At 63.9% G+C, this 230,686-nt stretch carries 220 protein-coding genes, 9 tRNA genes and 1 other RNA gene (2 of these 230 cut by a window edge); 141 read left to right on the top strand and 89 right to left on the bottom strand.

The features are described 5' to 3' along the window. The 3 genes from G6N81_RS02915 to G6N81_RS02905 form a co-directional block, all read right to left on the bottom strand. A protein-coding gene (locus G6N81_RS02915; RefSeq protein WP_165132812.1) for a hypothetical protein crosses the window boundary here: on the bottom strand, positions 1-415 show its 5' portion. Its footprint begins 236 nt before the window's first position; 415 of the gene's 651 nt are visible here — the first part of the coding sequence; the start codon lies at positions 413-415; its stop codon lies off the left edge, out of view. Then, positions 412-2,844: a glycoside hydrolase family 3 C-terminal domain-containing protein gene (locus tag G6N81_RS02910; protein WP_165132809.1), complete on the bottom strand. Its 2,433-nt coding sequence runs from the start codon at positions 2,842-2,844 to the stop codon at positions 412-414. The genes G6N81_RS02915 and G6N81_RS02910 overlap by 4 nt, the downstream gene beginning before the upstream one ends. A gap of 104 nt (positions 2,845-2,948) precedes the next feature. After that, the gene (locus G6N81_RS02905) at positions 2,949-5,825 is read right to left on the bottom strand and encodes a beta-glucosidase (RefSeq protein WP_165132806.1); all 2,877 of its coding nucleotides are present in this window, start codon (positions 5,823-5,825) and stop codon (positions 2,949-2,951) included. Positions 5,826-6,154: 329 nt separating this feature from the next. Between G6N81_RS02905 and abc-f the strand changes: the two genes are divergently transcribed. Further along, on the top strand, positions 6,155-7,753 hold the full coding sequence (gene abc-f, locus G6N81_RS02900) for a ribosomal protection-like ABC-F family protein (protein ID WP_165132803.1): 1,599 nt from the start codon (positions 6,155-6,157) through the stop codon (positions 7,751-7,753). A gap of 37 nt (positions 7,754-7,790) precedes the next feature. On the opposite strand, the gene G6N81_RS02895 is transcribed toward abc-f, so the two are convergent. From G6N81_RS02895 to G6N81_RS02880, 4 genes are all read right to left on the bottom strand, one after another. Then, on the bottom strand, positions 7,791-8,654 hold the full coding sequence (locus G6N81_RS02895) for an SURF1 family cytochrome oxidase biogenesis protein (RefSeq protein WP_241245040.1): 864 nt from the start codon (positions 8,652-8,654) through the stop codon (positions 7,791-7,793). Beyond that, on the bottom strand, positions 8,651-8,893 hold the full coding sequence (locus G6N81_RS02890; RefSeq protein ID WP_378731223.1) for a hypothetical protein: 243 nt from the start codon (positions 8,891-8,893) through the stop codon (positions 8,651-8,653). Before G6N81_RS02890 ends, G6N81_RS02895 begins: the two co-directional genes overlap by 4 nt. Further along, a complete protein-coding gene (locus tag G6N81_RS02885) occupies positions 8,890-9,246 on the bottom strand; it encodes a DUF3099 domain-containing protein (RefSeq protein WP_165132800.1) in 357 nt (118 codons plus the stop codon). Before G6N81_RS02885 ends, G6N81_RS02890 begins: the two co-directional genes overlap by 4 nt. A 78-nt stretch (positions 9,247-9,324) precedes the next feature. Continuing rightward, positions 9,325-9,840, bottom strand: coding sequence for a DUF4190 domain-containing protein (locus G6N81_RS02880; protein ID WP_241245039.1), 516 nt, complete (start codon positions 9,838-9,840; stop codon positions 9,325-9,327). A 142-nt stretch (positions 9,841-9,982) separates the two neighbouring features. On the opposite strand from G6N81_RS02880, the gene fabG reads away from it, so the two are divergent. Continuing rightward, entirely contained in the window at positions 9,983-10,702 is a 720-nt protein-coding gene (gene fabG / locus G6N81_RS02875) for a 3-oxoacyl-ACP reductase FabG (RefSeq protein WP_165132797.1), read from the top strand. A gap of 61 nt (positions 10,703-10,763) precedes the next feature. Here the strand turns inward: fabG and serB are convergent, their stop codons facing one another. Next, positions 10,764-11,435 (bottom strand): phosphoserine phosphatase SerB, encoded by a 672-nt coding sequence (serB, locus tag G6N81_RS02870; RefSeq protein WP_165132794.1) that lies wholly within the window; start codon positions 11,433-11,435, stop codon positions 10,764-10,766. A gap of 21 nt (positions 11,436-11,456) precedes the next feature. On the opposite strand from serB, the gene G6N81_RS02865 reads away from it, so the two are divergent. The 4 genes from G6N81_RS02865 to G6N81_RS02850 all read left to right on the top strand — a co-directional run bounded on the left by G6N81_RS02865 (position 11,457) and on the right by G6N81_RS02850 (position 14,157). After that, positions 11,457-12,254 (top strand): ABC transporter ATP-binding protein, encoded by a 798-nt coding sequence (locus tag G6N81_RS02865; protein WP_165132791.1) that lies wholly within the window; start codon positions 11,457-11,459, stop codon positions 12,252-12,254. A 107-nt stretch (positions 12,255-12,361) separates the two neighbouring features. Continuing rightward, entirely contained in the window at positions 12,362-12,613 is a 252-nt protein-coding gene (locus G6N81_RS02860) for a type B 50S ribosomal protein L31 (RefSeq protein ID WP_165132788.1), read from the top strand. Positions 12,614-12,737: 124 nt separating this feature from the next. After that, the gene (gene ftsY / locus G6N81_RS02855; RefSeq protein ID WP_165132785.1) at positions 12,738-13,607 is read left to right on the top strand and encodes a signal recognition particle-docking protein FtsY; all 870 of its coding nucleotides are present in this window, start codon (positions 12,738-12,740) and stop codon (positions 13,605-13,607) included. A gap of 49 nt (positions 13,608-13,656) precedes the next feature. Next, entirely contained in the window at positions 13,657-14,157 is a 501-nt protein-coding gene (locus tag G6N81_RS02850; protein WP_165132782.1) for a DUF2004 domain-containing protein, read from the top strand. On the opposite strand, the gene G6N81_RS02845 is transcribed toward G6N81_RS02850, so the two are convergent. From G6N81_RS02845 to lipB, 6 genes are all read right to left on the bottom strand, one after another. After that, positions 14,141-15,643 carry an ATP-binding cassette domain-containing protein gene (locus G6N81_RS02845; RefSeq protein WP_165132779.1) on the bottom strand — a complete coding sequence of 501 codons (1,503 nt, stop codon included), beginning with the start codon at positions 15,641-15,643 and terminating at the stop codon, positions 14,141-14,143. The genes G6N81_RS02850 and G6N81_RS02845 overlap by 17 nt on opposite strands. Next, complete coding sequence (locus tag G6N81_RS02840; RefSeq protein WP_165132776.1) at positions 15,640-16,452, bottom strand: ABC transporter permease; 813 nt, start codon at positions 16,450-16,452, stop codon at positions 15,640-15,642. Before G6N81_RS02840 ends, G6N81_RS02845 begins: the two co-directional genes overlap by 4 nt. Beyond that, the gene (locus G6N81_RS02835; protein WP_165132773.1) at positions 16,449-17,438 is read right to left on the bottom strand and encodes an ABC transporter permease; all 990 of its coding nucleotides are present in this window, start codon (positions 17,436-17,438) and stop codon (positions 16,449-16,451) included. Before G6N81_RS02835 ends, G6N81_RS02840 begins: the two co-directional genes overlap by 4 nt. Continuing rightward, positions 17,435-19,069, bottom strand: a complete 1,635-nt coding sequence (locus G6N81_RS02830; protein ID WP_165132770.1) for an ABC transporter substrate-binding protein — start codon at positions 19,067-19,069, stop codon at positions 17,435-17,437. Before G6N81_RS02830 ends, G6N81_RS02835 begins: the two co-directional genes overlap by 4 nt. 89 nt (positions 19,070-19,158) lie before the next feature. Further along, the gene (gene lipA / locus G6N81_RS02825) at positions 19,159-20,148 is read right to left on the bottom strand and encodes a lipoyl synthase (RefSeq protein ID WP_165132767.1); all 990 of its coding nucleotides are present in this window, start codon (positions 20,146-20,148) and stop codon (positions 19,159-19,161) included. Further along, positions 20,145-20,780 carry a lipoyl(octanoyl) transferase LipB gene (gene lipB / locus G6N81_RS02820; RefSeq protein ID WP_165132764.1) on the bottom strand — a complete coding sequence of 212 codons (636 nt, stop codon included), beginning with the start codon at positions 20,778-20,780 and terminating at the stop codon, positions 20,145-20,147. Before lipB ends, lipA begins: the two co-directional genes overlap by 4 nt. A gap of 81 nt (positions 20,781-20,861) precedes the next feature. Here lipB and G6N81_RS02815 point away from each other — a divergent pair, with 81 nt between their 5' ends. The 3 genes from G6N81_RS02815 (at position 20,862) to G6N81_RS02805 (ending at position 24,886) form a co-directional block, all read left to right on the top strand. Then, entirely contained in the window at positions 20,862-21,422 is a 561-nt protein-coding gene (locus tag G6N81_RS02815; RefSeq protein ID WP_165132761.1) for a TetR/AcrR family transcriptional regulator, read from the top strand. Positions 21,423-21,442: 20 nt separating this feature from the next. Next, a complete protein-coding gene (gene ffh / locus G6N81_RS02810) occupies positions 21,443-22,999 on the top strand; it encodes a signal recognition particle protein (protein ID WP_165132758.1) in 1,557 nt (518 codons plus the stop codon). Positions 23,000-23,155: 156 nt separating this feature from the next. After that, positions 23,156-24,886 carry a glycerol-3-phosphate dehydrogenase/oxidase gene (locus G6N81_RS02805; protein ID WP_165132755.1) on the top strand — a complete coding sequence of 577 codons (1,731 nt, stop codon included), beginning with the start codon at positions 23,156-23,158 and terminating at the stop codon, positions 24,884-24,886. 61 nt (positions 24,887-24,947) lie between these two features. Here the strand turns inward: G6N81_RS02805 and G6N81_RS02800 are convergent, their stop codons facing one another. From G6N81_RS02800 to G6N81_RS02780, 5 genes are all read right to left on the bottom strand, one after another. Beyond that, entirely contained in the window at positions 24,948-25,847 is a 900-nt protein-coding gene (locus tag G6N81_RS02800; RefSeq protein ID WP_241245038.1) for a siderophore-interacting protein, read from the bottom strand. Beyond that, positions 25,844-26,683 carry an ABC transporter ATP-binding protein gene (locus G6N81_RS02795; protein WP_165132752.1) on the bottom strand — a complete coding sequence of 280 codons (840 nt, stop codon included), beginning with the start codon at positions 26,681-26,683 and terminating at the stop codon, positions 25,844-25,846. The genes G6N81_RS02800 and G6N81_RS02795 overlap by 4 nt, the downstream gene beginning before the upstream one ends. After that, positions 26,680-27,723 (bottom strand): FecCD family ABC transporter permease, encoded by a 1,044-nt coding sequence (locus G6N81_RS02790; protein ID WP_206527895.1) that lies wholly within the window; start codon positions 27,721-27,723, stop codon positions 26,680-26,682. The genes G6N81_RS02795 and G6N81_RS02790 overlap by 4 nt, the downstream gene beginning before the upstream one ends. Further along, a complete protein-coding gene (locus G6N81_RS02785) occupies positions 27,720-28,685 on the bottom strand; it encodes a FecCD family ABC transporter permease (RefSeq protein WP_241245037.1) in 966 nt (321 codons plus the stop codon). Before G6N81_RS02785 ends, G6N81_RS02790 begins: the two co-directional genes overlap by 4 nt. A 65-nt stretch (positions 28,686-28,750) precedes the next feature. Further along, on the bottom strand, positions 28,751-29,782 hold the full coding sequence (locus G6N81_RS02780) for an iron-siderophore ABC transporter substrate-binding protein (RefSeq protein WP_165132749.1): 1,032 nt from the start codon (positions 29,780-29,782) through the stop codon (positions 28,751-28,753). Positions 29,783-30,073: 291 nt separating this feature from the next. Between G6N81_RS02780 and rpsP the strand changes: the two genes are divergently transcribed. The 7 genes from rpsP to G6N81_RS02745 are packed head-to-tail and all read left to right on the top strand — an operon-like array spanning position 30,074 to position 37,536. Continuing rightward, positions 30,074-30,493, top strand: coding sequence for a 30S ribosomal protein S16 (gene rpsP / locus G6N81_RS02775; protein ID WP_165132746.1), 420 nt, complete (start codon positions 30,074-30,076; stop codon positions 30,491-30,493). An 8-nt stretch (positions 30,494-30,501) separates the two neighbouring features. Beyond that, on the top strand, positions 30,502-30,732 hold the full coding sequence (locus G6N81_RS02770) for a KH domain-containing protein (RefSeq protein ID WP_165132743.1): 231 nt from the start codon (positions 30,502-30,504) through the stop codon (positions 30,730-30,732). Then, a complete protein-coding gene (gene rimM / locus G6N81_RS02765; protein ID WP_165132740.1) occupies positions 30,732-31,304 on the top strand; it encodes a ribosome maturation factor RimM in 573 nt (190 codons plus the stop codon). The genes G6N81_RS02770 and rimM overlap by 1 nt, the downstream gene beginning before the upstream one ends. 23 nt (positions 31,305-31,327) lie before the next feature. Continuing rightward, a complete protein-coding gene (gene lnt, locus G6N81_RS02760; protein ID WP_165132737.1) occupies positions 31,328-32,929 on the top strand; it encodes an apolipoprotein N-acyltransferase in 1,602 nt (533 codons plus the stop codon). Between the two features lie 9 nt (positions 32,930-32,938). Next, positions 32,939-33,133, top strand: a complete 195-nt coding sequence (locus G6N81_RS02755) for an SPOR domain-containing protein (protein ID WP_165132734.1) — start codon at positions 32,939-32,941, stop codon at positions 33,131-33,133. A 40-nt stretch (positions 33,134-33,173) separates the two neighbouring features. Then, positions 33,174-34,508, top strand: a complete 1,335-nt coding sequence (locus G6N81_RS02750; protein WP_165132731.1) for a glutamine synthetase family protein — start codon at positions 33,174-33,176, stop codon at positions 34,506-34,508. 4 nt (positions 34,509-34,512) lie between these two features. Then, positions 34,513-37,536 carry a bifunctional [glutamine synthetase] adenylyltransferase/[glutamine synthetase]-adenylyl-L-tyrosine phosphorylase gene (locus G6N81_RS02745; protein WP_165132728.1) on the top strand — a complete coding sequence of 1,008 codons (3,024 nt, stop codon included), beginning with the start codon at positions 34,513-34,515 and terminating at the stop codon, positions 37,534-37,536. Between the two features lie 16 nt (positions 37,537-37,552). Here G6N81_RS02745 and G6N81_RS02740 read toward each other — a convergent pair whose 3' ends face one another. Then, entirely contained in the window at positions 37,553-37,954 is a 402-nt protein-coding gene (locus tag G6N81_RS02740; RefSeq protein ID WP_165132725.1) for an RDD family protein, read from the bottom strand. A gap of 209 nt (positions 37,955-38,163) precedes the next feature. On the opposite strand from G6N81_RS02740, the gene glnA reads away from it, so the two are divergent. Further along, on the top strand, positions 38,164-39,588 hold the full coding sequence (gene glnA, locus G6N81_RS02735) for a type I glutamate--ammonia ligase (protein WP_165132722.1): 1,425 nt from the start codon (positions 38,164-38,166) through the stop codon (positions 39,586-39,588). 90 nt (positions 39,589-39,678) lie between these two features. Next, positions 39,679-40,419 (top strand): ParA family protein, encoded by a 741-nt coding sequence (locus G6N81_RS02730; RefSeq protein ID WP_165132719.1) that lies wholly within the window; start codon positions 39,679-39,681, stop codon positions 40,417-40,419. A gap of 58 nt (positions 40,420-40,477) precedes the next feature. On the opposite strand, the gene G6N81_RS02725 is transcribed toward G6N81_RS02730, so the two are convergent. Further along, positions 40,478-41,191, bottom strand: coding sequence for a DUF4191 family protein (locus G6N81_RS02725; RefSeq protein ID WP_165132717.1), 714 nt, complete (start codon positions 41,189-41,191; stop codon positions 40,478-40,480). Between the two features lie 136 nt (positions 41,192-41,327). Here G6N81_RS02725 and G6N81_RS02720 point away from each other — a divergent pair, with 136 nt between their 5' ends. Continuing rightward, positions 41,328-42,623, top strand: a complete 1,296-nt coding sequence (locus G6N81_RS02720; RefSeq protein WP_165132715.1) for a hypothetical protein — start codon at positions 41,328-41,330, stop codon at positions 42,621-42,623. A 60-nt stretch (positions 42,624-42,683) separates the two neighbouring features. Here G6N81_RS02720 and sucB read toward each other — a convergent pair whose 3' ends face one another. The 3 genes from sucB to G6N81_RS02705 all read right to left on the bottom strand — a co-directional run bounded on the left by sucB (position 42,684) and on the right by G6N81_RS02705 (position 47,752). Further along, a complete protein-coding gene (gene sucB / locus G6N81_RS02715) occupies positions 42,684-44,759 on the bottom strand; it encodes a 2-oxoglutarate dehydrogenase, E2 component, dihydrolipoamide succinyltransferase (protein ID WP_165132713.1) in 2,076 nt (691 codons plus the stop codon). A 76-nt stretch (positions 44,760-44,835) separates the two neighbouring features. Continuing rightward, entirely contained in the window at positions 44,836-46,245 is a 1,410-nt protein-coding gene (gene lpdA / locus G6N81_RS02710) for a dihydrolipoyl dehydrogenase (RefSeq protein ID WP_165132711.1), read from the bottom strand. A gap of 19 nt (positions 46,246-46,264) precedes the next feature. Continuing rightward, a complete protein-coding gene (locus G6N81_RS02705) occupies positions 46,265-47,752 on the bottom strand; it encodes a leucyl aminopeptidase (RefSeq protein WP_165132709.1) in 1,488 nt (495 codons plus the stop codon). A gap of 95 nt (positions 47,753-47,847) precedes the next feature. Between G6N81_RS02705 and G6N81_RS02700 the strand changes: the two genes are divergently transcribed. From G6N81_RS02700 to G6N81_RS02690, 3 genes are all read left to right on the top strand, one after another. Next, positions 47,848-48,792: a proteasome assembly chaperone family protein gene (locus tag G6N81_RS02700; RefSeq protein WP_165132707.1), complete on the top strand. Its 945-nt coding sequence runs from the start codon at positions 47,848-47,850 to the stop codon at positions 48,790-48,792. A gap of 208 nt (positions 48,793-49,000) precedes the next feature. After that, positions 49,001-50,284 carry an RNA polymerase sigma factor gene (locus G6N81_RS02695; RefSeq protein WP_165132705.1) on the top strand — a complete coding sequence of 428 codons (1,284 nt, stop codon included), beginning with the start codon at positions 49,001-49,003 and terminating at the stop codon, positions 50,282-50,284. Beyond that, positions 50,284-50,976: a coenzyme F420-0:L-glutamate ligase gene (locus tag G6N81_RS02690; RefSeq protein WP_165132703.1), complete on the top strand. Its 693-nt coding sequence runs from the start codon at positions 50,284-50,286 to the stop codon at positions 50,974-50,976. The genes G6N81_RS02695 and G6N81_RS02690 overlap by 1 nt, the downstream gene beginning before the upstream one ends. Before the next feature lie 55 nt (positions 50,977-51,031). Here G6N81_RS02690 and G6N81_RS02685 read toward each other — a convergent pair whose 3' ends face one another. After that, the gene (locus G6N81_RS02685) at positions 51,032-52,057 is read right to left on the bottom strand and encodes a sugar-transfer associated ATP-grasp domain-containing protein (protein WP_165132700.1); all 1,026 of its coding nucleotides are present in this window, start codon (positions 52,055-52,057) and stop codon (positions 51,032-51,034) included. 84 nt (positions 52,058-52,141) lie between these two features. Here G6N81_RS02685 and G6N81_RS02680 point away from each other — a divergent pair, with 84 nt between their 5' ends. Both G6N81_RS02680 and G6N81_RS02675 read left to right on the top strand, forming a co-directional pair. Beyond that, positions 52,142-52,813, top strand: coding sequence for an alanine racemase C-terminal domain-containing protein (locus G6N81_RS02680; RefSeq protein ID WP_241245036.1), 672 nt, complete (start codon positions 52,142-52,144; stop codon positions 52,811-52,813). Then, complete coding sequence (locus G6N81_RS02675; protein WP_165132694.1) at positions 52,810-53,850, top strand: alanine racemase; 1,041 nt, start codon at positions 52,810-52,812, stop codon at positions 53,848-53,850. Before G6N81_RS02680 ends, G6N81_RS02675 begins: the two co-directional genes overlap by 4 nt. Before the next feature lie 55 nt (positions 53,851-53,905). Here G6N81_RS02675 and G6N81_RS02670 read toward each other — a convergent pair whose 3' ends face one another. After that, a complete protein-coding gene (locus G6N81_RS02670; protein WP_165132691.1) occupies positions 53,906-54,121 on the bottom strand; it encodes a DUF7455 domain-containing protein in 216 nt (71 codons plus the stop codon). A 179-nt stretch (positions 54,122-54,300) separates the two neighbouring features. Here G6N81_RS02670 and G6N81_RS02665 point away from each other — a divergent pair, with 179 nt between their 5' ends. Beyond that, the gene (locus G6N81_RS02665; RefSeq protein ID WP_165132688.1) at positions 54,301-56,394 is read left to right on the top strand and encodes a DNA gyrase/topoisomerase IV subunit B; all 2,094 of its coding nucleotides are present in this window, start codon (positions 54,301-54,303) and stop codon (positions 56,392-56,394) included. Between the two features lie 156 nt (positions 56,395-56,550). On the opposite strand, the gene G6N81_RS02660 is transcribed toward G6N81_RS02665, so the two are convergent. Next, positions 56,551-58,995 carry a DNA gyrase/topoisomerase IV subunit A gene (locus G6N81_RS02660; protein WP_241245035.1) on the bottom strand — a complete coding sequence of 815 codons (2,445 nt, stop codon included), beginning with the start codon at positions 58,993-58,995 and terminating at the stop codon, positions 56,551-56,553. Positions 58,996-59,103: 108 nt separating this feature from the next. Here G6N81_RS02660 and G6N81_RS02655 point away from each other — a divergent pair, with 108 nt between their 5' ends. Beyond that, a complete protein-coding gene (locus tag G6N81_RS02655) occupies positions 59,104-60,231 on the top strand; it encodes an alkaline phosphatase family protein (protein WP_165132685.1) in 1,128 nt (375 codons plus the stop codon). Here the strand turns inward: G6N81_RS02655 and sepH are convergent, their stop codons facing one another. Continuing rightward, positions 60,232-61,203, bottom strand: a complete 972-nt coding sequence (gene sepH, locus G6N81_RS02650) for a septation protein SepH (RefSeq protein ID WP_165132682.1) — start codon at positions 61,201-61,203, stop codon at positions 60,232-60,234. Between the two features lie 328 nt (positions 61,204-61,531). Between sepH and G6N81_RS02645 the strand changes: the two genes are divergently transcribed. Then, a complete protein-coding gene (locus G6N81_RS02645) occupies positions 61,532-61,825 on the top strand; it encodes a DUF4193 domain-containing protein (protein ID WP_165132679.1) in 294 nt (97 codons plus the stop codon). Between the two features lie 13 nt (positions 61,826-61,838). Here G6N81_RS02645 and G6N81_RS02640 read toward each other — a convergent pair whose 3' ends face one another. Next, positions 61,839-62,327 carry a DUF3093 domain-containing protein gene (locus G6N81_RS02640; RefSeq protein WP_165137638.1) on the bottom strand — a complete coding sequence of 163 codons (489 nt, stop codon included), beginning with the start codon at positions 62,325-62,327 and terminating at the stop codon, positions 61,839-61,841. Positions 62,328-62,345: 18 nt separating this feature from the next. Between G6N81_RS02640 and dut the strand changes: the two genes are divergently transcribed. The 5 genes from dut to dxs all read left to right on the top strand — a co-directional run bounded on the left by dut (position 62,346) and on the right by dxs (position 69,104). Next, positions 62,346-62,777: a dUTP diphosphatase gene (gene dut / locus G6N81_RS02635; protein WP_206527894.1), complete on the top strand. Its 432-nt coding sequence runs from the start codon at positions 62,346-62,348 to the stop codon at positions 62,775-62,777. Between the two features lie 20 nt (positions 62,778-62,797). After that, positions 62,798-63,409 (top strand): DUF3710 domain-containing protein, encoded by a 612-nt coding sequence (locus G6N81_RS02630; RefSeq protein WP_165132676.1) that lies wholly within the window; start codon positions 62,798-62,800, stop codon positions 63,407-63,409. Beyond that, on the top strand, positions 63,406-64,161 hold the full coding sequence (locus G6N81_RS02625; protein WP_165132673.1) for a DUF3159 domain-containing protein: 756 nt from the start codon (positions 63,406-63,408) through the stop codon (positions 64,159-64,161). The genes G6N81_RS02630 and G6N81_RS02625 overlap by 4 nt, the downstream gene beginning before the upstream one ends. Before the next feature lie 178 nt (positions 64,162-64,339). Then, positions 64,340-67,024: an aconitate hydratase AcnA gene (acnA, locus tag G6N81_RS02620; protein ID WP_165132670.1), complete on the top strand. Its 2,685-nt coding sequence runs from the start codon at positions 64,340-64,342 to the stop codon at positions 67,022-67,024. A 124-nt stretch (positions 67,025-67,148) separates the two neighbouring features. After that, on the top strand, positions 67,149-69,104 hold the full coding sequence (gene dxs, locus G6N81_RS02615) for a 1-deoxy-D-xylulose-5-phosphate synthase (protein WP_165132667.1): 1,956 nt from the start codon (positions 67,149-67,151) through the stop codon (positions 69,102-69,104). A gap of 55 nt (positions 69,105-69,159) precedes the next feature. Here dxs and G6N81_RS02610 read toward each other — a convergent pair whose 3' ends face one another. The 4 genes from G6N81_RS02610 to G6N81_RS02595 all read right to left on the bottom strand — a co-directional run bounded on the left by G6N81_RS02610 (position 69,160) and on the right by G6N81_RS02595 (position 74,427). Beyond that, positions 69,160-71,298, bottom strand: coding sequence for a 3-hydroxyacyl-CoA dehydrogenase NAD-binding domain-containing protein (locus tag G6N81_RS02610; RefSeq protein ID WP_165132664.1), 2,139 nt, complete (start codon positions 71,296-71,298; stop codon positions 69,160-69,162). 5 nt (positions 71,299-71,303) lie between these two features. After that, the gene (locus tag G6N81_RS02605) at positions 71,304-72,515 is read right to left on the bottom strand and encodes a thiolase family protein (protein ID WP_165132661.1); all 1,212 of its coding nucleotides are present in this window, start codon (positions 72,513-72,515) and stop codon (positions 71,304-71,306) included. Between the two features lie 77 nt (positions 72,516-72,592). Next, a complete protein-coding gene (locus G6N81_RS02600; RefSeq protein ID WP_165137632.1) occupies positions 72,593-73,789 on the bottom strand; it encodes an HRDC domain-containing protein in 1,197 nt (398 codons plus the stop codon). Between the two features lie 71 nt (positions 73,790-73,860). Continuing rightward, positions 73,861-74,427: a DUF3000 domain-containing protein gene (locus G6N81_RS02595; protein ID WP_165132658.1), complete on the bottom strand. Its 567-nt coding sequence runs from the start codon at positions 74,425-74,427 to the stop codon at positions 73,861-73,863. Positions 74,428-74,452: 25 nt separating this feature from the next. Here G6N81_RS02595 and G6N81_RS02590 point away from each other — a divergent pair, with 25 nt between their 5' ends. Next, positions 74,453-75,640: an alpha/beta hydrolase gene (locus tag G6N81_RS02590; protein ID WP_241245034.1), complete on the top strand. Its 1,188-nt coding sequence runs from the start codon at positions 74,453-74,455 to the stop codon at positions 75,638-75,640. Here the strand turns inward: G6N81_RS02590 and G6N81_RS02585 are convergent. Beyond that, positions 75,630-76,070, bottom strand: coding sequence for a SufE family protein (locus tag G6N81_RS02585; protein WP_165132655.1), 441 nt, complete (start codon positions 76,068-76,070; stop codon positions 75,630-75,632). The genes G6N81_RS02590 and G6N81_RS02585 overlap by 11 nt on opposite strands. A 58-nt stretch (positions 76,071-76,128) precedes the next feature. Here G6N81_RS02585 and zapE point away from each other — a divergent pair, with 58 nt between their 5' ends. From zapE to G6N81_RS02570, 3 genes are all read left to right on the top strand, one after another. Next, positions 76,129-77,169, top strand: a complete 1,041-nt coding sequence (gene zapE, locus G6N81_RS02580; protein ID WP_165132652.1) for a cell division protein ZapE — start codon at positions 76,129-76,131, stop codon at positions 77,167-77,169. 233 nt (positions 77,170-77,402) lie between these two features. Then, positions 77,403-78,653, top strand: a complete 1,251-nt coding sequence (locus G6N81_RS02575; RefSeq protein ID WP_165132649.1) for an ammonium transporter — start codon at positions 77,403-77,405, stop codon at positions 78,651-78,653. 121 nt (positions 78,654-78,774) lie between these two features. Beyond that, the gene (locus G6N81_RS02570; protein ID WP_241245033.1) at positions 78,775-79,296 is read left to right on the top strand and encodes a type II toxin-antitoxin system PemK/MazF family toxin; all 522 of its coding nucleotides are present in this window, start codon (positions 78,775-78,777) and stop codon (positions 79,294-79,296) included. Positions 79,297-79,299: 3 nt separating this feature from the next. Here G6N81_RS02570 and G6N81_RS02565 read toward each other — a convergent pair whose 3' ends face one another. Then, positions 79,300-79,881 (bottom strand): LysM peptidoglycan-binding domain-containing protein, encoded by a 582-nt coding sequence (locus G6N81_RS02565; protein WP_165132646.1) that lies wholly within the window; start codon positions 79,879-79,881, stop codon positions 79,300-79,302. Next, positions 79,848-80,273, bottom strand: coding sequence for a DUF1611 domain-containing protein (locus G6N81_RS02560; protein ID WP_165137622.1), 426 nt, complete (start codon positions 80,271-80,273; stop codon positions 79,848-79,850). The genes G6N81_RS02565 and G6N81_RS02560 overlap by 34 nt, the downstream gene beginning before the upstream one ends. Before the next feature lie 290 nt (positions 80,274-80,563). Here G6N81_RS02560 and G6N81_RS02555 point away from each other — a divergent pair, with 290 nt between their 5' ends. After that, positions 80,564-81,406 carry a Rossmann-fold NAD(P)-binding domain-containing protein gene (locus G6N81_RS02555; RefSeq protein WP_241245032.1) on the top strand — a complete coding sequence of 281 codons (843 nt, stop codon included), beginning with the start codon at positions 80,564-80,566 and terminating at the stop codon, positions 81,404-81,406. Positions 81,407-81,799: 393 nt separating this feature from the next. Here the strand turns inward: G6N81_RS02555 and G6N81_RS02545 are convergent. Further along, a tRNA-Val gene (locus G6N81_RS02545) sits at positions 81,800-81,876 on the bottom strand. Between the two features lie 232 nt (positions 81,877-82,108). Here G6N81_RS02545 and G6N81_RS02540 point away from each other — a divergent pair. From G6N81_RS02540 to G6N81_RS02510, 7 genes are all read left to right on the top strand, one after another. Then, a tRNA-Gly gene (locus G6N81_RS02540) sits at positions 82,109-82,181 on the top strand. Positions 82,182-82,234: 53 nt separating this feature from the next. Next, positions 82,235-82,305, top strand: a tRNA-Cys gene (locus G6N81_RS02535). A gap of 24 nt (positions 82,306-82,329) precedes the next feature. Further along, a tRNA-Val gene (locus G6N81_RS02530) sits at positions 82,330-82,401 on the top strand. Positions 82,402-82,431: 30 nt separating this feature from the next. Further along, positions 82,432-82,504 (top strand) — tRNA-Gly (locus tag G6N81_RS02525). A 115-nt stretch (positions 82,505-82,619) separates the two neighbouring features. Next, positions 82,620-82,991, top strand: coding sequence for an ankyrin repeat domain-containing protein (locus G6N81_RS02520; RefSeq protein ID WP_165132640.1), 372 nt, complete (start codon positions 82,620-82,622; stop codon positions 82,989-82,991). A 97-nt stretch (positions 82,992-83,088) separates the two neighbouring features. After that, a complete protein-coding gene (gene thrS, locus G6N81_RS02515) occupies positions 83,089-85,035 on the top strand; it encodes a threonine--tRNA ligase (RefSeq protein ID WP_165137615.1) in 1,947 nt (648 codons plus the stop codon). Beyond that, a complete protein-coding gene (locus tag G6N81_RS02510; protein ID WP_165132637.1) occupies positions 85,032-85,589 on the top strand; it encodes an HIT family protein in 558 nt (185 codons plus the stop codon). The genes thrS and G6N81_RS02510 overlap by 4 nt, the downstream gene beginning before the upstream one ends. Positions 85,590-85,672: 83 nt before the next feature. Here the strand turns inward: G6N81_RS02510 and pdxT are convergent, their stop codons facing one another. Both pdxT and pdxS read right to left on the bottom strand, forming a co-directional pair. Continuing rightward, positions 85,673-86,260 carry a pyridoxal 5'-phosphate synthase glutaminase subunit PdxT gene (gene pdxT, locus G6N81_RS02505; protein WP_165132634.1) on the bottom strand — a complete coding sequence of 196 codons (588 nt, stop codon included), beginning with the start codon at positions 86,258-86,260 and terminating at the stop codon, positions 85,673-85,675. Continuing rightward, entirely contained in the window at positions 86,254-87,141 is an 888-nt protein-coding gene (pdxS, locus tag G6N81_RS02500; protein ID WP_165132631.1) for a pyridoxal 5'-phosphate synthase lyase subunit PdxS, read from the bottom strand. The genes pdxT and pdxS overlap by 7 nt, the downstream gene beginning before the upstream one ends. Positions 87,142-87,222: 81 nt before the next feature. Between pdxS and G6N81_RS02495 the strand changes: the two genes are divergently transcribed. Then, a complete protein-coding gene (locus G6N81_RS02495) occupies positions 87,223-88,551 on the top strand; it encodes an aminotransferase class I/II-fold pyridoxal phosphate-dependent enzyme (RefSeq protein WP_165132628.1) in 1,329 nt (442 codons plus the stop codon). A gap of 7 nt (positions 88,552-88,558) precedes the next feature. On the opposite strand, the gene pdxY is transcribed toward G6N81_RS02495, so the two are convergent. Next, positions 88,559-89,410, bottom strand: coding sequence for a pyridoxal kinase PdxY (pdxY, locus tag G6N81_RS02490; protein ID WP_165132625.1), 852 nt, complete (start codon positions 89,408-89,410; stop codon positions 88,559-88,561). A 25-nt stretch (positions 89,411-89,435) separates the two neighbouring features. On the opposite strand from pdxY, the gene G6N81_RS02485 reads away from it, so the two are divergent. From G6N81_RS02485 to G6N81_RS02435, 11 genes are all read left to right on the top strand, one after another. Continuing rightward, complete coding sequence (locus G6N81_RS02485) at positions 89,436-90,353, top strand: L,D-transpeptidase (protein WP_165132622.1); 918 nt, start codon at positions 89,436-89,438, stop codon at positions 90,351-90,353. An 86-nt stretch (positions 90,354-90,439) separates the two neighbouring features. Then, a complete protein-coding gene (locus G6N81_RS02480; protein ID WP_165132619.1) occupies positions 90,440-91,201 on the top strand; it encodes a YebC/PmpR family DNA-binding transcriptional regulator in 762 nt (253 codons plus the stop codon). Positions 91,202-91,263: 62 nt separating this feature from the next. After that, complete coding sequence (ruvC, locus tag G6N81_RS02475; protein ID WP_206527892.1) at positions 91,264-91,854, top strand: crossover junction endodeoxyribonuclease RuvC; 591 nt, start codon at positions 91,264-91,266, stop codon at positions 91,852-91,854. Between the two features lie 9 nt (positions 91,855-91,863). Further along, a complete protein-coding gene (gene ruvA, locus G6N81_RS02470) occupies positions 91,864-92,478 on the top strand; it encodes a Holliday junction branch migration protein RuvA (protein WP_165132613.1) in 615 nt (204 codons plus the stop codon). After that, a complete protein-coding gene (gene ruvB / locus G6N81_RS02465) occupies positions 92,471-93,481 on the top strand; it encodes a Holliday junction branch migration DNA helicase RuvB (RefSeq protein ID WP_165132610.1) in 1,011 nt (336 codons plus the stop codon). Before ruvA ends, ruvB begins: the two co-directional genes overlap by 8 nt. Positions 93,482-93,561: 80 nt before the next feature. Then, entirely contained in the window at positions 93,562-94,158 is a 597-nt protein-coding gene (locus G6N81_RS02460; RefSeq protein WP_165132607.1) for a DNA-binding protein, read from the top strand. A 25-nt stretch (positions 94,159-94,183) separates the two neighbouring features. Beyond that, a complete protein-coding gene (locus tag G6N81_RS02455; protein WP_165132604.1) occupies positions 94,184-94,762 on the top strand; it encodes a hypothetical protein in 579 nt (192 codons plus the stop codon). A 185-nt stretch (positions 94,763-94,947) separates the two neighbouring features. Further along, positions 94,948-95,361 carry a preprotein translocase subunit YajC gene (locus G6N81_RS02450; protein ID WP_165132599.1) on the top strand — a complete coding sequence of 138 codons (414 nt, stop codon included), beginning with the start codon at positions 94,948-94,950 and terminating at the stop codon, positions 95,359-95,361. A gap of 74 nt (positions 95,362-95,435) precedes the next feature. Next, entirely contained in the window at positions 95,436-97,145 is a 1,710-nt protein-coding gene (gene secD / locus G6N81_RS02445; RefSeq protein WP_165132596.1) for a protein translocase subunit SecD, read from the top strand. Further along, positions 97,145-98,128: a protein translocase subunit SecF gene (secF, locus tag G6N81_RS02440; RefSeq protein ID WP_165132594.1), complete on the top strand. Its 984-nt coding sequence runs from the start codon at positions 97,145-97,147 to the stop codon at positions 98,126-98,128. Before secD ends, secF begins: the two co-directional genes overlap by 1 nt. Before the next feature lie 50 nt (positions 98,129-98,178). Next, the gene (locus G6N81_RS02435; RefSeq protein WP_165132592.1) at positions 98,179-100,431 is read left to right on the top strand and encodes a RelA/SpoT family protein; all 2,253 of its coding nucleotides are present in this window, start codon (positions 98,179-98,181) and stop codon (positions 100,429-100,431) included. Here G6N81_RS02435 and G6N81_RS02430 read toward each other — a convergent pair. Beyond that, complete coding sequence (locus G6N81_RS02430) at positions 100,423-100,977, bottom strand: hypothetical protein (protein WP_165132590.1); 555 nt, start codon at positions 100,975-100,977, stop codon at positions 100,423-100,425. The two genes, G6N81_RS02435 and G6N81_RS02430, sit on opposite strands and share 9 nt — an antisense overlap. Before the next feature lie 71 nt (positions 100,978-101,048). After that, positions 101,049-102,500 (bottom strand): DUF349 domain-containing protein, encoded by a 1,452-nt coding sequence (locus G6N81_RS02425; RefSeq protein ID WP_241245031.1) that lies wholly within the window; start codon positions 102,498-102,500, stop codon positions 101,049-101,051. A gap of 169 nt (positions 102,501-102,669) precedes the next feature. Here G6N81_RS02425 and G6N81_RS02420 point away from each other — a divergent pair, with 169 nt between their 5' ends. The 25 genes from G6N81_RS02420 (at position 102,670) to G6N81_RS02300 (ending at position 130,240) form a co-directional block, all read left to right on the top strand. Continuing rightward, a complete protein-coding gene (locus G6N81_RS02420) occupies positions 102,670-103,998 on the top strand; it encodes a replication-associated recombination protein A (protein WP_165132588.1) in 1,329 nt (442 codons plus the stop codon). A gap of 169 nt (positions 103,999-104,167) precedes the next feature. Further along, a complete protein-coding gene (gene rpsD, locus G6N81_RS02415; protein ID WP_165132586.1) occupies positions 104,168-104,797 on the top strand; it encodes a 30S ribosomal protein S4 in 630 nt (209 codons plus the stop codon). Positions 104,798-104,947: 150 nt separating this feature from the next. After that, positions 104,948-105,124 (top strand): hypothetical protein, encoded by a 177-nt coding sequence (locus G6N81_RS02410; protein ID WP_165132584.1) that lies wholly within the window; start codon positions 104,948-104,950, stop codon positions 105,122-105,124. 75 nt (positions 105,125-105,199) lie between these two features. Continuing rightward, on the top strand, positions 105,200-107,860 hold the full coding sequence (alaS, locus tag G6N81_RS02405; protein ID WP_165132582.1) for an alanine--tRNA ligase: 2,661 nt from the start codon (positions 105,200-105,202) through the stop codon (positions 107,858-107,860). A gap of 3 nt (positions 107,861-107,863) precedes the next feature. Continuing rightward, entirely contained in the window at positions 107,864-108,337 is a 474-nt protein-coding gene (gene ruvX, locus G6N81_RS02400) for a Holliday junction resolvase RuvX (RefSeq protein WP_165132580.1), read from the top strand. 7 nt (positions 108,338-108,344) lie between these two features. Next, positions 108,345-109,775 carry an endolytic transglycosylase MltG gene (gene mltG, locus G6N81_RS02395; RefSeq protein WP_165132578.1) on the top strand — a complete coding sequence of 477 codons (1,431 nt, stop codon included), beginning with the start codon at positions 108,345-108,347 and terminating at the stop codon, positions 109,773-109,775. Continuing rightward, positions 109,775-110,581 (top strand): shikimate dehydrogenase, encoded by an 807-nt coding sequence (locus tag G6N81_RS02390; RefSeq protein WP_241245030.1) that lies wholly within the window; start codon positions 109,775-109,777, stop codon positions 110,579-110,581. The genes mltG and G6N81_RS02390 overlap by 1 nt, the downstream gene beginning before the upstream one ends. A gap of 20 nt (positions 110,582-110,601) precedes the next feature. Next, a complete protein-coding gene (gene aroC, locus G6N81_RS02385; RefSeq protein ID WP_165132574.1) occupies positions 110,602-111,810 on the top strand; it encodes a chorismate synthase in 1,209 nt (402 codons plus the stop codon). Beyond that, positions 111,803-112,357: a shikimate kinase gene (locus G6N81_RS02380; RefSeq protein ID WP_165132572.1), complete on the top strand. Its 555-nt coding sequence runs from the start codon at positions 111,803-111,805 to the stop codon at positions 112,355-112,357. The genes aroC and G6N81_RS02380 overlap by 8 nt, the downstream gene beginning before the upstream one ends. Then, entirely contained in the window at positions 112,350-113,489 is a 1,140-nt protein-coding gene (aroB, locus tag G6N81_RS02375) for a 3-dehydroquinate synthase (RefSeq protein WP_165132570.1), read from the top strand. The genes G6N81_RS02380 and aroB overlap by 8 nt, the downstream gene beginning before the upstream one ends. A 65-nt stretch (positions 113,490-113,554) precedes the next feature. Further along, complete coding sequence (gene efp, locus G6N81_RS02370; RefSeq protein ID WP_165132568.1) at positions 113,555-114,118, top strand: elongation factor P; 564 nt, start codon at positions 113,555-113,557, stop codon at positions 114,116-114,118. Positions 114,119-114,127: 9 nt separating this feature from the next. Next, the gene (gene nusB, locus G6N81_RS02365) at positions 114,128-114,538 is read left to right on the top strand and encodes a transcription antitermination factor NusB (RefSeq protein ID WP_165132566.1); all 411 of its coding nucleotides are present in this window, start codon (positions 114,128-114,130) and stop codon (positions 114,536-114,538) included. A gap of 114 nt (positions 114,539-114,652) precedes the next feature. Next, positions 114,653-115,198, top strand: coding sequence for a bifunctional pyr operon transcriptional regulator/uracil phosphoribosyltransferase PyrR (pyrR, locus tag G6N81_RS02360; protein WP_165132564.1), 546 nt, complete (start codon positions 114,653-114,655; stop codon positions 115,196-115,198). Continuing rightward, the gene (locus G6N81_RS02355; RefSeq protein ID WP_165132561.1) at positions 115,198-116,160 is read left to right on the top strand and encodes an aspartate carbamoyltransferase catalytic subunit; all 963 of its coding nucleotides are present in this window, start codon (positions 115,198-115,200) and stop codon (positions 116,158-116,160) included. Before pyrR ends, G6N81_RS02355 begins: the two co-directional genes overlap by 1 nt. Beyond that, entirely contained in the window at positions 116,157-117,467 is a 1,311-nt protein-coding gene (locus tag G6N81_RS02350) for a dihydroorotase (RefSeq protein WP_165132558.1), read from the top strand. Before G6N81_RS02355 ends, G6N81_RS02350 begins: the two co-directional genes overlap by 4 nt. Then, positions 117,464-117,967 (top strand): PH-like domain-containing protein, encoded by a 504-nt coding sequence (locus G6N81_RS02345; protein ID WP_165132555.1) that lies wholly within the window; start codon positions 117,464-117,466, stop codon positions 117,965-117,967. The genes G6N81_RS02350 and G6N81_RS02345 overlap by 4 nt, the downstream gene beginning before the upstream one ends. After that, on the top strand, positions 117,964-119,157 hold the full coding sequence (gene carA / locus G6N81_RS02340; RefSeq protein ID WP_165132552.1) for a glutamine-hydrolyzing carbamoyl-phosphate synthase small subunit: 1,194 nt from the start codon (positions 117,964-117,966) through the stop codon (positions 119,155-119,157). The genes G6N81_RS02345 and carA overlap by 4 nt, the downstream gene beginning before the upstream one ends. Beyond that, complete coding sequence (carB, locus tag G6N81_RS02335) at positions 119,150-122,434, top strand: carbamoyl-phosphate synthase large subunit (protein WP_165132549.1); 3,285 nt, start codon at positions 119,150-119,152, stop codon at positions 122,432-122,434. The genes carA and carB overlap by 8 nt, the downstream gene beginning before the upstream one ends. Continuing rightward, complete coding sequence (pyrF, locus tag G6N81_RS02330; RefSeq protein WP_165132546.1) at positions 122,431-123,324, top strand: orotidine-5'-phosphate decarboxylase; 894 nt, start codon at positions 122,431-122,433, stop codon at positions 123,322-123,324. Before carB ends, pyrF begins: the two co-directional genes overlap by 4 nt. Then, positions 123,317-124,225, top strand: coding sequence for a guanylate kinase (gene gmk / locus G6N81_RS02325; RefSeq protein WP_165132543.1), 909 nt, complete (start codon positions 123,317-123,319; stop codon positions 124,223-124,225). The genes pyrF and gmk overlap by 8 nt, the downstream gene beginning before the upstream one ends. A gap of 68 nt (positions 124,226-124,293) precedes the next feature. Next, entirely contained in the window at positions 124,294-124,551 is a 258-nt protein-coding gene (gene rpoZ, locus G6N81_RS02320) for a DNA-directed RNA polymerase subunit omega (RefSeq protein WP_165132540.1), read from the top strand. Between the two features lie 103 nt (positions 124,552-124,654). Further along, the gene (gene metK / locus G6N81_RS02315; RefSeq protein WP_165132535.1) at positions 124,655-125,845 is read left to right on the top strand and encodes a methionine adenosyltransferase; all 1,191 of its coding nucleotides are present in this window, start codon (positions 124,655-124,657) and stop codon (positions 125,843-125,845) included. A 44-nt stretch (positions 125,846-125,889) separates the two neighbouring features. Beyond that, positions 125,890-127,857: a primosomal protein N' family DNA-binding protein gene (locus tag G6N81_RS02310; RefSeq protein WP_241245029.1), complete on the top strand. Its 1,968-nt coding sequence runs from the start codon at positions 125,890-125,892 to the stop codon at positions 127,855-127,857. 47 nt (positions 127,858-127,904) lie between these two features. Further along, positions 127,905-128,825, top strand: a complete 921-nt coding sequence (fmt, locus tag G6N81_RS02305) for a methionyl-tRNA formyltransferase (protein ID WP_165137606.1) — start codon at positions 127,905-127,907, stop codon at positions 128,823-128,825. Next, positions 128,822-130,240, top strand: a complete 1,419-nt coding sequence (locus G6N81_RS02300) for an RsmB/NOP family class I SAM-dependent RNA methyltransferase (protein WP_165132532.1) — start codon at positions 128,822-128,824, stop codon at positions 130,238-130,240. Before fmt ends, G6N81_RS02300 begins: the two co-directional genes overlap by 4 nt. A gap of 48 nt (positions 130,241-130,288) precedes the next feature. Here G6N81_RS02300 and G6N81_RS02295 read toward each other — a convergent pair whose 3' ends face one another. Beyond that, positions 130,289-131,719, bottom strand: a complete 1,431-nt coding sequence (locus tag G6N81_RS02295) for a hypothetical protein (RefSeq protein ID WP_165132529.1) — start codon at positions 131,717-131,719, stop codon at positions 130,289-130,291. Between the two features lie 115 nt (positions 131,720-131,834). Here G6N81_RS02295 and rpe point away from each other — a divergent pair, with 115 nt between their 5' ends. The 16 genes from rpe (at position 131,835) to G6N81_RS02215 (ending at position 148,212) form a co-directional block, all read left to right on the top strand. Further along, a complete protein-coding gene (gene rpe / locus G6N81_RS02290; RefSeq protein ID WP_241245101.1) occupies positions 131,835-132,455 on the top strand; it encodes a ribulose-phosphate 3-epimerase in 621 nt (206 codons plus the stop codon). 34 nt (positions 132,456-132,489) lie between these two features. Further along, positions 132,490-132,753, top strand: coding sequence for a phosphoribosyl-ATP diphosphatase (locus G6N81_RS02285; RefSeq protein WP_165132523.1), 264 nt, complete (start codon positions 132,490-132,492; stop codon positions 132,751-132,753). 43 nt (positions 132,754-132,796) lie between these two features. Then, the gene (gene hisG / locus G6N81_RS02280; RefSeq protein ID WP_165132520.1) at positions 132,797-133,639 is read left to right on the top strand and encodes an ATP phosphoribosyltransferase; all 843 of its coding nucleotides are present in this window, start codon (positions 132,797-132,799) and stop codon (positions 133,637-133,639) included. Next, on the top strand, positions 133,626-134,420 hold the full coding sequence (hisF, locus tag G6N81_RS02275) for an imidazole glycerol phosphate synthase subunit HisF (RefSeq protein ID WP_165132517.1): 795 nt from the start codon (positions 133,626-133,628) through the stop codon (positions 134,418-134,420). Before hisG ends, hisF begins: the two co-directional genes overlap by 14 nt. Continuing rightward, the gene (gene hisI, locus G6N81_RS02270; RefSeq protein WP_206527890.1) at positions 134,417-134,782 is read left to right on the top strand and encodes a phosphoribosyl-AMP cyclohydrolase; all 366 of its coding nucleotides are present in this window, start codon (positions 134,417-134,419) and stop codon (positions 134,780-134,782) included. The genes hisF and hisI overlap by 4 nt, the downstream gene beginning before the upstream one ends. Further along, complete coding sequence (locus G6N81_RS02265) at positions 134,779-135,429, top strand: Trp biosynthesis-associated membrane protein (protein WP_241245028.1); 651 nt, start codon at positions 134,779-134,781, stop codon at positions 135,427-135,429. The genes hisI and G6N81_RS02265 overlap by 4 nt, the downstream gene beginning before the upstream one ends. Positions 135,430-135,485: 56 nt before the next feature. Then, positions 135,486-135,719: a DUF6704 family protein gene (locus G6N81_RS02260; RefSeq protein WP_165132514.1), complete on the top strand. Its 234-nt coding sequence runs from the start codon at positions 135,486-135,488 to the stop codon at positions 135,717-135,719. Then, complete coding sequence (trpC, locus tag G6N81_RS02255) at positions 135,719-136,507, top strand: indole-3-glycerol phosphate synthase TrpC (protein WP_165132511.1); 789 nt, start codon at positions 135,719-135,721, stop codon at positions 136,505-136,507. Before G6N81_RS02260 ends, trpC begins: the two co-directional genes overlap by 1 nt. 3 nt (positions 136,508-136,510) lie before the next feature. Continuing rightward, entirely contained in the window at positions 136,511-137,719 is a 1,209-nt protein-coding gene (trpB, locus tag G6N81_RS02250) for a tryptophan synthase subunit beta (protein ID WP_165132508.1), read from the top strand. Further along, entirely contained in the window at positions 137,716-138,507 is a 792-nt protein-coding gene (trpA, locus tag G6N81_RS02245) for a tryptophan synthase subunit alpha (protein WP_165132505.1), read from the top strand. The genes trpB and trpA overlap by 4 nt, the downstream gene beginning before the upstream one ends. A 35-nt stretch (positions 138,508-138,542) precedes the next feature. Continuing rightward, entirely contained in the window at positions 138,543-139,529 is a 987-nt protein-coding gene (lgt, locus tag G6N81_RS02240) for a prolipoprotein diacylglyceryl transferase (RefSeq protein ID WP_165132502.1), read from the top strand. A gap of 122 nt (positions 139,530-139,651) precedes the next feature. Then, complete coding sequence (gltB, locus tag G6N81_RS02235) at positions 139,652-144,226, top strand: glutamate synthase large subunit (protein ID WP_165132499.1); 4,575 nt, start codon at positions 139,652-139,654, stop codon at positions 144,224-144,226. Continuing rightward, positions 144,219-145,682, top strand: coding sequence for a glutamate synthase subunit beta (locus G6N81_RS02230; RefSeq protein WP_165132496.1), 1,464 nt, complete (start codon positions 144,219-144,221; stop codon positions 145,680-145,682). Before gltB ends, G6N81_RS02230 begins: the two co-directional genes overlap by 8 nt. A 179-nt stretch (positions 145,683-145,861) precedes the next feature. Continuing rightward, positions 145,862-147,307: a pyruvate kinase gene (gene pyk / locus G6N81_RS02225; protein ID WP_165132493.1), complete on the top strand. Its 1,446-nt coding sequence runs from the start codon at positions 145,862-145,864 to the stop codon at positions 147,305-147,307. Positions 147,308-147,375: 68 nt separating this feature from the next. Further along, positions 147,376-147,458 (top strand) — tRNA-Leu (locus G6N81_RS02220). A 136-nt stretch (positions 147,459-147,594) separates the two neighbouring features. Next, complete coding sequence (locus G6N81_RS02215) at positions 147,595-148,212, top strand: ANTAR domain-containing response regulator (RefSeq protein ID WP_378731124.1); 618 nt, start codon at positions 147,595-147,597, stop codon at positions 148,210-148,212. A 71-nt stretch (positions 148,213-148,283) separates the two neighbouring features. Here the strand turns inward: G6N81_RS02215 and G6N81_RS02210 are convergent, their stop codons facing one another. Next, positions 148,284-148,631: a hotdog fold thioesterase gene (locus G6N81_RS02210; RefSeq protein ID WP_165137597.1), complete on the bottom strand. Its 348-nt coding sequence runs from the start codon at positions 148,629-148,631 to the stop codon at positions 148,284-148,286. Between the two features lie 125 nt (positions 148,632-148,756). On the opposite strand from G6N81_RS02210, the gene polA reads away from it, so the two are divergent. The 8 genes from polA (at position 148,757) to G6N81_RS12540 (ending at position 158,618) form a co-directional block, all read left to right on the top strand. After that, positions 148,757-151,384 carry a DNA polymerase I gene (gene polA / locus G6N81_RS02205; protein WP_165132487.1) on the top strand — a complete coding sequence of 876 codons (2,628 nt, stop codon included), beginning with the start codon at positions 148,757-148,759 and terminating at the stop codon, positions 151,382-151,384. A gap of 24 nt (positions 151,385-151,408) precedes the next feature. After that, positions 151,409-153,082: a DUF885 domain-containing protein gene (locus tag G6N81_RS02200; RefSeq protein ID WP_165132484.1), complete on the top strand. Its 1,674-nt coding sequence runs from the start codon at positions 151,409-151,411 to the stop codon at positions 153,080-153,082. A gap of 50 nt (positions 153,083-153,132) precedes the next feature. After that, positions 153,133-154,524, top strand: coding sequence for an MFS transporter (locus G6N81_RS02195; protein WP_165132481.1), 1,392 nt, complete (start codon positions 153,133-153,135; stop codon positions 154,522-154,524). 9 nt (positions 154,525-154,533) lie between these two features. Further along, entirely contained in the window at positions 154,534-155,286 is a 753-nt protein-coding gene (locus G6N81_RS02190; RefSeq protein ID WP_206527889.1) for an SGNH/GDSL hydrolase family protein, read from the top strand. Between the two features lie 430 nt (positions 155,287-155,716). Further along, positions 155,717-155,944 carry an ATP-binding cassette domain-containing protein gene (locus G6N81_RS02185; protein ID WP_165132478.1) on the top strand — a complete coding sequence of 76 codons (228 nt, stop codon included), beginning with the start codon at positions 155,717-155,719 and terminating at the stop codon, positions 155,942-155,944. Between the two features lie 56 nt (positions 155,945-156,000). Next, positions 156,001-157,023, top strand: a complete 1,023-nt coding sequence (locus tag G6N81_RS02180; protein ID WP_165132475.1) for an LLM class flavin-dependent oxidoreductase — start codon at positions 156,001-156,003, stop codon at positions 157,021-157,023. A 162-nt stretch (positions 157,024-157,185) separates the two neighbouring features. Next, positions 157,186-157,584: a DUF6226 family protein gene (locus G6N81_RS02175; RefSeq protein WP_165131308.1), complete on the top strand. Its 399-nt coding sequence runs from the start codon at positions 157,186-157,188 to the stop codon at positions 157,582-157,584. Positions 157,585-157,898: 314 nt separating this feature from the next. After that, on the top strand, positions 157,899-158,618 hold the full coding sequence (locus tag G6N81_RS12540) for a hypothetical protein (RefSeq protein WP_241245027.1): 720 nt from the start codon (positions 157,899-157,901) through the stop codon (positions 158,616-158,618). Positions 158,619-158,651: 33 nt separating this feature from the next. Here the strand turns inward: G6N81_RS12540 and G6N81_RS02160 are convergent, their stop codons facing one another. Then, complete coding sequence (locus G6N81_RS02160) at positions 158,652-159,074, bottom strand: hypothetical protein (protein ID WP_165132469.1); 423 nt, start codon at positions 159,072-159,074, stop codon at positions 158,652-158,654. A 149-nt stretch (positions 159,075-159,223) separates the two neighbouring features. On the opposite strand from G6N81_RS02160, the gene G6N81_RS02155 reads away from it, so the two are divergent. The 5 genes from G6N81_RS02155 to G6N81_RS02135 all read left to right on the top strand — a co-directional run bounded on the left by G6N81_RS02155 (position 159,224) and on the right by G6N81_RS02135 (position 161,510). Beyond that, a complete protein-coding gene (locus tag G6N81_RS02155; protein WP_165132466.1) occupies positions 159,224-159,643 on the top strand; it encodes a hypothetical protein in 420 nt (139 codons plus the stop codon). A gap of 21 nt (positions 159,644-159,664) precedes the next feature. After that, positions 159,665-160,291: a hypothetical protein gene (locus G6N81_RS02150; protein ID WP_165132463.1), complete on the top strand. Its 627-nt coding sequence runs from the start codon at positions 159,665-159,667 to the stop codon at positions 160,289-160,291. After that, the gene (locus G6N81_RS02145; protein ID WP_165132460.1) at positions 160,288-160,581 is read left to right on the top strand and encodes a hypothetical protein; all 294 of its coding nucleotides are present in this window, start codon (positions 160,288-160,290) and stop codon (positions 160,579-160,581) included. The genes G6N81_RS02150 and G6N81_RS02145 overlap by 4 nt, the downstream gene beginning before the upstream one ends. Further along, positions 160,569-160,832, top strand: a complete 264-nt coding sequence (locus tag G6N81_RS02140) for a hypothetical protein (protein ID WP_165132457.1) — start codon at positions 160,569-160,571, stop codon at positions 160,830-160,832. Before G6N81_RS02145 ends, G6N81_RS02140 begins: the two co-directional genes overlap by 13 nt. A gap of 87 nt (positions 160,833-160,919) precedes the next feature. Then, a complete protein-coding gene (locus tag G6N81_RS02135) occupies positions 160,920-161,510 on the top strand; it encodes a hypothetical protein (protein WP_165132454.1) in 591 nt (196 codons plus the stop codon). A 98-nt stretch (positions 161,511-161,608) separates the two neighbouring features. Here G6N81_RS02135 and G6N81_RS02130 read toward each other — a convergent pair whose 3' ends face one another. After that, positions 161,609-162,922, bottom strand: a complete 1,314-nt coding sequence (locus G6N81_RS02130) for an ISL3 family transposase (RefSeq protein WP_165137591.1) — start codon at positions 162,920-162,922, stop codon at positions 161,609-161,611. Between the two features lie 226 nt (positions 162,923-163,148). Here G6N81_RS02130 and G6N81_RS02125 point away from each other — a divergent pair, with 226 nt between their 5' ends. The 4 genes from G6N81_RS02125 to G6N81_RS02110 all read left to right on the top strand — a co-directional run bounded on the left by G6N81_RS02125 (position 163,149) and on the right by G6N81_RS02110 (position 165,860). After that, positions 163,149-164,015 (top strand): LLM class flavin-dependent oxidoreductase, encoded by an 867-nt coding sequence (locus tag G6N81_RS02125; protein WP_165132451.1) that lies wholly within the window; start codon positions 163,149-163,151, stop codon positions 164,013-164,015. 98 nt (positions 164,016-164,113) lie between these two features. Beyond that, a complete protein-coding gene (locus G6N81_RS02120; protein ID WP_165132448.1) occupies positions 164,114-164,614 on the top strand; it encodes a hypothetical protein in 501 nt (166 codons plus the stop codon). Next, positions 164,611-164,925, top strand: a complete 315-nt coding sequence (locus tag G6N81_RS02115; RefSeq protein ID WP_165132445.1) for a transcriptional regulator — start codon at positions 164,611-164,613, stop codon at positions 164,923-164,925. The genes G6N81_RS02120 and G6N81_RS02115 overlap by 4 nt, the downstream gene beginning before the upstream one ends. 284 nt (positions 164,926-165,209) lie before the next feature. Next, the gene (locus G6N81_RS02110) at positions 165,210-165,860 is read left to right on the top strand and encodes a DUF6226 family protein (RefSeq protein WP_165132442.1); all 651 of its coding nucleotides are present in this window, start codon (positions 165,210-165,212) and stop codon (positions 165,858-165,860) included. A 23-nt stretch (positions 165,861-165,883) separates the two neighbouring features. On the opposite strand, the gene G6N81_RS02105 is transcribed toward G6N81_RS02110, so the two are convergent. Beyond that, on the bottom strand, positions 165,884-166,027 hold the full coding sequence (locus G6N81_RS02105) for a hypothetical protein (RefSeq protein ID WP_165132439.1): 144 nt from the start codon (positions 166,025-166,027) through the stop codon (positions 165,884-165,886). A 488-nt stretch (positions 166,028-166,515) separates the two neighbouring features. Further along, positions 166,516-168,024 carry a deoxyguanosinetriphosphate triphosphohydrolase family protein gene (locus G6N81_RS02100; protein WP_165132436.1) on the bottom strand — a complete coding sequence of 503 codons (1,509 nt, stop codon included), beginning with the start codon at positions 168,022-168,024 and terminating at the stop codon, positions 166,516-166,518. 95 nt (positions 168,025-168,119) lie between these two features. On the opposite strand from G6N81_RS02100, the gene G6N81_RS02095 reads away from it, so the two are divergent. Then, positions 168,120-168,863 (top strand): formylglycine-generating enzyme family protein, encoded by a 744-nt coding sequence (locus G6N81_RS02095; protein ID WP_165132433.1) that lies wholly within the window; start codon positions 168,120-168,122, stop codon positions 168,861-168,863. A 10-nt stretch (positions 168,864-168,873) separates the two neighbouring features. Here G6N81_RS02095 and G6N81_RS02090 read toward each other — a convergent pair whose 3' ends face one another. Together G6N81_RS02090 and G6N81_RS02085 are read right to left on the bottom strand one after the other, a co-directional pair. Beyond that, positions 168,874-169,311 carry a hypothetical protein gene (locus G6N81_RS02090; protein ID WP_165132430.1) on the bottom strand — a complete coding sequence of 146 codons (438 nt, stop codon included), beginning with the start codon at positions 169,309-169,311 and terminating at the stop codon, positions 168,874-168,876. A gap of 128 nt (positions 169,312-169,439) precedes the next feature. After that, positions 169,440-169,814, bottom strand: coding sequence for a DUF3052 domain-containing protein (locus G6N81_RS02085; protein ID WP_165132427.1), 375 nt, complete (start codon positions 169,812-169,814; stop codon positions 169,440-169,442). 115 nt (positions 169,815-169,929) lie between these two features. On the opposite strand from G6N81_RS02085, the gene G6N81_RS02080 reads away from it, so the two are divergent. After that, complete coding sequence (locus tag G6N81_RS02080) at positions 169,930-171,108, top strand: aminotransferase class I/II-fold pyridoxal phosphate-dependent enzyme (protein ID WP_165132424.1); 1,179 nt, start codon at positions 169,930-169,932, stop codon at positions 171,106-171,108. A 2-nt stretch (positions 171,109-171,110) separates the two neighbouring features. On the opposite strand, the gene hrpB is transcribed toward G6N81_RS02080, so the two are convergent. From hrpB to G6N81_RS02060, 4 genes are read right to left on the bottom strand one after another with little or no spacing between them, the layout of a single operon-like run. Next, on the bottom strand, positions 171,111-173,636 hold the full coding sequence (gene hrpB, locus G6N81_RS02075; RefSeq protein WP_165132421.1) for an ATP-dependent helicase HrpB: 2,526 nt from the start codon (positions 173,634-173,636) through the stop codon (positions 171,111-171,113). 12 nt (positions 173,637-173,648) lie between these two features. Further along, positions 173,649-174,005, bottom strand: a complete 357-nt coding sequence (locus G6N81_RS02070; RefSeq protein ID WP_165132419.1) for a DUF6176 family protein — start codon at positions 174,003-174,005, stop codon at positions 173,649-173,651. Between the two features lie 9 nt (positions 174,006-174,014). Beyond that, a complete protein-coding gene (locus G6N81_RS02065; protein ID WP_241245026.1) occupies positions 174,015-174,446 on the bottom strand; it encodes a GNAT family N-acetyltransferase in 432 nt (143 codons plus the stop codon). A gap of 22 nt (positions 174,447-174,468) precedes the next feature. Further along, positions 174,469-174,951: a DUF2087 domain-containing protein gene (locus G6N81_RS02060; RefSeq protein WP_165132417.1), complete on the bottom strand. Its 483-nt coding sequence runs from the start codon at positions 174,949-174,951 to the stop codon at positions 174,469-174,471. A gap of 72 nt (positions 174,952-175,023) precedes the next feature. Between G6N81_RS02060 and G6N81_RS02055 the strand changes: the two genes are divergently transcribed. Further along, a complete protein-coding gene (locus tag G6N81_RS02055) occupies positions 175,024-175,521 on the top strand; it encodes a GNAT family N-acetyltransferase (protein WP_165132415.1) in 498 nt (165 codons plus the stop codon). A gap of 9 nt (positions 175,522-175,530) precedes the next feature. On the opposite strand, the gene G6N81_RS02050 is transcribed toward G6N81_RS02055, so the two are convergent. Beyond that, the gene (locus G6N81_RS02050) at positions 175,531-176,337 is read right to left on the bottom strand and encodes a helix-turn-helix transcriptional regulator (RefSeq protein ID WP_165132413.1); all 807 of its coding nucleotides are present in this window, start codon (positions 176,335-176,337) and stop codon (positions 175,531-175,533) included. Positions 176,338-176,436: 99 nt separating this feature from the next. Here G6N81_RS02050 and hxlB point away from each other — a divergent pair, with 99 nt between their 5' ends. From hxlB to G6N81_RS02015, 6 genes are all read left to right on the top strand, one after another. Then, a complete protein-coding gene (gene hxlB, locus G6N81_RS02045) occupies positions 176,437-177,015 on the top strand; it encodes a 6-phospho-3-hexuloisomerase (protein WP_165132410.1) in 579 nt (192 codons plus the stop codon). Positions 177,016-177,046: 31 nt separating this feature from the next. Further along, the gene (gene hxlA / locus G6N81_RS02040) at positions 177,047-177,673 is read left to right on the top strand and encodes a 3-hexulose-6-phosphate synthase (protein WP_165132407.1); all 627 of its coding nucleotides are present in this window, start codon (positions 177,047-177,049) and stop codon (positions 177,671-177,673) included. A gap of 256 nt (positions 177,674-177,929) precedes the next feature. Then, complete coding sequence (locus G6N81_RS02035; protein WP_165132404.1) at positions 177,930-178,109, top strand: hypothetical protein; 180 nt, start codon at positions 177,930-177,932, stop codon at positions 178,107-178,109. Between the two features lie 181 nt (positions 178,110-178,290). Beyond that, the gene (locus G6N81_RS02030) at positions 178,291-178,938 is read left to right on the top strand and encodes a class I SAM-dependent methyltransferase (protein ID WP_165132401.1); all 648 of its coding nucleotides are present in this window, start codon (positions 178,291-178,293) and stop codon (positions 178,936-178,938) included. A 294-nt stretch (positions 178,939-179,232) separates the two neighbouring features. Next, the gene (locus G6N81_RS02020; RefSeq protein WP_165137585.1) at positions 179,233-179,688 is read left to right on the top strand and encodes a GNAT family N-acetyltransferase; all 456 of its coding nucleotides are present in this window, start codon (positions 179,233-179,235) and stop codon (positions 179,686-179,688) included. Positions 179,689-179,745: 57 nt separating this feature from the next. After that, positions 179,746-180,777 (top strand): alpha/beta hydrolase, encoded by a 1,032-nt coding sequence (locus G6N81_RS02015; protein ID WP_165132395.1) that lies wholly within the window; start codon positions 179,746-179,748, stop codon positions 180,775-180,777. 30 nt (positions 180,778-180,807) lie between these two features. Here the strand turns inward: G6N81_RS02015 and G6N81_RS02010 are convergent, their stop codons facing one another. The 3 genes from G6N81_RS02010 to G6N81_RS02000 all read right to left on the bottom strand — a co-directional run bounded on the left by G6N81_RS02010 (position 180,808) and on the right by G6N81_RS02000 (position 182,958). Further along, complete coding sequence (locus tag G6N81_RS02010) at positions 180,808-181,770, bottom strand: NAD-dependent epimerase/dehydratase family protein (RefSeq protein WP_165132392.1); 963 nt, start codon at positions 181,768-181,770, stop codon at positions 180,808-180,810. A gap of 77 nt (positions 181,771-181,847) precedes the next feature. Further along, on the bottom strand, positions 181,848-182,513 hold the full coding sequence (locus G6N81_RS02005; protein ID WP_165132389.1) for an SDR family oxidoreductase: 666 nt from the start codon (positions 182,511-182,513) through the stop codon (positions 181,848-181,850). A 31-nt stretch (positions 182,514-182,544) separates the two neighbouring features. Continuing rightward, positions 182,545-182,958, bottom strand: coding sequence for a VOC family protein (locus G6N81_RS02000; protein ID WP_165132386.1), 414 nt, complete (start codon positions 182,956-182,958; stop codon positions 182,545-182,547). Positions 182,959-183,034: 76 nt separating this feature from the next. On the opposite strand from G6N81_RS02000, the gene G6N81_RS01995 reads away from it, so the two are divergent. After that, the gene (locus G6N81_RS01995; RefSeq protein WP_165132383.1) at positions 183,035-183,610 is read left to right on the top strand and encodes a TetR/AcrR family transcriptional regulator; all 576 of its coding nucleotides are present in this window, start codon (positions 183,035-183,037) and stop codon (positions 183,608-183,610) included. 48 nt (positions 183,611-183,658) lie between these two features. Here the strand turns inward: G6N81_RS01995 and G6N81_RS01990 are convergent, their stop codons facing one another. The 3 genes from G6N81_RS01990 to G6N81_RS01975 form a co-directional block, all read right to left on the bottom strand. Then, positions 183,659-184,117: a MepB family protein gene (locus tag G6N81_RS01990; protein WP_165132380.1), complete on the bottom strand. Its 459-nt coding sequence runs from the start codon at positions 184,115-184,117 to the stop codon at positions 183,659-183,661. Between the two features lie 292 nt (positions 184,118-184,409). Beyond that, the gene (locus G6N81_RS12660) at positions 184,410-184,991 is read right to left on the bottom strand and encodes an epoxide hydrolase N-terminal domain-containing protein (RefSeq protein WP_241245025.1); all 582 of its coding nucleotides are present in this window, start codon (positions 184,989-184,991) and stop codon (positions 184,410-184,412) included. Between the two features lie 160 nt (positions 184,992-185,151). Then, positions 185,152-187,515 (bottom strand): ATP-binding cassette domain-containing protein, encoded by a 2,364-nt coding sequence (locus tag G6N81_RS01975; protein WP_165132377.1) that lies wholly within the window; start codon positions 187,513-187,515, stop codon positions 185,152-185,154. A gap of 88 nt (positions 187,516-187,603) precedes the next feature. On the opposite strand from G6N81_RS01975, the gene G6N81_RS01970 reads away from it, so the two are divergent. After that, positions 187,604-188,527 (top strand): AEC family transporter, encoded by a 924-nt coding sequence (locus G6N81_RS01970; RefSeq protein ID WP_165132374.1) that lies wholly within the window; start codon positions 187,604-187,606, stop codon positions 188,525-188,527. Between the two features lie 30 nt (positions 188,528-188,557). On the opposite strand, the gene G6N81_RS01965 is transcribed toward G6N81_RS01970, so the two are convergent. Continuing rightward, positions 188,558-189,328 carry an SDR family oxidoreductase gene (locus G6N81_RS01965; protein ID WP_165132371.1) on the bottom strand — a complete coding sequence of 257 codons (771 nt, stop codon included), beginning with the start codon at positions 189,326-189,328 and terminating at the stop codon, positions 188,558-188,560. A 119-nt stretch (positions 189,329-189,447) separates the two neighbouring features. Here G6N81_RS01965 and G6N81_RS01960 point away from each other — a divergent pair, with 119 nt between their 5' ends. The 3 genes from G6N81_RS01960 to ppgK all read left to right on the top strand — a co-directional run bounded on the left by G6N81_RS01960 (position 189,448) and on the right by ppgK (position 191,693). Then, positions 189,448-190,239: a glycerophosphodiester phosphodiesterase family protein gene (locus tag G6N81_RS01960; protein WP_165132369.1), complete on the top strand. Its 792-nt coding sequence runs from the start codon at positions 189,448-189,450 to the stop codon at positions 190,237-190,239. A 194-nt stretch (positions 190,240-190,433) separates the two neighbouring features. Continuing rightward, on the top strand, positions 190,434-190,826 hold the full coding sequence (locus G6N81_RS01955; RefSeq protein WP_165132366.1) for an RNA polymerase-binding protein RbpA: 393 nt from the start codon (positions 190,434-190,436) through the stop codon (positions 190,824-190,826). Between the two features lie 105 nt (positions 190,827-190,931). After that, a complete protein-coding gene (gene ppgK / locus G6N81_RS01950) occupies positions 190,932-191,693 on the top strand; it encodes a polyphosphate--glucose phosphotransferase (protein ID WP_165132363.1) in 762 nt (253 codons plus the stop codon). 53 nt (positions 191,694-191,746) lie between these two features. Here the strand turns inward: ppgK and rnpB are convergent. The 4 genes from rnpB to G6N81_RS01930 form a co-directional block, all read right to left on the bottom strand. Continuing rightward, positions 191,747-192,107: RNase P RNA component class A (gene rnpB, locus G6N81_RS01945), an RNA gene on the bottom strand. A gap of 35 nt (positions 192,108-192,142) precedes the next feature. Then, positions 192,143-192,622 (bottom strand): reverse transcriptase-like protein, encoded by a 480-nt coding sequence (locus G6N81_RS01940; RefSeq protein WP_206527954.1) that lies wholly within the window; start codon positions 192,620-192,622, stop codon positions 192,143-192,145. Next, on the bottom strand, positions 192,619-193,350 hold the full coding sequence (locus G6N81_RS01935) for a zinc ribbon domain-containing protein (RefSeq protein WP_165132357.1): 732 nt from the start codon (positions 193,348-193,350) through the stop codon (positions 192,619-192,621). Before G6N81_RS01935 ends, G6N81_RS01940 begins: the two co-directional genes overlap by 4 nt. Before the next feature lies 1 nt (position 193,351). After that, a tRNA-Val gene (locus tag G6N81_RS01930) sits at positions 193,352-193,424 on the bottom strand. Between the two features lie 199 nt (positions 193,425-193,623). Here G6N81_RS01930 and aceE point away from each other — a divergent pair. From aceE to G6N81_RS01900, 6 genes are all read left to right on the top strand, one after another. After that, on the top strand, positions 193,624-196,353 hold the full coding sequence (aceE, locus tag G6N81_RS01925) for a pyruvate dehydrogenase (acetyl-transferring), homodimeric type (protein WP_165132354.1): 2,730 nt from the start codon (positions 193,624-193,626) through the stop codon (positions 196,351-196,353). Between the two features lie 97 nt (positions 196,354-196,450). Next, positions 196,451-197,680, top strand: a complete 1,230-nt coding sequence (locus G6N81_RS01920; RefSeq protein ID WP_165132351.1) for a PucR family transcriptional regulator — start codon at positions 196,451-196,453, stop codon at positions 197,678-197,680. A 94-nt stretch (positions 197,681-197,774) separates the two neighbouring features. After that, positions 197,775-198,713, top strand: a complete 939-nt coding sequence (locus G6N81_RS01915; protein ID WP_165132348.1) for an ACP S-malonyltransferase — start codon at positions 197,775-197,777, stop codon at positions 198,711-198,713. Positions 198,714-198,737: 24 nt separating this feature from the next. After that, positions 198,738-199,739, top strand: coding sequence for a beta-ketoacyl-ACP synthase III (locus G6N81_RS01910; protein ID WP_165132345.1), 1,002 nt, complete (start codon positions 198,738-198,740; stop codon positions 199,737-199,739). An 81-nt stretch (positions 199,740-199,820) separates the two neighbouring features. Continuing rightward, entirely contained in the window at positions 199,821-200,069 is a 249-nt protein-coding gene (locus G6N81_RS01905; protein WP_165132342.1) for an acyl carrier protein, read from the top strand. A 79-nt stretch (positions 200,070-200,148) separates the two neighbouring features. After that, positions 200,149-201,390 (top strand): beta-ketoacyl-[acyl-carrier-protein] synthase family protein, encoded by a 1,242-nt coding sequence (locus G6N81_RS01900; RefSeq protein WP_165132339.1) that lies wholly within the window; start codon positions 200,149-200,151, stop codon positions 201,388-201,390. Between the two features lie 169 nt (positions 201,391-201,559). Here the strand turns inward: G6N81_RS01900 and G6N81_RS01895 are convergent, their stop codons facing one another. Both G6N81_RS01895 and def read right to left on the bottom strand, forming a co-directional pair. Beyond that, positions 201,560-202,063: a DUF3145 domain-containing protein gene (locus tag G6N81_RS01895; protein ID WP_165132336.1), complete on the bottom strand. Its 504-nt coding sequence runs from the start codon at positions 202,061-202,063 to the stop codon at positions 201,560-201,562. Between the two features lie 139 nt (positions 202,064-202,202). Further along, the gene (gene def, locus G6N81_RS01890; RefSeq protein WP_165132333.1) at positions 202,203-202,769 is read right to left on the bottom strand and encodes a peptide deformylase; all 567 of its coding nucleotides are present in this window, start codon (positions 202,767-202,769) and stop codon (positions 202,203-202,205) included. An 83-nt stretch (positions 202,770-202,852) separates the two neighbouring features. Here def and G6N81_RS01885 point away from each other — a divergent pair, with 83 nt between their 5' ends. The 4 genes from G6N81_RS01885 (at position 202,853) to G6N81_RS01870 (ending at position 204,667) form a co-directional block, all read left to right on the top strand. Next, positions 202,853-203,917 (top strand): DMT family transporter, encoded by a 1,065-nt coding sequence (locus tag G6N81_RS01885; protein WP_378731077.1) that lies wholly within the window; start codon positions 202,853-202,855, stop codon positions 203,915-203,917. A 13-nt stretch (positions 203,918-203,930) separates the two neighbouring features. Further along, positions 203,931-204,004: transfer RNA gene (locus G6N81_RS01880), tRNA-Ile, on the top strand. A gap of 33 nt (positions 204,005-204,037) precedes the next feature. After that, a complete protein-coding gene (locus tag G6N81_RS01875) occupies positions 204,038-204,502 on the top strand; it encodes a septum formation family protein (protein WP_165132330.1) in 465 nt (154 codons plus the stop codon). Between the two features lie 93 nt (positions 204,503-204,595). Next, a tRNA-Asn gene (locus G6N81_RS01870) sits at positions 204,596-204,667 on the top strand. Positions 204,668-204,755: 88 nt separating this feature from the next. Here the strand turns inward: G6N81_RS01870 and G6N81_RS01865 are convergent. Genes G6N81_RS01865 through dusB form a run of 4 tightly spaced genes read right to left on the bottom strand, consistent with a single transcriptional unit; the run spans position 204,756 to position 209,944 of the window. Beyond that, complete coding sequence (locus tag G6N81_RS01865; RefSeq protein ID WP_165132327.1) at positions 204,756-205,541, bottom strand: ATP-binding cassette domain-containing protein; 786 nt, start codon at positions 205,539-205,541, stop codon at positions 204,756-204,758. Between the two features lie 36 nt (positions 205,542-205,577). Then, positions 205,578-207,425 carry a DNA primase gene (gene dnaG / locus G6N81_RS01860; RefSeq protein ID WP_165132324.1) on the bottom strand — a complete coding sequence of 616 codons (1,848 nt, stop codon included), beginning with the start codon at positions 207,423-207,425 and terminating at the stop codon, positions 205,578-205,580. Beyond that, positions 207,425-208,753 carry a deoxyguanosinetriphosphate triphosphohydrolase gene (locus G6N81_RS01855; protein WP_165132321.1) on the bottom strand — a complete coding sequence of 443 codons (1,329 nt, stop codon included), beginning with the start codon at positions 208,751-208,753 and terminating at the stop codon, positions 207,425-207,427. Before G6N81_RS01855 ends, dnaG begins: the two co-directional genes overlap by 1 nt. Positions 208,754-208,765: 12 nt before the next feature. Further along, a complete protein-coding gene (gene dusB, locus G6N81_RS01850) occupies positions 208,766-209,944 on the bottom strand; it encodes a tRNA dihydrouridine synthase DusB (protein ID WP_241245024.1) in 1,179 nt (392 codons plus the stop codon). A 56-nt stretch (positions 209,945-210,000) separates the two neighbouring features. Between dusB and G6N81_RS01845 the strand changes: the two genes are divergently transcribed. Beyond that, on the top strand, positions 210,001-210,498 hold the full coding sequence (locus tag G6N81_RS01845; RefSeq protein ID WP_165132318.1) for a glutathione peroxidase: 498 nt from the start codon (positions 210,001-210,003) through the stop codon (positions 210,496-210,498). A 21-nt stretch (positions 210,499-210,519) separates the two neighbouring features. Here G6N81_RS01845 and G6N81_RS01840 read toward each other — a convergent pair whose 3' ends face one another. Together G6N81_RS01840 and recO are read right to left on the bottom strand one after the other, a co-directional pair. Beyond that, positions 210,520-211,320, bottom strand: a complete 801-nt coding sequence (locus tag G6N81_RS01840; protein WP_165132315.1) for an isoprenyl transferase — start codon at positions 211,318-211,320, stop codon at positions 210,520-210,522. Next, positions 211,317-212,048, bottom strand: a complete 732-nt coding sequence (recO, locus tag G6N81_RS01835; RefSeq protein ID WP_165132312.1) for a DNA repair protein RecO — start codon at positions 212,046-212,048, stop codon at positions 211,317-211,319. The genes G6N81_RS01840 and recO overlap by 4 nt, the downstream gene beginning before the upstream one ends. A 30-nt stretch (positions 212,049-212,078) precedes the next feature. Between recO and G6N81_RS01830 the strand changes: the two genes are divergently transcribed. Then, positions 212,079-212,876 (top strand): trimeric intracellular cation channel family protein, encoded by a 798-nt coding sequence (locus G6N81_RS01830; RefSeq protein ID WP_165132309.1) that lies wholly within the window; start codon positions 212,079-212,081, stop codon positions 212,874-212,876. Positions 212,877-213,067: 191 nt separating this feature from the next. Continuing rightward, complete coding sequence (gene leuA / locus G6N81_RS01825; protein ID WP_165132306.1) at positions 213,068-214,822, top strand: 2-isopropylmalate synthase; 1,755 nt, start codon at positions 213,068-213,070, stop codon at positions 214,820-214,822. Positions 214,823-214,900: 78 nt separating this feature from the next. Here leuA and era read toward each other — a convergent pair whose 3' ends face one another. The 15 genes from era to G6N81_RS01750 form a co-directional block, all read right to left on the bottom strand. Continuing rightward, positions 214,901-215,800, bottom strand: coding sequence for a GTPase Era (gene era, locus G6N81_RS01820; RefSeq protein ID WP_165132303.1), 900 nt, complete (start codon positions 215,798-215,800; stop codon positions 214,901-214,903). Then, positions 215,793-217,211: a hemolysin family protein gene (locus G6N81_RS01815; RefSeq protein ID WP_165132300.1), complete on the bottom strand. Its 1,419-nt coding sequence runs from the start codon at positions 217,209-217,211 to the stop codon at positions 215,793-215,795. The genes era and G6N81_RS01815 overlap by 8 nt, the downstream gene beginning before the upstream one ends. Continuing rightward, positions 217,208-217,675 carry an rRNA maturation RNase YbeY gene (gene ybeY / locus G6N81_RS01810; RefSeq protein ID WP_165132297.1) on the bottom strand — a complete coding sequence of 156 codons (468 nt, stop codon included), beginning with the start codon at positions 217,673-217,675 and terminating at the stop codon, positions 217,208-217,210. Before ybeY ends, G6N81_RS01815 begins: the two co-directional genes overlap by 4 nt. After that, positions 217,672-218,685, bottom strand: coding sequence for a PhoH family protein (locus G6N81_RS01805; RefSeq protein ID WP_165137579.1), 1,014 nt, complete (start codon positions 218,683-218,685; stop codon positions 217,672-217,674). The genes ybeY and G6N81_RS01805 overlap by 4 nt, the downstream gene beginning before the upstream one ends. A gap of 43 nt (positions 218,686-218,728) precedes the next feature. Beyond that, the gene (locus tag G6N81_RS01800) at positions 218,729-219,079 is read right to left on the bottom strand and encodes an HIT domain-containing protein (RefSeq protein WP_165132294.1); all 351 of its coding nucleotides are present in this window, start codon (positions 219,077-219,079) and stop codon (positions 218,729-218,731) included. A gap of 19 nt (positions 219,080-219,098) precedes the next feature. Then, positions 219,099-219,827 (bottom strand): 16S rRNA (uracil(1498)-N(3))-methyltransferase, encoded by a 729-nt coding sequence (locus G6N81_RS01795; protein WP_165132291.1) that lies wholly within the window; start codon positions 219,825-219,827, stop codon positions 219,099-219,101. Between the two features lie 3 nt (positions 219,828-219,830). Further along, positions 219,831-220,943, bottom strand: coding sequence for a molecular chaperone DnaJ (dnaJ, locus tag G6N81_RS01790; RefSeq protein WP_165132288.1), 1,113 nt, complete (start codon positions 220,941-220,943; stop codon positions 219,831-219,833). Between the two features lie 78 nt (positions 220,944-221,021). Beyond that, complete coding sequence (gene hrcA, locus G6N81_RS01785) at positions 221,022-222,059, bottom strand: heat-inducible transcriptional repressor HrcA (protein WP_165132285.1); 1,038 nt, start codon at positions 222,057-222,059, stop codon at positions 221,022-221,024. Positions 222,060-222,143: 84 nt separating this feature from the next. Beyond that, entirely contained in the window at positions 222,144-223,364 is a 1,221-nt protein-coding gene (hemW, locus tag G6N81_RS01780; protein ID WP_165132282.1) for a radical SAM family heme chaperone HemW, read from the bottom strand. Beyond that, positions 223,364-224,005 (bottom strand): DUF1990 family protein, encoded by a 642-nt coding sequence (locus G6N81_RS01775; protein WP_165132279.1) that lies wholly within the window; start codon positions 224,003-224,005, stop codon positions 223,364-223,366. Before G6N81_RS01775 ends, hemW begins: the two co-directional genes overlap by 1 nt. A gap of 39 nt (positions 224,006-224,044) precedes the next feature. Continuing rightward, a complete protein-coding gene (gene lepA, locus G6N81_RS01770) occupies positions 224,045-225,892 on the bottom strand; it encodes a translation elongation factor 4 (RefSeq protein WP_165132276.1) in 1,848 nt (615 codons plus the stop codon). A gap of 68 nt (positions 225,893-225,960) precedes the next feature. Continuing rightward, positions 225,961-227,634 carry an ABC transporter ATP-binding protein gene (locus G6N81_RS01765; protein WP_165132273.1) on the bottom strand — a complete coding sequence of 558 codons (1,674 nt, stop codon included), beginning with the start codon at positions 227,632-227,634 and terminating at the stop codon, positions 225,961-225,963. Further along, a complete protein-coding gene (locus G6N81_RS01760) occupies positions 227,631-228,707 on the bottom strand; it encodes an ABC transporter permease (RefSeq protein WP_165132270.1) in 1,077 nt (358 codons plus the stop codon). The genes G6N81_RS01765 and G6N81_RS01760 overlap by 4 nt, the downstream gene beginning before the upstream one ends. Next, positions 228,704-230,224, bottom strand: coding sequence for an ABC transporter permease subunit (locus G6N81_RS01755; RefSeq protein WP_165132267.1), 1,521 nt, complete (start codon positions 230,222-230,224; stop codon positions 228,704-228,706). Before G6N81_RS01755 ends, G6N81_RS01760 begins: the two co-directional genes overlap by 4 nt. A 102-nt stretch (positions 230,225-230,326) precedes the next feature. Continuing rightward, a protein-coding gene (locus tag G6N81_RS01750; protein WP_338144001.1) for an ABC transporter substrate-binding protein crosses the window boundary here: on the bottom strand, positions 230,327-230,686 show its 3' portion. The gene runs 1,383 nt beyond the window's last position; the window shows 360 of its 1,743 coding nt (coding positions 1,384-1,743); its start codon lies beyond the right edge, outside the window; it ends in the stop codon at positions 230,327-230,329.

Raw genomic sequence — 230,686 nt, 5'->3', positions numbered from 1 at the left:
ACGTAATGATGACGTATGCCAGCGCGTACCATCCTGCCGCGACCCAGGCGTTTGTGTTCGATTTGAAGGCGATGTTGCGCTGCGCGAAGAAGTTGAGCGTCTGCGCGATCAGGAGAGTGATCTGCACGGAGAGGAAGTACGCGAGCCCACCACCCGTGCCGTCACCAGCGATAGGGCCAGCTGCGTAGTCGAACATGTAGTACTGGCTGCCATCGACGTTGGCACCGACGGGCAAAACTTGGAAGGAAACATCCGTCAGCCTCGTCCACGCCTCGAATCCCCACCGGAACACCGGCATCAAGGACAGCTGCAGAATCGTCACACCGTTCGACAGGATGAAGAACATCAAGAACTTCGACAGTTCGGGGTGTTTCTCCTGGTACGAACCCCACCAGGACGTGATGCGCGCGATCATGCGCGGCCTCCACTCTTATTCGCAAAAATGCGTTGTGACTGTTTCTCGGCGCGCCGGCCACGGGCATAGGCCCGCATGATGTGCCAGAGGCCGCGGATCGTCTTTCCGTTGGCGAGTCGGAGGACGCCCTCGACGAGGTCGTCGGTGGCGCGGCCGCCCGACATCTTCCCGATCGCGCGGAATGGCATATTCAGAAGGAACAGCATGTTCAGATCTGCCGTGCCTTTGCGGGCGGCAGCACGGCGCCGGCCATCCAGCAGACGAAAGATCAGCCGGCCCACGGGACTGTCTGAGTGTTCGAGGCGGAGCACGGGGTCATTGGCGAGGATGGCGCCGCCGTCGACGCTCGAGCCGTGCTCGCGTCCCAGCAGCGCCGAGAAAGCACGGTTGTCGATGTGTGCAATATCGGCCGTCAGATAGGGCGAGAGCTCTGTGCGGAGAACACCGGCCGGCACGGTTCCCGCGATCTCCATGGCTGCCGCCAAGCGGATGTCTCGAACGCTTGCTCCGACGCGGATCTCATACGTGCCGGCCTCCACCTGCCACGTCTGGGTCTCGACGTCGTAAAAGCGGAAGGCGCGCTCGCCCAGGGGGATCGAGAGCGTTCGCGCCTCGCCGGGCTCGAGCCGCACCTTTGCGAAACCGCGCAGCTCGCTGACGGGGCGCACGACGCTGCTGTCGCCATGTCGAGCGACGTACACCTGAGCGATTTCGGCGCCAGTAAAGGTTCCTGTGTTCTCGATGCTGAACGTCACTTCGGACTCCGACACGCTGATGTCTCGGTAGGAAAACGTCGTGTAGCTGAGGCCGAAGCCGAATTCGAAGGCGACGTCGATGTCAGCCGTTTCGTAATAGCGATACCCAACGAAAGGCCCCTCTCGGTACTCAGCCGCAGGTCCCGTCGCGGGGAAATCGCGGGCCGTCGGCGTATCGCCGAGCGTACGAGGAAGGGTCTCTGCGAGCTTGCCCGACGGCGTTACGGTCCCGGTAAGAACGTCAACGAGGCCCTCGGCGCCGGCCTGTCCGCCGAGATAGGCGTGAATCACCGCGGGTGTCCCGTCTGCCCAGGGCATTTCGACGGCCCCGCCGGCGCTGATGATGACGACGACCCGGTTATTGACGGCCGACACCGCGCGAAGCAACTCGATCTGGTTTCCGGGAATCGACAGCGTTTCACGGTCGAGCCCCTCGGACTCGGCGTTCTCCGGCAGTCCGAGACACACGATCGCGACCTCGGCGACGGCTGCCGCGCGAACAGCCTCGGCGATAAGTACGTCGTCCGGTGTGCCGTCACGGCGAAAGCCCTGCGCATACGCGCTCACGGAGAGCGAGGAGCTGCGGGCGGCGGCGACGAGGTTCGTGACGTTCGTTGCGTTGACGAGTGACGATCCCGCGCCCTGATAGCGCGGCACAGTGGCGAACTCGCCGATGAACGCCACGTCCGTCCCCTCAGCCAGGGGAAGGATGCCATCCTGATTGCGAAGAAGGACGGCGCTCTCGGACGCGGCTCGACGCGCGAGCGCGTGATGGGAGGCCTGGTCGACGCCTCCGGGTGACGGCCGCTGTGTCACGCGCGTGATCAGGTCGAGGAGCTCGGCGACGCGTTGATCGAGATCGTTCTCGGCGAGAACGCCCTGTTCAACTGCCGACACGATGTCACGCGCGGAGGTAAAGCCGGGGGACGGCATCTCGAGGGTGCCGCCGGCGGCTACCGCGCGCACCGCATCGTTGCTTCCACCCCAATCGCTGATGACGGCGCCATCAAAGCCCCATTCGTCTCGCAAAACGTCCTGCAGAAGGTGGGGGTTCTCATGGGCGTACTCTCCGCACACGCGGTTGTACGCCGACATAATTGCCCAAGGCTTCGCCTCACGGACCACCGTTTCAAACGCGGAAAGGTAGATCTCGCGGAGCGTGCGCTCATCGAGAATCGAGTCGCTCGCCATGCGACGGAGCTCCTGGCTGTTGGCCGCGAAGTGCTTGGGCGTCGCGGCCACATGCTGCGACTGAATCCCGCGAACATAGGCCGCCGCCATGACGCCCGCAACTTCCGGATCTTCCGAGAAGTATTCAAAGGAACGGCCACCGAGCGGACTGCGCTTGATGTTCAACCCGGGGCCGAGAAGAACGTGCACCCCCTGCTCAGAGGCCTCTCGACCGAGTGCCGTTCCGATGTCTTCCGCCAGAGAAGCATCCCAGGAGTTTGCGACGGTTGCCGCGGTGGGGAAGCAGGTGGCCGGCAGCGAAGCGGCAATACCGAGGTGATCGCCGGATCCGGTCTGTTTACGCACCCCGTGCGGACCGTCAGACAGAAAGATGCTCTCGATGCCAAGGCGCGGAATCGCTCGTGTCTGCCAGGTGTTCTCGCCGCTGAGGAGCGCTGCCTTCTCGAACAGGCTCAGCTGGGCGATGAGATCGTCGGTGCTCATGGGATGCCTTCTCTGCAAAAGGGGCGTGCGCGGTGCACACGAGGAGGGAGGGGAGGGGAGGAGGGGCCGGCAGCCGCGGCTGATGGCCCCTCCTCCGAGAAGGGCTACGCCTGCGGGGTGTCCGCGGCGATTTCCACGTTGGGCTGGACGCGGTGGCGCCGAACGCGGATGATGACCCAGGCGATGCCCGCAAGGATCAGCAGCGACAGGGCGATCGTGATCCCGATAACGGCGATCTCCCATCCGGCCATCACGTATTCGAGCGTGGCGCCGGGGGCCATGCCATTCATGGCGTTGGAGTTCGCCACAGTGAAGAGCAGGTTGTGCATCGCTGTGCGCATCGCAGTGACGGCATGTGCGCTGGACGTATCGTCCATCTGCTTGTAGCCATCGAACGTCAGCATGAGATCCGACCCTGCGGCGATTCCCTGGTCCGGGTACATGAAGTCATAGAGGTTGAAGTCTGTGATCACGAACCCGTCGAAGCCCCACTCGTCGCGCAGGACACCGGTCATGAGCTCATGTGACCCGCCGGCCCAGGTTGTGCCCATCAGGTTGAACGAGCTCATCATTCCGCCGAGCCCGATCTGCGCCATCGACTGAGTGCCATCTTCCGCGAGAACGGGAACCTCGCCCGAGACATCCTTGACGAGATCCTCGAACGCCTTGAGGTAGATCTCGCGGGTGGCCTGCTCCGTCGCCCAGGTGGCGATTCCAAGGCCGTTCACGCGGTTCACTTCCTGGTCGTTCATCGCGTAGTGCTTTGTGAACGTATAGACGCCGTACTCGAGCGCGCCGTTCGCGACCTGGGTGGCGAGCTTCGCTGACAGAACGGGGTCCTCGGAGTAGTACTCAAAGTTGCGCCCGGCAAAGGGGGAACGGTGAATGTTGACGGCCGGTGCATACCAGCCGTTGACACCCATGTTGAGTGCCTCGTTCCCGGCGGCAACGCCCATCTCGTGCGCGATGTCAGCGTTCCACGTCATGGCGATGAGGAAGTTCGACGGGAACGCCGTTCCCTGCCACAGATCAGGGTTGATGAACGAGCTGAACCCGGCAGGTCCGTCGATGTCATCGGTGCGAATCTTGCCGATCTCCGGAAGCGCTGCCGTGTTGTAGGCGCCGGAGAGGAGAACCGAGGTCATGTCGTCGGTGGTGAGCTGATCGAGCAGGTCCGACCAGAGGGGGTCGTCTTTGTCGAGCCCGCGCAGATCGATCAGCTGCGCGTCGCCCGAGGCGCCCGTCGTTGGCATCACGGCATCGCTATTCGCGGCTGCGGTGCCTGCATCGTACGGTTCGAATCCGGCGATAACCGTGTCGTTCGCCTCGCGCTCGTCGTTTTCCGGAGCCGTTGGGAATGTTCCGGCGAAGTCGGACCGCGAGAACTCCGTGAGCTCACCGGTCACGAAAGGCTCCGACATGTCGTCGAACAGGTTCGTTGCCGGAACGACATCGGACGCGCGTCCGTCAACGTAGGAGATGGTGCTGTCAACGACGTACTCAATGGGCTCGGTGCCGTCGGCGAGACGGTGCGAGTCCGTTTGGATCTTCAGCTCGTATGTTCCCTCGTCGAGAACATAGGCGCCCTCACCACGCCAGTCGTACGATGCCATGGCCTCAACCGGGATCGACACCGTCACGGTCTCCGCCTCGCCGGGCTCGAGAAGCGATGTTTTCGCAAAGTCACCCAGAACGACATGTGCCTTTTCGACGCCGCCGGGGGTGTAGGGGGCTGTGTAGTAGAGCTGCACGACGTCCTGACCCGCGACGTCACCCGTGTTGGTGACCGTCACGTCGACCTCGATGTCACCGTCGACATCGCCCAGGCGCTCCTGCTCCACTGACCAGGCGAAATCGGTGTAGCTCAGCCCATAGCCAAAGGGGTACACGACGGCGTCGTCGTAGTCGATGAAGCCTTCAACGGCCGCCGTTTCGTAGTATCGGTACCCCATATAGATGCCCTCTTCGTAATCCACGAAGTAGGCATCGTCGATGTTCGAGTAGGAAAAGTCGCCGACGTTGACGAACGTGGGGTCCGCCGTGAAATCACGCGAGTAAATGTCGGTCGTATGACCGGAAGGGTTGATCTCGCCGCTCAAGATGCGGCCGAGGGCGTTGAACCCGTTCAGACCGGGAGAACCAACAAGCAGAATGCTGTCGATGTCCCCATCGTCGTGAAGCTCACCGAGCTCCATGGACGTTGACGCGTTGATGAGGACGATGACCGTGTCGAAGTTTTCCTTCGCGAGTGCGAGCATGTCCTTTTCATCCTGGTCGAGCTGCAACTGGTGCTGGCCCGCCTCGGCGCGGTCATCCCACGGGGTCATGTCCGTCGCGAGGTCTCCGCCTTCGCCGCCGCCACGTCCAATGACGACGATCGCGGCGTCGTTGAACTCAGCGAAGCTCGCTCGAGCCTCATCGGAGTAGCCGTCAACGGGCATTTCACCGATGACGTAGTTGGACTCTTCTGGCTTGTCCATCACGATGTTCGTGCGGCCACCGTCTTCCGGAGCGTTGTTCTGGGCGAAGCCGTCCAGAACGGCATAGACGGTGTCGTTGACCGAGAAGCCACCGTTTTCGATTCCAGCGCGGATGTTGATGGCGTCACGTGTGTCCGCACCACCTGATCCCGAGCCGCCGTAGACAGGGTCTGCTGCGCCGCGACCGAGAAGTGTCACGTTCCCGGCGCTCAGAGGAAGGGCGCCCTCGTTCTTGACGAGGGTCATTCCTTCCGCGGCCATGCGCTCGACGAGCGCGGCGGAGTTCGCCTTGGCATCGTCGAGATTGCCGTATTCGCTCTCGTAGTAGGCCACGTCCCAGTCGGACGCCTCGGGCACGTTTTCGATCTCCCAGCTTCCCGTTCCCATATAGGACTCGATGGCGCTGCGTTGCTGGCCGATGACGACGTTCGCGACAATCACCACCGCCACGACGATCGCGAGAATTGGGGTCCAGATCCAGAGGAACTTCCGATTCGTCATCGGCTTCCTTGCCGCTGTGCTACTCACTGGCTGCTCTCCTTGCAGGTACTCCCGTGCCGGCGGCGACGCTGGCGCGGGGAGATGGTGTGGAACGAAACCGATACCATCACCCCCGAGGACCACGCCGGGCTGTTCTCGCACAATCTGTCGTTCCCCATGCATAACTTGCACGTCGAGCGCGCTCGGCGGAAGAGAACAGTTCACGCACCTGTCTATCGTCGGTGGTCATGACCGAACGCACCTGTGCGTCGTTTCATGCCGTCACGCGTACACTGAGAGGCTGGCCGTATCCGGCCGGACGACCCCCCCCGAAGGAAACAGGTGTTGCCGTGCTTGCCGTAAGCGATCTCGAGATCCGCGTCGGAGCGCGCCTGCTGATGAGCGGTGTCAGCTTCCGCGTTGGCGCAGGCGACAAGATCGGACTTGTCGGGCGCAACGGCGCAGGCAAGACCACGCTGACCAAGGTGTTGGCAGGAGACCTTCAGCCGTCGGACGGCGCGATCACGCGCTCCGGTGAGCTGGGTTACCTGCCACAGGATCCCCGTACGGGTGACCCCGAGGAGCTCGCGCGAACGCGGATCCTCAACGCTCGCGGTCTTGGCGACCTGCAGGCGGGAATTTCGCAGGCGACAGAGGAGATGGCGTCATCCGATCCCGCCGTCGCGGAAAAGGCCATGCGGCGCTTCGGAAGGCTCACGGAGCGGTTCGAGGGCATCGGTGGCTATGCGGCCGAGGCGCAGGCGGCCGTGATCGCCAGCAACCTCTCACTTCCCGACCGCATCCTCGATCAGCCCTTGAAGACACTCTCCGGTGGGCAGCGTCGTCGAATCGAACTCGCGCGCATCCTCTTCAGCGATGCCGACACGATGATTCTCGACGAGCCCACCAACCACCTCGATGCCGACTCCGTTGTGTGGCTCCGTGAGTTCCTCAAGGGCTACAAGGGTGGCCTGATCGTGATCAGCCACGATGTCGAACTCGTCGGCGAAACGGTGAACAGGGTCTTCTACCTCGACGCCAACCGCCAGCTCATTGACGTCTACAACATGGGGTGGAAGCACTACCAGCGACAGCGCGTCGCCGACGAAGAGCGACGCAAGAAAGAACGCGCCAACGCTGAGAAGAAGGCATCCGCTCTCCAGCAGCAGGCGGCGAAGTTTGGCGCCAAGGCGTCTAAGGCGGCATCGGCTCATCAGATGCAGGCGCGTGCGGAGAAGCTGCTGTCAGGGCTGGAAGCTGTGCGTCAGGTCGACCGCGTGGCCAACATTCGCTTCCCGAAGCCTTCCCCCTGCGGAAAGACGCCGCTCATGGCGTCGAGCCTGTCGAAGTCGTACGGTGCGCTGGAGATCTTCGCTGGCGTCGATCTGGCGATCGACCGCGGGTCCAAGGTGGTCGTGCTGGGACTCAACGGTGCCGGAAAGACCACACTGCTGCGCATTCTCGCCGGCGTGGACAAGAGCGACACCGGTCAGATCGAGCCGGGTCACGGCCTCAAGATCGGCTATTACGCGCAGGAACACGAGAACCTCGACGTTGAGCGATCTGTGCTCGAGAACATGATGTCCGCGGCGCCGAACCTCAACGCCACGGAAGCACGCAAGGTCCTCGGCTCGTTCCTCTTCACGGGTGATGATGTGCTCAAGCCCGCCAAGGTGTTGTCCGGTGGCGAGAAAACCCGGCTTTCGCTTGCGACGCTCGTGGTCTCGAGCGCGAACGTGCTCCTCCTCGACGAGCCCACCAACAACCTCGACCCGGCATCGCGCGACGAGATTCTGGGGGCGCTCGCACACTATGAGGGTGCTGTTGTTCTTGTTTCGCACGATGAAGGTGCCGTTCAGGCGCTGAACCCGGAAAGGGTGCTGTTGCTCCCGGACGGCGTCGAGGACATCTGGAACAAGGACTACCTCGACCTGATCACGCTGGCCTAGGGTACGTCTGTCAATTGATCGCTGACTGCGGCGGCAACTACGCGTCGAGCAGGGCGTCTTCCGCCTGCATGTCCTCGTCGCGGCGCTTCTGACGCGGTTGGCGGCGGCGCGACTTTTTCGGCTTCTCGTCGGGCATGAAGCCCTCGAGCTCGTCGTCTTCGTTGTCCTCCGGTTCCTGTCCAGCGCGGATTTCCGTGCGGATCATGTAGGCGATGAACACGAAGCCCATGATCGCGAACAGAATCCACTGAATCGCGTAGGAGAGGTGAGGGCCGGGGTCTTCGTCCGGCGCTGCGAGCTCGTTCGGGCGAACTTCGGGGGCGGGGTCCTCGGAGACCATGATCGCGTAGACCGCCGTAACGGTGTTCTCTCCCGTGAGCTCGGCGATGCTCGGGGCGTGGAGCGTCGGGAGCTGTCCGTCGGGCGCGGAGCGATTCGACGTCGGCAATGGTTCGCTCGGCCGCAGCCGGGCGACCACCGTCACGTCGCCGGCCGGCGGCGCCGGAACGGCTTCGTGCCCGCCGGCATAGTCCGGCGGAACCCACCCTCGTGACACGGCGAGAATGCGACCATCGTCGAGAAGGAACGGCACAACCGCCTCATACGCCGCCGTTCCGCCCTGGGCGCGGTTGCGGACGAGGAGCTGATCGTCGGCCAGGTATTCACCGGTGAGGACGACCGGCTGCCACTCATCGGATGGGTCAAAGTCTTCGGTGCCCTGCATCGTGGAGGCGAAAGGCGCAGGGGTCGCGTCGTAGTTGTTTGCGATCAGGTGGTTGCTGACGGCACGTGTTTCGTTGCGCTCGAACTGCCAGTAGGACAAGAAGGCACACACGATCGCGAAGATGATCGCGATTCCCACGTACATCGCCCAGCGTCCGGCGACGGGCCACGTTTTCACGATGTCTCCTCGAGTGTCACGTCTGTTCCGTCAGAGAGACCATCAACGATTGTCACGGGGAATCCGCGCGAGGCCAGAAAGTCTCGGAGGTACGTGACGTGCTCTGCGCAGGCAAGCCACACCTTGCGGCGATCGGGCGCGTGGATCTTGGGGTTGCGCCACACGACGCTGGCGACGGCGTCATCACCGCACGCCGCCCTCGAACACTGCGGTGACGAGGGGTTGATCCCCAGAATCACGCGGCCGCCCCGCGGTCGTCGCTTTCGGAAATACGGATAACGCGCGACTGCTCCGCATCATCACGTGTGACCGGCGCGGCCGCGTCGATGGCGATCTCGGGGCGCTCCGCCTCAGCAACGTCACCGGACTGGGCCTGATTTACGATGATGACCGCGACATACGGTAGGAAAATTGCCCCGATGGCGAGAACAGCCGTGTGCCATCCGACTGGCTGAAACACAAACATGCACACGAAACACCCGAGCCGGATCCCCATGGTGATGACGTAGTTGCGCATGCGCAGGGTCTGATCGTCGATCGGCGCTGCGCCGATCGACGTGGCACTCTGGGGGCGAGGTGTGCGGCTCTTCACGATGCGTTAATTCTACGCGCAGTCGAAACCCCGCGTCTGCGCCGCGAACGAGCTCGTCGCGCAGATGGCGCCGGCGCGCTAGAAGCCGGTAGACGTGGCGAAAGCGAACAGTCCTCCGAAGATAATGGCGGCGGCGGCCAACGCGAGCAGGGTGAAGGCGATGGCCACGTAGCCGAAGATGAGGCCCGTGATCGCCATACCCCGGCCGCTGTCGCCGGTGCGTTTGATCTGGGATGTCGCGATGTGACCGAAGATCACCGCCAAGAGAGGCGCAACCGGGGCGGCGACCATGAGGATCCAGCCGAGGACGGGAATGAACCACAGCCAGAACAACATCCACGAAGCGGGGGCCACGAATCCGAAGATCATCGACGCAACGGCCAGCCCGTTTGTTCGCGCCGCTGGTCGCGTGTATGCGGGGTTCATTGGCGTCGATCCGGGAGGTGGTGCGTACTGAGGCGTCGACCCGTACGGCGTCGTCACCGGCGCAACGACCGGCTGCTGCCCGTGCGGCGCAACGACCGGCTGCTGCCCGTGCGGCGGAACGATCGGTACGGTGTTCTCGGAAAACGGATCCGGCTGATTCTGCGACATGGTGTCCTCCCCGGTGATGTCCAGACCAGCTTACGGCGCGGTGATCGAGCTGCGAGCCTTCCGCAACGGGTGAGCAACGTGGCCATGCTGTGGGCGACATTAGGCTGGTGTGCGCATCTTCTCTCGACTTCAGGAGCACCACATGAGCGCAGCAGCCACTGCCCGCGTCGCCCTCGTTACCGGAGGCAACCGCGGAATCGGGCGGGCCATTGCCGAGCGACTTGTCGCCGACGGGTTTCGCGTTGCCGTGACGGCACGCAACGGACAGGGGCCGGAAGGTGTTCTGACCGTCGCCGCTGATGTTAACGACGGAGCATCACTCGACGCGGCGATCGCCGAAGTGGAGAAGGAACTCGGCCCGGTCACCACCGTTGTCGCCAACGCCGGGATCACGAAGGACACTCTGCTGATGCGCATGAGTGACGATGACTTCTCGGCCGTTGTCGACACGAACCTCGGCGGAGCGTTCCGTACGGTGAAGCGCGCGATTAAGAGCATGATCAAGGCTCGGCACGGGCGGATCATTCTGATCTCTAGCGTCTCCGGCCTCTTCGGGGTGGCCGGTCAGGCAAACTACTCGTCATCGAAGGCCGGTCTCGTCGGCTTCGCGCGCGCCATCACGCGTGAGCTCGGCGGCCGCGGCATCACTGCGAACGTCGTTGCGCCCGGCTTTATCGAATCGGATATGACCGCCGAGCTGGATGACGCGACCCAGGCCGCGTATCGGAAGCAGATTCCTGCGGGTCGCTACGGAACGACCGAGGAGGTTGCCGGTGTCGTGTCGTGGCTGGCGGGGGAGGACGCCGGATACATTTCGGGCGCCGTGATCCCCGTTGACGGCGGTCTCGGCATGGGGCACTGACGGGCGGGTTCGCTCAGCGGCGCGACGTCATTTTCTGGGGGACGCGGCCGCTGGGTGAGCCCTACGGGAGAAGCGGAATGATGGCCGCAAGATCGACAGGCCCCACGACGATCGGCGCTGCAGCGCGAACCGCGGGCTTGGCGTTGAACGCGATGCCGAGCCCCGCCGCGGCAATCATGGCGAGATCGTTTGCGCCGTCGCCGATGGCGATCGTCCGATGCCGGGCAAGCCCGAGCTGATCAGCCCAGTCCGCGAGCTGATCGGCTTTCGCCTGCGCGTCGACGATGGCGCCATCGACCTCTCCTGTGAGCTTTCCCTCGGCGACGGCCAGTCGGTTGGCGCGCCACATGTCTACCTCGAGGCGTGGAGCAAGCGTGTCGAGGATCTCGTGAAAACCACCCGAAACGACGCCGACTTCTCCGCCGCGATCATGCACGGCATCGATGAGGTCGGTTACCCCGGGGGTCGGTTCGATACGGGCCAAAACACGTTCGAACCGCTCGAGGGGAACGCCGGCGAGGGCAGCAACGCGGGTCCGCAGGCTCGTCGCGAAGTCCACTTCTCCGCGCATCGCCGCCTCTGTCGCGGCGGCGACTTCTTCGCCGCGCCCGGCTTCATCGGCGATGAGCTCGATGACCTCGTTGCGGATGAGGGTGGAGTCGGCGTCGAGAACGACGAGAAAGCGTGCAGTCACGGGAACCACAGTAGCGGCGTGTGCGAGGTCCGTCCGCATGCGTGCGGATAGGCTTGGCGTATGACCTCTGTGCTCGAGATGAACGGCGTCTCCGTGCGTCGGGACAACCGCCACATCGTCGACCAGGTGACCTGGCGCGTCCGCGACGATGAGCGATGGGTGATTCTCGGACCGAATGGCGCCGGTAAGACCTCGCTGTTGCAGATGGCCGATACTCTCCTGTACCCATCCAGCGGAACGGTCGACATTCTCGGTGAGCGCCTGGGGCGCACCGATATCTTTGCGCTCCGCCCGCTCATCGGCTTCGCGTCGAGCGCGCTTGCGCGCCGCATCCCGGCGGGGGAGACGGTGCTGAATGTCGTCCTGACAGCCGCGTACTCGGTGACGGGGCGCTGGAACGAAGAGTACGAGTCGATCGACGAACGCCGTGCGCGTCGCGTTCTGGAGGAATGGCAGCTCGGAGAATTCGCCGATCGCACCTTCGGCACGTTGAGCGACGGTGAACGCAAGCGGGTTCAGATCGCCCGCGCTGTGATGACTGATCCCGAGTTGCTGCTCTTAGACGAGCCGACGTCGAGTCTCGACCTCGGCTCACGAGAGGTCCTTCTCGGTTTGCTCAGCGAGTACGCGAAGGCTCCCGGTACTCCGGCGATGGTGATGGTGACCCATCATGTTGAGGAGATTCCCGTTGGCTTCACACACGTGTTGCTGATGCGTGAGGGGCGTGCGGTCGCTCAGGGGCCAATCCGCGAGATTCTCACGCGCGAGAACTTGAGCGAGACGTTTGGGATCCCGATTGCCGTCGTCGAGTACGGCGGGCGCTGGGTCGCACGCGCCGAAGCACCCGCCTCCCAGTGATCACAGGGTCAATCTGGTAGGCTTGCCTGCTGGTGCCAGTGTGCCGATGTCGGCCGCGGAACCCACAGACTTTTCTTTCCACAGAACCGCTCCCGCAAGGACAATCCATGAAGACTGACATTCACCCCACGTACACGCCGGTCGTGTTCCGCGACCTCGGCTCGGGCGAGACGTTCCTGACGCGCTCGACGGCGAAGAGCGACAAGACCATCGAGCTCGACGGCGTCGAGTACCCGGTGATCGACGTCGAGATCTCGTCGGCATCGCACCCGTTCTACACGGGCAAGCAGCGCATCATGGACTCGGCCGGCCGAGTCGAGAAGTTCAACCAGCGCTTCAAGAACTTCGGCGGCAAGTAAGCTCCGATTTTCTCGCAAGAGGCCCCGCTTCGGCGGGGCCTCTTGCGTTTTTTGTTCCCGGAGCGAGAGACCGGACGCTGACAGCCGCAGGGTTCTCCGAACGCAAGATACTAGGCTGTTTCTTATGGCGGAGAAGTGGTCCCTCGGCCGCGCATTGCGCGGAATGTTCGTAAAAGAGACGATCGACGAGAACACATGGGAGGACCTCGAATCAGCGCTGATCACGGCTGATTTCGGTCCGGACATCACGGAGGAGATCGTTGACGACCTCCGTGAGAAGGTCGCCCGCTATCAGACGACCGATCCCAAAGACCTCCGTCGCATGTTGACGGAGAGCCTCGAAGAGCGATTCTCGAAGTTCGACTCGACGCTCATGCTCACCGAACGACCAGCTGTTGTGCTTGTTGTCGGGGTGAACGGTGTGGGAAAGACCACCACGATCGGCAAGTTCGCGAACTTCCTGAAGCGGTACGGCCGTTCCATCGTCGTCGGCGCTGCCGATACCTTCCGAGCAGCCGCTGTCGAGCAGCTCGCGACATGGGCGGAGCGCGGCGGTGCCGCGATCGTTCGCCCCGAGCGCGAGGGGCAGGACCCGGCTTCTGTCGCTTTCCAGACGATCGAGTACGCCCAGCGCACGGGAACCGAGATCGTGCTGATCGACACGGCCGGACGTCTGCACACAAAGGCCGGGCTGATGGACGAGCTGTCAAAGGTGCGCCGGGTCATCGAGAAGCGGGCGCCCATCAGTGAAGTGCTCCTCGTCCTCGACGCAACAACAGGGCAAAACGGCGTTCGGCAGGCCGAGGCGTTCCTCGAACACGCCGGTGTGACGGGTCTCGTTCTGACGAAGCTGGACGGTTCTGCCAAGGGCGGATTCGTTCTCGCGGTCCAGGAGCGAACGGGCATCCCGGTGAAACTTCTCGGCCAGGGCGAGGGTATCGGTGACCTGACGGGCTTCACTCCTCACGTTTTCGCGGCCCAGCTGGTGAGCTGACACGCCGCATATGGCCCCAAACGCCGCCATGAAGTGGTTGGCTAGGGGCATGGCGATCGAACACGACTTCTTCGGGCTTCTCGAGACGGGGCCAGACGGCGCGATCTTCTGGTCGGAGAACGTCGATCTGGGGGATATGCGGGTCACGGTCGATCTCACCGCGCCTGACGAACTCGACGTGACCATGGATGGCCTGGATGCTGCGGCGTCCATGGTGGCAGGTCTGGAAGAAGTCGATAGCCGCGCGCGCAACGCGATGCTGGGGGAGGTCGACAATCGCGCGAGCGACGTCACAGAGTTCATCCTGATGATGACGGAGCGCTATGGGCGATCGATCGATGACATCTTGGTCGATGTTTCCGGCGATGCGCCCGTCGACATTATCCGTTCGCTCACGCTCATGAGCATGACGATTCTGCCCGACGAGCATGGCGGCTCCGACCCGTTCGCTGTTTTGGAGTATGCGCTCGACCCCGATGAGACGGACGACATTCTTCTCGTGAACTTCGGCAGCGACGGCACGGTTCAGTCGGTCACGAACGCGGATTGACACCGGGGTCTGACGCCGCGATGAGTTCCCGCGTAAAGGCGTTCGTGGGTGCGCGGAAGACGTCCTCGGTTGTGCCTTCGTCCACGATGCGCCCATGCCGCATCACGATGACCCGGTCGCTGAGCTTTCTCACCACTGCGAGGTCGTGAGAAATCAGAATCATCGAGAGCCGTTCACGCTTCTGCAGGTCGAGAAGCAGGTTCAGGATTCCGGCCTGTGTCGTCATATCGAGGGCGGAAACCGGCTCATCGCACACCAGAATGTCCGGCCGCGCAGCCAGAGCGCGAGCGATCGCGACGCGCTGACGCTGGCCGCCCGAGAGGAACCGAGGCACGCGGCGGAGCACCGTGGCGTCCAGGCCGACCGTTTTTAGCAACTCCGCCGGCTCGGGGGCGTCCGAGCGGCGAGCATGACGGAGAATTCGTTCGACCGTGAATCGCGGATCGAAAGAGCCGAGAGGGTCCTGGGGGATGAGGCGGATGCGAGCGCCTTCGTGCGTCACCTGGCCGGTGTCCGGCTGCTCCTGACCGACGAGGATCCGCGCGAGGGTTGTTTTGCCGGATCCGGACTCTCCGACAACGCCCATGACCTCGCCGTCAGCGACCGCGAGGGAAACACTATCGACGGCGGTGACGTCGCCGTACCGGCGGGTGATGTCCCGTGCGGCGAGGCGAGGGGTCGCACTCGGCTGTGCCACGTGGGTGTCCGCTTTCGCTCCGTGTGGAACAGCGGCGAGAAGCGCCTGCGTTGTGGCGTGGCCAGGGGAGGTAAGGACGCGCCGTGCGGTTCCGCTGTCAACGATCCTTCCCCTGTCGAGAACGGCGACGTGATCGGCGACGCGGCGGATGGCCGCGACATCATGCGTGATGAGGATCACTCCGGCGCCCTGATCGCGCAGGGAGGAGAGGAGGTCGAGCACCTTCACCGCGGTCGTCGCGTCGAGCGCCGTTGTCGGCTCGTCCGCGATGATCAACCGGGTTCCTCCGACGATCGCGGACGCGATGAGGACCCGCTGTCGCATACCTCCCGAGAGATCTTCGGACCGTTGGCGCAGATGCGACGCGGCGTCGGGGAGGCCCGCCCGTGTTAATGCGGCGACGACACGCGTGCGCCGTTCTGCGCGCGGAACCCGCTGAATGGCGAGGGACTCACCGACCTCCCGTTCGATCGTTCGCAGGGGGTCGAGTGATTGCAGAGCGTCCTGCAGGACGAGGCCGATGTGCCGGCCGCGCAGACGGCGCCACGTGCGCTGTGAGGCGCGTCGCAGATCCGCTCCGTCGAACGAGAGCTCGGACGCGGAAACGCGCGCGGAGGGTTCTGCCTGCGTGAGTCCCAGCAGGGTGCGGGCAAGAACTGACTTCCCCGCACCCGATTCGCCGACAATGCCGAGCGCCGAGCCGGGTTCGACGGACAGTGAGATCCTGCTCAAGATCTCTCCGGCGCCGCGCATCGACACCGAGAGGCCCTGAACGCGCAGAAGCGTCATGTTCCGCTCCCTCCTGACAGCCGGCGTCCCAGAACGGTCAGTGCGGTGGCTGTGACAACGATGGCTAGTCCGGGGAACAGTGTCATCCACCATGCGGACGAAATGTAGACACGACCAGCGTTGAGCATCGATCCCCACTCGGGACTCGGCGGCTCGGCGCCAAGACCCAAAAAGCTCAGGGCTGACACCCAGACGATCGCCTGTCCGACCCCGAGCGTGATCATCGCGATGAGGGGACCGAGAGTGTTCGGAACAACATGCCGCACGAGGGCTGTTGCGGCAGAGGCTCCCTCATGGCGGGCATATGCGACATAGTCACTCCGCACGACACTTCTCACACGCGAGCGAATGATGCGGGCGTACCCCGGCGCGGTTGCCAGACCGATGGCGAGAACGGAGCTCGTCGTGCCGGCGCCCATGATGGCGACGAAGAGCAGCGCCATGACCAGGGTGGGCAGCGCATAGAGAACTTCGATGATGCGGGCCAACCCACGATCGAGCAACCGCGGTCCGGCTCCGGAGGCGAACCCCAGCACAAGGCCCACTCCCATGCCGAGGCTTGTGGCGGCAAGGCCGATACCAGCGGATGCTGATGCTCCGTGGATGACACGGGTGAGAACGTCTCGCCCTGACTCATCGGTGCCGAAGGGGTGAGGCAGCGACGGCGCCTGGAATCCGTCCGCGGGAGAGACCGCGAGCGGGTTTCCTGGAGCAAGGATGCCGGGGAAGGCGACGGCGCCGATGATGAGCGCGACAACACACGCCGCAAGGATCCCGGGAACGCCGAGTCTGCCGAGCAGATATGTCATGAGCCGACCCCGAGCTCCGGAGAGCGCTGTTTCGACACGTGTTGACGCCGCAATCGAGGATCAACGACGAGCTCGAGAGCATCGGTAATGATGACAACGATCACATAGGCAATCGCCACGATTGCCACCGCGCCAATCATCACGGGCACGTCCCGTTGTACGGCCGCATCCTGCAGGAGCCGGCCGAGCCCGGGGCGAGCGAAGAGCACCTCGACGACAACGGCACCCGAGAGGAGGTTGCCGAAGGCCCAACCGGAGAGAGAAAGCGCCGGAAGCGCCGCATGCCGCAGAGTGTGACGTAGTAGCACCCGTGTCTCGCTGGCGCCGCGCGCTCTGGCCGTGATCGCGAAAGGTGCCTGGTCCGCTTCTGCGAGTGCATCCCGCGAGACCTGAGAGAGAAACCCTGCGATCGGAACGGCGAGAGTGACAACGGGCAGCACGAGGGATGCGGGGGAGGTTCCCGTGCTCGTGGCGGGAAGCCAGCCCAGACCGGCGGCGAACACCATGATGAGGACCGCCCCCAGCCAGAACTGTGGCATCACGCTCGCGACGATCTCACATCCGCGGAGAACGGCCGCTGCCGCCCGTCCGGCCACTCCGCGGGACACCGCCTGGATCAGCGCCCCTGAGATGGACAGCGCCCACGCCAGGGCGAGCGCAAGGGCAGCCAGCAGGAGCGTGGAGGGGAGTTGTGCGATAACCAGCTCTGCAACAGGCTGCCGACGAGCGTACGAGTCTCCCAGCTGCAAAGTGGCGATGTCGCGTAGTTGCAGCAGATACTGCGTCACCAGGGGCTGGTCGAGCCCATACCGCGCTGTCGCCGCGGCGATCGTCTCCGGTCCTGCCTGCGACCCCGGTCCGCCGAGGATCGCCTCGAGCGGGTCCCCGGAGGCGCGAACGGCGAAGAAAACGAGCGTCGCAACGATCCAGACCACGACGACGGCGGACGCCGCCTTCGCCGTGGTCCAGCGCAGTACCGCGATCATTCCGTCAGCTGAGCATTGATCATCGTCGGCGTCGAAATGGTGTGGAGGGTTTCTACTCCGGTGACACCCCGGGTCAGGAAGTGGTTCTGCTGGTCGTAGAGGGGAACGATCGCGTAGGTGCCGAGAATGATCTCCTGGGCCTCTGCGTAGAGCGCTGTCCGCTCGTCCTCGTCTGTTGTGGCCAGAGCAGCCTCGAGCGCCTCGTCCAGCTCATCGACGCGCAGCATCGCGTGGTTGGCGAAGTATCCCGACGGAGCGGGGATCGTGCCATCGGAGTGATACAGAATCCGCAGAACGTCGGGGCCCACCGTTGTATAGGGCGCCGAAACAGCCTCGTATGCGTGCTCACCGAGCGCGCCGTACCAGCTGGAAAGATCCATCGGGGTCAGCTGCACATCGAAGCCGACGCCGGCGGTGTTTGACTGAATCTGCTCAAACAGCGACTGTTCGGCGGCGGTCGACTGGTTCGTCGAAACGGGGAAGCGAACGGAAAGTCGCTGACCGTCCTTCATCCGCGTTCCGTCATCGTCGCGTTCCGTCCAGCCCGCCTCATCGAGCAGCGCGTTGGAGCGGTCGATGTCGACAGAAAACAGCGCCTCATCGGAGTACGCGGCCGGCTCCACGCTCGACAGCGCCGAGTACGAGCGAGTGGTAACTCCCGCGAAGAGGGTATCGATCCCGGGATCAGGATCCGCGCTGCGGGCGAACGCTTCACGAACGCGCTCGTCATCGAACGGTGTCTGCGCCGTGTTCAGCTCGATGCGGTTCGACGATGCGGGGCGCGGCGCATCAATGTGACCAATGCCCTGGGCACTCGCCGCAGCGATGTCCGAGGGAAGAGGATTGTCGATCACGTTCACCTCGCCGGAGCTCAGCGCTGCCTGGCGCGTTGCGGCGTCGGGGATAAAGCGCCACTCAATACGATCGAGGTGCGCGGGGCCGTCGTGGTCGGCTGCCGGGTTGGTGGAGACATACGCATCGTTGCGAACGAGCGAGACCTGTTCCTGTGGGGTCCAGCTCTCAACGACGAAGGGCCCCGTTCCGACCGGAGCCTGGCAGTTGGCCTCAACGTCGCGCGCGAGGGCGGTCGGAGACTGCATCGCGGTCCACTGCTGGCTGAGCACTTCTGGCAGGGCCGATTTTGGCGTCGACAGGAGCAAACGCACGTGTGTGTCATCGATGACGACAACCTCGTCGACCTGCTCGACGGCGAGGTAGCCGGTTGAGCTGGCGGTGTCGGGGTCCTGGAGTCGCTCGATGTTGACCTTGACGGCCTCGGCGTTGAAGGCCGTTCCGTCCGAGAACGACACACCCTCGGTCAGGGTGATGTCCCAGGTGAGGCCATCCTCTGATGCTTCGGCCGACTGTGCGAGCCACGGAACGATGGTTCCGTCAGCCGAACGGCCGAAGAGCGGCTCGAGGTACTGCGTCGAGATCAGGGCCTGAGGGTAGTTTCCGCCAACATGCGGGTCGAGGCAGCTGGGCTCCGCATCGCCGGTCGCATAGACGAGCGTCCCGCCGTCGACGGCTGTGCTCTCGCCAGCCAGATCGTTGCTGGAGGTGCACCCAGCCACGAGGGCCGCCACGGCCGCGAGCGAAAGAACGGGAAAAGCAAAATGAGTAGTGCGCATGGCTCCCCAGAGGGCAAAGGGTGGACGCGGTCCAGAAAAGACCGACGTCCACCCTAACCCGCGCGTGCTGCGTGGTATTCCAGCCGGGGCTACACCGCCTGGGCGAACTCCGTTTCCGCGCTTTCCGCGATGTGCGCGAGATGGGGAGGAATCTCTCGTCCCTTTTCGCGCATGGACTTCGCCCAGAGACGCCCGGCGCGGTACGACGACCGCACGAGCGGACCCGCCAGAACACCGAGAAAGCCCATGTCCTCGGCCACGTTCTTCAGCTCGACAAACTCGCTCGGCTTTACCCAGCGCTGAACGGGCAGGTGACGAGGGGAGGGGCGCAGATACTGCGTCAGTGTGATGATGTCGCACCCTGCTTCCCGCAGATCACGCAGCGCGTCGACGACTTCCTCTGGCTCTTCTCCCATGCCGAGAATCAGGTTGGACTTGGTGATCAGCCCGGCGTCGCGTCCCTGGGTGAGCACCCCGAGGGAGCGCTCGTACGTGAACGCGGGCCGGATCCGCTTGAACACCCGGGGAACCGTCTCGACGTTGTGAGCGAACACCTCGGGGCGCGCATCGAACACCTGGCTCAAATGTGCGGGGTTACCGGACATATCGTTCGCGAGGAGCTCCACGCCCGTCTCGGGGTTCTTTTCGTGGATGAGCCGAACCGTCTCCGCATTAAGCCATGCGCCCTCATCGGGAAGATCATCGCGGGCGACGCTCGTGACGGTGGCGTACCGCAGGCCCATGCGCTGGACCGACTCCGCAACGCGGCGCGGCTCGTCCGTGTCATAGTCGGCCGGCTTGCCCGTGTCGATCTGGCAGAAATCACATCGCCTTGTGCACTGCGAGCCGCCGATGAGGAACGTTGCCTCGCGGTCCTCCCAGCACTCGAAGATGTTCGGACACCCCGCCTCCTGGCAGACCGTGTGCAGGTCTTCACTCTTGACGAGCGCCTGGAGGTCCCGATATTCGGGCCCCTGTTTCACACGCGTTTTGATCCACTCCGGCTTCTTCTCGATTGGCGTTTCTGCGTTGCGCACTTCGAGCCGCAGCAGTTTTCTCCCGTTGGGGGCCGTTGTCATGCGGGAATCCTTTCCATCTCGTTGCGGAAGGCGCCCGAGACAGCGTCCTTCACCTGCGCGGGCGAAATCTCACGTCCGCTCAGGAGCGACAGCGTTGTGACGCCAGCGTCGGTGATGCCGCAGGCGACGATGTCGTCGTAGGCGGCGAGTGAGCCCGCGCAGTTCAGTGCGAAGCCGTGCATCGTGACGCCCTTTTCGACGCGCATTCCGATCGCCGCGATCTTCGCCGCACCATCGGGCGTCCATACGCCGCTGCGTCCTCTGATGCGGGTGGCCTCGATACCCAGATCCTCAGCGACCCCGATGAGGAGGGTCTCGATGCGGCGTACCAGGGTGACCGCGTCTCCACGTTCCGCAACGCGCATAATCGGGTAGCCGATGAGCTGCCCTGGTCCGTGCCACGTGATCTTTCCGCCGCGATCGACATCGATGACAGGGATTGAGCTGTGTGCGGGCCGTTCGCTGTCGAGCGTTCGCGAACCGGCGGTGAAGACCGATTCGTGTTCGAGGAGGATCAGCGTCTCGGGGCGCTCGCCGCGGACGACCTCGCTATGAATCCGTTTCTGGAGCTCCCACCCTTCGAGGTAGGGGATGAGGGTGGGCGCGAAGCCGGCCTCGACTACATCGATCATCGCTTCTCCTGGTGATTGTTGCACTGCGTCCAAGAATAGACCCTGATGTCTGTATGAGGCGTGGCGTCGTACGCTCAACGAGTGACAAAACCACGAGGTCGACCGAAGGCCATCACGCGAGAAATGCTGGCGGAGGCGGCGTGTGAGCTCTTTCTTGAGAGTGGTTACGACGAGACCTCCGTAACGGAGATTGCGCGTCGGGCGGGCGTGGCGCGATCAAGTTTCTTCAACTACGCGTCCACGAAGGCCGAGCTGCTGTGGGGCGGGCTGGACGAGAGAATCGACCGAGTCCGCGATGCGGTTGATTCCGGGATGAACGTCGAGGAAGCAATCGGGCACCTCGCAGACGGCTTTGCCCCCGACGCTCTCGCTCTGGCATTCGCGAACGGCGCCGCAATGCGGATCGAACAGCACCTCGAGGTGGAGTCGGCGGTGCGGATGAGTCGCATCGCCACGATTGCGGCACGTTCTCTCGAGGCGGCGGGCCTGCGCCCCATGGAGGCCGCCGTATTCGGGGGAGCGTATGGCGCCGCTGTCATCGCTGCGCTGCGCTCGTGGGCGCTCAGCGGAGCGGGAACGGAGCTGCTCGATGCACACGTCCGACGCGCGCTGAAAGCCGTATCGGAGGTTGGTCGCTCATAACGCGGTAAAATCGCCTCATCATGGCTGCATTCGGCGATCTCTCCTCGCGTCTCACCGAGACATTCAAAAACCTTCGTACGAAGGGAAAGCTTTCCGCGGCAGATGTCGACGGCACGGTGCGCGAGATTCGGCGCGCTCTGCTGGACGCCGACGTCGCCCTTGAGGTCGTGAAGGCGTTCACGGCGAAGGTGCGCGAGCGCGCGCTCGGGGACGAGGTTAATAAGGCGCTCAACCCGGCTCAGCAGGTCGTCCAGATCGTCAATGAGGAACTCGTCGGCATCTTGGGTGGTGAGCAGCGAAAGCTGCAGTTCGCCAAAACACCCCCGACCGTCATCATGCTTGCCGGCCTTCAGGGCTCGGGTAAGACGACATTCGCCGGCAAGCTCGCGAAAAAGCTGCAGAAGGACGGGCACACACCGCTTCTGGTGGCGGCCGACCTTCAGCGACCGAATGCCGTGAACCAGTTGCAGGTTGTCGCCGAGCAGGCGGATGCCAGCATTTTCGCGCCCGAGCCAGGCAACGGCGTCGGTGACCCGATCGCGGTGTCGAAAGCGGGCGTCGAACACGCCAAGCAAAAGCAGTACGACACCGTCATCATCGACACCGCCGGACGGCTCGGTATCGATGAGGAACTGATGCGGCAGGCATCGAACATCCGCACCGCGACCCGTCCGGACGAGGTTCTCTTCGTCATCGACTCGATGATTGGTCAGGATGCGGCGAATACCGCGAAGGCCTTCCTGGAGGGCGTTGACTTCACGGGTGTTGTTCTGTCGAAGCTCGACGGCGACACGCGTGGCGGCGCCGCGCTCTCCGTGGCGTCACTGACCCAGCGCCCGATCGTTTTCGCCTCTACCGGTGAAGGCCTCGACGATCTGGAAGACTTCCACCCCGATCGTATGGCCAGCCGCATTCTTGATCTCGGTGACATCCTCACCCTGATCGAGCAGGCCCAGCAGAACTTCGACGAAGAAGAAGCGCGAAAGGTTGCCGAGAAACTCGCGACCGACGCTTTTACTCTCGACGATTTCCTTGAGCAGATGCAGCAGCTCAAGAAGATGGGGTCGATGAAGAAGATGCTCGGCATGCTGCCGGGCATGGGCGGCCAGATGAAACAGCAGCTCGACAACTTCGACGACAGCGAGATCGGCCGTACAGAAGCGATCATCCGTTCGATGACCCCGGCGGAGCGCCACAACACGAAGGTTCTGAACGGATCGCGTCGTGCGAGGATCGCCCGCGGCTCGGGTGTGACCGTGACTGAGGTCAACCAGCTCGTGAATCGCTTCGAGCAGGCCGCCAAGATGATGAAGAAGGTCGCGCGCGGGGAATCGGCAGGAATTCCGGGCATGGGAGCGATGCCGGGCATGAAGCCAGGGGCGTCATCGAAGCGCAAGAAGGTCAAAAAGGCCGGTGGGCCACCGCAAAAGCGTTCCGGTAACCCGGCCAAGCGCGCTCAGCAAGGCGACGATGCTCCTGTGACCGCTTCGGGCTCGGGCTTTGGGCTGGGGGGCGGCGCTCCGCAGGCGAGCGAAGCGGAGCTGGCCGAGATTCAAAAGCTATTCGGCAAGAACTGACCTCTCGTGTGAGGGCCGCAGGGCATCAGCCCCGCGGCCCTCATTCGTTCTCTGATTCTGATGCGTCTGGCAGGGCGGATTCTCGGGAGCGATGGATCCCCTGCACGTTTGTGCGATCGTCTTGCGCGGAATTCCCGACCCGCGCAGAGTAGTCGTATGGGTACCTCAACGCAGAGCACACAAGAGCGTCAGCAGGTTGCTGACGTCCGCGACCGCGGTCGCGCGCAAGTCGTTATCGTTGGCGGCGGGATCAACGGCATCGCCACGTTCCGTGATCTGGCGTTGCAGGGCGTTGACGTTGTCCTCATCGAACGGGATGACTTCGCCTCCGGCGCTTCCGCAGCCTCAAGCCACATGGTGCACGGCGGCATTCGCTACCTCGAGAACGGCGAGTTCCGACTCGTGCACGAGTCCGTTACGGAGCGAAACGACCTCCTGAAGACGGCGCCGCACTTCGTGAAACCGCTGCGAACGACGATCCCGATCTACTCGTTCTGGTCGGGCCTCCTCAACGCGCCGATGCAGTTCTTCTTCCGCCGCAAGTCCGTGAAGCAGACGGAGCGCGGCGCGCTCCTGATTAAGGTCGGCCTCGTTCTGTACGACGTCTTCGCGAGCGCAGGACGATCCACCCCGTGGCACCGATTCCGCGGACGCAAAGCATCGCTCGCGGAGCTTCCTCGCCTGAACAAGGACCTGAAGTACACCGCCACGTACTTCGACGCGTCGATGCACGACCCCGAGCGCCTTGCTCTGGACGTGCTGAACGATGGTCTCGAGGCGAATCGCCGTGCACGTGCTCTCAACTACGTCGAGGCAATCGGACGAACAGACAACGGCGTCGTTGTGCGGGACCGCGAGACGGGAACCGAGTTCACGATCGCGGCTGATGTGATCGTCAATGCCTCGGGCCCGTGGACCGACCTCACGAACGAGGCGTTCGGTGAACCGACTGGCTTCATGGGGGGAACGAAGGGCTCGCACATCGTTCTCGACAACCCCGAGCTTTCCGAGGCGACTGGCGGCCGTGAGATCTTCTTCGAGCACTCCGATGGCCGTGTCGTTCTCATCTACCCGCTCAAGGGTCGCGTGATGGTGGGAACAACCGATATCCCCGCCGACCCCCGCGAGCCCGCACGCTGCACAGAAGAAGAGGTTGACTACTTCTTCGAGCTGGTGGCGAGTGTGTTCCCCGATATCCCCGTTTCCCGGGATCAGATCGTCTATCGCTTCAGCGGAATTCGTCCGCTCCCTGCCAGCGATGCGTCGCGTGCCGGGCAAATCTCGCGCGACTATCGCGTAGAGACCAGTGGCAAGGCGGGTGACGACCGTACCCCGGTCGTGAGCCTTGTCGGAGGGAAGTGGACCACGTTCCGCGCGCTCGGCGAATCGCTGGGTGACGTTGTGCTCGACATGCTCAGCGTGCCGCGTGTCGTGAAGACGAAGGGCCGGGCTATTGGTGGGGGACGGGACTACCCCCTCTCCGATCGCAGCCGCGAGGTGTGGCTTCGTTCTCGCGTCCCCGGCGCCGGAGACCGTGGGGACATTCTGCTTCAGCGATACGGAACCCGCGCGGAGCGTGTTTGGGACCTCATCGAGGACGACCACGACGAGCCCGTTGGAACAAACGCCCTGTCAACGCGTGAGTTACTCTGGATGGTGGAGCGCGAGCACGTCGTGCACCTGACAGACGTGCTGTTCCGGCGCACGTCGATCGCCTTCACCGGTGATGCCACGCGCGCTGAGCTTGAGGCGATTTCGACCGCGCTTGCGCCGCTTCTCGGATGGGACGACGAGCGTCGTGCGGAGGAGGTTCGTCGAACGGCGACAACGCTGCGCGAGGAGCACGGAGTTGACGTCGACTCAGAGGACATGGCAGGCGCCCGCTAACGAGCGATGACGCGAGCGGTTCCGGATCCACCTTTTGGGGGCCGGAACCGCTCGCTGTGCGTTACTGGCCTTCGGCTCGTCCCTCGCGCCAATAGCCCATGAAGGCAACGGCGCGGCGGTCGATCCCGATCTCGCGCACGAGGTGGCGCCGGATGAGCTTCACCGCCGAGGCCTCTCCAGCCACCCAGGCGTACAGCGGAGCGCTCTTGAGGGCGGCTCCACCCTTCGCGGTTCGGGGCACTTCCCACAGAATGTCGCGGTCGATATCAATCTCCTCGACATCTGACCCTCGACCATCGGGGCAGAGAGCAGCCGCGTGTCGCTCAACGGCGGCGGTCAGCTGTGCGTGGCGTGGGGTCGATCCCCGGCCCATCGCGTGGATCTGAAATCCGGGATGCGCGGGCAGATACGCGCAGTCCCTGTCGTCCGGTACCTCAAGGACCACGACGCCGCGCGCATCGCGAGGGAGCTGCTCGAGAATCACGGCGATCGCCGGAGCTGCCGTTTCATCACCCACAAGCAGCAGATCATCGATGTGCGCCGGTGGGACAAAATCCACACCCATGTTGCCGTTGCTGTGGACGGTCGGACCGAGGATTAACACCTCGTCGCCGGGCTCGACCGTATCGATCCATTCCGAGGCCGGACCATCAACGGCGTGGCGCACCATGTCGATGTCCACCTCACCCTTTCTCACGGCGCGGGTGGTGTAGGTGCGAAAGACAGGGCGGAGGGATGCTTCCATATTGCGGTACTCCGTGTACCAGTCGGTGCCCATCGGCATCGCCTCGAGAGGTGCGGTCGGCGTGGGAAACACGATCTTGACGCGCTGATCGAAGCCGGGGTCGCCGTATTCGTCGATGTCATCGCCCGTGAATGTCACACGCCGAAAGCTCGGGGTGATGTCGTTCACTCGCGTCACAGTGACGCGGAAGAACCGCATGGGGAGAGGATCGGTCACGGAGAGACTCCTTCGCTTTGGGGTGTCAGATCCGCGGAGAGCACGTGGTGCCGTCCGCGGGGGAGGACCAGTGGTGTCAGCGACACCGGATCCGACATCACGGTTGACTGCAAGCCGAAAACATCGAAGATGAGCTTCTCGGAAAGGACATCGTTCGGTGAACCGTCGGCGACGAGATGCCCATCGCGCAGTGCGAAGAGATGGTCGGCGTAGCGTGCAGCGAGGTTGATGTCGTGGAGCACCATGACGATCGTGGTTCCGCGTGACCGATTGAGGTCTGTTAGGAGATCGAGCACCTCCACCTGGTGCGCGAGGTCCAGATACGTCGTCGGCTCGTCCAGGAGGAGCACATCAGTTTCTTGGGCGAGCGCCATCGCGATCCACACGCGCTGTCGTTGTCCTCCCGAGAGCTCATCGACTGCTCGCCCGGCGAGCTCGGCGGTGCCCGTCTGGGTCAATGCCTCGGCGACCGCGCGTTCGTCATGCGCCGTCCACGAGCGGAACAGCTTTTGGTGCGGGTGTCTGCCCCTGCTGACCAGATCGGCTACCGTGATGCCCTCGGGCGCGAGGGGGGTTTGTGGAAGCAGGCCCAGCGTGCGTGCCAGCTCACGGCTCGGCGTCTTCTGAATGGCCTTCCCGTCGAGGAAAACCGAACCCTGCAATGGGGGAAGGAGGCGCGCCATCGTTTTCAGCAGCGTTGACTTTCCGCACGCGTTGGCTCCGACGATCACGCTGATCTTAGCGGGAGGAACGGCCAGGTCGATTCCCGTGGTGACGGTCCGACCGTCGTAGCCGGAGCTGAGATTCGTTGTGATGAGGGCGTGGTCTGTTGTCATGAGCGTGTCCGGTTCATGCGGGTGAGCAGGATGAGGAGGTAGGGCGCACCGACGACGCCCGTGACGACACCGACGGGATATGTCACCGGAAGCGCGTGTTGCCCAACGAGGTCAGCAGCAAGCACAAGGCACGCTCCGACAAGCGCGGCGGGGATCATCGGCGATCCGGCTCGGCCGGTGAGCCCACGAGCAATCGGTCCCGAGAGGAAGGCAACAAAAGCAATCGGACCGGTTGTTGCGGTCGCGAAGGATACGAGCCCAACGGCGCACAGAATGAGGGCGAGACGTGTGGGCTGAAGACGAATCCCGAGTGCGGAAGCCGTGTCGTCACCGAGTTCGAGGGGGCGCAGCGAGCGTCCGAGCACGAGCGCCAGAGGAAGAAGAGCGGCGACGGCGATGAGGAGCGGCCAGAGCGCACTCCAGGAGCTCTGATTCAACGATCCGCTCAGCCAGCGCAAGGCGGCAGGGACGTTCCACTGGTCGGCGCGGAGCAGCAGATACTGGACAACGGCGTCGAGGAGCGCGCCAACGCCGATGCCGATCAGGATGAGCCGGGCGCCGGTCGCGGGGCCGCCGCGGGCGAGAAGGGTGATGGCCAGTGCCGTGATGAGGCCGGCGATCAACGCCGTCGTCATCGCGACCGTGCCAGAGAACCCGAAGACCACGATGCAGGCCACGGCGGCCGCGCCCGCCCCGGAGGTGATGCCGATCACATCGGGGCTGGCGAGCGGATTGCGGAGCATCGTCTGGAATGTCGTTCCGGCAATGCCGAAGGAGGCACCCGCGAGAACAGCAATGAGCGCCCGCGGAAGGCGCCGCTCCCCAATCGCGTAGGAGGCACCGGGGACGTCATCACCCCGCAACACGGCGAGAACGACGTCTGCTCCGTAGACGGTGTCACCGATCGACAGAGCCGCGAAGAAGAGCGCCACCGTGATCACCGTGAGTGCGCCGATCGTGCGGCGGCGGTGGCGCGCGGTGCGCGAGCGGGTTTCTCGGATCGCGCGCGTGGCGACGGAAAGTCCCTGCACAGCGCTCACAGTTCACGCACCTTTGCCCGTCGCGCGATCATGATCAGAACGGGAGCGCCGAGGGCAACGGTCACGATGCCGGCTTCGAGTTCGCCCGGACGTCCGAGGATGCGCCCGATGACATCCGCGACCGTGAGTAGAACGGCGCCTGCCAGCGCTGAGGTAGGGAGGAGCCAGCGCATGTCCGGGCCGGTCAGGGGCCGTACGGCGTGCGGAACCATGAGGCCGACGAACGCAATCGGGCCGGCGACGGCTGTGACGGTTCCGCACAGAACAACGCCCGCGACGGCCGCGAGGGCACGAACGGCCGCCACGTTCACCCCCAGCCCCGCTGCGACATCGTCGCCCAGCGCAAGGGCATTGATCGGCCCACAGAGGGCGAATCCGAGCAGAGCGGCTCCGGCGAGCAGCGGGGCGATCTGCGCAAGCGCTGGCCACTCGGCGCCGGAGACGCTGCCTACCTGCCAAAAGCGGAAGACATTCATGACCTCGGTGCGGGGGAGGAGGACGGCGCTCACGAGTGACGACAGGGCGGCCGTTGTGGCGGCGCCGGCAAGCGCGAGTTTGAGTGGCGTGGCGCCTCCTCGACCCGATGAGCCGATGGCGTAGACGAGCAGCGCTGTCAGCGCCGCCCCTGCGAGCGCCAGCCAGATGTACTGATTCAGCGTCTGTATACCGAAGAAGGCGATTCCGCTGACGACGAAGAGCGCTGCGCCGGTGTTGATGCCGAGAATTCCGGGGTCGGCAAGGGGATTTCGGGTGATTGCTTGCATCAGCGCGCCCGCTATTCCGAGCGCGGCGCCGGCCACAAGGGCGAGAACGGTTCGCGGCAGGCGTTCACGAACGGCGACGACCGAGAAATCGGACGTATCGCTGGATGACAGAGCAACCCAGATGTCGCTGATCTCGACGTCCCGCGCCCCGAACGAGACAGAAAGCGCAGCGGCAATCACAACGGCGAACGCCGCCACGATCGGAGCGTCGCGCCGGGCGCGGGAAGTGTTCCCTGCCCGGCCCGGCGCTCCTGTGCGTTGTGTCACTCGCCCGATGGGACGGCGTCTGAGATCAACCCGACGTACTCGTCCAGGAACGCGTCGAGCGTGAGCGCAGACGGGGGCGAAACAGCAGCCGAAAGGGGGCTGCCGTCTTCGATGAGAACAACCGAACCACGCTCGATTGCGGGGATGGCGCCGAGAAGGGGATCCGCCTGCAAAGCGGTGAGGAGCTCGTCATTGCCATAGCCGATAATCACATCGGCGTCCGCGAGCATGTCGGCGTTTTCGGCGCTGATCGTTTCGTAGAAGGAGGTGGATCCTTCCGAGAGATCCAGCACGCTCGGGGCGTGTTCGAGGCCGAGGTCTTCGAGGTATGCGGCGCGCGAGTCGTTTGCCGTGTAAACGCCGACCTGGCCGAGATCGCTGGGCGTGAAGTAGAGCCATGCGGCGGTTGTCCCGGCGAACTCCGGGTGGGACTCTCTCACGGCGGCAAGGGACTCCTCGAAGCTGTCGACGAGCGCCTCGCCTTCAGCCTTGCGTCCGAGCCCGGCAGCGTTGGTGAGAATCGTGTCGCGCCAGGTGGTTCCCCAGGGCAGTCCGGGGAAGGCGATCGTCGGTGCGATACGGCTGAGCTCGTCGTACTCTTCCTGGGTGATTCCCGACGAGGCGGCGAGGATGACCTCGGGTGCCGTGGCGGCGATTGCCTCGTAATCGACACCGTCGGTCTGATCGAACAGGACCGGCGTTTCTCCGCCGAGTTCCGTGATGGCGCTCGCTGACCAGCCGAGGACGCCGTCCCCGTCTTCGTCGCCGTACGACTGTTCGGCCATTCCGACCGGAACGATTCCGAGCGCAAGGGCGACCTCGGCATTGCCCCAGCCGATCGCGGCGACCCGCTCAGGCTGACCGTTGATCGGTGTGGAACCGTAGGCGTGTTCAACAACCGTTGTGCCTGCCGCAGCCGGCGTTGCGTCGCCAGCGTTCTCCTCGGGAACACTATTTGTTCCGCAGGCGGCGACGCCGATTGACAGGGCCGCGACAGCAGATGCGGCGATCCAGCGTGATGTGCGCACGTGCGCCTCTCCTCAAAGTGACGGTGAGCTCCCCCAACTGTGGAGCAGAGGCAAGGCTTACCTAATACACGCTGATTTGCAAACTGAATGCGGGTTTCTCGCAGATCACCAGGAAACGCGGAGCCGCATGGTTCGCGCTCCGCCGGGCGATCTGGCAGAATGAAGAGTTGGAACGCGCGCTCGACCCTCTATCTGGCGCAGCGACCAACCCTTTGTGAGCTTCCGCCAGCGTGCATGACCCCACGCGCAGGGCGATCAGTTTGTTCACCACTTTCAAACCACAGGAGAATCGTGGCTGTCAAGATCCGTCTGAAGCGACTCGGCAAGATCCGTGCGCCGTACTACCGCATCGTCGTCGCCGACTCGCGCACCAAGCGCGATGGTCGTGTGATCGAGGAGATCGGTAAGTACCACCCCATCGAGAACCCCTCGTTCATCGAGGTCGACTCCGAGCGTGCGCAGTACTGGCTCTCCGTTGGCGCACAGCCGACAGAGCAGGTTGCTGCCATCCTCAAGATCACGGGTGACTGGGGCAAGTTCAAGGGCGACAAGGACGCCAAGAGCACGCTCAAGGTTGCTGGTGAGAAGGAGGCCTACTCGGCCGACTCCTCCAAGAAGTCGGTTGTTAAGCCCCAGGCGAAGAAGGCAGAGGAGCCCGCAACGGCTGCTGCCGAGGCTCCCGCGGCTGACGCCACCGAGTCCGCGGAGTAATTCGCATCGTGCTGGCTGCTGCGCTCGAACACATCGTCAAGGGCATCGTCGACGAACCCGACGCCGTCCGTATCGACGAGACCTCATCGCCTCGAGGTGACGTGCTAGAAGTCCACGTCTCCGAGGCCGACAGGGGACGCGTGATCGGGCGCGGCGGCCGCACAGCCAAAGCGCTGCGAACCGTCGTTTCTGCCCTCGCGTCCGACCGTCGCGTGCGCGTTGACGTCGCCGACGACTGATGACCACCGCCAAGGTCCCCAAGAACCAGCTCCGCGTCGCCCGTGTGCTCAAAGCGCACGGACTGAAGGGCGCGTTGAAGCTCGAGCTTTACACGGATGATCCCGACGGCCGGTTCACGCCGGGCGCGACGTTCACCCTTCAGGTTCCTGAACACTCGAAGTGGCACCGCAAGACCGTCGTCGTCAGCGAGTTCCGCTGGATGAATCAGAGCCCCATCATCTTCTTCTCGGGAGTCGAAGACCGCACGGAGGCCGAGAGCCTCGTGCGCGCGATCCTCTGGGTCGACCACCAGGAAGACCAGCCGTCCGACGAGCCAGAAGCCTGGTACGACCATCAACTGATCGGACTTGACGCCGTTCGCGATGGTACGAGCGTTGGGCGCATCATCCGCGTCGAGCACCTGCCAGCGCAGGATCTGCTCATCATCGGTGACGATAATCGCGAGCTCATGGTGCCGTTTGTCCAGGCGATCGTCCCCGAGGTAGACCTCGCAGCCGGACGTGTCATTCTGACCCCGCCGCCAGGGCTGCTAGAAGATCTCGAAGAAGATCACGGGGCCGAGCAGGCTTAGGTCTGTCGAATAGGCTCGTTCGGGTGCACCAGAATTCCTCCGTTCGGCCCGTTCTCCCGCTCTGGGCGGCCCTCGTGGCTGCAGCTGCCGGCGGCCTCGCCCTCGACGCCTCGTTCCCCTCGCTGGGAATATGGCCGCTCGCTTTTGTTGCGGTCGCATTGGGGCTCGTTTCCCTGATCGGCCGGAGCTCGGTCGGTGCGTTCTTCACGGGCGTTGCCTTCGGCACCTGCTTCTACTTCCCTCACGTCGATTGGGCCGCGAGCTTTCTCGGCGACCATCCGCTGCGATGGATTCCGTGGGTGGCACTCGCCTCCGTTGAGACGGTGTTTACGGGCCTTGGCGCAATTCTCATCATGCTGGTGTACCGGTGGGTGCCACGAGCAATCGCCGACGGGCCAGCTCGGATTGTCGTGACGGCGCTCCTTTCCGCTGGCGTCTGGACCACGCGTGAGCTGATCATGGGGTCGTGGCCCTACGGAGGCTTTCCGTGGGGACGCCTGGGGATGAGCCAGGCAGAGGGCCCGCTCGCTCCGGTTGCGTCGTGGACAGGCGTCGCGGGTCTCACTTTTGTGATGGTGCTCGTCGTGACAAGCACCATCGAGGCAGTTCGCGTCACGGCGCGCCAGCCAACGGCGCGCCGAAGTTGGCTCGCGCCCTGCTGGCCCGCCGGACTCCTCGTGCTGCTCGCGGTCGTTCCGCAGTTCCCTACCGCGGATGCAGGCTCGATTCGCGTGGGAGCGGTGCAGGGTGACGGGCCTGCTGCGTACCTTGATCAGCGCGAGTACCTGGATGTTCTGAACGCCCAACTGCGCGCATCGGCGCCCATCGCAGACGACAGCGTCGACGTGGTTCTCTGGCCGGAGGGTGGAGTGGACGCCGATCCGCTGCGCAACCGTGATGCAATGCGCGAACTCGATGGTGCCGTGCGGCAGCTCGGCGCACCGATTCTGTTGAACGCGGCGATGGCGAATGGCGAGTTGATCTTCAATACGTCGATGCTGTGGACGCAGGACGGCCCGGGGGAGCAGCACGCAAAACGGTACCCGGTGCCGTTCGGTGAGTATGTTCCGCAACGCGAGCTCTACGCTCGTGTCGTTCCGTCTCTGATCGAAATGATTCAGCGCGAATACGAGCCGGGACGCGACGAACCCGTGATTACCGTTCCCACGGCATCCGGGCCCGTTCCTATCGGCCTCGCGATTTGCTTCGATGTCCTCTTCGACGATCTTGTCTGGGAGGGTGCGCATGGCGGTGCACAGGTGTATATGTTCCAGACGAACAACGCCGACTTCCGCGGTACGGATGAGAACCAGCAGCAGCTCGCCTTCGCCCGCATGCGCGCGATCGAAACGGGTCGCAGCGTCGTGAACATCTCCACAGTGGGAACCAGCCAGGTGATCTCGTCCGACGGCACGACAACTGCGGAAATCCCCGAGAACGAACCAGGCCTGATCATCGCCGACGTTGAGCTCAGGGAGGGGCTCACGCCCGCGGTCGTTGCCGGCCAGGGGATTCGTGTGGCGCTGATTCTCCTGCCGCTCGCCGGCCTGATCGCGTGCGGTATCCGCGGCCGGAGAATGGCGCCGAAAGCCTCCTCTGGCGTGTCGCACCATACGTCGACCTAACGTAGAAGGATGGCGACGGAGTTCTGGTACAACATGCGAACCGGTGAGGTCGAAGAGGGCAAACAGTCCGGCTCTCTTGAGCTTGCAGGCCCATTTTCCACGCGGGATGAGGCCGCGCGTGCTCCCGACATCCTCCGCGAGCGCGCCGACGCGTGGCGGGAGGACGAAGAAGCTGAAAAAGAATGGCGTGAGGGAGGGTCCTAAACGCCACGATCCCGTCCCCGTGATGCCCTAGGGTGATCGTATGGACAAGCAGCAGGATTTCGTGCTCCGGACGATCGAGGAACGCGGCGTGAAGTTCGTCCGCCTATGGTTCACGGATGTTATCGGCACGTTGAAATCGGTTGCGATCGCTCCCGCCGAGGTGGAGGGCGCGTTCTCCGAGGGAATCGGATTCGACGGCTCGGCGATCGAGGGCCTCACGCGCGTGCACGAGAGCGATCTGCTGGCACACCCCGACCCCACAACGTTCCAGCTCCTCCCATGGCGAGGCGACGTCGATCCGACGGCTCGTATGTTCTGCGACCTCACGACGCCCGATGGTTTGCCGGCCGTGTCAGACCCGCGAAATGTCCTCAAGCGCACGCTCTCGCGCGCTGCCGATGCGGGTTTCACCTTCTACACACACCCTGAGATGGAGTTCTATCTCTTCAAGAAGGGTGCGCCGGGTGAGCCTCCAGTTCCGGTCGATCAGGCCGGATATTTCGACAACGTTCCCGGGGGAACGGCCCACGATTTCCGCCGCCGCGCCGTGCGCATGCTGGAAGACCTGGGCATCTCTGTCGAGTACAGCCACCACGAGGGCGGCCCGGGACAGAACGAAATTGACTTGCGATACGCGGATGGTCTGACCATGGCGGACAACATCATGACCTTCCGTACGGTGGTGAAGGAAGTTGCCATCGAACAGGGCGTCTACGCCACGTTCATGCCAAAGCCGCTCGCCGGAGCTCCGGGAAGCGGAATGCACACGCACATGTCGCTTTTTGAGGGCGACACCAACGCGATGTACGAAGAATCGGCAACGCATCAGCTGTCGCAGACGGGGCGTCATTTCATCGCCGGTCTGCTCAAGCACAGCGACGAGATTTCTCTCGTGCTGAACCAGTTCGTGAACTCCTACAAGCGCGTCTGGGGTGGCGACGAAGCTCCCAGCTACGTTGCCTGGGGGCACAACAACCGTTCGGCTCTCGTGCGCGTTCCCATGTACAAGCCCGGCAAGGGCCAGTCCGCGCGGATCGAGCACCGTGGCGTCGACTCCGCAGCCAACCCGTATCTGGCGTATGCGCTGATGCTCTCCGCCGGCCTCAAGGGCATCGAGAACGAATATGAGCTGCCGCCGGAGGCAGAGGACAACATCTGGCTGCTGAGCGAGTCAGAGCGGCGGGCACTCGGATACCGCCCGTTGCCGTCCAGCCTTGACCAGGCCATCGGGCGCATGGAGGAATCCGAACTGGTCGCCGAAACGCTGGGCGAGCAGGTCTTCAGCTATGTTCTCGCCAACAAGCGTCGTGAGTTCGAGCAGTACCGTGCGCAGGTGACGTCGTACGAGCTCAAGACGACGCTCGACATCATTTGAGCCGGTGACTCTGCCAGAACGTCGATCCATCCGCTCCACGCTCGCCAAGGCGGGCTTCGCGGAGCTGAGCGCATCCGCGAACGCCATTGACGAGCTCGCGGAGCTCTCGGGCGTGGCGCGGGAGCGCCTCATGGAAGACGCGCGCGTTGCGGCCGACCCCGACGGGGCGGTCAACGCCCTCGTCTCGGTAGCCAGGCGGGATGCGTCTCCGATTCGTGATGTGCTGACGGACGATGATGGATCTGTCACGGCGTGGCGCGTGCTCGGCGCCTCGCAAGGGTTCGGACAGTTCCTGCTCCGCCATCCCGCGCATGCACGGGATTTGTTGACAGCTGGCGCACATCTGCCGAATGCGGAGGACATGCGTCGCGAGCTCCGCGAGTCGGTTGGCGAACGAGAGGGATTCGCGGCGAGCGCCGGTGAGGATGCGTGGAACGCTCTCCGCGTGTCTTACCGGCGTGTGCTGATGCGTATTGCGGCATATGACCTGTCCGCGCCCGATCCTGTTGAGGCCATGCGGGCGGTTGCCTCTGCTCTTTCCGACGCGTCGGGCGCCGCTCTTGATGCTTCGCTGGCCGTCGCGCGAACTGCCATTTCCACGGAAACATTGGGATCGACGCGCTATCCCGTTGAGGACGTGCGTGCCGTGAAGCTCGGCATCGTCGGAATGGGAAAGGCCGGGGCACAGGAGCTCAACTACGTTTCTGACGTTGACGTGATTTTTGTTGGCGGCAGCGCAGAGGGCGCCGAGCTTTCAGAGCAGCAGATCATCGACATTTCGACGGATCTGGCGAAGCAGACGATGCGCGGCATCAGCAGCTTCGAAACGGAACCTCCTCTGTGGGAAGTCGACGCGAACCTACGTCCGGAGGGAAGGCAGGGAGCGCTCGTTCGGACGCTCGAGTCGCACATCGCGTACTACCAGCGCTGGGCTCACTCGTGGGAGTTTCAGGCGCTCCTGAAAGCGCGCGCCCTGGCGGGCGATCACGATCTCGCGCAGGCGTATGTGGATGCGACGCGGCCGATGGTGTGGCAGAGCGCTTCGCGCGAAGGATTCGTCCCGAGCGTTCAAGCGATGCGCGAACGCGTGAGTGATCACATCGCGGATAGCGAGGCCGAGCGTCAGCTTAAGCTCGGTGCCGGTGGGCTTCGAGACGTTGAGTTCACGGTGCAGCTCCTTCAGCTTGTACACGGGCAGACGGACGATTCTGTGCGCACGCGCGGAACCCTCGACGCGCTCGATCTGCTCATGGACCGCGGGTACATCGGCCGTGCCGATGCGGCGTCCTTCGCCACCGACTACCGCATTCTTCGCCTGCTCGAGCACCGGTTGCAGTTGCAGCAGTTGCGCAGAACGCACCTCATGCCCGATGACGACGAGCAACTCCGAATCCTCGCTCGCGCCACGGGAATGTTTGACCCGGATCCTCGGGCAGCGGGAGGGACAGCGGACGACGTCGTCAAAACATGGCGTCGCGTCAAGGCTGAAGTGCGGGACATCCACGTGCGGCTGTTCTACCGACCACTACTCACGGCCGTGGCGACGATGTCCGACGACGCCGGGCACCTCACGGGCGAAGAGGCACACGCACGCCTCGCGGCGATCGGCTTCCGCGACGCGAAGAGCGCTCTTCGTCACATCGGTGCGCTCACACGCGGTGTCAGCCGCAAGGCCACCGTGCAGCGCACGCTGATGCCCGTGATGCTCCGGTGGTTCGCCGAGGGCGTCGATCCCGACTACGGCCTTGTTGCCTATCGCCGGATCAGCGAGCGCCTCGGCAACAGCCCCTGGTTCTTGCGGATGCTTCGCGATTCCGCTGGTGCCGCTCAGTCGCTGACAACGCTGCTCAGCGGGTCGCGTTACGTCGGTGAACTCATGGAGTGGATCCCCGAGTCGGTTGCGTGGCTTGACAGCGATGAGCAGTTGCGCCCCCGAACGTATGAGGTGCTCGACCAGGAGGCGCGAGCAATTCAGAAGCGCCGGCCGACGCTCAAGGACGCGATGACCGCGGTGAGGGGGATCCGGCGTCGCGAGCTCCTGCGCACCGCGATGGGATCGATCGTTGGCGTGTTGTCCATTCGCGACGTGACAACGGCGATCACGACGATCACCGATGTCACTCTTCAGGCCGCGCTTCACGCCGTGCAGCGGGAGGTGATCCCCGCCGAGGACCGTTCACTGGAGTTCGCGATCATTGGCATGGGGCGCTACGGCGGTGCAGAAGTGGGATTCGGTTCGGACACCGATGTGCTGTACGTCTTCCGCGCCGGCGATGTCGAACGCGAGCGTGCCGAGGCGTATGCCCGCGCGATTGTTGCGCGACTTCGTGAGGCAGTGGAAGACGGCCGGGTCCCCATCGAGCTTGATGCCGAGTTGCGTCCCGAAGGGCGGAAGGGGCCGATCGTGCGCTCGCTGGACGCATATCGGGCCTACTATTCGCGGTGGTCGGTCTCCTGGGAGGCTCAGGCTCTGTTGCGGGCACGCCCGGTCGCTGGAGCCTCTTCTCTTCTGGATGACTTCATGACCCTGGCCGACGAGGTGCGCTATCCCGCCGATGCAAAGACGTCGGATGTTCGGGAGATCAAGCGCATCAAAGCGCGTGTTGAATCCGAGCGCATGCCCGGGGGAGTAGATCCCGCGCGGCACCTGAAGCTCGGACCGGGTGGCCTGAGCGACGTTGAGTGGCTCGTTCAGCTCATTCAACATGTTCACGCGGGCGCAAACGATGAGTTGCGCACGCCGCGAACGCTGAAGGCGCTCGAGGCCGTCTACGAGGCGGATCTCCTCACGGCAGAGCAGGCGCGCACTCTCGGTGCCTCGTGGCGCCTTGCGACGCGGCTACGGTCGGCGAACACGCTTCTGACCGGCCGAACGAGCGACGTCCTTCCGACAGACAACACGCAGCTCGACGGCATCGCCCGAATCCTGGAGTACCCACCGGGATCTGCGGCCGAGGTGGAAGAAGAATGGCTCCGGACGGCGAGAAAGGCCCGCCGCGTTTACGAGGACACCTTCTACGACCTCTAGTGGCACCGCGCGTGCCTTATGCGCGTACCACCATGGTGTCGGACAGAAGGTCGTGCAAGCCGCGCTGATTCTCGTCCCACACGACCGCGGGGATGACGAGAACGATCAGGATCGACCGAAGAAACGGACGCCACGGACCGACCCAGCTGCCGTCGCGACGGACAACGCGCAGCCGCCAGATGCGGTGGCCGGGGCTGCCATTCGCCGTCGGGAGAAAGAGCGCCTGGATGATGACGAAGATCATCAGCGTCGACCACCAGCTGTAGTCGAAGAACGCAACAGACAGCAGAACGACAGCTACCCAGTCGGTGACGAATGCGCCAACGCGCCGCGAGAGGGGGGCGATGCTCCCGGACCCACTGCGGGGGAGCCCAATCGACTTGCCGGGATAGTCGTATTCACGCTCGTGCGAACTCACCCGACACAGCCTACGGGCGGTTTCTCGACCGAGGCTGAGCAGGCCGCAGGGTGCACGTGGCGCGTGTGAGTGGATTCGCGCTTACGGCGATCATCCACGTAACATGCAGGAAACATTCGGGACACCGCTGAGCAATGCGTCTCGGATACCTTTCACGGGTCATCCCTCAACAGGATGGCCGCCCGAAGTCCCACCAATCTGGAGCCTCCATGTTCAAAGACTCTTCCGAGGTCCTGAAGTTCATCAAGGACGAGGACGTCAAGTTCCTTGACATCCGTTTCACCGATCTCCCTGGTGTGCAGCAGCACTTCAACATTCCGGCATCGACCGTTGACGAGGAGTTCTTCACCGTCGGTCAGATGTTCGATGGCTCCTCGATTCGCGGCTTCGCGAGCATCGACGAGTCGGACATGCAGCTCATCCCCGACGTGTCGACCGCATACCTCGACCCCTTCCGCGAGAACAAGACACTCGTGATGGTGTTCGACATCTACAACCCCCGCAACGGCGAGATCTACTCGAAGGACCCGCGTCAGGTTGCGAAGAAGGCCGAGAAGTACCTCGCTTCCACCGGCATCGCCGACACCGCGTTCTTCGCTCCCGAGGCCGAGTTCTTCATCTTCGACGATGTGCGTTACTCGATTTCTGAGGGCAAGAGCTTCTACTCGGTCGACTCCGAAGAGGCTGCATGGAACACCGGCCGCAAGGAAGAGGGCGGCAACCTCGGTAACAAGACGCCCTTCAAGGGTGGCTACTTCCCTGTGTCGCCTGTCGACAAGCAGGCTGACATCCGCGATGACATCGTGCTCAAGCTGACCGAGGTCGGCCTTGAGGTCGAGCGCTCGCACCACGAGGTCGGGTCGGCCGGTCAGGCCGAGATCAACTACCGCTTCGACACGATGGTCCACGCGGCGGACGACATGCTCAAGTTCAAGTACATCGTGAAGAACACGGCAGAAGAGTGGGGCAAGACGGCCACGTTCATGCCCAAGCCGCTCTTCGGCGACAACGGCTCGGGTATGCACACGCACCAGTCCCTGTGGCTCGATGGCAAGCCGCTGTTCTTCGACGAGCAGGGCTACGGCCAGCTCAGCGACGTTGCGCGCTGGTACATCGGTGGCCTGCTCAAGCACGCTCCCGCGGTCCTGGCATTCACCAACCCCACGCTGAACAGCTACCACCGTCTGGTCAAGGGCTTCGAGGCGCCCGTGAACCTGGTCTACTCGGCGGGTAACCGCTCGGCAGCTATCCGTATCCCGATCACGGGCTCCAACCCGAAGGCGAAGCGCATCGAGTTCCGGGCGCCCGACTCCTCGGGTAACCCCTACCTCGCGTTCGCTGCGCAGCTCATGGCTGGTCTTGACGGTATCAAGAACCGCATCGAGCCTCACGCGCCCGTCGACAAGGACCTCTACGAGCTTCCCCCTGAGGAGGCCAAGGGCATTCCTCAGGTTCCCGGCGGCCTCGCCGAGTCCCTCGAGGAGCTCCGTAAGGACCACGCATTCCTCCTTGAGGGCGGCGTGTTCACGGAAGAGCTCATCGAGACCTGGATCGACTACAAGTACGAGAACGAGATCATTCCGATGGCTCAGCGCCCTCACCCGTTCGAGTTCGAGCTGTACTACGGCGTGTAATCAGCCGTAGCGAATCGACGATCGGTTCACCGCGCGAACGCCCCGAGGAATCTCCTCGGGGCGTTCGCCGTTTTCGACAGGATGGATCTCGTGCCCCCACACATCATCACTGCCTACAGCACCAAGGGCGGCGTCGGGAAAACGACGTCAGCGGTTAACCTCGCCGTGCTCGCTGCGGAGGAAGGAAACCGCGTTCTGCTGTGGGATCTCGATCCACAAGCGGCGGCAACGTGGTTGCTCGGGGTGAAACAGAAGCTCCGTGGTGGCGCTGAAGCGGTGATTCTTGGGGAAAAGTCGCTCGAACGCGCGACGCGCCCGACGGCCGTCCGCAACCTTGAGGTGCTTCCGGCCGACCTGTCCTACCGTGATCTTGATGTTGCCCTCGACGGCCACAAGAGATCCTCTGCGCGGCTCGGACGCGCCTTGGAGCCTCTCCGGGACGTCTATGACGTCGTCATCCTCGATACGCCGCCAGGTGTGTCTCTCGTGGCCGAGAACGCCGTGCGCGCATCAGACGTCGTTGTCACACCGCTTGCTCCGGCGCTGCTCTCGCTGCGCTCGTACGACCAGGTTCGCGCTTTCATCGCGACACAGAAGACGGACGCCCGGCTCGTAGCGTTCTTGAACCAGGTTGATCGTCGCAAGAGAAGCCACCGCGACGCGGCGACCGAGTTGCCGGCACGTATTGAGGGAATGAGCGACATCGTCGTTCCCGCATCAGTCGTCGTTGAGCGCATGGCGGAACGTCGGGCTGCGCTTCAGCAGTTCGCGCCACGGTCTGAGGCGGGGCGGGCTTTTGCCGCGCTCTGGCACACGGTTTCTCGCGGATAGCACGCGCACACAACAAAAGCGCCCCGTCCGATGCGGGGCGCTTTCGTCATGAGAGGTTCTATCGCGGCTTTGGTGCCCGAACCTTCATCGGGTCGATTCCCTTGGGGATCGGCATACTTGACATCGCGTTCTGGTTGATCGAATCGGTGCGGGCGATGAGCTGTTGCATGCCCGCCTTGTCGATGACCTTCGGCAGCTTCTTGATGGCTTTTGCGAGCTCGGCAACGGGGGTGTCGCCTTCGCCGTGTCCGATGTAGAAGACCTCGACGGGGACGGCTCCGTGCGTAATCCGCTTCGCCGCGGTGGTTTCCTTCTTGACGAGCTTCTCGAGGCGGCCGCGCGAGCCCTCGCCAACGAGAACAACCCCGCCACGACCGACCGCGCGGTACACGGCATCCTGGGTCTTCGGGTTCACCTGAACCGGCATATCCTCGCCGCGCCACTTGCGACCGAGCATGTTTCCGATCACGTGGCCAGCGCCACCGGGCATTCCGTCGATCTTCCGGTACATGGCCTTCGTCGCGAGCCTGTTCAGCAGCAGCATGCCGAAGATAAAGCCGAGCATGATTCCGAAGAACACCCAGAGGATGTATCCCCACCACGGCTGGCCCGTGAACACGGCGATCGCAACGCCGATACCGATGCCGCCGAGGACAATGAGGGGGAGAACCCAGGTGACCCAGGCGAACTCTTCGCGCGTAAAGCTGAAGAGGCTCTTGATCGTCGCCAGGAACCCTGGTCGTTTCTCCGGCTGGGAGGTGCGTGCTGCCATACAGACAGTTTACCGGGACACGGTGACCTCGTGATCCACGGCGCTGAAGCACGTTCACAGGGTGAAACAGCAGATTCCCTCCACAGATCGCCGAGCGTGATCGCTGGGGGCCGAGATTCGCGTGCAGAATCGGCGCATGACTACTGCGACGCGATCTCAGCACGGCGATCCGTTAACGAGCGTCGTGCATCGGGTACGACGGCTCGGCGCGGGAGAAGCGCCGTTCGCCTGCACACGTGCCGTCGTCGATAGCGCGGGTCCCGTGCTTCTTGTTGACGCTGCCGAGCTTCGACGCTGGCAGGGGTGGCAGATGGGAACAGCGCAGCACGTTCTGGCGCCCCTCGACGTTGTGCGCCGCGTGGACGGGCACGATGTCATCGTTTCCGATGTGGCTGAGTCGCTCACCACCATGTGCGGACGGCGAGACAGCGCCAGATCAGGATGGTCTCGCGGTGAGGTTGTCACGATTGCGGTTTCACTGCTCAGAGGCATCGTCGAGCTGGAGGATGCTCGCGTTGGAGCAGACGCGACCGGTGAGTGGTGGTTAACAACGGAGCGACGACCGATCTTTGTTCTCAGCGAGCAGGGCGAAGCCGCGAGAGCGTCCGCGCGGGTGATCATCTCGCGGACGATCGATGCGTGTGACGACCGGGTGCTCGCTCGCCACGCGGATACGATCACAGAGGCGCTCGAGCGCCCGCAGCTTCTGTCGCGCCGCCTGGATGATATCGAGGGGAGCCTGTTCGAGGCCGCGGCACCACAGCCTCTTGCTGAGCACGCCCCGGCGCGCGACGTCACGGCTCCCCGACAGATCGACCTTGAGGAGGAGCCCGCCGCCTCGCACTTTGTCCGCGATCTGTTGGAGCGGCACGTCGACGGCAGAATCGCCGATCTCTACGCCGAAACCGTTGCCATGATTGTGCGGGCGGTGCCAGGGCGATCGGCAAAACGACCACGGAAACAAGCCACGACGAACCCCAGTGACCAGAAGCCTGCCAAACGCGCTCCGCTTATCGTCGCGGCTGTGGCGGGCGCCGCAGTGCTGGCGGGCGGACTGCTGTGGCCCACGGGGCCATCCTCAGCACGGGCATCGCCGGAGATCGCCGCGCCCCGTGACGTGGTCGCCGAACCTGCGGCATCTTCCGTGACCGGGGCGGCGGCTGCGGTCGATGAGGACGCGCTGGGTGGCGCTGAGCGTCTGCTGCTGTCATGGGATGCCTGTCCAACAACGTGCGAGACGCTATTCGTGGATGACACCCCCATCCCGCGAAGCGGCGCCGTTGCTCGCCCGGCACAGGAGCGTTCCATCGCCCTCATCGACGATTATGGGGGCGTGGCCGTTCTTGAGGTCAGCTCATCCGACAATGCCCGCACCCTGTTCGTCATCGAGAAACAGGGGCGTGGGTGGAAAATCCGTGACGCCTATGAGTAGGGCGGTAAACGCCGATGGGCCCGGTCAGCTGATGCCAACCGGGCCCATCGAATCGGTGAGTTACATGCCGAGGTTGCCCTCGAAGTCTGCTGCCTCGAGGCGCGCCTTGACGGCCGAGAGGTAGCGCGCCGCGTCGGCGCCATCGATTGTTCGGTGGTCGTACGACAGCGCGAAGTAGACGTACGAACGGATACCGATCGTTTCCTGTCCATCCGCCTTCACAACGCCGGGGCGCTTGTAGACGATGCCGGTACCGAGGATCGCCGACTGGGGAAGGAAGACAACAGGCGTGTCAAACAGCGCGCCACGCGATCCCGTGTTCGTCAGTGTGAACGTTCCACCCGAGAGGTCATCGGGCTTGAGCTGGCCATCGCGCGTGCGCTGGGCCAGATCGGCGATGCCACCCGCGATCTCGTTGAGGTTCTTCGAAGCGGCGTCGCGAAGAACGGGCGTGTAGAGACCCTTCTCCGTGTCAACCGCGATCGACAGGTTCTCGGTCTCGGGATAGACAACCGTTTCACCGTCAACCGTGGAGTTGATGATCGGGAACTGCTGGAGGCCCTCGACAGCCGCAAGAGCGAAGAACGGCATGAAGGAGAGCTTGTTGCCCGTCTTCTCGAGGAACTCGACCTTGACCGAGTCGCGGAACGCGGCGAGCTTGGTCACGTCGATCTCGACGACCGTCGTCAGCTGAGCGGTCGAGTTCATCGACTCCACGGCGCGCTTCGCCAGAACCTTGCGCAGGCGCGTGAAGGGCTGGGACGTTCCGCGCAGCGGCGACGGCTCCACCGTGGCGGCGGGCTTCGCTGCCGGGGCTGCCGGAGCAGCAGAGGCAGGCGACGACTTCGCCGCGTTCAAAACGTCTTCCTTGCGGATGCGTCCGCCGACGCCGGAACCAGACACCGTTTCCAGGTCAACACCGTGCTGCGCCGCGAGCTTGCGAACGAGGGGGGTCACATAGACCTTGTCGTTGCCAGCCGGAGCTGCCGGCGCCGAAGCCTGCTTCGCGGGAGCTGCCTGGGGAGCGGGCTCTTTCGGTGCTGCGGGAGCAGGTGCTTCTGCCTGGGGCTCCGGAGCAGCGGGCGCCTTGGGCTCTTCCGCGGGAGCGGACTCCTCCTCGGGTGCGGACTCTGCTTCGGGTGCGGGAGCGCCGGAGCCCACTCGTGCAAGAACGGCGCCGATTTCGACGGTGTCGTCTTCGTCTGCGAGCAGTTCGAGAACCGTTCCCGCAACGGGAGAGGGTACCTCGGTGTCGACCTTGTCGGTGGCGATCTCGAGCAGCGGCTCGTCGACCTCGACCGTGTCGCCGACCTGCTTCAGCCAGCGGGTGACGGTGCCCTCGGTGACAGACTCGCCCAGTTCGGGGAGGGTCACGTCGACAGCGTCATCGGACTCAGCGGACGCGGGCTCTTTCGGTGCTGCGGGAGCAGGTGCTTCTGCCTGGGGCTCCGGAGCAGCGGGTGCCTTGGGCTCTTCCGCGGGAGCGGACTCCTCCTCGGGTGCGGACTCTGCTTCGGGTGCGGGAGCGCCCGAGCCCACTCGTGCAAGAACGGCGCCGATTTCGACGGTGTCGTCTTCGTCTGCGAGCAGTTCGAGAACCGTTCCCGCAACGGGAGAGGGTACCTCGGTGTCGACCTTGTCGGTGGCGATCTCGAGCAGCGGCTCGTCGACCTCGACCGTGTCGCCGACCTGCTTCAGCCAGCGGGTGACGGTGCCCTCGGTGACAGATTCGCCCAGTTCGGGGAGGGTCACGTCGACAGCGTCATTCGAGCCGGACGATTCCTCGCGGGGAGCTTCTTGCGGGGCAGAAGCCTCTTCTTCAGCGGGAGCAGGTGATGCGCTCTCTTCTTTCGAAGCGGTCTCGGCATCCGGAGCGGAAGACTCGTTGGAGGCGGACGAACCATCACCGACGGTGGCGAGCTCAGCGCCAACCTCGACAGTTTCGTCTTCCTCAACCAGGATCGACTCGAGCACGCCGGCAACCGGCGAGGGGATCTCGGTGTCGACCTTGTCGGTCGCCACCTCGAGGAGAGGCTCATCGACCTCGACGGTGTCGCCGACCTGCTTCAGCCAGCGGGTGACCGTTCCCTCAGTGACGCTCTCGCCGAGAGCGGGGAGGACAACGGAAGTGCTCATAATCGAGTCTCCTTCAGAACGTGTGGAGTGCGTGATTCAGCTTAGGGGATTTCGCCGGTCGATAACCGGCATGAGATCACAGGGAGTGCAAGGGAGAGCCGGCAAGCGTCAGAAAGGCCTCACCCAGCGCTTCACTCTGAGACGGGTGTGCGTGTACGAGGGGGGCCAGATCCTCAGGGTGCGCCTCCCACGCAACGGCCAGCTGTCCCTCGGTGATGAGCTCGCCGACGCGCTCACCTGCGAGATGCACGCCGATGATCGGGCCGTCGATAACGCGGATGACTTTGGCCAGACCGCTCGCGACAGCGGAGCCGGCCGAAACGATCTCGGCCTTCGCGTTTCCCGCCAGGTTGTATGTGGTCGTCTCGATGCGTTCGGATCCGTGCCGTTCTGCGGCTTGACGCTCCGTCAGTCCCACCGAGGCAATCTCGGGAGAGGAGTAGGTGACGCGAGGAATGGCCGTGTCATCGAGGGGCGCCGTACGGCGTCCCGCGATCGTCTCAGCGACGAAAAGACCGTGCCGAAAACCACGGTGCGCGAGCTGCGGCCCTGGCACGATATCGCCAACAGCCCAGACGTGTGGAGACGTCGTGCGGAGCTGAGCGTCGACATCGATGAACGCGCGGGAGCGCGTCACGCCGATGTCGTCAAGTCCGAGGTCGTCCGTGGCGGGAGTGCGGCCGATGGCAACGAGTAACCAGTCTGAGCTGATCGTGGTCTGTTCGCCTCCCGCGCGTGTCACGGCGACGTCGACCCCACTCTCCGACGGCGCGACCTGCGTGATGGTCACCCCCGTTTCGACGGTGATGCCGCGGCGACGGTACGCGGTTGTGAGAGCGCGAATCAGCGCTTCGTCCTCGTTGGGGATCAGAGAATCCGCCATCTCGAGGATCGTGACCTCGGCGCCCAGCGAACGCCAGGCGCTGGCAAACTCGACACCGATGACGCCGCCGCCGATAATCGTCACGCGCGACGGGATCTCCTCGAGCGCGAGGGCACGCTCGGAATCGAGCACACGCCCGCCGAAAAGAACATCGGGGAGGGGGCGACTTGTCGCTCCTGTTGCGACGACAACGTCCGTTCCGCGCAGGAGATCTTCTCCGACGCGAACGGCGGGGCCGCCTTCCGTCTGTTCCACGCGGCCTTCACCCGAAAATACGGTGATGCCACGCGCCGCGACGAGCGAGGTCAGGCCGCGATGCTTGCCGGAGACGAGTTTTTCGCGCCACGCGCGCGCCGCCGCCGCGTCGATGCCGGAAAGCGTTGCATCGACGCCGACGGCCGCGGCGTGTTGCACGGAGTCCGCAACCTCGGCCGTGTGCAGAAGCGCCTTGGTGGGGACGCACCCGCGGTGCAGGCACGTGCCTCCGAGAAGGTCGCGCTCGACGAGCGCAACGGAACTGCCGAGTTCGGAGGCGCGCAAAGCGGCGGCGTAGCCGCCGCTTCCCCCTCCGAGCACAACGAGGTCGAACGTGTGATCCGTCACGAAGACGTGCCTCTCTCAGTCAGACGACCTGGCCGCCGGCGGCGACGAAGTCGATGAGAGCACGGGTGGTGGCACCTGTCGGGCCCTTGTCGGTGAAGCCGAAAGCGCTCGATGAGCTCATGGAGGACCCAGCGATGTCGAGGTGCACCCAGGGAATGCGCGGGCCGTCAGGCTCACCGTCGCGTGTGCCGACGAAACGGCGCAGGAACAATCCGGCGTAGAGCGAGCCCGCGGCCCGGTTGCCGACGTTTGCGTTCTGCATATCGGCGATCCGCGAGTCGAGTTCGTCTTCCATGTGCTCCGGCAGTGGCAGTGCCCACGCGAGCTCGCCGGTGCGATCAGCGGCGCGCAGGAAAGCATCAACAGCAGCGTCCTCGCCCATAATGCCGGTGTGACGCGTTCCGAGAGCGATGATCATGGCGCCCGTCAGCGTGGCGACATCCACGATGACGTCGGGGTTCTCTCGGCTCGCGGCCACGAGACCATCCGCGAGGACCAAGCGGCCTTCGGCGTCGGTGTTCGTCACCTCGACGGTTGTGCCATTGGCTAGCGTCAGAACGTCGCCTGGTCGGGTGGCGCGTCCAGAGGGCATGTTCTCCGCGATGCACATCCACGCCGTTACGCGCACGGGAAGCTCGAGTTGCGCGGCGGCACGGACGACAGCAAGGACCTCGGCGGCGCCGGTCATGTCTTCCTGCATTCCGACCATCGACGCCGCGGGCTTGAGCGAAAGGCCGCCGGTGTCGAACGTGATGCCCTTTCCGACGAGGGCGACATGGTGCTCGGCCGATTCGGGGGCGTAGTCGACCCGGACGAGGCGAGGGGGAGCGTCCGATCCACGGCCGACACCGAGGATTCCCCCGAAGCCGCCGTCGGCGAGTGCATTCTCGTCCCAGACAGTTGTCTGGATGGGCAGATCCGCCGTAGATGACACGGCGAAGTCCGCGAGCTGCTCAGGCGACTGGTCCGCCCCAGGGGTGGAGACAAGATCTTTCACGAGTGCGACGGCCTCGCCCTGTACGCGGGCGACGGCCAGATCGGCATCGCTGATGAGGGACGGCGCGTGGATGAGAACCTTCGCCGCGCGTCGCTTTTTCGCCTTCTTTTCATCGCTATCGCTCTTGTAAGACGAGAAGCTGTATCCGCCGAGCACCGCTCCTTCGGCGGCGCCGCGCCATGCGTCGTCGACGCGCGCGGCGACCGAGACGGCAACAACGTCGAAGCCCGTGAGCTGGCGCACACCGGCGCCGACCGATTCGCGCACCGTTGTCACGGTCGCGTCATCGCCGAGCCCGACGACGGCGAGCGGCAGGAGAGAGAACTCCTGGGCATAGACGCGGGCGTAAGTGCCCTTTGCGCCGGTGAAACCGACAGCGTCAAGAGCGGGACGGAGGCCGGCGAAATCCTCAAGCGCATCGTCGCCGAGAGACGGAAGCGCGAGGATGAGCGCGTCGGCCTCTTCTGCGGGGAAGGAATCGTGTGTGATTGCGATCTCGGGAAGAGGCATAGCACCCATCCTAGGTATTGGTACGGGGGGAGAGGGCGTAGTGAAGGAAGCGTGCTGTCGGCCCCGTCGGTGTCTGTGCCTCGTAGCATGGAGAGATGCCCCGTACCTTCGACATCTTCGAGCGCGTGTCGAACGCGCCCGTTGTGCCGCCGCGCCTTCCGTTGATCGTTGTGTTGACCGGGTTTAGTGACGCCGGAGGAACCGTCGGGAGCATCGTCGAATACACGCGAGAAGATCTCGTCGCGCATCCGGTGGCGATCTTCCGAAACGATGCCCTTCTCGACTACCGGGCGCGTCGCCCGATCATCACTTTCGATCAGGACCATATTTCTGAGTTTCGTCCGCCCCGTCTTGAGCTCTCCCTCGTTCACGATGCGCTCGGACAGCCGTTCCTCCTGTTATCGGGATACGAACCGGACTTCGCCTGGGAGTCGTTCATTGAAGTCGTCATCCAGTTGGCTGGTGAGTTCGATATTCAGGGAATGACGTGGTTGCATGCGATCGCGATGCCGGTTCCTCACACGCGACAGCTCGGAACTACCGTCAGCGGCACACGGAACGACCTCATCCAGGCGCATTCTGTCTGGAAGCCGCATACGCAGGCGCCAGGAACCGCTGGGCACCTTTTGGAACTGCGGATGTCTGAGGGCGGCTTCCCCGTGACTGGCTTCGTCTTGCTCGTCCCGCACTATTTGGCTGAGACGGACTATCCCGGCGCGACGCTTGCCGCCCTCGACAAGCTGATGACAGCGACGGGACTTGTTTTCAGTCTCGATTCCGTTCGTGAGGAAAACCGCGAGTATCTCGCGAAGGTCGATGAGCAGATCACCCGAAACGACGAGCTGCGGCGAATGGTCGAATCGCTCGAAGAACGCTATGACGCGTACATGGCGGGGGACTGGCGCGGAGGCCCTGTGAACGAGGGGTTCGGAGCGGGGCTTGAAGAAGGCGACATCCCGACGGCCGATGAGCTGGCTGCGGAGCTGGAACGCTACTTGGCCAATCGGCCAGAAGATGAACAGGGCCCTGGTAAGTCGTGACCTGAGGGAATACCGTGATCGGGATGATCGTTGTCTCGGACACGGGCTGGCCGAAGCATGTCAAAAACACGCGACGACATGTGAGAGAATAAGGCTCCGACCCGTTGTCGATTTTGATGGCCACCGCCATCGCACTTGACAAGGGTCTTAATCGTGCTCGAACACACCCGGGGCGCTGGCGCGCGGTGGCCCTGGTGAAAGGCGAAACGTGACTCCTGCCACGAAGACGGACGAGGTCGACGAGACCACGGCTGCGGCGGCCGACAAAAAATCCGCTGCAAAAAAGAGCACCGGAAAGAAGGCGGCGACGGCTGCGGCAGAAGAAAAACCTGCCGCGAACAAGCCAGCTGCGAAGAAGCCGGCTGCGAAGAAGCCCGCTGCGAAGAAGCCCGCTGCCAAGCGGACCAAGAAGGACGCCGTCGACGAGATTATCGAGAGCTCCGGCCCCGAGGTCGATGAGGCAGAGGATAAGAAGCCGGCAAAGAAGGAGCAGGCTGAGCCGCTCCCCACCGGTGCCATTGTCATCAGTCAGTCTGACGAGGAAGAAGTTCCCGTCTACTCCACCCAGATCACGGGTGCGACGGCTGACCCTGTCAAGGACTACCTGAAGCAGATCGGTAAGGTTCCTCTGCTGAACGCGGCAGAGGAGGTCGACCTCGCTATGCGTATTGAGGCCGGTCTGTTCGCCGAAGAGAAGCTGTCGCAGATGACGGGGGTTGAGAGATCCTCTCAGATGGGGCTCGACCTGCAGTGGGTCACGCGAGACGGAAAGCGTGCCAAGAGCCATCTGCTCGGCGCGAACCTTCGTCTTGTCGTCTCGCTGGCGAAGCGCTACACGGGACGCGGTATGCAGTTCCTGGACTTGATCCAGGAGGGCAACCTCGGTCTGATTCGCGCCGTCGAGAAGTTCGACTACACCAAGGGCTTCAAGTTCTCCACCTACGCAACGTGGTGGATTCGCCAGGCGATCACCCGCGCGATGGCTGATCAGGCTCGCACCATCCGCATTCCGGTGCACATGGTTGAGGTCATCAACAAGCTGGCCCGTGTGCAGCGCCAGATGCTGCAGGACCTTGGACGCGAACCGACGCCGGAAGAGCTCGCCAAAGAGCTCGATATGACGCCAGAGAAGGTTGTCGAGGTCCAGAAATACGGTCGTGAGCCCATTTCGCTGCACACGCCCCTCGGCGAGGACGGCGACAGCGAGTTCGGTGACCTGATCGAGGACACCGAGGCGGTCGTTCCCGCGGACGCCGTGGGCTTTACGATGCTGCAGCGTCAGCTCGAAGGGCTGCTCGATTCGTTGTCCGAGCGGGAAGCCGGCGTCATTCGCATGCGCTTCGGCTTGGGTGATGGTCAGCCGAAGACGCTGGACCAGATCGGCGACACCTTTGGCGTGACGCGAGAGCGTATTCGCCAGATCGAGTCGAAGACCATGGCAAAACTGCGTCACCCCAGCCGTTCGCAGTCGCTTCGGGATTACCTCGAGTAATGCCGGCCGAAGCGAACGAGGGGAAGTCCCTCGAGGTAGTTGTTGATGGTGTGTCGTACCAGCGGATTCCGCTGCGCACGCGCGTTGTGATGCCTGGCGACCAACTGGAAGACATCATCACGGAGTACGCGGCGGCATCCGTTCAGGACGGCGACGTTCTCTTCGTGACGGAAAAGATCGTTGCGATCATGCAGGGTCGCTCCTACATGATGGACGAGATCGAACCGCGGCCCCTGGCCCGGTTCTTGTCGAAGTACGTCACGAAAACGGCCTACGGAATCGGGCTCGGGATTCCCGAGACGATGGAGTTCGCGCTGCGCGAGGTGGGCACTGTTCGCATCCTCTTCGCAGCGGCGGTTTCTGCTGTCACGAAGGTGTTCGGCCGTAGCGGGGATTTCTACCGCATTGCCGGCGACAAGGCGCGCGCGATCGACGGCCCGACGCCGAACACGATTCCGCCGTATAACAACGCCGTCGTTCTGGGTCCTGAGCGCCCGAACGGGGTTGCCGCCGATGTGAAGAAGCTCGTCGGCTGTGATGTTGCCGTCGTTGATATCAACGACATTGGCGGGAACATTCTCGGTTCGACGCTCGACAAGACCGGTGAGCGCACGCTCGTGACGATCCTCAGCGATAATCCGCTGGGTCAGGGTCACCAGTCGACGCCGATGGGCATCATTCGCAAGAACTGATAGTGCACAACAGTGGGCGTCTCCTTCCGGAGACGCCCACTGTTGTTTTGACGTGTCAGAAGCCGATGGCAGCGCGGTATCGCGGCTTGTGCCCTGTGCGCACGCCCGAGACGCTGGGCTTATTTTCGTAGACCCCCGCGCCCCAGTTGCCCTCGACGAGATCAGCGCCGTTCGCGGTCACCACGACGTCCCAGCCGGCGTACTGAACCTCGGGTACCTCGCGGGCCGCACGGTCGATCAGCGCGATCGCCTCGGCGAAGTGAGGGAGCTGGAAGTCTGCGATGCGGAACCCACTGTCGGGGTGCGTGTGATGCACGTGGCCGTGTGAGTCGTACCCGGCGCTGAGCGAGTGACCGGTGTCGGGGTCGAGCATCGTATAGAAGCCGCCGTATGACATCTGGTCGCTGACCTCGCCACGACCGAACTTCTGCGAAACCGCCAGCGTATGGACATCTGTTCCGTCGTAGAAGCCGACGATTCGTGTCGTGTTCACGGTTCCGGGGCAGACCGCCGCGAGATCGTCGTGCTGGGCGATGATCTCCTCGAGCAGGCGCTCATCGCCGTCGAGAAGACGACGGTGAAACGCACTCCAGTCGGTGATGTCCTTCGCGTGGTACCGGCGCACGCCCAGACCCATATGGCTTACCGGCACCTTTGCGATGATCGTTCCTTGGCTTTCGACGAAGGAACGCACCTCGTCGGCGTTGTCTTCTTTCACCACCAACCACTCGCGCTGAATGTAGTTGGAAAAGCGGCGGTTAAAGGCGATCTTGTCTTCGAAGATCGCCCGGCCGGCGGGCTGTGAGTACTGCTGAGCGAGCTGCATCGACACGGGATGCGTCATGAAGGTCTCCCGCTCCGCCTTCGTCAGCATCGCGAAGTCGAAGTCGACGTAGTCCTGGAAGGCGACATCGTGCTTTGCCGCTGACCACAGCATGTCCCACACCGTGGCGGGAACAGCTTGTCCGTGCTGATCACGGACTTCTTTTGCGCGGTCGATAACCGATCCGATGTCGATACGGCGCGCGCGCTCCGCGAGATAGCGCAGCTTTGGTCCGATGGCGAGGCCGTTGGCGGGCATGGATCCTCCGGGTCGGCGGGTGATGTCTGGCCCCGCGGCCCGGTCTTGGGCATGATCACGGGGACCCGTCATAGTGTAGGGGGGATGGTTTCGATGACTCTGGGCGCGAGCGCCCCATACACACGCGTGTCGCGTGGGGCACTCGAGCGAAACCTTCGCGCGCTTGACTCGAACGGGGCGATCGATCTGCGCCGTGACGCGTGCGGACACGGTTTTGACACGGTTGCTGCTGCGGCGATTGCGGCAGGATTTTCCTCTGCTCGTGTCGATTCGCAAGACGTCGATCGTGCCAGGACGTGTGGCCTGGACATCGTGTCGTCGGGCGAGGTTGATCCTGACGCCGTGTTCGGTCTCGCCGGCCACGGCGAACAGGTAATGAGTTTCGTTGCGCCGGTGTTGCAGACCAAGCCCCTCCGCTCGGGGGATGGTGTCTCCTACGGGTATCGATTCCGTGCATCCCATGAGACGAACGCGGCACTTGTCTCCGGTGGGTATGCCCAGGGAGTTGTCCGGGCAATTGGTGGACAGGTGTCGTTGCGCTTGGCCGGCCGAGAAATGCCGATTGTCGGCAGAATCGCGATGGACGTTTGCGTGGTGGATACGGGGGACACCCCGGTGGCGACCGGCGATGAGGCGACGTACTTCGGCCCGGCGGTACCGGGGTTTCTGGACGACTGGGCTCGGGCGAGTGCGCTGACACCGATTGAGATCGTTGCGACGATCGGCGCTATGAACCGCAGGGAGGTTGTGGCATGAGTGCTGAGCTGATCATCGATCTCGCGCAGCTGCGCACAAACGTCGCTGCGGTGCGTGAACGCATGGCACCGGCGGAGGTCCTCGTCGTGATTAAAGACGATGCATATGCGCAGGGCGTCGAGCCGATTGTCCAAGCCGCCTACGAGGCAGGCGCGCGCTGGTTCGGCGGGATGGACCTTCCCAGCTCTCTGCGGGCACGACGCACAGCGGGGGAGGACGCCCGCGTTCTCGCCTGGATGACCGTCTCGGCTCCGGAAGCAGCGGAGGCTCTGGAGGGCGGACTGGAGCTGGGGGTGGGCGACGTCGACTATCTGGAGCGGGTCGCGACTGTCGCTGACGACACCGGCATCGTCGCGAGGGTTCACCTGAAGATCGACACGGGCCTTCACCGCAACGGTGTGCGGCCCGAGCACTGGGACAACTTCTGCCGACGGGCATATGCGCTGGAGCGGGCGGGATGTCTGCGCGTTGTGGGGATCTGGAGCCACATCGCGGAAGCGAGTGACGCGGAGGATGACGTGTCCCGCGCCGAGTTCGACCGCGCTGTCGATGTGGCAAAGAGCGTGGGGCTCGAGCCCGAGGTGCGCCATCTCGCGGCCAGCGCTGCCGCGTGGCATCGCCCCGAGTTCCGATATGACCTCACCCGCATTGGCGCCTTTTGTTTCGGTATTCGGTCCGAAGGCGGGCCGGACATCTCCGAAATTGCTCCGATTGCGACGCTCGTTGCGCGCGTCTCGCACGTATCGGCAGACGACGTCACAATCGCGATCGGCTCGGCGGATGGCCTGGCGTCATCGTTGGCGGGACGATCACACGTTTCCACTCCTGTCGGACCACGAGGAATCATCAGCGTCGAAACGTTCGAGACGCGCATCGAGGGATGGCGCGATGCGAACGTCGATGATGTGGTGATCGTTTTCGGACCCGGAACACGCGGCGAAATGACGCCGACCGATGTGGGGGAGGCAATCGGCACCGTCGGCGAGGAACCGCTGCTACGCGTTTCGCCGCTTGTTCCGCGGCGCTACGTCCCCTAAAAACAACGGCGCTCCTCCTGCGAGCAGGAGGAGCGCCGTGAAATCGGATGGGGCGTTACGCGTCGGCGGCGAGCTTGCCTGTTTCGTCGTGCCAGCTGTCGGCAACCGCGCGTAGCTTTTCTTCGAACTTGCGACCGTGGTGTGCGCAGTAGAGCAGAGCACTACCTCCCACGACCGCTTCGATGTACGCCTGGGCGCCGCACGCATCGCATCGGTCCAGGGCTGAGAGTCGATGTTCGACCGGTGCCTCTGCCGTCGTCGTTGCAGTCATCGTGCTGCCTCCCTCGTGTCGAGATCACCTGTCAGCGGAATTCGCTTGCGGTCAATACAACCACGGGTAGCGCTGGGGAGGGCCCGAGATCTCGCCCTGTTTCGCCCAGGGCGTACCACCGGTGCTGTGAGGGAGTGTCTCCGAAGCGCTCACGGCAATCGAAGATAGGATCGAATACTGTGACAACTGAGTACTCCGCCCATCACCTGCAGGTTCTCGAGGGTCTCGAGGCCGTTCGCAAACGTCCGGGGATGTACATCGGGTCCAACGGATCTCCCGGCCTCATGCACTGCCTGTGGGAGATCATTGACAACTCCGTTGACGAAGCGGTGGCCGGCCACGGTGAGCGCATCGCGGTGATTCTCCGTGCCGACGGAAGCGTCGAAGTACGCGACGATGGCCGCGGTGTGCCCGTGGATGTGGAGCCGCGCACAGGTCTCACAGGCGTCGAAGTTGTCTACACGAAGCTGCACGCCGGAGGAAAGTTCGGCGGTGGCTCCTACGCCGCATCGGGCGGTCTTCACGGCGTTGGCGCATCGGTTGTCAATGCGCTGAGCGAGCGCCTCGATGTCGAGGTCGACCGCGGTGGCAAAACCTATGCGATGTCGTTCCGTCGCGGCGAACCGGGCAACTTTGCCGATCAGGGAGAAAAGCGGCCAGACGCCGTTTTTTCCCCCTTTATCTCCGGAAGTGAACTGCGCGTTATCGGGAAAACGCGCAAGGGGGTGACGGGCACCCGGGTTCGGTACTGGGCCGACCGTCAGATTTTTACGCCAGAGGCGGCGTTCCAGTACGACGATCTCGTCACACGCGCTCGGCAGACAGCCTTCCTTGTTCCCGGCCTGGAAATCGTGCTCCGCGATGAGCGCGGAATCGACGACCCGGATGTTGGTCTTCGTGAGACGAGCTATCGGTTCGATGGCGGCATTAGCGAGTTCGCGAACTTCCTCGCCACCGATGCTCCCGTCACCGATACCTGGCGCCTACAGGGCACGGGAACGTTCGCAGAGACCGTTCCCACGCTGCAGCCGGACGGCTCCATGCAGTCCACGGAAGTCCAGCGCGAGTGCCGCGTCGACATCGCATTGCGGTGGGGGACGGGCTACGACTCGATCACGCGGTCGTTTGTGAACATCATCTCGACGCCGAAGGGCGGAACGCACCAGCAGGGCTTCGAACAGGAGCTGACAAAGCAGTTGCGTGCCGAGGTCGAGAAGAACGCCCGCCGCCTGAAGGTGGGAAACGACAAGCTGGAGAAGGACGATGTTCTCGCCGGCATGACGGCCGTTTTGACGGTCGAGGTGCCGGAGCCGCAGTTTGAGGGACAGACCAAGGAGGTCCTGGGCACCCCGGCAGTTCGCGCCATCGTGGCCAAGGTTGTCCGTGAGGGGCTGAAGGAGCGCTTCACGTCGACCAAGCGCGACGATAAGAACCAGGTCTCGATGCTGCTCGACAAGGTCGTCAGCGAGATGAAGGCTCGCTTGTCTGCGCGGCAGCACAAGGAGACCCAGCGCCGGAAGAACGCCCTCGAGACGTCATCGCTACCGGCCAAGCTCGTCGATTGCCGCGCCCATGACATTTCCAACTCGGAGCTGTTCATCGTTGAGGGTGACTCGGCCTTGGGCACGGCGCGCAAGGCACGGGACAGCGAGTATCAGGCGCTCTTCCCGATTCGAGGAAAGATCCTTAACACGCAGAAGGCGTCGATCGGAGACATGCTCTCCAACGCCGAGTGCGCGGCGCTGATCCAGGTCGTCGGTGCCGGCTCCGGTCGCACCTTTGACATCGATGCCGCTCGCTACGGAAAGATCATTGTCCTGAGCGACGCCGATGTCGATGGCGCGCACATTCGGACCCTGCTGCTGACGCTGTTCTACCGGTACATGCGTCCGCTGATCGAACACGGACGCGTGTACGCGGCGGTTCCCCCGCTTCATCGCGTGATCGTGCAGAACCCCGGTTCTAAGCCCAACGAGACGCTCTACACGTACAGCGACCGTGAGCTCAATCAGCTGCTTGCAAAGCTTCGGCGTCAGAACAAGAAGTGGCAGGAACCCATCCAGCGCTACAAGGGCCTGGGCGAAATGGATGCCGACCAGCTCGCAGACACGACGATGAGCCGAGACGGGCGGCTTCTTCGCCGCGTCCGCATGGCCGACGCTGAGGCGGCAGGTCATGTCTTCGAGATGCTGATGGGGTCGGAGGTGGCTCCTCGTCGCGAGTTCATCGTCGCGGGAGCAGCCAACCTCGATAAGGACGCCATCGACGCCTAAGCGAATGCGGCCAGGCCGCTGTTGACCGCAATTGGCGCTGATGCCGAGCACGGAACAACGGCGCGTCTGGGTCCGCACACCTCGTTGTCAGCACGGTAGCGGTGCGGCTAAACGACGTACGAACTCGGACGCCGACGCCACGCGCCGGGGTCCGAGTTAGAGCGAGCGTCCGATCGTGGTGATCTCTGCCTCGAGAACCTGACCGGAACCATCGCGCTTCGATAGCGTCATCGGGAGCTTGCGCACCGATCCCTGCGCGCCGAGCGCGTAGGCGGGATCCGGTCCGGCGTATGCGAGTTGCAGGCGATCCTCGCCCTTCAGGAACGCGTGGGTGCGCACGCCACCCGTTGCGCGACCCTTGGCGGGAAATTCTCCGAAGTCGCTCACCTTCGCCCGGCCGGGTTCGGTGCCCAACAGTGTTTCTCCGCCCGAGGAGATCGTCACAACGACGTTCCCGTCACCGACAACGGAGCCGAAGAACAGTGCCGATCCGCCCGCGGACAACTTGATGCCGGCCATTCCGCCAGCCGTTGGGCCCTGCGGCCGCACGGAATCTGCAGAGAACCGCAACAGACGCGCATCCGATGTGATGAACACGAGGTCTGTTTCGTCAGGAGCGGTGGCAGCACCGACGACCCTGTCGCCCTTTTTCAGAGCGAAGACCTCAAGATCAGTCTTGTTTGCGGGAAGCGCCGACGGGACAATGCGCTTCACGATGCCCTGCGATGTCCCCAGGGCGACGGGAACGTCGCTTGAGAAGGCCAGCAGTCCGATGACGTCTTCTGATTTGTCCACGAGGCCGATGTAGTCGCGGAGCTTGACGCCGGCGCTCAGCGAAATAGACGATGACGGAACAGAGGGCAGATCAATCGGATGGAAGCGAATCACCCGGCCCTTGCTCGTGAGAGCACCGAGCTCGCCGCGAATGGTTCCCGCCACGGTCTGCAGAATGGCATCGTGTTTGCTCCGGCGCGCAGGTGGCACGACCAGCTGCCCCTCGCTCGTTTCGATGCGCACGGCGCGGCCGGTCGTCGACAGGGCAACGAGGGTGGGTCCGTCGGCAATCTGCAAATCGGCGTCGCCCGTCTTTGCCGACCGCTTCGGTTGCGGCTTCGCGTTCATGAGCACGGTGCGCCGCGGCGTTCCGAGCTCATCAGAGACGGCCTGGAGTTCCGCCGCGACCTGGGCGCGGATGAGGACATCCGAGCCCAGCAGCTCCTCGAGAGCCGCGATCTCGGCGAGGAGCTCGGCCTGTTCTTTCTCGAGCTCGATCCGCGAGAACTTGGTGAGGCGTCGCAGCCGGAGTTCCAGAATGTACTCGGCCTGCGTCTCATCGAGGTCGAACACCTGGCACAGGCGCGATCGAGCCTCCTCGCTCGTCTCAGAGGTGCGGATGACCTGGATCACCTCGTCGATGTCGAGGATCGCCGTCAGAAGCCCGCGGACGAGGTGGAGCCGATCCCGCCGTTTGTTCAGACGGTACGTCGAGCGGCGGGTGACAACCTCAACGCGGTGATTGACATAAACAGCGAGAAGGTCCTTGAGGCCGAGTGTCGACGGCTGACCATCGACGAGCGCGACGTTGTTGAAGCCGAACGAGTCTTCGAGGGGCGTCAGCCGGTAGAGCCGCTCAAGAACAGCCTCGGGGTCGAAACCCGTTTTGACGCCGATGACCAGGCGCAGCCCGTGCTTACGATCCGTTAGATCGTTCACGTCGCTGATGCCCTGGAGCTTCTTCGACTGCACAGCGTCTTTGAGCTTCTCGATCACACGTTCCGGGCCCACCATGTAGGGCAACTCGGTGATGATGATGCCGGTGCGGCGCGGCCCGATTTGCTCGATCTGCGCCTTTGCGCGCACCTTGACCGAGCCACGACCCGTCTCATACGCGTCGCGCACGCCGTCGAGGCCCATGATGACACCGCCAGAAGGGAAGTCCGGCCCTGGAACGAACTCCATGAGGTCTTCTGTTGTCGCGTCGGGGTTTTCCAGCAGGTGCGTGGCCGCCGCCACAACCTCGATGAGATTGTGGGGCGCCATGTTCGTTGCCATGCCGACAGCGATGCCCGCGGCGCCGTTGACGAGGAGATTCGGATACGCAGACGGCAAGACGGCCGGCTGCGTGAACTGGCCGTCGTAGTTCGGGATGAAATCAACGACGTCTTCGTCGAGGTTCTCCGTCATCGTCATCGCCGCGCGATCTAGGCGCGCCTCGGTGTACCGGGCGGCGGCCGGCCCATCGTCGAGCGAACCGAAGTTGCCATGCCCATCGACGAGAGGGACGCGCAGAGCGAAGTCTTGTGCGAGGCGGACCAGGGCGTCGTAGATCGCGCTGTCGCCGTGGGGGTGGAGCTTACCCATCACCTCGCCGACGACACGGGCGCTTTTGACATGGCCCTTTTCCGGCCGCAGGCCCATTTCGGCCATCTGGTAGAGGATGCGGCGCTGCACCGGCTTCAGACCATCTCGTGCGTCGGGGAGCGCGCGCGAGTAAATCACGGAGTACGCATACTCGAGGTACGAGCCCTGCATCTCAGTTTCGAGCGGGACGTCCTCGATGCGTTCCTCGACCGGTGCCGTGGCTTCCTGCTTGCGCGCCATGTGCCCTCTCTGACGGGGTGGGGGACGCCCGGCGAATGCGACGGGCGGCGGACGTCTCGCGGAGGTGCCCTGGGGCGCCGTTACGGGTGCTGTGCGAGACTGTTCCGGATGCAAAATATCCTACCGGCGGCACCTGCCGAGGCCCGAAATCTCGCCGGAGTGGCGTCTGAGATGCTCCTGTCGACAACGGGGGAGTCCGCCTGGTTTCCCGCCGCTCGCTCGGCGATCATGTTCGTGGTTGATGGCCTGGGCGCGATTCAGTTGCGTAGCCACCGTGGTCATGCCCGATTCCTGTCGCAGGCCGGAGGGAAGAAACAGGTGGCGCGCACCGTTTTCCCGTCGACGACGGCTGCGGCGCTGTCGACGATTCTTACCGGCGCCTGGCCGGGACAGCATGGACTCGTCGGGTATCGGGTGCGGGACCCGGAGCAAGATCTGCTCGTGAATCAGCTCGACGGCTACGAAAAAGACGGACTAGACCCGGACACGTGGCAGCGCTCGGCGACGATCTTCGAGCAGGCGGTGCGACGTGGCCTGACGCCGTACGCCGTCGGAATGTCGAAGTATCGATCAACGGGGCTGACACGCGCGCTCATGCGCGGCGCTGAGTACGTTGCGGAGGACGATCTCGCACAACGCGTGCGTGTCGCCATCGCTCTTGCTGAGCAGAGTGATGGCGTATTCGTCTACTGCTACCTTCCTGAACTCGACCAGACCGGGCACAAGTATGGTGTCGATTCGGATCGCTGGCGCAGCACGCTCGAGTCGATCGACGGAGCGCTGCACGCTGCCGGGAAGCTGTCGAACAGAGTGGGCGCGGTCGTCACATCGGACCACGGCATGATCGACGTTCCCCGGACCCGGCACGTTCTTCTGCAAGACAGCGATCCACGGTTGGGGGGTGTTCGGCATATCGGAGGCGAGCCGCGCATGCTTCACCTGTACGTCGAACCCGGCATCGACCCGCGGCAGGTTGCGGACTCGTGGCGTGAGCTCTCCGAGGGAACGGCAGAGGTGTCCACGCGAGACGAAGCGATTGCCGCCGGTCTCTTCGGAGACGTTGCCGACCATGTGCGCGGGCGCATCGGAGATGTTCTCGTTGCTGCACGTGGACTGTGGGCGTTCTACGACGACCGTCTGGAGGAGAAGCGTGCCCAGCTGATGATCGGACAGCACGGCTCGACAACGCCAGAGGAAACGATCGTTCCCCTCATTCGCCTCGGCGCCTACGCCTGATCAGTCGTCGCTGCGAGCCCCGAAGACAATCTCGTCCCACGACGGCATTGCAGGGCGGCCACGGCGGCGCGAGGGCTCGACGGGCGTCGTGTTCTGGTCATCGGGCGTCGCGTCCGGTGTGCCGTCCTCCGGCGCAGACGGTTCGCTTCGCTCTTCTCGCTCGGGGGATGACCCGATTATCGCGAGCGGGCGTGGGGCGACAGCGCTATCGCTCTCGGATGGCGACGATGGTGCTTCGCGCTGCCCACGCCGGCGCCGGAGCGCCTCGAGAAGGTCGGCCGTGTCTACCGGCTTCTCTTCCTGAGGTTCCGGTTGTTGCTCGTCGATCTGAAACGCGTTCTTGTCGAACGAGGAATCGTCCTTTGAGCCATCGGAGTCGAGTGCGCGCAGACGGGGGATGAGGCCATCAGGCACTTTGCCCTGGCGCGAGAGCTGTGCCGCATCGTCATTCGCGGGGGCGAGCGCGCTCCGGCGAGGATCAAACGTCCATCTGGCATCGTGCTCGACGCCGCTTGCCGTGAAGGTGAGCTTGACGACCCACTCCTCGTCGGTCTTCCAGCTCGTCCATCGTTCTCCCACCGCGGCGAGATCGGTGAGCTTCTCCCGAATCGCGGTTCCGAAGGTTGGCATTTCATCGCGGTCGATCTGAACGTCCGTGAGAACGGGCATCGCGAGAGCGCGGCCGACGATGTGCTCACGCTCGGCGAGAACCGGACCTTCGAAAAGGCGAACCCGATCGATGCTGCACTGAAGAATCTCAGCGACGTGTTCGGCGCTGAGACCGGCGCGGATCTGCGCCTGTATCTCGCGCGGCCCCGGTCCTGTTTCGCGAGGACCCGGCGCTGCTTCCGTCCGCGCCTTGCGCATCTCGGATCGCAGCATGTCATCGATATCGAGGGTGAAGCGCTGTCCCTTGTCCGTGGCGAGGACGAGTTTCAGACCCTCGGTGCCCACGATGGTCAGGTTTTCCATCTCGCCTCCTCTCCGGCAAACGCCCCACGGGCGCCCGGGACACATGGTGCCACGCGCGCCGGGGGAAATCGGGAACACTCTGGGCGCGCCGTGCGTTTCATCAGTTAGCACGCTCAGCGCCGTCACAGGCGCGCCGGTCTTTTTCGAATAACTTGCCAAACGCGGCGACGTCGTGCAGACTGTCGCCGCCCCGCGCACGGATCCTGCTTCCGATCCATCGACCGTGAGCGAACGACGCACACCACCCCACGAGTCGCTCGAGAGTTGAGCGGATCGCGCGGAGCACCCCGACCCACCCAGAATCTTGCGAAAGAAGTGACGCCCGGCGATGGCAACAGATTACGACGCACCGCGCAATAAGAACGAGGACGAAGGAAACGAGTCCATCGAGGCCCTGAAGGCGGCGCGTTCTACTCGAGCAGCGGCGAACGAGAACGAGGATGCCGACAACCCCGACATCATTCTCGGCGGTAACGACCTCTCGAACGTCGAGCTCGACGTGGTCGTTCTTCCCCCTCAGCAGGATGAGTTCACGTGCATGGGCTGCTTCCTCGTGAAGCACCGCTCGCAGCTTGACCACGTTGATGGCAACGACCTCATCTGCAAGGACTGCTCCGTTTGAGGAGCGTGTAGAGCTAGGAGATCGTCGACTGCGCTCTCAAAATTGCGGCCGCAAGGCGGTCAGGAGTGCGGGTCGAGATCGTCCACGACGTGACGGGATCGTCGGGATCGGTGTTGGGAACAACGACCGCCCCGGCGATCCCTCCGCGTATCAGGTACCAACCGCGGTGATCGATACCAGCGGTGCGGGCGTGCCGGGCTTCGTCACCCATGAGCGCGCGCGGCTCACCGAGGTCGTCGACAGCAATGTGTGCGCGACCAGCTCTGAGCTCACCGGCTTCGACGGACACGCGCGGAGCGCTGATCACCAGCGCGGCTACGAGCGCAATCGACGCTGCCGCGCCGATCCCGAGCGCGATTGCTCCGTCGAGCTGAACGAACACCAGCGCCAACATGGGGCCAATAATGGTCGCCCCCGCGAGGATCCAGAGCGACGGTGTGAGGCGCTCGCGGTACGTAACGTCGACAGGAACAGGGCGTCCTGTGCTCTCGGTGTCGTTGATGTGAACTACCCTCGCTGTGTGACCGATTCCGTGGACATCCCCATTGTCGCACCGCAGGTGCCCGTCTATGCGCACCCGGGTGACGCCGGTGCCGACCTCGTTGCCGCTGAAAGTGTTCGCCTTGATCCGGGCGAGCGAGCCCTTGTGGGAACGGGCGTTCGCATCGCCCTGCCAGAGGGCATAGCGGCCTTCGTTGTGCCGCGTAGCGGTCTCGCCGTGAAGCACGGAATTACGATCGTCAACTCGCCAGGAACGATCGATGCCGGCTACCGGGGCGAGATCAAGGTGGCGTTGCTGAACACGGATGCTCGCGAGCCCTACGACATTGCGGAGGGCGACCGCATCGCCCAGCTGATCATCATGCCCGTCGCCCGTGCGAACTTCGTGCCAACCGCGGAGCTGCCTGACAGCGTCCGCGGTGAGGGCGGATTCGGATCCAGCGGCAGCTGATCGAGACGGAGAACAAGAAAATGACTGACGACAACGAAGATCTGCAGGAGACGCAGGCCACAGTCCAGCAGACGGAAAAGTCGGCTCCATCCGACCGCGCCACTGCTGGGCCGTTCGACGAGGCGGAAGCGAATCCCGTCCGCCCGTACATCGATCTCGGCGGGGTGAAGATCCTTCCGCGCGAAGGTCTCAACCTGCGTCTTGAGGTGGAGGAGAAGACCAAGCGCATCGTGGCCGTCGGTCTCGACTACGCCGACTCCACGCTGCAGGTGCAGCCGTTCGCCGCTCCGCGGTCCGAGGGATTGTGGCATGAGACGCGCGAGCAAATTCGCTCGCAGGTGTCGCAGCAAGGGGGCCGTGTCGAGGAACGTAACGGCCCGTTTGGCCCGGAGCTGCTCGCCGAGGTCCCTGCCTCTGCTGCTGAGGGGGGAACGCGCATCGCTCGCTTCGTCGGCGTTGACGGCCCGCGCTGGTTCCTGCGCGGAGTGATCGGCGGAGCGGGAGCAAGCGATCCCGGAAAGGCGGAACAGATCGAGGATCTGTTCCGTTCCATCGTCGTCGTTCGCGGAGCCTCGCCGATGCCGCCGCGTGATCTGATTCCTCTCTCGATGCCGACGACGCCGGGTTCGTGAGCGAACAGGAGCGCGGCGAGGTCGAAGGGGAGCAGCCGCAGGAAACCAGACCCTCTGAGTCGCTGAGTGCCGCGCTCGGACAGGCGGCGCGGCGGGCGGGGCTGGACCCCGCTGAGGACGCGACAACCGGCAAGGTTGTGTGGAAGGCAATGGGCGGTGTCCGTGGCATCGTGGAGTCCGTTCTTCCGCTCCTGGTGTTCCTGGTGAGCCTCACCGTCTGGCGCGATCAGCTGGTTCTTGCGGTTGTTCTGTCGGTCGCCGCGGCTGCGGTCTTCACGATCGCGCGCCTTGCGCAGCGTCAGGCGCCGTCCGCGGCTCTCGGGGGATTGATCGCCGTCGGCGTCGCCGGCGCTCTTGTTCTGTTCACAGGGCGCGCGGAGGACAACTTCATCCCGGGATTCCTGACGAACGTCGCGTACGGATCGGCGTTTTTGATCTCGGCTTTCGCCGGCTGGTCACTCATCGGCCTCGCCGTCGGCTTCCTCATGGACGAGGGCCTGGCCTGGCGGCAGGACCGTCGTAAGCGCCGGGTGTTCTTTTGGCTGGCGATCATGTGGGCGACACTGTTCATCGCTCGCCTGGCTGTTCAGTTCCCGATGTGGCTCTCGGGAACCGACGTGCAGGTGCTGGGAACCGTCAAGCTTGTGATGGGAATTCCGCTTTTCGCGCCGCTCGTTGCGGTGACATGGCTCGCGGTGCGCGCCCTCTACCCGCCAAAGAAGGCGGAGCCCGACACGCGCGAATCCCTGTAGACCGCGTGTTCTGGTCGACGGTGTCGTGTAGAATTTATCTCGACATCAAGATAATTTGCGCCGAAAGGTGAGGGCGTCCAAGACCTGCGATCTTGTTAGGGCGCCCTTGGTAGCAGTCACCTCTTGCTGAGAGCAAGATGGGAGGCGCAAAGCCGCGGTCGACCAGGAGGAGACAACCGTGTCTACGGTGAATAGCTTCGGTGCCAAGAGCACCCTGACTGTCGGCAGTACCGACTATGAGATTTACCGCATTGACGCGGTCGAGGGATACGAAAAGCTTCCCTACAGCCTCAAGGTGCTGCTCGAGAACCTGCTCCGCACGGAGGACGGCGCGAACGTCACCCGCGAGCAGATCGCTTCGATCGGAAACTGGGACGCCAAGGGCGAAACCAGCTCCGAGATCCAGTTCACGCCGGCGCGCGTGGTGATGCAGGACTTCACCGGCGTGCCCTGCATCGTGGACCTCGCGACGATGCGTGAGGCCGTTGCTGATCTCGGTGGCGACCCCACCAAGATCAACCCGCTCGCACCAGCCGAGCTCGTGATCGACCACTCGGTGATTGCCGACCTGTTCGGCCGTGCCGACGCGTACGAGCGCAACACCGAGATCGAGTACGAGCGCAACGGCGAGCGCTACCAGTTCTTGCGCTGGGGTCAGACGGCGTTCGACGACTTCAAGGTCGTCCCGCCCGGAACCGGCATCGTGCACCAGGTCAACATCGAGCACCTGGCCCGCACCACTTACACGCGCGAGGTCAACGGCGTCGTTCAGGCATACCCCGACACGTGTGTCGGCACCGACTCGCACACGACGATGGTCAACGGCCTCGGCGTGCTCGGCTGGGGCGTCGGCGGTATCGAGGCCGAGGCGGCCATGCTTGGCCAGCCTGTTTCGATGCTCATCCCGAAGGTCGTCGGCTTCCGCCTGACGGGCGAGATTCCCGCCGGTGTTACGGCGACCGACGTCGTTCTCACCATCACCGACATGCTGCGTCAGCACGGTGTGGTCGGAAAGTTCGTCGAGTTCTACGGCGACGGTGTCGGCAAGGTTCCGCTCGCGAACCGTGCCACGATCGGCAACATGAGCCCCGAGTTCGGGTCGACCGCCGCGATGTTCCCCGTCGACGACGTCACGCTCGACTACCTGCGTCTCACGGGTCGTAGCGAAGAGCAGCTCGCGCTGGTCGAGGCATACGCCAAGGAACAGCACATGTGGCACGACCCGTCGGTCGAGCCCGCATTCAGTGAGTATCTCGAGCTGGACCTGTCGACGGTTGTTCCGTCGATTTCGGGCCCGAAGCGTCCCCAGGACCGCATCGAGCTCACGCGCTCCAAGGAGCAGTTCGCGAAGGACCTCCCGGTCTACACGGACGTTGCGTCCAAGCCCAGTGCCGTTTCCGGTGTTACGGGCGAGTACACGATCGACCACGGCGCGGTCACGATCGCCGCGATCACGTCCTGCACCAACACGTCGAACCCGTCCGTGATGCTTGCTGCCGGCCTGCTGGCCCGCAACGCTGTCGCCAAGGGACTCACGGCACAGCCGTGGGTGAAGACCACGATGGCGCCGGGTTCCAAGGTCGTCACCGAGTACTACGAGAAGGCCGGCCTCAACGAAGACCTGGAGAAGCTCGGCTTCTACACGGTCGGCTATGGATGCACCACGTGCATCGGTAACTCCGGTCCGCTCATCGAAGAGGTCTCGGAAGCGATCAACGAGAATGACCTTGCCGTGACGGCGGTCCTCTCGGGTAACCGTAACTTCGAGGGTCGCATCAACCCCGACGTGAAGATGAACTACCTGGCGTCCCCGCCGCTGGTCATCGCATACGCGCTCGCGGGATCGATGAACTTCGACTTCGACAACGATGCGCTCGGCCAGGACCAGGACGGCAACGATGTCTACCTCAAGGACATCTGGCCCTCGGCCGACGAGGTGCAGTCGACGATTGACTCGTCGATCAACACTGAGATGTTCACGCGCCAGTACGCGGGCGTTTTCGAGGGCGACGAGCGTTGGAAGAACCTCCCGACCCCCACCGGAAACACCTTTGAGTGGGCAGACGAGTCGACGTACGTGCGCAAGCCCCCGTACTTCGACGGCATGACGCTCGAGCTCACCCCGGTGTCGGACATTGAGGGCGCGCGAGTTCTCGCGAAGCTCGGTGACTCGGTTACCACCGACCACATCTCGCCAGCCGGCGCGATCAAGGCCGATACTCCCGCGGGCCGCTACCTGCAGGAGCACGGCATTGAGCGCAGGAACTTCAACTCCTACGGTTCGCGACGCGGTAACCACGAGGTCATGATTCGCGGAACGTTCGCGAACATTCGTCTCCGCAACCAGCTCCTGGATGGCGTTGAGGGTGGATACACCCGCGACTTCACGCAGGAAGGCGCTCCGCAGTCGTTCATCTACGACGCCGCGCAGAACTATGCCGCGCAGGACACACCCCTCGTTGTTCTCGGCGGCAAGGAGTACGGCTCCGGTTCATCGCGTGACTGGGCAGCCAAGGGCACGCGCCTTCTCGGTGTGAAGGCTGTTATCACCGAGAGCTTCGAGCGCATTCACCGTTCGAACCTCATCGGAATGGGCGTTGTTCCGCTGCAGTTCCCCGAGGGTGAGTCGGTGGAGTCGCTGGGCTTGGACGGAACCGAGTCCTTCTCGATCACGGGCCTCACTGAGCTGAACGAAGGCGTCACCCCCAAGACGGTTCGTGTCACGGCGCAGCCGAGCGAGCACTCGCCCGCCGGTAAGAAGACGGTGGAATTCGACGCGGTTGTTCGCATCGACACTCCGGGTGAAGCGGACTACTACCGCAACGGCGGCATTCTGCAGTACGTGCTGCGTAGCCTGGTCTGACCCCAGGACGCAGGAGTCTCTGCCCCTTCCGGCGTAAGCCGGGAGGGGCAGTTTCGTACTGTATGGCTATCCCCATTGCGTGTGTGCGGACCCGATCTCCACGCCATCCGCGTATTCTCGAATCATGACTCTGTTAGATGGGATTAGTGGTCCGCGGGACCTCGATCGCCTGTCACCCGAGGAACTCACACAACTCGCTGCAGAGCTGCGCGAGTTTCTGGTCGAGAACGTATCGCGTACGGGCGGTCACCTGGGGCCGAACCTTGGCGTCGTTGAGCTGACGATCGCGCTACACCGCGTGTTCGAGTCTCCGCGGGACCCCATTGTCTGGGACACGGGGCATCAGTCCTATGTGCACAAGCTCCTCACGGGGCGCCAGGACTTCGACGGCCTGCGTTCGCGTGGCGGACTTGCCGGGTACCCACAGCGCTCTGAGAGCGAGCACGACGTCGTCGAGTCCTCCCACGCGTCGAGTTCGTTGAGCTGGGCCGACGGGATTTCACGTGGCTTTGCACAGACGGGTCGCGACGACCGCCATGTCGTCGCCGTCGTCGGCGATGGTGCCCTGACGGGGGGAATGACGTGGGAGGCGCTCAATAACATCACGGACGACAACGACCGGAATCTCGTCATCGTCGTCAACGACAACGGCCGCTCCTACGCTCCGACGATCGGCGGGATGGCCCGATACCTCAACCGTGTTCGTACGGCGTCCACGTACCGTGACCTCGACGAAAAGTCGGGCAAAGCAGCGAGGCGATTCGGGAAGATTGGTCGGGCGTTCTACCGGGGAGTCCGCGGAGGAACACACGGCTTCCTCACGCGCTTCACGAACAACGATGCCCTCTATGCGCAGCTGGACATCAAGTACCTCGGACCGGTCGATGGACATGATCTTCCCGCGCTGATGGAGACACTCGAGCTGGCCAAGTCGTACAGCGCCCCCGTGATCGTTCACGCGATTACCGAGAAGGGGCGGGGATACGAGCCGGCGCGCGAAAACGAAGCCGACCAGTTCCATGCTGTCGGACGAATCGACCCGCTGACGGGCGAAGCGATCGGCGCGCCCGGCGGCACAGGGTGGACCGAAGTTTTCGCCGAGAAGCTCGTTGATATCGGCGAGCGTCGCGACGACGTGATCGCGATCACCGCTGCCATGCTGCGACCAACGGGCCTCGGCCCGTTCAGCGAGCGATTCCCCGAGCGCACGTACGACGTGGGTATTGCGGAGCAACACGCGGTCACAACGGCAGCGGGGCTCTCCTACGGCGGGCTTCACCCGGTGGTCGCCCTCTATTCGACCTTCGTCAATCGGGCGTTCGACCAGGTACTGATGGACGTGGCTCTGCATCGCGCCGGTGTCACGTTCGTCCTCGACCGTTCCGGTGTCACCGGACCGGACGGACCCAGTCATCACGGTATGTGGGATCTTGCGCTCCTGCACATTGTGCCGAACATCCGCATCGCCGCCCCGCGTGATGCCGAGCGCCTGCGCGAGGTGCTCGATGAGGCAGTTGCCGTTGATGATGCGCCCACCGTTGTGCGTTTTCCGAAGGGCGCCGTCGGAGACGAGATCGCGGCGATTGAGCGCCGACCAGATGGAACAGACGTGCTCTTCCGCGATGGCGACGAAGACGTGCTCCTCGTGGGAATCGGTCCGTTTGCCGCGATTGCCCTTGATGTCGCTCGACGTCTCAAAGCGCAGGGGATCGGAGCGACGGTTGTCGACCCGCGCTGGGTCGTTCCGGTGGCCGAGTCGATCGTGAGTCTGGCTGATCGTCACCGACTCGTCATCACGATCGAAGACGGAATTCGCGTCGGCGGCATCGGAACGCGCGTGCGCCAGGTATTGCGAGAGGCGGGAATCGACACTGCCGTCGACGAGCTGGGGCTTCCCGATGCCTTCATTGACCACGCCTCGCGTGGCGAGATCCTGGACGATGCGGGTCTGACAGCCACGAGAATTGCGCAGGACGTCGTCTCTCAGGTTTTGGGAACTCGCGTTCCTGTGGCCCGCTCAGAGGCTCCCATGACGCGCACGGGGGCGATCAGCACCCAGCCGGTTCGTCCAAAGCGCTAGCAACGTAGAAAGCGGGTCCGGCGCACATGCGCCGGACCCGCTTTCTACGTTGTCGCTAGGAGATTCCGCGGATTGCGGGCGTGTGGAACGTCCCACCCGCCGCCCGCTCAGAAGCTCCCGAACGGTCGAGGTACGGGGTGGCCCCGCCATCAATGAACGGCCAGCCGGCGCCAAGGATCAGGGCAAGGTCGATGTCCTGCACCTCGGGTACGACGCCTTCATCCAGCATCAGCCGGATTTCACGCGCCAGTTCGTCCTGGACACGGGCGAGGATCGCATCCGCCGATGCCGGCGACGAGCCGGTTTCGAGCACCTTCTGCGCCTTCTTCGACCAACCCGTAATGCGCCCCTTCTTGTCGCGCTCTAGCGGTGCGTCGAGTTCGGCAAGGCGGTGCAAGTTGGCTGAGGCGTGGAAGCGGTGGGGGAAGTGGCGCACCATGGTGTCCTGGACGTGCGCCGCCACCTTCCAGCCGACGAGGTCGATGAGAGCGAACGGGCCCATGGGAAGCCCGAGCGGTGCGAACGCCGCCTCGACGTCGGCCACGGGGGTTCCGTCATCCACGGCACGCGCCGCCTCGCCCATCACCTTCGCGAGAAGGCGGTTGACGATGAAGCCGGGCGCATCTGCTGAGCCGATGGCGTTCTTCCGCAGGTTCTTCGCTGTGACGAACGCTGTCGCAAGTGCCTCTTCGCTCGTGTGCGGAGTCTTGACAACCTCGATCAACGGCATCACCGCAACGGGGTTGAAGAAGTGGAAACCGACGAGCCGTTCGGGGTTGCTCAGCACCGAGCCGATCTCTTCCACAGACAGCGACGATGTGTTGGTCGCGAGGATGGCTTCGGGGGAGACGTGCTTTTCGATCTCCTGGAAGACCTGCTGCTTCACACCCGTCTCCTCGAAGACGGCCTCAATGACGAAGTCGCAGTCGGCGAAGTCGGCCTTGTCTGTTGTTCCCGTGACGAGTGCACGCAGGCGGTTCGCCCCATCCGCGTCCAGGCGTCCCTTGGCTTCGAGTTTCGCGATTTCGTCGCGAATGTAGCTCAGGCCCTTGTCGACGCGCTCCTGAGAGACATCGGTGATGACAACGGGTACCTGCAAGCGGCGGACGAAGAGAAGGGCGAACTGGCTTGCCATGAGACCGGCGCCGATGACGCCGACCTTCGATACCGGGCGCGCCAGCTTTTTGTCCGGTGCGCCGACGGGGCGCTTCGCGCGCTTCTGGACGAGGTCGAACGCATACATCGACGCGGCGAACTGATCGCCCGTGATGAGGTCGGCGAGCGCATCGTCTTCGCGAGCGAATCCGTCTTCCTTTGTGCCCTTCGCCGCTGCCTCGAGCAGATCAAGAGCGCGATACGGCGACAGCGGAACGGTCCCGATCTTCTGCTCGAGCATGCCGCGGGCAATTTTGATCGCTGCAGGCCACTTCACCTTCTTCTCGATGGTGCCGGGCACATGGTTACGCTCGACCTTCGTCTCACCCGCGAGCACGCGATCCGCCCAGGAGAGAGAGTCCTCGAGATAGTTCGCGGGCGAGAAGATGGCGTCGAACATACCGAGCTCGTAGGCCTGCTGGGGCTTGAGCGTGCGGTTCTGCTTGAGAGGGTTTGAGATGACGACCTCGAGGGCCTTCTCGATGCCGATGAGGTTCGGCAACAGATAAGCCCCGCCCCAGCCGGGGATGATGCCGAGAAAGACCTCGGGGAGGGCAACAGCTGCGGCGGAGGAGTCGACCGTCCGATACGTGGCGTTCAGCGCGATCTCGAGACCACCGCCCAGGGCAAGTCCATTGACGAAGGCGAACGAGGGCACGCCAAGATCAGACAGCTTGCCCAGTACCTGGTGACCACGCTGCGCGATCAGGCGCGCGTTGTCCTTCGTCTGCAGCGCCGAGATCTGCGAGAGATCTGCGCCAGCGGCGAAGATGTAGGGCTTCCCGGTGATCGCGACTGCGTCGATTTCTGAAGCTGCGGCGCGCGCCCTGAGATCTTCCAGGACGCCGTCGAGCTCCGTGAGAGTGCGCGGGCCGATCGTGTTCGGCCGCTTGTAGTCCTGGCCGTTGTGCAGTGTGATCAGCGCCAGCGTGCGGCCGGACGCGAGCGAAACATCCCGCACGAGTGAGTGGGTGACGACCTCGCCCTCGGCGGCCGCATCAAGGGCGGAGAAATCGATCTGATCGTAGTTCGTCGTCATCGCGGTCACTTCCTCTTCGCCTTCTTGCCCGTGTAGAACGGGTTCTCCCAGATCACGGTGCCGCCCTGGCCGAGGCCAACGCACATGGCGGTCAGTCCATACCGCACGTCCGGCCGCTGTTCGAACTGCGCGGCAAGCTGAATCATCAGCCGAACGCCGCTGGCAGCGAGGGGGTGGCCGAGAGCGATTGCGCCGCCCCAGGGGTTGACGCGCGGGTCGTCATCAGCGACCCCGAAGTGATCGAGGAACGAGAGCACCTGAACGGCGAATGCTTCGTTCAGCTCGAACAGATCAATGTCGTCGATGGTGAGGCCCGCTTTTGCGAGCGCCTTCTCGGTCGAGGGAATCGGTCCGATGCCCATGACCTCGGCCTCAACTCCGGCGAATCCGAACGAGACCATACGCATCTTCGGCGTGAGGCCGAGTTCGCGGACCGCATCTCCGCCGGCGAGAAGGCTGACCGTCGCGCCGTCGGTGAGAGGTGAGGATGTGCCGGCCGTCACGCGCCCGTGGGGGCGGAACGGCGTTTTCAGCGCCCCGAGTCCTTCAAGCGTCGTTTCGGGCCGGCGGCCCTGGTCCACCGTTGCGAGCGAAAACGCGCCGTCAGCATCGGCCACAGAAACCGGGACGAGATCCTTCTGGATGTCGCCGCGGTCGTACGCTTCTTGCACCTTCTGTTGGCTGAGCATCCCGTAGCGGTCCGCACGCTCCTTAGTCAACTGCGGAAAACGGTCGTGCAGGCGTTCGGCCGTGACACCCATATTGAGCGACTGCGGGTCGACGAGCTTCTCGGCGACGAAGCGGGGGTTGGGGTCAGCGTTGGACCCGATAGGGTGCCGCCCCATGTGCTCGACGCCACCGGCGATAGCCACGTCGTACATGCCGACGCCGATCGACGCGCCCATTGTTGTCACGGCCGTGAGGGCTCCGGCGCACATGCGCTCGATTGCCAGTCCGGGGACGGAGATGGGGAGTCCGGCGAGCATCGCGGTTGTACGACCGAGGGTGAGGCCCTGGTCGCCTGTCTGGGATGTCGCGGCAATTGCCACATCGTCGATTCGGTCCTTGGGAACCGATGCGTTGCGCTCCATCAAGCCGATGATCGACTTGACGACAAGATCGTCCGCGCGGGTATGAGCGTAGATGCCCTTATCGCCGGCGCGCCCGAATGGGGTTCGTACGCCGTCGACGAAGTAGACGTCCGTCAGCTGGGCCACATTGCCTCCTGAGATCGAATGTTCTCCCTCAGCCTATGGGAACCCCACTACGTGGGCGCCAACTACTTGGGGAATACCTACGAAGCGAGGTCCGGGCTCTCGGGAACGGATTGCGTCGCCTGAACAAACGCCCTCACGATGAGCGGTGCCGTCTGCGTCGCCTGCCACGCGCGGGCCCCCTGATCACGCAAAGCTGCGGCAACAGAAGACTCGGTGATGTCAGCCGGTGGATTCCAGCTGACACGTCGGAGGTGCTCGGGTGTGAGCAGATTCTCGGTGGGAATTGAGAGGAACTCGGCGTGCGCTTCGATGGCGGGTTTCGCGGCCTTCAGCCGTGCATCGGCGTCCGGCCGCTTGGCTGCCCAGGCCTTCACCGGGGGCAATGCATCGGAGGGGATGCGCTCTGCCGGGAGGTCAGTCGTTTCGCGACCGTCGACGAAGGCCTGCCACCAGCGGTCGATTTCTGTTCGGCTGGCGCGGCCCTGGAACTCTCGAAGTCCGGCAAGCTGATTCTTGGTCCGGGGATTAGCTGCGACCGCCGCGACGACGGAACGGTCTGGGACGAGCCGGCCGGGCGCCGTGTCCGTGGAGCGGGCGAGCTCATCGCGCACCAACCAGAATTGACGGGCAACCGCGAGCGCAGATCGTCCACGAAGCTTGCTGACGCCATTGAGTTTGCGCCAGGGCTCGGCTGGCTGCGGTTTGGGGAGTCGGGTGCGAACCTCTTCGAACTCCTCTGTCGCCCACTCGCTCTTTCCGGTCTCGGCGAGTTCGTCGGCGATGATGTCGCGCACATCCAGCAGATGCTCGACATCAAGCGCCGCATACTCTATCCAGTCTTGGGGGAGGGGCCGGGTGGACCAGTCGGCTGCGGAGTGCTCCTTACGCAGCACAATGCCGAGCGTGCGTTCGACAACCGCACCCAGCCCAACCTTTGGCCACCCCAGAAGGCGTGCGGAGAGCTCCGTGTCGAAGATGCGCGGCGGCACGAGACCGATTTCGGCGAGTGACGGGAGATCCTGGTTGGCCGCGTGGAACACCCACTCCGCATCGCCGATCGCGTTCTGGAGAACGGTGAAGTCACCGCCGATCGCTGGTGGGTCAAAGAGGAAGACCCCGGCGCCGCGGCGCGCAACCTGGACAAGGTAAGCGCGGGCGCTGTACCGAAAACCGGAGGCCCTCTCGACGTCTACCGCAACTGGCCCCGTCGTTGCTGCGAGAGCCTGCGCTGCGTGCGCCAGGCCCTCTGCGGTGTCGATGACTCGGTACCCGATGGTGATGCTCCTTCTTGTGCGGCTGACATCCCATTGTCACCCGGCAGACGCGAACGGTCGAATAGCGCTGTCTATCGCTGCCTGATGAGCGCGATCTGCTCGGAGCCCGGCGGCAGCCCGGCCAACATGCACACCAGCTCCGCCCACGCCTCGATGTGCGCGAGGGAAGGCGTTATCGGTGACCATGACGCGCGCAGCTCGATCTGTGCGCCGTCACCCTGGTAGGCAAGCGAACCAAAACCCCGCGACAGAGTCTTTGTCGCGGTGCCCGATGCCGCTGTGTGCCGTGCTCCGCGTGATGCCAGTGCGTCGACGAGCCACGACCAGGCAACATCAGCGAGAAGGGGGTCGGATCCGATCTCTGGCTCGAGTGGCGCCTGGGCGAAGGCGACGACACGCCAAGGGCCGCCCCATGCGTCCGGCTCGCTCTCGTCGAAGAGAAGAAGAAAGCGGCCCGTTCCAAACGGGGAATCACCGTGCTCATCCGGTCGGACGTCCCCGGCGAAGGCAATCGCGTGCGGGGCAACGCCGCGCGGCGAAGGAATCTCGGCGACGACGAGGTCGGAACGAAACTCAGCACCACGGAGCTTCTCCGCGGCCACCTTGAATTCGGCGGGAGTTCTCCCATCGCTGGTCACAACCTCACATTAAGCTGGGAGCGTGGTGAGTGGATCAAGGCGCGCCGTCATCGTTCGCAGGGGCTGGGCGGAAGCGATCGCCCTGGGGCTCGCGGCAGCGCTCGGTGTCATGATCGGCGCAACGGCCGTGGCCTTTACGGTTGCGCGTCGCGTGGTGACCCCCTTCACCAAGCGTCTCGCCGACACAGAAGTACGCGAGATTGACAGGGACGCGCAAACGATCACTCTCACGAAGACGACGGATACCGTCCTGCCCGGTCGGTACGGCCTGTTCGTGAACGGATCACGGTCCTATCTGAAGCTCGGCGCTGTGGTCAGGAAGGACGACACAGCTGTCACGCGAAAGCTGCTGACGCACGTAGGACCCACCGATCTGATTGGGCGGGACGCCACCTTCAGCGGGTGGTATTTCGACCACGCCTCGCAGCTTCACCTGCCCTACGAGGACGTGGAGATTCCGTCGCCGGTGGGCCCGTGCCCCGCCTGGTACTTTCCCGCCCAGGGCGGGGCGGGTTCCACGTGGGTCGTCGCCGTGCATGGTCGCGGCACGACCCGGTCTGAGGTTCTGCGTGCGGTTCCCGTGTTCCGCGACGCCGGGCTCTCGACGCTCGCGATTTCCTACCGCAATGACGGTGAGGCGCCGCCCTCTCAGTCGGGCCGCTATGGGCTGGGAGCAACAGAATGGCGCGACGTCGACGCGGCGATCGCGTATGCGCGAGAGCGCGGGGCCTCGCGCGTCGTTTTGATGGGGTGGTCGATGGGGGGCGCAATCGCGCTTCAAACAGCGTTGAACACCGATCATTCCGATGTCATCGCCGGACTCATCCTCGAGTCGCCTGTTGTGGACTGGCGCATCGTCCTCGATCATCAGGCGCGTGCTCTTCGCATTCCTTCGGCCGTTTCTCACCTGGCAAAGCGTCAGCTCACGGTGCGGTCGTGGTCGCGCGTGGTTCGTGCCGGAGACCCGATCTCGCTCGACGATCTTGATCTGGTGCGACGCGCTGATGAGCTCGAACAGCCGGTCCTGATTCTCCATAGCGACGATGATGGCTTCGTGCCCTCTGGCGCGTCTCGGGCCCTCGCGGAAGCGCGACCCGATCTCGTTGAGCTGGACATCTATTCCGAGGCCCGGCACACGAAGTTGTGGAACTACGACGAGGCCCGCTGGTCAAACCGCATTCGGCGCTGGCTCAGCGAGAAGATCACCCCGTGACTTGCGCCTGAGCAGCGACCTGTCGTTTCGCGCGACGCAGCATGCCGACCATTCCGCTGATCCGGAGCGGAGAAACCAACGCCCCCAGCCCCAGTGTCGTGGGGAAATCGTCCGGGATCGCGAGAACCTGCGCGCGCGGGGCTCCGCTGATGCCCTGCGCGAGAATCGTGGCGAATCCGCGGGTCGTCGGGGCCTCGGCTGGCGCGATGGCGTGCATCGTGACGATGTCGTCGACGACCTCGATGGCGATGAAAACGGGAGACTGGCACTCAGTGACACGTTCAGCTTGAGAGGGGTCGGATGCGTACGGCTCGGGCGCGGGCGGTAGCTCATCGCCGATTTCGACGAGCATGTGCAGACGATCTGCGCCCTCGACGGAAAGGATGTCATCGCGGATCTCGGCTAGGGCCGGGGGGAGTGTGTCAGTCATCGCACGACAGAGTACGCGTGGTCGTGAACGCCATGCCAGCGAAGTACCATTTTCTGTGATGACTCCCGTGACAGCGACGACTGTGCGCCTCGTTGAGCGCTTCCCTCAGCTAACAGGCGAGGAGATGCTCTCGAGCCTCGTGCCGCCGCCGCAGTTTGATCACGCGACGTTCGATACTTACCGCGTCGACGACTCCTATCCGTCGCAGGGTGAAGCCAAGGACGCTCTCGCTCAGTTTGCCGTCGGCGCACAGCCGATTGCAGCGCGCGGGCTGTTTTCATTCGGACGGAAGAAGCAGCGCATCGATGCGCCCGTGAAACCCGGCGTGTATCTGGATGGCGGATTCGGAGTCGGCAAGACGCACCTTCTGGCAGCCATTTATCACGCCGTTCCGGCGCAGCGAAAGCTCTTCGGATCGTTTATTGAGTACACCGCCCTCGTCGGAGCGCTCGGATACAAGAACACCGTGGACCTTCTTCGCGGAACAGCGCTTGTGTGCGTCGATGAGTTCGAGCTGGATGACCCCGGCGACACGATGGTCATGACGCGCCTCCTCGGCGAACTCGTTTCGACGGGTACCCGCCTGGCGGCCACCAGCAATACGCCTCCGAACGCGCTCGGTGAGGGACGCTTCGCTGCGCAGGACTTCCTCCGCGAGATTCAGGGCATGGCCGACAGCTTCCGCACCATACGCATCGATGGTGTCGACTTCCGTCAGCGCTCCCTTGATAGCGGCGCATCGGTGGAAGACGAAGGCGACTTCGACGCGGCCCTTGCCACATCAGCGGGAGGCGGCACCGCCTCGGACGACGACTTCCGTGAGCTGATCGCTCACCTTGCTCATGTGCACCCCTCGCGCTACATCCGCCTGATCGACCAGATTCGAGCGGTGGGGCTGCGCGAGGTCACGTTACTCACGGACCAGTCAGAAGCGCTGCGCTTCGTCGCTTTCGTCGACAGGGTGTACGACGCTCAGCTCCCGATTCGTGCAACGGGTACGCCTCTGAACGAGGTGTTTAGCGAGGAGATGCTGCGCGGCGGATACCGCAAGAAGTATCTGCGGGCGATTTCTCGGCTGGTCGCGTCGACGCACGCATAGGCGGCGCAGGCGGTCCTTTTCTGTGCAATGTGGCACGGTCATGGGGAACACATGTCGTTTTTGCCGGGTCGCGAAACACAGCGTTTACACATCGGGGGTTCTCGTAACTCGTCCGTAACGCTTTGGCGTGGGGCAGGGTAACGCGGGAGCGGCACCATGGGGTCATCCGGTCGAGGGCTCCACATCGACCTAAGCAGACCGGGTGTCCTGTTACCTGACCCGATAGGAATCACATGGATAGCGGAAATCTCGCATGGCTGATGACAGCCACCGCGCTTGTCCTTCTCATGACCCCCGGTGTCGCCTTCTTCTATGGCGGCCTGGTGAAGGCGAAGAGCGTCGTCAGCATGATGATGATGAGCTTCGGCGCACTGGGCCTTACGGCCGTTCTTTGGGTGCTCTACGGATCGTCGATGAGCGCCGTCGACAGCACATGGGCGTTCGCCGGAAACCCCTTTGCTGACTTCGGCCTCGCGACGACCATCGCCGAAGGCGACGAGACCGGTGAAGTCCTCATCGGTTCGGCGTTCGGCGCAACCTTCGCCATTATTACTGTTGCGCTGATTTCCGGTGCGATCGCTGACCGCGCCAAGTTCGGCGCATGGATGATCTTCGCCGGTATTTGGGCGACGCTGGTCTACTTCCCCGTCGCGGCCTGGGTCTGGGGCGGCGGCTGGATCGAAGAGCTCGGCACCATCATGTTCGGCGAAGACTCCGTGTCTGTCATCGACTACGCCGGTGGAACCGTCGTTCACATCAACGCCGGTGCCGCGGCCCTCGCTCTCGCGATCGTTCTGGGCAAGCGCGTTGGCTTCCAGAAGGGCATCCAGAAGCCCCACAACGTGCCGCTCGTTCTTCTCGGCGCAGCGCTGCTGTGGTTCGGTTGGTTCGGATTCAATGGCGGCGCCGTGTTTGAGCCGCTCGGTGACGCTGGCAACCTCCCGCAGGGCCTCATCGTCATCAACACGATGGTTACTCCCGCGGCAGCGGTCCTCGGCTGGATCTTCGTTGAGAAGATCAAGGACGGCAAGCCGACGGCAGTGGGCGCAGCAACGGGTGCCGTCTCGGGTCTTGTGGCCATCACCCCGGCTTGTGCTGACCTCGACCCCGTGTGGGCGATCGTCCTCGGACTCGTCGTCGGTGCTGTCTGTGCCCTGGCGATCGAGCTCAAGTGGAAGCTTGGCTACGATGACTCGCTTGATGTCGTCGGTGTCCACCTCGTCGGTGGAATCATCGGTGCCCTGTGGCTCGGCTTCTTCGCTCGCGACACCGGGCTGATTTTCACGGGCAGCCTCGAGCAGCTCATCGTTCAGTTCATCGCCGTGGTCGCGGCTCTTGTCTACGCGTTCGTTGTCGCGCTGATCATCGGTCTCGCGATCGAGAAGACGATTGGGTTCCGCGTCAAGAACGAAGACGAAATTGCCGGTGTGGATGTTTCGGTCCACGGCGAAGAGGGTTACGCCCTCACAGGCGACGACCGCTAAGTCATCGCAGAAGCAACACCCAGCACTCACAGCATCAGATGGGCGTCTCCTCAATGAGAGGAGGCGCCCACCTCTGTTTCTGAGGGCGGCGCAGACAATCTCCGCACGGTAGCGTTAACGCGTGCTTACGAACAGGGACTGGCAGCGGATCATCCGCCTGAGCGTCGACCTTCTCCAGGGTGTCTTTGGCACGAAACGGCGGGGACAGGCAGCGGACCGCCGCCCTGTATCGGGTGGTGCCGACACGTATGAGATCGACCCCCGCTCCGTCGCGACCCTCACCATGTCGTACGCTCCTTCTCCGGATGGCGAACCGGACGCAGGTGAAGTGGTCTGGACCTGGGTGCCCTATGCCGAAAACGATGGCCGCGGCAAGGATCGTCCGGTGCTGATCATCGGCCGGCAATCGACAGATCGCTATTACGGCCTCAAACTGACGAGCCGCTCCCACGACGGCTCCCGTGAGCATTTGCGTCTCGGGACGGGTGGCTGGGACGCGCAGGGACGAGAATCATGGGTCGACCTCGATCAGCTCTACAGCGTCCCACGGCACGGTGTGCGTCGTGAAGCCGCTGCGCTGGATCTCGACAGGTTTACCGTCGTCGCGCACGCTCTTCGCACGCGATACGGGTGGAAGGTCTAGCGGCTATCGCTGTGGCGGCAGATGGATGACCGGCCGGTAGTCGTACACAACGCCGTTCTGGTGACCAACCGACGTAATCGTGTACGCGTCCAGGTTGAGGATGTCGCCGGCGTAAAGGACGAAGTCATCTTTGGCGTTTGAATACCCGGTGGCACGGCGTACGACGTTGAGGTACTGGATCATCTGGGTCGTCGTACAGAAGCGCTCGGCGATGGCACCCAGTGTGTCGCCCGGTGCCACCTCGTACGAGATCGCTTGGTCCCCGGCGAACGCCGTTTCACCGTTCGCACGAGTGCGAGGACCGGAGTCGCGGAGAGCGATGACGCCGAACACATCGAGGCGGTCATCGTCGCTCTCCGGACGGACACGGAGCGATTCGACCTGGGCGCACGCAGATACTTCGACGGACCCCGGTGGGCTCGGTTCCGGTGTGTGCGGACCCGGAGACGGCGATGCGGTCGGCGCCGGTGATGGTTCCGGGCTATGCGTTGTCTGCGCGGTCGTCAACGGCGCTTCAGAGGGAGCGCATCCGCTGAGCGCGGCGGCGGCGATCACCAGGAATGAGATGGCGGGAAGGCATCGCATCTCGTGAGCATAGCCGCGGTCGACGCAAGCTCCGAGCCATCGCAAGCCGCGTGCCGCAGCGCCTGACGTTTTACTCGACGACAACTGCGGCCGGTACGAGCTTCTCTGCAAGCAGGGGGAACGCGCTCAGCACCATGTCCACGAGGTCGCTCGGTGAGCAGACTCGCAGCAACGAACTCGGCGTCGTCATTGAGGAACTCATGGAGACCGTTGATGATGTGCATGCCGCGGGAAATGCCGTCAAGCAGAACGACACGCTGCGCGGGGGAGAGTAGCCCGTCTGCCGGGGCGACACCGCAGATGAGGTAGTCCGGGAGGTATCCGGTGTGCGCTATTGCCTCGGCCAGGCCGCTGAAGACGTGAATGTTATTGGCCTTGCCATCGAGCACCATCCCCGAGTCCTGGCCAGTGTGACGGCTGTCGATCACGCTGAGGATAGTGTGCGGGGCGGACCGACGGCGTTGTGGGTACGTTGCTAACGGGCATGACTCTCCTCGAGCTCACACAGAGGAGGCGACGGAGAACGAAGCGCCGGTGACGGCTGACTGGTTGACAAGAAGTCTTCCCTGACGCAGGCACGATGCCGACGCTCGAAACGTACCAGCCGGTGATGTGTGCGGGCCGGGCGTGTCGCCCTTGACGCCTTCGGCGAGGAGAGAGCCCCGTGTGAAACAGTGGCGGGGTGAAGAATGTTGCCGCCCGTATCCCTCGACGTACCCTGCTCGTTGGGTGCGGGAAGATCGGAACGCGCCTCGGGCTCCAGCTGCACGAACACGGCGGAGAGGTGTTCGCTGTGCGCAGGCGCACCGATGCCCTTCCGTCGGCGTTCGACGCAATCGCTGCCGACCTGGGACGCCCGCTGGAGCAGGAGCTGCCGCTGGTTGACGCGATGGTGATCACCCTCCCTCCTGCTGCCGCACAACAGGGATACCGCGTTGCACTGGAGCATCTCGCCGAGGGGCTCCCTGCTCGCCCGCGGCGAACCGTTTTCGTCTCATCGACCGGCGTTTTCGAGGGGTGGACGGGGCACCAACCGATCACGGAAGACGTCACGCCTGCGCCCTCCTCCCCGCGCAGTGAGAACCTGCTGGACGGTGAACGTGCGGCGATCGACCTCTTCTCCGCTGTTATCCTGCGCCCTGCGGGAATCTACGGCGCCGGGAGGGAGTTCCTGATCCGCCGAGTGCTCGCGGGGGAACCGATCAGTTATGCCCGCCGCACCAACCGTGTTCACGAGTCGGATCTCGTCCGTGCACTCGCCATCCTGGTGGGGACAGAGCGTCCGCCGAGCGTCCTTCACGCTGTCGATCAGTCGCCAGCGCCTCTCGGAGACGTCGCGGAGCACATCAGTGGCCTGCTCGGTGTCGCCCGTCCCTCGCGGTCCGATGGGGATGCCGTTTCCGGCAACGTCTTTGACGGCGCGGCGTTCGTTTCGCTCCTCGGCGAGCTCGAGTATCCGGACTTCCGGAGCGGCTACGACGCGGTGGTCCGTGCGAGGGAAGTGCGACTCGCGCGCGAGGGGTGAGCGCTCGGGGAGAGCACCTCTGTGCTGAGGGCAGCTGGCCGAACATCTGAACGTACCTGAACGTGAACTCTGTGCGCCCGGCAGACGGTGCACCGAACAGATACGACGTATCCGGCTGAGGCGCTGTGCCGTGACTGCACGATCCAGCCGTGTTCGTGGACATCGGTCGGCGTCGTGCTGTGATGCAGGGGAGTGTCTGTGATGTGAGGCATGCCGATGTGTCGGTCACGTCGAGGAACTACGTCCACTACCAGGGATCACGCGCTGATCAGGCGGCTTTGGCGCTGCTGAACAGCGGCGGGGGTGCGCCGGGGGTACGCATCGATGAGAGCGAGACGGCGCTATGACGGCAGCGAAAAGGCCTCCTGCCAAGCGACAGAAGGCCTCTCCGTGTGGTGGGCGATACGGGACTCGAACCCATGACCTCTTCCGTGTGAAGGAAGCGCGCTAACCAACTGCGCCAATCGCCCGTGTGGAGTTATGTGCCCTGAGGCACGAGTAGAAATACTACAGCAGGATCCCCGTGGGCGTGAACGGGCAGGCGGGCCGGGGGTGTCGTGAGCGCACACGTCTTGGCACCGGGGAGCCGGACACGCCCGGCCAATGGGTGTGGTTTGGAAGTCCGCGCGTGCTGGGCTAATGTTTAACAAGTGCCCGGCGCAAGACGGACACAAGCAAGATGCCTTCGGGCTGACATAGTACGCGGATGTAGCGCAGTTGGTAGCGCATCACCTTGCCAAGGTGAGGGTCGCGAGTTCGAGTCTCGTCATCCGCTCGAGTGCAGTGATCACCTTTTGGTGGTCCGGCACGCGGGTTCGAATCCCACACGGTGGCGTGGCCGAGAGGCTAGGCACCGGCCTGCAAAGCCGTTTACACGGGTTCGAATCCCGTCGCCACCTCGAAAAACTGAATAGCTCTGATGAGCGCGATTGGCGCAGCGGTAGCGCGCTTCCCTGACACGGAAGAGGTCACTGGTTCGATCCCAGTATCGCGCACGAAGCCCCCTTTACGGGGGCTTTCGTATTGCGGATGTAGCGCAGTTGGTAGCGCATCACCTTGCCAAGGTGAGGGTCGCGAGTTCGAGTCTCGTCATCCGCTCGGTACGATGGGTCCTGTCCCGTGCAAGGCACGAGGCACGGGCCCATTTTCGTGTTCTCGGCTCTCTTCTGCGGGTGCTGTGTTGATTCCTGGCGGACCACGGCATCATGGAGACATGACCGAAGAGATCCCTGACGACATCGTCGCGTTTGCCAGCCGAGTTTTTGACCTGGCCCGCTCGGGGGATGCGACCGTTCTGGAATACGTCGACCAGGGCGTTGCGGTCGACCTGACGAATGACGCGGGTGACACGCTCCTGATGCTCGCGTCGTACAACGGACACGCGACGCTCGTTGAGGGACTGTTGGAGCGCGGAGCGGACCCCAACAAGCTCAACGATCGCGGGCAGTCGCCCACGGCAGGTGCCGTCTTCAAAGGATTCGACGACGTTATTGGCGTGCTCGTGGCGGGAGGCGCCGACCTCGATGCCGGACAGCCCAGCGCCCGAGCGACGGCGCAGATGTTCGGACGCAATCTTCCTGCTTGATCCACCCAGCCGCCGTGCAGGGGTGCCGGGGCAACGGCAATAGAATGGAGGAGTGACCACTGGATTTGATCTGTTCCCCGACAAGAATGTCGTCGCAATGCGCGTCGACGGCGACCTGAAAGACCTCGCGACGGAGGTCACAGAGGGACAGACAACCGAGGCGGTCACACTCGACCATCCCGACGGGCTGGAGATTCTGCGCCACTCCACGGCGCACGTGCTCGCCCAGGCCGTGCAGAAAATCAACCCGCAGTCGAAGCTGGGTATCGGTCCGCCCGTCACGGACGGCTTCTACTACGACTTCCAGGTTGACGAGCCCTTCACGCCGGAGGACCTCAAAGCGATCAAGAAGGAAATGCAGCGCATCGTCAAGGCCGGACAGCGCTTCACTCGTCGCGTTGTGGGTGATGACGAGGCGCACGTCGAACTCGCGGACGAGCCCTTCAAGATTGAACTGATTGGACTCAAGGGTGGCAAGAAAGATGCTGCCGAGGGTGCGAGCGTCGAGGTAGGCGCCGGCGAACTCACGATCTACGACAACGTCGACCCGAAGACGGGGGAGACGGTCTGGAAGGACCTCTGCCGCGGACCGCACGTTCCGTCGACACGCATGATCGGCAACGGCTGGGACCTTCTGCGCGTTGCGGGCGCATACTGGCGTGGCAGCGAGAACAACCCGCAGCTTCAGCGCATCTACGGCACGGCATGGGCGTCGAAGGACGACCTCGTCGCCTATAAGGATCGCCTTGCCGAGGCCGCCAAACGCGACCACCGCAAGCTCGGGCGCGAGCTCGATCTGTTCAGCTTCCCCGACGAGATCGGCTCCGGGCTTTCTGTGTGGCACCCCAAGGGGGGCATCGTGCGCGGCGAAATGGAACAGCACGCCCGCACGCGCCACATTCAAGAGGGCTATAGCTACGTCTACACGCCGCACATCACCAAGCGCGATCTGTTCGAAAAATCGGGCCATCTCGCCACGTATGCCGAGGGCATTTGGCCTCCTATCCGGATGGATGAGGAAACCGATGACGAAGGCAACGTCACCAAGCAGGGCGTCGACTACTACCTGAAGCCCATGAACTGCCCGATGCACATTCTCATCTACAAGGAGCGCGCGCGCAGTTACCGCGACTTGCCACTGCGACTTGCGGAGAACGGCACGGTCTACCGCAACGAGCTCTCCGGCGCGCTACATGGCCTCACCCGCGTGCGCGGCTTCACGCAGGATGATGCTCACCTCTTCGTCACGCGCGAGATGATCGGCGACGAGATCCGCAAGGTGCTCGAATTCGAGATCGGCCTGCTCAAAGACTTCGGCCTGACCGACTTCCGCCTCGAACTGTCCTTGAAGGACGACGAGAAGGACAAGTGGATCGGCGATGACGAGATCTGGGAGACAGCGTCCGAAGCACTGCGCGACGTTGCTCGCTCCACGGGCCTCGACCTGATCGAGGAACCGGGAGAAGCAGCCTTCTACGGTCCCAAGATTGACCTGAAAGTGACAGACGCGATCGGTCGTTCCTGGCAGCTGTCAACGGTGCAGCTCGACTTCAACCTGCCGGACCGCTTCGGCCTGGAGTACACGGCGGCCGACGGAACCAAACAGCGTCCGATCATGATCCACCGCGCGCTGTTCGGTTCGATCGAGCGGTTCTTCGCGATTCTCCTCGAACACTACGCCGGCGAGTTCCCCGTGTGGCTTGCCCCCGTGCAGGTCATCGGCATTCCCGTCGCGGGTGAATACGCGGACTATCTCGGCGAGGTCGTCGACACGATGCGCCGTTCTGGCTTGCGAGCCGAGCTTGACGCATCGGACGATCGGATGCAGAAGAAGATCCGCACCCACTCCACCGCGAAGATCCCGCTCCAGCTCATCGCCGGAGAACAGGACCGTTCAGCTGGCACGGTGTCCTTCCGCTTCCGTGATGGCTCACAGCGCAACGGCGTCCCCATCGACGAGGCGATTGCGTTTGTCACACAACTTGTCGATGACAAGGTGCAGATCATGAGCGATCCTGCCGCGCCGGAGGCGGCTACGGCGTGACGGATCCCCGGGAGCAGTTCGGCCGCCTCGAGCCCGAAAGTGAGCTCGGGGGTACGCCCGATGCGTTCCAGAGGTTGTGGACCCCGCACCGAATGGCTTATATCCAGGCGGGCGCGGACGTCAACAGAGGGACGGGGTGCCCGTTCTGCGCGGCTCCCGGCAAGTCTGATCAGGACGGACTCATCGTTCATCGTGGTCAGCACGCATTCGTTCTGCTGAACCTGTTTCCGTACAATTCCGGTCACCTGCTGGTCTGCCCATACCGGCATGTGGGCCTGTACGACGAGGCGACACCAGAGGAAGCAGCCGAGATCGCCCACCTCACCCAGGTGGGAATGCGGGTGCTGCGACAGACATCTCGCTGTGACGGCTTCAATATCGGCATGAACCAGGGACAGGTCGCCGGCGCGGGTGTCGAAGAGCACCTGCACCAGCACATCGTCCCCCGGTGGGCGTCAGACGCGAATTTCTTCCCGATCATCGGGCGGACGAAGGCGCTTCCGCAGTTACTCGGCGAGGTGCGAGAGGCTGTTGCGGCGGCCTGGCACAGCTAGCCGGCCTGCGCACGAACGCCGATGGCCCGGCGCCCCGTCCGCTGTGACGGAGGCACCGGGCCATCGGCGTTTCTCGGTGCCCGTTATAGCGCTGCGCGGACGCGAGCGAGGAAACGCTCGTGGAACCGGGTTTCGCCCGTTACCTCGGGATGAAACGCCGTTCCGAGGAGGTTGCCCTGTTCTGCTGCGACAATCCTCCCGTCAGGAAGCGTTGCGAGCGCGCGAGCAGAAGGGCCAACGTCATCGATTACCGGCGCGCGAATAAACGTTGCGCGCACAGGCGGATCTCCGAGAGCCGGAACATCGATCTCGGTTTCGAACGAATCGTTCTGACGACCAAAGGCGTTGCGGCGGACCGTCGCGTTGAGGCCGCCGAACGTCCGCTGCCCGTCGATTCCATCAGCCAGGCGATCTGCGAGCAGAATCAGGCCAGCGCAGGTGCCGTACACCGGGAGGCCTTCGCGGATGCGCGCGACGAGAGGCTCTCGCAGGTCGAAGATGCGCGCGAGTTTGTCGATAACGCTCGACTCGCCTCCTGGCAGGACGAGGCCGTCCACCTCACGCAGTTCCTCGGGCCGCCGCACGTGCGAAACATGCGCACCGAGATGAGCGAGCAGGGCGGCGTGCTCGCGCACGTCGCCCTGCAACGCGAGAACGCCGACTCTTACCATCCGCGATCCGCGAGGCGGTGCGGAGCAGGGAGGTCGGTGACATTGATGCCCACCATGGCCTCGCCGAGTCCGCGGGAGACCTCAGCGACGATCGACGGGTCGTCGTGGAAGGTTGTTGCCTTCACGATGGCCTTTGCGCGCGCAGCAGGGTCACCAGAGCGGAAGATGCCGGAACCGACGAAAACGCCATCGGCGCCGAGCTGCATCATCATGGCCGCGTCAGCGGGTGTTGCGACGCCGCCGGCGGTGAAGAGCACGACGGGCAGCTTGCCGGTGCGCGCAACTTCGGCCACGAGCTCGTACGGAGCCTGGAGTTCCTTGGCCGCAACGTAGAGCTCGTCGTCGCTCTTGGCAGCAAGTGCGCGAACTTCGGCACGGATCTGCCGGATGTGACGCGTCGCCTCAGAAACATCGCCCGTTCCGGCCTCGCCCTTCGAGCGGATCATGGCGGCGCCCTCCGTGACGCGGCGCAGCGCCTCGCCGAGGTTTGTCGCACCACACACGAAGGGAACCGTGAAGGGCCACTTGTCGATGTGGTTGATGTAGTCGGCGGGGGAGAGCACCTCCGACTCATCGATGTAGTCAACACCGAGTTCCTGCAGCACCTGTGCCTCGACGAAGTGACCGATGCGGGCCTTGGCCATCACAGGAATGGAGACCGCGTCGATAATTCCGTCGATGAGGTCGGGGTCGCTCATGCGTGCGACGCCACCCTGGGCGCGGATATCGGCCGGAACGCGTTCGAGCGCCATGACGGCGACGGCTCCGGCGTCCTCGGCGATCTTCGCCTGGTCGGATGTGACGACGTCCATGATGACGCCGCCCTTCAGCATCTCGGCGAGTCCGCGTTTCACGCGTGCGGTTCCGGTGCTTTCAGTCATGTCGCTCCTCCTGTCTGATGCCAAGTATTTATTGGCATAGGCCAGAAAAATACCATGACGCAGGACGTAGTGTGAGACGCGATGGAACACAGTGACTTTGTGCACAAGATCACGGGACGTACCGCGGCGGCAATCGCCGAAGACGTGCGCGCCGCGATTGACCGCGGCGACCTCGGCGCCGGGGCTTCCCTTCCCTCCGTGCGCTCACTGGCCGACGACCTTGGTGTTAACCGCAACACCGTTGTCGCCGCATACCGGCATCTGTCACAGGCGGGCCTCGTTGAGTCCCGCGGACGCGCCGGAACGCACGTGTCGCGTTCTGCTGCCACCGCACAGGAGGGCTTCGCATTGGAGAGCCCTCTGCGGGACATCGCAGCGGGAAATCCTGATGCCTCGCTGATCCCCGATGCTTCCCGAGCCCTGGCCTCCGCGTCGGCTCGGCCTGTTTTGTACGGCGAGCCGGTCATCGACCCGGGCCTGGAGTCCTGGGCGCGCGAATGGCTCGTTGGGGACATCCCGGATGGTGCCCCGCGGCTGACGATCACGAACGGTGCATTCGACGCTGTCGAGCGCCTGCTGGCCCAGGCGCTCATGCGCGACGATGCTGTCGCGATCGAAGATCCCGGGTTCCTGGCGACGATCCGCACCGTGCGCCTCGCGGGATACCGGGCCATCGCTGTTCCGGTCGACGCCGAAGGAATGACCGTGGACGGCCTTCGTGATGCGCTCTCACAGGGCGTCCGCGCGATCGTTGTCACACCGCGCGCGCAGAACCCGACGGGCGCGAGCCTGTCATCTCAGCGGGCGAAAGATCTCCGGGAGGTTCTTGCTGATCACCCCTATGTTCTCGTGATCGCCGACGATCACTTTTCCCTGCTGTCGAAGCGACCCTATCGATCAATCATCGGGCCGGCGCACGAGCGCTGGGCGCTCGTGCGCTCGGTTTCGAAGTTTCTCGGCCCCGATATGTCTCTTGCGATCGTCGCGTCCGATGCGCACACCGCGGATCGGCTGGCGCTGCGTCTGAGCCCCGGAACGACCTGGGTCAGCCATCTGCTGCAACGCCTCGCACACGCTCAGCTGACCGACCTCTCCGCCCGTGCCACGATCGAAGAAGCCGCCGATCATTACGCTGAGCGCAACACCGCATTCCGTTCGCTTCTTGACGCCTACGGCATCGATGTTCCCGTTGGCGATGGGCTAACGCTCTGGGTCCCCGTGCGGCGTGACGCCGGCAGAGTGGCTGCTCAGCTCATGCGTCGTGGCTGGCTAGCGCGGGCCGGCGACGAATTCCAGATCGGACACCGGGAACACTCCCGACACCTTCGGATCACGGTGCACCACCTTGACGACACCGAGCAGGAGCGCTTGGCGGCCGATCTGGCCTCCGCCATCCACGCGGCAACGTAGGGACGCTCTACCGCAGCTGGGTCACCGCGAATTCGAGTGCGGGGTGCGCATAGTGCTCCTGAGCCTCGACCAAAAGCAGTTCCTTGGCGCCAGCAGCGTGAGTCTGCGCGAGAAGACCGTACACACTGGAGGCGGTTCGTGCGAGGGCATCGGCGGCGTCGCGCGTGCGCGTGAAGTGAGACGTAAACAGCGCCGCCGTCACATCTCCGGATCCATTTGCCTTCATTGGGAGATGAGGAGTCTGAACGATCCACGCGCCCGATGACGTCACCGCCATCATCTCAATCGTGCCCTCCGGGCGGCCCGGACGTTCCACGCTGGTGACGAGGACGGTGTCTGGCCCCATTGCACGTGCGGCGTCAGCCGCATCGAGCGTCGATTCGATCGTGTCCGGTGTTGTGCCCGTCAGAAAACCGAGCTCGAACTGGTTGGGCGTGATGATGTCCGCAACCGGAACAACCTTGTCGCGGAGAAGATCAGGGATGGCGGGGGCCACGAAACAGCCGGACTTCGCGTTACCCATGACCGGGTCGCAGGCGTACAGCGCGGCCGGATTGGCGCGTTTTACGCGCGCGACGGCGTCGATGATGACGTCGGCGATGCCCTCAGACCCCTGGTACCCGCTCAGGACGGCATCGAGCGAAGAAAAAGCACCTCGTTCTTCGATACCGGTGATGACGTTCGCAACGTCCTGCGGGTCCATGACAGGGCCGCGCCACGCACCGTACCCGGTGTGGTTCGAGAAGTTGACGGTGTAGACGGGGAGGACCTCTACGCCGATGCGCTGCATCGGGAAGACGGCCGCCGAATTGCCGGCATGGCCGAATGCAACGGCGGACTGGATCGACAGGATATGCATCCCTCGATCATGCCACCATGGAGGTATGGCACAGGCAGGCGGACGCCGGCATCAGGGGCTCGCGATCGGGCTGGGCATCGCCGTGCTCCTCACCATGGCGCTCGTTGTCGCGATGTTGCTGTGGCCGCGCGACGATGCCGCTCGACAGGGCACGGCGGCTTTGCGGCCGGCGCCTGTGGAAGCGCCCACCCCCACCTCGACGCCTATTCCGCTGCGTTATGCGGAGAACACGAACGAGTACGACCTGGAGGGGGTCCCGGATTCCGAGGTGTTCTCGATCCTCCCGGATCTTCCCACTGACACCGATCCGTTCGGCGACCTGCCCGGGCTCACCGCTCGCGCTGCGTCCGAGCGGATTCCGGTGTTCGCCGATCCCGAGGGTGAGCCTGTTGCGGCGCTCAGGGCTGAACAGCGCTATGGCGGAACCACCGTCGCGGTTATCGATGCGCACGAGCACTGGGTGCACGTACTTCTCTCGGGGAGGCAGGGGCTTCCGGGTGAGGGCGATCCGTCGCAGATCACGGGCTGGGTTCGCGCGGCTGATGTGGACATCGACATCAATCCGTTCCGCGTCGAAGTCCACCTTGACGCCCAGACGATCCACATCATCGAGAAGAAGACGGACGGCACGTCGGAGTTCGAAAGTCTCGACGGGCCGTTTGCGTGGGGGATGCCGGCGACGCCGACGCCGCTCGGTCGCTCATTCATCATGCTCAACGAGACGGTGTCGCTGGAATATGCCCGCGGCTACCCCATGGTGTATCTCTCGGTGCAGTCTCCGACGCTTGCCCACTTCGCGGGACAGGCGCAGGCGACGACGGCATTTCACTATCACGACGCGCATGTGGGGGCCATTTCCAATGGCTGTATTCGGCTTGGCGCAGCAGACATGACCCGGCTCGCGGAGCTTCCGGACGGCACGCCGATCTACGTGTTCGAGTGAGCCGCCCTTGTAGGATGACGTCGAGGCTCTGATCCTGGCGCGTCCGCGCGCCCTCACTCGGGCTGTACACGCTGTCAAGGAGATCTATGTCCGGTCACTCTAAATGGGCCACGACCAAGCACAAGAAGGCCGCGATCGATGCGAAGCGCGCAAAGGCCTGGGCGAAGCTCATCAAGAACATCGAGGTCGCGGCGCGACTCGGCGGTCCCGACGAATCGGGAAACCCCACGCTGTATGACGCCGTGCTCAAGGCGAAGAAGACGTCGGTTCCGAAAGACAACATCGAACGCGCCATCAAGCGCGGTGCGGGAATTGGCGGCGAGGCCGTCGAATACACGACGATCATGTACGAGGCATACGCCGCCGGTGGCGTTGCGATGCTGATCGAGTGTCTGACGGACAACAAGAACCGCGCTGCGGCCGAAGTCCGAACGATCGTGACGCGTAACGGCGGCAACATGGCCGACCCCGGCAGCGTGTCGTTCAACTTTGAGCGCAAGGGCGTCATCGTTGTCTCCGGTGAAGGAACCACCGAGGACGACATCATGATGACGGCGCTTGAAGCGGGCGCACAGGAGATCGAGGCTCACCCCGAGGGCTTTGAGATCGTCACCGAAGCCAGCGACATGGTTGGCGTTCGACAGGCGCTTCAGGCTGCGGGAATCGACTACAACTCGGCGGACGCTGAGTTTGTTGCGGGTGTGAAGGTTCCGGCTGATGTCGACACCGCTCGCAAGGTTTTCAAGCTGATCGACGCCCTGGATGACAGCGACGACGTCCAGAACGTGTTTACGAACATCGACATCACCGATGAGGTCGCTGAGCAGCTCGACGCCGACGACGAGTGATTCCCCGCAAATCACCTCCGCGCCTCCAGCTCTGGAAGCGCGGAGGTGATTAGCTTTTGCGTATGGCAACGCGCGTTCTGGGAATCGACCCCGGCCTGACCCGATGTGGGATCGGCGTTGTGGACGTTGCGTCGAACCGGACGGCAGCTCTCGTTCACGTCGGTGTGATCCGATCACCGGTCGACGCGGAACCAGGCGATCGACTCGCAATCATTGCGCGAGGAATCAGAGAGGTTCTCGACGCGCACCAGCCGGACGTTGCTGCCGTCGAACGTGTCTTCGCTCAGCACAACGTCGCCAGCGTGATGGGAACCGCGCAGGTATCCGGTATCGCGCTCATGCTGGCTGCCGAACGAGGCCTTCCGACCGCAACACACACGCCGAGCGAGGTGAAGGCCGCGATCACGGGCTATGGGTCCGCGGAAAAAGCGCAGGTGCAACACATGGTGGCGCGTGTGCTCGGCCTGACCGAGTTACCCAAGCCCGCCGATGCCGCCGACGCGCTGGCAATTGCTCTCTGCCACGCGTGGCGATCCGGTCCCGCGCGGGCCTCCGATGCCCACGGGGGAGGCCTGACAGCGGCTCAGCGCGCATGGGCAGACGCCGAGAAGCGGACGCGCGTCGGTCGAACAAACATCCGAACCTGGCGCTAGTCTGGGCTGATGATCTCTTCTCTGCGCGGCTCTGTCCTTCATGCCGGGCTCGACCAGGTCGTCCTCGAAGTCGGTGGCGTCGGATTCTCGGTTGCGGTGCCACCCGATGTCGCCCGCACGGCTCGCAATGGAGAGGAACTCTTCCTCTTCACGCACCTGGTCGTTCGTGAAGATGCCCTCAGCCTGTTCGGCTTCTCCTCGCGTGATGAACTCGACGTCTTCGGGATCTTGTTGGGAGTTTCGGGAATCGGGCCGAAGTCGGCGCTGGGGGTGTTGTCCAGCCTGACAATCGACCAGATCGCCGAGGCCGTTGAGGCTGAAGACGAGAAACCCTTTAAAAAGGTCAGCGGCATCGGTCCGAAGACGGCCAAGCTCATTGCGCTGCAACTGCAGGGCAAGCTGGCGCCCGCTGCTGGACGCACGGTGCGGGCAGGCGCTGCCGCGCCGGACGTTGTGTCCCAGGTCGTTCAAGCGGTGACCGGTCTTGGATGGCAAGAGAAGGTCGCCGCTGAGGCCGTGGGGCTCGCGGCTGAGCAGGCGTCAGAGATTGATCGTGCAAACGTTCAGGCGCTGTTGCGGCTCACCCTTGCGGCCCTTGGCGCAGGAGGTGGTGCGCGTGTCTGACGTTGTTTCTCCCCGTCCGCAGGACGACACCGAGCTCGCTGTTGAGGGGGCGCTTCGCCCGCAGAGTCTCACGGAGTTCGTCGGGCAGCACAAGGTGCGTGGCCAGCTGCAGCTTCTTCTAGACGCCGCACGGATTCAGCAGCGGTCCTCCGATCACATTCTGCTCTCGGGGCCCCCGGGGCTCGGCAAGACAACGCTGGCGATGATCGTGGCGTACGAGTCCGAGCGGCCGCTGCGGATGTCCAGTGGCCCGGCCATCCAGCACGCGGGGGATCTCGCGGCACTGCTGTCCAGCCTTACGCCGGGCGAGGTGCTGTTCATCGATGAGATTCATCGCATGGCGCGTTCGGCAGAAGAGATGCTGTACCTGGCGATGGAAGACTTCCGCATCGACATCATGGTGGGCAAGGGGGCCGGGGCGACGAGCATCCCGCTCGAGCTGGCGCCATTCACGCTGGTCGGCGCGACAACGCGATCGGGGCTGCTCCCGAGTCCGCTCCGCGATCGGTTTGGCTTTACGGCGCATCTGGAGTACTACGAGCCCTCCGAGCTCGAAAGCGTTATCGAACGGTCCGCCCTCGTTCTCGGCATTGACCTGGACGATACTCAGCGCAGCGAGATTGCTCGACGATCGCGCGGGACTCCGCGTATCGCGAACCGGTTGCTGAGGCGCGTGCGCGACTGGACCCTCGTGCACGGAGCGGGTCGCGAGGTGTCGTTGGCGGGGGTTCAGGCAGCGCTGAATCTGTACGACGTCGACGCGATTGGTCTCGACCGGCTTGACCGAGCCGTTCTGGACGCGCTCGTGCGTCGCTTCCGTGGTGGTCCCGTGGGGTTGTCGACGCTCGCCGTGACGGTTGGTGAGGAGGCCGACACGGTCGAGAGCGTCGTTGAGCCCTATCTCGTGCGCATCGGTTTTATGGGGCGGACCCCTCGAGGTCGTGTGGCCACCCCGGAAGCGTATGTTCATTTGGGGCTGCCCGTTCCCGCAGACATGACGTGAGCCTTATTGCTCAAGTATGCTATTCTTGAGTCTGCAAGCTAAACCTATATTGGGTGTCGTTGAGGTTCTCAGGAGGTCGCATGATCGTCATCACGGCCGACCAGCGAGCAAGTCGCGTTTCGCGCGACCTCGTTCCGGATGCGATGTCGCAGATTGCGTCTATCGCCGGGGAAGCGACCGTTCTGGCCCCAGAACGCGCAGCCGGTGACGAAATCCAGATGGTCGTCTCATCGGGCCAGGCGGCGGCGGCGATTGTGCTGGAGCTGACACGTCATGAGGAATGGAGCGTCGGCGTCGGTGTCGGAACGGTTGAAACACCGCTTCCCGACTCCGTACGTGCGGCACGGGGGCCTGCTTTCGTCAACGCGCGCGATGCCGTTGAGCGCGCAAAACGGACGGCGACGCATGTTGCTGTCACGGCTGAGGGCCCTGACCATGCCGAAGCGGTGCTACGGCTTCTCGTGGAGTTCCGGATGCGACGCACGCCAGAGGGATGGGAAGTCCATGACCTTCTCCGTGACGGACTCACGCAACGCGAATCAGCTGAGCGGTTGGGGATCACGGAGGGCGCCGTGAGCAGGCGCGTTTCTGCTGCGGGTCTTCGATCTGAGAACGCGGCACTTCCCGCTGCTGCGCACCTCATCACGGAACTCGACTGCGGGTCATCCGCCCGTTAACGCATCATGTGGGCAGACTGTGACGATGACGACGGAGCAGATTCTTGCGCTTGTCCCCGGTGGGGTCCTCAGCATCGCGCTGGCGACAGTCCTCGTCCTCGTGATCGTGAACTTCCGGCGCCGAAACGGGGTGGCACTGGCGGTCAGTGGGGCCCTCATCGCCGCTGGTCTTGTTTTCTTGCTCGTTCTGCACCCCGGCGTGCCGCCGATTCTCGGCATGGTGATCGCGGTGCTGGGATCGGTCGTTGCCATTGTCGGCGGTGATCCCGCGACGCGTCGCCTCTTGGCGTTCACGGCAGCAGATGGTGTGCTGAGGGAAGGGCCTCACGGAGGGATCCTGCTGCGTCCAGCGGCAGGAAAAACGTCGGCAGACGAAGTCCTGCGGGGTGGAATGCTGATCGGCTACCTCGAACGCACGGCTGCCGTCTTCACGATCATCGCGGGCTTTGGCGAGGGCCTTGCCCTCCTCATCGCGTTGAAGGGCATTGGACGTTTCTCCGAACTGGCTGCGCCAGAGGCGCGAGAACGCTTCATTATCGGCACCCTCGCGAGCCTGCTCTGGGCGTGTGTGGTTGCGGTGATTGTCCGGCTGTCCATCACCTAGACGGCCCGCCCCGGAGGCCCGGGGAAACGGTTCCCGCCGGCGAGCGGAACTGACCCGAGCACCGATCCGCGCGGGGCGAAGGGATAGCCGGATGCCCTACAATGCTTGAGATACGCCGGGAACGACCGGCCGCTTCACAGTCGCTCTCGTCAGCGACAAATCCTCCCCGAAAGGCACACCGCTTCATGGAAAATTTCCTGCTTCTCGCAGTTGCCGGCGGGCTGATCGTCTTCATGTTCTGGAGCTCGACCCGCCGTCGTAAGAAGATGCAGGAGGAAGAGCAGAAGCGGCAGCAGATGATGTTGCCCGGGGCATCCGTGATGACGCGATCGGGCATCTACGGCACCCTCGTTTCTTTCGATCCTGACGACCTCACGCAGCACGCGGTGATCGCAATCGCCCCCGGCGTCGAGATCGAGGTCCACGCACAGACCGTTGTGATCGACCCCGAGGCGGAGCACGAGCTTGTCGATGACGACGAAGACATTGACGCAGATGACGTTAACTCCGATGGCATTGCCGAAGACGGCGTCATCGATTCAGACTCCGAACTGGCCGATCAGGATCAGCAGGACGACAGCGACAGCAAGAAGGACTGAGGCGGAACGGGCCGCCTGGCGGCCCCTCCGCGTCCGATCGACTCTGACACGCTCCGACACGTAAGGCTTCCGCCGTGGCGACATCCACCACATCCCGCCGCGCTTGGCGCGCCCTCATCGGCCTTCTCGGCCTCACCCTCGTCCTGTTCGGTGCAAATACCGCCGGCGTGCACCTCTTCAAAGAGGGCACGTGGGTTCCGGAGCTTGCGCTGGACCTGCAGGGTGGAACGCAGATCGTCCTCGAAGCAGATCTCGAAGACGGAACGCCGAACGCTGAACAGATGGCACAGGCCGTGCAGATCATTCGCCAGCGCGTTGACGCCTCCGGAGTTGGCGAAACGCAGGTGACAACGCAGGGCGCCGACCAGCTTGTCGTTCAGATTCCTGGCGTCGCGGACGATGAGACGCGTGCTCGCATCGAAGCCAGCGCTCAGATGCAGTTGCGTCCCGTGCTGTACACGACGACACCGGCAACGTCGTTTGTGGGGGAGGACGGCATTGAAACGCCGTTCCCGACCCCCGACGCGACGATGAACGCAACGCCGCTGACAGAGCCGACGAGCGCGAGCGACCTTGCCTGGGTGACGGACCGGCTGTTCGCTGAATTCCTGTCATACACCTGCGGTGATCCCGCTCACGATCCCGCACACGCGCCATCGGGCGAGCCGCTCATCACCTGCGACGAGACGGGAACGGAGAAGTACATCCTCGGGCCGGTCGAACTCGACGGTGCGGCAATCGATGACGCCACCGCGGCGCTGACGCAGCAGGGCCAGTGGGCCGTGCAGATCCGGTTTGACTCCGCAGGAACCTCGACGTTCGGCGAAATTAGCGCGCGCCTCTATGGCCAGCAGACGCCGCTGAACCGCTTCGCGTTCGTCCTCGACGGCAACGTCATTTCGGCGCCGTCCATGGATGCTGTGATCACGAACGGTCAGCCGCAGATCTCGGGCCTCGGCATCAACGAAGAGTCAGCGAAGCTTCTTGCCGACCAGCTCCGCTTCGGAGCGCTTCCCATGAGCTTCGAGGTCGTCTCGAGCGACACGATCTCGGCGACTCTCGGTTCGCAGCAGCTGATGGTTGGACTGATTGCGGGTCTGATTGGTCTCGCACTGGTTGCCGTCTGGGTTGTCGGCGTGAGCTACCGCGCACTCGGTTTCGTCATCATCGCGTCACTCCTCGTGATGGCAATCTTGACCTTCATCCTGCTGTGTCTGCTGTCGTGGCGCCTCGACTACCGACTCTCCCTGGCGGGCGTGGCGGGTTTGATCGTCGCGATCGGTTTCACCGCGGACTCCTTCATCGTGTACTTCGAGCGCATTCGAGACGAGTTGCGTGATGGAAAGTCAGCAACTGCCGCTGTCGAAGACGGCTGGACTCGAGCCAAGCGCACGATCTTCATTTCTAAGGCGATCAACGTTCTTGCTGCCGTTGTGCTCTATATCCTCGCGGACACCACGGTGAAGGGCTTCGCCTTTACGCTCGGCCTGACAACGCTGCTGGACATCCTCATCTTCATCGCCTTTACCCACCCGGTCATGCAGTTGCTCGTTCGGACGCGGTTCTTCGGCGGGGGGCACAAGCTGTCGGGGCTCAACCCGGAAGAGCTCGGGTCTGTTTTCCAATCGCGTATCAGCTACAAGACGACAGGAGCGGGCGTGAAGGCCGGACGGTCTTCGCGTGAGGCCGGGAAGCGCCAAACGATCGCCGAGCGCAAGCTCGCGGAAGAGAAGGCGGCACTCGCCACGAAACCGACGGAATCCAACCGGGAGGGCGACGCCTGATGCGCACCATGAATCAGGTCGGTAACGACCTCTACACCGGCAAGACGTCGGTTCCCTTCGTCGCCAAGCGCAAGCTGTGGTTCCTGATCGCGATCGTTCTCGTCGTCTTCTCGGCGTTGGCGCCCTTCCTTCGCGGCGTTCAGTTCTCCATTGAGTTCACCGGCGGTTCGCAGATCACCGTGTCGCAGCCGGCGTCTCTCGACCAGTCGATCGCCACCGATACGGTCCGCCAGATCGCGCCGCAGGCTGAATCTGCCGTCACGGTCGTTGGTGGGTCAGACATTCGGGTGCAGACCTCGCAGCTCACGCCGGAACTCACGCGCCAGCTCTCCGCCGGACTCGCGGATGCGTATCAGGTGCCGATTGACGAGGTCACCGATTCATTCATCGGTCCCTCGTGGGGCAAGGACGTCACCAATCAGTCGCTGTGGGGGCTGTTGATCTTCCTCGGCCTGACGTTCCTGATCCTGGCGATCTACTTCAGAACGTGGAAGATGTCGCTTGCTGCGATCATCGGGCTCGTTGACGTTCTCATCATCACGCTCGGAATCTACTCGCTTGCGGGCTTCCAGATTTCCCCGTCAGCGGTGATCGGGTTCCTGACGATTCTGGCGTATTCGCTCTATGACACTACCGTTGTGTTCGACAAGATTCGAGAGAACACCACAGACGAACGCAGCGGGCGTACGTTTGGCGAATCGGTGAACCTTGCCGTGAACCAGACGTTGATTCGATCGATTAATACCTCGGTCGTTGCGGCTCTTCCCGTCGGGGCAATCCTCTTCATCGCGGTGTTCGGTTTCGGTGCGGAGACCCTCAGCGACATCTCGCTGTCGATCTTCGTCGGCATCCTCGTCGCCACGTACTCCACGCTGTTTGTCGCCGCTCCTCTGTATTCGTTCCTCCGGGAGCGCGAGCCGCAGATCGCCCAGGAAGACGCGCGCATTCTCGAGGCCCGCGCGGCCGCCGCAACGAGCGTCTGACCGGGTTATGATGGCCGTCATCACCGGATGCTCGAAGGAGGTGCGGTCGTATGGCTGATGCGCTACCCGCGTCCCAGACAGGACCGAGCCTGCGGTGGCTCGTGCCGCGCATTTTTACTCGCGCGAAGCCGAACGCTGACGTCCAGAAGCTCATCGACGATGTTCGACGGCATCACCCTCGCGGCGATGTCGTCGTCATTGAAAAGGCGTATCGGGTTGCGGAAGAAAAACACCGTGGTCAGAAGCGCCAAAGCGGGGAACCCTATATCACCCACCCGCTCGCCGTTGCGCAGATTCTCGCTGAGCTGGGCCTGGGCCCGAAAGCGATTGCCGCAGCGCTCCTCCACGACACGGTCGAAGACACCGGCTATCCACTGGAAGAGCTGACGGCTGAGTTCGGCGACGAGGTGGCACTCCTCGTCGACGGTGTGACGAAGCTCGACAAGGTCAAATACGGCGACAGCGCGCAGGCCGAAACGGTGCGCAAGATGATCGTCGCGATGTCCAAGGACATTCGGGTTCTGGTGATCAAGCTGGCCGACCGTCTTCACAACGCCCGGACCTGGGGCTTCGTGCCTCCCGAAAAGGCGAAAAAGAAGGCGACAGAAACGCTCGAAATCTACGCCCCCCTCGCGCACCGTCTGGGTATTGCGGCGATCAAGAGCGAACTGGAAGACCTATCCTTCGCGGTTCTGTATCCCAAGATCTACAACGAGATCGACAGCCTGGTCAAACAGCGCACACCACAGCGCGAGCAATACGTCGCCAAGGTGATCAGCGAGGTCGATAAGGATCTGGCAGAGATACGCACACGTGGTTCGGTCTCGGGGCGGCCCAAGCAGCTCTACTCCGTGTATCAGAAGATGGTGGTTCGTGGACGCGAGTTCGACGACATCTACGATCTGATCGGCATTCGGGTGATCGTGCAAACGGTGCGCGACTGCTACGCGATTCTCGGCGCGATCCACGCGCGATGGACGCCGCTTCCCGGGCGCTTTAAGGACTACATCGCAACGCCGAAGTTCAACCTGTACCGCTCGCTTCACACGACCGTCATCGGCCCAGGTGGGCGCACGGTCGAAATTCAGATCCGCACACAGGACATGCACCAGCAGGCCGAGTTCGGTGTTGCCGCGCACTGGATGTACAAGGAGCGGATGCAGGCGTCGGGCGGAAAGCCCGACGAGCGCGCATCCGGCCAAGACATGGCCTGGATCGCGCGTATCAGCGACTGGCAGGCAGAGACAAAGGATCCGGGGGAGTTCTTGGACTCCCTGCGCTTTGAGATCGGCGCTAAGGAGGTCTACGTCTTTACCCCGAAGGGCCGGGTGGTCGGACTTCCCACGGGGGCGACCCCGGTGGACTTCGCGTTCGCCGTCCACACCGAGATCGGCTATCGCACGATGGGTGCGAAGGTCAACGGCCGGCTCGTCCCGCTGGAAACGGAATTGCAATCCGGTGATGTCGTCGAGGTCTTCACATCGAAGAACCCCGATGCCGGGCCCAGCCAAGACTGGCTCGCGTTTGTCAAGAGCACGAGGGCGCGCAACAAGATTCGTGGCTGGTTCACGAAGGAACGCCGTGAAGAGGCGATCGAGCAGGGCAAGGATGGCATCGCTCGAGCGATGCGTCGCCACCAGATGCCCCTGAGCCGCCTCAAGGAGGCCTTGCCAGAGGTCGCGTCTCAGCTGCACTATGACGATATGGCGGCGCTCTACGCGGCCGTTGGTGAGGGCCACGTCTCAACCCAGTCGGTTGTCGAGAAGGTCCAGGCGTCGCTTAGTGAGGCCGAGCCGGCAACCGGACCGATCGAGCTCCCGCCAACGGCAAGTCAGCGTTCACGCCGCACCGGTGATTCCGGTGTTCTCGTGCGCGGTGCCCCCGACATCCTCGTCAAACTCGCCAAGTGCTGTACGCCGGTTCCCGGCGATGAGATCGTTGGCTTTGTCACACGCGGCAGCGGAGTATCCGTGCACCGAGGTGACTGCACCAACGTCGCCTCACTGAGCGAGACCAAGGAACGCATGATCGACGTCGAATGGGCGCCGTCGACTAAGGCCGTCTTCCTCGTGCAGATTCAGGTGGAGGCCCTTGATCGCGGGGGCTTGCTGAGCGACATCACCCGGATTCTGACCGAGCATCACGTCAACATCCTGTCTGCGTCCGTCCAAACAACGCGGAACCGTTTGGCTCTGAGCCGGTACGTCTTCGAAATGGGAGATACCGTGCACCTGGATCGCGTTCTCAACGCGGTGCGACGGATCGAAGGCGTCTATGACGTTTACCGGGTGACATCAAGCTGATTCTCGCGACTCGATCAGCTGCGCCACGGTCCGCCAGCGGCGCAACCTGATCGTGGCGGACGCGAACCACTCCGGCATGCGAGCAGCCAGTCCGGGCACGGCGAGAGCCTCGCAAAATGCTCGGCGCGCGGACGCATTATCGGGATCGGCGATCGAGATGCTACCAAGGTCGTAGAGCGTGCGCTCCAGCGTGGCAACGGCGAGCCCGTCGAGCGTGATGAGGTCGCGCGCTTCGAGAGCGCGGTGCCGGAGCGTGACACCGGCCATAATGACGTTGCGTGCCGGCGCATGCGGGCATCTGCGTGCCGCAAGGCGCTCGGGCTGGGAATCGATGATTCCGTGGATCCATGCCGCGGTCTGTTCGACAGCCGCGTGATGATCAGGAAGAAGCGGCGCGATCAGACCGGCCCTGACCGCCGCGTTTTCGGGCTGGTGGCGCGCGACGTACGCTCCGCGTGGTTGCCGGCGCAGATCGCCGTCAAGTCGGGCGGCGGCCAGCTCAGCAACGGAGAGCGGCGACCCGGGGTGGAATACGAGCGGGCGCATGGTGTGAGTTGATCACACCATGCGCCCGTGGCGGGAATGCCTGTGGAAAAGTCCCGGCTCGTTGCGTTCAGCTAGCTACCGATTGCGCGCAACCATGCGGTGCGAGCCTCGATTGCTTCCTGTGCTTCCGCGGCCGCGCGCGAGTCGCCTGCTGCTTCGGCACGTTCGCGTTCTGCTTCGTACTCGGCGATGGATTCACGCAACTGCGTCTCCATGTCGTTGGCGCGCGCCTTCGTCTCGGGGTTGTTGCGCTTCCAGTCGACGTCCTCACGGTCCTTCAGCGCGAGTTCGATCTTGCGCATGCGCCCGTCGAGGTCGCGTTCCGTCTCACGCGGGAAAATCTGTCCGACCTCATCCCACTTGCGCTGGATGTCGGTGAGGACCTGGCGTGCCTTTTTGATGTCGGCGATGTCGGCGACCGCAGCGGCCTCGGTGAGAAGAGCTTCACGCGCGACGATACGGGGAGCAGACTCGGCCTGTTCCTCAAGGCTGCGTTCCTCGCGAGCGCGGTACAGGACGTCTCCGGCCGCCTTGAATCGAGCCCAGAGCGCATCATCGGCCTTTCGGCCTGCGCGTCCGGCGTTCTTCCACTCGTCGAGCAGTGCGCGATAGGTGGGGATGCCGTCCTCACCCTGAGACGCGAGCGCCTCAGCGCGCTCGATGATGCGCGTCTTCTGCTGCTTCGCCGTCTTGTGTACGTCGTCCAGCTCGGCAAAGAAAGCGCGGCGTGCGCGCTCGATTGCCGAACGTGAGTCGCGGAAACGCTTCCAGAGAGCCGTTGCCGTTGCCTTCGGCAGCCGCGGGCCAACCTTCTGGTGCTCCTGCCACTGCGCGAAGAGCTCGTTCAGATCGGCCGTGGCCTGCTTCCACTGAACCGATTGCGGGTCGCGAGCCGCCAGTTCTTCCACCTTGACGACAATCGACTCGCGATAAGCGATGGCCTCATCAACGGCGGCACGTTGCGCCGCCTGTTCCTGCGCACTCGCCTCGGCGAGAGCGTCGACCAGAGTTGATAGCCGCTGCTGCAGGCTGACGAGATCGCCAACGGCTGCGGCGCCGGTGACATCGCTCGTCAGCTGTGTGGCCTGCTTGCGCAGATCCGACGCTGATGCGCCGCCCGACTGATGCCGCTGCTCGAGTGTGGCCACCTTAAAAGCGAGGTCATCGAACTTGCGCACGTAATAGTGCAGCGCTTCCTCGTGCGTTCCGTCGGGATATTCACCGACAACGCGCCAGTCGTCGCCTTCCTTCACGGAGACCACGCCATTGTCATCGACGCGCCCCCATTCGGCAGCGCCGGGGGTGGAGGGGGCTGCGGACGGCGATGTCGGAGCAGCGGGGGTAACGGGCGTGACCGGCGGCTTGGGACGCCGGGCGATCGCAGATGGCGATGGCGCGGCGGGTGCGCTCGGGGTGGGGGTGGGGGCCGACGCGCGTTCTGCGGTCTTCTCGTCAACAGTCTCAGCTGGTGTGCTGTCCGTGGTGCGAGTGGGGTCGTCGGCTGAGTTGTCGGGCGTCGACACGAGGGGCTCCTTGGCGCGGTATCCGCGGGAAGGGATAAGGGACGTCGCCAGCCTAGTACGCTCGCGTGCCGTCGCGGGGTGATTTCTCGCTATGCGATCGGGGTTTCTCCGCGGAAAGCTCAGAGTGATCCTCGTGGACGACGCATCATGCGCGGGTACCGTGGAGACGATGAACACTTCCGGCGCGCTCTTCCATGGCCAGACACCGCTTGCGGTGCGTATGCGCCCGACGTCGCTTGACGAGGTTGCGGGACAACGCCACCTTCTGGGGCCCGGTTCACCTCTGGTCGCCCTTGCCGACCCCGAGTCGAATAAGCCCGGAACGGTGTCCGTGATCTTGTGGGGCCCTCCGGGAACCGGAAAGACGACGCTCGCACAGGCGATCGCGCGATCCTCTGGGCGCCGATTCGTGGAGCTGTCTGCCATCACCGCTGGGGTAAAAGACGTCAGAGAAGTGATGAAGGAAGCGCTCAATCAGCGCGACCTGTACGCGCAGTCAACGATCCTTTTCCTTGATGAGATCCATCGGTTTACCAAAGCGCAGCAGGACGCGCTGCTTCCTGGCGTCGAAAACGGATGGGTCATTCTCATCGCGGCAACAACGGAGAACCCATCGTTTTCCGTGATTTCGCCTCTTCTGTCGCGTTCCCTCCTGCTCACGCTTCGCCCGCTGACAGATGAAGATCTCGTCGTTCTGGTCGATCGTGCACTGAGCGACCCCCGGGGGCTTGCCGGTGCCGTTGCGCTGGACGACGCGGCGCGGGACGCCATCGTTCAGCTCTCGTCCGGTGACGCGCGGCGGGCGTTGACGGCGCTGGAGGCCGCTGCCGGCGTTGCGGTCAGCGAACACGACGGCGAGGGGGAGCCCCGTGTGACGGGTGACCGCGTCTCGCAGGCTGTTGACCGGGCCCTGCTGCGGTACGACAGGCAGGGCGATGAGCACTACGACGTCATTAGCGCGTTCATCAAGTCGATTCGCGGATCCAATCCCGATGCTGCCGTCCACTATCTGGCACGCATGATCGAGGCGGGCGAAGACCCGCGCTTTATTGCACGTCGTCTGATCGTTCACGCGGCCGAGGACGTTGGTCTTGCCGACCCTCGTGCTCTTCAGATCGCAACGGCCGCCGCTGACGCCGTGCAGTTCATCGGTATGCCAGAAGGACGCATTCCTCTGGCGGAGGCCACCATTTATCTCGCCACCGCACCGAAGTCGAACGCCGCGTACGCGGCGATTAACGCGGCAATCGCGGATGTGAAGGCGGGAAAGATTGGCACGGTTCCGCTGCACCTTCGCGATGCGCACTACGCGGGAGCCCAGCGACTCGGGCACGGAAAGGGATACCGCTACCCGCATGACGACGATCGCGGCGTTGTCACGCAGCAGTACCTTCCGGACGAACTTCAGGGTCGGCGTTACTACGAGCCGACGAACCACGGCAACGAACGCGCGCTCAGCGACAGCCTGGACAAGATCCGCCGCATTACCGATTCCTGAGCGGCGGCCCCGTTCGTGGCGGCGTGACGAGTGGTAAGGTAGGGCGGCTCGAGATCCGAGCACATCCCCTTCGTTGTCTTTTGCGGGCAGTCCGGCGTACGCCCGCGTATGGAAGGAACGGGGAATGTACGTCCGTGTTCGCCGCGAAAGCGGCACGTGAAAGGAAATCATGGTTACGAAGGCACAGGACCGCCGCAAGGTGCGTCTGTCCCGCGCGCTCGGCATCGCGCTGACCCCGAAGGCTGCGCGCTACCTCGAGAAGCGTCCGTACGGCCCCGGTCAGCACGGCCGCACGAAGCGCAAGACCGACAGCGACTACGCGGTGCGTCTGCGCGAGAAGCAGCGTCTGCGCGAGCAGTACGGCATCCGCGAGAAGCAGCTGAAGATTGCTTTCGAAGAGGCCAAGCGCAAGGACGGCCTGACGGGTGAAAACCTCGTCGAGCTGCTGGAAACGCGTCTGGACGCGCTGGTGCTTCGTTCGGGCTTCGCTCGTACGACGGCTCAGGCACGTCAGTTCGTGGTTCACCGCCACATCCTCGTCGACGGCAAGATCGTCGACCGCCCGTCGTTCCGCGTGAAGCCGGGCCAGACGATCGAGGTCAAGGCCAAGAGCGAGGCTCTCGAGCCTTTCCAGGTTGCGGCCGCCGGTGGTCACGCTGAGGTCCTCCCCAACCTTCCCGGTTACCTCGAGGTCTCGCTGGACAAGCTCCAGGCGAAGCTCGTTGCGTACCCCAAGCGCGCAGAGGTTCCCGTGCAGTGCGAGGTTCAGCTCGTGGTCGAGTACTACTCGGGACGCTAAGTCACGAGTTGTGCTCCCGATCGCACAGCGATCGGACAGCGAGCGCGGAGGGCGTCGTGGTTTATCCACGGCGCCCTCCGCCGTTTCTCGGCCATCCGGCTCTAGGATGGTGAGACCGTGCGCCCGCACGCGGTCGAGATCGGAGATGACATGAAGAATCTGTCCTGGTTTGTCCTGGGCATCGTGGGTGGCTTCGTCGTCGCGCACTTCATGAACAAGGACCCGCGCGGCAATGAGCTGCTGGCGTCGATTGATGCGCGTATCAGCGGTTTCACCGACGCCATCACTGACGCGTATCACGCTGAGGTTGCGCGCGAACAGAAGTAGGGCCCTCGCCCACACCCGTGCGACCGCCGAACAGTGCGGCCGCTCTGACGTCGATTCAAGGACACACCCCCTCATATGAAGACCGCGGAGATCGCCAACCGCTACCTCGACTTCTTCCGCAAGAAGGATCACACGATCGTTCCGTCGTCGTCGCTCGTGAGTGACGACCCATCGATCATGTTCACGATCGCCGGAATGGTGCCCTTTATCCCGTATCTGACGGGTGTCGTTCCCGCTCCGTACCCGAGCGCGGCGGATCTGCAGAAGTGCATCCGGACGAACGACATCGAAGAAGTGGGGAAGACGGCGCGCCACGGCACCTTCTTCCAGATGATGGGCAACTGGTCCTTTGGCGACTACTTCAAAGAGGAAGCGATCTCCTATGCGTGGGAGTTCCTGACCTCGAGCGAGGACGAGGGCGGACTCGGCTTCGACGAAAAAGACCTGTGGGTCACCGTCTATGAAGACGATGACGAGGCTGAGCAGCTGTGGCGGAAGATCGCGGGCCTTCCTGCGCACCGCATCCAGCGCATGGGCCGTGAGGACAACTACTGGACCACCGGCCAGCCCGGCCCTGCCGGTCCGTGTTCCGAGATCTACTTCGATCGCGGACCCGAATACGGTAAGGACGGTGGCCCCGCCGTTGATGACGAGCGATTCCTCGAAATCTGGAATCTCGTCTTCATGCAGTACGCGATCGACAACGTGCGCAGCAAGACCGAGTTCGACATCGTCGGCGATCTGCCGCAGAAGAACATCGACACGGGTATGGGGCTCGAGCGCGTTGCCTTCATCAAGCAGGGCGTCGAGAACATGTACGAGACGGATCAGGTCCGGCCCGTTCTTGACCGCGCAAGCGAGATTTCGGGTCGTCCCTACGGAGCCAACGACGACGACGACGTGCGGTTCCGTATCATCGCCGATCACGTGCGTTCGTCGCTGATGCTGCTCAGCGACGGCGTGACGCCGTCGAACGAGGGCCGCGGATACATTCTGCGCCGCCTCATGCGCCGTACGGTGCGCTCGATGCGTCTGCTGGGCGTTGAGGGCGCGACATTCCCGGAGCTGTTCGCCGCATCGCGTGACGCAATGAAGGAGAACTTCCCCGAGGTTGAGCGCGACTGGACCCGAATCTCCACCTACGCCTTCGCCGAAGAAGAGACATTCCTTCGCACACTCACGGCAGGGTCGACAATTCTGGACACGGCCCTTGCCGAAGCAAAGGGCAGCGGCGCGACCAAACTTGCCGGCGACAAGGCTTTCCAGCTGCACGACACCTATGGCTTCCCGATCGACCTCACGCTCGAAATTGCTGAAGAACAGGGACTCGGGGTTGACCGCGACGCGTTCAACGGCCTGATGGCGGCTCAGCGCGAGCGTGCAAAGGAAGATGCCCGGTCGCGCAAGAAGACGATCGCTGATGTCAGTGTCTACGGCGAATTCCGTGCACACGGCGAAACGCGCTTCACGGGCTTCGATGACCTCATCACCGAAACACGCGTGCTGGGGCTGTTGGTTGACGGCCGTCCCGCGCAGAAGGCTGTTTCCGGTCAGGTCGCCGAGGTCATCGTTGCCGAAACGGCGCTCTACGCCGAATCCGGTGGTCAGGTTGCTGACAAGGGGCAGATCATCGGTTCGGGCTTCGAACTTGACGTGCTTGACGTGCAGCGACCCGTTGCCGGTCTTGTCAGCCACACGGTCGAGGTCACCTCGGGCGAGGTCGCCGTTGGCGACGCCGCGACGACGGTCGTCGATGCCGCCAATCGCCGACAGGCGCAACAGGCTCACTCAGCGACACACCTGGTACACGCTGCTCTGCGTGACACGTTGGGTTCCGGTGCAACGCAGGCAGGTTCGCTGAACCGCGCCGGATACCTACGCTTCGACTTCAGCTGGGGCCAGGCGCTCTCGGCTGAGACGAAGACAGAGATCGAGGAAATCGCCAACAACGCCGTGCGTGACGACCTTGAGGTGTCGACGCGCATCATGTCGCTGGACGAGGCCACAGCTGCGGGGGCGATGGCGCTGTTCGGCGAAAAGTACGGCGAGAAGGTTCGCATGGTTGACATCGGCGGCCCCTGGTCGCGCGAGCTGTGCGGTGGAACGCACGTTGCGTCGTCCTCACAGATCGGTCTGATTTCGCTGACAGGCGAGTCTTCCGTCGGCTCCGCCAATCGCCGCGTCGAGGCACTCGTTGGCACGTCGGCCTTCCGTGAGCTGACGGCCGAGCGCGCGCTGGTTGCCGAGCTTTCGGCCTCGCTCAAGACGCCGAAGGATCGACTTGCCGACAGGATCGCCGAGCTGTCCGCAAGCCTGAAGTCCGCCGAGAAGCGCATCGCGCAGTTCGAGGCTCAGGCCCTGCAGCTGCGTGTTCCTCAGCTGGCAGAGCAGGCGGCGGGAGCGGGTCGCATCACGCTTGTTGCCGAGTCTCTGGGCCAGGTCGGATCTGCCGATGACGTTCGGAGCCTCGTCACTCAGGTGCGCGAGCGGCTCGGCGCGGGGCCGGCCGTTGTCGCCCTCGCTGGTGAGGCAAACGGGCGCCCATCGATCGTGATCGCCACGAACGACGCTGCGCGCGCTGTTGGCGCTCAGGCGGGTGCGCTGGTCAAGATCGCAACGCAGGTTCTCGGCGGTGGCGGTGGCGGCAAGCCCGACCTCGCTCAGGGCGGTGGTCAGGATGCCTCGGCGATTGGCCGCGCACTGACTGCCGTTCGTGACGCCGTCGCGGCCCTCTAACCCATGACCGGATTTCGGCGTGGCGTGCGGCTCGGGATCGACGTGGGCAAAGCCCGCGTCGGCGTCGCCCGATGTGACCCTGACGGGATGCTTGCGGTTCCCGTTGAAACGGTTGCGCGGGGAGACATGTCGATCACGCGAATCACCGAACTGGCTCGGGAGTACGGGGCCATGGAGATCGTGGTCGGCCTTCCGCTGAATATGCGCGGAGACGACACGTTGTCGACAACTGACGCGAGAGATTTCGCGGCAGCGCTGGGGGAAGCGTTGCCCGATGTCGGTATTCGGCTCGTCGACGAACGGCTCAGCACGGTCTCGGCGCACTCCGCGTTGCGACAGTCTGGTCGCTCGCAGAAACAATCGCGCGGTATCGTCGACCAAGTTGCCGCTGTGGTGTTCCTTCAGCACGCGGTCGATACCGAGAAGCGGATGGGAGCGGCGCCCGGCGAAGCGCTCCCACAGCGCAAGGAGCCTTGATCCCCCTATGACCCAGAACGAGCATTCGAGCGGTGTGCCCCTCACAAGGCGGCAAATTCGCGAGATGCAGCAGTCGGCCGCGCCGCAGACGACTCCGCCCGAGGACGACCCGCAGCCTAGGCGCGAGACGGTGCCGCAACCGGAAGCGTTCGCGACGCCGCGACGCGAGGAACAGCGGCACCTCAGCCGTGAGGCGCCGCCGCCAGCCGCACCCGTCGTGTCACAGCGTTCCGAAGAGCCCGCGGCAGGCCCAACGGCTCCGGCACGTTCAGAGCCGGCCGCGGAGCCTGTTCGCGAGGTTCACGGCACGCTTGACGACCTCGATATCGGTGCTGACGAACCCCCGAAGAAGCGTCGGCGTCGTGGCGGGGGCTGCCTCATCGCGCTGTTCGTCGTCCTCGCGGTGCTGGGAGGGCTTGTCTACGCCGGATACTGGGCGGTGAACGAGTACGGCGGACGCGTAAGTAACTTCCTGGGGCTGAACCAAGAGCCGACGGAGTACGAAGAAGGACAGGCCACGGGCGAGGCCATCATCGTGATCCGCCAGGGCGATACCGGCTATGAGATCTCTCAGACCCTCTATGACGAGGGCGTAACGCTCACGCCCACCTCGTTCTACAACATGCTTGTCGCGGCACAGACCAATCCCGACTTCCGGCCCGGTGTTTACCGGCTTCAGCAACGCATGACCTCGATTGCTGCGCTGGCAGCGATAGAAGATCCGGCAAACCGTGAAGATGGCGTGGCTTTCCCCGAGGGATACACGGTCGAGAACATCATCCCGATCCTCGTTGACCGGCTCGATCTGTCGGAGGACGAGGTTCAGGCAGCTGTTGAGAACCCGAGCGACTACGGCGTTGAAGCCGAACGGCTCGAAGGATGGTTGTTCCCCGCATCGTACGACTTTGAGCCGGGAACATCCGCGTCCGACGCCATCCGAACGATGGTTGCTCGTACCACCCAGGCGCTCGATGACGCGGGCGTTCCTGCTGACTTCGCGACACGCCAGGAAATCCTGACTCTCGCGTCGATTATTCAGCGCGAGGCGCGGATCGATGACTTCGATAAAGTTGCCGCGGTGATGCAGAACCGGCTCGGACCGAATAGCGCAACGAACCAGCTGCTGCAGATGGACTCCACGGCCCAGTACGGATACGGCGAAATGCATGCCGGTACCGTCTGGAGCTCACAGGAGGCGCTAGAGGACGATAACCCCTGGAACACCTATGTACGCACAGGGCTGCCGCAAACGCCGATCTCGAATCCTGGTGCGGACGCGATCGCCGCGGCGATGCATCCGGCCGACGGAGACTGGCAGTTCTTCGTCACGGTGAACATGGCAACGGGGGAGACCGTGTTCTCTGAAACTCTCGCCGAGCACGACAGGGCCGCTGAACAGGCGCGCCAGTGGTGCCGCGATAACGAGGGTCAGTGCTAGTGACGAACTTGGAGGTATGGGGTTCTCCGATCACGCACAGTCGTTCGCCAGAGCTTCACGGCGCCGCGTATCGTGCGCTCGGTCTTACCTGGGACTTCGCCCGACGAGAGGTGACGGAGGAAGGATTTTCCGCCGCGCTCTCGGCATCGTCAGTGCGCGGCCTTGCTGTGACCTATCCGCTCAAAGAGGCCGCCTTCCGTGCGGCGGCATGGCGCGATAGCCGTGCGGAGCTGACGGGCGTTGCGAACACCCTGTTCTTCGGCGCCAGCGACGGGCTGCGCGGCTACAACACGGATGTCGCCGGAATGATGTCGGCGCTGCGGGAGGCGGGCGTAACCGGACCGCGGTCCGTTCGCATCGTTGGCGCAGGTGCAACGGCGACGTCTGCTGTTGTCGCCGCGGCGGAGATGGGCGCCGAACGTATCGAGATGGCGGCCCGCCGTCCGGAAAGTGCCGAGCGCCTCATCGACCTCGGGACACGCATGGGCGTCGCGATGAGCGCCCGCGCTATGGACAGCGTGACCGATCCCGTCGAGCTGACAATCGCGACGCTCCCTGGTGGGGCAGTTCTCCCGCCCGGAGTGGTGGCAGGTCTCTCGCGCAGCGGCGGCACGCTGTTCGACGTCGCCTACAGTCCCTGGCCGTCGGTGCTCGCGAGCGCGTGGGTGGGTGAGGTTCACCACGGCCTGGGGATGCTTCTGCATCAGGCGGTTATCCAGGTGCGCATTTTCGTCTCGGGTGATCCAGAGATGACGTTGGATGACGAACCGCGTCTCATCGCCGCCATGCGTGCAGCTCTGGGCTGAGGTCGTGACAAACTAGAGCAATGCTCCGCGTGCTCACGGCCGGCGAATCTCACGGCCCCGAACTTGTTGCCATCATGGAGGGACTGCCTGCAGGTGTCCCCGTCTCGCCCCAGGACATTCAGGATGACCTGCAGCGGCGCAAGCTCGGCTATGGCCGTGGCTCGCGCATGAAGTTCGAGCAGGACGCGCTGACCATCTCGGGCGGCATCCGACACGGGTACACGCTCGGAAGTCCGATCGCGCTCCGCATCGGCAACACGGAATGGCCGAAGTGGATCGAGGTCATGAACCCCGAGCCGACCGAGCTTTCCGAGAAGTCGCGTGGTCGCGGTGCGCCGCTGACGCGCCCCCGCCCCGGTCACGCCGATCTCGTCGGTATGCAGAAGTACGGCTTCGATGAGGCCCGTCCGATTCTGGAACGCGCAAGCGCTCGCGAAACGGCGGCGCGCGTTGCTCTCGGCGCGGTTGCCCGAAAGTTCCTCGGTGAGCTCGGCATCCGGCTCGTGAGCCACACGCTGTCGATTGGCCCGGTCCGGGTTCCCGATGACGCGCCCCTGCCCACGCCTGACGACGTCGATACGCTCGACGCTGATTTGCTGCGCTGCTTCGATCCCGCTACAAGCGAGCGGATGGTTGCCGAGGTTGACGACTCTCGCAAGGCGGGCGACACTCTGGGCGGAATCGTCGAGGTTCTGGCGTACAACCTCCCGCCTGGTCTCGGTTCGCACGTGCACTGGGACCGTCGCCTCGACGCAAAGCTCGCGCAGGCGCTCATGAGCATTCAGGCGATCAAGGGTGTTGAGGTCGGCGATGGATTCGAAACCACGCGTCGCCGTGGCTCCGCTGCGCATGACCCTCTGTATCCCTCGGATGAGGGCGTTGCTCGCGGATCTGATCGCGCTGGCGGCACTGAGGGAGGAATGTCGACGGGAACGCTCCTGCGTGTTCGGGCCGGCATGAAGCCCATCGCCACCGTTCCGAAGGCACTCGACACGATCGACGTGTCCACGGGAGAAGAGGCAACGGCCCACCACCAGCGCTCGGACGTGTGCGCGGTTCCCGCCGCCGGCGTCGTCGCGGAAGCGATGGTGGCAATCACTCTCGCTGATGTGGTTCTCGAAAAGTTCGGCGGTGACTCGGTTGCGGAAACGGCTCGTAACCTCGAGGCGTATCTCGCCGCGATTCCGGAGAACCTGAAGAGCGCCTCACACTCGATCCCGCATGAGTGAAGAACGCTCCGTCGCGCTGATCGGCCCGATGGGGGCCGGAAAGACGAGCATCGGTCGCCGGATGGCGAAGCGGTTGGGTCTGCCCTTCCGTGACACGGACGCGCTCATTGTTTCTGCGCATGGTCCGATCGCTGAGATTTTCGCCGAGTGCGGTGAGCAAACCTTCCGAGAACTCGAACGGGAAGCGGTTCACACTGCTCTCGAGCGTGGCGGCGTTGTCGCGCTGGGCGGTGGCGCGATTCTGGCTGAGCAGACGCGCGAGGAGCTGGCCCACCACCTAGTGATTTATCTCACCGTGTCGGACCGCACGGTCGCCTCCCGCATCGGCGGGGCAAAGCGGCCGCTTCTGAACCGACCGGACCCCGTCGCAGAATGGCGGCGCATCGCCGACGAACGACGTCCGATCTATGAGGCACTTGCTCATCAGACGTACGACACGTCCAGCGGCCCGCTGCGAAACGTTGTTGAGGCAGCAGCCGACTGGGCCGCAGTTGAGCTCGGGATCGAGCGAACCGATCAGAACGAGAACGAGGACGCAGATGACTGACACCGTCCCCCCGGACACGCGCGAGACCGTGATCCACGTCGACGGCACGCCCGGTTACGACGTGATTGTGCGGCGTGGCGCGCGCCACGGTCTGCGCGCAGCGCTTCCTCCCGAGGCGAAAAAGGTGCTCATCGTGCACCAGCCGACACTCGGTCGCATCGTCAACGATCTGCGCGACGAGCTGATTGCCGACGGCGATCTCGAGGTTCTGCTCGCCGAGATTCCTGATGCGGAATCCGCGAAGCGCGTGGAGGTCGCGAGTTTCCTCTGGGGAGTGCTCGGTCAGGCTGATTTCACGCGGACAGACGCGATCGTCGGTTTTGGTGGGGGAGCGGCGACGGACCTCGCCGGGTTCGCTGCGGCAACATGGCTGCGCGGAATCGATGTTGTTCAGGTTCCGACGACGGTTCTCGGCATGGTCGACGCATCCGTCGGCGGCAAAACGGGCATCAACACGGCAGAGGGAAAGAACCTCGTTGGCGCCTTTTGGGCGCCACGCGCCGTGCTCTGCGATCTGGAGATCCTCGAGCCGCTTCCCGACAACGAGAAGGTTGCCGGATTCGCCGAGGTGGTGAAGGCGGGTTTCATCCGCTACCCCGAGATTCTCGAGATCGTCGAGCGCGACCCGCAGAAGGCCATCGACGTGACCAGCGCCGAGTTCCGGCGGTGTATTGAGCTGGCGATCCAGATGAAGGCCGATGTCGTCGGCGAGGACTTTCGTGAAGCGGGTCTGCGCGAGACCCTCAACTACGGGCATACTCTCGGTCACGCGATCGAACACGCCGAACGCTACAAGTGGCGCCACGGGGCGGCAATTTCTATCGGCATGATGTTCGCGGCCGAGCTCTCGCGCCTCGCGGGGCGCCTGTCGGACGACGCCGTTGACCGTCATCGGTCAATTCTGGAGTCGCTGGGACTTCCCACCACCTACCGCGCTGGCGCATGGAAGCAGCTCTTGGCGACGATGCAGCGCGACAAGAAGGCGCGCGCAGGACAGCTGCGGTTCATCGTTCTTGATGACGTTGGGAAGCCTGCGGTTCTTCACGCTCCCGATCAGTCGCTGCTGTTCGCTGCGTACCAGGAGGTTGCAGAGGAACAGCAGGGCGGAATCATCCAGACGGGCGCACGGTAAACTCACCATCCAGGCCTTTTGCGCCTTCGTACATCTTCGACATCACGAACAGGAACTCTTTTCACATGGCATCGACCTCAGACATCCGCAATGGCGTCGTTCTCGCGATCGACGGACAGCTCTGGAGCGTCATCGAGTTCCAGCACGTGAAGCCGGGCAAGGGCGGCGCGTTCGTTCGCACCAAGCTCAAGAACGTCGTTTCCGGCAAGGTCGTTGACAAGACGTTCAACGCTGGTGCCAAGATCGACGTGCAGAACGTCGATCGCCGCGACTACCAGTACCTGTACAACGACGGCGACTCGTTCGTGTTCATGGACGTGAAGGACTACGACCAGATCAATGTCCCCGCCGTTGTCGTTGGCGACGACTCGCGCTTCCTGCTCGAAAACCTGATGGTGACGATCGCGATGCACGACGGTCAGCCCCTGTACACAGAAATGCCCCCGTCGGTTGTTCTTGAGATCACGTACACCGAGCCGGGCCTGCAGGGCGACCGTTCGAACGCGGGAACGAAGCCGGCAACGGTGGAGACCGGCGCGGAAATCCAGGTCCCGCTGTTCGTCAACGAGGGCACGAAGGTCAAGGTCGACACCCGCACGGGCGACTACCTCGGCCGCGTGAACGACTGATCGCCCCTGGTGAGCGCTCGGACGAAGGCGCGTAAGCGCGCCCTGAACATTCTCTTCTCCGCCGATGTGCGCGGCGATGACCTCGCGGTTGCTCTGGCAGCGGAGGCTCGTCGCGCCGCGAACGAGCCCGAGCGTCAGTCATCCTGGCTGTACGCCCGCGAGATCGTCGACGGTGTGATTGATCACGGTTCGGAGATCGACGAGCAGATCACGACCAACAGCCGCGATTGGAAGCTCGATCGCATGCCGGCCGTCGACCGTGCGCTGCTGCGCATCGGCACGTGGGAAGTGCTGTGGAACGATGAGGTCCCGACCGCGGTGGCAATTGACGAGGCCGTGGAACTCGCGAAGGAACTCTCCACAGATGATTCCGGCGCTTTTGTGCACGGCGTTCTCGCCCGTATCGCGAGAGCGGGCTGACGCATGACGAAGGTCCGGTTGCCGTGTGGCGATCGGACCTTCGGCATGAGCGCGGTAAGCTAGACAAAACTGCACCTTTAACACCGTCCCGTGAGGCGGAGAAGGGAGCGGCTGATGAGCACACGTACCGTGTTGCACGAAGCCGATATTGCGCGAGCCCTGACGCGCATCGCCCACGAGATCCTTGAATCCAACCGTGGTGCTCACGATCTCGTTCTTCTCGGGATCCCCACGAGGGGTGTTTTTCTCGCTCAGCGACTTGCACAGTTGATTGAGCGCGTCAGCGGACAATCCGTTCCTGTCGGCGCTCTCGACGTGACGATGTATCGCGACGATCTCGCGAAGCACCCCACTCGTGCTCCGCAGCCCACATCCATTCCCGATGGCGGCCTCGACAACAAGACGGTTGTTCTCGTCGACGATGTGCTCTTCTCCGGCCGGTCGATCCGTTCTGCTCTCGACGCGATCAGCGATATCGGGCGTCCCTCTGCCGTTCGCCTCGCAATTCTCATTGACCGCGGTCACCGTGAGCTTCCGATTAGGCCGGACTTCGTTGGCAAGAACTTGCCTTCGGCGCGAACGGAACGCGTGAATGTCTCGCTGACAGAGCGCGACGGGCGCGACGAAGTCAGCATCCAAGCCCGAGAGGCGGCGGAGTGATGAGGCACCTGCTCGATACGCGCACGCTCAGCCGCGATGACGCGATTCGCATTCTCGACGTGGCAGAAGACATGGCTGTCACGCAGGGGCGCGAGGTGAAGAAACTTCCCACGCTGCGCGGAAAGACGATCGTCAACCTGTTTTTTGAGGATTCGACGCGCACTCGGATCTCGTTCGAAGCTGCCGCCAAGAGGCTGTCCGCTGATGTCATCAACTTCTCGGCGAAGGGCTCGAGTGTCTCTAAGGGCGAAAGCCTGCAAGACACCGCGCAGACGCTGCAGGCGATGAGCGCCGACGCCGTCGTGATTCGTCACGGTGCGTCTGGTGCCCCGCGCACGCTTGCGACAAGCGAGTGGGTCGATGCCGGCGTGGTCAACGCAGGGGATGGAACCCACGAGCATCCCACGCAGGCGCTGCTGGACGCTTTCACGATGCGTCGCCGACGATACGGGGCGGAATCAAGCAGGGGTCGGGACCTCGCGGGCTACCGCGTGACGATTGTCGGCGACATTCTGCATTCGCGCGTTGCGCGATCGAACGTGTGGCTCCTGAACACGCTCGGCGCCGAGGTCACCCTTGTCGCGCCCCCGACGCTGCTCCCGCAGGACGTATCGCAGTGGCCGGTTCAGGTGCGCTACTCCCTGGACGAGGCGATTGCCGATGCTCCCGATGCCGTGATGATGCTGCGCATTCAGCTGGAGCGAATGAACGCCGCGTATTTCCCGTCCGAGCGCGAGTACGGGCGGCGCTGGGGCCTGACGCCCAGCCGATTCGCAGCGCTGGCAAACGATACGATTGTGATGCACCCCGGCCCGATGAATCGCGGGCTTGAGATCTGTGCAGAAGCAGCGGATTCGCCTCGTGCGACCGTGCTTGAGCAGGTCGCCAACGGGATCTCGGTACGCATGGCTGTTCTGTACCTGCTTCTTGCAGGAGACGACACGAAGAAGGAGGACCGATGAGCGACACGCTTCTCATCACGGGCGCGCAGATCGAGGGCGACGGGCCCTCCGACATCCTCATCGAGGACGGACGCATCGTCGAGGTCGGTCAGGGACTCTCTCGTCACGGCGCACGCACAATCGACGCCGACGGTCTCGTCGCGATCCGTGGCCTCGTTGACCTCCACGTGCACCTTCGGGAGCCGGGTTTCGAATCAAGCGAGACCATCCTCACCGGAACGCAGGCCGCGGCGGCCGGGGGATTCACCGCTGTGTTCGCCATGCCCAATACGCACCCTGTTGCGGATACGGCCGGAGTCGTTGAGCAGGAACTCGCCCGCGGCGAGGCTGCAGGCTACGCCACGGTGCAGCCCATTGGTGCTGTCACGGTCGGTCAGAAGGGCGAGCGCCTCGCCGAGCTGGGGGCCATGGCTGATTCTCGGGCCCGCGTTCGCCTCTTCAGCGATGATGGCAGCTGTGTGTGGGACCCGCTGATCATGCGCCGCGCGCTTGAATACGTGAAGAGCTTCGGCGGTGTTGTTGCGCAGCACGCGCAGGACCCACGGCTCACCGAGGGCGCGCAGATGAACGAGGGCATTGTCTCGGCCGAACTCGGCCTGGCCGGCTGGCCAGCAGTGGCGGAAGAATCGATCATCGCCCGCGATGTGCTTCTCGCCGAGCACGTGGGCTCCAAGCTGCACGTGTGCCACCTGTCAACGGCCGGGAGCGTCGACATCGTTCGCTGGGCGAAGAGCCGTGGAATCGACGTCACAGCCGAGGTCACGCCGCATCACCTCCTCCTGACGGACGAGAGCGCGCGCGGGTATGACGCGCGATTTAAGGTCAACCCCCCTCTTCGAACAAACGAAGACGTTCTCGCGGTGCGCGCAGGCCTCGCGGATGGGACGATCGACATCGTCGCAACCGATCACGCGCCTCATCCCGAGGAAAACAAGTGCACGGAATGGGCAGCCGCCGCTCACGGCATGGTTGGTCTGGAAAGTGCTCTGCGTGTTGTGCACAAGACGATGGTCGAAGACGGGCCGTTCGGATGGGACGATGTTGCGCGCGTCATGTCTTCAGCGCCAGCACGTATCGGCCAGCGGCCGGATCACGGAACGCCGATCGCCGTCGGTCAGCCCGCCGAGCTCACCCTTTACGACCCGAACGCGCGATCTGTCTTCACGCCGAAGGACCTCCGAGGGCGAAGCTCGAACACTCCGTACACGGGTCACGAGCTGCCGGGCAGCGTTCGGTGGACGATCCACCGCGGATACGTCACCCTGGCCGATGGTCAGGTTGTTGCCGCAGAAGAGGTCGGATCATGATGCGCGACATCGCCCTGGCGATTCTGGTCGCCGTCGCGCTCACCGGCCTTGCGCTCATGCTCTGGAGCTGGCTCCGACGATCCAAGCGCGACGCGGGTATCGCCGTCCCCATCGGCGAAGCCACGGGAGCCGAGATGCTTCGCGCAGAAGGTTTCCACGTCGCGACGACACGGCACGATAGCCCGCTCGACCGCATAGCCGCCAAGCCTCTCGGTTTCCGCGCCCGCGCGGAGATCGTGGTCACTGATGCGGGCCTCGGCGTCATCCAGCCCGGCGAGCTGCCGGTCTTCATCCCCGCTACGGCGCTCGTCGGCGCCGGACACGCAACCTGGACGATCGACCGCGTCGTCGAACGCGACGGGCTCGTGCTCGTTGCGTGGCGCGGCGGCGACACCATTTTTGATACCTACCTGCGACTGCAGTCTGTTTCGCCCGCCTCGCTCATCGAGGCAGTCGAGAAGCTCACCGCGAACGAAACCCCCACAGGAGCCACACGATGACCTCCGCATCCGCATCCGCCGGAGCACTCGACTCCCTGCTCGACAGGGACCGTGCCGTTCTCATCCTCGAAGACGGCACGCGATATGACGGCTTGGCCTACGGCGCCCGAGGCACAACCCTGGGCGAAGTTGTCTTCTCGACCGGGATGACCGGCTACCAGGAGACGCTGACTGACCCCTCGTACGCCGGCCAGATCGTTCTGCAGACGGCCCCGCACATCGGCAACACGGGCGTTAACACGGAAGACCCCGAATCACGCCGCATCTGGGCTGCAGGCTACATCGTCCGTGACCCATCGCGCGTTGTGTCCAACTGGCGCGCCAACGAGTCGCTGGACGACGCCCTCGAGCGTGACGGCATTGTCGGTATCTCCGGAATCGACACGCGCGCAGTGACGCGACGCATCCGCTCAGACGGTTCCATGCGCGGCGGTGTTTTCTCGGGCGAAGCGGCGGATCAGAGCACGGAAGAACTGCTCGCCGTCGTGCGTGAAGCGCCCGAGATGACCGGCCGCAACCTGTCGGCCGAGGTCTCGGTCTCGGTCACCGAGGTCACCCCCGCCCGCGGCGACGAAAAACTGGGCGCCGTTGCCGTGATCGACCTCGGCATCAAGCAGGCCACGATTGAGAACCTCGCGAACCGCGGTTTCGACGTGCACGTGATGCCGCAGTCGTCCTCAATTGATGATGTGAAGGCGATCAGCCCTGCTGCGCTGTTCTACTCCAACGGACCCGGTGACCCCGCCGCGTCCGATGCCCACGTGGAGCTTCTGCGCGGAGCGCTGCGCGACGGCCTGCCCTTCTTCGGCATCTGCTTCGGCAACCAGCTGTTCGGTCGCGCACTCGGCCTCGAGACCTACAAACTGCCGTTCGGCCACCGCGGTATCAACCAGCCGGTTCGCGATAAGCAGACGGGCCGCGTCGAAATCACGGCGCAGAACCACGGTTTCGCCGTTGATGCTCCGATCGACGGCGTCTTCGAGAGCTCGGAGGGCTTCGGCCGCATCGAAGTCAGCCATATCGGCCTCAATGACAACGTCGTCGAGGGCCTGCGCGCGCTCGACATCCCCGCATTCTCGGTGCAGTACCACCCCGAGGCCGCCGGCGGACCGCACGACTCCAACTACCTGTTCGACCGCTTCGCCGAGATGGTTCGCGAGCACACCAGCAAGAAGGGCACCCATGCCTAAGCGCGATGACATTCAGTCCGTTCTCGTCATCGGATCCGGTCCGATCGTTATTGGCCAGGCGTGCGAGTTTGATTACTCCGGAACCCAGGCGTGTCGTGTGCTGCGCGAAGAGGGTGTCCGCGTCATCCTCGTGAACTCGAACCCCGCAACGATCATGACCGACCCTGATTTCGCGGATGCCACGTACATCGAACCGATCACATCCGAGGTGATCGAAACGATCATCGCCAAGGAACGGCCGGACGCGATTCTGCCGACGCTCGGCGGACAGACCGCCCTGAATGCCGCGATGGCGTTGCACGAGCGGGGAATTCTCGAGAAGTACGACGTCGAGCTCATCGGTGCAAAGGTCGAGGCCATTCAGAAGGGCGAAGATCGCCAGATCTTCAAGGATCTCGTTATTGAAGCGGGCGCTGATGTCGCCCGCAGCTACATTGCGCACACGATGGACGAGGTGCTCGCCGGCGCGGAAGAGCTCGGCTACCCCCTGGTCGTTCGTCCCTCGTTCACGATGGGTGGCCTCGGATCGGGCTTCGCACACAATGAGACTGAGCTGCGCCGGATGGCCGGTCAGGGGCTCATCGAGTCCACGACGACCGAGGTGCTCCTCGAGGAGTCGATTCTCGGTTGGAAGGAATACGAACTCGAGCTCATGCGGGACACGGCGGACAACACGGTCGTCGTCTGCTCGATCGAGAACGTCGACCCCGTGGGAGTTCACACGGGTGACTCGATCACGGTCGCGCCGTCGCTCACGCTCACCGACCGCGAGTATCAGAAGCTGCGCGATATCGGTATCGACATTATCCGCGCCGTCGGCGTTGACACCGGTGGCTGCAATATTCAGTTTGCGATCAACCCCGACGACGGTCGCATCATCGTTATCGAGATGAACCCTCGCGTTTCGCGCTCGTCCGCATTGGCGTCGAAAGCGACGGGTTTCCCGATCGCCAAGCTGGCCGCCAAGCTGGCGCTCGGCTACCGCCTCGATGAAGTCCCGAACGACATCACGCGTGTGACGCCGGCATCGTTCGAGCCCACCCTCGACTACGTCGTCGTCAAGGTGCCCCGCTTCGCCTTCGAGAAGTTCCCCGCCGCGGACGCGACGTTGACGACAGCCATGAAGTCGGTCGGAGAGGCCATGGCCATCGGCCGTAACTTCACAACGGCGCTGCAGAAGGCGCTGCGCTCGATTGAGAAGCGCGGATCGAGCTTCCATTGGGGCGACGAGAAGCGGTCGGTCGCGGAGCTCCTTGACGCAATGCGGACGCCAACCGACGGCCGCATCATCGAGGTTCAGCAGGCGCTGCGCCTGGGCGCAACGGCCGAGCAGGTCTTTGACGCCACGAAGATCGACCCCTGGTTCATCGATCAGATTGCGATGATCAACGAGGTCGCCTCTGCCATCGCCGGCGCACCGGCGCTGGACGACCGCGCGATCCGGTTGGCGAAGGATCACGGATTCTCCGATGTGCAGATCGCGCAGATCCGCGGCCTGACGGAGTCCGAGGTGCGCCAGGTGCGCTACGGCCTCGGCATTCGCCCGGTCTTCAAGACGGTCGACACCTGTGCCGGCGAATTCCCGGCGCTGACCCCGTACCACTACTCGTCCTATGACGCCGAGACGGAAGTCGCGCCGAGCGACCGGCAGAAGATCGTCATCATCGGCTCCGGACCGAACCGTATCGGCCAGGGCGTGGAATTCGACTACTCCTGTGTGCACGCGTCCTTCGCACTGGGTGACGCCGGGTATGAGACCGTGATGGTCAACTGCAACCCCGAGACCGTCTCGACCGACTACGACACATCGGATCGTCTGTACTTCGAGCCGCTCACTCTCGAGGACGTCCTCGAGGTTCTTCACGCAGAAGCACAGTCCGGTGAGATTTACGGAGTTGTCTGTCAGCTGGGCGGACAGACACCGCTCGGCTTGGCACGTGGCATCCAGGACGCGGGTTACACGGTGCTCGGAACGAGCCCCGCTGCTATCGACCTTGCGGAGGACCGCAAGCTCTTCGGCGAGATCCTCGAGCGCGGCGGTCTGCTGGCACCGAAGAACGGCACAGCAACCAGCGTCGACGAGGCGATCGTGATCGCCGAAGAAATCGGCTACCCCGTCCTCGTGCGTCCGTCGTTCGTTCTTGGCGGACGGGGAATGGAAATCGTCTACGACACGGCAAGCCTGCGGGATTACTTCGTGCGTATCGAGGCGAGCGCGATTATCGGTCCCGATGCTCCGCTTCTGGTGGACCGTTTCCTCGACGACGCAGTTGAAATTGACGTTGACGCGTTGTTCGACGGCGAGGATCTCTTCATCGGCGGAATCATGGAGCACCTGGAAGAGGCCGGAATTCACTCCGGTGATTCCTCGTGCACCCTGCCGCCGATGTCGCTGGGGCGCTCCGAAATCGCGCGCATCGTCGAGGCCACTCGCGCCATTGCCGAGGGCGTTGGCGTGCGTGGTTTGCTGAACGTGCAGTACGCGATTAGTGCGGGTGTCGTCTACGTGATTGAGGCGAATCCGCGCGCGAGTCGTACGGTGCCGTTCGTGTCGAAGGCACAGGGCATCCAGCTCGCGAAGGCGGCCAGCCGCGTTCTTGCGGGTGCGACCATCGCCGAGCTCCGCGCCGAGGGATCGCTTCCTGAGCAGGACGGATCGCGCCTGCCGATCGACGCCCCCGTCGCGGTGAAGGAGGCCGTGCTGCCGTTCAAGCGTTTCCGCACGGCCGATGGCCAGATTGTCGATTCGGTGCTTGGCCCCGAGATGCGTTCGACCGGTGAGGTCATGGGAATCGACCTCGACTTCCCGACCGCGTTCGCGAAGAGCCAGGCTGCCGCATACGCCGGTGGCATTCCGCTCGAGGGCACCGTGTTCATCTCGGTTGCCGATAGCGACAAACGAGACGTGATCTTGCCGGCCCACCGTCTGCAGCAGCTGGGTTTCCGCATTCTGGCAACAGAGGGAACGGGCGAGATTCTGCAGCGCAACGGCATCCGCGTCGAAACGGTGAATAAGTACAGCGAGACCCAGGAAACCGGCGACGACAACATCGTCGACCTGATCACACGCGGCGAGGTCGACATCATCGTGAACACGCCGAGCGGTATGTCGGCGCGCGCCGATGGCTACGAGATTCGGGCTGCCGCGGTCGGCGCGGACAAGGCCCTGTTCACGACGATCTCGGTGCTCGGCGCCGCGGTCAGCGCGATGGACTCGATGGCGGGTGGGTTTAACGTCAAGAGCCTGCAGGAGTACGCGCTGGAGCGCACGGCGTGACGCAGCCTGACGCGCAGAAGCCCTTCGGAGAGCGGGCCCGTGCCGGGGTGTCCCAGCACGGCCCCCTCTGCGTTGGCATCGACCCGCACGCCGGGTTGCTCGCCGCGTGGGGACTGAGCGATGACGCCTCCGGGGCACGATCGTTTGGCCTGCGGGTTGTCGAGGCGGCTGCGGGGCGCGTCGCATTCGTGAAGCCTCAGGTGTCGTTCTTCGAACGGCACGGGTCTCGCGGTATCCAGGCACTGGAGGACGTTCTGGCGGCCGCTCGGGCGGCGGGGGTCATGACGATCGCCGATGCCAAACGCGGCGACATCGGTTCTTCTATGGACGCGTACGCGGAAGCCTGGCTGACCCCGGGCTCGCCGTTGGAGGCCGACGCGCTGACGATCAGTCCGTATCTGGGCGTTGGTGCGCTGGCCGGAACGATCGACCTCGCCTACCGTCATGGCAAGGGCGTTTTCGTTCTCGCCGCCACCAGTAATCCCGAGGCGACAGGTCTGCAACGTTCGACCGCGAAGTCCGAAACTGTTTCGGCACAGGTGATTGCCGAGGTCTCCGAGCGCAACGCGGCGAGGACAGCCGCTGGTTCGTGGGGGAGCGCGGGGTTCGTCATCGGTGCGACCGTGGACTGGACGAGGGCAGGAATTGCACCGTTTGTTCCGCTCGCGCCCATTCTCGCCCCCGGGTTCGGACACCAGGGCGCCGAGCCCGCCGACCTGCCCCGAGTGTTCGGAGAGATGGCTCCCGCAGTGATCGCCAGCGAGAGCCGGAGCATTCTCTCGGCTGGGTCAGACAAGATCGATGATGTGATCGCAGAACGCTCGGCCCAATACACCGAGGCCCATCCGACCGGGGGAGAGAACATCCAGGAGCTGCTCAAGGATGACTGAATCCGTTAGGCCACCCGAGGTCGACCGCGTTGCCGCATCCCGCAAGGCCGTCGCCGCCCGTCGCGCGAGAGCGAGTCTCAAGCGCGATCTTTCCACGCGTGTTGTGACGCCGCAGGAGGTGTTGCGGCGGGCAGGCGCTGATGCGACGTCTGCCGCAGGAACTCTTCGCGTTCCGGAGTTCCTCACGGCGCTTCCGGCCATTGGTGAGGGAAAGCGCGACCGCATCCTGCAGGAGCTTCAGATTTCCCCGGTCAAGAGACTGGGCGGATTGGGCAGCCGACAGAAGAACGCGCTTCAGGCGTGGCTCGATGAGCGCGCGTGCGAGCCGAAACCGCGTCCTGACCTTAGCAACCTCGTGGTTCTTGCGGGCCCGACGGCGGTCGGCAAAGGAACCGTCGCGGCATACATCCGCGAGAACCACCCCGATGTGCTGCTGTCGGTTTCCGCGACAACACGTGCTCCCCGCGAGGGTGAGGTCGACGGTCAGCACTACTACTTCGTCGACGACGCTGAGTTCGACCGAATGATCGCGCAGCGCGAGCTGCTCGAATGGGCGACGGTGCACGGCGTGCACCGGTATGGCACACCTCGTGGCCCCATTGAGCGCGCGCTTGCTGATGGGCGCTCGGTTCTGCTCGAGATCGACATGCAGGGTGCTTTCCAGGTGCGCGCGTCCGACCCGTCGGCAACGCTCGTCTTCCTCCTTCCGCCCAGCTGGGATGAGCTGGTCAACCGGCTCGTCGGCCGGGGGACAGAAGATGAAGCCGAACGGACGCGCCGGTTGCGCACGGCAAAGGACGAGCTGGCGGCCCAGGGCGAGTTCGATTTCCGTGTTGTGAACGAGGATGTCGCCGAAGCCGCGCGACAGGTCGTAGAATTGCTACAGGCGTCCGCGCGCTGACGATATCGCGCGCGATTTTTTTCGGTGCGGGGATGCGAATCTCGGCCCACTGACCAGGAGGATGGCACATGGCCACGGAGAACAAGGGCATTATTGACCCGCCGATCGATGAACTGCTCGATCGCGTCGAGTCGAAGTACTCGCTCGTGATCTATGGCGCCAAGCGCGCCCGTCAGATCAACGACTACTACACCGATCTGCAGGAGGGTTCGCTCTTCGACAACGTCGGCCCGCTGGTTGACTCGGCAGTTGAAGACAAGCCCCTCTCGATCGCGCTCCGCGAGATCCACGAGGACAAGCTCCGCATGCGTCCCGCCGGGGAGTAATCTCCACGACGCGCGCGTAATCAGAAGACCCCCGTCATTCGATTGTCGGGGGTCTTCTGACATCCTGACTTTCGTCCCATTCACCGTCTCACCGAGGTTCGCCATGAGTCTGCGCCTTTTCACGTCCGAGTCCGTCACCGAGGGACACCCCGACAAGATCTGCGACCAGATCAGCGACAGTGTTCTCGACGCGCTGCTCACGCAGGACCCCAACGCCCGTGTTGCGGTCGAAACCCTGGTGACAACCGGCCTCGTGCACGTCGCCGGCGAGATTCGCACGGACGGCTACGCCGATATTTCCTCGATCGTGCGTGACGTGATCCGGGGAATCGGCTACACGTCGAGCGATCTCGGATTCGACGCCGACTCGTGTGGAGTGACGGTTTCCGTCGGCGAGCAGTCGCAGGAGATCGGTGACGGCGTCACCACCAGCGAAGAGCACCGCGGCGGCGATGACGATGACGCTTTAGACCGCCAGGGGGCCGGCGATCAGGGCATCATGTTCGGCTACGCCACGAACGAGACGCCCGAGTTCATGCCGATGGCCATTTGGACGGCGCATCGTCTGGCAGAGCGCCTGACGAAGGTTCGGAAGTCGGGTGAACTGGCGTTTTTGCGCCCCGACGGCAAGACGCAGGTGACGCTCGGGTACGACGGACAGACTCCGAAGACCGTCGAAACTGTTGTTCTTTCGACGCAGCACAGCCCCGACATCGCCAAAGAAGATCTTGCTGAGGCCGTCGAGCGCCTGGTGATTCGTCCGGTACTGGAAGAGACGGGTCTCGACCTGTCACATGTTGACCTGCACATCAATCCCTCTGGCAGCTTCATTCTTGGCGGACCCAAGGCAGACGCCGGACTGACAGGGCGCAAGATCATCATCGATACGTACGGTGGTGCCTCGCGGCACGGCGGCGGCGCCTTCAGCGGAAAAGACCCGTCAAAGGTCGACCGCTCGGCGGCATACGCGATGCGCTGGGTGGCGAAGAACGTCGTCGCGGCAGGCCTGGCCGACCGCCTCGAGGTGCAGGTGGCGTATGCCATTGGTCGGGCACGCCCTGTTGGTCTCTATGTCGAGACGTTCGGCACCGGACACGTGCCCGATAGCGTGATCTCCGATGCGATCGGCCAGGTGTTCGATCTGCGGCCTGCGGCGATCATCCGCGACCTCGATCTGCTGCGTCCGATCTATGCGAAGACGGCAGCGTACGGTCACTTCGGCCGGGAGCTTTCTGAGTTCACCTGGGAGCGCACCGACCGTGTCGACGAGCTGCGAGCAGCAGCCGGCCTCTGAACGCCGTGCCGGACGCCCCGCCCGCGCCGCGTCCGATCGCGCGCGTGATCGTCGATTCGCTGCTTCCGCAGCTGGATCGTGTGTTCGACTATGCGATTGCGCCTGAGTTTGTCCGCCACGTCCAGGTTGGCGTGCGCGTTAAGGTTCCGCTGCGATCGGCTGGCCGCGTGCTGGAGGCGTTCGTTGTCGATGTGGCCGTAGAAGAAGACCACGCCCGGGTGCTCGCCGAGATCGAAGACGTCGTCTCCGCAGCGCCGGTGCTTCCTCCGCGGCTGGCCCGGCTGGCCCGTGCGGTTGCCGATCGTGCGGCGGGGTCGGCGATCGACGTGATCCGGCTGGCCGTCCCGAAGCGCATGGTGCGGGCCGAGAAAGCGTGGCTTGCGAGTGATGCGAGTGAGATTCCCGTTGTGCTGGCGGAAGAACTCCGCGCCGCCGGCGAGGCTCTCGACGAGTACCCGGGCCTCGCCGACCATCTCCAGGCGGGCGAGCGCGTTGCTGTGTGTGCGCCTCCCGGAGTGGGGGAGGGCCTCCCGCAGTGGACGCGGCTCGTGGCGTCGGCCGCGGCGGTAACCCTCGCAGGTGGCCGCTCAGCAGTTCTCGCCGTTCCCGACCACCGGGACCTTGAGGTCCTCCACGCGCGTTTGCTCACGCTCGTTCCCTCCTCATCGATTGTCCGGCTCGACGCCGATCAGCCCCGTCCTGAGCGCTATCAGTCCTATCTCCGCACGCTCGAAGACGCTCCGTGCATCGTGATTGGCAAGCGTTCGGTCGTTTACGCGCCGGTCGTTGATCTGGGGCTTCTCGCGATCTGGGACGACGGAGATGCCTCCTTTGAGGAACGGCACGCGCCGTACGTTCATGCCCGCGACGCCGCGCTTGTGCGGCAAAGCTTGGATGGCGGTGCGCTTATGTTCTGCGGGCATACCCGCACAAGTGATGTAGAGCGTCTCGTTGGCATCGGTTTCGTGCACGATGTTCCTGCCGCGCGACGCACCTCGCCGAAGGTGACGCTCGGCGCACCCCAGGACACCCCGCACACCGGCCGTATCCCCTCCGCAGCATTTCGTGCGGCGCGCGAGGCACTAGATGTTGGCCCCGTTCTCGTTCAGGTGGCCAGGCCGGGGTACGCCCCAACACTCGTGTGCGCCAGCTGCCGAAGCCCCGCGCGGTGCACCTCGTGCGGAGGTTCGCTCCACGCGCCTGCCCGCGGGGCGACGCCGGTGTGCGCCTGGTGTGGACGTGGGGCGTTGCGTTGGGCGTGCCCGGAGTGCGAGTCGGTGCAGGTGCGTTTGGCGTCCTCCGGGTCCGAGCGTACGGCCGATGAGCTCGGCCGGGCGTTCCCGGGAGTCCGCATCATCATCGCCGACGGAACCCACCCGGTTCATGAGGTCGACGATGTTCCCGCGCTGGTCGTCGCGACACGCGGAGCCGAGCCGCTGGCACGGGCGGGGTATCGGATGGTGCTGCTTCTCGACGGTGATCGCATGCTGCAAGCACCAGACTTGCGCATTGGCGAATCCTGCCTTCGATGGTGGTCGAACGCCGCGGCGTTGGCCGCTGAGGGTGCTGCTGTGCATCTCGTTGGGGTCACCGGCCCCGTTGCCCGCGCCCTCGCAACGTGGACTCAGCCGGCGTATGCGCGTTCGGAAATCGCGGAGCGCGCACCCCTGCGGATGCCCCCCGCCGCACGTGTTGCCCGGATTGACGGCGATACCGACCTTGTCGATGCCGCGCTTGCGCGCTTGCGCGCCGACGTCGACGGACTGGCTGACGATGCCGTTCTTGGTCCGGTTCCGCAGACCGATATCAGCGGAAGAAAACGGGCACGGGCGCTGATCCGGTTCGACTACGGTCGTGGTCCCGCTGTTGCCGCCAGCCTGCGGGCGTCGGTGGTCGAGGCCTCGATCACCTCGCGGGCCCGTACGCGGGTCAAGGAGAAGACTTCGGGTCGCTCTCGGCCGCAGGCGAATACACTCGCTGTGCGGTTCGACATCATCGATCCCGAGCTGTAAAGAGGGCCGAGGCTCTCGAGAGAGGATGTGACATGCCGCATACCCCGTTGCGCGTTGTCTATGCAGGAACTCCGTCGGTTGCGGTTCCCTCGTTGCGCGCGCTGCACGCCGATCCAGCCGTCGACGTTGTCGCAGTGGTGACGCGGCCTGATGCCCCACAAGGGCGCAAGCGGATTCTCACTCCCTCGCCCGTTGCGCAGGTGGCATCAGAGCTCGGAATCGAGACGATCGCCGCGGCGAGGCTCGATGATGATGCCACGGCCAGAATCGCTGCGCTCGAGCCCGATCTCGGTGTGATCGTGGCCTATGGCGGGCTTGTGCGTGAGCCCCTCCTCTCGGTTCCTGCTCACGGTTGGATCAACCTTCACTTCTCCCTGTTGCCGCGTTGGCGCGGCGCCGCGCCCGTTCAGCGTGCTCTCATGGCCGGAGACACCGTGACGGGGGCTGCCGTTTTCCAGCTTGTTCCCGCGCTCGACGCCGGGGACGTATTTTCCGAGTTGACGTACGCGCCGGGTGCCGATGAGACGGCGGGAGAGGTTCTCGAACACCTCGCGGTGACGGGGGCCGACCTCTTGTGCGGCACGGTTCGAGATATTGCCTCCGGAACGGCGTCGGCAGCGCCCCAGACGGGCGAACCGACGATCGCGCACAAACTGTCGATCGATGATGGACTGCTCGACTTTTCGTTGGATGCTGATTCCGTTTTGGCCCGCTATCGCGGCGTGACGCCCGAACCTGGTGCGCACACGACGATCGATGGTGCGCGATTCAAGATCCACAGCGCGACCAGGGCGGAAGGCGTTGAGCCGCTCTCGCCTGGCCACCTGCGTGAACACGCTGATGGGGTTCTCGTCGGTACGTCCACCGATGCGATCGTGCTGCAGCAGGTTCAGCCAGCGGGGAAGGCGCGCATGGCCGCGGACGACTGGTTCCGTGGACAGCGTGAAGGAGTGGTGCTCGGATCATGAATGATGCACAGGGGCGCCTCCCTCGGCCGCGGCGCACACAGCGTGATCGGCCTGCTCCGCGCGTACAGCTTGCGCGAGAAGTCGCCTTCACCGTCATTCGCGCAACAACGGCCGACGACGCGTACGCAAACCTGCTCCTGCCGAAGGAAATCGTACGGGCCGGACTGTCGACGGCAGACGCCGCACTTGCCACCGAGCTCACCTATGGCACGCTTCGGCGCCGTGGCACATACGACGCGATGATCGAGATCGCGTCCGGTCGCCAGATCGACGAGATCGATCCGCCCGTTCTCGACGCCCTGCGACTTGGAGTCCACCAGCTGTTGGCAACGCGAGTTGCCCCTCATGCGGCCGTGAACGAATCCGTTGCCCTGGCCTCACTTTCGGCGGGCAAACAGGCGGCGGGCTTTGCCAACGCCGTTCTGCGCCGCGTTTCTCGTCAAACCGCTGAGGAATGGGATGCCGCGCTGGCGGACGCGGCGCGCTCCGACGATGAGCTGCTCGCCATGCGTTCGTCCCATCCGGTCTGGATCATTCGCGGCATGCGCCGCGCGCTGAAGGCGGAAGGACGATCAGACGAGCTGGAAGACCTCCTCGAAGCTGACAATGCCTCGCCCTCCGTCACACTCGTCTCTCTCCCGGGGCTCGCAGAAACCGCAGAGCCGCGAACGCCGTATTCCCCCGTCGGGTCGCGTGCTGCCGCCGGAGACCCCGAACGCATCGTTCGCGCATCGGGCGGGGCCATCCGCGTGCAGGACGAAGGATCGCAGCTCGTTGCTCTCGCGCTTTCCCGTGTCGGAAACGCCGCCGCCGGGGAACGATGGCTGGACTTGTGCGCGGGACCGGGTGGGAAAACGGCGTTGCTTGCCGCAGAAGCCCGCGGGGTGGGGGCGACGCTCGAGGCGAATGAGCTCGTTCCCGCGCGTGCCGGGCTCGTTCGTCGTGCCCTCGAGGCGCTTCCCGAGGAGATCACGGTTCATGAGCGGGATGGTCGCGATTTCGCCGAGGCGCACCCCGATACGTTCGACCGGATTCTTGTCGACGCGCCATGCACCGGCCTGGGGGCACTCCGGCGCCGGCCCGAGGCGCGGTGGCGCAAGAGCGCATCAGACATCGCGCAGCTGACGATGCTCCAGGCGGAGTTGTTGACGGCCGCGATCGGGGCCCTCAAGCCGGGCGGGATCGTTGCGTACGTCACGTGTTCGCCACACCTCGCAGAGACGGTAGGCGTCGTGAACGAAGTTCGCGACAAGGTGGCGAACATCTCGCTGATGGACGCACGCGAAGCGATCCGTGATGTTTCGCGCAGTGAGATCGACATCGCTGAACGCGAAGACGGTCTGCCCGTTGCTCAGCTGTGGCCGCACCGCCACCAGACAGACGGAATGTTCCTGGCTCTCATTCGCAAGGAATAGCCGCCCGTTCGGCCCCTGATCGTCTCCGCGATGACACAGCGGTGACGATCAGGGGGAGGAGTGTTCCCACACAACGGTGGGCTCTTCGCCGGAGAAATCTACCGCGATGATTCCGACGCCCTGGTATACCCGGCACGTGTCCTCGGCGCCGTCGATCACACAGCCAACCTCACTGATGAGCATCGGAACCGTGCGTCCGGAGAGCAGCATGGGCTCAGCGGGCCGGTAACTCACGCGCTCTGGGTCAACGGCGGGGTCATCGTAGAGCTCGCGGTGCACCGTGCCGTCGATGAACGCGGTCGCGTCGACATCAGCGAGTTCCTCGTCGCCGAGAGAGAAGCACGGTGTGGTCAGCTCGCGTGATGCGATGCATTCGCTGAGTTCCGTCGAGACAGCATCAACGTACGCATCCACGCCATCGGGCGAGGCGCTGAGGTACCGGCCGTACTCGCCTTCGTACGGAAAAGCCGCCATCGTTGCGCCGGCTTCTCGGGGCATCGCGCCGTCGACAAGCGTGACGTGACGCACTCCGTAGTCGATCAGGTAGACCCCGGGGAACAGGACGTATCGCGCGTCGTCGTCCGCAAGCGTGAATGTTTCGAAGACGGTGATATCGAAGTTGTCGTCAGCGCGCAGCATGCTGGCCGAGCTGGTGAGTTGGAGACGCCAGGCCGTTTCTCCTCCTCGCGTTTCCTCGGCGATGGGGAAATGGATGTCTGTCGAGACCTCCCCAAACTGGGCGTGGACGGTGGCAACGCCTACCCGACGTGAATTCTCGCGCAACGCGACCTCCTCGACGCTCCAGCTGCGCAGCGGCGCGAGTTCCTGGGAAGCATCGAGGATCTCCTGGGTGAGGAGGGCGTCTGACTCGAAGATGACATCTGAGTAGTGCGCAAGAACGGCCTCAGCATCGCGCCGCTGCACGTCTTCCAGAAGGCTATCGATGCTCTGCGTGATCTGCGCGGTGTCTCTTTCGCTCAGACCGGGAGAGAACCGTTCGAAGATGGCCCCTACGCCGCTGAAACCTCCGATGGCGACGAAAATAATCACGACAATTCCGATAATGACGACTAAGCCCCCGCACCCCGAGCGGGCCTTTTTTACGGAGGGCGGGATCGCTGCCGCAGTTCCTTGTTCCGGGAGGACATCCGGCTCGGAAGTGGGGGTGTCGGCCGTGATACCCCGCTCGTCGTGTGATTCGGTTTCTTCGTCCGGCATGGGGAGGTTGTCGCTGCTCTCGCGACGACTGACAACGGGATCGACTGGATCACTGACCATGGGACCGTCTGGTTCGCTGACCACGGGGTCACCGGGCGGTGCGACGGGGGATTCTGACTCGAGAGAGCCTCCGTCCTCGTCTCCTTCGCCGAGCACGTCGTCATTCTTCTGCCAGGGGAACCGGCGATCCCATGAATAGGCGTCGCCGTCAGTGGGCTCGTCCCCGTCGTTCTTCCGCCAGGGAAAATCGTTGCTGCTCACGTTCATTCCTCCCGCTCCGGCGGCCTATCGTATCCGCCAGGGCGATAATGGATGGGTGACTTTTCCTCCTGCGCCGCGCATCAACCCGAGTATTTTGTCCGCTGACTTCGTGAACATGGAGCGCGACCTTCAGAGGATCTCCGGCGCTGATCTCGTGCACGTGGACGTGATGGACAACCATTTTGTGCCGAATCTCACGTTCGGAATGCAGATGGTCGAGCGCGTGCAGCAGACGAGCCCGATCCCCTTGGACGTGCATCTGATGATCTCCGACGTGGATCGCTGGGGTCCCGGCTACGCCGAGCTCGGTGCGGCGTCCGTTACTTTTCACGCGGAAGCCTCGCAGAACCCCGTTCTCTTGGCACGTCGTTTGCGTGAAATCGGCGCCCGCGCTGGTGTTGCCGTGAAGCCGGGGACGCCCATTGAGCCCCTGCTGGAGCACCTCGATGAGTTCGATCAGGTGCTCATCATGACGGTTGAGCCGGGCTTCGGTGGCCAGGGTTTCATGGCGAGCATGATGAATAAGCTCCGCACGGTTTCGGAGGAGGCGCATCGCCGCGGTTCCAATGTGTGGTTGCAGGTGGACGGCGGCATCGCCCCCGGCACGATCGAACAGGCCGCTGCCGCCGGGGCGAACACCTTCGTCGCGGGCTCGGCGGTGTTCGGAGCCGACGATATCGACGGCCGCATCGGCGAACTTCGGGAACTTGCCAGAGCGCACAGCCACACGCCGTGACCTGGAGCCCTGCGCGAACCGGTAACCTTGACGAGTGAAAACGTTCGAGGACCTGTTCGCTGAGCTGAGCGAAAAAGCTCAGACGCGACCTGAAGGCTCGGGAACCGTCGAGGAGCTCGACCGCGGTGTGCACTTCATCGGCAAGAAGATCGTTGAAGAGGCCGCAGAAGTGTGGATGGCTGCCGAATACGAGTCTGACGAGGAAGCAGCCGAAGAGATGTCGCAGCTGCTGTATCACCTGCAGGTGATGATGATCGCCAAGGGTCTCACCGTGCAGGACGTATACCGACATCTCTGATCGCGTTCCCGACCCCACCCGCTCGATCAGAAAAGACACCTCCGTGCTCCGCATTGCCATTCCCAACAAGGGTTCGCTGTCCGAGACCGCCGTGCAGATGCTGGCAGAAGCCGGCTACGCCACGCGTCGAGACTCAAAAACCCTCCACCTCCTCGACGAGGCGAACGGCGTTGAGTTCTTCTATCTGCGCCCCCGTGACATCGCGACCTATGTGGCACGCGGTGCCCTCGACGTCGGGCTGACCGGCAGGGATCTCCTGCTCGACGTTCAGATGCCGGAAGCGCGAGAGATCGAGGCACTCGGCTTTGGCGAGTCCACGTTCCGCTTCGCTGCGCCCGATGGTGCCTTTCGTGAGCTGAAGGACCTCGACGGAAAGCGCGTCGCCACCAGCTATGCGGGCCTCGTTGAGTCGTACTTGCGTGAACAGGGCATCTCAGTCGACGTCGTGCCCCTCAACGGCGCGGTGGAATCAGCCGTCGACCTGGGCGTCGCTGACGCCGTTGCTGATGTCGTCTCCACCGGCACGACCTTGCGTCAGGCCGGCCTTGAAATCTTCGGCCCCGTGATGCTGAAGTCCGAGGCGGTTCTCATCCAGGGGCCGAGCACGGCACCGGGAGTGGAAACGCTCCTGCGCCGGCTTCGCGGCGTGCTGGTGGCTCGCCGCTACGTGATGCTCGATTACGACCTTCCGAGTGAGCTTCTTGAGCAAGCGTCCGACGTTGCCAAGGGCATGGAATCACCCACCGTTTCGCCCTTGCAGAACGCGGGCTGGGTGGCGGTCCGGGTCATGGTGAAGCGCCGTGAGGTGAATCGCATCATGGACGACCTTTACGCCCTCGGAGCCCGCGCACTTCTCGTGACGGCGATTCACAATGCTCGGCTCTGAGACAACGACTTCCGCCGACCTCGGCGTCGCAACACGGGTCATCCCATGCCTCGACGTCTCCGAGGGCAAAGTCGTCAAGGGCGTTAACTTCCAGAACCTGCGGGTGATGGGTGACCCCGTCGAGCTGGCGCGGCAGTACTTCGAACAGGGCGCCGACGAGCTGACCTTTCTTGACGTCAGCGCAACGGTGGATGAGCGCGCAACGATGTACGACGTCGTTCAGCGCACGGCTGAACAGGTGTTCATTCCCCTCACGGTAGGCGGGGGAGTGCGCTCGGTTGATGATGTGGCACGCCTGCAGGGCGTCGGAGCCGACAAGGTGGGCGTGAACTCCGCCGCGATTCGCCGACCCGCTCTGCTCGATGAGATCGCTGATCGCTTCGGTGCTCAGGCGCTCGTGCTGTCGCTGGACATCAAGCGCGCAGACCGCACCGAGAGCGGCTTTGTTGTCACAACGCACGGCGGACGCACGGAGACAGACCTCGACGCCCTCGCGTGGGCTCGAGAAGCCGTCGAGCGTGGTGCGGGTGAGTTGCTCGTCAACTCGATTGATGCAGACGGAACGAAGGCGGGGTTTGACCTCGAGCTCACGGCCCTCGTTCGTGAGCTGTCGAGCGTGCCGATCATCGCGTCCGGCGGAGCAGGGGACCCCGCTCACTTTGCCCCGGCTGTCAAAGCCGGGGCCGACGCCGTTCTTGCCGCAACGGTTTTCCACTCGGGCCAGATGACAATCGGAGATGTGAAGGATGCCATGCGCGCCGAGGGGGTGCTCGTTCGATGACTGAAGACATGGATCTCGACGTTGCTCTGCGGATCTCACGGATTCGGTTCAGTGATCGCCTTGTTCCGGCCATTGTGCAGGATCACGAAACGCGCGACGTTTTGATGATGGCGTGGATGGATCAGGAGGCGCTGCGCCGAACGCTGACCTCTGGCCGGGTGACCTACTGGTCGCGGAGCCGCCAGCAGTATTGGCGCAAGGGCGACACGTCTGGTCACATCCAGCTCGTCAAGGGCGCGCGCGTGGACTGCGACGCAGACGTTGTGTTGCTCTTCGTCGAGCAGACGGGAGCGGCCTGCCACACGGGAACGCGCACCTGCTTTGACGGCGACGAGCGCGATCTGCGCCCGGTGGTCGTGTGACGGCCGCGCCGGCGTTCGCGGTGCGCCGCGGCCGCTTGACGAGCGTTCTGTTGATGCTCATCGGCGGCGCACTTGCGGTGATCTCCTCCACCCAAACATGGGCGACGGCGCATGTCGATGACATTGCGATCCCTGCCGCCGGGAGCGAGGCGCTTCCGCTCCTGCAGCCGCTGAGCCTTGCCGCGCTGGCACTCGCGCTGGCACTCACCCTCGTCGGTAAAGTGCTGCGATACGTTCTCGGTGTGCTCGCTGTCATCCTCGGTGGTGGCCTCGGCGCGCTGTCCTTTCAGATGGCACTTGTCACGCCCGTTGCTGCACTTCAGCCGGTCGTCACGGATCATACGGGGATCATGGGCGATGAATCGGTCGCCGCACTCGTTGACGCGGTCAGCGTCACGGCATGGCCGTGGTTCACCGTGCTGTTCTCCGTTCTGATCGCAGCAGGAGGCGTGCTCGCGCTCGTGACCGGTTCCCAGTGGCGACAGGGCGGACGGCGATACGACGCCGCAGCCAGTCGCGAAGGCGCCGAAGACGGCCGTGCGCTAGACGCGGTGAACTCGTGGGACGACCTCTCACGAGGTGACGATCCGACTCGCTCTTCCGATACGCCTCCCGACCCGCCCCGCGGCGCGGCCCCGCAGGCTTGACCTCGCACATCCCCTAGACTCGACATCATCCCCGGCACCTCTCGAGGAGTACCACTATGACCAACAACTCCATCGGCGATCCAGGACACGGCCACTCTCCGGCAGCCTGGACGAACATCATCATCATGCTCGTCGCACTGTCGATCGGCACGGTGGCACTGTTCATCGACCAGATGTGGCTCGTTTGGGCGTCTGCGGCACTGTTCGTCGTCGGACCGATCACCGGCGTCATCCTGTCGAAGGCCGGCTACGGCGTCCGCGGGCCCAAGTACCAGACCAAGGCCCACTGATGTCTCTCCTCGCCGACCTGACTGCGGGGGCGGTGGAGGATGCGGAAATGCGTCGCGCCGAGCGCCCGCTTTCCGTCGTGGAGCGACTCGCTGAGGATGCCCCCACCGCACGCGACGCCGTGGCGTTCCTCTCACGTGGCGACACGATTCGCGTGATCGCCGAGGTCAAACGCGCCAGCCCGTCGCGCGGAGACCTCGCGGCGATTCCCGATCCCGCACATCAGGCAGCTCTCTATGAGCAGGGCGGTGCATCGACAATCAGCGTGCTCACGGAAGGGCGCCGATTCAAGGGATCGCTCGACGACCTTTCGGCGGTGAAAGCGCGCGTTTCCTTGCCGGTTCTCCGTAAGGACTTCATCGCCAACCGCTACCAGGTGACAGAGGCACGTGCGGCGGGTGCCGACCTCGTACTTCTCATCGTTTCGGCTCTGGAACGTCCCGTGCTCGCGGAGCTGTTCGGCGCCATCACCGAGATGGGCATGACGCCGCTTGTCGAGGCGCATTCGGCTGACGAAGTCGCAATTGCCGCCGATCTTGGCGCTCCGATTATCGGTGTGAATGCTCGCGACCTCAGCGATTTCACGCTGGATCGTGATCTCTTCGAACGGCTACGTCCCGGGATTCCCGATGGCACCATCGCTGTGGCCGAATCGGCTGTTTCCACGCCAGAGGACGTTGTTCACTATCGCCGGGCGGGCGCCGATGTGGCGCTGATCGGCGAGGCGCTTGTGACGGGAGACCCCGTTTCCAGCCTCGAGGCCTTTATTTCCGCAACCGAAGGGATCTGAGCCATGTCGCTGCGCGATCAGCCAGGACCATTCTTCGGCGATTTCGGTGGGCGCTATATGCCCGAATCGCTGATCGCCGCAATCGACGAGCTGGACGCTGCGCACGCCGCCGCGATGGCCGACCCGGAATTCCGCCGGGAACTGGCTGAGCTGCTCAGCGAATACGCCGGGCGTCCGTCTCCGCTCACCGAGGTTCCGCGGTTCGCCGCGCACGCGGGTGGGGCGCGCGTTTTTCTGAAGCGCGAGGATCTGAACCACACCGGCAGTCACAAGATCAACAATGTGCTCGGCCAGGCGCTTCTCACCCGGCGCCTGGGGAAGACGCGCGTTATCGCTGAGACCGGGGCCGGACAGCACGGTGTTGCCACGGCAACGGCGGCGGCGCTGTTCGGCCTCACCTGCACGATTTACATGGGCGAGGTCGATACCGAGCGTCAGGCTCTCAACGTTGCCCGTATGCGTCTTCTCGGCGCCGAGGTGATTCCCGTGACAACGGGCTCGCGCACCCTGAAAGACGCGATCAACGAGGCATACCGCGACTGGGTGGCAAGCGTTGAGACCACGAACTACGTTTTCGGAACGGCCGCAGGCCCGCACCCATTCCCGGCGATGGTGCGCGATTTCCAGAAGATCATCTCGGAAGAGGCACGCGAGCAGATCCTGGCGAAAACCGGCGCGTTGCCCGATGCCGTTCTCGCCTGCGTTGGCGGCGGATCGAACGCGATCGGGATGTTCGACGCGTTCATCGATGATGAGTCGGTAAAGCTGTACGGCGTTGAGGCGGCGGGCGACGGAATCGACACCGTGCGTCATGCGGCGTCGATTGAGCGCGGACGTCCGGGCGTTCTGCACGGAGCGAAAACCTACGTTCTGATGGATGACGATGGCCAGACGATCGAGTCTCACTCGATTTCGGCTGGTCTCGATTATCCGGGCGTCGGTCCTGAGCACGCATGGTTGGCCGCCACCGGCCGGGCAACCTACATTCCCGCAACGGACGACGAGGCAATGCATGCGCTGCGCTTGCTGACCGAGTCGGAGGGGATCATTCCCGCGATCGAGTCCGCTCACGCTCTCGCCGGAGCGCTACGCATCGGACAAGAACTCGGCCCCGACGCTGTTTTGGCCGTGTGCCTGTCGGGCCGCGGAGACAAAGACATGGATACGGCTGCGAAGTACTTCGGGCTGTACGACGAAAGGGACGAGCGATGACGTCGGCTGTTGAGAAGGCAATTGACGCCGCACAGGCCGAGGGCCGTGGTGCGTTCGTCGGCTACCTTCCCGCCGGCTACCCCTCGATCGCCGAGTCGATTGAGGCGGCAGTTGCTCTGGCAGAAAACGGCGCCGACGTCATTGAGATTGGCCCGCCGTACAGCGATCCGGTCATGGATGGTCCGGTCATTCAGGTGGCCACGAACGCGGCTCTTGTCGCGGGATTCCGCACCTCCGACCTATTCGATGTCGTTCGAGGGATCACGGCGCGCACCGATGTTCCGGTTCTCGTGATGACGTACTGGAACCTTGTGGTGCAGTACGGCGTTGAGCGCTACGCGGCTGATCTCGCCGCCGCCGGCGGCGCCGGCCTGATCACGCCTGACATCACCCCGGACATGGCAGGGGAGTGGATCACCGCCGCCGATGAGCACGGCCTGGACAAGGTTTTTCTCGCAGCGCCTACATCGAGTGATGAGCGCCTGCGCATGATCGTCGAGGTCTCGAGCGGATTCGTCTACACGGTCTCGACGATGGGCATCACGGGCGAGCGCCAGGATCTCGACCAGGCTGCTCGTACGCTCATCGGACGCCTGCGAGACCATGGCGCCGAGCGTGCCTGCGTTGGCATCGGCGTCTCGACGCCCGAACACGTGAGCGGTGTCGTTTCCTACGCCGACGGCGCGATTGTTGGTACAGCGCTTGTTCGTGCACTTCGTGATGGCGGTGTCGAAGGACTTGCCGCGAAGGCGCGCGAGCTTGCGGCTGGCACCGTCCGCGCATCCTGACTCCTCTTCTTAGAAAGACGTAGACTCACCCCATCATGCTGTCTTCGCCTGCGCTCCCCGCGAGCATTCCGAGCCCATCGACCAGTTACATTGAGCTGGGTCCTCTGACGATCCACTTCTATGCTCTGTGCATCCTTGCGGGGATCATCGCCGCGACGTTGCTCACGCACTATCGCCTGACACGGCGTGGGGCGGAACCGTGGGTCGTGATCGACGTTGGTTTTCCTGCCGTTTTGATGGCCTTCATCGGAGCGCGCGCCTACCACGTTCTGACACACTTCGACTTCTACTTCAGCGCGGGTCGTGAGTGGTGGAACCCGTTCGTCACAGATGCGATCTGGAACATCTGGGATGGCGGAATCGCGATCTTCGGTGCGTTGATCGGCGGTGCAATCGGTGCTTATATCGGGTGCCGTTTCACGGGCATTCGCTTCGCGACGTTTGCCGATGCGTTGGCACCGGGCCTCCTCCTCGCACAGGCGATGGGACGCTTCGGCAACTGGTTCAACCAGGAGCTGTTCGGGCTACCAACCGACCTGCCCTGGGGTCTTGAAATCGATCCGGGAAACCACGCGATTCCGGCCGGGCTGCCGGCAGACACCCTGTTCCACCCCACGTTCCTCTATGAGGTGCTGTGGAACGGACTCGGCGTGATCGTTCTCCTCTGGCTTGGTCGCCGCACGGCGATGCAGTGGGGGCGCCTGTTCGCCGCATACCTCATCTGGTACGGCGCTGGACGTGTTGTGTGGGAGTCGATTCGCATCGATCCCAGCGAAATCATTCTGGGCCTGCGCACCAACGTCTGGGCAGCGATCCTCGCGATCGTGATCGGGCTTTTTGTTCTCTTCCTCCAGCGCCGTCACACCGGTCAGGAGCCCTCGCCGTACCGCCCCGGGCACAATGGGTGGTCCGGGAATGGGATAGCATCGGACGACACCGACGAGTACGTCGACACCAGTGAGCCTGAGTCGTCGGAAGTTAGCCCAACGGCCGCCGCCACAAGCACAGCAGCCGCGAAGTGATAACGAGCGAGACCTGAGAAACCAGGTCACCGCACTTCGTACACCCCCACCCAACCCCTTCACCGGTTGCCGTCGGGCCGACGTCGTCCCCACAGAGCACGAGTAACGAGGACGGATCGCTTATGGCATCTCGCCTGCGTCAGAGCGCGCCCGGCGCGCTTCCCCCCAAGCAGGGCATGTACAACCCCGCGTTCGAGAAGGACGCGTGCGGCCTCGCAATGGTCGCTACCCTTCGTGGCAAGCCCGGTCACGACATTGTTGATCTCGCCCTTGAGGCGCTGACCAACCTGGAGCACCGCGGAGCCATCGGCTCCGATGCGGGCACCGGAGACGGCGCCGGCATTCTCACGCAGATGCCAGATGGCTTCCTGCGTGCGGTCACGTCGTTTGAGCTACCACCCGTTGGGCAGTACGCGGCCGGCATGATGTTCTTGCCGACCGACCCGGCGGAGCGCGACGCGCAGAAGAAGGGCGTCGAGCAGATCGCATCGGCCGAAAACCTTTACGTTCTCGGATGGCGAGAGGTTCCGGTTGTGCCGGACAACCTCGGTCGCCTTGCACGCGACGCGCAGCCCGCGATCGAACAGCTGTTCGTTGCCAGCGCTCAGGCCGGCCACCAGGAGCCCCTGGAAGGCATCGCGCTTGATCGTCGTGCCTACCGCCTGCGTAAGCGCGCCCAGCACGAGCTCGATGCGTACTTCGTATCGCTCTCCAGCCGCACCCTCGGCTACAAGGGCATGGTGACCACGCTGCAGCTCGAGCCGTTCTATCTCGATCTGCAGGACGAGCGTTTCCAGACGGAACTCGCGGTGGTTCACTCGCGCTACTCCACCAACACCTTCCCGTCCTGGCCGCTCGCACAGCCGTTGCGCATGCTCGCCCACAACGGTGAGATCAACACGGTTGGCGGTAACCGCAACTGGATGCGCGCGCGTCAATCGCAGCTGGCATCCGATCTGCTGGGCGACATGAAGCCGCTTCTGCCGATCTGTTCCGACACCGAGTCCGACTCGGCCTCGTTGGACGAGGTTCTCGAGTTGCTGACGCTCGCCGGCCGTTCGCTTCCGCACGCGATGCTGATGACCGTTCCGGAAGCACACGAGAAGAAGACGGATCTTGATCCCGATCTCAAAGCGTTCTACGACTACCACGGTGGTCAGATGGAGCCCTGGGACGGACCGGCCGCGCTCCTGGCGACGGACGGCACACTCGTGTGCGCAACGCTCGACCGCAACGGCCTGCGTCCGGGGCGATGGACTGTCACAACGGACGGTCTTGTCGTCATCGGTTCCGAAACGGGTGTTCTGGACTTCCCGTCTGAGCGCATCGAGAGCCGTGGCCGCCTGCAGCCGGGGACGATGTTCGTCGTAGACACGGCACAGGGCCGCATCATCTCCGATGCGGAGATCAAGCGCGAGCTCGCACAGCAGGAGCCGTGGCAGGAGTGGCTCGACAAGGGCACTGTGCGCCTGTCCGAGCTGCCCGAGCGTGAGCACCTTGTTCACCCGATCGCATCGATTCGTCGCCGCCAGCGCACCTTCGGCTATACAGAAGAAGAACTGAAGATCCTCCTCGGCCCGATGGGCCGCAACGGCGCCGAGCCGATCGGCGCCATGGGGTCCGACACACCGATCGCCGCGTTGAGCGAGCGTCCCCGGTTGCTGTTCGACTACTTCGTGCAGCAGTTCGCGCAGGTCACCAACCCGCCGCTCGACTCCATTCGCGAGGAGGTCGTCACGAGTCTTGCGCTGAACCTCGGCCCCGAGGGAAACCTCCTCACGTGGGGTCCGGACCATGCACGCGGCGTTGGGCTCGACTTCCCGGTGATCGACAACGATGAGCTGGCCAAGATTCAGCACATCGACAGCGCGCTTCCCGGCCGCACGTCGGTCACGGTTCCCGTTCTTTACCGTGTCTCCTCCGGCGCAAAGGGCATGCAGAAGCGCCTCGAGCGCGTCTGCCAGGACGTTGACCGCGCGATCGAGGACGGCGCGGAGTTCATCGTGCTGAGCGACCGCGACTCCAACCAGGACCTTGCTCCTATTCCGTCGTTGCTGGCGGTTTCTGCCGTGCACCACCACCTCATCCGCAAGGAAACGCGGATGAAGGTCGGACTCGTCGTTGAAGCCGGTGACGTGCGCGAAGTGCACCACGTGGCGGTTCTGCTGGGTTACGGCGCAACGGCTGTTAACCCGTATCTGGCGATGGAAACGGTCGAGCACCTCGTTCGTTCCGGATCCGTCACCGGTGTGACGCCCGAAAAGGCCGTCAAGAACCTCATTTACGCCCTGGGCAAGGGTGTTCTGAAGATCATGTCGAAGATCGGCATCTCAAGCGTGTCGTCGTATGCCGGCGCTCAGGTCTTCGAGGCCGTTGGTCTGTCGAGCGAGCTCGTCGAAAGCTACTTCACGGGCACCGAGACGAAGATCGAGGGCGTTGGCCTTGAGGCCATCGCTCGCGATACCGCGGAACGGCACGCCTTCGCCTACCCAGAGGACCGCGCGCCTCGTGCGCACGAGCGCCTGTGGACGGGCGGCGAGTACCAGTGGCGTCGCGACGGTTCGCCTCACCTGTTCAACCCGGAGACGGTGTTCCGGCTGCAGCACTCGACCCGAACACGTCGATACGACATCTTCCGTGAGTACACGAAGATGGTCGACGATCAGGCGGAATCGCTGAAGACGCTCCGTGGCCTGTTCCGCTTCACCGAGGGCGCGCGCACACCGATTCCTCTCGACGAGGTTGAGCCGGTGTCGGAGATCGTTAAGCGTTTCTCCACGGGAGCGATGAGCTACGGCTCCATCTCTCGCGAGGCGCACGAGACGCTTGCTCGCGCGATGAACCAGATCGGCGGAAGGTCGAACACGGGTGAGGGCGGCGAGGACGTTGATCGTCTTCTCGACCCCGAGCGTCGTAGCGCGATCAAGCAGGTCGCTTCTGGTCGCTTCGGCGTGACGAGCATGTACCTCACGCACGCAGACGACATCCAGATCAAGCTCGCGCAGGGTGCCAAGCCCGGTGAGGGCGGTCAGCTGCCCCCCGGCAAGGTGTACCCCTGGGTGGCGCGTACGCGTCACTCGACCCCGGGCGTCGGCCTCATCTCGCCGCCTCCTCACCACGACATCTATTCGATCGAGGACCTCAAACAGCTGATCTTCGATCTGAAGCGAGCGAATCCTTCCGCGCGCATTCACACGAAGCTCGTCAGCCAGTCGGGCATCGGAACGGTCGCAGCGGGTGTCGCGAAGGCACTCAGCGATGTCATTCTCGTGTCCGGCCACGACGGAGGAACGGGCGCGAGCCCCCTCAACTCGCTGAAGCATGCGGGAACGCCGTGGGAACTTGGCCTCGCGGAAACCCAGCAGACGCTGATGCTCAACGGCATGCGCGAGCGCGTTGTTGTGCAGGTTGACGGCCAGATGAAGACGGGACGCGACGTGATGATCGCTGCGCTCCTCGGCGCGGAAGAGTATGGCTTCGCCACGGCTCCTCTTGTCGTTGAGGGCTGCATCATGATGCGCGTGTGCCACCTCGACACCTGCCCCGTTGGCGTTGCCACGCAGAACCCTGTTCTGCGTGAGCGCTATACCGGCAAGGTGGAGCACGTCGTCAACTTCATGGAGTTCATTGCGCAGGAGGTTCGCGAGTACCTCGCCGAGCTGGGCTTCCGCACGCTCGAAGAAGCGATCGGGCATGTTGAAATGCTCGATGTTGACCGCGCGATCCGGCACTGGAAGGCAGACGGTCTCAACCTGTCTCCGATCCTTCGCGGGCCCGTGTTCTCCGCCGACGAGCCGCGGCTTAACCGTCGTAAGCAGGATCATGAGCTGGAGGAACACTTCGACGTTCAGCTCATCGAGAAGGCAGAACACGTTCTCGCATCGGGCGGGGAGATCACGATCGATCTGCCCGTTCGGAACACCGCGCGTGCGGTCGGAACGATGCTCGGTCACCACCTGACGAAGGCTCATGGTGAGCAGGGGCTTCCCGAGGGCGCCATTACGGTGAACCTCACGGGTTCCGCCGGACAGTCTTTCGGTGCGTTCGTGCCGAGCGGCATCACGCTGCGTCTCACGGGAGATTCCAACGACTATGTCGGTAAGGGTCTCTCGGGCGGCAAGATCGTGGTTCGACCGCCGCTCGGCGCCACCTTCGAAGCCTCGAAGAACGTCATCGCCGGTAACGTCATCGGCTACGGTGCGACACGCGGATCGATGTTCTTGCGTGGCAAGGTGGGTGAGCGTTTCCTCGTTCGCAACTCGGGCGCAACGGCCGTTGTCGAAGGCGTCGGAGACCACGCACTGGAGTACATGACCGGTGGCCTTGCCGTGATTCTCGGTGAGACCGGCCGTAACCTGGGCGCCGGTATGTCCGGTGGCACGGCGTATATCTACGGCCTCGATGAGGCACGTGTGAATGCCCAGGCTCTCGCATCGGGCGAGCTGACCCTCGGGGAGCTGGGACCCGCAGATGTCGAGATTCTTCGCGACCTCCTTGAGCAGCACGTCCTCGAGACCGGGTCGCAGCTTGCCCAGCAGATGCTGGACGAGTTCGAGACCGAGGTGACGAAGTTCACGCGGGTGACGCCGCGCGACTTCGCTGCCGTTCAGCAAACACGACAGGCGGCCATCGCCGAGGGGCTTGACCCCGACGGCGACGTTGTCTGGAACCGCATCCTGGAGGTGACCGGTGGCTGACCCCAAAGGCTTCCTGAAGGTAACCGAGCGGGAGACTCCCGCTCGCCGTCCCGTGCCCGTGCGCATCCTTGACTGGAAGGAGGTGTACGAGCCGGGAGACCAGGCAGTGCTGAAGCGGCAGGCTGGCCGCTGCATGGACTGCGGCGTTCCGTTCTGTCATCAGGGTTGCCCACTCGGAAACCTCATTCCCGAGTGGAACGACCTCACCTGGAAGGGTGAAGGACGCGCGGCGATTGATCGTCTGCACGCCACGAACAACTTCCCGGAGTTCACGGGTCGGCTCTGCCCGGCGCCCTGCGAGGCGTCGTGTGTGCTCGGCATCAACCAGCCGGCCGTCACGATCAAGCAGGTTGAGGTCTCGATCATCGATGAGGCCGTTGCCAACGGCTGGGTCGAGCCCAAGCCGCCGTCGCGTCTCACCGGCAAGACCGTTGCCGTTGTCGGATCCGGTCCTGCCGGCCTTGCCGCGGCCCAGCAGCTCACGCGCGCCGGCCACACGGTCGCCGTGTACGAGCGCGATGACCGCATCGGTGGTCTGCTGCGCTACGGCATCCCTGACTTCAAGATGGAGAAGAAGCATCTCGAGATGCGCCTTCGCCAGATGCGCGACGAGGGAACACGTTTCCGCGCCGGCGTTGAGATCGGCGTCGACATCACCTGGGATCAGCTCCGCGCGCGCTATGACGCCATCGTCGTGGCTACCGGTGCGACGGTTCCTCGTCCGCTCGACATCCCTGGCCGCGACCTCGACGGCGTTCACTACGCCATGGAGTACCTTGTCGAGGCGAACAAGGTCGTCGCGGGAGATCAGGTTCCCAACCAGATCACTGCCGAGGGCAAGCACGTCATCGTCATTGGAGGCGGTGACACCGGAGCTGACTGCATCGGAACCGCGAACCGCCAGGGCGCGCTGAGCGTGACGAACCTCGCGATCGGTAAGCGTCCGTCCGACGATCGTCCCGAGCACCAGCCGTGGCCGATGATGCCAACCGTTTTCGAGGTCTCGAGCGCTCACGAAGAGGGCGTCGAACGCGCCTACCTGGCATCGACCGTCGAATTCTTGCGGAACGACGCCGGTGAGGTACGGGCCCTGCGGCTGGCCGAGACGGAGTACCTTCCCGATGGCCGCCGTGTGCCGAAGGAAGGCACCGAACGGGACATCCCCGCCGACCTCGTTCTTATTGCGATGGGCTTCACCGGCCCCGAGCAGGAGTACCTCGAGCAGCAGCTGTCGGCGAAGTTCACTGACCGCGGCAACGTTGCGCGTGACGACAACTCGTACGAGTCGTCCGAGCCCGGCGTATTCGTGGCAGGAGACGCGGGGCGTGGCCAGTCGTTGATCGTCTGGGCTATTGCCGAGGGCCGTGCTGCGGCCGCGAAGGTTGACGAATTCCTGATGGGGGAGACCTTCCTCCCCGCTCCCGTCAAACCGACGGACGTTCCGATTCACGTGTGATCTCCCGGTGGCCGGCCTTTGTGGCTTGCCGTCACATCCGAGACCCCGAATGCGCGTAGGCTGATAAGCGCGTCCGGGGTCTCGGCGATGACAGTGCGTGCGGCGCTGCCGAGACCGGCGCATCCTGATTTTTTACCCACAGGGTCCTTGCGGGCCCCAGCAGTGCGGAAGGCGATTCTGTGAGACGAGCCAAGATCGTCGCGACCCTCGGGCCGGCGACCTCGACCAAAGAAACCGTTAGGGAGCTGATTGACGCGGGCCTCGATGTCGCGCGTTTCAATCTCAGCCACGGTGACTACTCGGTACACGACACCAACTTCGAGAACGTGCGCGGCGCGGCCAAGGACGCAGGTCGTCCCGTGGCGATCCTCGCGGACCTGCAGGGGCCGAAGATCCGCCTTGAGAAGTTCGCCGATGGCCCACACGCCCTGGCTGTCGGTGACATCTTCAAGATCACGATCAAGGATGTTCCTGGCACCAAGGAGCTCGTTGGCACGACCTACAAGGGTCTTGCTGGCGACGTCGCTGCTGGTGACTACCTGCTGATCGACGACGGCAAGGTCCGCGTTCAGGTGATCGAGTCCGACGGCGAGACCGTGACGACGAAGGTCATCGTTGCGGGCACCGTCAGCAACAACAAGGGCATCAACCTTCCGGGCGTCGCCGTGAACACGCCGGCGCTGACGGAAAAGGACGAAGACGACCTGCGTTACGCGCTGGGTCGCGGGGCAGACATCATCGCCCTCTCCTTTGTGCGCAGCGCGAAGGACGTCGAGCGTGCCCACGAGATCATGGCAGAGGAGGGACGGCGCGTCCCGATCATTGCCAAGATCGAGAAGCCCCAGGCGATCGACGTTCTGGAAGAGATCGTCGAGGCCTTCGACGGCATCATGGTTGCCCGTGGTGACCTGGGTGTTGAGCTTCCGCTTGAGGCCGTTCCGATTGTCCAGAAGCGTGCGGTAGAAATCGCCCGCCGCCTGGCCAAGCCGGTGATTGTCGCGACGCAGATGCTTGAGTCGATGATTCAGAGCCCGGTTCCGACACGCGCGGAGACGAGCGACGTGGCTAACGCCGTTCTCGACGGCGCTGACGCGGTGATGCTCTCGGGCGAGACGAGCGTGGGCGCATACCCCACCGTCACGGTTCAGACGATGGCGCGCATTGTTGCGTCGACGGAGGAGCACGGACTCGAGCGCATTGAGCCGCTGAAGAACAAGCCTCGGACGCAGGGCGGCGCAATTACGCTCGCTGCGATCGACGTTGCCGACTTCGTCGACGCAAAGTTGGTCTGCATCTTCACGCAGACGGGAGACTCGGCTCGCCGGATGTCCCGTCTACGCTCGGCGCGGCCCATGGTTGCGTTTACGCCTCTCGAGGAGACACGCCGTCGGATGCAGCTCACATGGGGGATCCACTCGGCTCTTGTCGACCCGGTGACGCACACCGACCAGATGTTCAAACAGGTCGACGACTACCTGCTGACGAACGACCTCGCTCGCAAGGGCGATAAGGTTGTTGTTATCTCCGGGTCCCCTCCCGGAATCGCGGGGTCCACCAACGACCTGCGTGTCCACAGCGTGGGCGACGCGGTCAACGGAGCGGCACCCGCGTACCAGGAGGTTTGATCCTCACGCCGTGAGTCTTCACGGCAACGACAGGCCCCGATCCGGTAGGGTCGGGGCCTGTAACACCGGCCGGTGTGGCGGAATGGCAGACGCGGCGCACTCAAAATGCGCTGTCCGCAAGGGCGTGTGGGTTCGAATCCCACCACCGGCACGCAGGAGAAGTTGGGGACTCGACAGATCACATCATGTGATCACGCTCGATGGCCTCCTCCGCTTGTTCGCGAATGCAGGCCGTTCAGACCGTGTTCGTGGGGAGTGATCAGCACGAGATGTCTAGGATGGTGGACGTGAGCGAACAGCAGAACGACAACGGTGGTCCCGCCCCCCGCCGCGTGGTGGTGGCAGAGGACGAATCGCTGATCCGACTCGACATCGTCGAGATCCTCCGCGACAACGGCTACGACGTCGTCGGCGAGGCTGGCGACGGTGAGACCGCCGTGCAGCTGGCGACCGAACTTCGTCCCGACCTCGTCGTGATGGACGTGAAGATGCCGCAGCTCGATGGCATTTCCGCGGCAGAGCGCCTGACGAAGGACCACATCGCTCCCGTTGTTTTGCTCACGGCCTTCAGTCAGAAGGAACTCGTTGATCGGGCAAGCGAAGCCGGTGCGCTGGCGTATGTTGTGAAGCCGTTCACGCCGAACGACCTGCTTCCCGCGATCGAAATCGCGCTGGCCCGCCACGAGCAGATCATCACGCTTGAGGCCGAGGTAGCCGATATGGTCGAGCGCTTCGAGACGCGCAAGCTCGTCGACCGGGCGAAGGGCCTTCTGAACGAGAAGATGGGCCTGTCGGAGCCCGAGGCGTTCCGCTGGATTCAGAAGGCGTCGATGGACCGTCGCCTGACGATGCAGGACGTTGCCAAGGCGATCATCGAGCAGATCTCGCCCAACAAGCAGGACTAACTGAGACCTCACAGGAGCCCCCGGCGTACATCGCAGGGGGCTCCTGTTCTGTGCAGGCCGTGGGTGGGACCCTACGGGAGCTCCTTGATCATGTTCGTGATCCGTACGGTCGAGCATCGGCGGCCGGACTCGTCGGAGACGACGATCTCGTGCACGGTGATGCTTCGTCCGAGATGGATCGCTGTGCACACGCCTTCGACGAAACCGGTGCGCGCGGAGGCCGTGTGGGTGGCATTGATGTCGACGCCAACGGCGAGGCGTCCGGGCCCTGCGTGAAGATTCGCGGCCATTGACCCGAGCGACTCACCGAGAACCACGTATGCCCCGCCATGGAGCAGGCCGACCGGCTGTGTGTTGCCTTCGACGGGCATCCGGCCGACGGCGCGACGCGCGCTGAACTCGGTGAACTCAATACCCATCCGGTCGGCCAGCGCTCCGAGCCCACGCTCGCGCACCCACGCGAGGCCATCGATTTGTTCGGGATCTTGTGCGCCCACCCGCAACTCCTTCGTCGAATGTCCGAGGTCCCGCCTACCCTGGAAGAGTGACGGATCCCACGAAGCCTACCCTTCTCGTTGTTGACGGCCATTCGCTGGCCTTCCGAGCCTTCTTTGCTCTGCCAGTCGACTCGTTCCAGAACCGGGAGGGGCAGCACACCAACGGAATCCATGGATTCCTGTCGATGTTCATCAACCTTCTGAAGAACGAGAAGCCGACCCATGTGGCTGTCGCCTTCGATGTCTCAGACAAGACCTTCCGCAAGGCGGAGTACCCCGAGTACAAGGAGGGGCGCAGCGAAACGCCTGCGGAGTTCGCGGGGCAGATTCCTCTCCTGAAGCAGTGTCTGGAGGCGATGAATATCACGGTGCTCGAAAAGGATGGTTTCGAGGCCGATGACATCCTGGCCACGCTCGCTCGTCGCGGAGTGGAAGAAGGCTACGACGTTCTCGTCTGCTCGGGAGATCGCGACTCGATTCAGCTCGTCAACCAGCACGTCACCCTGCTGTACCCGTCCGTTCAGGGGGTCTCACAGCTCAAACGGTACGACCCGCCGGCCGTTGAAGAGCGTTATGGCATTCCTCCGCACCAGTACCCCGATGTCGCGGCGTTGGTGGGCGAAAAAGCCGATAACCTCCCCGGGGTTCCCAAGGTGGGTGAGAAGACGGCCGTGAAGTGGCTCACCCAGTTCGGCTCCCTCGACGCGATTATCGAGGGTGCCGATGGCATCAAGGGTGTCGTCGGTCAGAACCTTCGCGATCATCTCGACGATGTGCGACGAAACCGCCGCCTGAACCGTCTGCTCGACGACCTCGACATCCCCGTCGACCTCGATCGCATGGAGGTCACGGGGGCAGACGATCAGGCCGTTCGTGACATCTTCTCGCAGTTGGAGTTCCGTTCGCTCCTCAAGCGTGTGCTCGACGCCATGGGCAGCGGTGACGCCACCGAGCCCGATGTCGAGCGTCCCGTGGCCCCCGCCGTCGTTGAACTGGACGCAGAAGCTCTCGCGGGGTGGTTCACCGACCCGCAGGCTCCGATCGGCCTGACGGTGTCCGTGCAGGACGGTCTTCCGGCACGGCTGGGCCTGGCTACGGCAGACGCGGCCGTCGAGGTGCCGTGGAACGCCGCAACGCAGCAGGCGACGGCGTCCTGGTTCGCTGGTGACGCCCCCAAGGTGATGTGTGATGCCAAAACTCAAGTGAAGGCGCTCCGGCGTGCCGGCGTCGATGTGCGCGGTGTCACGAACGACGCGCTGATCGCCGGATGGATCGCACGCCCGGCATTACCGGATAAGTCACTTGCTCACCTCGTCACTCGATACCTGGATGAGAAGCTCCCGGAAGCCGACCCCAATCAGCTTGTCCCCGAAAACGACGGGGCCACGCCCGGCCAGCTCGCCTGGTACACGCTGCGCGTTGCCGAGGCCGTTGTTGCCGAATTGCCTGAGCGCTCGCGTGAGGTGCTGTTCGACATCGAGATGCCAACGCTCCTTGCCCTCGCAGACATGGAGCTTGTTGGCGTGGCGGTTTCGCATGAGAAGCTCTCTGGTCTGCGAACCGAACTGCGTGAACGCGCCGCGACCATCGCACAGCAGGCGTATGCCGAGATCGGCCGCGAGGTGAACCTCGGGTCGCCCAAACAGCTGCAGCAGGTGCTGTTCGAAGAACTCGACCTGCCCAAGACGCGCAAGACGAAAACGGGGTACACGACCGACGCCGGGGCGCTGGCTGATCTGCAGGTCAAGACCGGGCACCCGTTCCTCGGCCAGCTCCTCGCGCACCGCGAGGTCACCAAGCTCGCGCAGATCATCGAGAGCCTCGATGGCGCGATCGCCGAGGACGCACGCGTTCACACCACCTATCTGCAGACGGGAAGCCAGACCGGCCGGCTCTCCAGCACGGATCCCAACCTGCAGAACATTCCCGTTCGCACAGAGGAGTCACGCCGGATTCGGGCGGCTTTTGAGGTTGGTGAAGGATACGAGGCACTCCTCACCGCCGACTACTCCCAGATCGAGATGCGCATCATGGCGCACCTTTCTGCCGACCCGGGCCTTGTTGAGGCTTTCCGGGCCGGAGAAGACCTTCACCGCTATGTCGGCGCACAGGTGTTTGGTGTTGAACCGGCGGACGTCTCGAGTGAGATGCGCGGCAAGGTCAAAGCCATGTCCTACGGTCTCGTCTACGGGCTCTCGGCATTCGGTCTTGCGAAACAGCTCGGCATTGAGCAAAAAGAAGCCAAGCAGCTGATGCTCGGATACTTCGAACGTTTCGGTGCCGTGCGCGACTACCTGCGGGCATCGGTGGAGCAAGCGCGTGAAGACGGTTACACCGAGACGATCTTTGGCCGGCGTCGTCCGTTCCCCGATCTCACGAGCCCGAACCGGGTGTTGCGAGAAAACGCGGAGCGCGCCGCGCTGAACGCTCCGATTCAGGGGAGCGCCGCCGACATCATGAAGATCGCCCTGTTCCGCATCCACGAGGATCTCCGTCCGCTCGCATCGCGTTTGCTTCTCCAGATTCACGACGAAGTCGTTGTTGAAGTGGCACACGGCGAGTGGGATCAGGTGGAAAAGATCGTGCGTGAACGAATGTCACAAGCTGCGGATCTGGTGGTTCCGCTGGCCGTTCAAGTGGGCCGCGGAGCGGACTGGAACGAGGCAGCTCACTGATCTCCGGTAACGTTGACCTTCGTCATGGATGAGAATTCTCGCCCCCAGACCCCTATCGATCAGATCGCCGAGGAGTGGGTCGACCGTTTGGTTGACCTCGTTCCTACCGCGGGAACGTACATCGGGCGCACCGATGTCAACGACCGCTACGGCGACTACAGCCCCGAGGGCGCCGAACAGCAGGCTCAGGCCGTGCGCGACGTTCTCACCCGCCTTGAGGCCGCGGAACCAACCGACGATGTTGACCGTGTCACACAAGCCGATCTCGCGGGCGACCTCGCTTGTCAGCTCGAGCTGCACGACGCACAGTGGCACCTGCGCGATATCAACGTGCTGGCAAGCCCGTCGCAGGAGATCCGCCAGGTCTACGACCTGATGCCGACCGAAACCGAAGAAGACTGGTCGGTGTTCGCGAAGCGGCTCGCGGCCGTTCCTGACGCGATCGACGGCTACATCGAGACGCTGCGTTACGGCATCCACGAGGATGTTGTTCCCGCCGCGCGACAGGTGCAAGAGGTTGCTGGTCAGGCGCGCGGATACGCGCTCCCCGACGGCTTCTTCGATCAGCTGGTCGGCCGAGCAAAGGCCGAGCACGCAGAGCTGCCGGATTCTCTTCACGAGGACCTCTCGAGCGGCGCAGACGCGGCACGGTCTGCCTACGGACGTTTGGCGCGTTTTCTTGAAGGCGTTCTCGCGCCGCGCGCAACCGAGGACGACGCCGTTGGCCGCGAGCTGTACGGGATTCACTCCCGTCGCTTCCTCGGCGCCGAGATCGATCTTGACGAGACATATGACTGGGGCCTCGAAGAGCTCGCGCGCATGCGTGCAGAGCAGGAAGCGATTGCGCGCGAGATCAAGCCGGGCGCGTCGGTTGACGAAGCCGTCGCGTTTCTTGAGCAGGACAGCTCACGCAAGCTCGTCGGTACGGAAGCCCTGCGCGAATGGATGCAGGAAACGGCCGACACGGCCATCCGCGATCTCGGCGAGACGCATTTCGACATCCCCGAACCCATCCGTGCCATCGAGTGCATGATCGCGCCGACCACGTCCGGTGAGATCTACTACACGGCTCCCAGCGATGACTTCTCTCGACCCGGCCGCATGTGGTGGTCGGTTCCAGAGGGTGTAAAGGCCTTCGACACGTGGCGTGAACTCACCACCGTCTTCCACGAGGGCGTTCCCGGGCACCACCTTCAGATTGCGCAGGCGGTGTACAACCGCGGTCAGCTCAACAGCTGGCGCCGTTTGCTCGCGGGGACTTCAGGGCACGCTGAAGGCTGGGCGCTCTACGCCGAGCGGCTGATGGAGCAGCTGGGCTACCTGGAGGACCCGGCTGATCGTCTCGGCATGCTTGACGGACAGCGCATGCGCGCGGCGCGCGTTGTTCTCGACATCGGTGTGCACCTGGGCAAGCGCCGTCCCGACAGCTACCAGAAATGGGATGCCGACTACGCGCTCGAGTTCATGCGACGCAACGTGAATATGGCCGACGAATTCGTCCAGTTCGAAGTCAACCGTTACCTCGGTTGGCCCGGACAGGCGCCCTCGTACAAGGTGGGTCAGCGCATCTGGGAACAGCTGCGTGACGAGGTCGCGCAACGCGAGGGTGATGCGTTCTCCATTAAGGCGTTCCACAAGCGTGCGCTCGATATTGGCGGCGTCGGACTAGATACCCTCCGAAAGGTGTTGCTCGGCTGATTTTGCCACGCGCCCAGCTGCAGAGGTCACTCCGACATTAAGCTGTCGGAGTGACCTCTCCGTCTTTGCGCCTTGACCGGCTGCGCTTCAACCGCGAACACGGTCGTGTTCTCACCGGCTCCGGCCTGGGCTGGGCGCTCGACGCGATGGACGTCGGCCTCATTTCTTTTGTGATCGCGGCTCTCGCCGTCGAATGGAACCTGGGGCCCGGAACGACCGGGTGGATCACCTCGGTTGGCTTTATGGGGATGGCCGTGGGCGCGAGCCTCGGCGGCATGCTCGCCGATCGCCTCGGCCGACGTCAGGTATTCGCGCTGACGCTGCTCGTTTATGGCATTGCGACGGGTGCGAGCGCACTGGTCGGGGGAGTGGCCGCACTGCTGATCCTTCGTTTCGTCGTCGGCCTGGGGCTTGGCGCCGAGCTGCCTGTCGCCTCCACCTACGTCAGCGAGTTCGCACCCGCGCGTATCCGTGGCCGACTCGTGGTGATCCTCGAGGCCTTCTGGGCCGTCGGATGGACCGCTGCGGCGATCATTGGGTACTTCATCGTGCCCCTGGAAAACGGGTGGCGTTGGGCGTTCGCGCTGGGAGCGATTCCCGCCGCGTATGCCCTTATCGTGCGCTGGGGGTTACCAGAATCTGCCCGGTGGCTCGAGTCGCGCGGCCGGGTGGCGGAAGCCGATGTGATTGTGCGCCGTTTCGAGGCGGCGTCGAACAAGCAACCGGCTGATGCGACGGACGAGCCCACGTCCGTCGTCCAGCAGAAGGTCACATCGGGTGCGGCGCGACCCGGCGTCCGCGCGCTGTTCTCCGGGGGACTTGCACGGCGTACCAGCGCCCTCTGGGTGGTGTGGTTCTGCGTGAATTTCTCGTATTACGGCGCCTTCATTTGGATTCCTTCGATCCTCGTGATGCAGGGGTTCGATCTCGTGCGTTCCTTCGAATACACGTTGATCATCACGCTGGCGCAGCTTCCCGGCTATGCGGTCGCGGCCTGGCTCATTGAAACCTGGGGGCGCAGGGCAACCCTCTCCGTGTTCCTCGTCGGTTCGGCCTGCGCCGCGATGCTGTTCAGCTCGGCCAGCGAGGTCTGGCAGATTCTCTTCTTCGGTTGCCTGCTGTCCTTCTTCAATCTCGGCGCGTGGGGCGCCCTGTATGCGATCAGCCCCGAGATCTATCCGACCGCGACGCGGGGGACAGGAGCGGGCGCCGCGGCGGGCGTTGGCCGCATCGCGTCGATTCTTGCGCCGCTGTTCACGCCGTGGGCGCTCCACCTGATCGGCGCCGGATTCGTCTTCACGGTGTTCGCGACATTCTTCGCGATCGCCGCCGTAACGGCATGGGCGCTGGGGGATATGAGCGGAAGGTCTCTCGATTCCGGCCAGCCCACCGTTGCAGACAGGCCCTCGGTTTCACGACGCACGGATAGCAGCCGACACTAGACTGACCGCGTGAGCGACCTGAGATATGTGGCGATCGGGGACTCCTTTACGGAGGGCGTCGGGGATGAGCGAGACGATGGAATCCCCCGAGGATGGGCGGACCTCGTCGCTCAGGGATGGGCTACGTCCCGTGGCGAGCCGATCGAGTACGCAAATCTCGCAATTCGCGGGAAACTGGCCTGGCCCGTGGTGGACGGCCAGTTGGAGAGCGCGCTTGCCCTCCGGCCCACACACCTCTCGTTTAACGGTGGCGGAAACGACATGCTGCGCCCCGGGACCAAGATCGCTCGCATCGTCGATGCCTATGTGAAGGTCGTCCGGCGGTGCCGCGAGGAGGGGGTCACTCCAATTCTGCTGGCGGGTGCTGATCCGTCTGGCGGTCTCCCCATGTCGCGGCTGATCCGCTCGCGCGGGGACGAACTTTCTGACGCGGTTATCGCGCGCCTGCGGCGCGAGGAGGACATCGTTTGGGCCAACAACTGGACAGATGCTGAACTGCGAGACCCCACGTTTTGGTCACCTGATCGGCTTCATATGAACACACGTGGTCACCATCGGGTGGCCGCACGGGTGCTCGGGGCTCTCGGTGCTGACGCTCCTGAGAGCTGGTGGGTGTCGCCGGATCAGGCCGCCGCCCATCTCGGTACGCGTGAGTATTACCGTGCGCACGTCGCACCGTGGGTGCGGCGACGGGTCACGGGGCGCTCATCCGGAGACGGCCGCGCCGCAAAAATCCCCGAGTGGGTCACGATTCGTCCCTGAGGGCCCGGGCGTGGTGCGCACAGGGGAGACTCCGGCTGCGCTGGTATGCCGATTGTGCGAATCGGTGTGTGAGGGGGGGCAGGCATCTTCTATACGTGCTCCACGTTTTGTGAATGACAACCATTCTCAGCAACGTGCGATCGTGTGCAACATTCTTCTCGGCATCAGGCGCCACCGGATTTGATCACCCCCTCCTCTCTGGGGAGTGTGCGCCGTCACCGTGAACGGCGCACGTGGTTTCTTTGCGTCGTACTTGCCGTGACGGCCTGTTTTCTCATCGTGATCGCCGGAGCGACGGGCGCCGTTTCGGTCAGCCTCGCGGAGGCGGCGAAAATCGTCGTCGGGCATCTGATTCCCGGAATGCCCTGGATGTCGGACGGCTCGCTGACGCCACTTCAGGATCAAGCAGTTTGGCAGTTCCGTTTGCCGCGTGCGCTTCTCGCAGGGGCAGCGTGCGAGAGTCGCGGTGGCGCGCGCCCTGCTCAGCGATCCGCGTGTTCTCGTGCTTGACGCACCGACGGCGTCGCTTGATCATGCTGCTGATGCGGCATTGATGGATGCGCTTCGGCGGTCCGGCCATCGCGCCGTGCTCCTGATCTCGCACCGTTTATCGAAGATTGCCGCAGCGGACCGGGTGGTGTCTGTTGAGCGTGGCTAGGTGAGGAGTTCCTCGGAAACGAGTCGTGCTCGAAATCTATCCGCGAGAATGGATCTATGAAGAAGATTGGGTTCCTCTCGTTCGGTCACTGGACGCCGCACCCGCAGTCGGCCACGCAGTCCGCCCGCGATGTTCTGCACCAGTCCATTGATCTCGCTCAGGCCGCTGAGGATCTGGGCGCCGACGGCGCATACTTCCGGGTCCACCACTTCGCGCGCCAGCTTGCATCGCCCTTCCCACTGCTCGCGGCAGCCGGCGCGAAGACGAGCCGCATCGAATTGGGCACGGGTGTCATCGACCTGCGTTACGAAAACCCGTTCTACTTCGTCGAAGACGCCGGCGCGGCCGACCTGATTTCTGATGGGCGCCTGCAGCTCGGCGTTTCCCGTGGCTCACCCGAGCAGGTCATCGACGGATGGCGGCACTTCGGTTACACCTCCGCGGACGACGACCCCTCGGGAGCGAACGCAGCGCGTCAGAAAGCCGAACTGATCCTTCAGCTGCTGGAGGGCGAGGGCTTCGCAGAGCCGAACCCGCGGCCGATGTTCCCGAATCCTCCCGGGTTGCTTCGCCTCGAACCGCATAGCGAGGGACTTCGCGAGCGCATGTGGTGGGGCGCGGGTTCCGACGCCACGGCAGTGTGGGCGGCCGAGCACGGGATGAACCTGATGAGCTCGACCCTCAAGGACCACGAGTCCAATGAGCCTTTCCACGTGCAACAGGCCAAGCAGCTGCGCGCTTTCCGGGACGCATGGGACAGCGATCGGTGGGGCTTCGAGCCGCGCACATCAGTATCTCGGTCGATTTTCGCGATCACGAACGACACCGACCGTCGTTACTTCGTCGGTGGCGACACCGATGATCAGATTGGCAAGATCGACGCGAACACAACGGCGATCTTCGGACGGTCCTACGCGGACGAGCCCGAAGCGCTCATCGAGCAGCTGCGTCATGACGAAGCAATCGCCGAGGCGGACACGCTCTTGTTGACGGTTCCCAACCAGTTGGGGGTCGACTACAACGCGCACGTGATCGAGTCGATTTTGACCCACGTCGCGCCCGCGCTCGGCTGGCGGTAGACCCGTTCGGGACACAGGGGGCTCTGCCGAACCACAAGAATCCGCGGGTCGAGCCGCCTGATCACGGGATTGGCCGCTCCCGCGACGGGCTGACGATCAGATCGCTCACCGTCGCATGAAGCGGGGCCAGACGGTACGGCAAGGCTGAGGCAGGATGACGGAATGAGTTCCTACGTCCGTCCCGTGGTCGACGAGCCGGTGTTCCGCGATGCTGACGGTGTCGTGATCGACTATGGGAATCGGTGGCACGGGTCACCTCCGGAGGACACCTACTCCGTCGACACACATCCCGAGCGGTTCGCACCGCTCCACGTTGTCGCCGACGCCCGCAACGACGGCCGCGATCACCGCGCCGTCACCCTCTTCGATGCCACCGGAAAGCGGGATTGCGTTGACGTGCTCGAGCGATGCGCCGAGTGGCACCAGGCGTGGTTCGCCATCGCAGCTGAGTGTCATGGAGTCTACGGTTGTCCCGGCCGAGGCCATGCGAACGGTGGCTGTGAAGCGTGCCTCGCCCCCGCCGAAGCACGCAGCGTTGATGCTATCTACGCGAGCTTCTGACGTGTACTCCAGAGTCACGCTTCCCTCGTCAATCAGGGATCTCGTGTTCGGCACGGCCCGCCAGGAACCCCATCCGAGGGAGTTCTCGCTCGTCGAGGAAGCATCTGTGAACGCATCCGCCTGTGACTGGGCGGCCGACCAGTCGGGTTCTTGCGCTGAGGTGCAGCCCGATAGGCCGATCGTGATCACGGCGGGAAGACGGAGCAGAGAACCTCAGTGAAACGCTCTAGGATAAGACACGCTTTCTGGCCCCCTCGGTGACCTGCTCGGATCTATCGGCGGTCTGGTGATCGACCTCCTCGCCCTCCAACGACGTGTCCGCGAGGATCGCGAGTATCGAGAGCAGGCAGAACGAGATCGCGAGCACGCTCGCCGAGTTCGCGCAGAGTCTCAACGGCGAGAGCTTGAACGCCGCCTCGCAGAGTTTGATCGCCGAAGCGCAGAAGAATCGCGCGGCTACGGCCTCGGCGATTGACGGGCTCAAGGCTCAGGCCGAGGCGAACCAGAAGCTCGTGAGCCAGGTCGGCGGCGCGGTGCAGCGGATCGAGAAGCGCACCGAGGCGCGGGTCGAGAAGGCCGTCAAGCAGGTCGCCGGGGAGGCCTCGGCGACGATGACGGCAAACCTCGACGCCTCGAACGAGCGGGCCGAGCGGATCATCGCCGCCACGGCGAAGCTGGAGGCCCGTCAGCTCTGGTCAGCTGCTGGCGCGATGTGCCTCGCACTCCTGCCCGTGGTCGTGGTCGTCGCCGGGCTCTGGATGGGCATCGCCGGTCTCATCACGGGCGCTCAGTGGGCGCTCGACGTTGGCGGGGCGTGTGGCTCGGCATCGGGCGTTGGCTCGTGGTCACCGTGGGCCTCGCCGGGGCCGGCTACGGGCTCTTCGCGTCCATCCGGTGGGCCGCCCGTCTCGTGGAGACTTGGAAGGGCCGCGGGATGCCGAAGTGGCCCCGTTGGCGCAAGAAGTGAGCCGGGATCCTGGGGGCAAGCCCGCGGTGCGGGTGCGGCAGCCGTAGACGAAGGAGCCTGTTACTAACGGTGGCGGGCTCCTTCAACGCTCTCCAAGGAGCTATGCGATGATGCGATCCTCACCGTATCGTGCGAGCAGCAAGAGTATTAATGCAACGCCGGAAAGTATGCCGTCGGCGATGCCAGCTGGGAGCATAAAGATCATCAGAACAAGGGTGACAACGCAATTGATCGTGCTAAGGACATAACCCCACATTCTATTCTTCAGCAATCCAATCGACCCAATGATGCGGAGAAGGGCAAATATGCCGCTCATGGCCATCATCAGGTAAAGATTGTTATCGAAATACGGCACAACGAAAGAGAACCCGTGCGCCAGCACAGCAGAGTCCACTCCGACCGTCAGGAGAATTGGAAGGGCAAGAAAGGGCAAGCCTTCCATGAGGACGCCTTGGACGAGCTGAAGAATGGCAGCCCAGCGGATCTGGTGTCGCGATGTTCTTTGCTGCGCGGTCGTCTCCATGGAGTCAATCGTACCGATGCTCCCGGCGCTGCCTGCCGTCGTGAAGCGAAGGCTAGAAGTGTTACAACCCCGACATGCGTTACGGGAGTCACGGTGGTTGACGATGCGTGGTTCGGACTCGTCTCTGGGCCGATGAGAGAATGATCGATATGCATACGTCGACTGAGCCCGAAAGCGCGTTTTCAGAACGGTTCGATCTTTCGGCACTCAAGGCTCCCGTGGACCGCCGATCGGCACGGGCATTCTTCGACTCCGACGACCCCCGTATCATCCACCTTGAGGATCTGCTCAAGGGTCGGTTGAGCTTCTACCGGATCGCGGCGATCATCGCGGTTGTTGCGATTCCTCTCGGGTTCGTCCTGCACGTCACGCTCCCCGAGGGCGAGGGAGATCGGCTCCCGCACACGCTCATCGGCGGTGGCGTGATCACGATCATCATGTACCTGTGGGAACTGCGCCGCTCGAGCCCGGGGCGAGCGTACCGGATCGCCCGGTTCGCCGACGCCAACGGGTTCGCGTTCTCCCACTTGGAAGACTCCGCCCGATACGAGGGCATGCTCTTCACCTAAGGCACCGGTCACCAACGGTGGATGATCGTGAACGCAACGCTCGCAGGCCGACGGGTGGAGTTTGGGAACCTCTCGTACATCGAGACGTCCGGGCGCTCAGCTAGCAGGCAACGCGGATACATCGCGATGCGGCTGCCCGCCAGGCTGCCCCGGATGGTGATCATCAAGCGCGAGAGTCCATACTTCCCGCTCACTATCCCGTTCTTCCCGCATTCGAACGCGGCCGTCGATGTGGGGCAGGGGCGCGCGTTCCGCCTCTACGTGCCTGATGGAGCCGAGTTCATCGCTCGGGCGCTGTTCACCCCGGAGACGACCCGCCTGTTCGCACGTCTCGCAAAGCGGTACTCGATGGAGATTGTCGGCGACACCATCCTCCTCACCCGCTTCCGCCCGGTCTCCACCGGCAGTACCCGGCAGTGGCGACGGCAACTGGGCGACATGACAGATCTTGCTGCAGCGGTGAACCGGTCAACCGTGTGGCAGCTCATGCGCAGGCAGCCGAAGCGGTTCGTGCAACGGTTGCCCGAGATCCGCCTGCACTTCATGTCCCGCTCTCCGATGCTCGCAGCCTTCTTCATTCTCGGCGTCATCCTCGCGTTCATCGTGCTGTCGATCCTCGCGATCATCCTGTACAAGGAACTCACATGACGACTGACCTGCCCGATATCGGACCAGATCCGCTCACGCCCGGCGGGTGGGCGAGGACAGTGCCTCGGCACGAGCCGCACGGCCTCGACGTGCTGGAGGCCCACGTCATCGCGCACCGGACGAGCGCGGCTAATTGGACGAGGAAGTCGGTTCCGCAGCATATTTGGGAGGGGCTCATCGGGTTCGTGCCGTGGCTGGCGTCGATCGGCGGGTTCGCCGCACTGCTCGGCGATGACCGTGCGATCCGTCTGGTCCGGATGACCGAGCGGGAGTGGGCATGGGGCTGCTGATGGTGCCGACCTACGTGAAGATGGGGCTGGCCGCTGTCCTGTTCGTCCTCGTGCAGCTCTCGCCGCTGCCGGAGCCGCAGCAGGAGGTCGCGCTCGAGGACCTCGACGAGAAGACCGTGAAGCGCCTCATGACGCTGCGCAGGTGGGCGATCGACACGCTCGCCGAACGTGGACTGCTGCCCGACGAGAACATCGACGCGCTCAAAGCGCGCCCGCTCGGCCGCCTGCACATCGAGGACGAACCGTCATGAGCGGCGTGCGGGGCAAGAGCTTGAAGAAGGCCCAGGAGGGCGAAGAATGATCGTCTGCTGCGGGCTCGAAGGCGCACGGAGCCTCTGTTGTCGGTGAGAGCTGGGCGCACGTTCCTCGCGGTCCTGGGCACCGCGCTCGTCATCAGCGCTCTCTGGGGCGGGGTCGCATGCCTCACCGCTGACTCGCCGCTGGACATCGCTCTCGCGCCTGCGATCATCGGCGTCCTCGCGATCGTCGGGCTGCTCGTCGGCGCGCCGCTGCTTTCCCGCTTCGCCGAGGCCCGCGAGGTCGCCGGCCGCGTCGAGGTACGGTACGTGCTCAAGGCTCGCCGCGTGATTCCCGTCCCGGACATCGACGAGGCGGTCCTGGTGCGGACCCTGCGCCTGCCCTCGCGGAGCGGCGGACCAGCATCGGCCCCGCGGGTGGTCCTGCGGCGAGGCGGACGCACCGTCGTCGCGTTCACCCCCGACACCCTCGAGGTGGTCCGCCGACTCGAAGCGCTCGACGTGAAGATCGTCGTCGACGACGAGCCGCTGACCCCGTTCGAAACCGTCGGGCGCTACGGGAGGAGAGCCGTCGGCCTCGCGGAACTGATCGTCCAGCCGCTCTCCTGGGTGCTGATCGCCACCGCCATGATCGTCGTCGTCTGGGCGATCTGGGAACTGACGGGAGGGTAGAGCGTCCATCCGTCCGGAAGTCGAGGGGCTCGCATGAGTCAGCCGCGGGCACCGCGCCCGGCGATCCGCTGCCAGGCGTTCCCGCTCCCGAAAGGGGCTCATCGTGTTTGAGGGTGTAGTAGTGGCCTGAAGCCGCCGGCTTCGAGCAGTGATCGGGCGATGTAGTGGGTCAGGTTCCGGAACCCCAGTGCCGTGCCGCGGAGATGCTCGAGGCGTCCGTTGATCGCCTCGGCCGGCCCGTTGCTCGTGCCGGGATGGTCGAAGAACGCGAGGATGTCGCCGGCGCGGCGCTTGATCGTGCGGCCGAGGGTGATCAGCTCGGGCAGGTCCTTCGGGACGCCGCCGCTGAGTTGCTCGATGACGCTTTCGAAGATCTTCTTCCCCGTGCCCGGCTGCTTGTGCCGGTAGGCGGCGACGGCGCGCTGGTAGATGTCCCAGGTGACCTCGACGGCGACATGATCGGGATGCGCGTCGAACACCGCCTCGAGCTTGGCGAGCTGGTGCTGCTTCAACAGTCCGAGCCCCGTCCTGAGCAGACGGCGGCAGCCGTAGAGCGGGTCGCCGGTCCGGCCGCGATGCCCGAGAGTCTCCTGCTGGACGCGCTGCCTGGTCTTGTCGAGCGCATCGCCGAACAGCTGAACGACATGGAACGGATCCATCACCGCCGTCACGTCGGGGATCTCTTCGCCGGCGGCGGTCTTGTAGCCGGTGAAGCCGTCCATCGCGACGACATCGATGCCATCGCGCCAGGCCTTGGGGCGTCCGGCGAGCCAGGTCTTGAAGACGCGCTTCGAGCGGCCTGGGACCATGTCGAGCAGCCGGGCGGGCCCGGTCTTCTCGCGGGCCGGGGTGAGGTCGATTATCACGGTCACGTATTTGTCGCCGAAGCGCGTGTGTCGCCAGACGTGCTCGTCGACGCCGATCGTGGTGACCCCGTCGAAGCGGCCCTTGTCGTCGATGAGGAGCCGGTGGCCTTCGGCGAGGACCGCGTCGTTGGCGGCATGCCAGGACACGTCGAGGGACTCGGCGACACGGGCGATGGGGAGGTGCTGGCAGACGACGGCCTCCAGCGCCCAGCGCACCGCGGAGCGGGTGAGCTTCGCTCGCGGCTCGGCCGCGCTCGTGGTGTCCTCGCGCCAGACGGTGCCGCAGGAGGAGCAGGCGAACCGTCGCACGCGGACGAGGAGCGTCGTGGGCCGCCAACCGAGCGGGACATGCGCCAGCCGACGCGTCACGCTCCCGCGCGCGACGCCTTCGGCACCGCAGCCGCGACAGAACGGGTCGCGATCGGTCACCCGACACTCCAACAATGCGACATGCGGGGCGATCTCCTGTCCCGTGACGGTGAGGCCGTGCTCATCGAGGAGGCAGAACGCAGTCAGGTCAGGGGCGGCGAAGGTAGCGTGGGACAGGTCGAGGTCTTTCGGATGGGTGAGTGTAGGAACTTCCATCTTCGGGAGGCCTCGACCTCGTTCCACCGATCGCCACGCCGCCGGCACGTCAGCTCCGCGCTACACCCTCAAACACGATGAGCCCCGAAAGGAGCCCGAACTGACAAACGGGCTGGAGTCACGACAGCCATCGAATGCGCTGGGTGAGCCTCGCCTGAGGGAATCGACCAGACTCTGCCGCAAGTCCATGCCGCGCAGAAGCTTCGCCTTGAACCTGCTCAAGCGTCACAACCCAGACATGTGCTACGAAAACCCGTTCTACTTCGTCGAAGACGCCGGCGCGGCCGACCTGATTTCTGATGGGCGCCTGCAGCTCGGCGTTTCCCGTGGCTCACCCGAGCAGGTCATCGACGGATGGCGGCACTTCGGTTACACCTCCGCGGACGACGACCCCTCGGGAGCGAACGCAGCGCGTCAGAAAGCCGAACTGATCCTTCAGCTGCTGGAGGGCGAGGGCTTCGCAGAGCCGAACCCGCGGCCGATGTTCCCGAATCCTCCCGGGTTGCTTCGCCTCGAACCGCATAGCGAGGGACTTCGCGAGCGCATGTGGTGGGGCGCGGGTTCCGACGCCACGGCAGTGTGGGCGGCCGAGCACGGGATGAACCTGATGAGCTCGACCCTCAAGGACCACGAGTCCAATGAGCCTTTCCACGTGCAACAGGCCAAGCAGCTGCGCGCTTTCCGGGACGCATGGGACAGCGATCGGTGGGGCTTCGAGCCGCGCACATCAGTATCTCGGTCGATTTTCGCGATCACGAACGACACCGACCGTCGTTACTTCGTCGGTGGCGACACCGATGATCAGATTGGCAAGATCGACGCGAACACAACGGCGATCTTCGGACGGTCCTACGCGGACGAGCCCGAAGCGCTCATCGAGCAGCTGCGTCATGACGAAGCAATCGCCGAGGCGGACACTCTCTTGTTGACGGTTCCCAACCAGCTGGGCGTTGCTTTTTGTGTTCATATCTTGGAGTCGTTCGCCAAGTATGTTGCGCCGGAGCTGGGCTGGAAGCCGAACACGGCTGGTCCTGTCGTTGGAGACGTGATCTGAGTTCGCCTCCTCAAAACGTTCGTCAGTCCCTGCCGTTGTTGCGCATCACTCTAGCAAGTCACTTTCCGTATAGGAAAGTCTCCGATACGCTTGCCAGTATGGAAAGAGACCTGATCCCGGAACCGGCTGGCGACAAACCGCAACCGCCCTCCGCATCCGAGGCGGCAGATATTCTCAGTCGACTGAGTGCCGACCGATCACGATTGGCCAAGCAAGTCGTAACGCCATGGTGGTATCACCCGGCTCTGGGGCTCATTGTGTCCGTCCTTGTTCTGGCTCAGGTCCTGTCGCCTCCGTTGAGCATTTCGCTCGTCACCCTCGGCATCATCGCTATACCCGTGCTCACCACCGCCTACTCGCGGCGCTACGGCCTCTCGCTCACTCAGCCGACTGGCAAGCGTAGCGGTCGGATGCTCTTGGCTTCCGTCGGAGTACTGGCGCTCGCCATGGCCGGGGCTCTCGTCGTTCGTCTCACTGAGGTTTCGTCGTGGTGGGTTCTTCCCGTGGTCATTAGTGCATTCGTGGCGACGGTGGTGCTCGGCCGTCGCTACGACAAAACGCTCAGGAAAGAACTCGCTCAAGATCAGGGCACCACATGAGCGCTCCCGTCATAGCGGCATTCAACGAGATCATCCATTCTCCAGTGCGTCTGCGCATCTGCGGACTCTTGCGTCGGGTCGCTGAACTGGAGTTCGCCGTTGTCAGAGACACTCTCCAGCTCAGCGATGCCAATCTTTCGAAGAACTTGAAGACCCTAGCAACAGCCGGACTCATCACAGTTCGCAAGGAAAGCTCAGACGCACGGGCCGACTCACGGCGCTTGACGTGGGTGAGTCTCACGCCGCGAGGGAGGACAGCACTGGAAGCTCATCTTGCTGCCCTAGCGCAGATCGTCGACGAAGGACGCTAGGACGAGTGAGTTGGCAGATGGCTAACTGGACACAGCAGGCCAACCAGTTGGGGGTCGACTACAACGCGCACGTGATCGAGTCGATTTTGACCCACGTCGCGCCCGCGCTCGGCTGGCGGTAGACCCGTTCGGGACACAGGGGGCTCTGCCGAACCACAAGAATCCGCGGGTCGAGCCGCCTGATCACGGGATTGGCCGCTCCCGCGACGGGCTGACGATCAGATCGCTCACCGTCGCATGAAGCGGGGCCAGACGGTACGGCAAGGCTGAGGCAGGATGACGGAATGAGTTCCTACGTCCGTCCCGTGGTCGACGAGCCGGTGTTCCGCGATGCTGACGGTGCCGTGATCGACTATGGGAATCGGTGGCACGGGTCACCTCCGGAGGACACCTACTCCGTCGACACACATCCCGAGCGGTTCGCACCGCTCCACGTTGTCGGCGACGCGCTCATCGCACACCTCCGCGAGACGTACGACGTCGAAATCGTTGAAAGAGTTGAGGCGGCGGGTGATCTGCTGCATCCCGCATTTCACGATGTGGTGCGGGCCGTGCGGATACGACCCAATGATCCGAAGTGCGCTTCCCTCACGTTGGTCTTCACCGCCTACCCGGGCATCTATATACACGCGGGCCTGCTGCACGACTTCCGCTACCCAGACTGCGGTTGCGACGCATGCGACTCGAACTGGCAGGGCGCAGCCGATGAACTCGAGCAGCAGGTGTTCGCGACCGTCAGCGGCAACTATCGAGAGATGATTGAACGCGGACTTCGCCCCTGGGTCGGCTACGCCATCACCTTTCCTGACGGCGCGAGATCCGGAAAGTCCCGGTCCCAAGATCTTCCCGTCCAGCGCCTCAAAAACGCCAGACCCATCCTCCGTTCCCTTTCCGAAGGATGGGATTCCTGGCCGCGATCGGCCTCAGCCTCTTGATCAACAGGGCCACTACATACCGTCTAGTCGGCGACGCCCGCAACGACGGCCGCGATCACCGCGCCGTCACCCTCGTCGATACCACCGGAAAACGGGATTGCGTTGACGTGCTCGAGCGATGCGCCGAGTGGCACCAGGCGTGGTTCGCCATCGCAGCTGAGTGTCATGGAGTCTACGGTTGTCCCGGCCGAGGCCATGCGAACGGTGGCTGTGAAGCGTGCCTCGCCCCCGCCGAAGCACGCAGCGTTGATGCTATCTACGCGAGCTTCTGACGTGTACTCCAGAGTCACGCTTCCCTCGTCAATCAGGGATCTCGTGTTCGGCACGGCCCGCCAGGAACCCCATCCGAGGGAGTTCTCGCTCGTCGAGGAAGCATCTGTGAACGCATCCGCCTGTGACTGGGCGGCCGACCAGTCGGGTTCTTGCGCTGAGGTGCAGCCCGATAGGCCGATCGTGATCACGGCGGGAAGACGGAGCAGAGAACCTCAGTGAAACGCTCTAGGATAAGACACGCTTTCTGGCCCCCTCGGCGACCTGCTCGGATCTATTGGCGGTCTGGTGATCGACCTCCTCGCGCTTCTCGGGCTGTAAGCGCCCGCTAGCCAACGGCTGAGCCCTCCTCATCCACGCGATGAGAGGGGCTCAGCCGTGCGATTTACAGACCTTGCCCGGCGTCCCAGAGCCGCTCGGTCTGTCCGCTGATCATCGCGTCGTGGTTCTTCGCCTGTGCGTCGGTCAAGGACGCGACGTAATCGATGATTCCGCGGCCCTTTGCCCGCAGGCGGAGTTCGGCGGAGTCCACGGAATCAAGCAGCTCGGGTGAGTCGCGGCGCAATTGTTGATAGTCATCAGCGGCAAGGTCGACCAGATCGAGTAGGCGTCTCGGCGCACGGCGGACATCGAAGGAATCGTCAAGCCACGCGGCGAACGCATCAACGAGCCGTTCGACGATGGTCGCTTGCCCGCGCTGGTACACCGCCAAGTCGGGGCGATCGAGGATGAACCGCTCATGGAGGAACTTCAAGACCGCTACCTCATGCCAGGCGGTTGTATCTAGGCTGACATGCCCGGATCGCACATGCGGATCCCGCCGCACGGTTACCGATGCCTGCAGATGGGTAATCCAGCCTGAGGTGAAACGTGCGAGGGCGCGATCGGCGCCGAGCGACCCGTCGAAGGGTACCGTCAGGAGGCCGTCGACAACTTCGTCAGAGACTTTTTCGACAGCGGCGGCGAATGCGTCGGGATCCGCAATCCAGGGATCCTTCTTGTTCAGGCGTCGCCAGAGAAGTTCGAGCGAGTGGCCGGGGGAGCGGCTCGCATACCGCAGGGCGGCATCATCCAAGGCGCGCAGCTCGTTTAGGTCCCGTGACCAGGCGTGGAACTCGGCCGCAATCGTCGCCTGATTGAGGAGACCAGCCCGATAGAAATCGTCTAGGTCATGCAGGGAATAGGCGATGTCATCCGCGATGTCCATCACGGAGCATTCGACTGTCTGCTGCCCGGTGTCGATCAACGGATACGCGGAAAGCGCGTCATGCAGCTCATCAACGTCGAGGGCGTAGGCCGAGAACTTGTGGGAGCTCCCTTTGCGTCCGTTTCCGTTGCCTCGAAGCCAGGGATACTTCAGGATTGCCGCGCGGGTCGCGGCCGTTAGGTTCAGCCCGACGCCCGGCTGATCGTGCTCATCGAGCCGGGTGAGAATTCGGAAGGTCTGAGCGTTGCCCTCGAAGCCTTCGGCCAGTCCGAAGCGGTCCTTCGCCAGCCGGTCCAGCGTGTGTTCGCCGAGGTGCCCGTAGGGCGGGTGCCCGAGATCATGAGAGCTGGCTGCGGCCTGCACCACGACCGGGTGACATCCGCCGAGTTCCTGAACGATTCGTCCCGTCTCGCCCTGATCCGTCGAGAGCTGAACGGCAATCGCACGGGCAACGGCCGCGACCTTCACGGAGTGGGTGAGACGGTTGTGCACGGCGAGGCCCGCGCCAGACTGGGCAATGACCTGCGTGACGGCTGACAGCCGAGAGAAATACGGCGAGAAGCGGATTCGTTCGATATCGACTCGGTATTCCGGATGCCGTTCGGCACGCTGAAAAGCGTCGAGCGTTTCCGGAACTCGGCGCGCAACGCGCGGATCGGTGACGGCGGTGGTAACAGCTGCTCGCATCTCCACAGTGTCTCAGACGCGGGGAGCGACGATCAGCACACCGCGCGGTGCTCTCCCGACGGGGAGGCACATGTCGAGGCGCTACCGTGAGCCCCGTGACCCCTGATATCGAACTCGCGCGCGTCCCTTCCGGTTCCGTGACGCTGCGCGACGCACGGCGCAGGGCCCAACGAACGGTGGAACTGGAGGCGTTCGAGATCGGCGTCTTCGCGGTGACACAAGAACTCGTCGCCGAACTGATTGGTGAGAGCGCCGCACACCCACGTCGGCCTGCCGCTCATGTTTCCTGGCAACGAGCGATTCGTCTGTGTAATGCCGCCTCCGAGTGGGAGGGCCTGGACTCCGCGTACACCTTCGACGGCGAGCAGGTCACCTGGCACGTTGATGCTGACGGCTATCGACTGCCGACCGAAGCGGAGTGGGAGTTCGCCTGTCGCGCCGGATCGCCCGCCGCGCACTACGGGCCACTCGCTGACGTCGCCTGGACGGCAGCGGACAACCTGGTCGCGCCCCGCGACGTTGGCGGCAAGCTGCCGAACCTTTTCGGAACGTTCGACATGCTCGGCAATATGTGGGAGTGGTGCTGGGACCTGTTCGATGTTCCCCGCGACCGCGATGCCCGGGTGATTCGCGGAGGGAGCTTCGCGACCACCAGCCAGGCGGCGAGCGCACACACCAGGAGCGGTGCGAGGCCGCGGCAGGCTCAGGATGACATCGGCGTGCGGTTTGCGCGCGGAGCTTTCGACGGCCCGGATGCACAGGGCTGGTCAGCGAAGCGTGATCGGATCAACGAGATCGAAAGTGACGACGGCATCCTCACCGGCTGGGTGTCCCTCTAGTCCGATCGGCTCAGTCGACGATAGGCACGAGGGCGGAGTTGACGACGACAACGCCATCGCCGTAGCGCTCATTGGCGGTGGCTTGTAGCGAGCCGTCATCTAAGACGACGGACAGCTGTACCGTGCCGGTGATGCCGTCGACGCCAGCGGAGAGCAAATCGCTGCCATCACTCGGAACCGCCTCGGTCAGCGTGAACTCAGCTGCCTCTGCGACGTATGTGCCCGACACCCGGAACGTTCCCCACTGCACACCAGACGCTTCGTCGAATACATCATCGTCGTCCGGCCAGGTCCACCCGATGATGGCAGGGCCGCTGCACTGCGGAGGATACGACTCGGCGATCGCACCGAGGCACAGCTCCGGTCCGGAGCCAGGGTCGAGCACCATCGCGAGAGCAGCCGGCGTGAGCTCACCGTCGCCCGGCGGTGGCGTCGGAAGCTCGGTCACCTCGGGATCGATGTCGTTGCCCCCTGCGGAGTGCCCGTTGCACATCCCGCGGCGAGCGCAACACCGGCGCCCAGGCGAAATGTGCGAGTGAAGGGCGTGGTCATGGATGTGATGTGTGATGGACCTCGTCAGGTGGAACGCTTAAAGCGGACGGCGGACCATTCGTCCGACAGGGAGATGTTCGCGTTGAGGGTCCACCCGATTTCTTCAACACGTGCCCAGATCGAGTCCCGGTTGATATCGGATCGGCCACCCTTGCGGTACGCGATCCATCCGGCGCGGAACGATGTCAGAACGGGAACGATCTCGGCGAGCAGCGCGTCGAGCCCGGCTCGATCATCGACAAATGCCACCGCAACGCCTTCTGTGTCCCGAGTGATGCCATCGGCCACGGTGACGCCATCCGGCAGTGGTTCCAGAAGTGTCCGCTGTTCGGGCGTCGCGAGCAGAAGGAGCTCCGATTCTGGGGCGATCAGGAGCTTTTCGGCAACAGTGCGGGGCATGGTTTCTCCTCATCATCTATCGCTTCGACGCTATCGCGCCAGAGCGTCTGCCACCAGAGCGTCTGCCACCAGCGCGTGGGACAATCTCGGGTCGGAACGAAGACGAGGAGAGCACATGCAGATTGCCCAGCGCGCCCTGGACGCCGAACCCTTCTACGCCATGTCGATTGGGCAACGCGCCGCAGAGCTCCAGGTGCAGGGCATTGATGTCGTGCGCCTCTCGTTGGGCGAGCCTGACTTCGGCGCACCCCATGAGGTACGCGGGGCCATGATCGAGGCAATGGACGGTAGGCCCCTCCCGTATACGCCGGCAATGGGCCTGCCGGAGCTGCGCGAGGCAATTTCGCGTTTCTACGTCGATCGGCACAGTGTTGTGATCGCCCCCTCGCGCATTATGGTGACTTCCGGCGCGTCCGCTGCCCTTCTCGTTGCCACCGCGGTGACGACGAACCCTGGCGATGAGGTCGTGATGGCGGACCCGTCGTACCCCTGCAATCGCGAGCTCGTCAAAGCCTTTGGCGGCGACGTTGTCGCAGTGCCAACAACGTCCAAGACGCGTTTCCAGCTCAACGAGGCCCTCGCGGACGGTGCCTGGACTGAGCGCACAACGTCGGTGATGGTGGCGACGCCATCAAATCCGACGGGCACCGCGATCGCCGCCAAGGATCTCGCCGATATCTGCCGCATCGCGCGCGAGCGCGGCGCGTGGCGCATCGTCGACGAGATCTACCTTGATCTGCAGGATCCCGATGCGGCAGGGCTGCCAGCCCCGAGCGTGTTGACGATCGATCCCGATGCCATCGTGATCGGGAGCTTCTCGAAGTACTTCGGCATGACCGGATGGCGGCTCGGGTGGGTGGTCTTGCCCGACGAGCTCACGGACGCTGCCGAGCGCCTCGCGGTCAACTTCTTTTTGTGTGCCTCCGCACCTGCGCAGCTCGCGGCTGTCCAGGCGTTCTCACCCTCCGCCCTCGCTGCGTGCGAGCAGCGCCGAGAAGAGTTCGTTCGCCGCCGCGCGATCGTTATTGATGGGTTGGAGCGCATCGGACTTCCCGTCGCGGCGACGCCAGACGGCGCGTTCTACGCGTATTGCGATGTGTCGTCGTTGGGGCTGGATTCCGAGACGTTCTGTCGCCAGGCACTGGAAGATCACCATGTCGCGATCACCCCGGGGCGCGACTTCGGCACCGCCACCGGCGCCACCCATGTGCGCATTTCGTATGCGGCGAGCGAGGGTGACCTGCGCGAGGGCCTCCGTCGTGTGGGGAACCTGGTGGGAGCCCTGCGCGCATAGCGTTACTGTCGGCGGAGCGCCCGGTTCGTTTTTGCCGTGGCGGGAACGGACCACGGGTCTTCCGGCCATGGGTGTTTCGGGTATTTGCCGCGCATCTGTTTGCGAACATCGGCGTATGGTCCGCTCCAGAACGAGGCAAGATCGTCCGTCACCGCGAGCGGATGCCGTGCGGGCGAGAGCAGGTGAAACAGCACGGGCACTCGGCCGTCGGCGACGCGCGGTGTGTGCGCCAGGCCGAACACCTCCTGCAGTTTGACGGGAACAACGGGGCGCGCATCTGCCTCGTCCGACGCCGGATAGACGATACGTATCTGCGATCCGGAGGGAACAGCCAGGCGTTCGGGCGCCAGTTCATCGAATCGTGCCGCCGCGGGCCACGGGAGAAGGCTCCGCAAAGCCTGCGTGAGCGGAAGCGATGACAGGTTCGGGCGATGTCCCGCTGACCGCAACGCCGGAAGCAACCAATCGTCCGTGTGAGCGAGGAGGGCATCATCCGAAACATCAGGCCACGGCTCGCCCAGGTTGCGGTGAAGAAATGACAGGCGTCCGCGCAACATGGTCGCCTCGTCACTCCAACGCAAGACGCTGAGGCCGCTTTCTTGCACATGTGCGACGTACGCGCTCGCGATGTCCTCCTCCGTTGCTCGCGCCGGAGTAGATGAGAGCGGGATAGCACCGAGGCGGGTTTGTTCCCGCACCCGAAGCGCGCCATCGATGATGCGCGATTCCCGCGTCACGGTCAGAAGGTTGCCGCCGAGCTCGATCGCGCGGTCTTCAGACAATGGCGCAGCGAGCCGGATAACGGCGCCCGTCCCTTCGGCCACGCGGCCGTCAGCGCGCTGCACCTCTGCCACCGCGATCCAGTCGGTTCCCAGCAGAGGGCTGGACTCGGGGATCGCCGCACGGGTGCCGCTGGCGAAGAGATAGGTGCGAGACCCCGCTGCGACACGGCGAGCGATCCGTTCCGGGAAGGCGAGAGCCGTGACGGTACCCGCGGCGTCGGTAGATGTTCCCGCCGCGACATCACTGCTCAGTTGTGCGAGGCGTTTTGCGTCTGCCCGCCAGCGCGCGGACCCTGCCGCGATTCCGTCGCGCAGCTCCCGGAGCACCCGTGTCAGATCGGCTCCCGCATCACGGTATCCGCCGGAGATCGCCGCGACGACCTCGCCCGCAGCGCGCGCGGGCACATCGTGCTCGGCGGCGCTGAGCAGGGCTCGAGCCTCTCGCGGGCCGGCCGGCATACGGGAAACGCGCGCACCCAGGGGCGTCGGATGACCCGTGTCGCTGATCAGGGCGAGAGAGCGGAGCGTTTCTGTTGCACGGTCGATCGCCGCGACCGGGGGAGGAGTCAGTAGCCGAAGGCCCTCCGCTCGCGGCGTTCCCCATGCGGCGAGCAGGAGCGCGGCGTCCGTGAGATCGGCCGCCGTGATCTCCGGCGTCGCCTCCGGTCTCATCGCAGCGAACTCCGCCTCCGTGTAGACGCGCACGGCGCGGCCAGGTTCCTGACGCGCGGCACGTCCAGCCCGTTGTTCGGCGCCCGCACGGGACGTCGAAACGGTAACCAGGCCGGTCATGTCTCGCCCCGCATCGCGCCGTGGCTCGCGGGAGAGCCCCGCGTCAATCACGAGGCGCACTCCCGGCACAGTCAGGGAGCTTTCGGCAAGAGAGGTGGAAACGATAATGCGGCGCGGTTCTGTTTCGGAGGTTCGCCCCGCCGTGGCCCGGTCCTGTTCGGCGGGCGGCAGCTGACCATGCAGGGGCAGAACCTCGACGCCCGAGGCGCGCGACCGGATGAGGTCGACAACGGCGTCCACTTCCCGTGCCCCCGGCACGAAGACCAGCGCGTCGCCGCCATCCGCAGCGTGTTCCGTGACGGCGACCGCCGCGAGGTGGGAGAGAAAATGACGGGAGACGCCCCACTGGTCGATACGTGTCGGTCCTGGTGTGTAGGCGATTTCCAGCGGGTGTAGCGCGGACGGAACATCAACGATTGCTGCGCCGCGCAGAAGATCGGAGACGGCGGAAGCGTCGAGCGTCGCTGACATCGCAACGGCCAGCAGATCGTCCCTCAGCTCCCGCACTTCCGCGAGCATTCCCAGAAGCAGGTCGCCGTCGATCGATCGCTCATGAACCTCGTCGACGATCACCGCACCGACGCCGTCGAGCGACGGATTGTTGAGGAGCCGTCGCAGGAGGACCCCGGGGGTGACAACCTCGACGCGCGTGTTCTCGCTGGTGTGACTCTCGCCACGCACGGTGTAGCCAACGCTGCCACCGATTTCCGTCTGCGAGAGCTGCGCAAGGCGTCTGGCGGCCGATCGCACGGCGACGCGGCGCGGTTGTGTGACGATAACGCGTCCGTCCACCAGGTTGGCGACGAGCGGCGGAACCACCGTCGTCTTCCCTGTTCCCGGGGCGGCGGTGACGACCATCGCGCCTGTTTGCGCCGCGGCGCGCAGCTCGCTCTCGGCGCGCGCAACGACGAGGCCCGCGCCGATACGCGCGATATCGAAAGGACGAGAGGCCATCTCGCCATCATCTCAGGGGAGGGGCCGCATCGCCCGCTCGATACGCGTCGGCAGCATCGTGATCAACGGTGTGAGATCCGTCGGCGGGTGGTCGGGGTCGATGCAGCGTTGCCAATACTCGACATGCTTCTGATCAATCCAGTGAGATGAGTGGCGCACATCCTGCGCTTCCTCTTCTCCTTGGACGGAGTACCAGTAGAGGTAGTCGACTCCATCAATCTCTTCGCAAAAGATTGTCTCGACGTACATCTGTTCCGGCTCGAGGGTCTCCAGCACGGCCTCGTAATTCTCCTGCAGGAAGGCCATCCACTCGTCAACGACGGCGCGGGTGCCGGGCAGAACGCGGAACCGGGTGAGCTCAACTCGCATGGAAACCCCTCAGAGAGCCTTGACGAAGTGGTGAGCCTGGATACTCATTCGTTCCCGGAGATAGAAACGGTGAGCATCAAAGCGCTGAACGCCGGAGTCGAGATCGAGAACGTGACACTGCGCCTGGCGCGCGCGCTGTTCGATGTCATCGAGCAACAGCGCGCCGACGCCACGCGACCGGGTTGAGGCTGCGGTGACGAGGTCATCGACGTAGGCCTTTCGCACCGCGCTCGTGTTGGCGATGACACGCCATCCCGCCACGCCAACGCAGGTGTCGCCGTCGAAGGCGCCGATAAACGCGAGTCCTTGTGGCGCAGCCTCGATCAGGATGTCGTCGAGAACGGAACGTGAAAGATGCGGACGCAGCTCCTGAAGAACCGGGAGCGCGACGCCCCACAGGTCGGAGTCGGCGGGAAGATCAACGATGCGCAGGTCATTCACCCGTACGAATCTACCCCGTGCGTCAGATGCGCCAATACTCGGACCCGGTGCGTGTGCGATCGATAAACCGGTAGTCCACGAGGTAGCGGCGTAAGAGCGGAACATCGTCCGTGATGGACGAGATTCGCTCGCCCAGCGTTCGTTCGTCAATTCGCTCACCGGACGGCAACACGCGGTCGGCGATGAGCTCGAGAAGAGCGATTCTGTCGGCCTCGGTACGGGGGAAACGCAGCAAACGGCCGTCCTCGTCGAGAAACCGTGCGGGGCCATCAACGATCACGCGCGGCGGCGTCTGGACGGCCGCGAGGAGATCGCGGAAGGGCTGCGCCGACGCGGCATCCTCATGCAAAAGCCCCGCCGCGGCGAGCGCCTCCGTGGCGCGCTTCCGCTTCGATGGGGAGAGCGTGACCATGGCCGGGTCTCCCAGCACATGCGCCGCATAGAGCGCGCGGGATGCGTCATTGGCGAGAGCGGCGAAAACAGCCCGGGCGTCAATCAAACTCATCAGGGAAGTCTCGCATGTAGCCGTTACCAGCGGACCGCAACCTGACGACGTGGTGTCGTCTAGGGTTACCGTATGCCTGGTGAGTTCACGATCCGTCCGCCGCGCCGTGACGAGGCCGATGCGATCGCTGCGGTGCAGGTGCGCGGGTGGGAACAGACATACACCGATGTGCTTCCCGTGGGATACCTCGATGAGAGCCATCGCGCGATGCGCCGCCGAATGTGGAACACGATTCTGAGCGATCCGAATCCCGCGCATATCGTTCGTATCGCCGAGGTCAATGGCGTGATGACCGGGGTGGCTATGGCCGGGAGCGCCGGCGAGGATGCGCCGCGAGGTCGAGCGCTGTTTCTCCTGTATCTGCTCGCCGAACATCACGGTTCCGGGGCGGGCCAGGCGCTGCTTGATGCCGTGCTCGGAGCAGAGCCCGCCATGCTCTGGGTGGCGAAAACGAACCCGCGAGCGATCGCCTTCTATGGCAAGAACGGATTCGTGTTCGACGGCGCCGAACAACGCGACGCGGACATGCCGTTGCTCATCGAGGCGCGCATGGTGCGGGACGGTATGTGACGCCTGTCGCTAGCTGAACAGCGCGGCCAATTCGGCTCGATTTCGTGTCCCCGTGCGACGGAGCAACTTCGAGACATGGAACTTAACGGTGTGCGGGCTGATATTCAGCTGTCCAGCGATCTCGCTATTGCGGGATCCCGTGACGAGGTGGCCAAGAATCTCGCGCTCACGGTCGGTGAGATCGGCGTCAATCGCTGGCGCGTGCTGTGGCGGATCAAGAGGAATCGCAATATCGATCTCTGACCCCCAGCCCGGTGTTGAGTCCACGGCTAAGGTGCCATCGAGATGCGTGACGTGTTCGGCGATGGGGCGCAGAACATCGTCGTGGGCGGTAAGTTCCCCCGTTCCGTCATCGCGCAAACCGATGAGCAGGTTCAGACCATCGCAGTCCCAATGGATGCGCACGCGCTTCGCCTCCGCGGCATCGACGAACGCCAGAACGGCGTTGCGGACGATTGCGCGGGCCGCGTGTGCGACGTCCCCCGGCAGGGCGCGCCCGTTCGCGGGAGGCTCGACGAACTGAACGTCGAGCTCACCGAAGCGGACAAGCGGGCCGAGGTCGCTTTTGAGGCGGGCGAACGCCCCCATCACGGGCTCGAGCGCATCGGTTGTGCGCTCATCGGAGTCGGTACGCAGGGCAACGAGGGATCGTGAGGCGATATCGATGGCGGCGTCCCGTGCCGCGCGGTCGCCGAGTCGCGGCGACCGTAACGCGGCCAGAAGAGACTCCAGCGTGACCGCGTGTCGATCAGCCTGCGATCGCAGGGCGCGTTCACGCAACGCGTTCTCGGTTCGGGAGGTCGTGGCGTCCGGCATACCAGCAGGCTAGCCCCTGCTAGTCCGCTAGCCGAATGGCTAGTCAGACGCGACGATTGGGCGAGCGCAGAGTCTCGTTCGGCGCGAGAGTCTCATACCGTGACATCTCTTCGCGCGGCAACGCATACCTCCCTGTCCCTCGTCGGTGACGAGCTCCGCTCCGTCATCGATCTTCTGGCCTCCGGAGAGGATGACGCTCTCGACGAATTCGCCGACGCCGTTGCCGGCGCTTCGCGGGTGTTCCTGATGGGAGCGGGGCGCTCCGGGATTGCGCTGCGGATGACCGCGATGCGGTTGATGCACCTGGGGCTCGTCGTCCACGTCGTGGGGGAGACGACCACCCCGGCGATCGGCGCAGGAGATCTCCTGATCGTCGCAAGCGGGTCCGGCACCACCGGAAGCGTTGTCCGGGCCGCGACAACGGCGCACGCCGTCGGGGCGACGGTCTGCGCGATTACAACGGCCTCGGATTCGCCCCTGGTCGCAGTTGCGCGCGTGGTCGTCCAGGTGCCGGCAGCGGCCAAGCTCGACCGATCAGAGCAGGCGTCTGCGCAATACGCGGGTTCGCTTTTCGAACAGGCCGTGGTCGTCATCGGCGACGCGCTGTTTGACGCGCTCTGGCGCGCGGGCCAGCAGTCGGCCGACGAGCTGTGGCCGCGTCACGCGAATCTCGAATGACTTTTTCACCAACACCAACGACAGGAACACGATGAAGATCCAGTTTGCTATCGACACCCTCACCACCGAGCACGCCCTTGACCTTGCGGCTCAGGCAGCTCCGCACGTTGACATTCTTGAGCTGGGCACACCGCTCATCAAGAGTGCGGGGCTGTCCGTCATCACCGCAATGAAAGCCGCCCACCCCGACAAGATCGTCTTTGCCGATCTGAAGACGATGGACGCCGGCGAGCTCGAAGCTGACATCGCGTTCGAAGCAGGCGCAGACCTCGTGACGGTCCTCGGTGGCGCGGACGATTCGACGATCGCCGGAGCGGTTGTTGCCGCCAACAAGCACGGCAAGGGCATCGTCGTCGACCTGATCGGTGTCACAGACAAGGCAGCCCGCGCCAAAGAGGTTGTCGAACTCGGCGCCGACTTCGTGGAAATGCACGCCGGTCTCGACGAGCAGGCGCAGCCGGGCTACTCCCTGGACTACCTGCTTGAGGCCGGGACGGCGTCGGGCGTTCCCTTCTCGGTTGCCGGCGGCGTGAAAGAGGCGACCATCGGCGCCGTGCGCGACGCCGGAGCACAGGTTGCCGTTGCCGGCGGCGCCATCTACGGCGCAGTTGACGTGGCAAAGGCAGCCGAACAGCTGCGGGCCGCCGCGAACCGATAACTCCTCTGGAGGTGGGAGTGGGGCGGTTACGACGACGCCCCGCTCCACTCGGAGGATTCGGAGGCCGCCACGCGATCGAAATCGTGCGTGTTGGTGGCAGCGATGTAGGCGTCGAGCGCCGACTGCGGAGAAGTCAAAAACACGCGCGACTCCATACCGCGGTGCGTGCCGTTCCGTGTGGGGCTCTGAACAGCACAGCTCGGCGTAGAGGAAAACGGCACTGTTGCCGACGGTAACGGGTCCCTAGCCTGGAGGCATGGACGTAGCGCGGCTCGCCTTCCTTGACCGCCACATCCAGGACGGAACGATCCCCGGTGCCGTTGCGAGCTACGGGAGGACGCTCGATCCGGTTGCCCGGGGCGCGGCGGATTCGGGCGGAGCACCCATCCGGACGGACGCGATCTTCCGCGTTCAGTCCATGACGAAGCCGATGTGACGGATACAGCGCCGGCGATACGCTCCATCACGCTTCGGCACATGCTGACAAACCAGACCGGGTACGGCGTCATCGTGTCCGATTCTCCGTTGCGTCACGCGTTCCGCGAGGCGGGCGTGGAGCCAGGAAACGAATCCGTTGATCGCTCGGCGGATGACCGAGCCTGCCGGGTCTGGATTCTATGTCGGGCCAGCTCCGTTCGACGAGAGTCACTCGGAGTTGGTCTCCACGATCAGCGACTACTTCAATTTCGTCGCTGCGCTCATCGGCGGCGGGCTTCTGTCTTCCGAGCTCCGCGATCAGATGTGCTCCGATCAGATCTCCGCCGATCACCGACTGGGCCAACTCGACTACCGGTCTCATCGTCGACGCGGGCTGCGGCCCCGGCCATTGGAGCGACTACCTTCGTGCGGACGATCGCCGTGTCATTGGCATTGATGGTTCGACGCGCTTCATCAACGCCGCTTGCGCGCGTTTTCCCGAGACTGAGTTCCGCCTCGGGGACCTTCGAGAGCTTCCGTGTGATGCCGGAGAGGTCGATGCACTCTTGTCCTGGTATTCGATTATCCATTTCGATCCGCACGATGTCGGCGGTGTCATCGCTGAGTTTGCCCGAGTGATGCGGCCGGGCGGCTCGCTCTTACTGGGGTACTTCGAGGGCCCGGCGGGGGAGGACTTCAGCCACGCTGTGTCGAGGGCCTACCGCTGGGATTTTTCTTCCCTGAAGGTCGTTCTGAACGAGCATGGCTTTGTCGTCGTGCACAACGATTCTCGGCATGATCCCTGGTCCCGACCCCACGGTGAAATCATCGCGTCTCGGCAGCCCTAACGCTCTGATGGCTTCAGCGACCGTGCGAGTCACCGCGCAGACCAACACCCAAATCCGCGGCCTACGATGTGGACATGGGGTCGGGAAAGAAGTCGAAGCGGACAAAGCCCAAGAAGACCTGTTGCAAGTCGAAGCCGCGCTGTAAGCGGTGTCCGATTCGTATGCTCGCTGAGGGGCGCCTCGACCCGAAAGACGCCAAGAAGCTGTTCGAGAAATCACGCAACCGGAAACAGGCGAAGAAGGCGCATCTCGAGATTCCGGGCGAGTAGTTCCCGGTAATCTCGATCTGTGTTGATGATCTCCCGCGCAGATTTCGCCGATCCCCAGCTCCGGGTTTTCCTTGAGGCGCATCTTGCCGATTTGGAACCGACGGCACCGCCGGAAAGTCAGCACGCTCTTGATTTTGAGGCGCTCCAGCGCCCGGGGGTACGGCTCTGGGTAGCAGCCGATGATGGTGTGATCGTCGGAACGGCGGCGCTGAGCGTCCTGGACGACCATCACGACGAGCTCAAGAGCATGCGCACGGAGCCCGCATGTCGGGGGACGGGGATCGCCTCCCAGCTCCTTGAACACGCGACGGGTGATGCGCGCTCACGCAACGTGGCCCGGGTTTCGCTGGAAACCGGAAGCGATGGGTTCTTTGCTCCGGCACGACGCTTCTATGCGCGGCACGGATTCTCGGAGTGCGCCCCGTTTGGTGCGTACCGTCCGGATCCGAACAGTGTCTTCATGACGCGCGTGCTCGCATAGGCACAAGGTGAGCGAAGATCCCGCGGCACGAACGTTGCCGCGCATAGGCTGGATGCCGTGAACGCATCGTCCTCGCGAGAATGGCGTCCTGACGTTCTGGGTGACGGCTTTGAGCAGCTGACGCTTGATCTTGGCCAAGACGAGGAAGGAACAGTTGTCGCCACGCTCGTCCGGTCGGTTCCTCCGGCGCGCTCCTGGGTGAAAAGGTTTTTCCGCCAAGGTATCCCCTCGCTGTCAGACGTGGACGTTCTCTACGTGCACGGGTGGTCGGATTACTTCTTTCAAAAGCGCCTCGCCCGTGTCTTCACCGATCGCGGCGCGCGGTTTTATGCCCTTGATCTTCGTAAGTGCGGCCGTAGTCTGCGCGACGGCCAGACATACGGCTACGTTGCCGACCTCAAGACGTACGACGAGGACATCGCCGCGGCGATCGAAGCGATCACTGAACCGGCGGCCGATGCTCCTCGCGGCCCGCGACGCCTCGTGCTATTGGGGCACTCGACAGGCGGGCTCATCCTGAGTCTGTGGGCGGATCGCCACCCCGGCGCGGCCACAGCGCTCATCCTGAACAGTCCCTGGCTCGAGTTCCAACTTCCTCGACAGCAGCGCGAGACGATCGCCCCCATCGTCGATCTGCGTGCTCGACGACGCCCGCTCGACCGTGCGCCTCAGGTGGACCTCGGCTTCTACGCCCGCGCCCAGCGCGAGGCGGAGGACCCGGATGATCTTGCGGAGATCAACCTCGATTGGCGTCCCGAACAGTCGATGCCGATTCACGCGGGGTGGTTGCACGCCATCCTCGAGGGTCACGCGCGGGTGGCAGATGGCCTGTCGATTGATGCGCCCGTGTGCGTCCTGCTGTCAGCTCGGTCGGCTTCGCCGCTGCGGTGGTCCGAAGAGCTGACCCGCACGGATTCTGTTCTCGTCGTTGACGACATCGCGCGCGCCGCTTTGAATCTCGGGCCGGTTGTCACCATTGTTCGCATCGACGGCGCCCTGCACGACGTTTTCCTCTCCCGACACGACGCACGCGAGGTCGCATATTGGCGGTTGGGGCGATGGATCGATACGGAGCTCGGTACGCGTTAGCCGGCGGTGTCGCGCATGCCGGCGCCTGCGTTATCGCGGTGCGCCGAGCACCGCGGCTTCCTCGTCCGGGGTAAGACCGGAGCGCCGCTGCCGGAAAAGACCGCGGGAGAATTCATCTTCGCGTACGCGTGCGATGGTGTCGGCTAGGGGGCGGAGCGTTCCTCCGGCTGCCCGAAACGCCGACCCGTCTCGCCGCGCAAACGCTGTGTCCTCCCGCGGAAGCCACAGCGGCAGGGAGCGGGGGCCCGCCCAGTAGTTGACGCCGGCAGCTCTCAGCGCCTCATCGTTGACGGCGACCAGTTCGAGATCCGACGCTGATGCTGTTTTCAGGTGGTCGATCACGTCGCGGAACGGATAGGCCTCACCAACGGCGTTAAAGAATCCTGTGGTTCCCGCCGCGGCTGCTGCAGCGATCCATGCGGCGAGGTCGGCAACGTCGATCACCTGCACGTATCGACCGTCCGTTTCCGGAACGAGCACAGGCCCGCTCCGCCCGAACCGCGCTGGCCAGTATCCGAAACGATCGCTGGGGTCACCGGGGCCAACAATCAGTCCCGGCCGCGCCACCAGAAGGCGGTCGCTCAGAGCCAAAGCGCTTGCCTGTTCGGCCGCAACCTTGGCAGCGGGATACTCTCCGAGATCATCACAACTGACCAGGGCAGCGGACTCATCAGCACCGGGCTCGTCGTTTCGTGCATAGACGGACACGGATGACACCAGGGTCCAATGCCGCGCCAGCGGTGCGAGCGCGTCCAGGGCAGGGCGCACGAGCGCAGGATCACTGGCGAGCTCGATGACCTCGTCCCAGTTATCAAGAACAGTGTCGTACGCGGACAGCTCGCGTCGATCAGCCCGTACATGGCGAGCCCCGTCGGGTACCGTGCCCGACTCACCGCGTGCGAGGCACGTAACATCGGCGCCCTCCGCGAGGGCTGCGCGCACGATCTCCGCGCCGAGCCAACCTGTTCCGCCCAGCACCAGAATGCGTGTCATGGGGCCAGTCAACCGTGAAGCAGAGCGTTGAGCGAAGAGTGTTCGCGCAACGCGCAGAACCTCCATCAGGATCGTCGCTAGTACCGCGCGGAGAAGCCTCCGTCGGCGTGAAGGAGTTGCCCCGAGACCCATCGTCCTTCTTCTGAGACGAGGAAGGACACGAACGCCGCGATGTCAGTCGGTGTTCCGAGCCGCCCGAGCGGGTGCACAGGCGTTAGGGTCTCGCGAAGCTCCTGATTCATCCAGCCGGTGTCGATTGGCCCGGGGTTGAGAACGTTCGCGGAGATTCCGCGAGGACCGAGTTCCCGCGCAGCGGAGATGACGAGACGATCGAGGGCGCCTTGGGAAGCGCCATAAGGCAGGTTGCCGGTGGTGTGGTCGCTTGTCAGCGCAACGATCGAGCCTCCGGTCGCGGGCGCTTGTCGGGCGAACGCCGCGATCAGAAGCAGTGATGCACGCGCGTTGATGGTGACGTGACGGTCGAAGCTCTCCGCCGTTGTGTCGAGAATTCCCGATTCGATGTCGTGAGCGTGGCTGAGAACCAGCGCCTCGATGGGACCGTGTTCCGCAGATACGTCAGCGATGAGTCGCTCCGGACCCTCGCGTGTCTCAAGGTCGCAAGAGACGTCTGCGCCCGCGATGTCGCTCGTGACGACGTCCCACCCGTCGTCACGAAGCCGCGGAACGATCCCCGCGGCGATGCTGTTTGCGCGCGCCGCGCCGGTGATGAGTGCAAGGGGCATGGGGTCGAGCGTATGCCACGCCCTCCGTCAGCTACCGCGATTCCGCGCCGTCGGCATATGCAGCGGCAAATTCCGGCGAGGGCTCGATGGGCTGGATGATGTCAATGAGAACGCCCTCCGGCCCTTCTATGATCGCGTGCCGCTGTCCGAAAGGCTCATCGCGCAGCGGCAGGACGAACCGGACGTCGTTCGGGAGCTCCGCGATGACGGTGTCCGCGTCGGTCACTTCGACATTGATGATCACACCAGCCGGGCTCGCGCCGAACCCCTGGGGGGCCGTCGCGTGGGAACGGTCGAGGATCGCGAGCTCAGCGGCTCCAAGGCGGAGGCTAACGTACCAGTCGCTGGAGAACGTCGTTTCGAATCCCAAGACGCGCTGGTAATACGCGCTTGTTGCTGCGACGTCGTCGCTCATCAGAACGGGGTAGAAGCTCGTTACGTGCATGATCGAGTCCTTTACATTCAGTGTGTATGTATCTGAGAGGTAGAATACATACACACCGCATGTAAAGGAAGCCCTGATGCCTAGAGCTACAGCCGCCGAAGCCGCGGCAACCGCACACCGTATCCGCGACGTGGCCATCACGGCGTTCGCACACCACGGGTTTGCGGGTGTTTCCGTTGAAGACATCGCCCAGGCAGCCGGGGTGACCCGCGGCGCGGTTTATCACCATTTCTCCTCGAAGCAGGGGCTGTTCGCCGCCGTAGTTGAAGAGCTGCACCGCTGCGTCGCCGATGCCATCGTGACCGTGGCGGACGCCGCGGGGGAGAGCCCCTGGGATCAGCTCGTTGCCGGGAGCCATGCATTTATTGACGCGATCACCGAAGGTGATGCCGCACGGGTACTTCTTCTCGAAGCGCCAGCCGCGATCGGCTGGGCTCAGTGGCGCGCGCTCGACGATGCGGCGTCCGGCGTGCAACTTCGCGATGCCCTCGCGAACTGCGGCCTGTCCGGGGATGAGGCGGCGGCGCTAGCCCCGCAGCTCTCCGGTGCCATGAACGAAGCAGCACTCTGGATCATTGAGCGTGGCGGCGACTCGGCCTCGCGGCGCAGCGCTCACGCCGCTCTTGACCGGCTGCTCGCTTCAGTCCGCTGACGATGCGGGGAAGGGGTGCGGTGGTGTCGGAGTGGTCGCGCGACAGCATCACGGGCGCGGCGAACCGCCCTGAACCCCCAGCTCTTGAAAGGCCAGCGCCTGAGCGCGTTGAGTCGCCGTTGCCGCAGCGTTGAGATCTTCGCACCATGTCGGATACACCCGGAACCCTCGCTTACCCGGTCGTTTTCCGGAGGTGATGCGGAGGTCGGCGAGGTGCCGACCTGTGAATCGAAAGACGCCGCGGCGGTCCTGACGATTGACGAAGACCAGCAGACCGGCGGCCTGATCGTCCTCCGCGAACGGCGCCGTCACGCCATCTGCGTCACGCCGCCAGAAGGCGACGAACGCCCCCGGCTTGCTCGGCGTGTTTCGCGCAGTTCGAATGTGCCAATCTTCGCCACCGATCTGGGCGATGCCCGCCTCATAATCGGTGTTCTGTTCCTCGGGGGTCACCGCGACGTTCAACCCCACCTCGGCTGCGTAGGCGGTAAACGCTCTGAACTGCACAGTGTCACGCTATCTCAGCCGTGAGGACGGAGCGACGAAGGAATACTCATCGCAATCACCCTCATGTCGAGAGCGCCTGCCGCCAAACGGTGACGTTGTTTCGCACGTAGGCGGTAACGCTCTGCCAGTGGGCGCCGTGGCCGCTTGTGTACATCGTTGCCCATGGTTCATTACCTGTGCGATGAGAATCGGAGAGCAACTGATGCATCGCAGCTGTACGCTCGGCAAGCGCATCAGGGAGCCGCTCCCGCAGCTCGATATTTGCGCCGTATCCGTCGACCAAAGCGCGCAATCACACAGCGGCGATGTCGGGGTTTTCAGACGCATCGTTCAGCGTGAATGATTGCGCGGCGTATGCGAGGTCCCATATTCGGCTACTGGGACCGGCGCTGTCCCAGTCGATAAATACCCAGCGATCGCCCAAGACCAGGTTCCACGGTGCCAGGTCGTTGTGGCAGAAGAGGTCGACATGCGGCGCCGGGATGAGCACGTCATCATCGTTACCGCCGCTGAGGGGGACATTCACACTGGCGTCATGGATCTCGCGAATCATCCTGCCAACGCGGGCTAGCGCCGCGTGATCCAACTGCGGAGCGTCGATCGCGATATCGCCGTCGCGGCAGACGTAGTGCAACGGTCCGCTGACGCTGGTGTAGAAGCTGTGCTGCTCACGGTTGAGTGCACGTTCGTACTGGCGCCAGTCGTATCGCTCGATCCACCGCCTCCGGAGTCGCTCAAGAACGCGTGTAGGGATGCCGCGGGACCAGTCGGGCCCAGGCGTCTGGTCCGGCAGGACCGCCTCGTGAAGCCGGCGGGCGAGTCGGTCGAGGTCGGAGTCCGGGACGTTGAAGAAGTGCTCAGGTCGTGTGCTCACGTTCTCAGATCGGTCGACGCGTGTGTGGTGCGGAGGAGAGTGATCACGATGGCCGAAACGGTCCCACAGTAATCAAGAGCTGACATAATGTGCATTATCGGCTAATCCTGATATCGCTGCGAAGGGCGCGCGAGCACCTCATTTGCTCAGCAATGACCGCTCAGACCGCATACTCCGCAAGATGCTCGCCGGTGAGCGTTGACCGGGCCGCCACGAGGTCTGCTGGCCTGCCTTCGAATACCACTCGGCCACCCGACTGGCCTGCGCCCGGGCCCATGTCGATGATCCAGTCGGCGTGAGCCATCACCGCCTGATGGTGTTCAATCGCCACGACGGTCGCACCGGAATCAACCAGACGATCCAACATCGACAGCATGTTCTCGACGTCGGCCAGGTGCAGCCCCGTTGTCGGCTCGTCGAGCACGTACACGTCGGCACCCTCTGCCATTTGTGCTGCGAGTTTCAGGCGCTGGCGTTCACCGCCGGACAGCGTCGTGAGAGTCTGTCCGAGGCTGATGTAGCCGAGACCGACGTCCACCAGTCGAGCGAGGATTTTTCCGGCGGGCGGAACTCGTGCTTCTGCGCTGGCGAAGAACTCTTGTGCATCAGAAATGGAGAGTTCCAGGACATCCGCGATGGACCTCTCCCCCAGAGTATATTGCAGGACATCCGCGAGAAAACGTCGACCTCCGCAGTCCTCGCATGGCGTTGTGACACCCTGCATAAAACCGAGATCGGTTGTTACCTGCCCGTTTCCTTTGCAGGTGGGGCAGGCTCCCTCGCTGTTCGCGCTGAACAGGGCCGGCTTCACCCCGTGCTTCTTTGCAAAGGCCTTGCGGATCGGTTCCAACAGCCCTGTGTAGGTCGCAGGGTTCGACCTGATCGAGCCCTTGATCGGGCTCTGATCAACGAAGACAACGCCCTTGCGGTTCGCGAGACCTTCAGCCACAAGGGAGCTCTTTCCGGAACCCGCGACGCCCGTCAGCGCCACGAGAACTCCGGTCGGCACGTCGACGTTCACACCCCGCAGGTTGTTGCTTGCGGCACCGCGAATCTCAATCGCTCCCGTCGGTCTCCGAACCAAATCTTTGACCCGCGCCCTGTCCCCCAGATGGCGTCCCGTAACCGTGCCGGAGCTGCGCAATTCCTCCACGGTGCCGGTGAAGCAGATATCGCCGCCCGCTCGTCCGGCGCCGGGCCCCACGTCGACAATGTGGTCCGCGATGGCGATCGTCTCCGGCTTGTGCTCGACAACGAGAACCGTATTTCCCTTATCGCGCAACTGTCGCAACAGATCGTTCATGTTCGGCACGTCATGCGGGTGAAGACCAGCGGTGGGTTCATCGAAAACGTACGTCACATCCGTCAACGGCGAGCCGAGGTGCTTGATCATCTTCAGACGCTGCGCCTCTCCCCCGCTCAGCGTGCCCGACGCCCGGTCAAGCGACAGATAGCCGAGCCCGATGTCGACAAACGACCGCAGCAAGTCCTCCAGAGCACCGGTGAGCGGCGCCACGCCGGGATCGTCGACGCTGTGCACCCATTCGAGCAGGTCCGTGATCTGCATCGAACAGCACTGTGCAATGTTCACCCCCGCGACGCGCGCGCGACGTGCGGGTTCGGCAAGACGCGTTCCCTCACATGCCGGACACGGTTGAAAGGTGACGGCGCGATCGACGAATGCCCGAATGTGAGACTGCATCGCCTCGCGGTCCTTCGACAACATCGACTTCCGGATCTGCGGAACGAGACCCATGTAGGTCATGTTCGTTCCGCCGATCTTGACCTTCGCCGATTCCTTGTAGAGGAAGTCGTTGAGCTCGTCGTCCGTGAACTCCCCCACGGGCTTATCCGCATCGAAGAATCCAGACTCGGCGTAAAAACGCACAGTCCACCCGCCAACCTTGTAACCCGGCACGAGGATCGCACCATCGTTGATCGAAAGCGACGCGTCATACAGCTGAGTCAGGTCGAGATCACTCACGCGGCCCGTTCCCTCGCACCCCGCGCACATCCCGCCCAGAACGCTGTACTCGGCGCGCTCACGCGTGGTGTTTTGGCCGCGCTGCACCTCGATCGCCCCCTTTGCGGTGACTGACGGGGTGTTGAAGGAGAACGCGTTGGGGGGACCAATCTGCGGCTCGCCAATTCTGCTGAAAAGCGTGCGCAACATCGCTCCCGCATCGCTCGCCGTCCCGACCGTCGAGCGAATGTTCGCCGCGAGGCGATCTTGTGAAACCACGATCGCCGTTGTCAGTCCCTCCAGCAGATCGACGTCGGGTCGCGACGACGACGGCATGAAGCCCTGGAGAAAAGCGCTATAGGTCTCGTTGATCATCCGCTGCGATTCATTCGCAATCGTCTCGAACGCGAGTGAACTCTTTCCCGACCCGGACACACCCGTGAAAACCGTGATGCGACGCTTCGGCAGATCGACGTCAACACCGCGCAGATTGTTCTCGCGGGCCCCGCGAACACGGATCACGTCGTGCGTATCCGCCGGATGGATTACTCCAGGATTCATGGACCTGATCGTCCCATATGGAGGGCTCAGCAAGACACCTCGAGAATAGAGTGTTCCTGATGATCACCGTGACCAGATACCAGCGCGCATGATCGGCGTGCTCACGGGGTTCGCCGTCGTTGGCGTCGCCATCACGATCGGCTATGTCATTGGCCGCATTGGCCTTCTCGGCGACAACGGTGGGGCCGTGCTCGGACGCCTCGCGTTCTTCGTACTGAACCCGTTTCTGCTCTTCGTCGTTCTCAGCGAAGCAGACGTCGCAAGCCTATTCTCCGCGCTCCTTCCCGCATCGGCCGTCACCGCTGCCGTGATCTTTCTCATCTACGGGCTGACCGCAAAACTGCTCTGGCGGCGGTCGTGGGGTGACACGCTGATGGGGGCGCTTTCGTCGGGCCAGGTGAACGGAAACAACGTCGGTATCCCGATCTCCACGTATGTCCTCGGGAGCGCCGCATACGCCGCGCCGGTTGTTCTTCTGCAGCAGCTCGTCTTCACCCCCATCTCGCTCGCCATCCTCGACGGGATCTCGAGCGGAGAGACACGGTGGTGGCGCGCGCTCGGCCGCGGGTTCCGCAACCCTCTCGTGATCGGATCGATCACGGGCGTAGCTGTGTCGATCTCCGGCGTCGAGCTGCCGGCCATCGTGATGGAACCGATCGCGTTCATCGCCCATGCCGCTGTGCCGATCATCCTGATCAGCTTCGGTATGTCACTCACGGGACAGCGTGCGCTCACGACCCGGGGCACCCGGCGCGATGTGATTCTGGCCACGACGCTGAAAACGTTCGTTATGCCGGTAGCGGCATACGTCGTTGGCCGGTTCATTTTCGGCCTTGATGGACACGCCCTGCTCGTCGTCGTTGTCCTTGGCGCGCTCCCCACCGCCCAGAACATTTTCAACTATGCGCAGCGCTACGGCATCGGATACACGCTCTCTCGGGACGCCGTGTTCCTCACGACGTTCCTGTGCGTGCCTGTTCTGTTTGTCGCAGTTGTTCTGCTGGGTACGTGAGCGGGGGCGCCATGGCCCCCGCTCACGGTGTTAGCTGACGCCGTTGAAGCTTGAGGTATCGCCGACAATCCGCTCGTTGTTGGCGGGAATCGGCTCGTGCGCCGCACTGGCGATCTCGGCCGCAAACTCCGCAACGTTGAGCAGCTTTCCTGCCTGCTCACGACGCGTTTCAATTGCACCGGGGTTGGAACGCTCGAGAAGCGTCGCCGTAATCGTGCCCTCGATCATGTCTCCGGAAACGACGACGAGGTCGATGCCCTTCTCGGCGAGCTCCGGGATGCGTTCCCGAAGAGCGTCTTCCCCGGCGCGCTTCGAGAGTGCGACAGGCTCGTACTCCGGCATCGTCGGCGTCGTCCGGATGAAGTGCGCCTGGTGACTCGTCACGAACACCACGCGGGTGCCGGGGCCCAGCAGCGGAAGCGCAGCGTCCAGCACACCCACCTGAGCGTCACGGTTGAGACGCATGGCGTAGTCCTCGCCCATGTTCTGTTCCATGCCGCCCGAGGCGTTCAGAACGAGCACGTCCAGCCCGCCGAAAACGTCCTTCACGGCGCCCATCATTGAGGCCACGGACTCCGCATCGGTGAGATCCGTGCCGACAACGAGCGTCTGCGCGCCGTGCTTCTCGTGAACCTCACGCGCAAGCTTCTCCGCCCGGGGAGCCTTGTTCCGGAAGTTGATGACAACGTTCGCTCCGGCAGCGGCCAGGTAGCGAACAGTGTCCGCTCCGACACCGCGCGATGAGCCGGTGACGAGAACGGTCTTGCCGTTGAACGAACCGGCGGGAAGAGGCTCAGACACTTTCGGGACTCCTGAAGTCGTGCTGGGGTGTCCGGCATTGCCGAACAGGGTCGCCGCAACTTTACCCGGGGTAGCCGGCTCCATCCTGCACCTCGCCGGAGCGGTGATAGTTTCGGCCCATGGCGAACCCCGATCGCACTGTTCATCCGTTCCTGCGCGGGTTGGAATCGCCGAGGATACTTGCGCACCGAGGCCTCGTGACCGACGAGATGCGAGCGGACGGCATTCTCGAGAATTCCGTCGCAGCCATTGCCGCGGCGGAAGCCGTCGGAGCGGACATCATCGAGTCCGACTGTCACAGGACATCCGACGGGCAGATTGTCCTGTTCCACGACGATCGCCTCGAGCGCATTCTCGGCGATCCTCGACGAATCTCCGACGTCACGACGCACGAACTCGAAGAGATGATGGCGACCCGCGGTGGCCTCGCCAGGCTCGCCGACGCACTCGCCGGCTTTCCGGGAGTCCGATTCAATATCGACGTCAAGGCTGATGCCGCCGCACACGAAGCGGGACGCATCGCCGGACAATTCGCCGAGCGCGTGCTGCTGACCAGCTTCAGCGATCGTCGACGGCAAGCAGCGATGCGAGCAGCGCGCGCGATCGGCGGCGCCCCGGCGACGTCGGCGGGCACATCAACCGTTGCGCAGGCGTACGCCGCATCCCGTCTGCGGTGGCGTCGAGCAACCGCCCGCGCCCTTCGGGGCATCGACGCGCTACAGGTGCCCGAGCGTCACGGGCGCGTTCGAATCGTCACACCGGCTTTCGTGGATGCGGCACACGCGTGCGGGGCCGAGGTGCATGTATGGACGGTGAATGAGCTGGCCGATATGGACAGGCTCGCCGCGATTGGTGTTGATGGCATCGTGACCGACCGCGCTGACCTCGCCCTCCAGCACTTCGGCAGATGATCATCGCCAACGAGAGGTGTTGACCAGCGCCCCGTGTAGCGCTACGTTCGCGGTGAAAAGCGTCTTCTCCACCCGGCGGCAGAGCAGTTAATGGCGACTGAGGATCTGCTGGGAAACCCGTCGTTCACCCATTCATTCGGATGCTCCGCACAGACCCGAGCGTTAGACCAGACATCCGACGAGAGGACACGAACATGGCAGATCGCAGCCTCCGCGGCATCCGTCTCGGCGCCCAAAGCCTTCAGAGCGAAGAGGGCGTCGTGTTCATGGAGCGCCAGGAGCACACCTATGTCTGCGGCAAATGCGGCCGTGAAACACAGCTCATGTTCGCGGCCGATGCTGAGGCTCCCGCAGTGTGGGAATGCCGCACATGCGGCGCTGAGGCGATCCTCCAGACCCCACAGGGCTCTGCAGAGGTCGACCGATCGAACGAGAAGGCAGCACGTACCCACTGGGACATGCTGCTGGAGCGCCGTTCCATTCCTGAGCTTGAGGAGCTCCTCGCAGAGCGACTCGAGTTCATCCGCCAGCGCCGCGGCGAGGGCAATGACCCGACGAAGGACGACCGCAAGCGCAAGCGCGCCTGACGTCGTCTTCGCAACGGGGCCGGGTATTCCCTACACGGAATACCCGGCCCCGTTGTATGTAAGCGCGTACACGGCCGGGCCCCGTGATGCCGTAGGCTGAACTTCATGACGCAGGCACCCGAGCGCGCAATCGGCATTGATATCGGTGGAACTGGCATGAAAGCCGGAATTGTGGACCTCGTCACGGGAAATCTCGTGAGTGAGCGTGTTCGCATTCCTACCCCGGTTGGCGCGACACCCCCAGACGTTCTCGACACGGCGAAGCAGCTCGTCGAGCTCCTCGGCGACGACGCGGGAACGCTGCCGGTTGGTGTGTGCTTCCCGACGATCGTCAAGAACGGCGTGACGCTGTCGGCGGCGAACGTGTCGGATGCGTGGATCAACCTCGAGGCCGACAAGCTCTTCAGCGACGCGCTCGGCCGCGAAATTCACTTCGTCAACGACGCAGACGCCGCGGGGCTTGCTGAGCTCGAGTACGGAGCCGCCAAGGACCAGCAGGGCCTGACGATCATGACGACGCTGGGAACAGGCATCGGTTCGGCGTTCCTCTTCGACGGCAAGCTTGTGCCTAACTCGGAGCTCGGTCACCTCATCTGGAAGGGTGACAGCATCGAGAAGTGGGCGTCGGCATCGGCCCGGGAGCGCGCTGACATTTCGTGGTCCAAGTGGGCCGCACGCCTGCAGAAGGTGTACGCACACATCGAGTTCCTCTTCTCCCCCGACCTCATCATCGTCGGCGGTGGCGTGTCCAAGAACCCCGAGAAATTCCTCCCCATGATCGAAACGCGCGCGCCCATCGTGGTCGCTCATCACCAGAACAACGCGGGCATCATCGGAGCAGCCTCGCTAGTTCGTTCCGCACACTGATCACACGGAGAAGGACCCCCACCGTTTCGGTGGGGGTCCTTCTCCGTTGTGTGTGAACGGGTCGGCCTGTACGCCGGGTTCTGTTCAGGAGGGGCGAGCCTCCGTCGACGATCATCTCTCTCGGCGACACGTTGCCGCGCCGCTCTAGCAACCTACCCGGGAACTCGGCGGGCCGCGTCAACATTCCCTGTTGGTCTTGCTCCTGGTGAGGTTTACCCAGCGAGCCGTGTCACCACAGCCCCTGGTGGTCTCTTACACCACCGTTTCACCCTTACCGGCCGGAGCCGGCGGTCTACTTTCTGTTGCACTTTCTCGCGGATCACTCCGGGTGGGCGTTACCCACCACCATGCCCTGCGGAGCCCGGACGTTCCTCGGCGCGATGTTTCACACGACGCGATCGTCCAGCCGACCCGTTCACCTCTTCAGCCTACGGCGTGCAAGCTGGTAGTCAGAACAGCGTGTCGTCCGAGATCGCCTCTGGGGTGTGTGCAACCGGCGCTCCGCGGTCGCGGCGAAAGCTCTCACGAGAGTCCATCGACTCATTCGCCATCGCGTCTGCGCGCGCGTTCTCTGCCCGCGGGATCCACTCGTATGTGACGGGGGTGGACGCAACGAGGTCCTTTGCCTTGGCGGCCAAGGCCTTCATATCGGCGTGCTTGATCTTCCAGCGGCCCGTCATCTGCTCCACGACCAACTTCGAGTCCATACGCACGTGAATGCGCGTGGCGCCGAGCTCGAGCGCCGCGCGCATTCCGGCGATCATGCCCGTGTACTCCGCGACGTTGTTCGTTGCGATGCCGACGTACGCCCCGATTTCCGAGACAACGCCACCCGAACGAGGGTCGATGACAACAGCGCCACCTGCTGCGACGCCGGGATTCCCGCGCGAGCCGCCGTCCGCCTCGACGACGAGCTGCGTGTCGCTCACAGCCCCGATTCCTCGGTGCGGATGATGATGCAGCCGCAGTCTTCGCAATGCGCGACATCGGACAGGGGCGTCGCCTGCAAAGCGGACAGTCCCGTCGGGGACAACGCGATGTGGCATCCGCCACACGTTCCGTGCTGGAACAGCCCCGCACCGACCTGACGAGCGGCGATCCGCGTGTACTCGGCCAGCAGATCGTCGGGAATGCGCTCTGCGACAGCTGCGCGATCGCGTGTGAGGGCCGTGATCTCTTCTGACGCCTTCTGGATGGCGTCTTTTGCCTCAATGCTCAGCTGCTGCCCCTCGGCCGTGACGGCGTCAAGAATCGCCTGCTGCTCGGCAACCGCGGCCTCTGCCGTTTCCAGCTGCTCCATGAGGTCGAGCTGCTGTGTCTCCAGAGCGTCGATGCGCACGGCGAGTGAGGCGATCTCGCTTTCCAACGCCTGCGCGTCGCGAGCGATGGCCGTGCGGCCAAGACGATCGCGATCGCGGTCCGTGCGCTTACGAGCGACGTCAATATCGCTCTCCACGCGCGCCAGCGACAGCTTCAGGTCGTCCCGTGCGTTGCTGCGCGAGACAAGATCACGGCCGAGCTCATTGCGACGAGCGATCAGTTCCTTCACCCGCGCGGCCTGCGGTGGATTGCGACGAGCCGCCTCGGCGCGTTCGATGCGGGCGTCAAGGTCGACAATGTCGAGGAGCAGGCGCTGGTCGGAAGGAGCGGCTTTCACGTGGGTCCCGCCGGGATCGAACCGACGACCTACTGGGTGTAAACCAGTTGCTCTACCAGCTGAGCTAGAGACCCGTGTTCGTTTAGTCTACGCATGACTGCGCGTAGAGTTCCGGGCTGATGTCCAGCCGACGGCAATAATCAGCGCCGCACCGTGGACAGTCGGTAGTGTGGGTCCATACGCGTGCGGCGATCCCGATCACAAACGGGGCAACAGCGCGCGCCACGAACCATTCTTTGGGCATGATCTGCCCGCACGACGAAAGGTCACCTGGTGGCAGTTCACGATCAGGATCCGTACTCGCAGGGTGCGCAGGACAGCGACCCCGAAGAGACCGCCGAATGGCAGGAGTCGCTCGACCAGCTCGTTGATGCCAAGGGCTCGCAGCGCGGTCGCGAGGTGATGCTTAGCCTTCTCTCGCGCTCGAAGGAGCGTCGACTCGGTGTTCCCATGGTTCCCACAACGGACTATGTCAACACCATCTCGGCGGAGGATGAGCCCGCGTTCCCCGGAGACGAGGAGCTCGAGCGCCGTTACCGCCACTGGATCCGCTGGAATGCGGCTGTCACGGTGCACCGTGCTCAGCGTCCCGGCGTTGGCGTCGGTGGTCATATTTCGACGTACGCGTCGGCAGCGTCGCTTTACGAGGTCGGTCACAACCACTTCTTCCGCGGCCTTGACCACAAGGTCGGTGGCGACCAGATCTTCTACCAGGGACATGCCTCCCCCGGTATGTACGCTCGCGCATTCCTCGAAGGTCGCATCACGGAGCAGCAGCTCGACGGGTTCCGCCAGGAGAAGTCGGCGTCGCCAAATGGCATCCCGTCCTACCCGCACCCGCGCATGCTGCCGGAGTTTTGGCAGTTCCCGACCGTGTCGATGGGTCTCGGCCCGATCAACGCGATCTACCAGGCGATGTCGAATCGTTATCTTGAAGCGCGCGGCATTAAGCCGGTCGGCGACTCGCACGTCTGGGCGTTCCTCGGCGACGGTGAAATGGACGAGGTCGAGTCGCGGGGTCAGCTGCAGGTCGCAGCAAACGAAGGCCTCGACAACCTCACGTTCGTGATCAACTGCAACCTGCAGCGTCTCGACGGTCCGGTTCGCGGCAACGGCAAGATCATCCAGGAGCTCGAGAGCTACTTCCGCGGTGCGGGCTGGAACGTCATCAAGCTCATCTGGGGCCGTGGCTGGGACGACCTTCTCGCCCGCGACACCGATGGCGCGCTGCTCAACCTCATGAACACCACGCCCGACGGCGACTTCCAGACCTACAAGACGGAAGATGGCGCCTACGTTCGCGAGAACTTCTTCGGTCGGGATCCCCGCGCGCTAAAGCTCGTTGAGAACTACTCAGACGATGAGATCTGGGGCCTGCAGCGCGGTGGTCACGACTACCGCAAGGTGTACGCGTCGTTCAAGGCGGCGATGGAGCACAAAGGCCAGCCGACGGTCATTCTCGCGCACACCATCAAGGGTTACGGCCTCGGTCCGCACTTCGAGGGCCGCAACGCGACCCACCAGATGAAGAAGATGTCGCTCGAGGACCTCAAGATGTTCCGCGACACAATGCACATTCCGATCACGGACAAGCAGCTGGAAGAAGACCCGTACCGTCCGCCGTACTTCCACCCGGGCGAAAAGGACGAGACGATCCAGTACATGCTGGAGCGTCGCCGTGATCTCGGTGGTTTCCTCCCTGAGCGCCGTGTCACGAACGTGCCGATGGAGCTCCCGAAGGACAAGGACTACGCGCTCCCCAAGAAGGGCTCGGGCAGCCAGGAGATCGCCACGACAATGGCGTTCGTTCGACTGCTCAAGGACCTGATGCGCGTCAAGGGCTTCGGCAACCGCATCGTGCCGATCATCCCCGACGAGGCGCGCACCTTCGGCATGGACTCGTACTTCCCGTCCGCCAAGATCTACAACCCCAACGGTCAGAACTACACCTCGGTTGACCGCGACCTGCTGCTCGCCTACAAGGAGAGCCCGCAGGGACAGATCCTGCACGTCGGTATCAATGAGGCGGGCGCTGTTGCAGCGTTCACCGCAACGTCCACGTCATACTCGACGCACGGCGAAACGCTCATCCCTGTCTACATCTTCTACTCGATGTTCGGGTACCAGCGCACGGGCGACGCTTTCTGGGCCGCCGGCGACCAGATGGGTAAGGGCTTCATCATCGGCGCCACCGCCGGGCGAACCACCCTGACGGGTGAGGGAACCCAGCACATGGACGGCCACTCGCCGCTCCTGGCCTCGACGAACCCCGCGACGATCATCTACGACCCCGCATTCGGGTACGAGATTTCGCACATCGTTCAGTCGGGTATTGAGCGGATGTACGGCGGCAACCACCCCGACCCCGACGTCATGTACTACCTGACGATCTACAACGAGCCAATGCGTCAGCCGGCCGAGCCGGAGAATGTCGATGTCGAGGGCATCGTCAAGGGCCTTCACCGCGTTTCCGAAGGCTCGGGCGACGGGCACCGCGTGCAGCTGCTCGCTTCCGGTGTCGGCGTGCCGTGGGCGATGGAGGCACAGGAGCTGCTCAAGGAAGACTGGGGCGTTGTCGCCGATGTCTGGTCGGTCACCAGCTGGAACGAACTGCGTCAGGACGGCCTCGCGGCCGACGAGCACAACTTCCTGAACCCCACCGAAGAGCCGCGCACGGCGTACATCACCGAGAAGCTGAAGCACGCCGAAGGCCAGCCCTTCGTCGCGACTAGCGACTACATGCACGCCGTCCAGGACCAGATTCGCAACTGGATCCCCGGTCCCTACGGCACGCTTGGCGCCGATGGCTTCGGCTTCAGCGACACGCGCGCGGCAGCACGTCGTTTCTTCAAGGTCGATGGCCCCTCGATGGTCGTCAAGGCGCTGCAGATGCTCGCTGACCAGGGCAAGGTCGAGCGCAGTCTCGTCGCCCAGGCCATCGAGAAGTACCGTCTGCACGACGTCAACGCCGGTACGTCCGGAAACGCGGGCGGCGACGCCTGAGACACCCTCACGCGCGGGGCTCCCTTCCGGGGCCCCGCGCGTTCTCTGATGCCAAGCTGCCCCTCGCACATCAGATCGCGTGGCACGAAGGACAACGATGACCGACAGCACCGCAGCTCCCCTGGACAAACAGACCACTCTCGCGTGGTTGCGTCGAATCTCGGGTGATATTTCGACGGCAACGCTTCGCCGTCTCGAAGACTCTCTCCCCTGGTACTCCGAGATGCCGCCCGCACGGCGCTCGGCAGTCGGGCTTGTCGCTCAAACGGGGATCACCTCGTTTATCGAGTGGTACGAAAACCCCAACGAGACCCCGACGATCGCCGCCGACATCTTCGCGGCCGCCCCGCGCGAACTGCTGCGCAGCATTAGCCTGCAGCAAACGCTTCAGCTTGTGCGCGTCAGTGTGGAAGTGACCGAGGAAAAGGTTGCCGATCGGGGGGAACACCTGCGCGAAGCGATTCTTCTGTACTCGCGCGAAGTCGCCTTCACGGCAGCGGATGTGTACGCACGCGCAGCAGAGTCTCGCGGCCTGTGGGATGCACGGCTCGAAGCACTCGTTGTCGACACGATCCTCACGGGCGAAGCAGACGACGAGCTCCCCAGCCGAATCGCCGCCCTCGGATGGCACGGTCATGGCGAGGTCAGCGTTTTGGTCGGAACAACGCCATCGAGCTTCGACGTCGATCTGGTCAGGCGACGCGCTCGTAAGCTCGGCGTCGACGTGCTGATTGGTGTTCAGGGTTCTCGTCTGGTTTTGGTGCTCGGCCGCGCCGAGGTTCCGGGACAAGAGCCAACGCCGAGCAGCGAATGCATGCCCTTCATCGAGATCGCCACCGAGCTGGAAAACTACTTCGGGCCCGGTCATCTCGTCCTGGGGCCCACGATGACGGCCCTTGTCGACGCGAGCAGGAGCGCACGAGCAGCCCTCGCAGGGTTCGCGGTCGCGGCATCCTGGCGGCACGCGCCGCGACCCGTCGAGGCAGACGATCTGCTGCCTGAGCGCGCCCTTGCCGGCGATGTTCTGGCGAAGCAGACGCTGATCGAGCGGATCTATCGCCCCCTCGAAGGCCACTCCACCGACCTCGTGACAACGCTGTGGAGCTACCTCGACAACGGGCGGTCACTCGAGGCAACGGCGCGAGAACTTTTCGTCCACCCGAACACCGTGCGCTACCGCTTGAAGCGCGTCAGCGATGTCATCGGCTGGGATGCCACCGGTCCGCGAGAGGCGCATATTCTGCAGACCGCACTGATTCTCGGGTCGATCGGTTCCTCCGATGTCGTGCGCAAACGATCATCGGCGCGCCGATCTGAGCGCCGGTGACCACCAAAACTTGGTCAGATCAAACAAGGGATTTTCTGATTGTTGTGAGAGTGGTGCCAGCTTCCCCGGGCTGTGCGCGGGAAGAATGGAAAACGTGATCATTGCTGCCTTCCCCGGCCAGGGCTCCCAGAAACCCGGCTTCCTCACGTCGTGGCTCGAACTCGACGGCGCTCCTGAACTGCTCAGCGCATACTCCGACGCGGCCGGCGTAGACCTCGTCGCCGCAGGAACCGAGTGGGACGCTGACGCCATTCGCGACACGAAGGTGGCTCAGCCGCTGATCGTCGCCGCGAGCCTGTTGGCCTGGCAGCAGCTGACGTCCGAGGAGCGCGCTTCCTTCGCGGGAGTCGCTGGCCACTCCGTTGGTGAAATCGCCGCGCTCGTCGCTGCCGGTGTGATCACGGACATCGACGGGATGCGCCTCGTCGGCGCACGTGGCCGCGCAATGGCCGATGCCGCGGCCCTGAAAGAAACCGGCATGTGCGCGATCGTTGGTGGCAAAGAAGAGCAGGTCAGCGAGGCCATCTCTGCCGCTGGCCTCGAACCGGCCAACTTCAACGGCGGCGGTCAGATCGTCGCAGCCGGCGAGAAGGACGCTCTTCAGACTCTGATCGATAACGCGCCGCGTGGCGCTCGCGTTATTCCGTTGCAGGTGGCGGGAGCCTTCCACACCAGCTACATGGCTCCGGCTACCGACGCACTCCAGGCGGCCGTTGACGACATCGGCGACGTCACGGACCCTGCTCTGCCCCTGTGGACCAACAGCGACGGCACACAGGTGACCTCGGGTGCCCGCGCCCTCGAGCTCATCGTCCACCAGGTCCGCCACCCGGTGCGCTGGGACCTCTGCATGGCCTCGTTCCAGGACTCCGGCATCACGGGGCTCGTCGAGTTCACCCCCGCCGGTGCACTGGTGGGCCTGGCCAAGCGTGGTCTGCGCGGAACGCCCGCCGTCGCCCTCACCTCCCCCACCGACCTGGCCGCAGCCCGCGACCTTCTCCGCGGGCTCCACTCCGCGACGACGACCCCGTAACGCCTCCGGCAGCAGGAAGAAGACATGACCGCCGTCCTCACACAAGCACCAACGCACGCCCACACGCGCATTCTCGCGATGGGCGCCGCGCGCGGCGAAAACGCCGTCCCCAACGACGACATCGTTGGACCCATCAACTCGAGCGACGAGTGGATCCGCCAGCGCACGGGCATGGTCACACGTCGTCGCGCTAACGCGGAGACCTCGGCCGCTGATTTGGCCATCGCCGCGGCGAAGGAAGCCGTGTCAAAGGCGGGAATCGATCCGTCAGAGATTGGCGTCGTCCTCTGCGCGACGATCAGCAACATGCAGCAATCGCCGTCGATCGCCGCGGTCGTCGCAGACGCCATTGGCGCCACACCAGCAGCAGCGTACGACCTCAACGCCGCGTGCGCCGGATACTGCTACGCCGTTGCTCAGGCTGACGCACTCATCCGCGCGGGGGCAGCCAAGTACTCCGTCGTGATCGGCGCCGAGAAGCTCAGCGACCTGATCGACCCCACCGATCGTTCCATCTCGTTCCTCCTGGCCGACGGTGCCGGCGCCGCCGTGATCGGCCCCAGCGACACCCCCGGCATCTCGGCAACCCAGTGGGGATCCGACGGATCGAAGGCCGGCCTTGTGGGCATGAACGCAACGCTGACGCAGTTCCGCGATGGCGAAACCGCGTGGCCAACACTCCGCCAGGAAGGCCCCAGCGTCTTCCGCTGGGCGGTTTTCGACATGGTCAAGGTGGCGAAGAAGGCGCTTGAGGGCGCCGGCATCACAGCAGATGATCTCGCAGCATTCGTCCCTCACCAGGCGAACGGCCGTATCATCGACGAGTTCACGAAGCAGCTCGCCCTCCCTGACCACGTGAAGGTGGGCCGTGATGTCGAGACAACCGGCAACACGTCCGCCGGTTCAATTCCGCTCGCCGTTCACCGCCTTCTTGACGAGAATCCCGAGCTCTCCGGGGGGCTGCTTTTGCAGATCGGCTTCGGTGCGGGACTCGTCTATGCCGCGCAGGTCGTCCGCCTGCCGTGATTTGATCCGGACGCCGCCTAGACTGAGAGGCGGTTTCCGACCTTCTCTATCCCGAAACAGTTACAACCAAGGAGCAATCCCATGGCATTCACCAACGAAGAGGTCCTCGCTGGCCTGGCCGAGCTCATCACCGACGAGACCGGAATCGACGCGAGCGAGGTCGCACTCGAGAAGTCGTTCACGGACGACCTCGACATCGACTCGATCTCCATGATGACGATCGTCGTCAACGCGGAGGAGAAGTTCGGCGTCACCATTCCGGACGACGAGGTCAAGAACCTCAAGGCCGTGAAGGACGCTGTCGACTACATCTCGTCGAACCAGGAGTAAATCGCGCGGGCGCCGCACGGAGAGCCTTCGTGCGGCGCCCACCGATCTCTCACACCATCTCGGAGCAAGGAAACCACGCATGACCAAGCGCATTGTCGTGACCGGAATCGGTGCGACCTCAGCTCTCGGCGGCACGGCGCCGGACAACTGGAAGAACCTCCTGGACGGCGTCTCCGGAGCTCGCAGCCTCGAATACGACTGGGTCGAGAAGTACAACCTCCCCGTCACCTTTGCCGCTGAGGCGAGTGTGCGCCCCTCGGAGGTCCTCCCCCGTCACGAAGCCAAGCGCCTCGATCCCTCCACGCAGTTCGCGCTGATCGCCGCGCGTGAAGCATGGGCAGACGCCGGGGAGCCCGATGTCGCTCCTGAACGCCTCGGCGTAGACTTCGCTACCGGTATCGGCGGTGTTTGGACCCTTCTGGATGCCTGGGACGCGCTCCGCGAAAAGGGCCCTCGGCGCGTGATGCCGCTCACCGTCCCGATGCTCATGCCCAACGCCGCGGCAGGAAATCTGTCCCTGCAGTTCGGCGCCCGCGCTTTCGCCAGCACCGCAGTGAGCGCCTGTGCGTCCAGCACGGAGTCCATCTTGAACGCCTATGAGCACCTGCAGCAGGGGCTCGCAGACGTCGTCATCGCCGGCGGCGCAGAATCGGCGATCCACCCGATCACAATCGCCTCGTTCGCATCGGCTCAGGCCCTGTCGCGTCGCAACGACGACCCGGAACACGCATCGCGCCCCGGCAGCATCGATCGCGATGGTTTCGTCATGGGTGAGGGCGCCGCTGTGCTTGTGCTCGAAACGGAAGAGCACGCGAAAGCGCGTGGAGCGCACATCTACGCGTACCTCGTTGGCGGTGGCGTGACGGCTGATTCCTACCACATTACGGGCAACGATCCCGAGGGTGCGGGAGCAGCGCGCGCCGTTGAACGGGCGCTCGCCGTTGCTGGAGCTTCGCCTGATGACGTCACGCACATCAACGCACACGCGACGTCTACCCCCGTTGGCGACCCGAACGAGTACGTGGCGTTGAAGAAGGTCTTCGACGACCGCATCGACGAAATCCCGGTCTCCGCGACAAAGGCATCGACGGGCCACCTCCTGGGCGGTACAGGAGCGATCGAGGCCGTGTACACGATCCTCGCGCTGCGCGACCGTGTCGCTCCCCCGACGATCAACCTCACGGAGCAGGATCCCGAGGTGCCGTTCAAGCTCTCGGGCGAGCCTCAGCCGCTGGGCGACGGCCCGCAGCTCGCGATCAGCAACTCGTTCGGCTTCGGCGGACACAACGCTGTCATCGCCTTCGCGTCCTACGACGACTGAGCACCCCGCCCAGCGCGCAGTGCGCGTGTCCTTTTTCATGATTTCTGGCACAGTTCGGCCCCGGACCGGGGCAGAATTGTGCCAGAAATCATGAATTGGCGGGGCGTGGGCAGTATTCAGCGGGCTCCCCGAGTACTCTCTGAGAGCCCGCTGGGCCTATGGAGCCGCGCTATCCAACGCGGCTGAGCCAGGAAATTCGATGGGGTGCGTGGTCCCCCGCTGTGCGGAATACCTCAAGCTCGTCGTCCCACGCCGTTCCGAGCGCAACATCCAGCTCGCGTCGCATCTCTCCGGGATCTGCGTGGCGCATCGCATCCCGCACGCGTTCCTCAGACACCACGATACTCCCGGCGGCATCAATTTGTGCGTGATGGATCCCCAACTCGGGTGTGTGCATCCAACGCCCGCCGAGGCTCTCCGGCGTTGGGTTCTCGGTCACCTCGAACCGCAGGTGCTCCCAGCCACGGATGGCCGAGGCGATCGCGGCACCGTCACCCGCAAGTCCGCTCCACGCAAACTCAGCGCGCCGTGCTCCAGCCAGAGCCGGCTGGTCTTGCCAGGAGAAGTTTACGGCGCGACGAATCGAGCGCCCGACCGCCCACTCCAAGTGGGGGCACAGCGCTTTCGGGGCCGAGTGGATGAATACCACTCCGCGCGCCAGCGATGTCGCCATGATCTCTCCGTTTCGTCAGGTGCGGCTTCCCCTCCGTACCTGCCCCCGAGAAATCTGGCGTCTACTTTTTCAGTTCTTCAGCCATTGTTACCCACGCGTCCCGCGATAACAACACCGTCATCGCGGGACGTTCGCCCGTTCAGGCCTCGAGGTCGTCTGTGCCGGGAAGCCAACTTGCCCCCGGCTTACCCCATCCGCGCTTCTTCGAGATCTTTTGAGCCGTCTTCCAGTCTCCATCCGAGACGCGATCGATGTAGATCGTGCCGTCGAGGTGATCAAACTCATGCTGCATGATCCGCGCGCGCCAGCCATCGACATCGATCAAAACGGGCTCGCCCTCGAGGTTCATTCCGGTGACGCGGACGCGGTCGGAACGCCGCAAGGGGAATGATTCACCGGGAAAAGAGAGGCACCCTTCGGATTCGAAATCCTCATCCGGATCCCCCGGTTCGAGGGGAGTCATCCAGAGCTCGGGGTTGATGATCTCTCCCCGCCAGGGGTTTCCCTCATCGTCTTCGTATGTGTACGTGAAGATACGCAGACCGACGCCGACCTGGGGAGCGGCGAGCCCGACGCCTGGAGCGGCGTCCATCGTGTCGTACATGTTGGCGACGAGTTCGCGAACGTCGTCTGTGATTTCTTCGACGGGTTCTGCGGGCGCATGGAGGACGGGATCGCCCCAGATGCGTATCGGGAGAATAGCCATGAGTTCAGGGTATCGAGCCCGTCCGCAATCGTTCTGGAAACCCCTACTGAAAAACCCCATGTCCTGCCAGTAGTGTCGATCGCGTGTCGTCAGAATTCGCATCTCTGCAGACGTTTCCTGCGCTCGTCGCGGAGGTCGTCTCAGATATCGACGTGGGGTTTCTCGATAACCCTGGCCTCTTGCTCGGTATTCCCCTCGCCATCGCCGGAGCGGTGTTTCTGTCCCTCGGAACGCAGTTTCAGAGTCAGGGCGTGCGCAAGGTTGAGCGCCTCTCGGGGGCATCCGGACGAAAGGGACTCAGCGCGGCTCACCTCGGGATGATGCTGCGGCGCCCGTCGTGGATTTTGGGAACGCTGTTGCTGGGGTCGGCGATCGTGTGTCAACTCTCGGCGCTCGCGATCGCTCCGCTGATCGTCGTGCAGCCTATCGGAGCCGTCTCCCTCGTTATCACGACCTTGTTGAACGCTCAGATGTCGGGTCATATGCCCACACGAGCATCCCTCTCGGCAATCGCGCTGAGCCTGGGCGGGATCTTCCTGTTCGTGTTCTTCGCGGCGCTCTTCGCGGTTGAGAAGCCGGTCGGGGACGAGCAATTGCTCACGCTGCTCGCGATCCTCCTGATCGTGATGATCGTCGTTGGCGCGACCTGGCTGTTCCTGCGAAATCGGGCGGGCGCTTTGTTCTACATCGTTGCCGCCGGTGTGCTTTACGGATTCGTCGCCACGATCGCAAAGGTCATCATCAAACGCGTCCAGCAGGGAGACATCGGCCTGATCACGATCGCCTGTGCCGTTGCGCTCGTTGCCGCCGCAGCTGCTGGCGCCTATTTCGTGCAAACGGCATATTCGGCAGGCCCTCCCGACCTCGTTATCGCCGGACTCACCGTGATCGATCCAATCGTTGCCGTCATTATCGGAGCGACCCTGTTGAATGAAGCAGCGCGTGCTCCCGCGTGGACGTTGGTGATCTGGGTGGTCGCGGGTACGGCGGCGACCATCGGCGTATTCCTGCTGGCCAAGAACCATCCGCAGATCGTTCACGAGAGCCAGGAGCTCCCCTTTTCTCGCGGGAGCAGGCGCCCGGGAGACGGAACGACGCAGCCCCCGTCGCCCGATGGCGATTCAGGCGATTCTCTGTCCGGACGATAAGCTGGATAGGTACGGGGCGGTGGCCAAGCTGGTTAAGGCAGTGGACTCATAATCCAACGATCGTCGGTTCAAGTCCGACCCGCCCTACTGGTCAGTCGCCTCCCCGCATACGATGGGCGCATGAGAACTCGCGCCCGCGCCTTTATGGCAACGTCTGCCGTCTTTGTGCTCGCCGGAGCAATGGCTGGCTGCTCGTCGGGAACATCGGTGTATGACGTCACGGTCGGTGACTGTTTGATGCAGCCCGAAGATGCGTCGGAGGTCACGTCTGTCGAGGTCGTCGACTGTGCGCAGCCTCATGACTACGAGCTCTACGCCGAGTTCGAGGTAGACATGGCCGACTCTTGGCCCGGAACCGATGCGATAGCGGACGCCGCCGACCTGGGCTGTTATGACGCGTTCGGAGACTTTGTCGGCGTACCTTATGAGGAATCCGAGTTGTTTTACATGTACTACTCCCCCTCTCAGGAGTCGTGGGAGCAGGATGATGACCGGCTGATCCAATGCCTCGTTTTTGAGGCGAGTGATGACTTCGGCGCAGACGTTGTGAGCGGTGTCGGAACGCTCGCTGGCGCGGAACGATGACGACACTCCCGGGCAGCGCGCCGAGTTTCGAGCCCACGGGATGTGTTTGCTAAGCTATTGGAGTTGCGCGGGTGAACCCGAATGTAACACTGATCCTCGGTAGCTCAATGGCAGAGCAATCGGCTGTTAACCGATAGGTTGTTGGTTCGAGTCCAACCCGGGGAGCAAGAAATAAACCCCCTCGCCCATCACAGCGAGGGGGTTTTCTCATGCGGCTACGCCGTCAACTCCGGTCAACGATCAGGCACGCGCCCTAGCGCACGAGAAAAGCGCGAGTGTCTTCTTCGCCGGGAGTGACAACCGGGTCGGCGCCGGGCTCGGCGGATGCGGTGACGCACCCCTCGCGCATCACGAGACGATGCGCGCCGATCTCTTCTGCGAACGCAACGTCGTTCGTTGCGATCAGCGCTGCCATCCCCCATTCATCCCGTCGACGAAGAATGGCGTCACGCACGACGTGGCGCACCTCGACGTCGATACCGGCGAGCGGTTCGTCCGCGACGAGCAGACGGGGGTCGAGCACCAGGGCGCGGGCGAGAGCGACCCGCTGCCGCATGCCGGCGCTGAGCTCGTGGGGGAACCGCCCCATCACGCCGAGAGGTAGCCGAACCTCGTCCAGGAGCTTCGACACACGTACCTCGAGCGCGCGGCCGATGGTGCGCGGATCCCGCATCACTATCGGAGCGGCAATGATCTCGCCAATCGTGCGGTCGGGGTCAAAATTGGGCCCGGCATCCTGGGCCATATACCCGACGCGGTATGTCAGAACGGAGCGTGCGCGCCCCGGATGCCGCGCGGAGATCCCGCACACGGTTGACTCTCCCCCGATGATCCGTGCGCGCTTGTCTCGGACACCGGCGAGAGCCGCAAGAAGAGATGTCCGTCCTGAGCCCGTCGATCCCGCGATGACAAGCGCAGCGCCGAATGGCAACTGTGCGGAAACACCATCGACCGCGCGCACAGAATTGGCGCCGTAGCCCCTCCGTACGCTCAGATCGTCGATCGAGAGCGCCCAGTCTGTCAGCTCGGGGATCCGCATACGCCCATCCTGCCCCAGACGTGCGCCCCTGCTTCGTCACTCCTCGGCGAGGCGTGTTCGCGCGTGGTCCAAATCACGCATTCTGATACGAACGGCGCGTCCCTCGTCGCTCTCGGGCGGCACCCGCTGCACCGCGCCAATGAGCTCGTGTTTTTCCGCGTCGATCGCCCGAATGAGGATGCGACGACACAGAGCATTGGCCGATCGAGCGGCATGCTCCTCGTCCCTGGCGGGAAAATCGCGCATCAAGAGCTCCCCGCCAAGCTGGCGAAGAACAACGGGGAGTGAGTCGATCGCTGTCTGGCCCCAGCCGGGTTTCGAGCGGTCGACGGCAGAAATCGCAGCGCGGACCGCATCGAGCGGCCCCGCACGGAACGGTGTGAGCAGGGCACGATGAAGCAGATCGGGATCAATCTTGTGCCCGTACTGAAGCACGCCGGTGAGAGCATCACGTTCGACAGCGACGTCGGTTGTCCGCGGCAGAGCGGCAAGCGTCACCGCGGGCGGAGCAGCCCCCTCCGTCACGGGCGGCACGAAAGTCTCTTCACGGCGCTGTCCGCCCTTGGATGCGCGTTCAACTTCCCGGCGAACATCCGTGGGGTCCATGCCCAGACGCTGTGCGAGAACACGCTCGTAGCCGGGGCGCAGAAGTTGGTCACGGATTTCGGCAACGATCGGTGCTGCCGCGCGCAGAGCGCCGACGCGTCCTTCAACGCTGGTGAGCGGGAAGCCGGCGAGCTTCTGGTCAATGACGAACTCGAACATCGGCACGCGGTGGTCGAGCAGTCCGCGAACGGCGCCGTCACCTCGTTCGAGACGCAAGTCGCACGGATCGAGGCCATCGGGCGCAACTGCAACGAACGTCTGGGCAGAGAAACGATCCGCATCGGCGAATGCGCGGATGGCGGCTTTCTGGCCGGCTTCGTCACCGTCAAATGTGAAGACCACCTCACCCTGCGCCGAGTCATCACCCATCACGCGACGGAGCATTTTGATGTGCTCGGTTCCGAAGGCGGTTCCACACGTGGCAACGGCGGTCGTCAGCCCCGCCAGATGGCAGGCCATCACATCGGTGTAGCCCTCGACGACGATGACGCGTTTGGGATCGCCGCGAGAGATGTCCTTTTTCGCGAGGTCGAGGCCGTACAGCACCTGGTTCTTCTTGTAGACCGGTGTCTCGGGGGTATTGAGATACTTGGGCCCTTTGTCGTCGTCATAGAGCTTCCGCGCACCGAATCCGATGGTCTGTCCGGTGACGTCGCGAATCGGCCACACGAGCCGGCCCCGGAACCGGTCGTACACCCCACCACGCTGGTTCGTGGACACCAACCCGGCCAGGATCAGTTCATCGCGGGTGAACCCCTGAGCTGTCAGCGCGTTCATCAGGTGGTCCCAGCCCTTTGGTGCGTAACCCACGCTGAAGTGGGCGGCTGCGCCAGGGTCGAAACCTCTGCCACCGAGGAACGCCCGTGCCGTTTCGGCTTCAGGCGAGAGCAACTGACGACGGAAGAACTCAGCTGCCGCGGAGTTCGCGGCGAAGAGACGCGAACGACCGCTCGCTTCGGGGGCGGGCCCCCCGCCTTCTTCGTAGGTCAGCTGGTAGCCAATGCGTTGTGCGACCTTTTCAACGGCCTCAGCGAACGTGAGGTGGTCCATTTCGCGCAGGAATGTGTATACATCGCCTGACTCGCCACAGCCGAAGCAGTGGTAAAAACCCTGCGCAGGGCGCACGTTGAAGCTCGGAGACTTCTCGTCGTGGAACGGGCACAGCCCCTTCATCGACCCGATTCCTGCTGACTTCAGGGCAACTCGTTCGCCGATGATGTCGGCGATGTTCACCTGTGATTTGACCGCTTCGACGTCGGATTGACGAATTCGCGGCATCAGCGAACTCCCGCTGGTGCGGATGACTGCGCGGAACGCAGGCGAATACCGACTTCTGCTGGGTCGATATCTCCGACGAGTCGTGCATGCCATGCCACGGCAGACTGATCGGTGAGGCTGGCGACCTGATCGACGATCACGCGTTTGCGCTCGGCTTCGCTCGTTGCCGCGAGATAGTCAGCGGTGAACGCCGGATCGAGCTGATCCGCACCGGATGACCACAGTGTGTCGGCAGTCCAGAGCGCGTCGGCGATACGCGTGAGCACGCGACGTTGCTCCGCGTAGACGCTGCGCCTGTTGTCCGCCGCGACGATTGAGGACCCCATGATGCCCTTGAGGACGGCGATCTCGACCTCGACGTCGCGGGGGACGACCACCTGGGCGCCGTAGCGCGTGATCGACCGGGCGGGGTACGCAGCACGCGTCGCGTCGACGGCGCTACTCGCGAAGCGCCCGATGAGATCGCTCGTGAGGTTCTTCAACCGTGCAAGGTCCCGGCGGGAACGATCGAACGAAGCGAGCCACATCGGCTGACGGGTGAGCCGATAGAGCGCGTCTGCCAGTTCTTCGCGGCTGTAGTCATAGCCCACCCACGCCTGAACGCGTCCCACCAGCGGGTGGTGTTCGACAGGGTCGGCGAGCCGGGCAACATCAACGTAGCCGTTGACGACAGCGTCTTCGAAGTCATGGACGGAATAGGCGATGTCGTCGGAGAGGTCCATGATCTCTGCTTCGACGCAGCGGATCCGGGGCGGTGCGTCCGCTCGCATCCAGCGGTAGATTTCCTCGTCCTCCGGGTAGACGCCGAACTTCAGCCGACCCCCCGGATCTGGCACGGGGTCAGACACCGTCCACGGGTATTTGCAGGTGGCATCGAGTGTGGCCCGTGTGAGGTTCAGGCCGACCGAACGGTCGCTGTGCATCACCTTTGCCTCGAGTCGCGTGAGGATGCGCAACGATTGGGCGTTGCCTTCAAACCCGCCGATGTCTTCAGCCCACCGGTTCAGCGCCGTCTCGCCATTGTGGCCAAACGGCGGATGCCCCAGATCGTGGCTCAGGCAGGCTGCGTCGACAACATCCTCGCTGACGCCCAACGCGCCAGCGATTTCCCGCCCGACCTGCGCCACCTCGAGGGAGTGCGTTAGGCGGTTCCGGGCGAAGTCTGCGTCCGACGCAGGGCTGAGCACCTGTGTCTTGGCGGCAAGGCGGCGCAGCGCCGCCGAGTGCAGCACCCGTGCCCGGTCCCTTGCGAAATCCGGGCGGGAAGAGCGATGCCGTTGTTCGACAAACCTCTCGGTGTCGTGTTCCGTATATCCGTCGTGTGCCATCTCGGCGAAATCCTATCCGCCTGAAGTATCGAGCTCGGCGTCTTGGAGGTCGGATGTCTGACGCGCGTCGAGCGTTCGGGACGCAAGCCAGCCTTCCGGAAGAACAGGGCGCCGGGCCCGGCCCGCGCGACCGCGCGGACCTTCGACCGCTTCGCCAGGGTACGGCTCGGAGAGATCGAGCTGTCCGATCAGATCATCGATGTGCTGCAACGACGTGACCTTTGAGAACTCTCCGCGCAGATCTCCACCAACGGGGTAGCCCTTGAAGTACCACGACGCGTGCTTGCGGATGTCGCGGGTTCCGCGGTCCTCATCGTCGTAGAAGTCGACGAGAAGCTCGGCATGACGCCGGAACGCGTTCGCGACGAATGCCAGCGTGGCGTCAACCGTTGGTGCATCCGCGCCGAACGCGCGAGCAAGTTCGCCGAAGAGCCACGGCCTGCCCAGGCAACCACGTCCGACAACGACGCCGTCGGCGCCGGTCTCGCCCATCATCCGGATGGCGTCCTCCGCCCCCCAGATATCACCGTTGCCCAGAACAGGAACCGATGTGACGGCCTGCTTCAAGGCGGCGATCGCGGCCCAGTCGGCCGTACCGGAATAGGCATCCTGCAGCGTGCGGGCGTGCAGCGAAACGGCAGCGACTCCGGCATCTTCCGCGATGCGGCCGGCATCCAAGAACGTCAGGTGATCGTCGTCGATTCCCTTCCGCATCTTCACGGTGACAGGGATGTCTCCCGCCGCGTCAACAGCACCCTTCACGATGTCTCCGAAGAGATCCCGCTTCCACGGCAGAGCAGAGCCGCCGCCCTTTCGCGTGACCTTGGGAACGGGACATCCGAAGTTGAGATCGATGTGATCAGCCAGATTCTCGGCGGCGATCATGCGAGCGGCCTCGGCCGTGTACGTGGGATCGACTCCGTACAGCTGGATCGACCGCGGCGTCTCCGACGGGTGGTGCTCAATGAGCTTCATGGTGACGACGTTGCGCTCCACAAGCGCGCGGGTTGTGATCATCTCGGTCACGTAGAGGCCGGCGCCGTACTCACGACACAACCGGCGAAACGCCATGTTTGTGATGCCGGCCATGGGCGCGAGCACGACGGGAACATCGACCTCGATAGGGCCGATTCGCAGCGGTGGCACGGCGCGCTGCACGCTGTCACGGGGAGAGTCGGTCACGGTCGTCACGCACCCATTCTCCCACCGCACGCCCGAGCGATCGCCGAGCGCAATACTCTGGGGGAATGAGCACTGTCGTTGACCCGCGAACGATCCCCTTTCTGGACGCGCAGGGAGAAGAGCGCACCCTGGCCGAAACCGGCAGTGATGTGACCCTCGTCGTCAACGTCGCGTCGAAATGCGGTTTGACGCCGCAGTATGAACAGCTCGAGCGCCTCCAACGCAAGTATGGCGATCGCGGATTTCGGGTTGTCGGTTTTCCCTGCAACCAGTTCATGGGGCAGGAACCGGGAGAGATGTCGGAGATCCTCGACTATTGCTCGACGACCTGGGGCGTCAGCTTTCCGATCAATGACAAGGTGCGTGTGAACGGCGGCGGAGCCGCGCCTCTGTTCCGCGCCCTCAAGAAGGCGAAGGACGGCGCGGGGCTCGGCGGTCCCGTGGTGTGGAACTTCGAGAAGTTCCTCGTTCTCCCGTCGGGCGAGGTCAAGCGTTTCCGCCCCAAGACGCTGCCTGATGACCCGGCGATTGTCGACATCATCGAGGCGCACCTGCCGCGATAAGCGCGCCCTGACGGCGTTGCCTCAGCTCTGAGGCACGTCGATGGCGCCGCCGTAGCGCCTGTCACGGGCGTGGTACGTCTGAATCGCCCGCCACAGATTCTCTCGCGTGAATTCGGGCCACAGGGCGTCATCGAAGACCATTTCGGCGTAGGCCGACTCCCACAGCATGAAGTTGCTCGTTCGCTGTTCGCCGCCCGAGCGAATGAACAGATCCACGTCTGGCAGCTGGGGGACGTACAGGTGCTTGGCGATCGTCTTTTCGCTGATCGCCGACGGCCGCAACCGCCCGGCGCTCACTTCTTCCGCCATTTCGCGCATCGCGTCGACGATCTCCCATCGCCCGCCATAGTTGATGCACATCTGCAGCGTCATCGTGGTGTTGGTCTTCGTCATCTCTTCTGCGACCTCGAGGTCTTTGATGACGGAGGCCCAGAGCTTGGGGCGGCGGCCTGCCCACCTGACCTTGACGCCCCATTCGTTCAGCTGGTCACGGTGCCGATGAAGAACCTCGCGATTGAATCCCATGAGGAATCGCACCTCGGACGGTGAGCGCTTCCAGTTCTCCGTCGAGAACGCATAAACCGAAAGATGCTTCACACCCGCCTGCAGGGCGCCGGCGATCACATCGATCATGGCTTCAACGCCCACACGGTGCCCGTCGGTGCGCGGCCGGCCCTGCTGGTTGGCCCACCGCCCGTTTCCGTCCATCACGATCGCCACGTGACCGGGCACGGGGCCCGCGAACACGGGAGGCTGGAGCCCCGTCCAGTCCAGAGGCTTGAAGGGTTCTGCGTCGGGGTGGGTGTATGGCTTGGGGCTCATGGGGCGCCTCCTGTCGTACCGAAAGAGCGCACGGCGCGCTCGAGATGATGCTGGGCGTACGCCGTCACCAGTGCTGACGCACGGCCAAGATCCTGTTCGGGCATCGGATCGATCTCGTCCCACTCTCCGGCGAGGAGCGAACCGACGAGGCCGATAACGCTGGCTCCGGGACGAGGTGTGCCCTGAGGGGCGCACCGCTCGCAGAGGGCGCCTCCTGCCTGCGCCGAAAAGCGCTCGTGCGCCCCCAGTTCGCCGCATCCCGCGCAGGCGGCCACCTGTACTGTCCAGCCTGAGAGCCCGAGGGCGCGCAAGAGATACGAGTCGCGGGTGGCGCGAGGAGCGTGCTCGCTGCGCGCGAGAGAGCGCAGCGCTCCGACGAGGAGGAAGAACTGCTGCGGCTGCGGATCACCCTCTCCCACGAGGCGCTCGGCAGTTTCGGCCATGACGTTCGCGGCGAGGAACGCGTCATAGTCTGCCGAGATGTGCGCTCCGTACGAGCCCAGGCTGACGACCTGTTGCACGATGTCCAGATTGCGGCCGATGTACATCTGAGCGTCGACGACCATGAACGGCTCGAGTCGGGCGCCGAACTTACTCGACGTGCGACGAACGCCCTTCGCGACGCTCCGGACTTTGCCGTGCTGTCGCGTAAGCATTGTGAGGATTCGGTCGGCCTCACCCAGTTTGTGGGTGCGCAGCACGACCGCCTCGTCGCGATAGGTCGGCATCTTCCGATTATCCCCTGGCACGCTGGGTGCATGATCGATCAGGCCGAACCTCTGTGGGTGATTCCTCTGTGGGCGGATCTTGTTGGCGTTGCTCTGGGCGGGCTCCAGGGCGCGCTGTTCGCCTCGGGTTTCCGCGGCCGTCAGCGACTCGACTGGCTGGGCGTTGCGATCATCGGCATCATGATCGGCATGGGCGGCGGGTTCATTCGGGACCTTCTGCTCGGTCAGGCACCGGCAACGCTGCAGAGCCCCTGGTATCTGGTCGCGGCCGGCGGCGCCGCATTCCTCGGCATGTGGATCTCAGGGCTTCTCGGCAAACTCAACCGCATCATCGTTTTTCTCGACGCAATCGTCATTGGAATGTTCGGTGCGTTCGGAACGTCTAAAGCGCTCGCGTTCGGGGTGCCGATCCTCCCCGCGATCTTCATCGGCATGTGCGCAGCGGTCGGCGGCGGAATGGCCCGAGATGTTTCGCTCGGGCTCCCCGTTGCCGTGATGCACGTCAGCTCGTTCTATGCCGTCGCCGCCATCGTCGGATGCAGCACCCTCGCGATCAGCCATGCATTCGGGCTCGATATCGTCATCGCCGTTGTTCTCTGCATCGTCGTCACGGCCGTCGTGCGTGTCCTCGCGGTAATTTTCGACATCAGCCTGCCCGAGCAAATGGCCATCAACCGCCGCAAGGTCGCGATTGAGACGACCGACATTCCCGTCGTCCACGCGCACGATGTTCAGGACGGAACGGTGGACCTCGGTGCGACGGGAGCCATCGTTCTTCCCGAGGCGGCGTCACTGGACGACGAAGATGGCGAGATCACGCGCCACTGAGCTTCGCAAACTGCGAATCCGCACCTCCTCCTTCGGTCGTCGAGGTGCGCACTCTGCGTGATAAAGTTGAGACGTGCGCCAATTCGGGCTTCTTCTCCTTATCTGCCGCGACGAGTCCTCATAGGATCAGGGCCTTCTCGTCGCGGCGCTTCTCGTGGCCCGTTTCATGACACGACAGAGACGAGAAGAAGATGAAGAACAATCAGCAGCCCAGCGGTATGCCGATCCACAAGTACGTGCCGTTTCACGAGCAGATCTCGGTAGAGCTGCCTGACCGCACCTGGCCAACGAAGCGCATCGAGAAGGCGCCCCGCTGGTGCGCGGTTGATCTGCGTGACGGCAACCAGGCCCTCATTGACCCGATGACGCCCGAGCGCAAGCGCATCATGTTCGAGCTGCTCGTCAAGATGGGCTACAAGGAAATCGAGGTCGGCTTCCCCTCGGCCAGTCAGACCGACTTTGATTTCGTGCGCCAGCTGATCGATGACAACCTCATCCCCGATGACGTCACGATCCAGGTACTGACACAGGCCCGTGAGCATCTGATCGCCCGCACATACGAGTCGATTGCTGGTGCGAAGCAGGCGATCGTCCACCTGTACAACTCAACGAGCATCCTGCAGCGCGAGGTCGTGTTCCGCACGGACCGGCAGGGCATTATCGACATTGCTCTCGAAGGCGCTCGTCTGTGCAAGAAGTATGAGGCGACGATCCCGGAGACCGAGGTCTACTACGAGTACTCCCCCGAGTCCTACACGGGCACAGAACTCGACTTCGCCGCGGAGATCTGCAACCAGGTCATGACGGTTCTCACGCCGACGCCCGAGAAGAAGATCATCCTGAACCTGCCGGCAACGGTAGAAATGGCGACCCCGAACGTCTACGCCGACTCCATCGAGTGGATGAACCGCCACCTGGACAACCGCGAGAACGTCATCCTCTCGCTGCACCCGCACAATGACCGGGGTACGGCTGTTGCCGCAGCTGAACTCGGCTATATGGCGGGCGCGGATCGCATTGAGGGATGTCTGTTCGGCAACGGAGAACGGACCGGGAACGTCGACCTCGTCACGCTCGGCGTGAACCTGTTTACCCAGGGCATCGACCCGCAGATCGACTTCGGTGACATCGACCAGGTCAAGCGCACGGTCGAGTACTGCAATCAGTTGCCCGTTCCCGAGCGTTCGCCCTGGGGTGGTGACCTCGTGTTCACCGCTTTCAGCGGATCGCACCAGGACGCCATCAAGAAGGGTTTCGAGGCGATGGCCGCCCGCGCCGAGGCGCAGGGGGCCACAACCGACGACATCACGTGGGGCGTGCCGTACCTGCCGGTAGACCCGAAAGACCTGGGCCGCTCCTACGAGGCCGTTATCCGCGTGAACTCCCAGTCGGGTAAGGGCGGCGTGGCGTATTTGCTCAAGAGCGATCACAACATCGATCTGCCCCGCAAGCTCCAGATCGAGTTCTCGAACGTTGTCCAGGCCAAGACCGACTCCGAGGGCGGCGAGGTGACGAGCGATCAAATCTGGAACATCTTCCAAGACGAGTACCTCCCGTCCGGCGCGCAAGAGACGTCATGGGGCCGGTTCGAGCTGATCAGCACGGCCGCGTATAACCGCACCGACGGCGATGGCACTCTCGACGTCGTGATCCGCGAGGGCTCCGACGAGGTCTCGGCGTCTGCTCCCGGCAACGGGCCGATCGCCTCCTTCATCGACATCCTGCGCCAGCGCGGAATCGATGTGACCCTCTACGACTACACGGAGCACACGTTGAGCGCGTCGGGTGATGCTGAGGCAGCCGCCTACGTTGAATTGCAGGTAGACGATGTGCGCCTCTGGGGCGTTGGTATCGACGGCGACATCGCCACCGCGTCGCTCAAGGCAATCGTTTCCGCTGTGAACCGTGCGATCCGCATCCGCGAGCAGCACCTGGTTGTGGTGTAGCCCCGACGATCGCACGCACAGAAGCGGCCGGTCTCCGATGACGTTATCGGAGACCGGCCGCTTCTGTGCGTGCGTCCGTTAAAAGCCGAGACGGCCAAGCTGCTTCGGGTCCCGCTGCCATTCCTTGGCAACACGCACGTGCAGCGACAAGAAGACACGGGTGCCAATCAGGCCCTCGATGTCGGCGCGGGCGCGCGCTCCGACGTCACGCAGACGTGATCCCTTGTGCCCGATGATGATCGCCTTCTGGCTATCGCGTTCAACGACGATGTCAGCGAAAACGTCCATGAGCTCTGGTTTGTCTTCGCGCTCCGCGATCTCCTTCACCTGCACGGCAATAGAGTGCGGAAGCTCATCGCGCACGCCGTCGAGCGCCGCCTCGCGAATCGCCTCGGCGATGCGGTCTTCGATGAGTTCGTCAGTGACGATGTCGTCGGGATACAGGGCGGGGCCCTCGGGCATCAGGGCGAGAAGCTCATCAGAGAGCACCTCGAGCTGATCGCCCGTGACGCTGGACAGCGGGATGACAGCAGCCCAGTCTTCGCGCAGAGCATCGACCTCCATCAGCCGTTCCATGATCTCGTCCCGGCTGGCGGCATCCGTTTTTGTCACGAGCGCCACTTTCTTCGCACGCGAGTATCCGTCGAGTGACTGCGCGATGCGGCGGTCTCCCGGGCCGACCTTTTCGGTTGCCGGTACGCAGAAGGCAATGACATCGACGTCGCCGAGCACCGTCTCGACGAGATCGTTCAGGCGCTGCCCGAGCAGCGTGCGCGGCCGGTGCACGCCCGGTGTGTCAACAACGACGAGCTGTCCGCCAGAACGGTTGAGAATTCCGCGGATCGCACGCCGCGTCGTCTGGGGCTTTTCGCTGGTGATGGCGACCTTCTCCCCCACCATGGCGTTCATGAGCGTCGACTTTCCGACGTTCGGACGTCCGACGAATGTCACGAAACCGCTGCGTGTCGCGTCATTCATCGCGACCACCCTTCTTGTTCTTCTTCGATGTCTTCTTGCGGCGCGATGTCGAGTCCTGCTCGCCGTCGGCCGTAGACACGGCGCCCGTGTGGACCCCGATTTCACCTGTTGTGGACGATACGCGGATCGCCGCTGTTCGTGCCTCTTCGACGTAGCGAAGGGCCTCGGTCCGATCGACGAAAAGCGTCGCGAGCCCGCGTCCGCGCCCGCGGGAGGCACCTCCTGTCAGCAGGAGACCGTGGACCTGCACCTGCTCACCTGGTTGCGGCATCCGGCCAAGACGCTTGGCCATCAGTCCCCCGATCGAGTCGACATCGTCGTCCTCCAGGTCCAGCCCGAAGAGATCACCGACTTCATCCAGGGCAAGCGATGCGCTCACGCGGTAACGCCCATCGGGTAGCTCAACGATCTCGGTGGACCGCGGATCGTACTCGTCTTCGATTTCCCCGACGAGTTCTTCGATGAGGTCTTCCAGCGTGACGAGACCGGCGATTCCACCGTATTCGTCCACCACGAGGCACACGTGCACCTGATCGGCCTTCATCTGCTGGAGAAGAGTTTCGGCTCGCATCTGCTCGGGCACAAACACGGCCTGGCGAACGAAGGCTCGAACGAGAGAGGTGCGCCAGCCCGGCGCTTCGCGATACGCGTGCTGAACGAGATCTTTGAGATACAGAACACCAACGACGTTGTCGACTTCACCATCGACAACCGGCAATCGTGAGAGGCCGCTCGTGAGGAACGCCTCCATCGCTTCGTCATTCGACGCCGTTGCGTCTACCGTGACCATGTCGGTTCGGGGCACCATCACGGCGCGCACGATCTGGTCGGTGAAATCAAAGACGGAGTGGATCAGCTCGCGGTCATCGTCCTCGATGAGCGAGTTTTGCGCCGCCTCGTCAACGATCGAGAGCAACTGCTCTTCGGATTCGAAACTGCGGCGCCGCGCGCCGGGGATCACCCGCGCACTCGCGACGGCGAGCGGCTGGGCAATCGGGAAGAACAGCATGCGCGCGAAACGAATCGCCGGTGCCCCGAGGGTCAGAAGCGGGCGAGCGTAGCGTCGCCCGACGCTCGTTGGCGCAGATGCCACGACGACATAGATCACGATCGCCATCACGATCACGGTTGTCAGCGCTCCCCACGGGGCACTTTCGAACATCATCGAGAAGGCGACAGAAGTGAGCACAACCGCGGCAACGTCGCAGAGCACACGGAGGAAGGTGATGGCGTTGTCGTGGGCATCACGATCAGCTGCAAGCCGGGCGAGCGATCGCGAGTTCTTCCCGGCGAGGGCGAGATCCTCGAGATCGTTCGTTGAGGTCACCGCCAGGGCGGAGTCGAGCGCCGTCATAAAACCGGCGACACCGACCAGGACGAGAGCGCCAGCGACCAGCAGAGCCTCGATCATGCGCGGCGCCGGCGCCTCTCGGCCGTTGCGAAGGACGCGAGCAGCTCTCGTTGCAGGGCGAACATCCGGTGCTCCTCGTCGGGGAGCGCGTGATCGTAACCGAGGACGTGCAACAGCCCGTGTGTCGTGAGAAGACAGATTTCGTCGATAACGGCGTGACCGGCGGTTTCCGCCTGCGTTTCTGCCACCTGCGGGCAGACGACAATATCGCCGAGAACACCGGCCTCCGTCGGACGCTCTGCGGTGCCAGGACGCAATTCGTCCATGGGAAAGCTGAGCACATCCGTGGGCCCCGGCTCGTCCATCCACTGCACGTGCAGCTGCTCCATGGCCGCTTCGTCAACGAACATCACTGCCAGATCGGCGTCCTTGTTGACGTGAAGAGCTTCGAGATGATGCTGCACAAGGCGCAACACTTTCTCGTCGTCAAGCGAAACGCCAGACTCATTGTTGATATCGATCACGCGCGGCCTCGCTTCTGGTTGCGGTCACGCGGCATCGTGCCGCGTCGTCGATCGGCGCGATTGGCGAAATCGCGCGCCTCGTCGAGCTCGGCTTTGCGCACCGTGCGCTTATCGTCGTACTCGCTATAGGCATCGACGATGCGGCCGACGAGAGTGTGGCGCACAACGTCGTCACTCGTGAGCTGCGCGAAGTGGATGTCGTCAACGTCCTTGAGGATGCGTCCGACAACACGTAGACCGCTGGTTCCCCCCGGCAGATCCACCTGTGTGACATCGCCGGTGACGACCATTTTTGTTCCGAAGCCGAGCCTCGTCAGGAACATCTTCATCTGTTCCGGCGTGGTGTTCTGGGCTTCGTCGAGCACGACGAACGAGTCGTTGAGCGTGCGCCCACGCATGTACGCCAGAGGCGCCACTTCAATCGCCCCGGTCGTCATCAGCTTCGGGACGAGCTCAGGATCCATCATCTCGTTGAGCGCGTCGTACAGCGGACGAAGGTAGGGATCAATCTTGTCGGTGAGCGTTCCCGGAAGAAAGCCCAGCCGTTCGCCCGCTTCGACAGCGGGACGCGTGAGGATGATCCGACTCACCTCGCGGCGCTGCAGAGCCTGGACGGCCTTCGCCATCGCTAGATAGGTCTTGCCCGTTCCGGCGGGCCCGATACCGAAGACGATCGTGTTGTCATCGATCGCGTCGATGTAATCACGCTGGCCCATGGTCTTGGGCCGGATCACCTTGCCGCGCGTCGAGAGAATCGGCTCGCCCAGCACCGCGCTGATCCGCTCGCCCTTTTGCAGAACCTCGTCGGCGGTGCTGATATCCGACGGCTCCACGGCGTATCCGCTCTTCGTCATCGATAGCAGCTCGTCGACGAGAGCATTGGCGCGTTCGACGGCGTCTCGTTCCCCCGTCAGCGTGATGGTGTTTCCCCGCACGTGTACGTCGACATCGGGGTGTTTGGACTCAACCATCCGGAGAAGCCGGTCTTGGGGGCCGAGTAGCTGCACCATGGCAACCCCATCGGCCTCGATTGTGATGGTGGTGGGGGAATCGTCAGCCAATGAGGCTCTTCTCCTCGAGTTCTCCTGCGAGCACGTGCGCGTGCACGTGGAAGACGGTTTGGCCGGCGCCCTCACCGGTGTTGAAAACAAGTCGGAACTCGCCGTTTGAGCGCTCCTGCGCGATGCCTCGTGCGACCTCGACCATTTCGGCGAGGAGCGAAGGATCACCTGCCGCGAGCTCCGTGACATCACGGTACTGCTCGGTCTTGGGAATGACGAGAACATGAACAGGGGCCTGCGGATGAATGTCCGTGATCGCGAAAACGCGCTCGGTCTCCGCGACGATGTCGCCCGGGACATCTCCGCGAAGAATGCGGGTGAAGATCGTTGGCTCGCTACTCATAACACGCAGTCTACGTTTCTCACCATCGCCCGACACGGGCGTTGAGCAGCGCAAGCGCCGCGGGTCCCGCCGTTGATGTTCTGAGGACGCTGTCACCGAGCTTCACCCGCTCTGCGCCCGCCGCTTCGAGAGCACTTATTTCTTCCGGGGCGATCCCGCCCTCAGGGCCGACGACCAGAAGGATGTCCCGGCCATCCGTCTCGAGCGTCGTGAAGCGGGCCTCTGTCCACGGATCAAGAATGAGCACACGCATCGATGTCGCGCGCTCCGCAAGGAGCGACGTTGGGTGAACAGCTTCCACCTCGGGAATCCACGCACGCAGTGCCTGTTTGGCGGCTTCGCGAACGATGCTCTGCCACCGCGAACGCCCTTTGTCGGCTTTCGGCCCCTGCCAGCGGGAGACGCTGCGCGTTGCCTGCCACGGAATGATTCCGTCAATGCCGAGCTCTGTCGCCGCCTGCACCGCGAGCTCATCGCGGTCGCCCTTTGCCAGAGCTTGCGCAAGAAAAATGCGAGGTGACGGCGCGGGAATGTCGCGCCGCTGCGAGACGGTGATCTCCACGCGCGTTTTCTGCGCATCGGCGACTGTTCCCGACAGCCAGACGCCGCGCCCGTCCGTCAGAGTGACCGACTCCCCCGGTCGCACCCGCCGGACGCTGGCCGCGTGGTGCGCCTCAGAGCCGGTCAGCTCAACGGCATCGCCTGGCTGAGCGCGGGCGGCGCCGTCGTCGACGAAGTGCAGTGCCACGGGTCAGGCTCCGCGGAAGCGGTCGCGCAGCTTGGAGAACAGGCCCTGCTGGTGCTCGGTCAGGCGGGGCTTGGGCGCCTTCGTGCGCTTGGCAATCTCTTCCAGAAGCTGACGGGTCTTGTGATCGACCTTCGTGGGCGTGACCACCTGCACGGCAACCCGCAGGTCGCCGCGGCGCTTGGACCGCAGGCCCGTGATTCCGCGCTCACTGATGCGGAGAACGTCGCCGGACTGCACACCAGCGCGAACCTCCAGGTCCACGGTGCCGTCGAGGCCATCGATCGATGTGGTGGTTCCGAGAATCGCGTCTGTCATCGACACTTCCAGGGTGGCGAACAGGTCGTCTCCGTCGCGGTCGAACACCGGATGAGGTTCTACCGTGATCTCCACGTAGAGGTCTCCGCGGGGTCCGCCCGCTGGGCCCACCTCGCCCGATCCGGGCAGCTGCAGGCGCAGGCCCGTTTCCACGCCGGCGGGAATGTCGAGGCCAACGGTGCGCCGCGAGCGCACCCGCCCCTGGCCGGCACACGCCGGGCACGGGCTCGGAATCGTCGTTCCGTAGCCCTGGCAGGCGCCACACGGCTGCTGCGTGACGACATTACCGAGCAGACTGCGCACCTGCCGCTGCACGTGACCAGATCCGCCGCAGATGTCGCAACGCTGGGGCTGCGTTCCCGGCTGGCAGCAGGAGCCCTGACAGGTTTCGCAGAGAACAGCCGTATCGATTTCGACATCGCGGTGTGTTCCGAAGACCACGTCAGCCAAGTCAAGCGAGACGCGAACCAGGGCGTCCTGTCCGCGTTCGCGCCGTGACCGTGGACGCCCTCCGCGGCCGCCTCCGCCGCCGGCTCCGAAGAACGCCTCGAAGACATCACCGAAACCGCCGAAACCGCCCCCGCCGAAGGAGCCTCCATCGTCACCAATATCGTAGCGACGACGCTGCTCAGGGTCGCTCAGCACCTCATAGGCATGGGTGACGCTCTTGAACTCCTCAGCCGCTTCGGGGCTGGGGTTCACATCGGGGTGAAGCTTACGCGCGAGCTTGCGGTACGCCTTCTTGATCTCGTCGCCGCTCGCCTCGCGAGAGACTCCGAGTACGTCATAGTGGTCTGCCACGGTCGCCTTTCCGCAGATGGGGCTGCGTCAGTCGTGTCTGCCTGTGTGATCTTGCTCTGCCCTTCCGGGGCAGAGCAACTAACGGGAATCGTCCTCGTCGAGAAGCCTCGTGAGGTACGTCGCAACGGCGCGAGCCGCCGCAAGATTACGGGAATAGTCCATGCGCGTGGGGCCCATGAGCCCGACTCTGGCCGAGCCGACCGCGGCGTCGTAGTCGCTCGCGATGAACGACGCCTCGCTCAGGCCAAATTCGGCGTTTTCGCGGCCGATGCTGGTTGCCAGGCCGTTTTCATCCGCTGCCATCTCGCTCATGAGGCGCAGAAGGGTGACCTGCTCTTCAATCGCTTCGAGAAGCGGGTGGATGCTTCCGCGGAAGTCACTACCGCGGCGCGCCAGCGTGGCGGTTCCGGCCATCACCAGGCGATTTTGGCGGAACTCGTCGAGTTCTTCGGCAACGGTGGAGAGGATGGCCGACATGACGTGATCCATCGCGGTGTGCGCGGTTGCTTGACGCTGAGCAGCCGCGGCAACCGCTCCGGCGGCATCCGAGGCGGGCAAGCCGAGAATGAGGGAGGATACGTGTGGACGGATCACGTCGAGCACTTCTTCATCGACGTCAACGGGAGCGACCGTGATGCGCTGGGACACGCGCCCCGTGTCCGTCACGAGGATGACGAGGATACGGCGGGGATCGAGGGCGACCAGCTGAACGTGCGTCACCGTCGCGCGCGCGAACGACGGGTATTGAACGAGCGCAACCTGTCCGGTGATCTGCGTCAGCAGCCGGACGGTACGCGCCAGCAGGTCATCAAGATCCGCGGGGTCAGCCAGGAAGGTCGAAATTGCTGATCGTTGCGCACGCGAGAGCGGACGGACCTCGGCAAGATGGTCGACGAATGCCCGGTACCCCTTATCGGTGGGAATTCGTCCGGACGAGGTGTGGGGCTGCGCGATGAGGTCTTCATCTTCCAGCATCGCCATATCGTTGCGGATCGTGGCCGCCGAAACACCGAAGGCGTGACGCTCGACGATGGACCTGCTGCCAACGGGCTCGTGCGTATCAACGTAGTCCTGGACGATGGCGCGCAGAACCTGAAGCCCTCGATCAGTCACCATGCGCGCTCCTTCCTGCTGGCACTCGGAGAGGTCGACTGCCAATTCTATCGCGCTCGCTGTGAGCGAGGTTATCGTGACGCGGCGCTAGACCGTGAGAGCACGAACGACCGCGTCAGCCAGGAGGCGTCCGGAACGCGTCAGCACGACGCGTCCTTTCACTGCGGAAGCGCCATCGACGAGGCCATCAGCGACGAGTCCGGCAACCGACCGCCGCGCATCGGACGATGGCAGATCAGAAACAGCCATTCCTTCGCGGATACGGGTTTCGAGAAGCACCCGCTCCAAGATCCGCTGTTGCGCATCCGGCGTCTCCCGGCCAGCCGCAGGAGAGTCGCCAAGCGACAGCCGCTGCGCATAGGCCGCAGGATGTTTCACATTCCACCAGCGCAGTCCCCCAATATGGCTGTGGGCGCCCGGTCCGAATCCCCACCAATCGAAACCGCGCCAGTAGGCGAGGTTATGCCGAGAGCGATGCCCGCTCCCCCGCGACCAGTTCGAGACTTCGTACCACTCATAGCCGCCGCCGGCGAGGAGGTCATCAGCAAGCTCGTACATATCGGCCTGCAGATCGTCGTCGGGAGCCGGAACCTGCCCCGCGCGGATCTGCCTGTGCAACTTCGTTCCCTCTTCGATAATGAGGGCGTATGCCGAGATGTGGTCGGGAGCGTAGGCGAGCGCTGCCTCCAGCGACGCTCGCCAGTCGTCAATCGACTCGCCGGGAGCGCCGTAGATCAGGTCCACCGACACATCGAGTCCTGCGTTTTTTGCGGCGGCGACCGCCGTGCCGACGTTCGCCGGTGTGTGCGTGCGATCGAGCGCGGCGAGAACGTGCGGAACCGCCGACTGCATTCCAACGGACAGTCGGGTCACGCCTGCTGCTGCAAGCTCATCGACGACACGGTCGGTGACAGTGTCGGGGTTCGCTTCTACCGTGATCTCTGCGTCGTCAGCCAGACCGAAGGCGCCACGCACTCCGTCCAGCATCCGCACCAGGTCGCCCGCGGGAAGAAGCGTCGGGGTTCCGCCGCCGAAGAACACCGTTTTCGCGGGGCGCTGTGTTCCGGCCTCCGCAAGGACGACGCGGGCGAGCGCGATCTCTTGGAGAACCGTATCCGCGTACTGATCTTGTCGCGTACCGCGCAGTTCTGTTGCCGTGTACGTGTTGAAATCGCAGTACCCACACCGCACACGACAAAACGGCACGTGAAGATACACGCCGAAGTCGGTGAGTTCATCCGTGCGAATGTGCGTGGGAAGCCTGCCGTCAGGCGGTGCCGGATCTCCGAGAGGAAGCGCGCCAGCCATTAGGCGAACAGTGGCGACACGGCGCGGTGATACGCCGCGTTCAGCGCCCGCCGGCGACGGCGAACCAGCTGACGGAAGGTTCGATAGGCCGCCGCGACGGGGATGTCGAAAGCGCGTACCTCGAACCAGACCTCGTCGTTCAGACGCCACTCAACGGAGAACTGCACCTCGCCCGAGACGAGCGTGGCGTCAACCGTTCCCAGGGCGAACGCGACGCGACGCGACTCCTCAGCGAGAAAGATCACGCGGTAGTCGCCATCCGTTCGCTTGCCCCTGGCGCGCCCCACGACATGCGCTGTCGCGCCCGGTGCGACGTAGGGAACCCCGTCTTCTGTGAAGCGCTGGCTGTCTTCGAGCTGCGATGGGGCAATCGGCTTGCCCTCCTCGTCAAAACTCACCCCCGTGTACCCGGGCCCTGCCGCGGGTCGCACATCGCTGAGCTCCAGCCCGGCCCCCGTGAGAACACGCCAGGAGAGGATGTCATCGATGGCCTTACGGAAACGTTCCTCTCCGCTGCCGATACGCCACTGATCGGCTGCGGGGATCGACTTCTCCGGTGGATACTGCAGCAGATCGGCCGCCTGTGAGGCGCCCACCGCTGCATAGTCGACCGTCTGATCTCGGAAGGTCGCCCTGCGCATGCTGTCAGCCTAACTGTCGCTGTGTGCGAAACCTGTTGGTCACTTGTCCTTGGACTCGACGTCGCCGGAGAGCGCCGCGATGAAGGCGTTCTGCGGAACCTCGACGCGTCCGACCATCTTCATCCGCTTCTTGCCCTCTTTCTGCTTCTCAAGCAACTTGCGCTTACGGCTAATGTCGCCGCCGTAGCACTTGGCAAGAACGTCCTTGCGGATGGCGCGAATGTTCTCGCGCGCGATGATGCGCGCACCGATCGCCGCCTGAATGGGCACCTCGAACTGCTGGCGAGGGATGAGTTTGCGCAAGCGCTCGGTCATCGTCGTTCCGTAGGCGTACGCATTGTCGCGGTGGACGATCGCGCTGAACGCGTCAACGCGGTCTCCCTGCAACAGAATGTCCACCTTGACCAGGTCAGCTGCCTCAGAGCCTGCGGGCTCGTAGTCGAAGCTGGCGTACCCCTGGGTGCGGCTCTTGAGCTGATCGAAGAAGTCGAAGACGATCTCTCCGAGAGGCATCGTGTACTTCAGCTCGACGCGGTTCTCCGACAGGTAGTCCATGCCCAGCAGCGATCCACGTCGGCTCTGGCAGAGCTCCATCACCGTCCCGACATAGTCCTTGGGCAGCAGAACCGATGCCTTGACGATGGGTTCTGTGACCTGTTCGATCTTGCCTTCCGGGTATTCGCTCGGGTTCGTAACGACGATCTCCTCGCCGTTCTCCGAACGCACCGTATACACAACGCTGGGCGCCGTGGTGATGAGGTCCAGATCGAACTCACGGCTGAGCCGCTCGGTGATGATCTCCAGGTGCAACAGGCCCAGGAATCCGCAACGGAACCCGAAGCCGAGCGCTACCGATGTCTCGGGCTCGTAGACAAGAGCCGCGTCCGAGAGCTTCAGCTTGTCGAGCGCCTCGCGGAGCGACGTGTAGTCGCTGGCATCAATCGGGTACAGGCCGGAGTACACCATGGGTTTGGGCTCGACGTAACCCGTCAGCGCGGTTTCCGCGGGCTTACGGTGGTCGGTGACCGTATCACCCACCTTCGACTGACGCACGTCCTTGACGCCTGTGATGAGATACCCCACCTCGCCAACTCCGAGGCCATTCGACGGGTGTGGCTCCGGGCTGGAAACACCGATCTCGAGAAGCTCGTGCTGCGCGCGGGTCGACATCATCTGGACGCGCTGACGCGGGGCCAGAGAGCCATCGATCATGCGCACATAGGTGACGACGCCGCGGTAGGCGTCGTACACCGAGTCGAAGATCATCGCACGCGCGGGAGCATCCGGGTCGCCGACGGGAGCGGGGATGTCCGACACGATGCGGTCGAGAAGATCTTCCACACCCGCACCGGTCTTGCCCGAAACGCGCAGAACGTCGTCGGGCGAACCGCCGATCAGATCGGCAAGCTCCTTCGCGAATCGTTCCGGGTCGGCCGCCGGCAGATCGATCTTGTTCAAGACCGGGATGATCGTGAGGTCGTTCTCCAGCGCGAGGTACAGATTCGCGAGCGTCTGGGCCTCAATGCCCTGCGCGGCGTCGACGAGAAGAACCGCGCCTTCGCAGGCGGCAAGAGAGCGGGAAACTTCGTAACTGAAGTCGACGTGTCCCGGCGTGTCGATCATGTTCAGAGCAAACGTGTCGCCGTTCAGCTCCCACGGAATGCGCACGGCCTGGCTCTTCACGGTGATACCGCGCTCGCGCTCGATATCCATCCGGTCCAGGTACTGCGCGCGCATCTCGCGATCCGCGACAACGCCGGTGTACTGCAACATCCGATCGGCCAGGGTGGATTTTCCATGGTCGATGTGCGCAATGATGCAGAAGTTTCTGATGCGCTCCGGCGGCGTTGCGGCGGGAGCGAGCGTCTGAGAGGAGCGGGGCGACATATTCAGGCCATTCTACGTGACGGCGGCCCCGCACCCGGGAAGGGTGCGGGGCCGCCGTCGAATATTGATCAGTCCTGGGCGAGAAGCAGGCGACGCGCCTCACGGCGCACACGCTGAGCTTCCGGATCCGGAACGGGAGCCGCTGCCAGAAGGCGCTTGGTGTACTCCTCCTGCGGGTGGTGCAGAACACGCGATGACGATCCCTGCTCCACCTGGCGACCATCCTTCATCACGAGAACGCGATCGGCGAGGTGATCGACGACGGCCAGATCGTGGCTAACGAACAGACAGGCAAAGGCGTACTCTGCCTGCAATTCGCGGATCATTTCGAGAACCGCGGCCTGAACGGACACATCGAGCGCAGACGTCGGCTCATCGGCGATCAGCAGAGCCGGCTTGAGCATCAGCGACCGAGCAAGCGAGATGCGCTGGCGCTGACCCCCAGACAGCTCATGCGGATAGCGGTTGACGACGTCCCGCGGGAGCCTCACCGCATCGAGGAGTTCCGCGGCGCGCGCCATACGCGATGCCTTGTCCCCCACCTTGTGAATCACCATCGGCTCGATCAGGATGTCGCCGATCGGGAAACGCGGGTTCAGCGAAGCGGCAGGGTCCTGGAAAACGACGCCGATATGGCGACGCACCTTCTTCGACTGGCGCCGCGACAGCTTCGCCAGGTCCTTGCCGTGCACCATCAGGGAACCGGACGCTACGGGAATCAGCCCGAGAACGGCCTTCGCAATGGTCGACTTCCCCGAACCCGACTCGCCGACGACACCGAGAATCTCGTCTTTGGCAAGCTCGAACGAGACGTCTTCAACGGCGCGGAACCGACGACCACGCATCCGATACTCAATGGCGAGGTCGCTTGCCTCGAGCACCAGATCGCGCTGCGGTAGCGCCTGGGTGACGGGAGGAGCATCGTTTCCTGTTACCTGGATGTTCTCCAGGCGAGGAACGGAATCGAGCAGCTTCTGCGTGTACGGGTGCTGCGGGTTGGTGAGCACATCCTTCACGTCGCCCGTTTCGACGATCCGGCCCCGGTACATCACGGCAACGCGATCGGCGAGGTCGGCGACGACGCCCATGTTGTGTGTGATGAGGAGGATGCCCGAGTCGAGGTCATCCTTGAGGTTCCTCAGCAGGTCGAGAATCTCGGCCTGCACCGTGACGTCGAGCGCTGTTGTCGGTTCGTCGGCGATGATCGCGCGAGGTTGCAACGCGATGGCCATGGCAATGACGATGCGCTGGCGCTGACCGCCAGAGAACTGGTGCGGATACTGCGCGATGCGCTTGGCCGCGTCAGGAATACCGACCAGCTCAAGCATCTCGAGCGCCTTCGCCTTGGCCTCCGCGCCGTACGCCACGTCATGCAGTTCGAACACCTCGACGAGCTGGCGTTCGACCGTGAGGACCGGGTTTAGGGCCGTCATGGGCTCCTGGAAGATCATCGCGACCTCCGTCGCGCGCATCTTCCGCACCTTCTCGGAGTCCAGCCCAACCACGTTGGTGCCGCCAACGCGCACCTCACCCGTGACGACGGCATTGTCCGGGAGCAATCCCATCGCGGTCGTCGACGTCACGGACTTGCCCGATCCTGACTCGCCAACGAGCGCTACGACTTCGCCGCGCCCGACCTCGAGAGACAGCCCCTTGACGGCGTGAACGAGCCCACTCTCGACGTGGAACTTCACGTCGAGATCCTGGAAACTCAGCGCCAGGTCCTTCTGTTCCACACTCATGCGGTGACCTCCTTGGCGCGCTGCAGACGCTCCCGCCAGGTGAGGCGGAGCTTGCGGGTCTGGCGAGGATCAAACGCATCGCGTAGCCCGTCGCCGATGAAGTTGATGCTGAGGGCGACGGCAAGGATCACCATGCCGGGGAACCAGAACAGCCATGGCCGGTTCGTAAAGGCGCCCTGGTACTGCGAGATCAGAAGACCCAGCGACGTTTCCGGAGCCTGAACACCAAATCCCAGGAAGCTCAGCGTGCTTTCGAGGAGGATGGCCGCGGCGATCGAGAACGTTGCGTTCACAACAATGACACCGACCGTGTTCGGCAGCAGGTGGCGGAAGATAATCCGCAGTGGTCCCGCACCCATCGACTGGGCGGCACCGACGAACTCGCGCTCGCGCAGCGACAGGACTTCACCACGAACGAGTCGGGCAAGACCGGTCCAGGTGAGGAGACCGAGCAAAAGCGCGAGCATCAAAACGCCCTCTTGCTGACTCGCCATCTGGCCGACAAGCGCGGCCAGCAGCAGCAGAGGTACGACGATGACGACGTCGGTCATTCGCATGATGACGGAGTCGACCCAGCCACGGAAGTAACCGGCAACCGCACCGAGTACAGCCCCGATTGTGGTCGCGACAATGCCCACGACGAATGCGATCGTCAGGGAACGCTGTGCGCCCACCATGACGAGTGCGAAATAGTCACGGCCCGTTGTGTTCTGGCCGAAGGGATGTTCGCCGATACGGATGCCTTCACCGCCGAGCCAGGTGGGAATCAGGCTCAGAGTCGGAGCGCCGCCGTTGATAACCGGGCCTGTCGCCCGGTAGTCCTTGTCCCACCATCCCGGGATGGATCCGATGCCCACCGAGGTGATGGCAAGAATCGTGATTCCGACGAGCACCACCAGGGAGATCATCGCTGGCTTGTGACGAAGGAAGCGCCGAATAATCAGTTGGCCCTGCGACCGCGAGGGGGCTCCCTTTCGCAGCGCGGCGTCTTCTGCCTCTGCCAGGTCAAAGACGTCCGTTGACGTGGTGTTCGTCGACACGGACTTGTCGGTTCCGTTGTTGTCGGTACTCATACCCTGATCCTCGGGTCCAGGACGGCGTAGAAAATATCCGCCAGCATGTTGAAGATGATCGCCGCAAGCCCCGTCACGAGGAAGAAGGCCATGATCGGGTTCGGATCGGCCAGATGGATGCCCGTTGCGAACATCTCGCCCATGCCCTTCCACCCGAAGACCTGCTCGGTGACCACGGCGCCGCCGATGAGGCTGGCGAAGTCAAAAGCCGCAATCGTCGTGATGGGAATGAGGGCGTTGCGGAAGGCGTGACGGAAAATCACGATGCGCTCGGGAGCACCCTTGGCGCGTGCCGTGCGGATGTAATCCTGACGGTTGACCTCGAGCATCGATGTCCGCGTGTAGCGGCTGTAGGACGCCAACGAGATCAAGGTCAGCAGCAACGTCGGCAGCATCAGCTGGGTGCCGTGGTCGAGCGCCACTTGCCAGAAGTTTCCGGAGAAGTTCGGCGTGTGAGAACCGATGGTCGCGATCGGACGAGGCTTCATGCCGAGGAAGCTGGACCAGTTGCGTAGAACATGGTCGATGACGGTCAGCGCGGCTCCTATAACCGATGTGGTGATCGAGACGCCAATGGCAATCGTCCGGTATCGGCCGCCAAGGAAGTGGCCGATACCCCAGGGAATGACAACGGCGAAGATCAGCCCGATCAGCATGATCATCCAGTTCATGTAGTACACGAACACGTTGAACAGGGCGATCTGCAAGATGCTCACGAGCGCTGCGGAGATGAGTGCCGGGAGCAGAACCTGCTTCGCGCGCAGTCCCACCGTCATGGTTGTCGACAGCACAGCAACGGCGAACGTCAGCGCGGCAACGCCGACCCAGCCCAGCTGCGGGTTCCGGAAGGCATCGATTGCGACGAGAACGGGGAGCGCCACGGCGAAGAACACCGTGGTGACAGCGAATGTGGCGGCCCTCCGTCTGAGTGATCCTGCGAGGATTACCTGCATCAGGAACCCCGCGATCACCGCGATCACACCGACTTGAAGGGGTGAGAACGACGGATCTCGCATCCAGTTGTTGTATCCGATCGCCAGGTACTCCTTCAGGAGAACGGCGGCCCAGAACACGGGGAGCGAGAAGAACAGGAACGTCAGGAACGAGACGGTGTAGTCCAGCCCCGAGTACTGACGGACGGCCGTCAGAATACCGATCGCGATGCCGACAACGATCGCGATGAAGGTTGCGAGCACGACGAGCCGCAGCGTCGATGATGCGGCCGCGCCGAGAACGTGGGTGACTTCCTGTCCCACGCGGTTCTGGCCGAGGTCGCACTGGCCGATGACGCAGCCGGACACACCTCGAAGCCAGAGGAAGTAGCGCTGGTACCAGGGCAGGTCCAGGTTGAGCATGGCGACGCGCTGTTCGATCAGCGTGTCGCGGTTCGGGTCATTGCTCTCACGAAGATCGAAGAGCGGGTCGCCAGCATTGATGGCGAGAACAAATACGAGGAGAGACGACGCCAGCATGATGCCGACGGCGGCGATCAATCTCCTCACGATAAATGTGAGCACGTGTGTTACCTCTGAGCGGAAACGACGCGGGTGCGAGTGTGTGGCCCGGCTCCTCGCGGAGCCGAGCCACACACTCAGTTACCCAGCTTGGTCAGGGCCGAATTACTCGGCGCGGTGCCAGGCGTATGCGTTCCAGCTGATGCCGCCCTGGGTTGCCGTCGGAATGACGTTCTCGATGTCGCTTGCCGCGGCGTCAACGCCGGGGTGCGCGAAGAGCGGAATTCCGTGCAGCGAGTCCCACAGCTCCTTCTCGATGATCTTCGTCTGCTCGAGCTGAACGTCCTCGTCGAGCGACACGATCAGCTTCGACCAGGCTTCGTCCACCGTTTCGTTGGAGTACTTGCCGAAGTTCTGCGGCTTGCCCGTGGCGTAGATGTTCTCACCCGAGGTGATCTGGCCCGATCCGGCCCAGGCGAACAGCGCGACCTCATAGTCACCGCGGTCCATCACGCCGCCCTCAGC

This window comes from Microbacterium amylolyticum (assembly GCF_011046975.1).
GTDB classification, from domain to species: Bacteria; Actinomycetota; Actinomycetes; order Actinomycetales; family Microbacteriaceae; genus Microbacterium; species Microbacterium amylolyticum.
This window is presented reverse-complemented; position numbering and strand designations above follow the sequence as displayed.

Bases quoted from the DNA above. Each gene is read 5' to 3' on its own strand.
- G6N81_RS02910 (WP_165132809.1), bottom strand. From the start codon at position 2,844: ATGAGCACCGACGATCTCATCGCCCAGCTGAGCCTGTTCGAGAAGGCA.
- G6N81_RS02905 (WP_165132806.1), bottom strand. From the start codon at position 5,825: ATGACGAATCGGAAGTTCCTCTGGATCTGGACCCCAATTCTCGCGATC.
- G6N81_RS02880 (WP_241245039.1), bottom strand. From the start codon at position 9,840: ATGTCGCAGAATCAGCCGGATCCGTTTTCCGAGAACACCGTACCGATC.
- fabG (WP_165132797.1), top strand. From the start codon at position 9,983: ATGAGCGCAGCAGCCACTGCCCGCGTCGCCCTCGTTACCGGAGGCAAC.
- serB (WP_165132794.1), bottom strand. From the start codon at position 11,435: ATGCGGACGGACCTCGCACACGCCGCTACTGTGGTTCCCGTGACTGCA.
- G6N81_RS02865 (WP_165132791.1), top strand. From the start codon at position 11,457: ATGACCTCTGTGCTCGAGATGAACGGCGTCTCCGTGCGTCGGGACAAC.
- G6N81_RS02860 (WP_165132788.1), top strand. From the start codon at position 12,362: ATGAAGACTGACATTCACCCCACGTACACGCCGGTCGTGTTCCGCGAC.
- ftsY (WP_165132785.1), top strand. From the start codon at position 12,738: ATGGCGGAGAAGTGGTCCCTCGGCCGCGCATTGCGCGGAATGTTCGTA.
- G6N81_RS02850 (WP_165132782.1), top strand. From the start codon at position 13,657: ATGGCGATCGAACACGACTTCTTCGGGCTTCTCGAGACGGGGCCAGAC.
- G6N81_RS02845 (WP_165132779.1), bottom strand. From the start codon at position 15,643: ATGACGCTTCTGCGCGTTCAGGGCCTCTCGGTGTCGATGCGCGGCGCC.
- G6N81_RS02840 (WP_165132776.1), bottom strand. From the start codon at position 16,452: ATGACATATCTGCTCGGCAGACTCGGCGTTCCCGGGATCCTTGCGGCG.
- G6N81_RS02835 (WP_165132773.1), bottom strand. From the start codon at position 17,438: ATGATCGCGGTACTGCGCTGGACCACGGCGAAGGCGGCGTCCGCCGTC.
- G6N81_RS02830 (WP_165132770.1), bottom strand. From the start codon at position 19,069: ATGCGCACTACTCATTTTGCTTTTCCCGTTCTTTCGCTCGCGGCCGTG.
- lipA (WP_165132767.1), bottom strand. From the start codon at position 20,148: ATGACAACGGCCCCCAACGGGAGAAAACTGCTGCGGCTCGAAGTGCGC.
- lipB (WP_165132764.1), bottom strand. From the start codon at position 20,780: ATGATCGATGTAGTCGAGGCCGGCTTCGCGCCCACCCTCATCCCCTAC.
- ffh (WP_165132758.1), top strand. From the start codon at position 21,443: ATGGCTGCATTCGGCGATCTCTCCTCGCGTCTCACCGAGACATTCAAA.
- G6N81_RS02805 (WP_165132755.1), top strand. From the start codon at position 23,156: ATGGGTACCTCAACGCAGAGCACACAAGAGCGTCAGCAGGTTGCTGAC.
- G6N81_RS02795 (WP_165132752.1), bottom strand. From the start codon at position 26,683: ATGACAACAGACCACGCCCTCATCACAACGAATCTCAGCTCCGGCTAC.
- rimM (WP_165132740.1), top strand. From the start codon at position 30,732: ATGACCACCGCCAAGGTCCCCAAGAACCAGCTCCGCGTCGCCCGTGTG.
- G6N81_RS02755 (WP_165132734.1), top strand. From the start codon at position 32,939: ATGGCGACGGAGTTCTGGTACAACATGCGAACCGGTGAGGTCGAAGAG.
- G6N81_RS02750 (WP_165132731.1), top strand. From the start codon at position 33,174: ATGGACAAGCAGCAGGATTTCGTGCTCCGGACGATCGAGGAACGCGGC.
- glnA (WP_165132722.1), top strand. From the start codon at position 38,164: ATGTTCAAAGACTCTTCCGAGGTCCTGAAGTTCATCAAGGACGAGGAC.
- G6N81_RS02725 (WP_165132717.1), bottom strand. From the start codon at position 41,191: ATGGCAGCACGCACCTCCCAGCCGGAGAAACGACCAGGGTTCCTGGCG.
- G6N81_RS02720 (WP_165132715.1), top strand. From the start codon at position 41,328: ATGACTACTGCGACGCGATCTCAGCACGGCGATCCGTTAACGAGCGTC.
- sucB (WP_165132713.1), bottom strand. From the start codon at position 44,759: ATGAGCACTTCCGTTGTCCTCCCCGCTCTCGGCGAGAGCGTCACTGAG.
- G6N81_RS02705 (WP_165132709.1), bottom strand. From the start codon at position 47,752: ATGCCTCTTCCCGAGATCGCAATCACACACGATTCCTTCCCCGCAGAA.
- G6N81_RS02700 (WP_165132707.1), top strand. From the start codon at position 47,848: ATGCCCCGTACCTTCGACATCTTCGAGCGCGTGTCGAACGCGCCCGTT.
- G6N81_RS02690 (WP_165132703.1), top strand. From the start codon at position 50,284: ATGCCGGCCGAAGCGAACGAGGGGAAGTCCCTCGAGGTAGTTGTTGAT.
- G6N81_RS02685 (WP_165132700.1), bottom strand. From the start codon at position 52,057: ATGCCCGCCAACGGCCTCGCCATCGGACCAAAGCTGCGCTATCTCGCG.
- G6N81_RS02680 (WP_241245036.1), top strand. From the start codon at position 52,142: ATGGTTTCGATGACTCTGGGCGCGAGCGCCCCATACACACGCGTGTCG.
- G6N81_RS02675 (WP_165132694.1), top strand. From the start codon at position 52,810: ATGAGTGCTGAGCTGATCATCGATCTCGCGCAGCTGCGCACAAACGTC.
- G6N81_RS02670 (WP_165132691.1), bottom strand. From the start codon at position 54,121: ATGACTGCAACGACGACGGCAGAGGCACCGGTCGAACATCGACTCTCA.
- G6N81_RS02660 (WP_241245035.1), bottom strand. From the start codon at position 58,995: ATGGCGCGCAAGCAGGAAGCCACGGCACCGGTCGAGGAACGCATCGAG.
- G6N81_RS02655 (WP_165132685.1), top strand. From the start codon at position 59,104: ATGCAAAATATCCTACCGGCGGCACCTGCCGAGGCCCGAAATCTCGCC.
- sepH (WP_165132682.1), bottom strand. From the start codon at position 61,203: ATGGAAAACCTGACCATCGTGGGCACCGAGGGTCTGAAACTCGTCCTC.
- G6N81_RS02645 (WP_165132679.1), top strand. From the start codon at position 61,532: ATGGCAACAGATTACGACGCACCGCGCAATAAGAACGAGGACGAAGGA.
- G6N81_RS02630 (WP_165132676.1), top strand. From the start codon at position 62,798: ATGACTGACGACAACGAAGATCTGCAGGAGACGCAGGCCACAGTCCAG.
- dxs (WP_165132667.1), top strand. From the start codon at position 67,149: ATGACTCTGTTAGATGGGATTAGTGGTCCGCGGGACCTCGATCGCCTG.
- G6N81_RS02610 (WP_165132664.1), bottom strand. From the start codon at position 71,298: ATGACGACGAACTACGATCAGATCGATTTCTCCGCCCTTGATGCGGCC.
- G6N81_RS02585 (WP_165132655.1), bottom strand. From the start codon at position 76,070: ATGACTGACACACTCCCCCCGGCCCTAGCCGAGATCCGCGATGACATC.
- zapE (WP_165132652.1), top strand. From the start codon at position 76,129: ATGACTCCCGTGACAGCGACGACTGTGCGCCTCGTTGAGCGCTTCCCT.
- G6N81_RS02575 (WP_165132649.1), top strand. From the start codon at position 77,403: ATGGATAGCGGAAATCTCGCATGGCTGATGACAGCCACCGCGCTTGTC.
- G6N81_RS02565 (WP_165132646.1), bottom strand. From the start codon at position 79,881: ATGCGATGCCTTCCCGCCATCTCATTCCTGGTGATCGCCGCCGCCGCG.
- G6N81_RS02560 (WP_165137622.1), bottom strand. From the start codon at position 80,273: ATGGTGCTCGATGGCAAGGCCAATAACATTCACGTCTTCAGCGGCCTG.
- G6N81_RS02520 (WP_165132640.1), top strand. From the start codon at position 82,620: ATGACCGAAGAGATCCCTGACGACATCGTCGCGTTTGCCAGCCGAGTT.
- thrS (WP_165137615.1), top strand. From the start codon at position 83,089: ATGCGCGTCGACGGCGACCTGAAAGACCTCGCGACGGAGGTCACAGAG.
- pdxT (WP_165132634.1), bottom strand. From the start codon at position 86,260: ATGGTAAGAGTCGGCGTTCTCGCGTTGCAGGGCGACGTGCGCGAGCAC.
- pdxS (WP_165132631.1), bottom strand. From the start codon at position 87,141: ATGACTGAAAGCACCGGAACCGCACGCGTGAAACGCGGACTCGCCGAG.
- G6N81_RS02495 (WP_165132628.1), top strand. From the start codon at position 87,223: ATGGAACACAGTGACTTTGTGCACAAGATCACGGGACGTACCGCGGCG.
- pdxY (WP_165132625.1), bottom strand. From the start codon at position 89,410: ATGCATATCCTGTCGATCCAGTCCGCCGTTGCATTCGGCCATGCCGGC.
- G6N81_RS02485 (WP_165132622.1), top strand. From the start codon at position 89,436: ATGGCACAGGCAGGCGGACGCCGGCATCAGGGGCTCGCGATCGGGCTG.
- G6N81_RS02480 (WP_165132619.1), top strand. From the start codon at position 90,440: ATGTCCGGTCACTCTAAATGGGCCACGACCAAGCACAAGAAGGCCGCG.
- ruvC (WP_206527892.1), top strand. From the start codon at position 91,264: ATGGCAACGCGCGTTCTGGGAATCGACCCCGGCCTGACCCGATGTGGG.
- ruvA (WP_165132613.1), top strand. From the start codon at position 91,864: ATGATCTCTTCTCTGCGCGGCTCTGTCCTTCATGCCGGGCTCGACCAG.
- G6N81_RS02460 (WP_165132607.1), top strand. From the start codon at position 93,562: ATGATCGTCATCACGGCCGACCAGCGAGCAAGTCGCGTTTCGCGCGAC.
- G6N81_RS02455 (WP_165132604.1), top strand. From the start codon at position 94,184: ATGACGACGGAGCAGATTCTTGCGCTTGTCCCCGGTGGGGTCCTCAGC.
- G6N81_RS02450 (WP_165132599.1), top strand. From the start codon at position 94,948: ATGGAAAATTTCCTGCTTCTCGCAGTTGCCGGCGGGCTGATCGTCTTC.
- secF (WP_165132594.1), top strand. From the start codon at position 97,145: ATGCGCACCATGAATCAGGTCGGTAACGACCTCTACACCGGCAAGACG.
- G6N81_RS02435 (WP_165132592.1), top strand. From the start codon at position 98,179: ATGGCTGATGCGCTACCCGCGTCCCAGACAGGACCGAGCCTGCGGTGG.
- G6N81_RS02430 (WP_165132590.1), bottom strand. From the start codon at position 100,977: ATGCGCCCGCTCGTATTCCACCCCGGGTCGCCGCTCTCCGTTGCTGAG.
- G6N81_RS02420 (WP_165132588.1), top strand. From the start codon at position 102,670: ATGAACACTTCCGGCGCGCTCTTCCATGGCCAGACACCGCTTGCGGTG.
- rpsD (WP_165132586.1), top strand. From the start codon at position 104,168: ATGGTTACGAAGGCACAGGACCGCCGCAAGGTGCGTCTGTCCCGCGCG.
- G6N81_RS02410 (WP_165132584.1), top strand. From the start codon at position 104,948: ATGAAGAATCTGTCCTGGTTTGTCCTGGGCATCGTGGGTGGCTTCGTC.
- alaS (WP_165132582.1), top strand. From the start codon at position 105,200: ATGAAGACCGCGGAGATCGCCAACCGCTACCTCGACTTCTTCCGCAAG.
- ruvX (WP_165132580.1), top strand. From the start codon at position 107,864: ATGACCGGATTTCGGCGTGGCGTGCGGCTCGGGATCGACGTGGGCAAA.
- mltG (WP_165132578.1), top strand. From the start codon at position 108,345: ATGACCCAGAACGAGCATTCGAGCGGTGTGCCCCTCACAAGGCGGCAA.
- aroC (WP_165132574.1), top strand. From the start codon at position 110,602: ATGCTCCGCGTGCTCACGGCCGGCGAATCTCACGGCCCCGAACTTGTT.
- G6N81_RS02380 (WP_165132572.1), top strand. From the start codon at position 111,803: ATGAGTGAAGAACGCTCCGTCGCGCTGATCGGCCCGATGGGGGCCGGA.
- aroB (WP_165132570.1), top strand. From the start codon at position 112,350: ATGACTGACACCGTCCCCCCGGACACGCGCGAGACCGTGATCCACGTC.
- efp (WP_165132568.1), top strand. From the start codon at position 113,555: ATGGCATCGACCTCAGACATCCGCAATGGCGTCGTTCTCGCGATCGAC.
- pyrR (WP_165132564.1), top strand. From the start codon at position 114,653: ATGAGCACACGTACCGTGTTGCACGAAGCCGATATTGCGCGAGCCCTG.
- G6N81_RS02355 (WP_165132561.1), top strand. From the start codon at position 115,198: ATGAGGCACCTGCTCGATACGCGCACGCTCAGCCGCGATGACGCGATT.
- G6N81_RS02350 (WP_165132558.1), top strand. From the start codon at position 116,157: ATGAGCGACACGCTTCTCATCACGGGCGCGCAGATCGAGGGCGACGGG.
- G6N81_RS02345 (WP_165132555.1), top strand. From the start codon at position 117,464: ATGATGCGCGACATCGCCCTGGCGATTCTGGTCGCCGTCGCGCTCACC.
- carA (WP_165132552.1), top strand. From the start codon at position 117,964: ATGACCTCCGCATCCGCATCCGCCGGAGCACTCGACTCCCTGCTCGAC.
- carB (WP_165132549.1), top strand. From the start codon at position 119,150: ATGCCTAAGCGCGATGACATTCAGTCCGTTCTCGTCATCGGATCCGGT.
- gmk (WP_165132543.1), top strand. From the start codon at position 123,317: ATGACTGAATCCGTTAGGCCACCCGAGGTCGACCGCGTTGCCGCATCC.
- rpoZ (WP_165132540.1), top strand. From the start codon at position 124,294: ATGGCCACGGAGAACAAGGGCATTATTGACCCGCCGATCGATGAACTG.
- metK (WP_165132535.1), top strand. From the start codon at position 124,655: ATGAGTCTGCGCCTTTTCACGTCCGAGTCCGTCACCGAGGGACACCCC.
- G6N81_RS02300 (WP_165132532.1), top strand. From the start codon at position 128,822: ATGAATGATGCACAGGGGCGCCTCCCTCGGCCGCGGCGCACACAGCGT.
- rpe (WP_241245101.1), top strand. From the start codon at position 131,835: ATGGAGCGCGACCTTCAGAGGATCTCCGGCGCTGATCTCGTGCACGTG.
- hisF (WP_165132517.1), top strand. From the start codon at position 133,626: ATGCTCGGCTCTGAGACAACGACTTCCGCCGACCTCGGCGTCGCAACA.
- hisI (WP_206527890.1), top strand. From the start codon at position 134,417: ATGACTGAAGACATGGATCTCGACGTTGCTCTGCGGATCTCACGGATT.
- G6N81_RS02260 (WP_165132514.1), top strand. From the start codon at position 135,486: ATGACCAACAACTCCATCGGCGATCCAGGACACGGCCACTCTCCGGCA.
- trpC (WP_165132511.1), top strand. From the start codon at position 135,719: ATGTCTCTCCTCGCCGACCTGACTGCGGGGGCGGTGGAGGATGCGGAA.
- trpB (WP_165132508.1), top strand. From the start codon at position 136,511: ATGTCGCTGCGCGATCAGCCAGGACCATTCTTCGGCGATTTCGGTGGG.
- trpA (WP_165132505.1), top strand. From the start codon at position 137,716: ATGACGTCGGCTGTTGAGAAGGCAATTGACGCCGCACAGGCCGAGGGC.
- lgt (WP_165132502.1), top strand. From the start codon at position 138,543: ATGCTGTCTTCGCCTGCGCTCCCCGCGAGCATTCCGAGCCCATCGACC.
- gltB (WP_165132499.1), top strand. From the start codon at position 139,652: ATGGCATCTCGCCTGCGTCAGAGCGCGCCCGGCGCGCTTCCCCCCAAG.
- G6N81_RS02210 (WP_165137597.1), bottom strand. From the start codon at position 148,631: ATGGGTATTGAGTTCACCGAGTTCAGCGCGCGTCGCGCCGTCGGCCGG.
- G6N81_RS02200 (WP_165132484.1), top strand. From the start codon at position 151,409: ATGGATGAGAATTCTCGCCCCCAGACCCCTATCGATCAGATCGCCGAG.
- G6N81_RS02180 (WP_165132475.1), top strand. From the start codon at position 156,001: ATGAAGAAGATTGGGTTCCTCTCGTTCGGTCACTGGACGCCGCACCCG.
- G6N81_RS02175 (WP_165131308.1), top strand. From the start codon at position 157,186: ATGAGTTCCTACGTCCGTCCCGTGGTCGACGAGCCGGTGTTCCGCGAT.
- G6N81_RS02160 (WP_165132469.1), bottom strand. From the start codon at position 159,074: ATGGAGACGACCGCGCAGCAAAGAACATCGCGACACCAGATCCGCTGG.
- G6N81_RS02155 (WP_165132466.1), top strand. From the start codon at position 159,224: ATGCATACGTCGACTGAGCCCGAAAGCGCGTTTTCAGAACGGTTCGAT.
- G6N81_RS02150 (WP_165132463.1), top strand. From the start codon at position 159,665: ATGATCGTGAACGCAACGCTCGCAGGCCGACGGGTGGAGTTTGGGAAC.
- G6N81_RS02145 (WP_165132460.1), top strand. From the start codon at position 160,288: ATGACGACTGACCTGCCCGATATCGGACCAGATCCGCTCACGCCCGGC.
- G6N81_RS02140 (WP_165132457.1), top strand. From the start codon at position 160,569: ATGGGGCTGCTGATGGTGCCGACCTACGTGAAGATGGGGCTGGCCGCT.
- G6N81_RS02125 (WP_165132451.1), top strand. From the start codon at position 163,149: ATGCCGCGCAGAAGCTTCGCCTTGAACCTGCTCAAGCGTCACAACCCA.
- G6N81_RS02120 (WP_165132448.1), top strand. From the start codon at position 164,114: ATGGAAAGAGACCTGATCCCGGAACCGGCTGGCGACAAACCGCAACCG.
- G6N81_RS02115 (WP_165132445.1), top strand. From the start codon at position 164,611: ATGAGCGCTCCCGTCATAGCGGCATTCAACGAGATCATCCATTCTCCA.
- G6N81_RS02110 (WP_165132442.1), top strand. From the start codon at position 165,210: ATGAGTTCCTACGTCCGTCCCGTGGTCGACGAGCCGGTGTTCCGCGAT.
- G6N81_RS02105 (WP_165132439.1), bottom strand. From the start codon at position 166,027: ATGACACTCAGCTGCGATGGCGAACCACGCCTGGTGCCACTCGGCGCA.
- G6N81_RS02100 (WP_165132436.1), bottom strand. From the start codon at position 168,024: ATGCGAGCAGCTGTTACCACCGCCGTCACCGATCCGCGCGTTGCGCGC.
- G6N81_RS02085 (WP_165132427.1), bottom strand. From the start codon at position 169,814: ATGCCCCGCACTGTTGCCGAAAAGCTCCTGATCGCCCCAGAATCGGAG.
- G6N81_RS02080 (WP_165132424.1), top strand. From the start codon at position 169,930: ATGCAGATTGCCCAGCGCGCCCTGGACGCCGAACCCTTCTACGCCATG.
- hrpB (WP_165132421.1), bottom strand. From the start codon at position 173,636: ATGGCCTCTCGTCCTTTCGATATCGCGCGTATCGGCGCGGGCCTCGTC.
- G6N81_RS02070 (WP_165132419.1), bottom strand. From the start codon at position 174,005: ATGCGAGTTGAGCTCACCCGGTTCCGCGTTCTGCCCGGCACCCGCGCC.
- G6N81_RS02060 (WP_165132417.1), bottom strand. From the start codon at position 174,951: ATGAGTTTGATTGACGCCCGGGCTGTTTTCGCCGCTCTCGCCAATGAC.
- G6N81_RS02055 (WP_165132415.1), top strand. From the start codon at position 175,024: ATGCCTGGTGAGTTCACGATCCGTCCGCCGCGCCGTGACGAGGCCGAT.
- G6N81_RS02050 (WP_165132413.1), bottom strand. From the start codon at position 176,337: ATGCCGGACGCCACGACCTCCCGAACCGAGAACGCGTTGCGTGAACGC.
- hxlA (WP_165132407.1), top strand. From the start codon at position 177,047: ATGAAGATCCAGTTTGCTATCGACACCCTCACCACCGAGCACGCCCTT.
- G6N81_RS02035 (WP_165132404.1), top strand. From the start codon at position 177,930: ATGGACGTAGCGCGGCTCGCCTTCCTTGACCGCCACATCCAGGACGGA.
- G6N81_RS02030 (WP_165132401.1), top strand. From the start codon at position 178,291: ATGTCGGGCCAGCTCCGTTCGACGAGAGTCACTCGGAGTTGGTCTCCA.
- G6N81_RS02020 (WP_165137585.1), top strand. From the start codon at position 179,233: ATGATCTCCCGCGCAGATTTCGCCGATCCCCAGCTCCGGGTTTTCCTT.
- G6N81_RS02010 (WP_165132392.1), bottom strand. From the start codon at position 181,770: ATGACACGCATTCTGGTGCTGGGCGGAACAGGTTGGCTCGGCGCGGAG.
- G6N81_RS02005 (WP_165132389.1), bottom strand. From the start codon at position 182,513: ATGCCCCTTGCACTCATCACCGGCGCGGCGCGCGCAAACAGCATCGCC.
- G6N81_RS02000 (WP_165132386.1), bottom strand. From the start codon at position 182,958: ATGCACGTAACGAGCTTCTACCCCGTTCTGATGAGCGACGACGTCGCA.
- G6N81_RS01995 (WP_165132383.1), top strand. From the start codon at position 183,035: ATGCCTAGAGCTACAGCCGCCGAAGCCGCGGCAACCGCACACCGTATC.
- G6N81_RS01975 (WP_165132377.1), bottom strand. From the start codon at position 187,515: ATGAATCCTGGAGTAATCCATCCGGCGGATACGCACGACGTGATCCGT.
- G6N81_RS01970 (WP_165132374.1), top strand. From the start codon at position 187,604: ATGATCGGCGTGCTCACGGGGTTCGCCGTCGTTGGCGTCGCCATCACG.
- G6N81_RS01960 (WP_165132369.1), top strand. From the start codon at position 189,448: ATGGCGAACCCCGATCGCACTGTTCATCCGTTCCTGCGCGGGTTGGAA.
- G6N81_RS01955 (WP_165132366.1), top strand. From the start codon at position 190,434: ATGGCAGATCGCAGCCTCCGCGGCATCCGTCTCGGCGCCCAAAGCCTT.
- ppgK (WP_165132363.1), top strand. From the start codon at position 190,932: ATGACGCAGGCACCCGAGCGCGCAATCGGCATTGATATCGGTGGAACT.
- G6N81_RS01920 (WP_165132351.1), top strand. From the start codon at position 196,451: ATGACCGACAGCACCGCAGCTCCCCTGGACAAACAGACCACTCTCGCG.
- G6N81_RS01910 (WP_165132345.1), top strand. From the start codon at position 198,738: ATGACCGCCGTCCTCACACAAGCACCAACGCACGCCCACACGCGCATT.
- G6N81_RS01905 (WP_165132342.1), top strand. From the start codon at position 199,821: ATGGCATTCACCAACGAAGAGGTCCTCGCTGGCCTGGCCGAGCTCATC.
- G6N81_RS01900 (WP_165132339.1), top strand. From the start codon at position 200,149: ATGACCAAGCGCATTGTCGTGACCGGAATCGGTGCGACCTCAGCTCTC.
- G6N81_RS01895 (WP_165132336.1), bottom strand. From the start codon at position 202,063: ATGGCGACATCGCTGGCGCGCGGAGTGGTATTCATCCACTCGGCCCCG.
- def (WP_165132333.1), bottom strand. From the start codon at position 202,769: ATGGCTATTCTCCCGATACGCATCTGGGGCGATCCCGTCCTCCATGCG.
- G6N81_RS01875 (WP_165132330.1), top strand. From the start codon at position 204,038: ATGAGAACTCGCGCCCGCGCCTTTATGGCAACGTCTGCCGTCTTTGTG.
- G6N81_RS01865 (WP_165132327.1), bottom strand. From the start codon at position 205,541: ATGCGGATCCCCGAGCTGACAGACTGGGCGCTCTCGATCGACGATCTG.
- dnaG (WP_165132324.1), bottom strand. From the start codon at position 207,425: ATGCCGCGAATTCGTCAATCCGACGTCGAAGCGGTCAAATCACAGGTG.
- G6N81_RS01855 (WP_165132321.1), bottom strand. From the start codon at position 208,753: ATGGCACACGACGGATATACGGAACACGACACCGAGAGGTTTGTCGAA.
- G6N81_RS01845 (WP_165132318.1), top strand. From the start codon at position 210,001: ATGAGCACTGTCGTTGACCCGCGAACGATCCCCTTTCTGGACGCGCAG.
- G6N81_RS01840 (WP_165132315.1), bottom strand. From the start codon at position 211,320: ATGAGCCCCAAGCCATACACCCACCCCGACGCAGAACCCTTCAAGCCT.
- recO (WP_165132312.1), bottom strand. From the start codon at position 212,048: ATGCCGACCTATCGCGACGAGGCGGTCGTGCTGCGCACCCACAAACTG.
- G6N81_RS01830 (WP_165132309.1), top strand. From the start codon at position 212,079: ATGATCGATCAGGCCGAACCTCTGTGGGTGATTCCTCTGTGGGCGGAT.
- leuA (WP_165132306.1), top strand. From the start codon at position 213,068: ATGAAGAACAATCAGCAGCCCAGCGGTATGCCGATCCACAAGTACGTG.
- era (WP_165132303.1), bottom strand. From the start codon at position 215,800: ATGAATGACGCGACACGCAGCGGTTTCGTGACATTCGTCGGACGTCCG.
- G6N81_RS01815 (WP_165132300.1), bottom strand. From the start codon at position 217,211: ATGATCGAGGCTCTGCTGGTCGCTGGCGCTCTCGTCCTGGTCGGTGTC.
- G6N81_RS01805 (WP_165137579.1), bottom strand. From the start codon at position 218,685: ATGGTGCAGCTACTCGGCCCCCAAGACCGGCTTCTCCGGATGGTTGAG.
- G6N81_RS01800 (WP_165132294.1), bottom strand. From the start codon at position 219,079: ATGAGTAGCGAGCCAACGATCTTCACCCGCATTCTTCGCGGAGATGTC.
- hrcA (WP_165132285.1), bottom strand. From the start codon at position 222,059: ATGGTGACTGATCGAGGGCTTCAGGTTCTGCGCGCCATCGTCCAGGAC.
- hemW (WP_165132282.1), bottom strand. From the start codon at position 223,364: ATGGCTGGCGCGCTTCCTCTCGGAGATCCGGCACCGCCTGACGGCAGG.
- G6N81_RS01775 (WP_165132279.1), bottom strand. From the start codon at position 224,005: ATGCGCAGGGCGACCTTCCGAGATCAGACGGTCGACTATGCAGCGGTG.
- lepA (WP_165132276.1), bottom strand. From the start codon at position 225,892: ATGTCGCCCCGCTCCTCTCAGACGCTCGCTCCCGCCGCAACGCCGCCG.
- G6N81_RS01765 (WP_165132273.1), bottom strand. From the start codon at position 227,634: ATGAGTGTGGAACAGAAGGACCTGGCGCTGAGTTTCCAGGATCTCGAC.
- G6N81_RS01760 (WP_165132270.1), bottom strand. From the start codon at position 228,707: ATGAGTACCGACAACAACGGAACCGACAAGTCCGTGTCGACGAACACC.